The following is a 230,686-nucleotide window of genomic DNA, read 5'->3' as shown; positions in this document are numbered from 1 at the left end:
ACTGAATTTGACGTTATATTAACAGCAGCAGGTGGTTCTAAATTAGCAGTTGTAAAATTAGTTAAAGAATTAACTGGTTTAGGTCTTAAAGAAGCTAAAGGTATCGTAGATAGCGCACCAGCAGCAGTAAAAGAAGGAGTATCTAAAGATGAGGCTGAAGGTCTTAAAAAATCTTTAGAAGAAGCTGGAGCTGAAGTAGAGCTTAAGTAATCTTTTTATCCCGAGTTTTACACGGGAAACAACAATAAAGGTTTAGGTACTAAAGGGTTAACTCTTTAGTCCTAAACCATTTTGTGTATATATTCGTCTTATTTTTATCACAATTTTTTAATTGTGATTTGACGTCTATAATAAGCTGATTAACAATCGGTTGAGGCAATTAAAAATTGCAAGTGAGGTCTTAATGACTTCGAAAAATTTATTTTTAATTTAAAAATAGTTTCTCTTTTGGCAACGATAAATACAACTGAAAGAATCAATTTCGCATCTTCAAAGCTAGGAACTGATTATCCAAATTTTTTGGATATTCAAGTAAAATCTTTTCAAGATTTCTTCCAACTACAAACAAAAGCTGATGAAAGAGGTGAAGAAGGTTTATATAAAACCTTCATGGATAACTTTCCAATTACAGATACCCGTAATCAATTCGTTTTAGAATTCTTAGATTACTTTGTAGATCCACCAAGATATAGCATTCAAGAATGTATAGAACGTGGTTTAACACATAGCGTACCTTTAAAGGCACGTTTAAAATTATACTGTACCGACCCTGAACACGAAGATTTTGAAACCATAGTACAAGACGTATATTTAGGAACAATTCCTTATATGACTAACTCTGGTACTTTCGTAATCAATGGTGCAGAAAGAGTTGTAGTATCGCAACTACACCGTTCACCTGGTGTATTCTTTGGGCAATCTTTCCATGCAAATGGAACTAAACTATATTCTGCAAGGGTAATTCCTTTTAAAGGATCTTGGATAGAATTCGCCACAGATATCAATCAAGTAATGTATGCTTATATTGATAGAAAAAAGAAGTTACCGGTAACAACATTATTCAGAGCCATAGGTTTTGAAAGAGATAAAGATATTTTAGAAATTTTTGATTTAGCAGAAGAAGTAAAAGTTTCTAAAGCTGGATTAAAGAAAGTATTAGGTCGTAAACTTGCTGCAAGAGTTTTAAAAACTTGGCATGAAGATTTCGTAGATGAAGATACAGGAGAAGTTGTATCTATTGAACGTAACGAAATTGTTTTTGATCGTGATACTATTTTAGATAAAGAACATATTGATGAAATTATAGAATCTGGTTCAAAAACTATCCTTTTACATAAAGTAGATACGGATATGGCAGATTACGCTATAATTCATAATACATTACAAAAGGATCCAACAAATTCTGAAAAAGAAGCTGTTGAGCATATCTATAGACAATTACGTAATGCTGAGCCGCCAGATGAGGAAACTGCAAGAGGAATTATTGATAAATTATTCTTCTCAGAGCAACGTTACAACTTAGGAGAAGTAGGGCGTTTTAGAATGAATACAAAGTTACAGTTAAACGAACCTATAGACCAAAAGGTATTAACTAAGAACGATATCATTACTATTATTAAGTATTTAATTGAGTTAATCAATTCTAAGGCTGAAGTAGATGATATTGATCACTTATCTAACCGTCGTGTAAGAACAGTTGGTGAGCAGTTAGCAGGACAGTTTGGTGTTGGTTTAGCACGTATGGCTAGAACAATTCGTGAACGTATGAATGTGCGTGACAACGAGGTGTTTACACCAATTGATTTAATTAATGCGAAGACATTATCTTCAGTAATTAACTCATTTTTTGGAACAAATCAGCTTTCTCAATTTATGGATCAAACCAATCCTTTAGCAGAAATTACGCATAAGCGTCGTTTATCTGCACTAGGGCCTGGAGGTTTATCAAGAGAAAGAGCAGGATTTGAGGTACGTGATGTTCACTATACACACTATGGAAGATTATGTCCAATTGAAACACCAGAGGGACCAAATATTGGTTTAATTTCTTCATTAGCAGTATTTGCTAAGGTGAACAATTTAGGATTTATTGAAACACCATATAAGAAAGTAGAAGAAGGTAAAGTTTTAGATCAAGATCCAATATATTTATCAGCTGAAGAAGAAGAAGGTATGAAAATTGCCCAATCTAATTTAGACTTAGATAAAGATGGTAAGTTTACAGCAGAAAGAGTTATTGCACGTGAAGAAGGAGATTTCCCAGTAGAAACTCCGGAAGCAATTAACTATATGGATGTTGCACCAAACCAGATCGCATCTATATCAGCATCTTTAATTCCATTCTTAGAGCATGATGATGCCAATAGAGCATTAATGGGATCTAACATGATGCGTCAAGCAGTACCATTATTAAGACCAGAATCTCCAATTGTAGGAACAGGTTTAGAACGTAGAGTTGCAAAAGATTCTCGTATCTTAATCAATGCAGAAGGAGCTGGTGTTGTTGAGTATGTAGACGCAAATATCATTACTATTAAGTATGATAGATCTGATGATGAACGTATGGTTAGTTTTGATACTGATGAAGTTTCTTATAACTTAATTAAGTTTAGAAAAACAAACCAAGGAACCAACATTAACTTAAAGCCAATTGTACAAAAAGGTGATAGAGTTACTGAAGGACAAGTTCTTTGTGAGGGTTATGCAACACAAAAAGGAGAATTAGCTTTAGGAAGAAATATGAAAGTAGCCTTTATGCCTTGGAAAGGGTATAACTTTGAGGATGCAATTGTAATTTCTGAAAAAGTAGTTCGTGAAGATATATTTACATCTATTCACATTGATGAGTATTCTTTAGACGTAAGAGATACAAAATTAGGAACTGAAGAGTTAACTAATGATATTCCTAACGTTTCTGAAGAAGCTACAAAAGATTTAGATGAAAATGGAATGATTAGAATTGGAGCAGAAGTGAAGCCAGGAGATATCCTTATCGGGAAAATTACTCCAAAAGGTGAATCTGATCCAACTCCAGAAGAAAAATTATTACGCGCAATTTTTGGTGATAAAGCAGGAGATGTAAAAGATGCATCTTTAAAAGCTTCTCCATCATTAAGAGGTGTAGTAATTGATAAAAAATTATTTAGACGTGCAGTAAAAGATAAACAAAAAAGAGCAAGAGATAAAGAAGCTATTTTAGCTTTAGAATCTTCATTTGTATCTAAGTTTGAAGATTTACAAAACCGTTTAATTGATAAGTTATTTTCTCTTGTTAATGGTAAAACATCTCAAGGAATTTTTAACGATTTAGGTGAGGAAGTACTTCCAAAAGGAAAGAAATTTACTTTAAAAATGTTAAATTCTGTTGAAGATTATGCACACTTAACAGGTACATGGACAACAGATAAAACGTTAAATAGTTTAGTTGTAGAACTAGTTCATAACTATAAAATTAAAGTAAACGATTTACAAGGTGTTTTACGTAGAAAGAAATTTACAATTTCTGTAGGAGATGAGTTACCAGCAGGTATTTTAAAACTAGCTAAAATTTATGTTGCTAAAAAACGTAAATTAAAAGTAGGTGATAAAATGGCAGGACGTCACGGAAATAAAGGTATTGTTGCTCGTATTGTTAGAGCTGAAGATATGCCTTTCTTAGAAGACGGAACTCCAGTTGATATTGTATTAAATCCATTAGGTGTACCTTCTCGTATGAACATTGGTCAGATTTATGAAACTGTTCTTGGTTGGGCAGGTCAAAAATTAGGAACTAAATATGCAACACCAATTTTTGATGGAGCATCTTTAGATCAAATCAATGGAATTACTGATGAAGCAGGTGTGCCAAGATTTGGACATACTTATTTATATGATGGTGGAACAGGAAAACGTTTCGATCAACCAGCAACAGTTGGTATCATTTATATGATTAAGTTAGGACACATGATTGAAGATAAAATGCACGCACGTTCTATTGGACCATATTCATTAATTACACAACAACCTTTAGGTGGTAAAGCACAATTTGGAGGTCAGCGTTTTGGAGAGATGGAAGTTTGGGCACTTGAGGCTTATGGTGCATCAAGTATCTTAAGAGAAATCTTAACTGTAAAATCTGATGATGTAATGGGAAGAGCTAAAACATACGAAAGTATTGTTAAAGGTGAAACTATGCCAGAACCAGGTTTACCAGAATCGTTCAATGTATTAATGCACGAACTTAAAGGTCTTGGATTAGACGTTAAGTTAGAAGAGTAATAAACAGTGAAGCGTCGTTGGGTATTTTACCCAACGGCAAATCATTTTTTCAATATTAGTCTCGTTAGAGACGTTCAATTTAAAATTTGACCATCCATTATGGCAAGAAGAAACGAAAAGTACACTGTAAAAAAGTTTAATAAAATTTCAATTGGTTTATCGTCTCCAGAAGCAATCTTAGAGATTTCTAAAGGAGAAGTTTTAAAACCAGAAACTATCAACTATCGTACACATAAACCGGAAAGAGATGGTTTATTCTGTGAGCGTATTTTTGGTCCTGTAAAAGACTATGAATGTGCTTGTGGTAAATACAAAAGAATCCGTTATAAAGGAATTGTTTGTGATCGTTGTGGTGTAGAAGTAACTGAAAAGAAAGTACGTAGAGATAGAGTAGGACACATTAATTTAGTAGTTCCTGTTGCTCATATCTGGTATTTCCGTTCGTTACCAAACAAAATGGGTTACCTTTTAGGATTACCATCTAAGAAATTAGATATGATAATCTACTACGAGCGTTATGTGGTTATACAACCAGGTATTGCTAAAAACGTAGAAGGAGAACCATTACAAAAAATGGATTTCTTAACTGAAGAAGAATATTTAGATATTGCTGACGAGTTACCACAAGAAAACCAATATTTAGATGATTCTGACCCAAATAAGTTTATCGCTAAAATGGGAGCTGAATGTTTAATTGATTTATTAGCACGTATTGATTTAGAATCATTATCGTACGAATTACGTCATAAAGCAAACACAGAAACTTCTAAACAACGTAAAACTGAAGCATTAAAACGTTTAAATGTTGTTGAAGCATTTAAAGATTCTCAGAAAAATAGAGACAATCGTCCAGAATGGATGATTATGAAAGTAGTTCCGGTAACACCACCAGAATTACGTCCATTAGTTCCATTAGATGGAGGTCGTTTTGCAACTTCAGATTTAAATGATTTATATCGTAGAGTAATTATACGTAACAATCGTTTAAAAAGATTAATGGAGATTAAAGCTCCAGAAGTTATTTTACGTAATGAAAAACGTATGTTACAAGAATCTGTAGATTCATTATTTGACAACACACGTAAATCATCAGCAGTAAAAACAGAATCTAACAGACCATTAAAATCTTTATCAGATTCATTAAAAGGTAAGCAAGGACGTTTCCGTCAAAACTTACTTGGTAAACGTGTAGATTATTCAGCTCGTTCTGTAATTGTTGTTGGACCAGAATTAAAACTTTCAGAATGTGGTATCCCAAAAGATATGGCAGCAGAACTTTACAAGCCTTTTGTAATTAGAAAACTAATTGAAAGAGGAATTGTAAAAACTGTAAAATCTGCAAAGAAAATTATAGACAGAAAAGAACCAGTTGTTTGGGATATTTTAGAAAATGTAATTAAAGGACACCCAGTTTTATTAAACCGTGCGCCTACATTACACAGACTTGGTATACAAGCATTCCAACCAAAATTAATTGAAGGTAAAGCAATACAGTTACACCCATTAGCGTGTTCTGCATTTAATGCCGATTTTGATGGAGATCAAATGGCGGTTCACTTACCATTAGGACCAGAAGCTATTTTAGAAGCACAACTATTAATGTTGGGTTCTCATAATATCTTAAACCCTGCAAACGGTGCTCCAATTACGGTACCTTCTCAGGATATGGTACTTGGTTTATATTATATGACTAAGCTTAGAAAGTCTACAAAAGAAGTACCTATTAAAGGTGAAGGATTAACCTTTTACTCTCCAGAAGAAGTAAATATTGCTTTTAATGAGGAAAAAGTTGACTTAAATGCAGGTATAAAAGTTAGAACAAAAGATATAGATGAAAACGGAGAAATAGTTACAAGAATTATTGAAACTACTGTTGGACGTGTATTATTTAACGAAAAAGTACCAGAAAAAGCAGGATATATTAATGAGGTATTAACTAAGAAAAACTTACGTGGTATTATTGATGGTATTTTAAGAGCTACCGATATTCCTACAACTGGAGAATTCTTAGACCAAATTAAGAATATGGGATATAAATTTGCCTTTCAAGGTGGTTTATCATTCTCATTAGGTGATATTATTATTCCTGATGAAAAGCAATCTATGATTGATGAAGCTCGTACAGAGGTAGATGCAATTGTAGGAAACTATAACATGGGTATGTTAACGCAAAAAGAGCGTTATAATCAGGTAATTGATGTTTGGGGTTCTACCAACAACAGATTAACTGAATTATCAATGAAAAATTTACGTGAAGACCAACAAGGTTTCAACTCAGTATATATGATGCTTGATTCTGGAGCTCGTGGATCTAAAGAACAGATTCGTCAGTTAACAGGTATGCGTGGATTAATGGCAAAACCTAAAAAATCTACTGCAGGTGGTGGAGAAATTATTGAGAATCCAATTCTTTCTAACTTTAAGGAAGGATTATCAATTCTTGAATACTTTATCTCAACTCACGGTGCGCGTAAAGGATTAGCCGATACCGCATTAAAAACAGCCGATGCAGGTTATTTAACACGTCGTTTAGTAGATGTTTCTCAAGACGTTATTGTTAATATTGATGATTGTGGAACATTACGTGGTTTAGAAGTTACTCCATTAAAGAAAAACGATGAAATCGTTGAATCTTTAAGTGATAGAATTACAGGTAGAGTTGCATTACACGATGTTTTTACACCAGGTACAGATGAAATAGTTGTAGCAGCAAGTGAGTTAATCACAAATGCTTTAGCAATTAAAATTCAAAAATTAGGGATTGATAGAGTAGAAGTACGTTCTGCCTTAACATGTGAAGCTACTCGCGGAATATGTGGTAAATGTTACGGACAATCATTGTCAACAGGTAATCCAGTTCAAATTGGTGAAGCTGTTGGTGTAATTGCTGCACAATCTATTGGTGAACCTGGTACACAGTTAACATTAAGAACGTTCCACGTTGGTGGTGTTGCTGGTAACATTTCTGAAGAAAATAAATTGATTGCTAAATATGACGGAGCAGTATCTATAGAAGATCTTAGAACTGTAATGGGTAAAGACAGTGAAGGTAATGAAGTAGAAATTGTTATTTCTAGAACTGCAGAAATTAAAATTAAAGACAAGAAAACAGGTATAACATTAAGTACTAATATTATTCCTTATGGTTCTTACATTTTTGATAAAGATAGAAAATCAATCAAAAAAGGTGATGCAGTTTGTCAATGGGATCCATTTAACGGTGTAATTGTTTCTGAATTTGGAGGTAAAGTTAAGTTTGACAATTTAGAACAAGGTATGAACTACTCTGTTGAAATTGATGAACAAACAGGTTTCCAAGAAAAAATTATTACAGACTCTAAGAACAAAAAAATTATTGCTTCTTTAATTATTGAAGATAAAGACGGTAATGCTTTACGTTCTTACAGTTTACCAGTAGGTGCACACTTAATGGTAAGTGATGGAGATAAAGTTCCTGCAGGTCATACACTTGTTAAAATACCAAGAAAATCTGGTAAAGCAGGAGATATTACTGGAGGTTTACCTCGTGTAACAGAATTATTTGAAGCACGTAATCCTTCTAATCCAGCAGTAGTTGCAGAAATAGATGGTGTAGTATCATTTGGTAAAATTAAGCGTGGTAATCGTGAGATTATTGTTGAATCTAAAACGGAAGACGTTAGAAAGTATTTAGTAAAACTATCTAACCAAATCTTAGTTCAAGAAAACGATTTTATTAAAGCAGGTATGCCACTTTCTGACGGTGCAACAACTCCTTCTGATATTTTAAAGATCAAAGGACCTGGAGCAGTTCAAGAATATTTAGTAAACGAAATTCAAGAAGTATATCGTTTACAAGGTGTAAAAATTAATGACAAGCACTTTGAGGTAGTAGTACGTCAAATGATGCGTAAAGTTAAGATTATAGATTCTGGAGATACATTATTCTTAGAAAACCAATTGGTTCATAAGATTGATTTTATCAAAGATAACGATGCAATCTACGGAATGAAAGTTGTTGAAGATGCAGGAGAATCAGAAAACTTAAAAGAAGGTCAATTAGTTTCTGCACGTAAATTACGTGATGAAAATTCAATTTTACGTAGAAATGATAAGAGTTTAGTAGTAGCAAGAGATGCACAACCAGCAACAGCAGAACAAGTGTTGCAAGGTATTACAAGAGCATCGTTACAAACTAAATCGTTTATCTCTGCGGCATCTTTCCAAGAGACAACTAAAGTATTAAATGAAGCCGCTGTAAACGGTAAAATAGATACATTAGAAGGTCTTAAAGAAAATGTAATTGTTGGTAAGAGAATTCCAGCAGGTACAGGTATGCGTTCTTACGATAAATTAATTGTAGGTCCTAAAGACGAGATTGAACAAAGTTTATAAAATAAACGTGTAAACGTTTAATTGTTTAAAAGTTGAATTGTTTTGGGTAACTTGTTACACAATTCAATTCAACTTTTTTTATTTTTGATAAACAGGTTATATTTACAACAATTACACAGATAAACGAATACACGATTAAACAATAGAATTATGGCTGAAGACAAAAAACAAGACAATCAATTAAATATAGAATTGCCACAAGAAATTGCAGAAGGAACTTATAGTAACTTAGCAATTATAAATCACTCTGTGTCTGAGTTTATAGTAGATTTTATTAATATTATGCCAGGAGTTCCTAAGGCTAAAGTAAAATCTAGAATAATATTAACACCGCAACATGCAAAGCGTTTGGCTAAAGCTTTAGCAGAAAATGTACGTAAGTTTGAACAACAAAATGGTGAAATTAAAGATTATGAGCAACCTCCAATTCCAATGAATTTTGGACCAACAGGACAGGCTTAAAATAAAAAAACCGAAACTATTTAGTTTCGGTTTTTTTATTTTCAATTGTTTTGTTCTTAAATAGTATTAAAGCTAACTAGAATAAATATACGTATTCAACCTGCCTTTTGTTTTTTTTATTTTTACAATTGAATTATTGGTTGTTTTAAATGAAAATTGATCTTTAGAATTTTCGATTACTTCCGTAGGTACAAAATTTAAAACACTGTTTTTATCAATATTTTTATCTTTAATTAGATGTGTATAGTTAAGAATAAAATCGCTGTATTGTTTGCTGAATTCTTCATTTAAAACATAATGTTTTAATCTACCATTATTCTTTATAACAATAAGAAGATTAGTTTCACTAGAAAATAATAAAGATTTTTTTATTGGTTTTATGAAACAGCTTTTGTTAAATCGTATAAAATTACTATTATTTATTGAAAAATTTAAAGTATTTAATTTTTCAATAATACCACCATTAGATTCTAATTTTTCTAATGAATATTTTTCACCTAAAGAAGAAATTAAATCCATTCCTTCTAATTGTTGAAAGCCAAAACTAAAATTTTCATTGTTAGAATAGGTACTGTAAGGAAAAAATAATACTGATGCAGCACCTAAAGAAATATTTTTAAGAAAATTAAGTCTATTCATATTTATTTTATTAAAATTCTTTTTACAACTGAAGCATCTTCTGAATTTAATTTTAATATATAGATACCTGATGATACTTTACCGTTTAAAATAATTTTTTGCGTTGTAGAATTTGATGGTGTTTGTTTATGTATTAATCTACCGTTTAAATCAAAAACAGATATGTTTTTTAACGTTTTATTTGAGTTATTTAAAACAGTAATATCTCCATTAGATGGGTTAGGATATACATTTAAATTATTTGATAACTCAACATCTTCTGTGCTTAATACAATGTTGTGCCATATTCTAATATAATCAAAAGCAATTTCTTCAGAACCTCCATCAGTTGTAATAACCACTCTTACTGTTAAATTAGTTCCAATACCATCTACATCAAAAGTATATTCAGTTAAAGTTGAATTTAAAGTAGAGCCATTTGCTACTCCATCTAAATTGGTGTCTTGTGCCATTAAAAATCCACCAATTGTAGGGTTTACCGGAGCACCATTAGCTGTAAATCTTCCAACAGTAGTAAAACCTCCTCCATCAATATCTGCTTGTATTTCAACTTTTTCATTACCTTCAAATCTACCATCAGCTCTTGCTTCAGCTAATAAAATAGAAACTTCTATACCACCTTTACCACTAATGTTTTGTGAGTTTAAGGTAAGTGTTCCTGTTGGGTGATTAAGGTTAATACCATTAGCACCATCTACATCTTCACTGTATATATACCCCGTTCCGTTTATTCCGACAAGATTGGTAATATAAGAAGGAGCAGGATTTGCATTGGTTTGATTCATAACATCCGTACCATCCAAAAAAGTACCATTATATCTTGTACCTTCTCCTGAGGTTTCAAAGTCTTCTGTATATAAAAGAGTTTGACTATAACCTAAAGAGGTTATAAATAATAAAATAATAAGAATTTTGTTTGTGTAATTTTTTTTCATGTTTGTTTAGTTTAGTAGTTATTTTTAAGTACAAATATAAGGGTTTTTCCATCCAGAGTTTGTTAAACTGCTAGCTCTTTCTTTTGTAATTCCAAAAGAAGCTGGTTTGTTAATTCTAGATAAAATCCTGTTTTGGTATTCTGATTCTGAAGCAGCGTATTTAAATTGCCTAAGAATATATTGTTTTATTTCTGATTCATTAGCTGTATTGTATGTTATTTTTCCTCTGCAAGTTGTTACTATATTTTTTTTAAGTATTGTTGCAATTTTCTTATCATTATAATTTAAATCAAATACTTTAATAATTTCGTAGGCTTCATTGCCTAAAAGGCTAAAAATATTTGGTTGTTGATTATATTTATTTAAGTATTGCTCTTTAAATAAAGTCATCTTAGAAGAATCGTCATTAAAAGACCAAGAAGCTATAGAATATACATTGCTAAGGTTGTATTCATTCTTCATATAATATTCATCTACCATTAATGGAATACTAATTATAGGAATTGAATTATCTATTGGCGAATTTTGAACAGCATTAAAAAATTTATCTGCTTCTTTATAACTAAATAAAGCAAAAACGACATTAGGCTTTAATTCTTGAATAGTTATTAAATTAGTTTCAAATGTCTCTGAATCATAATCTACATTACTAACATAATTGTGTACTATTTCTCCTCCTTCAGATGTGTAACCTCTAATAAAAGCATCTAATAAATGATAACCACCGTCATAGTATGAAGTGGAAAAAGCTCCTTTTTTTCCGATATTATTAGCAGCATATTTGCCTGCAATAAATGATGATTGCCAAAGATTTAATGTATGATGAACAACATAAGGACTTGTTTGGTATGTTTCTAAAAGAATTCCACCTAAATCTAAATGAATAAAAGGTTCTTTATAAGAGTCATATAATTTAATAATTCTTTCTAAAAGATTAGATCCACAAAACCCAAGAGTAATATCTACTTGTTCTTGTAAAATAAACTTTTCAGCAATTCTTAAAACACTTTCATCAGTTGCATTGCCTACTCCTTCAATAATATATGTAATATTAACAGCATCTTCTTTATTAAAAGCTAATGAAAGACCATTAATAAAATCTTTTCCTAAAGTTGGAAACATGTCAGATCTAGGAATAAGAATACCAACTTTTATGCTCATATCTATCTTAGTTTCTCGAAGGAAAAATACCTTGCATTGCTATACTTACATAAATACCTAGAAAAGGGTTCCTGTTTTGAAATGGTAAATTACCACCAGTATTACCAACAGTAATTGAACCATTATTAAGAGCAACACCAGTTTGGTTTCCTTCTGCATAAAAATCGATGTTTCCAGAATTTGCTAAAAACCCTCCATTTGGTATAGATTCATCACCATCTCCATTGGTAGCATTTATTACAGCTGTATGGTTGTGAGACGGCATATTGGTAGTATTTAAATATACTTGTTCAGCTCCACCTCTTTCTCCCCAACTAATGTTAGATAATCCAGGGCCATTGCCTACATGTACAATACTTCTACCTCTTAAGTCCGGTAAACCAAAAGAAGTTCTACCGTCTCCACCAAATGAGGTTCCTAATAATGAAAAAAGTGCTGAATTACTTGATATTGGTAATAGTTGTCCGTTACATAAAGCCCAACCTCTCGGGGCGAAATTAAATCCAAAAGCTTGGATCTGACCTAAAAATGGTTCCATAATATTTGTAGTTTTAGTTAGACTACTAATATATAAATTAATACTGATATATTTTCGAGGAAAATCAACCTTAATTATGAGGTGTTTCACCTAAAAAAAATCCTATAGAAAGTTAATTCTATAGGATTTTTTTGTTCTTTTTAATGAGTTTTACTTAATTTCTTTAACTTTTACTTCATCAATAAACTTTTGTAAACGTTTACCATAATCAGAAGCTTTAACTTTAGCTGTAAGAGAATTGTTTATAGTATCTAATAATTTAATATTAGCGTCAAATAACTCTGTTAATGCAATATATGGCGCAGCTTCACTATCTCCATTATTTTTAGCAAATTGTGTAGTAAATAAAAAGCGTTTACGCATCATTCTTTTATAGTCTTCCTCTAATTGCTTTATTTTGTTATCATCTTTTGCAGCTCTTGCTTCAAAATCTTGTTTTATAAAATCTAAACGTTGGTTTTTAAAACGAGAATCAATTTTTTTAAACTCCTTTATAACATCTTGGTTTTTAGAACCTGTAACTTCTGGAGCATAACCAAACTCTTCAATTTTATCATTTATTGTTATTGTTCCTTCTTCACCAAAAAACATAATGCGTTTCTCAGTCGTATTTCCATCAAAGGTTAAATAATACATTACAGGGTCTTTGACATTATCAGATAATAAAAATGTGTCATCTCCTAATAATTTTACAGAATCGATAGAAACTAATACTGTATCATTCATTTTTTGAAGATATAGTGTCCCTTTTTTTAACCCTTTAATTTTACCTTGAACAAGCATATTTCCTTGTTTCTTGTCAGCACAAGAAAAAACTAAAACTGCTAAAGTTACTAATGCTACTATTTTTTTCATCTGATATTTAATTTTCGATTGCAAATATGCGGATTTAGATTATACTTTTGAAGCTATTTCCATCAAAATTGTACACAAAATTGCGCCAACTGTACCAATTGCATATCCAAACACAGCTAATAAAACACCAACAGTTGCTAATGATGGATGAAATGCTTGTGCAACAATAGGTGCAGAGGCTGCACCACCAACGTTTGCTTGACTACCAACAGCCAAAAAGAAATACGGTGCTTTTATCAATTTTGCTACTAAAATTAGTAATCCAGCATGGATAGACATCCAAACTACACCAATTGCTATTAAACCAACATTGTCAAAAATCAAGGTTAAATCCATTTTCATACCAATAGTTGCTACCAAAATGTAAATAAAAATACTACCTAATTTACTTGCTCCAGCACCTTCGTAATTCTTCGCTTTTGTAAACGATAATATGATTGCTATAATAGTTGAAATACTAATCAACCAAAAGAAACCTGAACCTAAAAAAGTGAAAATATTTCTCCATGTTTCCGATTGAATTTTTGCTACTAAACCGCTAAAGAAATCACTTAAAAAAGAAGACGCAAAATGCCCAAAACCTACAGTTCCAAAGGCTATTGCTAACATAATCATAAAGTCAGTTAATGTTGGGTTTCTTTTAACACCTAAAGTGAATTTTGATACCTTTTCTTTTAATTCTTCTATAGCAGAAGTATCAGCTTTTAGCCATTTGTTTATCTTGTCTTTTTTACCAATTCCTATTAATAAAATTGCCATCCAAACATTGGCAACAACAATATCAACAAATACCATTCCTCCGTATTTTTGAGGGTTGTATTGATAAATTTCTAACATGGCTGTTTGGTTTGCACCACCGCCAATCCAACTTCCTGCTAGTGTAGAAAGTCCACGCCAAACGGCATCAAAATCTGCTCCTCCAACGGTTTCTGGAGAGAAGATAGAAATTAATAAGATTGCTAAAGGACCACCAATTATAATTCCCACAGTTCCTGTAAAAAACATAATTAAGGCTTTATTTCCTAAGTTAAAAATTGCTTTTAAATCGATACTTAATGTCATTAAAACTAAGGCTGCAGGTAATAAAAACCTACTTGCAACATAGTATAACTGAGATTTTCCTTTTACAATTTTTCCCGCAACATTTGTTGTTTCCCATTCTGGGGAAATAAAACCTAAGGTTGTAAAAATTGCAGGAATAAAGTACGCCATGAATAAGCCTGGAACTATTTTGTAAAACTTAGGCCAAAATCCGTCAGTTTTACTTTCTGTATAAAATACGAATCCGAGTGAAATCATTAAAATTCCGAATACGATTGCATCGTTTGTGAAAATAGGTGCTTCCATGTATGAATGTTAGTTTTTGCTAAAGTATAAAATTAAATCTTAGCCTTTTTTCTGTGATCTGTACTAATAGCAATGCCTAATTGAATTCTATTAAAATCGCCTCCATTATTAACGCTTATTCTTTGATAACCAGCTTGTAGTTTAACTACTTTAGAAAGTTTGTATTTTAAACCTGCTCCTAACCAATTCTGATTGAAAGCTTCACCATTGAAATCTAAAAATGTTTCATTATATAAATAAGTAGACCATTTGTTATCTAAAGGGTAATTTAAAGCAATTTGATAACGTAAAAAATGACCAGTTTCAGAATTGAAAAAACGTTGTTCTGCTCTTAAACGATGTGCAAAACCTAATGCGTTAATTTTGTGTTTTAGGTTGAAATCTTCATAGATTCTGTGTTCATTTATGTTTCCTCCATCAAATCCAAAAGTACCGTCTGTGTTTAAATATGAATACCCTAAAGTGGCGCTCATGTTATTGTTTATTTTATAATTAGCTCCTAAACGCCCAATAAATTGTTGCATATCATCTCCAATTTCAAAAAAACGAAAATGCGCCATCGTTTTTAAACTAAATTTATTTGAAATTTGATGAGAGCCATTATACATGTACCAAACACCTAATTCTTTTTCAGGAGTGTTTTGTGCAAAGTTGTTTAAAGAAAATAAAATAATTAAGGTAAAAAGTACTTTTTTCATTGCTATAGACTATTTGTTATATTTAAAATCTCCCACAAAAATGCAGGAGATTTTTAATTTTAATTGGGTTCAAAAATAATTAATTTTTAGAAAATTCTTGTACTTTTTTGAAAGGAGAAATGTCAATTTTTTCAACATCTAATTTATATTTAGACCAATCCTCAGTAAAGAACGTATTTGTTTTTTCAATTCCTTCTTTAAAAGACTCTTTAAATTGATTTAATAGCACTGTTTCTGTATTAGTTTGTTCTCCAAAACGAGAACGAATATATCTGCTTGCTTGCCCAAAACGATTGTTAATTGTAACTTCTGGATTACGAGTAATCCCTTGGCGTTTATCAACTGTGCCCAAATACATCGCTATTAAACTATCAATTTTTTTAATAATATTTTTTGAAGATTTTATCTCAGCTTTATACTTCTCTTTGTCTTCTTTTGTAAACTCTGATTTTAAAGAAGTTGCAGTGTTTTTACTTTCTACCAATTGTTTTACAACGTTTGCAATTTTTTCTTGATAGGTTTCCAATTCTTTACTCGCATCATATTTTTGATTAATAGCCGCTTCAGAAATTTGTAATCTTGGATCGAACTCAACTTTAATGTTTTGTTCAGAAACAACATCACCAAACGTCATTTTTAAACGATAAGTACCTGGTTTTACAGTAACTCCACCAGGTTCTCTGGTTTGTTTTCTAATTCTCCTTGAAGCTCTTGCAACTCCTTTTTCTCTTAAATACCAGGTTGTTTTATGAAGACCATTTTCTTTTGGAGTTTTAAACTTTAGGGTTCTAATTTGTCTTGCACCATCAAAGATTTCAAGTTTTATAGAATCGAATTTGATAACATTTTTTGAATCCTCTTTTTTGTCTTTTGTCTTTTGTCTTTTCTCTAAACTCTTTTTAGGTTTATTAATGTAATAAGAAATTTGTGCTCCGCGCTTTCTGTTTTCTCCTTGATACATTGCATCTGCTCCAAATCTACTTCCTGTAGGTTGTTGTGAAGCGGCTTGATACGCAGTTGGAGGTGCAAATAATATTAGTTTTTGATTCGTAACATTATTCTTTGCTATTTCTCGTAAAGGCCTAATATCATCTAAAATCCATGCAGCTCTACCAAACGTTCCAATTACTAAATCGTGTTCACGAGGATGAATTACTAAATCTTTTACAGGAACTGTTGGGAATCCGTTTGTCCATTTTGTCCATTTTTTTCCTGCATTTATGGAAATATACAATCCGTCATCCGTTCCTAAGAATAATAAGTTAGCATTTTCTGGATCTTCAATAATACATTGCGTAAAACCTTCTACATAATTGTTATCAACAATACGTTCCCAAGTTTGTCCGTAATTTTTGGTTCTATACGCATACGGTTCGTAATTAAAACGTCTGTAATCATTGGCAACTAAAAGCGCTTCACCTTTATTTTTGTTGGATGCTTTTATTTGTGTAATCCAAGAGTTTTCTGGTAAACCTCTTAAATTCTTAGCAACGTTTGTCCAAGTTGCACCACCATTTTTTGTAATGTGAACTTGCCCGTCATCTGTTGCTGCCCAAAGTACATCCTTTTCTAAAGGAGTTGGTTCAATAACTAAAATTGTACAATGATTTTCTGCACCCGTTGCATCCATTGTTAAACCACCACTTTCTGCTTGTTTTAATTTCTCTGGATTATTGGTAGATAAATCTGGTGAAATAACGTTCCACGTTAATCCTTTATCAGTAGATTTATGTACAAACTGACTTCCGAAGTAGAGCGTTGAATTATCAAAAGGATCAATATTTATGGCTGAATTCCAATTGAAACGTAATTTTACATTCGCATCTTTATGCGTTGGTTTTACACCGTAATTATTACCCGTTTGCCAATCGTAACGAGAAACAGAACCTTGTTGGCTCATTGTCCATCCGTAACGAGAATTATCTTTGTCTGGAACTACATCAAAACCATCACCAAAACTAATTTCTTGCCAATAAGAATTTCTAATTCCTTGTGCTTTCCAAACATACGCTGGACCACGCCAAGAACCATTGTCTTGCATTCCTCCGTAGACATTATATGGAAACTCATTATCAACATTTATATGGTAAAATTGCGCAACAGGAATATTGCCAATAAAACGCCATGTTTTACCACCATCTTTGGTAATGTTTAAACCGCCATCATTTCCATCAATCATAAATTTTCCGTTTGTTGGATGAATCCACCAAGCATGATGATCTGGATGAATTCCATTATCTACACCATAAGCAGGCATTAATTGTTTGAACGATTTTCCGCCATCTTGAGAAACATTTACATACGTGAAAACAGTATATAATCTATTTTCATTTGTTGGATCTACATAAATTTCTGAATAATAAAAAGGGCGATTTCCAATACCAGGTTTATCGTTTATTTTCTTCCATTTGAATCCGCCATCTTCACTTTTGTACAACGCATTCTTTTTTGCTTCCACTAAAGCATAAATTACATCAGGATTATTAGGTGCAATTGCAACACCAATCCTTCCTAGTTCTCCTTTTGGGAAACCTTCTTTTTCCGTAACTTTTTTCCAGTTATCTCCGCCATCATGTGTAATGTAAAGACCACTTCCTTTTCCTCCAGAATTAAAAAACCAAGGATCACGTTTGTGTTCCCACATGGCAACTATTAATTTATTAGGATTTGATGGATCCATAATTAAATCCGCAGCGCCTGTTTTTATATTGTTGAATAAAATTTGTTTCCACGTTTTTCCGCCATTGGTAGTTTTATAAACACCTCTTTCTTGGTGTTCTCCCCAAGGAGAACCAATTGCTCCAACATATACAATGTCAGGATTTGTAGGATGAATGATTACACGATGAATATGACGTGTTTTTTCTAATCCCATAGATTTCCAAGTTTTTCCTGCATCTAATGATTTGTATATTCCGAAACCGCCATTTAAACTATTTCTTGGATTTCCTTCTCCAGTTCCTGCCCAAATTACACTTGGATTAGATTGCTGAATTGCAACTGCACCAATTGAAGCTGTTAATTCTTTTTCGAAAATTGGTTCCCATTTTATACCGCCAGAAGTAGATTTCCAAATTCCTCCAGAAGCTGTACCAACGTACATTATTTCTGGGTTTGTTTCTACAACATCAATTGAAGTAACACGACCCGACATTCCGCCAGGACCAATGTTTCTTGGCTTCATGTTTTTTACTAAATCCATTGAAAACTCTTGCGAAAATAGTAGCGAAGCGCTACTTAAAAATAGAATTGTGAGTAATTTTTTCATATATAGTTGGTTTGTTGTTTTTAAAGAGGAACAATATACAAAATTGAAAATGCTCAATATTAATTGAACGTTTTTTTAACAGAAAAACAGATTTATTTTTTTTCTAATATTTTCTTTCCCATTGATGAAAAGAAACAAAAATTTAGATTTGAACTTTCTGCGGTCAAATTAATTTTTGAACCTTAAAATAAATGAACTCGCTACGCTCAAACAGCATTTATTTTCATGGATTCTTCAAATATTTGACGCTCGCTTGCAAGTTCTATATCGATGAATATTGAATAAAACTTTATTGAAGTAGAAGTTTTGCTTGTAAATACGCCTGCGTTAGCGATTGAACGGTTTGTTTGAGCTCTTTTTTGAGGCACGATAAAAAAGCGAGTAGTGAAAGCGCGACTTGGTCCTGAATGCCTTCAGGATAAAGTAAGGCCCAAAAAAATTATTCTTCCTTCTTTTTAGGTGCTCTTTTTGCGTCTTTAAGTGCTTGCATTAACATCCATTCTATTTGTCCGTTTGTGGAACGAAACTCGTCTGCAGCCCATTTTTCAATGGCTTTTATCATATCTTCATTTACTCGCAACGCGAAAGCTTTCTTCTTTGCCATTTTATTTTTTTACAAAGGTTACAACGGTTTTTATTAGTGTTGTTGATAATGGGAAATCTGCCGAATAATACGATTTTAAATTGTCATCGTCTTTTTGAATGTCTTTTAAAACGTGATTCATGTTTTCAATTAATACTAATTTAGAATTTGGATTAGCATTGTGCAAGTTTTCGGCATCTTTTACAGGAACTTGTAAATCTTTTGTTCCGTTTAAAATTAACATTGGTAGTGTTAGTTTTTTAATTTCTTCTGTTGGATTTATGCTAACCCAAGATTTTAAGAAAGGTAAATTAGGTTCGGAAAACATAGCGGCTAACATTGGGTTTACTTCTTTAATTGTGCCAGTTTCCATTAATTCTTTTAAATGACTTTTTACTGATTGCCCTAAAAGTGGATTTTGAGCAGATAATTGTCTTACTAATGTTTTATCAATAGTTTCTCCAGCACCAGCTAACGAAATATATTTGTTTGTGTTTTCTGAAGCTAACATGGCGATTAGTGAACCTTGACTGTGACCAACTAAAATAATTTCTGAGAATCTTTTATCATTTTTAAAGTGATTAACAACTGTTTTTGCGTCTAAAACAAAGTCGTTAAATAAGACGCCTTGTTTTAAGAAAACAATGTTGTTTTTGTTGGCCGTTCTTTTATCGTAACTAAAAAAAGAAATGTTATTAGCGTTAATACTGTCTCTAAATTGTTTGATGTATTGTGGTGCATTTCCGTTTCTATCTACGCCGCCAGAACCATGAATCCAGATTAATAATGGTGTGTTTTCTCCAGAAAAAGATAAGGTTCCGGGTAATTCTACACCTTCATTTTTTATGAGAATATCTTCACTTTTTACTTGTGCAAATGAAGTTACATAACTTATTAAAACTATTATTAGGTATGTTATAAATCGTGTCATAATTTTATATTTTGTCTTGATAGGTTTTTAAAACTTGATTTGCTTCGTTCTCTTTTTGTGTACCGATTAATAATTTTTTACCGTTTTTTAATTCGAGTTGAATGCCAATATCACCAGAAATGTTAATTGCTTTTCCGTTTTTTTTATTCCAAAAAGCACCGCCTTTTAATCCCCAACCACCGTATTCTGTAATTGGATCATAAGTTCTAACATGTGCTTTTTCAATTTCTTTCCAAGGAATATTTCTCATTGAAAAATGAAACGGAAAAAACTGATAATGAATTCCGTTTTCATCAATTCTGGTTGTTAGTTTAAAGAAGAAAATAAAGGATACTGAAAGTAGTATTCCTGCTATTGTAAGCACAAATTCATTGGTCGTCATATTTGAATTGTCTTCAAAATATGTATTTACAATAATTGCCATTGGTACAATAACACTTACCGCTAATAATACAATTAGCCAAGTTTGAATAAAACGTTGTACTTCTTTAAAAACCTTCATTTTAACGATTTTTGTTTCTTTCTAAAACAATAGCATTCCAGTTTTGCGGCATTTCTTTTAAAATCCAACCTTCTCTTGCATACTGGTTTAATAAATCTTCAAATTTTTCAATTCTATTTCTTAGACCTAATTTTAAGGTTACTACTTTATATTCTTTCATAATTGAATTAATTTTGCTTATTGTTTTTTTAATGATTCAACGTTCCCGTATTTAAAACAGGTGAAGCTTCTTTATCTCCACATAAAATAATTAGTAAATTACTAACCATAGCAGCTTTTCGTTCTTCATCTAACTCAACAATTTGTTTTTTGTTTAATTCTTCTAATGCCATTTCTACCATATCTACAGCACCTTGTACAATTTTATGACGTGCAGCAATAATTGCAGTTGCTTGTTGTCTTTTTAACATTGCAGAAGCTATTTCCTGTGCATACGCTAAATAACCTATTCTAGCTTCTAAAACCTCGATACCAGCAATGGAAAGGCGTTCTTCTAATTCCTTTTCTAAAGCTTCTGAAACCTCATTTACACTAGATCTAAGCGTAATATCTTCATCATGACCTTCATCTGCAAAATTATCATACGGATACATACTTGCTAGTTTTCTTACTGCAGCATCAGTTTGTACACGCACAAAGTTTTCGTAATTATCTACGTCAAAAGCAGCTTTATAGGTATCTGTAACACGCCAAACCAAAATGGTAGAAATCATAACCGGATTACCTAATTTGTCGTTTACTTTTAAACGTTCACTATCAAAATTACTTGCTCTTAAAGAAACAGTTTTCTTTTTATACAGTGGATTAGCCCAATACAAACCGTTTTGTTTTATAGTTCCAACATATTTTCCAAAAAGTAAAATAACTTTAGAAGTATTTGGATTAACAAGAATAAATCCAAAAAATCCAATAAAAGCTACTAATGTTATAAGTAAAAATACAGGTTGCTTTTGATTGAAAGTTATAAAAATACTACCAAAAAATAATGCGAATGTTACTGCTAACATTAAATAACCGTTTGCGGGTTTAATAATTTTCTCTGATTCCATATGTGTAAAATTTAAAGTGATATTAAAATGATATCGTAAAGATATAATATAATTTTTGAATTTTCCAAATTTTTGATGAAATTATTTTATATTTTAGCCGAATAATACAAATCCTTCTTTTATTATGAAATTCAAATTATTTTTATTAATACCTTTCTTTTTCTTAGGTAAATCAACATCAGAAGAAACTTTTTTCTGGGGACAAAACGGTCATAGAGCAACAGCTAAAATTGCTGAGAATCACCTAAAAAAGAGAGTTAAAAAGAAAATTGACAAACTATTAAATGGACAAAGTTTGGCTTTTGTTTCAACTTTTGCAGATGAAATAAAGTCAGATAGAGCATATAGTAAGTATTATTCTTGGCACTATATTAATATGGATTTGCATGAAACGTATGCCACTACAGCAAAAAATCCTAAAGGAGATTTAGTTACTGGGATTAATGAATGTATCAAAATTTTAAAAGATAAAAATAGTACAGATGAAGATAAATCTTTCCATTTAAAAATGTTAGTTCATTTTGTGGGAGATTTACATCAGCCTTTGCATATTGGACAAAGAGAAGATAAAGGAGGAAATACTGTTCAGGTTCAGTGGTTTGGTACTGGAACAAATTTACATTCAGTTTGGGATACAAAAATGATTGAAGAATGGAACATGAGTTATTTAGAATTAGCAGATAATGCTAAAGACTTAACTAAAAAACAAATTAAAGCCATTGAAGCAGGAACTTTGGTAGAATGGGTAGATGAAGTACACGAATTAACAAAAAAGGTATATAGTTCTGCTAAAGTAGGAGAGAACTTACGTTACAGGTATTCATACGATCATTTTGGTACTGTTAGAGATCAGTTGCAAAAAGGTGGAATACGTTTAGCTAAGATTTTAAATGAAATTTTCTGTTAAAGTGCTTAAAATTAAACATTTGATAATGTTTAGTTAATTCTTTTTTACCAATTTATTTTATTTGTAATTTTACTTTTATGAAGCAATTTGTATACTTTTTAATTGCATGTCTTTTGTTTTTAGGATGTAAAACGGAGCAAAAAGCTACAGCAAAAACTGAAGAAAATAAGCCCGAAATAGCTTCAGCCTTAAAAATAGAAAGTTATAATTACGATGCTTTAAAGCCACTTTTACATATAAATGATGATAAAGTTTATGTGGTAAATTTTTGGGCAACTTGGTGTGCACCTTGTGTTAAAGAGTTACCTGCATTTGAGAAAATAAAATCAGAATATGCAACTAAAAACGTAGAAGTTTTATTAGTAAGTTTAGACTTTCCTAAGCAAGTAGATAAACGCTTAATTCCTTTTATTGAAAAGAATAAAATACAATCTAAAGTTGTACTGTTAGATGATAATGACGAGCAACGTTGGATTTCTGAAATAGACAAAGATTGGTCTGGTGCTTTACCTGCTACCTTAATTTATTCTAAAAATAAACGTACCTTTTACGAGCAATCTTTCGACTATAATACTTTACAAAACGAAGTACAAACCTTCTTAAATTAATAATATGAAAACACTAAAAATTTTATCAGTATTACTAATAATATCAGTTATTACAGCTTTTACTATAAATAATTCATCATCTAAAGGTTATCAAGTTGGTGATTATGCAGATGATTTTTCACTTAAAAATATAGATAATAAAATGGTTTCTATGGCAGATTATAAAGATGCCAAAGGTTTTATTGTAATATTTACCTGTAATCAATGTCCGTATTCTAAAATGTATGAAAACAGAATTATTGGATTAGATAATAAATTTAAAAGTAAAGGATATCCTGTAATTGCTATAAACCCAAATGACCCTGCTGCTTCTTTAGGTGATGATTTTGAAAGCATGCAACAAAGAGCAGAAATTAAAGGTTTTACTTTTCCATATTTATTTGATGAAGGACAAAAAGTATATCCTAAATATGGAGCTACTAAAACACCACATGTGTATTTGTTGAATAAAGATTCAGAAGGCTTAAAAGTAGCTTACATTGGTACAATTGACAATAATGCTCGTGATCAAGAAAGTGTGTCTGAACGTTATGTTGAAGATGCTGTAAATGCACTTTTAATAGGAGGAGAAATAAAAAACACCAATACTAAGGCAATAGGTTGCTCTATTAAAACGTTATAGGGAAGTATAATTCCCCGATTCTGACAAACCCATAAATGAAGCTTTTTTAGTCAATTTATGGGTTTGTTTTTATTTATCCATAAAATCTTGATACGCTTTTTGAGAAATTGCTTTCCCTAAAGAATCTAATTTTTTAGCGGAAGAACCATTGCTAATTATGTCTTTTTTACTTGTAAAGTCATAAACAAAAACACCATTTTTATCAATTGTTCCAAAACCGTTATTAAAGATATAATGCGCGTATTGTTCATCAGCATTATTAAAAATATTTTTTCCCCAAATAAAATCTTTGGCTTCTTCGGGTTTATTCATTGTTTTTAATAATGAATAAGCAAAATCGGTTTGCGCAGAAATTGTAGAAATTACGGTGTCTTTTTTCTGCAAAGCGCCACCAAGCCACAACATCGGAATTTTAAATTTCTTTGGAGAATTATAATAACCTTCGTGCTTTGGCATCCAATGTCCGTGGTCTGACATAATAACTACTAAAGTGTTGTTCCACCAAGGTTGTTTTTTTGCAAAGTCTATAAATTTTCCAATTGCTTCGTCAGTATAGGCATGTGAACTTCTAAACATGTTTTCCTTAGTATCTTTACCAAATTTAAATTCCCCAGGAAATTCAAAAGGCTCATGACTTGTAAGCGTTAACGCAAGTTTAAAAAATGGTTTTTCTTGTACTTTTGATAAATCTTTAGCTAGAGTATCTAAAAAAACATGATCGTAAGCTCCCCATTTAGAACTCCAATCTTTTTTGTCAAAATGACTTCCATCAACAAAATTAGTAACACCACTATTTCTAAAATAAGTATTCATGTTCCCAAAATTTAAATCGCCACCGTAATAAAAACTAGTTTCGTAACCTAATTTCATCATCTTAGAAGTAAGCATTGGTAGTTTTCTAGCTTTGCTTGGAATTTTTATAATACTTCTATTTGTCTGCGGATAATAACCGCTTAAAATTGCAATAATTCCTTTGTCTGTTCTGTCTCCGTTACCGTAAAAGTTAGAAAATAAGATTCCTTCTGTAGAAAGTTTGTTTAAGTTTGAAGTAACATCTGGTTCTCCACCAATACTTTCAACAAATTTTCCAGTTAAGCTTTCCCAAATAATTAAAATGACGTTTGGCGAGTCAGTTTTTAATATTTTATCATTGAAAGAAGGCTCTAAAAGGGCATTTCTTCTTTTATTAATAATAGTTGTAGCAAGCTCTTTATCTAATGTTTTATAGGGGTTTTTGCCTTTAGTTTTTTTTGAAAATGAATACGAAAAGTTCCAAATAGAATTTACAGCAGCATGATTAGCAAACATATTATCCGAAAAATAAACATTACTTTGATTTATAGGAATGTCTTGCGTTCCACCACGAATTGGAAGTATTAATACTGCGGTAATTACTAATAAAATAACAGCTTGTACAATTGTTCCTTTATCAAAATTTAAAACTTTTTTGTGGATTAATTTATTGAATACATAACAGAAAAAGAGTGATAAAATTAACCAAAACAAACCACCAAATACTATTTGACTTGTTGAGGTAGAAGCCCACATTAATTCTGGTGTTTCAATATAATTTAATAACGTAGCATCTATTCTTACTCCCCAAGATTGATATAAACCAATATCAATTATCATTAATAATGAAACGATAAATATTAATGGAAAAGTTATTGTTTTTAATAAGGTTGAAGTGAGTTTGTTGGGTATAAAAGGTGAAAATAATATTAGTAGAAATGGTACTAAACTAACATACGCTGTAAAAGAAGCATCTAAACGTAATCCATAAAAAGAAGCTTTTAAAGCATCAATAATTCCTGCTTCCGAAGTTTTTTCAAAATAGAATACTAAAAAACAGGTTCTTGCTATGATAAAGTAAAACATCCATAGTAAGAAATACGATATGTTAAAGGAGATTCTTTTTTTCAAATTGTATAAAAATAAAATTATTCAGTAACTTTTAAACGTGCTTGTGCTGTTACAGAAATATCAGAATAATTATTGTTTAAATATTTTAAATAACCAGTAATAGCAATCATTGCAGCGTTGTCGGTTGTGTATTCAAATTTTGGAATATAGGTTGTCCAACCCCAATATTTTTGCGCTAATTCTAAACGTTTTCTAATTTCTGAATTTGCAGAAACTCCACCTGCAATTGCAATATGTTTAATGTCTGTTTGTTTAACAGCATTTTTAAGTTTATCCATTAATATTTCAACAATTGTATGTTGAATAGAAGCACAAATATCGTTAAGGTTTTGGCTAATAAAATCTGGGTTTTCCTTTACTTTTTTCTGAATAAAATAAAGAATTCCAGTTTTTAATCCACTGAAACTAAAATCTAAATCGCCCACTTTTGGTTTGGTAAACTGAAACGCTTTTGGGTTTCCTAATTGTGCATATTTGTCAATTAATGGACCTCCTGGATAAGGCAATCCTAAAATTTTTGCAGATTTATCAAAAGCTTCTCCAACAGCATCGTCTATAGTTTCACCTAAAATTTCCATTTCAAAATGATTGGTGATTTTAACAACCTGTGTATGTCCGCCACTTATTGTTAAACAAATAAATGGAAACGGAGGAATTTTACTGTTTTCTTCTTCAATAAAATGTGCTAAAATATGTGCTTGCATATGGTTAACATCCAATAAAGGAATGTTTAAACCCAACGCTAAAGACTTTGCAAAAGAAGTTCCTACCAATAAAGATCCCATTAATCCAGGACCACGCGTAAAAGCTATTGCTGTTAAATCTTTTTTATCAATTTGTGCTTGTTCAATAGCTTGTTGCACAACAGGAACAATGTTTTGTTGGTGCGCACGTGAAGCTAATTCCGGCACAACTCCGCCATATTTAGCGTGTATTTCTTGGTTAGCAACTACATTGCTTAATACCTTTCCATTGCAAATAACCGAAGCACTTGTATCATCACAAGAGCTTTCTATACCAAGTATGTAAATATTTTTTGTATCCAATTTTTTTAGATTGTTGCGCAAAAATATTCATAATACGTTAGATATTCGTTAAAATTGACTTTTCTTTGTAAATATTGGCAACATTTTTGCTGTTTCCTCATTACTTTTGTAGAAAATCTTTAAAAAATTGTATCATTAAAAAAGCTGGTAAAAAAATCATTAAATGGTTAGGGTATCTTTTACTCTTCTGGTTGCTGTTAATGCTTGTTTTGTCTATTCCTGCGGTACAAACAAGGTTGGCAAAAATTGCTACAGATACTATTAACGAAGATTTTGGTACAAATATCGTTGTAAAAAAGCTCGATTTATCTTTCCTTGGAAGTGTTCAGTTAAAAAATGTAGAAATTAGAGATCATCATAAAGACACCTTAATCTTTGTAGATAAATTAAGTACTTCAATATTAAATGCTAAACGTATTTTAGATAATAATGTAAATTTAGCTGATGTTTCTTTAAGTGGCGTTCACTTTTATATGAAAACGTATAAAGATGAAATTGATGATAGTATGACTGTCTTTTTGAATAAGTTTGAAGATAATGAGCCTAGAGACAGTACTTCTACACCATTTATTTTACGAACAGATAATATTTATGTAGACAATCTTACGTATAAATTAATTGATGAAAACAAGAAAGAGCCTGTACAGTTTTCGGCTACAAACGCTGGAGGTAATTTGCAAGATTTTTTCTTAGAAGGGCCAAACATTTCAACAAAAATTAGAGGCTTGTATCTAGTTGAAAATAGAGGTGTTAAGGTTACAAATCTTACTACAGATTTTTTATATACACCAAAACAAATGAAGTTTGTAAATACCACTTTGCAAACAGATAATGATTCTCATTTAAAAGCTGAAATTGAATTTAATTACGATAGAAAAGATTTTAGATATTTTACAGACAAAGTAAAAATTAAAGCTGATTTTGATAAAAGTAAATTATCCGCAAGAGATTTGCATAAATTTTATGGAGAAATTAGAGGAAATGAAACACTATTTTTTACAGGTAAAATAAATGGAACCATAAATAACTTTAGTGCAAATAAGGTTAACTTATATTCTAATAGTGGTCTAAAAATTATTGGGGATATGGCATTTGTAAATGCATTAAATACGCAACGAGGTTTTATTTTTGATGGAGATTTAGATAACGTTACTGCAAATTATCAGAAGTTAAAAAACTTATTGCCAAATGTATTGGGTAAAACATTGCCTTCAGATTTTGAAAAATTAGGAACCTTTACTTTATCTGGATTGGTAAGAGTTACACCAGACCAAATGAATGCTACTTTAAATGTAGATTCAGAAATAGGAACATTAAATTCAGACTTACAACTAAGTAATATCGATAATATTGATAATGCTGCTTATAGTGGAGAAGTAGAGTTTAGAAATTTTGATGTTGGTATTTTTGCTAATGATTCAATTTTAGGAAAAATATCTTTAAAAGCAGATGTGCAAGGAGAAGGTTTTACTATTGAAAATATTAACACAACTATAATAGGTACTGTTTCTGAATTAGAATTTAACAACTATACTTATAAAGATTTAGATGTAAATGGTCAGTTTCAAAACAAAAAGTTTGATGGTATTTTAAATACTAATGATAAAAACTTAAAAATGAAATTTGAAGGTTTAGCAGACCTTTCTAAAGAAGTTTATGAGTTCGATTTTAAAGCTGCTATAGATAATTTAGATTTACAAAAAACAAACCTTTTTACAAGAGATAGTATTTCCGTAATAAAAGGAGAAATTTCCATTGATGTAGATGGAAATACCTTGGACGATATTATTGGTAAAGCTACTTTTAAAGATATGGTTTATACCAATCAGAAAAAAGCGTATCCGTTTAAAGAATTTAATTTAGAATCGTCTATAAAAGATAGTATAAAGTCCATAAAAATAGACTCTAAAGATATTGTTGAAGGTGAGTTAACAGGGAAATTTACATTTGATCAATTATTACCAATGGCTCAAAATGCTTTGGGTAGTGTTTATACAAATTATAATCCATATCCTGTAAAACCAAATCAATTTATAGATTTCGATTTTAAGATTTACAATCAGATTGTAGATATATTTTTACCACAAGTTTCTGTGGCAAAAAACACACATATAAAAGGTAAAATTAAATCAGACCAAAACTCATTAAGATTAACTTTTTCTTCCCCTAAAATTGATGCTTACGATGTTGTGGTAGATAAAGTGTTGTTAAGAATGGATAATAAAAATCCGTTATATAACACGCATTTTACAGCAGATAATATTAATACCAAATACTACAACGTTAATAAATTAAATTTATTAAACAGAACAGTAAACGATACATTATATTTTAAATCGATTTTTAAAGGAGGAAAAGAAAATTCAGAGCAATTTAATCTCGATTTTTTCTATACAATCAATCAAAATAGAAAATCGGTAGTTGGTATTCAAAAATCTACCTTTAATTATAGAGAGTTCGATTGGGTTATAAATCCGCAAGACAATAAAAGTAATAAAGTAACTTTTGATATAAAGAATAATGAATTTACTTTCAGTCCCTTTTTACTAATTTCTGATGAACAAAAAATCAACTTTGAAGGTGCTTTAAAGGGGGATAATTATAAAGATTTACAAGCCAGTTTTACAAAAGTTAATTTAGCTAGTTTTTTACCTCCAATAGACAGTTTAGCCTTAAAAGGAGAATTAAGTGGGGTTTTAGATTTTACACAAAAAAACGGTGTTTATAGTCCAAAAGGAAGTTTAGCAATCAATAATTTTAGTATTAATGATTTTGAACAAGGAGATTTAGCTTTACAGGTTGAAGGAGAAAATTCATTAGAAAAATATGCTGTTAATTTATCCTTAGAAAACGAAAACTCTAAGAGTATAGCAGCTACAGGAAAAATAGATTTTTCTAATAAACGCCCAGAATTAGATTTAAATGTTTTCTTAAAAGAATATCAAATAGCAGCATTTAGTCCTTTAGGAGAAGAGGTTTTGTCTAAATTAAGAGGAAGTGTTTCTGGAGATTTTACCGCAAAAGGATTTTTAGGAAACCCTGATTTTGAAGGTGTTTTAAATTTTAAAGATGCAGGTTTAGCATTTCCATATTTAAATGTAGATTTTGATTTAAAAGGAAATACAAGTGTACGTTTAAAAGACCAATCTTTTGTTTTGTCAAGTATTCTTTTAGAAGATACTAAGCACAAAACTCAGGGTACATTAAACGGAAGTATAACCCATCAAAACTTTAAACAATGGTTTTTAAACTTAGATATAGATACCAATAATTTATTGATTTTAGATACTCAAGAAAAAGAAGAGGTTCAATATTACGGAACAGGTTTTTTAGATGGTGATGCTAAAATTAGAGGTTTAACAAGTAATTTAACTATTGATGTTAATGGAAAAACAAACCCAGGAACTGTCTTTGTAATTCCGTTGAGTGACATTAAAACAATTGATAATTATAAATTGATTCACTTTAAATCTGAAGAAAAAAATAATACTGAAGAGTTAAGTATTGATGATATTAAAGGTTTAAACTTAAATATCAATTTAGATGTAACAAAAGATGCTGTTGCACAAGTTGTAATTGATAAAGCTTCAGGAAGTGATTTAAAAGGAAGTGGAACAGGTAATTTAGATATTAGAATTAACACGCGTGGTAAATTTAACATGTTTGGAGATTTTGAAATTGATAACGGAGTCTATAATTTTAAATATGGTGGAATTATAAACAAACCATTTGTGGTTCAAAAAGGAGGTACAATTTCTTGGAACGGTAATCCGTATGAAGCAGAATTAGATTTAACGGCTGTTTTTAGAACAAAAGCCAATCCTGCAAATCTGTTAGATAATGTATATTCTAACCGTAAAATTGATATTGATTTATACACAAAAATTACAGGAGGATTATTTAGTTCTCAACAAGAGTTTGATATTAAAATACCTAGTGCAAACTCAACAATAGCATCTGAATTAGAGTTTAAATTGAATGAAAACGATGTAGATACAAAGTTAAAACACTTTACTTTTCTATTGGCTTTCGGTACATTTTATAATGAAGAAAATATAGGAAATAGTGCTGCAAATGGTCTAACTGGTACAGCTTCTGAAGTAATTGGAAGTCTTTTGTCTAGTGTGTTAAATAGTAAAGATGGTAAGTTTCAAGTAGGTTTAGGTTATACGCAAGGAGATAGAAGTAATTTAAATGATATTAATATTGATGATCAAGTAGATGTATCAGTTTCAACAAGATTAAGTGATAGAGTTATTGTAAACGGAAAAGTGGGTATTCCTGTTGGTGCAAATACGCAGACAAGTGTTGCGGGAGATGTTAATGTAGAAGTTTTACTGAATGAAGAAGGAAATTTTAGAGGTAAAGCCTTTAATAGACAAAATGAAATTCAATATTCCGCATTAGAAGAAGAAGGTTATACACAAGGTATTGGTTTATCTTACCAAGTTAATTTTAATACGCTGTCTGAATTACTTCAAAAAATAGGATTAAAGAAAAAAGATACCGTTAAAAAAGTAGTTAAAAAAGATTCTATTTTAACACCTCGTAAAAAGTTGATTAACTTTAAATAAAAGAGTAAAAAAGTTTATTCAATTTTTCTCCAAATTTTAATAAGTATTCCCATGCAAATTAGGGTTAATAAACTTAGACCTAAGGCGAGTTGTGTTTTTCCATAAATCCAATTTCCAGTAGCAAATAAAAAGCTATAAACTCCAATTGTACCAACAATAAAGCCTAAGATTTTAATTCCAATATTTTTGAATTTATCTTCTCCTTCAAAAATTAAAGCTTCAAAATTTTCTATAGTTTCTTTTTTAGTAGGTTTTGTTAAAAGTGTTACTAAAATCCAACCAATGGTTGTAATTACTACACCAATAATAAGTTTCCAATACCCAACAATTTCTACCAATGGAGTTTCTATTTTTCCGTTAATAAAAAAGAAAAGTGCAATTAAAAATGAGATTAACATGGCAGCAATTTCACTATAAGGGTTTATTCTACTCCAAAACCAACGCAAAATAAATAGTAAACCAGTTCCAGCACCAATTTGTAATAATAAATCAAATACATCTTTTGCAGATTGTAAGTAAAAAGAAAATAAAGCAGCACAAACCATTAGTAGAACTGTAGTCGTTTTACCAACAATAACTTTCTGATTTTCGGTTGCTTTTTGGTTGATAAATCTTCCGTAAAAATCATTAACGATATAAGAACTTCCCCAATTAAGTTGTGTAGAAATTGTGCTCATAAAAGCAGCTATTAATGATGTTAAAACAATTCCTAATAAGCCAGTAGGTAAATAGGTCATCATTGCTGCATAAGCAACATCATGTCCTTGCATTTCTGCAGATAAGTTAGGGAAAGTAGTATTTATGCTTTCTATATTAGGGAATACAACTAACGAAGCCAAACCAACAATAATCCAAGGCCAAGGGCGTAAAGCATAATGTGCGAAATTGAAAAATAAAGTAGCCCAAGTTGCGTTTTTTTCATCTTTGGCAGCTAACATTCTTTGAGCAATATAACCACCGCCTCCAGGTTCTGCACCAGGATACCAAGTGCTCCACCATTGTACAGCAAACGGAATAATAAACAACGTAATTAAAGCTTCTTTGTCAGAGAAATCGGGCAGCATTGCTAATTGTCCACTAACATTTTCGTGAGTTAGTAATTGTGTTAACCCTCCTATTTCGGGTAAGTTTACAATGTAAATTGTTGCCCAAACAGAACCAACCATTGCAATTATAAATTGAACAAAGTCAGTAATTAAAACACCTTTTAAACCACCTAAAGATGAATAAATAACGACAATTATAGATGAGTATAATAGCATTTCTCCTTGTGAAATACCTAATAATATATTGGCAATTTTAGCACCAGCTAAACAAACTCCAGCCATTGTAATAATATTAAAAATAACACCTAAATATATTGCTCTAAATCCTCTTAAAAAACTAGCAACTTTGCCTGAGTACCTAATTTCATAAAACTCTAAATCTGTTGTAATACCTGATTTTCGCCATAATTTAGCATAAAAAAAGACAGTTAACATTCCTGTTAATAACATTGCCCACCAAACCCAGTTACCTGAAACTCCATTTTTTCTAACCAACTCTGTAACTAATCCAGGAGTGTCAGCAGCAAAAGTTGTTGCAACCATTGAAACTCCTAATAACCACCAAGGCATATTTCTTCCAGATAAAAAGTATTCAGAAGTATTTTTACCAGCTGTTTTAGAGACCCAAAGCCCAATTATTAAAGAGAAAAGAAAAAATCCACCGATTATACAATAATCTAGAGTTGTTAAATTCATGATATTAATTTAGGGAGTTAAAAGTAGGTAATTATTTCTTTAAATCTAAGTTAAATTAGAAAACGATTTTGTAAATATTTAATTTAAATTCATTTAATTTATAGTTGAAATCGAAAACGATTTCGCAGTTTTTTTGTTCAAAATCATATATAATACCTAATTTTACAAAGCAATTTTATGGGAAAAATTAAAAAAATAGCAGTAATGACATCTGGTGGAGATTCACCAGGAATGAACGCAGCAATAAGGTCTGTTGTTAGAACTTGTGCCTATTATAGAACCAGCTGTGTTGGTATTTATAGAGGTTATGAAGGTTTAATTGATGGTGATTTTATTGATTTAACTGCAAGGAGTGTTAATAATATTATTAACAAAGGAGGTACAATTTTAAAATCAGCTAGATCAAAAGAATTTAGAACCAAAGAAGGTAGAGCTAAAGCATACGAGCATTTAAAAGAGCATAAAATAGATGCAATGGTTGTAATTGGTGGAGATGGATCTTTTACTGGAGCTGTTGTATTTAATGAAGAATACAAATTTCCAATAATAGGAATTCCAGGAACTATTGACAATGATATTTTTGGAACAACTCATACTTTAGGTTATGATACTGCTTTAAATACAGCAGTTGAAGCTATAGATAAAATTAGAGATACTGCCTCATCACACAATAGATTGTTTTTTGTTGAAGTAATGGGAAGAGATGCAGGTTTTATTGCATTAAATGCAGGTGTTGGTGCAGGAGCAGAAGAAATTTTAATTCCTGAAGAAGATTTAGGGTTAGATAGAATGTTGGAGTCTCTTAAGAAAAGTAGAAGAGCAGGTAAATCTTCTAGTATTGTAGTTGTTGCTGAAGGAGATAAATCTGGAAGAAATGTTTACGATTTAGCAAAATATGTAGAAGAGAACTTGCCAGAATATGAGGCAAGAGTTTCTGTTTTAGGACACATGCAAAGAGGTGGTGCACCTTCTTGTTTCGATAGAGTTTTAGCAAGTAGATTAGGAGTAAAAGCAGTAGAGTTATTATTAGATGGGCAAACCAATTTAATGGTAGGTTTAAAAAATAACGAAGTTATATCAACAGAAATAAGTGAAGCCATTAAAGGTGGTCACACCATAAATATGGAACTTTTAAGAGTTTCAGATATTATGACAACATAAATAAATATATAAAGTAATGATTAAAATTGGAATAAACGGTTTTGGAAGAATAGGTAGATTAGCATTTAGATCTGCAGTTAAAAGAGTTGATGTACAAGTAGTTGCAATTAACGATTTGTTAGATGTAGATTATTTAGCTTACTTATTAAAATATGATTCTGTTCATGGTCGTTTTGATGGAGAAGTAGAGGTTAAAGATGGTCAATTAATTGTTGACGGACAAACAATTAGAATTACAGCAGAAAGAAACCCAGAAAATTTAAAATGGGATGCTGTAGGTGCAGATTATGTAATTGAATCTACAGGTTTTTTCTTGTCAAAGGAAAAAGCAGGTTTACACATTAAAGGAGGCGCTAAGAAAGTTGTAATTTCTGCACCTTCACCAGATGCACCAATGTATGTAATGGGAGTTAATCAAGATTCAATGACAGCTGAAGAAACTATTATTTCTAACGCTTCTTGTACAACTAACTGTTTAGCGCCAATTACAAAAGTAATTAATGATAATTTTGGTGTTGTTGAAGGTTTAATGACAACCATACACGCTGCAACTTCTGGACAAGATGCTGTAGATAGCCCAAATAAAAACTGGAGAAGAGGACGTTCTGTTTTAGCTAACATTATACCAACTTCTACAGGAGCAGCTAAAGCAGTTGGGAAAGTAATTCCTGAATTAAATGGAAAACTTACAGGTATGGCAGTTAGAGTTCCTACTCCAGATGTTTCTTTAGTAGATTTAACAGTAAGAACAGAAAAAGCTACTAGCTTAGCAGAAATTATAGAGAAGTTTGAAGAAGCTTCTAAAGGTTCTTTAAAAGGAGTTTTAGGTGTAACAAACGATCAAGTTGTTTCTCAAGACTTTGTGTCAGAAGTAAGAACTTCTGTTGTAGATGCAGATGCTTGTTTAGAGCTTAATGCTAACTTTTTTAAGATAATTTCTTGGTATGACAACGAGTTTGGCTATGCAAATAAAATTGTAGATATGTTAGTACATTGTGCTAAATTATAGTAATTGTTTTTTATGATTAGCTAAATATTACTATTTCATTTAAGAATAATTTTTAACAGACAAGCCTGGTAGTTTTTATAACTATCAGGCTTTTTTTATAAAGAAGTTTTATATTTGTAATGTGTAAGTTTTTATCTAAAACACACAAAAATAAAAGGTATTTAAGCTAAAAATAAAAGTAGAATGATTAAGGTAGCAATAAATGGTTTTGGTAGAATAGGAAGACTAGCATTTCGTTCCGCAGTGCAAAGAAAAGATATACAGGTAGTTGCAATTAATGATTTATTAGAAGTAGATTATTTAGTATACTTATTAAAATACGATTCTGTTCATGGTCGTTTTAACGGAACTGTAGAGGTTAAAGAAGGGAATTTAATAGTAAACGGTAATACAATTAGAATTACTGCAGATAGAAATCCAGAAAATTTAAAATGGGATGAGGTTGATGTAGATTACGTAATAGAATCTACAGGTTTTTTCACAACAAAAGAGAAAGCAGCATTACATATAAAAGGTGGAGCAAAAAAAGTAATTATATCTGCACCTTCAGATGATGCAAAAATGTATGTTATGGGTGTTAATAATCACGAATTAACAAAGGAAGAAACTATAATTTCCAATGCATCTTGTACAACAAATTGTTTAGCTCCATTGGTAAAAGTAATTAATGATAATTTTGGTTTAACTGAAGGGTTAATGACAACGGTTCACGCAGCTACATCAACACAAAATACTGTTGATGGTCCAAATAAGAAATGGCGAAGAGGTCGCTCTGTTGTAAATAATATTATTCCTACTTCTACTGGAGCTGCAAAAGCTGTTATAAAAGTAATTCCTGAAATGGAAGGAAGATTAACAGGTATGGCTGTAAGAGTGCCTGTAGCAGATGTTTCTTTAGTAGATTTAACTTTTAAAACAGCAAAAGAAACATCGTTAAAAGAAATTTTAGCAACTTTTAAAAAAGCTTCAGAAAACGAATTTAAAGGAATAATTGGTTATACAGAAGATGAAGTTGTATCGCAAGATTTTGTTTCAGAAACAAGAACATCTGTTGTTGATGCCAATGCTTCTTTAGAACTTAACACCAATTTTTTCAAACTAATTTCATGGTATGATAATGAGTTTGGTTACGCAACAAAGATTGTTGATCTACTAGAATATTCAGCATCATTATAAAAAAAAATAAATATGGAAATTGCAATAATAGCACACGATGGAATGAAAGCAGAAATGGTTCAGTTTTTAAACGAACATAAAGCTATTTTAGATCAAAAAAACATCAATTTAATTTCTACAGGAACTACTGGAACAAAAGCAGAAAAAGCAGGTTTTGTTGTTACAAAATTTTTGTCAGGACCACTTGGTGGAGATGCGCAGATAGCAAGTAGAGTTGTGGAAGGAAAATGTAATATGGTGTTGTTTTTTAGAGACCCAAATGAAAAACATCCTCACGAACCAGACATCACAATGTTGTTGCGTTTGTGTGATGTGCATGATGTTCCATTAGCAACTAATCCATCTACAGCAGAGTTATTAATGAAAGCTATATAAACAAAAAACCACACTTTTAAAAGTGTGGTTTTTGTTTATATGATTGCTGTTAAATTATTTAATAGCAATCATGCTAATTTCTACGTTTACAAACTTTGGTAAATTTGCAACCTCTACAGTTTCTCTTGCAGGTGCATTTTCATCATTAAAAAAAGTACCGTAAACTGCATTTACTTTAGAAAAGTTATGCATGTCTGATACAAAAATTGAGCTTTTAATTACGTTTTCAAAAGTCATATTTGCAGCTTCTAATACAGCTTTTAAATTATTCATTACTAGTTCAGTTTCGTGTTCAATAGAATCTAATTCTATTTCACTAGTTTTTGGGTTTATAGCTATTTGACCTGAAGTGTAAAGTGTATCTCCTACTAAAACAGCTTGGTTATAGGGTCCAATTGGAGCAGGTGCTTTGTCTGTTTTTATTATTGTTTTCATTGTTTGTTATGTTTAAAAGTTAAATAGCAAAAAAAACATTTTTGCTTACTACTCACTAAAATAGTACTCTATCTCTTGGTTTGTTTTTCTCCCATTTAAGATCACTTAATGCAGATGCTTTCACACCAATAAAGAAATTATAAGAAGAGTTAGGTCCAAATGGAGTCCAATTAAAGTTAAAACGCCAACTATCTAAATCTCTTGAAAAAGAAAGTCGAGTATAGGTGAAATCGCTATTGTCAATATCATAACCAGAAGAAAAACCAATATTCCATTTTGGAGTTAATTCAAAATCACCGCTAAACATAATCGAGTTGTTTGTTATTCCGCTAGTTAAACCATTGTTAGCGTAATTCATTGCATAGACTAAGTTTAATGTCCATGGGATTTTAGCATTGTATAATTTGGTTTCTTTTGTGCTATTTTCATTGTTGTTCTGTCTATTTCCTAAGTCGTTTGGAAACTGATTAGAACCCGGTAAATTGTTTCCGAAAACATCAGGAGTATCTTGCGCTCCGTTTCCTTTATTATTTTGATTGTTGGGATTAGAAGCATTTTTGTTTTCGTCTTTCTTTTCAAAGTCTTTACTAGATAATGAATAATTAGCTGATACACCTAATTGAGACATTCTAAAAATATTGTTATTAAATTTATTAATACGTTGTCCTTCATCATTAACTTGATAAGGGTCTAGCGTTGCATTTACATTTAGTGCTAGTTTATCTTTAAAAAGACGTGTACCTGCATTTGCACTTACTGGACTCCAACGTAAACTATCTGCTGCAATATTGTAGCTAGTACTAAAGTTTAGGTTGTTTAAGATTGTTATTTTCTCATCTTCTTCATCACTATCAGGATCCTTTGGAGCCATTTTAGCCTCTAAAACATTATTTAATTGAATACCAATTGAGTTAGAAACTCCGCTTCCTGGAGTTCCGTAAATTCCACCTTCAAAAGGAGAATATGTTACAAGGTCAGTAGGGTCGATACTTTGTTGTACTTGTAGGTTGTGCTTTTCAGCAAAATCGGGTCTATAACCCCATGAAACAGATGGTCTAAAAGTATGTCTTAAGGCTTTTAATCTACCTTTTTTAAAGTTAAATGTACCGTAAATATTTGTTGATAAAGAAACACCAACATTGTAGTTGTTAAATCTATTAAAACCGCTAATTGTATCATTTACTACAGCACCATTTTCACCTGAAGTAGGATCAAAACGTTTGTTTATTTTATCAAAATACCATGTTTCAGAATAGTTGATACTTGGAGATAACGTAAAGTATTTAAAAGCTTTTAAGTTTGTACTTGTTCCTGTTGCATGTTTTACACCAGATTTAGCTTCATTAAACATTTTTGGTGTAAAAAACTCATCGTCAGTTGTGTTAATTCTATATTCACCTTGCATACTATAAGTGAAACCCATTTTTTGAATAGGGTTTTTCTGAACGCCACCTTTACCTGCAAACGGATAAATTCTATCCATGTTTACTTGTAAAGAGGGTAAAGTCATAGTAATAGACTCTGTATTTGTGTTTTGAGAATGTGTTGCCGTAACATTCATATTAAAAGGAGTTCCTACAAAATTTCTGTAATATGAAATTGAAGAACTTAATGTATTTGTTAAAAACTCAGAGTTGTTAAACTCATTTTGAGATTGTCTATAATATGTACTACTTCCTAGGTTTACCGAAGCAGAAAAACGTGCATTGGGATTTGCTTTATTGTCTTGACTATGACTCCATCTAATATTAAAGTTTGTAGCTTCACTATAATCACTTAAACCAAGAATACTTTGTTTAATGTTTTCAAAACGAACACTAAAGTTTCCGCTAAACTTGTATCTTTTGTAGTATTGAGAATCCGTTCTTAAACCCCAACTTCCATTAGTGTATAAATCTCCAAGAACTGTTAAATCAAAATAATCACTCAAGGCAAAATAATAACCTCCGTTTTGTAAGAAAAAACCTTGTGAATTACTTTCTCCCCAAGAAGGAATAATAAAACCAGAAGTTCTTTTGTCTGATAGTGGAAAGTAAGCAAAAGGTAAGTAGAACGGAGTTGGAACATCTGCTAAAACCAAATTACTACCACCAACAATAATTTTTTTTCCAGGAATTAATTTAGCTTTATTTGTAGCAATATAATAATCAGGATTGTCTTTTTTAGAGGTTGTAAAACGTAAATTACGCATGTAAATTGTAGAATCGTTTACTCGTTTTGTTTTTTCACCATAGGTAATTATATCACCTTGTACAGTTTTAACACCATACACTAATGCTTTTTTCGTTTTAAAGTTAAATAAAATTGAATCTTGTTCAGATTCTTGGTTTCCTTGCTTAAAAACTGGACGTTGTTTGTAACCTGTGCTATCTTTAATTCCAGTAGCGTAAACAGTATTATTTTTATAATCTACTATAATAATACCCGCTTTTAGATCTATATCGGTATAAGTTACGTGCGCTTCATTATATAATGTAAGTGTTTTCTTTTTTGCGTCTTGAAAAGTGTAATCTTTTGCGTCATGTGTTATTAAACCTTCTATAATTCCTTTAGGTTTTATAGAATCTGTAACAATGGTGTCTTTTTTTGTTAAGTTTAAACTGTCTTTTTTAAAATCAGGAACAGTATCTCTTTTAGAATTTAAAAGAGTTCTCTTTTTTACAGCTTTTGCATTAATATTTAAAGGCTTCTTTAAATCTTGAGCATTAGTGGTTTTAGTTGCAAAAAAGCAAAAAAATAAAAGTATGTACGTAAGATTTGTTCGCAATGCTATAAATACTATTTTTGTGGTTTAGTAAATGTATGGCTCAATTATTGAAGCACCAAATTTGAAAAGCCAAAATTAGTTAATTTTTATGGATGCTATTTCCATTAATCTAGAAAAAATAATATCATGAATAAAATTTTAGGAGTATTTATCGTTATTATTTCATTTTTATTGATTTCGCCTACGGCGGAAGCTCAAAAACAATATACAATTGTCTTAGATGCAGGTCATGGAGGAAAAGATCCTGGTAATCTTGGTAACGGTTATAAAGAAAAAGATATTGCTTTAAAAGTTACTTTAAAGGTTGGTAAAATGTTATCTGATGAAAAAGATATAAAAGTAATATACACAAGAAAAACAGATGTTTATCCTAATTTATGGAAGAGAGGAGAAATTGCTAATAAAGCAAAAGCAGATTTGTTTGTTTCTATACATTGCGATTCTTATCAGCCAAGACCTGAAGCTCATGGAGCAGGTACTTTTGTCTTAGGTTTAAGAGGTAATAAAAAGAATTTTGAGATTGCTAAGAGAGAAAATGCATTTATTGTTTCAGAAGAAAACTATAAAGATAGGTATGAAGGATTTGACCCCAATTCATCGGAATCGGTTATAGGTTTATCTCTTTTACAAGAAGAAAATTTAGATAAAAGTTTACAAGTAGCAAGTATAATTCAAACAGATTTCACGCAAAAAGCAAAACGAAAAGATAGAAAAGTAAAACAAGATAATTTTCAAGTTTTAAGAGAAACTGTAATGCCAAGTGTTTTAATTGAGTTAGGTTTTTTAACCAATAAAAAAGAAGGAGCTTTTCTAAACTCTAAAAAAGGCCAAATAAAAATGGCAACTTCTATTGCTAAATCGATAAAAGAATATATTCATCAACTGAAATTAAATACGGTTGTAACTGATGTTTTGGTTGAAGATACTGTTACCTCAGATGTTGAATTTAAAATACAAATTGCATCAGGAAAAAATAAAATTGCAACAAAATCATACAACTTTAAGGGCTTACAAAATGTAGAGAGAATTAAAATAGGTTCATTCTATAAATATTACTACGGAAATACATCTGATTATCAGCAAGTAAAAAAATCTTTATCAAGAGCTAAGCAGAAAGGATATAAAGATGCTTTTGTAATTGCACTTAAAAATGGAGAAAAAGTATCTGTACAAGATGCTATAAGTAACCAATAATTTAGACCTATTCTTCTTAATTCTACCAAAATTATTAGTAATATTGCTATTAATAAAAAGTAGATATGTCTAGAGAACTCAAAACAGGAATTGTTGCAGTTGTTATCATTGGTCTCTTAATTTGGGGATACAATTTCCTTAAGGGACAAGATTTGTTTAAAGGTGATTCTCGTCACTTTTTTGTAGAGTATAACAGTATTCAAGGCCTTAATGAAGCTAGTTTGGTTACCATAAATGGTTTGCAAGTTGGTCGTGTAAGTAAAATAAAATTTAACGATAAGCCAGAAAAAAGAGGAGGACTCTTAGTTCGGTTTACTTTAGAAAACGATTTCGTATTTTCAAAACAAAGTATTGTAAGAATATATTCTCCAAGCCCTTTAGGAGGTTCAAATTTAGCTATTTTACCAAGTTATGAAGGTGGTAATGCAATGTCTGGAGATACTCTTAAAGGAGAAATTGAATCAAGTTTATTCACTTCAATTGGTGAAAGATTAGACCCAATTCAACAAAAATTAGATCAAGTTTTAGAAGGAGCAGACTCTCTATTAGTAGGTTTAAATCAAGTCTTAGATAAAAAATCACGTAAAAGTTTAAATCGTAGTATTTTAGGATTAGAGTATACTGTTTCTGATGTAAGAAAAACATTAAAAGGGGTAAATACTATTTTAGAAGATAATCAAGACAATTTAGCAGCTACATTAACAAACGCAAAAACAATAACCGATAATTTTTCTCAAGTCTCCAAAGATTTAGCGGAAGCTAATTTAAGTGAAACGATAAAAGAATTTGAAACAACATTGGCAAATGTAAACGGTTTACTTGCTAATATGAAGGATGGTAAAGGTACGTTAGGAAAGCTAATGACAGACGATAAAATGTACAATAACCTTACCAATGCTTCTAAAGAAATGGAAGAATTATTAAGAGAAATGAAGTTAAATCCTAAAAGATTTGTTCATTTTTCGCTCTTCGGTAAAAAAGCAAAACCTTACAACGAAGAAAATAACAAAGAAAACACAAGTAATAAATAGTAAATTATACAATGGAATATTTACCAAATATCTTTTTTGCACTAATTTTAATTGCAGGATTAGGCTTTTTTGCATCAAACGTTCGTAAACTAATTAGAAATATAAAATTAGGTAAGGACATAAATAGAAGTGATAATCAACCAGCACGTTGGAAAAACATGGCTAAAATTGCTTTGGGGCAATACAAAATGGTACGTAGACCAGTTTCTGGAATACTGCACGTTGTTGTTTATTTAGGTTTTATAATTATTAATATTGAAGTTTTAGAAATAATAATAGATGGTTTATTTGGAACTCACAGGGTTTTTTCTGGAGTTTTAGGTGATGGTTTATATGGTTTTTTAATAGGGACTTTTGAAATTTTAGCAGCCTTAGTTTTTATTGCTGTTGTAGTTTTTTGGTGGAGAAGAAATATTACTCAAATCAAAAGATTTTTCAATAAAGAGATGAAAGGTTGGCCAAAGAATGATGGAAATATCATCTTGTATTTCGAAATGGTTTTAATGTCTTTATTCATTATTATGAATGCTACAGATGTTCCTTTTCAGCAAGCTGGAATTGGAAATCCAATTAGTCAATTTGTAGCGCCATGGTTTTCTGGATTTTCTCCAGAAGCATTACATACAATAGAAAAAGGAGCTTGGTGGATTCACATAATCGGAATTTTAATATTCCTTAATTACTTGTATTATTCAAAACACTTACACATATTATTAGCGTTTCCAAATACTTTTTATGCAAAACTAAAGCCAAAAGGTCAGTTAGATAATTTAGCTTCAGTTACTTCAGAAGTAAAAATGATGATGGATCCAGATGCAGATCCTTACGCTGCACCAGCAGAAGGAGCAGAAGATGAAGTACCAGAAAAATTTGGAGCTTCAGATGTAACCGATTTAAATTGGGTACAGTTAATGAACGCTTATACATGTACAGAATGTGGACGTTGTACATCAGCTTGTCCTGCAAACTTAACAGGTAAAGAATTGTCTCCTCGTAAAATTATGATGGACACAAGAGATCGTTTGGAAGAGGTTGGTAAAAATATCGATGCTAATGGAGGAACCTTTGTAGACGACGGAAAACAATTATTAAACGATTATATTTCTCCAGAGGAACTTTGGGCGTGTACAAGTTGTAATGCTTGTGTGCAAGAATGTCCCGTAAATATAGATCCATTATCAATAATTATGGATATGAGAAGATATTTAGTAATGGAAGAATCTGCTGCTCCGCAGGAATTAAATATGATGATGACAAACATAGAGAACAACGGAGCACCTTGGCAATACAGTCAACAAGACAGATTAAACTGGAAAGACGAAGAATAAAATAATTTTGAATTATTAGTTTTTAGTGTTAAGTATTTCTACTTAAAACTAAGAACTCAAAACTTAAAACTAACAAAGATGAACGTACCAACAATGGCAGAAATGATGGCTCAAGGAAAACAACCAGAAGTGTTGTTTTGGGTTGGAGCTGCAGGAAGTTATGACGATAGAGCTAAGAAAATAACACGTGCTTTTGTAAAAATTTTACAACAAGCTAATGTAGATTTTGCTGTTCTTGGAACCGAAGAAAGTTCTACAGGAGATGCTGCAAAAAGGGCAGGAAACGAGTTTTTGTTTCAAATGCAGGCAATGATGAATATTGAAGTGTTAAATGGTTATGAAGTAAAAACAATTGTTACTTGCGATCCGCATTCATTCAATACTTTTAAAAACGAATATCCGTCTTTAGGAGGTAAATATGAAGTTTTTCATCATACACAATTCATAAAAAAACTAATTGACGAAGGTCGTTTAACGGTTGATGATACTAATTTAAAAGGAAAACGATTAACGTATCATGATCCTTGTTATTTAGGACGTGCAAATGATGTTTATGAATCTCCACGTGATTTAATTCGTCGTTTAGGAGTTAATTTAACAGAAATGAAACGTAATAAATCTACAGCTTTATGTTGTGGAGCAGGTGGAGCGCAAATGTTTAAAGAGCCAGAAAAAGGCGATAAAGACATTAACGTTTTACGTACAGAAGATGCGTTAGAAACAAAGCCACAAATTATTGCAACAGGTTGTCCTTATTGTAATACTATGATGACGGATGGAGTTAAATTTAAGGAAAAAGAAAGCCAAGTTAAAGTACAAGACATTGCAGAATTAATTGCCGAAGCAAATAATTTATAATCCTATAATTGTCATTCCCGCGCAAGCGGGAATCTTATTTTTGACACTTTCTACACCAATGCTAAAAAATTACATAAAAGCCGCACGTTTAAGAACCTTACCACTTTCGGTTTCTGGAATTATTACAGGGGCTTTTTTGGCTAACTTTTTAACTTCAGGTGAAAAAAACTACGCAATATTCTTTTTAGCAATCCTAACCACAATCGGTTTTCAAGTATTATCAAACTTTGCAAACGATTACGGAGATGGAATAAAAGGAACAGACGATAATAGAGAAGGAGAAGTGCGCATGGTTTCCTCTGGAGCAATAACACCAAAACAAATGAAACGTGCAATGGTAGTTACAGCGGTTTTAAGCTTATTTGTAGCGTTGTTGTTAATTTTTGTTTCTTTCGGAAAAGAAAATTTCGGATATTCAGTATTGTTTTTTGTGCTCGGAATTGCTTCAATTGTAGCCGCAATAAAGTACACAGTTGGTAATTCGGCTTATGGTTATAGCGGATTTGGAGATGTATTCGTTTTCATTTTCTTCGGAGTTGTAGCAACTGTAGGAACTTATTTCTTGTACACAAAACAATTAAATTATGAGATTTTCTTACCAGCAATTTCAGTCGGATTATTATCAACAGCAGTGTTAAATCTCAATAATATGCGCGATAGAATTAACGATGCAAAAGTTGGGAAAAACACATTAGTTGTCAAAATTGGAAGTCAAAAAGCAAAAACTTATCATTACTTTTTAATTGTTGGAGCGTTGGTCTCAGCAGTAATTTATACATTCTTAAACTACAAATCACCATTGCAGTTTCTTTTTTTAATCGCATTTATTCCGTTGATTTTAAATATGATAACTGTCGGTAAAAATATCATTCACTCAGAATTAGATAGCGAACTTAAAAAAGTAGCGTTAAGCACATTTTTGTTTGCAATTTTATTCGGTTTAGGGCAAGTTATGTAAGAGCAATTAGGTAGAGATTTGTTGTGATTTATAGTTTTTCGTATTTTGTAAAAAAAATATGAATTTAGAAGATTTAGAAATATATCAAAAAGCTAATTCCATCGCGGATAGAATTTGGAATGAAGTTGTTGGGTGGGATTATTTCAAAAAAGATACTGTAGGTAAGTAAATGGTTCGCTCCGCAGATAGTGTTGGAGCAAATATTTCGGAAGGTTTTGGTCGATTTCACTATAAAGACAGATTAAAATTTATTTATTATTCAAGAGGTTCTTTATATGAGACAAAAACGTGGTTAAAAAAATCCAAAAATAGACAGTTGATTGAAGAAGAGCTTTCAAACAGTTTATTAAAAGAATTAGATATTTTAGGAGTAAAGGTCAATAATTACATTAATGTTTTAAGAAAAAACATAAACAAGGAACAAACTAATTACAACAAATAACTATAAATCACAATAAGTTACATTTATATAAAATGAAAGCAATAAAAATTATCCTCGGAATCATAATCGCACTAACTGTAGTCTTTTTAGCAACAGGTTTGGTGGTAAAAGAAACTAAATACACAGCAGAAATTGAGGTTAATAAACCAATTAACGAAGTTTTTGCATTGTTCGATAATCCAGAAACATTAAAAGATTGGATGCCAGAAGTACAATCGATTGAACCAATAGAAGTTAGAGCAGGTAAAATTGGAAGTAGTTATAAAATGTTAATTGAAAGTCAAGGACAAACCATGGAAATGACAGAGAAAATAATGTCTCATGTTCTTAATGAAAAAATGACATTTCAATTCGATTCTGATCAAATGATTAAAACAGACGATTTTAATTTTATAGCAAATGGTAATAAGACTAAAATCGTGCAATACTGTACTGTGGAGGCAAAAAGCTATATAATGTCTTGCATGTTTCCTTATTTTAAATCGGCTTTACAAACGCAAAGTGTTAGTTATATGAACCGTTTTAAAGAGCTTGCAGAAAAGTAAAATTTGGGCGTTCAAGCGGGCTTTCGCTACTCGCTTCACGCCAAAAAGCGTGAGAGCTCAAACAAACCGCTCAATCCCTAACGCGGGCGTACTTGCTAACATACTGTCATTCCTGCGTAGGCAGGAATCCAAACAGACAACAGTATAGATTCCTGCTTTCGCAGGAATGACAGGAAAAATAAAAAATTTGATAACAGCAACCTACAAAAAATACATTCTCAATTTTAAAAATCCAAGCGGAACATCACGCGGAATTTTAAGAACCAAAGAAACCTGGTTTATCATTTTAAAAAAAGATGGTAAAACAGGAATTGGAGAAACTGGTCTATTTAGAGGTTTAAGTATAGACGATATTCCAAATTACGAAGAAAAACTACAATGGATTTGTAAGAAGATCAACCAAGGTTTAGAAAAATTATTACCACAAATAGTTGACTTTCCATCAATACAATTCGGATTAGAGCAAGCCTTTTTATCCTTAGAAAGTAATGATTCTTTTAATTTATTTCCATCGGAATTTACAAATGGAAAAGCGGCAATTCCAATAAATGGTTTAGTTTGGATGGGCGATAAATCTTTTATGAAAACCCAAATAAAAGAAAAGCTAAAAACTGGATTTACTTGTATAAAAATGAAAATTGGTGCAATCGATTTTAATACTGAAATAGAACTATTAAAATCAATTAGAAAAGAATTTTCAGCAAAAGAAATTGAACTAAGAGTAGATGCAAACGGTGCTTTTAAACCTAACGAAGCCTTAACTAAATTACAGCAATTATCAGCATTGGAACTTCATTCAATAGAACAACCTATAAAACAAGGTCAATGGCAAGAAATGGCAGGTTTATGCGAAAAAACACCGTTGCCAATCGCTTTAGATGAAGAGTTAATTGGTGTGTTTTCTTCTAAAGAAAAAGAAAAATGTATTACTACAATTAAACCACAATATATTATATTGAAACCAAGTTTGGTTGGTGGTTTTGCTGGTAGTAAAGAGTGGATTAATATAGCAGAAAAACAACATATAAATAATTGGATAACATCCGCTTTAGAAAGCAATGTTGGTTTAAATGCAATTGCGCAATTTACTTACACTTTGCAAAATAAATTACCACAAGGTTTAGGAACTGGAAGTTTATTTACCAATAATTTTGAAAGTCCGTTAGAAGTAAAAAGCGGAACATTACAATATAATCCAACTGTAAATTGGAACTTTAATTTATAATCATGAATTTCATTCAACAAGCATACAAAGGAGAAAATAGTTGGTTAACCTACGTTGGTACAATTTTATTGGTAATTTTTGGTTGGCAAATAATTGGTATTCTACCTTTATTAGCTGTAGCTGTTACACATTCTGCCGATATGAATGAGTTTAGTCGTGCAGCCGAAAACAGTTTTATGGGCTTAGGAATTAACAGTTCGCTGTATTTATTTTTGTTGATTTTTACCTTTGCAATGGGGTTATTATTTCTGTTTTTAGGTATAAAATATGTGCACAAACGTAGTTTTACATCTTTAGTAACAAGTAGAAATAGCATAGATTGGAAACGTTTTTGGTTCGGATTTATAACTTGGGGAATTTTAGCCGGTTTAATGATAGTTGTAGGTTTATTTTTAACACCAGAAAATTATACCTGGAATTTTAAAGCAGTTCCGTTTTTTATATTATTAGCTGTTTCGTTGTTGTTTTTGCCCTTTCAAACAAGTTTCGAAGAATTGTTGTTTAGAGGTTATTTTATGCAAAGTTTAGGGATTTTGGTTAAGAATAGATGGTTCCCTTTAATCTTTACTTCGGTAGTTTTTGGATTAATGCATGGAGCAAATCCAGAGATTGATAAGTTAGGTTACGTTGCATTTGTTTTTTATATAGGAACTGGACTTTTATACGGAATAACAACATTAATGGATGAAGGAACAGAGTTGGCGCTAGGTTTACATGCGGTAAATAATATTGTAGCAGCATTTTTTGTAACTACAGATTGGACGGTTTTTCAAACCGATGCTTTGTATATTGATACTTCTGAGCCTTCAGTAGGTTGGGAAATGTTTTTTCCTGTTTTTGTTTTGTATCCATTATTATTGTTTGTCTTTTCAAAAAAATATGGGTGGACAAATTGGAAAGAAAACCTATTTGGTAAAATAGAAAAGCCAAAAGAAAATTTACAAAATGACCAATATAGTTTAATTGAAGATACTTATTAATTTAATCTGTCATTCCTGCGAAAGCAGGATTCTTCTCAATGAATAAAAATAATTTTCATAAAAATTTTAAGTTAAACGGAAAATCATTTACTTCTGTAAATGAACTCCTATCTTATGTGAGAATTAATGAATCTGCATCCTATTCATTTTTATTTAATTGGTTTTCTTCAGATGAAATTCCTGTACAAACTTCAGGTTCTACAGGTAAACCGAAAGTAATTCAGTTGAAAAAAGAGTTTATGTTAAACTCAGCTTTAGCTACTGGTGATTTCTTTGAGTTATTTGAAAATACAACTGCTTTATTGTGTTTGTCTCCAGGTTATATTGCTGGAAAAATGATGTTGGTTAGAGCTTTAACTTTAGGTTGGCAATTGGATATTGTAGCGCCAACTTCCAAAGTTAATATTAATAAAGAATATAATTTTTCTGCAATGGTACCAATGCAGGTTCAAAACTCTTTACTTGAGTTGCATAAAATTAAAAAACTAATTGTTGGTGGTGGCGTTGTTTCAAAAGAACTACAAATGAATATGCAGCATATAAAAACTGAAGTTTTTGCTACGTATGGAATGACAGAAACAATTACACATATAGCGGTAAAAAAGCTAAATAACTTTTCGTTATTGCGAGGAACGAGGCAATCTTTTTATCAAGTTCTCCCAAAAGTTAAAATTTACATTGACGCAAGAAACTGTTTAGTTATTCAAGCTCCAAAAGTATCGAAAGAATTGGTTGTTACAAATGATGTTGTTCAGTTAGTTTCTGAAAATCAATTTGAATGGCTAGGGCGTTTTGATAACGTAATCAATTCAGGCGGAATTAAATTGCATCCAGAGAAAATAGAGGAAAAGCTATCAGAAATTATTACCCAACGTTTTTTTGTAGCTGGAATCCCAGATTCAACTTTAGGAGAAAAATTAATTCTTGTTATTGAAAATAATGTCACTTCGAACGAAGTAGAGAAGTCTTTATTATTTAAAATAAAAAATCTAGATTCGCTCTCAAAATATGAAGTTCCTAAAGAAATTTATTTTGTAGATACATTTATAGAAACTGAAACAAAAAAAATCCAACGTACTAAAACATTGGATTTAATTGTATTTAACTGACAGTTTTATCTATTTATATCGTAAAATATTCCTTCATCAAATAAGTTTTGTATTTCATTTTTGCCTAAACTGTAAGTTTCGGTAGTATAATTTTTGTCTTTGTCAATGTCAGAAATCCCGCTCTTTTTGTCGGTTTCATAATTATTTTGAATTACATAAATGGAGTCTTTACTTAGAGATTCTATTCTTAAAGTTGAGTAATATCCAGATTCCTTATTCTTAAATTCTATTACATCTCCTTTTGCTGGGTTTAAAATATAGTTTTCTACATCTTTATTATGTTCTTTAGCAGAATATATGGCAAATGCAATTAGTAGTGCAATAATAGCCAAGCCAGACCAATACCAAATTGGCGTTTTTGTGTTTCGCTTTACGTCTGCAGAAGCTTGTCTAAGCTTCTCGTTCATTCCTTTAAAGTCAGTTGTTATTTTACAGTTTGTACATTCAGAAAACACTTTTTTACCCATTGGAAATACCGGAATCCAATATAAATAACCATATTGCCCATAAACAGAAACATTGTGGTTTGTAATCTCGTTACAGTTGTCGCATTTTATACCTCCTTTTCTTTCACTATTAAGATGAGAACCTTTTGTTCCGTAAAATATCATAAGCTAATTTTTATAGTTTGTTAAATATATAAGAATTGTTTGAAAATGAAAAATCCAACGCTATATAAACGTCGGATTTCAAATTAATTAATTTATTATTTCTATTTATTCTCCAGAATAGTGCTCTTGAAAATGAGAAATACTATCAAAAGGTAAAAACATATATTTATGTTCTTTATAGCCTTCTTGAATTTTTACTTTCACATAACCATCTTTAACTTCTTTAACTGTTCCGCTTACTGTTCTATTGTTTTTAGTATAAAAAGTGTAAACATAATTGCTGTAATTTATATTATTGATAACTTTTATTTTGTTAAATAAAATTGCGTTTGGGTGGTTGTTGCTCTTTAAGTTTAATTGTGTTTTTATGGGTTTGCCGATTGGTTTAAGTTCAACTTGACTTAAAACTGGAGAGATAGCAAATAGTGCAATTGCAATAAATGTGTAGAATGATTTTGATTTAAAATTGAATTTTTTCATAATATCTAATTTTGATTTAGTTTAAAAATATAGATTTATTTGTTAATATCCTTGAAAACCAAGCTAATTCCTTTGAAAAACAGTGTTTTAACTATTTTTTAATGGTTTTTATTTTTAGTAAAAAAAATAATCCAACGAATAGTTCGTTGGATTATTTAAAATATATTGTTGTAAGATTTTAGTTGGCCATAGAATGATACACATTTTGCACATCATCATCTTCTTCTAATTTTTCTAATAATTTTTCTACATCTGCTTGTTGTTCTTCCGTAACTGTTGTTGTTGTGGTTGGTATTCTTTCAAATCCAGAAGATAATATTTCAACTTCATTTTCTTCAAAGAAAGATTGTATTGCGCCAAATTGTTCAAACGGAGCATAGATAATTATACCTTCTTCATCGTCAAAAATTTCTTCAACTTCAAAGTCAATTAATTCTAGTTCTAATTCTTCCATATCAACAGTAATATCCTCCTTTTTTACGGTGAAGTTACAAGTGTGATCAAACATAAAAACTACAGATCCAGAGGTTCCTAAGTTTCCATCACATTTGTTAAATGCGGCTCTTACGTTGGCAACGGTTCTATTGTTATTGTCTGTGGCAGTTTCTAAAAGTATTGCAATTCCGTGTGGAGCATAACCTTCAAACAAAACTTCTTTATAATTTGCTGTGTCTTTATCGGTTGCTTTTTTAATGGCGCGTTCAACATTGTCTTTTGGCATGTTTGCAGCTTTTGCGTTTTGCATAACTGCTCTTAAGCGCGAGTTTGAGTCTGGATTTGGGCCACCTTCTTTAACAGCCATAACAATGTCTTTACCAATTCTAGTAAATGTCTTTGCCATTGCCGACCAACGTTTCATTTTTCTTGCTTTCCTAAATTCGAATGCTCTTCCCATTTCTAAATATTATTTTTAATTCTTGTCTTTTTATAATAAAATGTTAATCAATATGTTTGAATAACATGTGTGTTCCTGTTTTTTTATATGTCTCAATAGCTTTTTTATGATTTTTTTCAAAAGTTTCAAGATCGGTTCCTTTAGATATTCCGAAAGAATAATGATATTTTAAAATATCTAAATTATTACTTGTAATTACCTTATTACCAGAGTTGCAATCTGATAAAATATCATAACAAGGTAGTTTCGTGGTTGTATTAAAATAACCTAAAGATTTAAAAAATTGTTGTTTTAAATAATTAGCATTAATTTTTTTATCAATATTATTATATGTTATAAGGTTTAGCTCCAGTTTTGAATCATATATTTTATTGTTTTTCCAAAAAACATAATAATCTACATATTTATTTTTAGAAAGTTTGTTTGAATATTTATAAGTGTTCAGGCTATCTATTTGGTAAATTATGTAGTTAGATTTTTCAAGTTTATCAACAAATGAAATTGTTAAAGAGTCTACTTGGGATGATAGTATATTTGCTGTTTTAATTATTTCTTTTTTATAATAATCATCTAAAGATTCTGAGAAAAATATTTTAATCGGTTTTCTCCAAAGTCTCATGTAATGCTTTGTTTTTTTGTCTGTTTTACGGTATTTTTGATAAACAACATCTTTGTATAGTTCTAAAAAAGTAGAATCTTTAGGTTGATATTTAACAGAAACCCCTTCTTTATAAAACTCTTTACCACTTATTAATATTAAAGTGTCATTACCTCTGATTATAGAGTTTTCTAAATCTTTTTTAGTGAGTTGATTGTTTATTAATTTCTTATACTCTTTTATTGTAGTATATGCTCTTCTTGTTTGTTTTTGAGCAATGCATAAATTTGCTGTAAAAAGACAAAGAAGTAATATTAGTTTCGTTTTCATAGTAATATTTTCTTAAACCTGTAAAACTCCCATGTTAAATTTCTTTTCAATCGGAGCATTATTTGCTGCTTCAATTCCTATAGAAATCCAATCTCTAGTCCTTAACGGATTTATTACGCCGTCTGTCCAAATTCTTGCAGCTGCATAATATGGAGAAATCTGATTGTCATAACGAGATTTTATTTTGTCAAATAATTCAGCTTCTTTTTCAGGAGTAATTTCTTCGCCACGTTTTTTAAGCGAAGCAGTTTCAATTTGTAATAAAACCTTTGCAGCTGAATTCCCACTCATTACAGCTAGCTCAGCACTTGGCCAAGCTGCAATTAATCTTGGGTCATAAGCTTTACCGCACATTGCGTAATTACCAGCTCCATAAGAATTACCAATTACAATGGTAAATTTGGGTACCACAGAATTACTAACTGCATTTACCATTTTAGCACCGTCTTTTATAATTCCACCGTGTTCCGATTTACTTCCAACCATAAACCCTGTAACATCTTGTAAAAATACCAAAGGAATTTTTTTCTGATTACAGTTAGCGATAAATCGTGTGGCTTTATCTGCCGAATCATTATAAATTACACCACCAAACTGCATTTCGCCTTTTTTGGTTTTTACTAATTTACGTTGATTGGCAACAATACCAACTGCCCAACCATCAATTCTGGCGTAACCTGTTAATATAGTTTTCCCGTAGCCTTCTTTATATTGTTCAAACTCAGAATTATCAACCAAACGTTTGATAATTTCTAACATATCATACTGTGCGTTTCTTTCCTTCGGAAGAATTCCGAAAATATCATCTTCGTTTTCTTTTGGTGGAAAAGATTCTTTCTTACTAAAACCAGCTTTGTCTGAATCGCCAATTTTATCAACAATAAATTTTATTTTATCTAAAGCATCTTTGTCGTCCTTGGCTTTATAATCTGTAACTCCAGAAATTTCGCAATGTGTAGTTGCTCCACCTAAAGTTTCGTTGTCTATTGATTCTCCAATAGCAGCTTTAACTAAATAGCTTCCTGCTAAGAAAATACTTGCTGTTTTGTCAACAATTAGCGCTTCATCACTCATAATTGGTAAATAAGCACCACCAGCAACGCAACTTCCCATAACAGCAGAAATTTGAGTAATTCCCATGCTGCTCATTACAGCGTTATTTCTAAAAATACGTCCAAAATGTTCTTTGTCTGGAAAAATTTCATCTTGCATTGGTAAATAAACACCCGCAGAATCCACTAAATATATAATTGGTAATCTGTTTTCAATAGATATTTCTTGGGCACGTAAATTCTTTTTTCCTGTTATCGGAAACCAAGCTCCAGCTTTTACAGTTGCATCATTGGCAACAACAATACATTGTCTACCTTTTACATAACCAATTTTAACAACAACACCACCAGAAGGGCAGCCGCCGTGTTCTGCATACATTCCTTCACCAGCAAAAGCACCAATTTCTATAGATTTTTTATCAGTATCTAATAAGTATTCAACACGTTCACGCGCAGTCATTTTTCCCTTGCTATGATGTTTGTCAATACGTTTTTGTCCGCCACCAAGTTTTACTTTGGCAAATCGTTGTCTTAAATCTGATGCTAAAAGCTTATTGTGATCTTCGTTTTTGTTGAAGTTTAAATCCATAGTTTAGTTTGTTTGCGAGTGCTAAAATAAGAAATTTTTAACTGTAAGAACTAATAATTTGAGCAACTGTAGTTGCAATTTTTTTATACTTTTTTTGTTTTTCTAATCTTGTTGGTTCGGCTGTTCTTTCTTTACAATTTTCTACAGCGCAAGTTTCACAAGTAACACCAACTAATTTTTTTTCAAAGGTGTCTTCTTTAAAGAAATTAAGTTTCTTTTTGAGGTTTGCGGATAGTAGCATTCCTATACTTACACTTCTATTTATCTCTTCTTTAAAAGGGTCTGTTGTTGCTGATGATAAAACTAGGTATTCGTTTTTTTGATTAACATAAGAAGATATTTGTACTCCAAATGTTGGTCTTTTCTTGGAGTTTTTTTCTAAGTCTTTTATTGTTTTTATAGAAATCCACCTTCTGCAATAATGGTCATTATTTCTGTTTGCATGTGGGGCTTGTTGTTGTGTTATGTGTAATTCTTTGTTTAGTCTAAACTCTGGTGAGTTTAATTTATGGGTAAAACGCAAGAAAAATAGGTTTTTTATATTGAAGTACTTTGGTAATATGTTTGTTAAACGTTGATAAAAAGTTTCATGAGAACAATTAAAATGTTTAATTATTTTATGTAATTCTAGAGGTTTCCATTCTTCTAAAGAAAAGAATTGTGTTAGTTTTTCGGTTAAAGATTTTCTTGGAATAATTAAGGCACCAGCAAAATAAGAGGCAATAAAGTTATTTAAGACCTGGTCAAAGTTTTCAAACTTTATCCAAGGAAAAGTAAATAGTCTGTCGTTAATATTTAGAAAGTTGTAAGCTAATTCCTTTGCATAAATAAAAGTTTTTTGTGCTTCAGAAATAGTGCTGTCTATTAAGAGTATTTTCTTTTGAGGGATAAATATGTTTCTTAATTCTCCTAAGTTATCATGCTTTCTTAGTTCTTTATCATTTATTGTATAGCCGTATTCTTCTATTAAAATGTCTTCTAAATCAGTAGAAGTTATTCTTTTATTTAGGTTTAAATGATAAGACTCTGCAAATTTTTCTACATCAGTTTCTATATCTTCAAAATAATTACTGTGTGCTTCTTGGTAAGAACGTAATGATGCTAAAAAGAAACTTTCTCGGGTTAGGTTGTAGTTTTGGGCAATCTTAATTATTGTACTTATAAAAGCATTTACTTTTGCTGGTGCGTTAGCTACAATGTCAATTAAGTTGTTTTCTTTAATGCCAAATAAGTCTAGTGGAATTTCCTTTAAAATTTTCGATTGCAAAATTTCTCCAATTGGAGCAAGGTTTTTATCTAGTTTTAGAGAGACTAAATTATCATAAGGAACATCTAGTTTTTCAGAAAGAATGATAATTTTATCTGTTTTTGGATATTTTTTTCCTTTTTCAATTTCGTTTAAATACGATTTTGATAAGCCTGATAATTTTGATAAACCGAATAAAGATAAATTCTTATCTGTCCTTATTTGTTTAAGTTTTAAGCCAAAAATCAATCTAATGTACTCGTCTTCTATAATCATATTTCAAAGGTAGTCAATCTTAGCGAATATTAAAATTTTATCTTTTTTGTAAAATTTAGCGAACGTTCGCTTGTGGCGTTCAAAAATATTTTATATCATTGTTGTGTAGAAATTAATAAAACTTAAAAAATGGAACAAGCTACAGCATTAAAAGAGATGAAATTCGTAGGATTTTCTCAAGAAGAGTATCAAAGTGTTTTAACTTTAGAAGCTAAGATTTTTTTGGTTGAATTACATAACAAGTTTAATTCAAGAAGATTAGAGTTGATAAAAGCAAGAGAAGTCTCGCAAGCTTTTTTTGATGCAGGGAATTTTCCTTCTTTTTTAAAGGAAACAAAAGAGGTAAGAGAATCTGATTGGGTTTGTGCTCCTTTACCTGAAGATTTGTTAGATAGGAGAGTGGAAATTACAGGTCCTGTTGATAGAAAAATGGTTATAAATGCATTAAATTCTGGCGCAAAAACTTTTATGGCCGATTTTGAGGATAGTAATTCTCCAAACATCGAAAATAATTTAGGTGGTCAAATTAATTTGCGTGATGCAATTAATAAAACCATTTCATTTTATAATGAGAAAAAAGATAAAACATATTCTTTAAATAAGGATACTGCAACATTATTAGTCCGTCCAAGAGGTTTACATCTTAATGAAAAACATTTATTAGTTGATGGAGAAGAAATGTCGGGTTCTTTGGTGGATTTTGGATTGTTCTTTTTTCATAATATTAAAACGTTACAGGAGCAAGGTTCTGCAACTTATTTCTATTTGCCAAAATTAGAGCATTATTTAGAGGCTCGTTTTTGGAACGATGTATTTGTATTTGCTCAAGATTATTTAAATATTCCGCAGAAAACAATAAAAGCTACGGTTTTAGTAGAGACAATTACAGCGAGTTTTCAGTTAGATGAAATTATATACGAATTAAGAAATCACATGGCTGGTTTAAACTGTGGTCGTTGGGATTATATTTTTTCATACATCAAAAAGTTTAGAAATCATAAAGGATTTATGGTTCCAAATAGAGATCAGGTAACAATGAACTCTCCATTTATGAAAGCATATTCTTTATTGGTTATTCAAAAATGTCATAAAAGAAATGTGCATGCAATGGGCGGAATGGCGGCTCAAATTCCAATTAAAAACGATGAAGAAGCAAACAATGCGGCTTTTGCAAAAGTGTTTAATGATAAGGAGCAGGAAGTTAAAAATGGTCATGATGGAACTTGGGTTGCGCATCCGGGTTTGGTAAAAGTTGCAATGGATGTTTTTAATAAAAATATGCCAACTAAAAATCAAATTCACATTAAAAGAAGTGATGTAAATGTTACTGAAAAAGATTTGGTTGAAATGCCAAAAGGAACAATTACTGAAGACGGAATTAGAAAAAATATTAATGTTGGAATTCTATATATAGAAAGCTGGTTGCGTGGAAATGGAGCAGCGGCTTTGTATAACTTAATGGAAGATGCAGCAACTGCCGAAATATCGAGAACGCAAGTCTGGTTATGGCTTCAGAATGAAATTACAATAGATAGTGGAGAAACTTTTAATTTAAATAATTATGAAAAAATCAAACATCAGGAAATTGAAAAAATTAAAAATCATGTTGGACAGGATAGATTTGATAATGGTAAATTCAAAAAAGCAATACAGTTATTTGACGAGCTTGTTTTAACCGATAAATTTGAAGAATTCTTAACGCTATCAGCATATAGACAGATTTAATAAAAAAAAAGTGTCTCGCAACTACGGCAATAGATTACGAGACGTAATTATCAAAATATAGAAACCTTAATAATTAAAGCAAAATTATGAAAAATTTAGCACAAACAAATTATAGTTCAGCATTAGAAACAGTAAGAAACTTAAAAGCAAAATACGGCAACTCTTGGAATGCAATAAATTCTGAAAGCGCTGCAAGAATGGCAACTCAAAACCGATTTAAAACAGGTTTAGATATCGCTAAATATACTGCGGCTATCATGAGAAAAGATATGGCAGAATATGATGCAGATTCATCAAATTATACACAATCTTTAGGTTGTTGGCATGGTTTTGTTGCCCAGCAAAAAATGATTGCAGTTAAAAAACATCATAAAACTACCAATAAAAGTTACTTGTATTTATCAGGTTGGATGGTTGCGGCATTACGTTCGGAATTTGGACCATTACCAGATCAATCAATGCACGAAAAAACGGCAGTACCAAGTTTAATTGCTGAGATTTATGACTTTTTACGTCAAGCAGATGCAATTGAAATGAATGATTTATTCCGAAGAAAAGAAAACGGAGAAGATGTACAAGATCAAATAGATAATTTTGAAACGCATATAGTTCCAATTATTGCAGATATCGATGCTGGTTTTGGTAACGAAGAAGCAACCTATTTATTAACTAAAAAAATGATTGAAGCTGGTGCGTGTGCAATTCAGATTGAAAATCAGGTTTCTGACGCAAAACAATGTGGTCATCAAGATGGAAAAGTAACCGTTCCGCATGAAGATTTTATAGCAAAATTAAATGCAATTCGTTACGCATTTTTAGAATTAGGTGTAGAAGATGGAGTTATTGTAGCGAGAACAGATTCTGAAGGAGCTGGTTTAACTCAAAAATTACCAGTTAGCCAAGAGCCAGGAGATTTAGCTTCTCAATATTTAGCTTTTGTAGAGGCGGAAGAAATTGCAATTGATGAAGCAAGAGAAGATGATGTTTTATTAAAAAGAGATGGTAAATTGGTTCGTCCGGTAAGATTGCCAAACGGTTTGTATAAATTTAAAGATGGTTCTAATATTGATAGAGTTGTGTTGGATTGTGTTACAAGTTTACAAAATGGTGCCGATTTATTGTGGATAGAAACACCAACGCCAAACGTAAAGCAGATAGCGCATATGGTAAATAGAGTTAAAGAAGTTGTACCAAATGCAAAGTTGGTTTATAATAATTCGCCTTCTTTTAACTGGACATTAAATTTCCGTAACCAAGCTTATGATGAAATGTTGTCTCAAGGAGAAAACATGTCTGAATACGATAAAAATAATTTAATGGATGAAATGTATGACGGTTCAAAATTATGTCAATTAGCAGATCAAAAAATTAAAACATTCCAAATTGATGGAGCAAGAGAAGCTGGTATTTTTCATCACTTAATTACATTACCAACTTACCATACAACAGCATTACATATGAATGATTTAACCGAAGGTTATTTCGGAGAAGAAGGGATGTTAGCTTATGTAAAAGGAGTACAAAGACAAGAAATTAGAAAAGGAGTTTCTTGTGTAAAGCACCAAAGAATGGCTGGGTCAGATTTAGGAGACGATCATAAAACTTTCTTCGCTGGAGATAAAGCATTAAAAGCCGGAGGAGAAAACAATACTTCTAACCAGTTTGAAGTAAAAGGAAAGAAAGTAGCGGAAGCTGTAGTTTAATAAAAGTTAATTCTATTTCGGTAGAATGCAATTCCCGCGGTTGTTTTTTAGTTGTTTGTTTAAATAAAGCGGGAATTTTTATAGTATAAATTTACAGAAATTTAGCTGTTTGTAAATTTAATTTGAAGCGAAAACACCACTATTTTTAGTGGTGTTTTTATTTTTTATTCAAACAGATGTAACAAATCATGTAAAAAAGCAACATATATCTATAGAAATGTTGTTATAAATTAAATTTTTTAACGAAATTGCTTGTCTTAAAATTGTTCAATTAAAAAAACTACACAAATATGTCTGATGATTTTGATTTATTAGAAACTAACACAAACGAGAAAACTGAAAAAGTTGATGTAAACTGGGGGAAAGCTATCGATACGATGAAATCTAAACTGTCTCAAGAAGAAGACCCACAAAGACGTCAAAAAATATTAAACGCAACATTAGATGATGTTGTACATATGGCAGAAAAAGACAGAACAACACTTTTAGATGCTATTAAAGACTTAACAGATTATCAAGATGAAGTAGGAATCATTTTTGAGAAATTCTCATCTTTAAATCCAGAAGAGCAAAAAATTATTGACGATGCTCAAAAAGCATTAGAAAGAGCAAGAATAGAATTAGAAGACGCAGAGAATAAACCAGATACTTGGTGGAATAATCTTTGGGGACGTAAATCTAAAATTAAAAAAGAGCAAGCGCAGTTTAAAGAAGCAGAAAAAGTACGTGCGGGAGCAGACAATAAAGCAAAAGCTAAGTTTCAGCAACGTATAGAAAGTGCTGATGTGCAAACATTATTAAGTGAGCTTTCATACAAATCTCAAGCTGCGGTTACACGTTTAAAAAACCGTGAAGTAGAAATTAAAGAAGTAGAAGAAAAGCTAAAAGATGCAATTGTAGAAGCATCTAAAAATCATACTAAAGCTTTAGAGAAAAAAGCAGAAACAGAAGCTAAGTTAGAAGAGCAGTATGCTCTACTTAAACAAGCCCGCCAAGCTTTAGAAGAAGTTGCAGATAAGCAATCTGCTGAGTATTCAGAAGCATTATCTAAAGTAACAACTGTAGAGCAAAAAGTAGAAGAGTTAGAAGGTCTTAAAAATGCTTATACAACCCTTGCTGCGTCTAAAGATAGTTTTGTACACAAGCATAATTTAACCATTAAAGTATTAACTTCTTTACGTTCTAACTTACAAACACATAGGGCAAAATTAAAGTCGGATACTGATGAACGTTTGAAGTATTACGACGGTTATGTTGTTGCGTTAAAAGCAAGAACAGATCAAGAATTTGCGGCAATTTTAGAGCATTTAGGTGTTAAAACAGATGAGCATATTGGTGAAACTTTAGCATCTATGCATTCTGCAAGTGCAAAAGCGCGTCAAGAAATGATGGATAATATTCCGGTTCACGAGAAAGTTATGCAAGGTGTGTATAGCACATACGCAGAGGCTTTGCATGAAATTCGTGCAAAAGATTCTAAGATTCAGGCAAACTTTGCAGAGCGTTATGGTATCGATATGAAAGAGATTTTCGAAGACTATTATAAAGCTGATGGAGAAGCTCCTTCAGGAGATGGTGAACCGGCAAAAGATCCAAAACCAGAGTCTAACGACGACGATTTATTGAGTTAATATAAAGTTAATGGCGTTTCCCCCGCCCAAAAGCGGGGGTCAGGCTTTACATTATATCTTTTTCTGAAAAAGAAAAAGGATGTCATTTCAATCCTTAACGCGAACAAATTCAACCTTAAATTTTTGTTATGAATCATTTTTTAAACAAAAAAAGCTTAATGGTATTTTTAGGTTATACTGCGTTCTTTACTATTGTTATACATTTTGTTATGGAATCTAATAATATTTTGAAGACGTTGCCTTGGGGTTTAGCAATGGCTGTAATTCTATTTATTATTTATTTTAAAAAATAGTTCATATTAAAATGATTGTAACACCATTAGATTCTGCAACTTTAGATTCCAAAGAGCAATATGTCTTTTATCATAAAATGGTAGATTTTGCTTTAAAGGAGTTATTGGTAAATGTACAACGTCAAGATTTGTGCAATCAGCAAGAACTTACTTTTTTCAAGCAATATTCAGACTTGTTATTGTACTCAATCGAGGCAATGCGTGTAAAGTATATGTATGACGAAGAAGATAATATGAAAGTGGATTTAACCGAGTCTGGTTTTCCTAATTATCTTGAATTTAGGTATTTATATAATGACTTAGGTTTAAAAAAAGAGTTTTTATCAAAACTAAACGATTCCTATTCTATAAAAGACGAATTTTTAGACACGCTTTTAAGAAAAAAGCAACCAATTAAAAGAAGTCGCTTATTTCAAGCAGCTTCAATAGTATATTATTCGTCTGTAAATCAGCAATATATTTACAACAGATTTGTGCAAGGGAAGATTTTAAATTCACCAGACAGTATTTCTTCAAAATATATGACAAGCTGGAGTTTTTACGATGTTTCGCATAACAGACCGTTTATTTGTTTTATGTATTTTGATTATGATGGAAAAGACATCAGTAAAGATAAATCAGAATTATACCGAGTTTTAAAAGAAAGTGCCGATAGAGAAATGTCTTTAGATACAATGGCGTATAATATAGATAGAAAACTATCAGATATTTTTCCGAAGCATATAAAAAGAATCGATTTAGGTCCGCTGCATAATGTATTTGCAAAAGACGAAAATGAAATTACACACGCAATTTTAGAAGGAATTGCTAAGAAGGAAATTCCGTTAGAAAGTTATGCGTTGTCTCTTAAAATAGATGAAGTTTTCTCTGGAGATACGTTTAAAGAAGGTGGTTTTTTTACGAAACAAACCATGCAAAAATGGAACGAAGTAGAACAAAAAAAGTACGTTTTTGCACCACACAGAATTATACAATTATTGCATAATAAAACTCCTGAAGTTTTGAATAAACTCACAAAAGAGCCAATTCAGATTTCAGGCTTAAAAATTGATAAAAGATAAAGTTGGCAGTCACAGTAGCAGTATCCAGAACTGCTTACTGAAACTGTATACTGAAAACTAAAAAGAAATATGGAACACAATTCAACTTTCCCTATAAAACAAAATGAACTCAATATGCTTCGTGATGAAGCAAGTGGATATTTAAAATCTGTTCAGTGGGAGCAAGGAGCAAGAGCAAAAAATAAAGACAATAATGCCAAAGACGAATCAATTTTACTGTATTTGTCAAGAGCAAATAGCGGAAGTAATGTAGAAATTACGTCAGTTTCCAAAACAATTTTAGCGTTAAAAAAACGCTTATTGCCAGATTCTTTAGCAATTCCAATTAATTTGAACAAAACATTATATGCGGTTCAAGAAGGATTAACATTAGGAATTTGGATTAAAGATAGCTACAATGACGCTTCAGGTTTATCAAGTTTAGCTGAGCGAAAATCAGCCTTAGATAATAACGGAAAACGCGAGTTTGAAAGCAAAATGCAAACGGCAACAGCGTTTCAATTATTTGCAACTTCGTATAAAGTATTACACGATTTAAAACCATTCTCTTCTGACGATTTATCTGTAATGAAACAGAAATTTGCAGGAATTCCAGAAGTTTCTTTGATGTCACCTTTAAAAGGAATTGCATGTAGTTTGTTCTATTTTGATAAATATTTATCGCATCCAGATATTATCAAATCAGACAAAGATGTTATTGATTTTACAGTTGTTTATTTTGAAGCTTTAATTGATGAAATTCAATTACGTAAAAGCAGTTTAGAGTACACAGAAACTATTGTAGATAGAACGTATAAGTTAGAAAATAGCGAGTTTGCTGTTTCTGGTTGGGACAATGTTTTTCAAGGAACTGCAAAAAGTGTTGAGTTTAATAAAATTCAGTTCGAGCAAATTGTAGGAAATAAAGATGCAAAACATTTTGGACGTAGATTAACAGAAAGAATGTTGAGTTACGATTTTGATGCAAAGAAAAATCCGTTTCAAGAATTAGGTGGATTTATGCCAGTTTTTATGGGTTATGGAATTCCAGGAACAGGAAAATCCATGTTAATTGCAGCAATTGCAACACGTTTAAAAGAATATTCAGACAATTTGGATATTCCGTTTTTATTTCATCCAATGCCAGATACATTGATATCTACTTTTCAAGGAGGTTCAGCAGAAAAAATGGTAGAGTGGATGAAGCCAATGCAAGATCCAACCAAATTAATTTTTGCACCAATTGATGATGCAGAAAACAATTTACAAGAACGAACTGCGCAAGGAGTTTCGGCTGGTGTAAAAGAAGTAATAGGAGTTTTCTTACGTTATACAGAAGGTGCGTATGCTGTAAATTATGGAAATTCTTCAATAGGATTATTTACCAATTTACCAGAAATGTTAGACAAAGCGGTAATTTCTCGTGTGCAAGGAAGATTTAAAATTGATGGCGCAAGAACCGAACACGATTTCTTAGATCAAGATTATATTTGGTGGAAAAAGTTTGAGAAAACAATGCCTGCATTTGTAAATATGTTAGGACCTTCAGACTATAAATATTTAGCAGACCAAGGTTTGACTAAAAATATGGGAGATATTTTAAATAGTATCGAAAAACCAACAGAAGAGCGTGTTTTAGAAGCGTATGACAGAGCAGAAAATAGCAATAAAGCCAATGAACACATGTTCTTTGCAAGTTTGTATAAAGAAATTCAGAAAATATTTCCGTTTTTCTCATCAAGAGATGTGCGTAATATTCAAAGTGCAATTTCGTTACGTTTAACTGATTTCGATTTAGAGCAAGATTGGTTTGAGAACCCGGAAACGTATTTCAAACAGAATTACGAAACCAAGTTTAATATGTTGCAAGAATTAATGAAAGGCAACATGAAAGGTTTAGATTTTTCTGAAATTAGAAGACAAGAAGTAGTTCGTTATTTAGATAATGTAGCAACTATTGCTGATACAGATTTCAAACGAAAAGTAGATGCAAGAGTTAACCAAATGAATATAGATTTGGAAGCAAGAGAACAGTTCGGGAATAGAGATTAATGAAAGCTAATTTTGTAAAATATTATCTACCAGTTTTTGTTGTTGCATTGACGATGATTTTCCCAATTATTCTTTTGAATTACAATTCAAATGAGTTTTTGGATATGATAATTGGTTTATCAGCTGTTTTAATTTTTATAACATTATTAGTTGGAACATTTAATTTTAAATTTGGTGATAAAATAAAGGCTAAAACTCAAAATAAATCTTTGAATAAAGATTTATTTCAACAATTTATTTATAAAGGTTTTGATAATAATGGAGTTTCAATTTTTGGTTATATTGATAAATATTCTGTAACTATTTCTGATGAACAAGATTCTCAGCCGAGAAAATGGCTGAAGATTGTGATTTTGTTTAATCCGAAACAGGAAAACCAATTTATTCCAAGATATGTTTTTAATAAATTATATGACGATGGGAAGAGAAATTATTATTGGAGTTCAAATTGTTTAACAATCGAAAAAGTTTATGGTTTTAAAACACCAAAATATGCAAGTGTAAGAGAAATAATTAAAGAAGCTATTAATATTTTGAAGAATAATAATATTTCCCCAATAAAAGCAGAAGACTGGAATTTATCATTAGAGGAAAGTGTAAAACATTACAATCAAACTATAAGTTTATAAAAGTAAACTTGTCATTCCTGCGTAGGCAGGAATCTCAAAATAAAAAAGTAAATAAGATTCCTGCCTTGCAGGAATGACAGAAAATAATAATGCAAAAATTAAAAGAAGCAAATTTATATAGAAGTGAACTGATTCCTGTTAGTGGAAAATTAGTTGCGCGTTACAATCAATGCTTGTTAAAATTAGGTTTTACAGAAACTAAATTAGCATCATTTACTATAGATGGAATTGGTTGGAGTCCAGAAATCGCTGAAGAAAAAAATAATGCAAGCTATTTAAATAATGGTGAAGCAAATCCACATTGTATTCTAATTACACCGTTGCAAAAAGGATTACCGGTTTACAATCCGTTTCATTCGTATGATAGAGAGGTAATGAAATTGGTGTTTCAGAAACACGGAGATAAAATTAATAATATTACAAGAGATTCAGCTATTTGTGTAGATTTTGATCAAAATATCGATGTTTTTTACGATCCGTTAGATGTTTTAAGATATAAAGATATTACTGTTAAATTTCGTTTAATCAATGATTTAGATAAGGCGAAGAAAGAACAGTTAGCATTGGTTGAATTGTTTAATAAAGACAATAATTTTATAGATGAAACCATTCATCAACAGTTATTAGCATCAGCAAAAAAATATGGCGATTTAAGAGAAAGAGATTTAAATTTAGAACCCGTTAGTTTTACAACAGATTCTTTTTACACCAAGGCTTTTGGAGGTATTTATGTGTTACGAGATTTTATATTGCCAATGTTGGTTTTTGAAAGCGAAGAAACATACAAAGAAGCAATTCAAGATACAATGCACGATGTGTTAATGTATCATATTTCGCATCCAGAATTAATGGAGAAACTTCGAAATCATTCTATTGCAGAGTTCGATTTAGATGATAAAATGACAATGAAACGTTACGAGCGCATTAAAAAATATGTGCTTTCTGAATTAGTAGAAGAAGCAAAACATCCAATAAAAGATATTTTAGATGATAAAATGTTGTTTAAAGGGTATTTGAATAAGTTAGAAATAAGTGCTCGTAAAAAAGTAATGGGAGTTGAGCGTTATCTTGAAAAAATGCAAATAAACAAAGATTATAAGATTGAAGATATCGTGGATAGTGAAGTATATTTTGCATTACATAATCCACATTCGTCATTAAAACCAAATCATCAAGATTTAATTTGGAAACTCTTAGTTAATGTAGCTCCAAAAGACATTTTATTCTTGTATTGGTACGATAAAGAAGAATTTTACAAGCAATATAAAACTTGGGACAATTCTATGAAAGAATGGGTAATTAATACGATTAAGAACAATTTTTAAAAATAATAACTAACTTTATAGCATTAATTATAAAGTATGTCATTCCTGCGTAGGGAGGAATCCATAGAAAAGATAGTATAGATTCCTGCCTACGCAGGAATGACAAAATAAAATAATAACAAAGTTGAAAATTTGAAGTACGAGTAAACTTCCTGCTCCCAACTTCATTCTTCCAACTCTTTACCTAAAATTATGACACTAGAACTCATTGTATTTATAGCAGCAATTTTATTTGGAGCCTTGTTGTATTGGAGAGAATCTCAAGGAAACGAAATCTATCGATTTTTTAATAAAATGATGAATTCGAAAGAATTACAAATGAAAACTGAAGATAAAAAAGGTTTTTTATATCAGCAGTCATTATTATTACGATTGGTTTTTATCACTACTTTATTCTTAATCGGAATTGTAATAACACGTTTTTTAATTCCTATTGATTTAGCAACATTATCATTATTTGCTTCTATGATTTTCGGAACATTATTAGGAACGTATTTAGCAGGTTTCATATTTAAATCGAGTGAAGTAATTGACGAAAAATCAGATTCTTTAGAAGATTTAGTAAGCGATACTATAGAAAAAGGAAAAGATTTTATCGAAGATTTAAAAGCTGATAAAACAGAAGTTAAAGAAGAAACAACATCAAAAATAAAAGAAGAACCAAAAGCACAAGAGAAAAGTGCAAGAGATAGATTAAAAGATAAAGGACTTTTGTAGTTTTCAGTAGACAGTAGACAGTAGACAGTAGACAGTAGACAGTAGACAGTAGCAGTTTTCAGTTAGTATAATATAAAATACAGTTATCCACGCTGTTGTTTCCTCCCTTTGGGAGGATTAAGGTGGGCTTTATTATGATAAAAAGATATTGGAAAAAAGGAGGTAAGCAAAAAGCAATAGTATTAATACTTGTTTTTATTTTATTGCTTGCGGCATTCATTTTAAGAGACGATTTTCAACCCGCGTTATTATTTCTTAGAAAGTATATTTTTATAATTCTGTTAAGTTTTATAGTGCTTTTCTTCGGATTAAGAAGTTTTAGAAAATCTGCAAGTACAGGAAAAAGAATTGGAATTTTAGTTGGATTAACACTCTTTTTTGGAGCTTTATACATTGCAGGTTGGCATTTTAAATTGTACGATTATATGAAAACATATAATGTATATAACAACTTAAATAGAATAGAAATTGTTGAACTTCCACTAACACAAAATGAGCGAATTCAACCATTAAGAAACATATTCTCTATGGCAAACGAATCGGTAGGGGAAACCAAAGACGTTTCTTTACCTCACTTGGTTCGTATAGATTCTGTAAATAAATGGACAATGGCAATTCAACCAACCGAGAAATATGCTTGGCAAGGAATGCGAGACAATACAGAAGAAGTTTTTGCCGTTTCAAGTACAACACCATTTCCTCGTTTTTCTTCAGAGAATCGAATTCCAGTTACATTTTCAATAGGTGAATCTTTACGTTTTAGTAGAAATACCTACAATGCAGTAGTGCAACGTTTTAATATTTTTCAACTATTTAATATGGAACCAAGCGATACATTTTACATGAAAAACGATGCTGGTAAATGGGTGCAAGTAGTTAGTTTAATAAAATGGAAAGGTTTCTTTTTTCCCTACCCAACTTTTGGAGGAGTTATGGTTGTAGATAATGGAGAACACGAATATTTTGAACGCCTTTTAATGGGAGTTGGAACGTACATTTCACCAGAGGAAATGAAAAATCACCCATATTTAACAAAGCAAAATACCTTAGCGGAAAAAGTTTCTCGTTTACAAGCAGAATCATTAAAATTTATTGGAGGTTTCTCTGATCCTTTACCTTGGAATATGGAAACAGCAGTAAAAATTCCGGACTTATCAAAAGACCAAAATCAGCAACCTTATGTAACTGATTTTAATTTTTCAGACACACAAACAGGCGCGTATTCTGGTTTATATCATTGGTTTGGTTTAGAGCCAGTAGGAGATGAGCGCACAAGTTTAACTTATAGTGTTTTTATTCCTGCAGATGGTACAGATAAGTTATATTATTATGATCATGCATCAAAAAAACAAGGATATGCTGGTGTTTCAGCAATGCCTTTAAAGGTTGTAGAATCTCGTAAAGAATACGATTGGAGTGCAAATTCTCCGGTGGAATTTAGACCTTATATTAAAAATATTGCAGGACGTAAAAGAATGTTTTTCTTGGGTACCGTTTCTGCCATTAGTAAAACAAATGCGCAGCAATTTGACGGTTCTGCAACGCCAGATTTAGCGCTAGTAGATAGTGAGTATAGAGATGTAGTTTGGATAGATGCAAAGCATCCGAGTAAATGGGATATTTCAGTGTACGAGCAATTAGCGGAAGCTTGGAAAGAAAGCGAAACCACAAACAATTATTTCAAGAATAACCCTGCAATGGTCTATAATTTAGACCAACAAATTACAAAAATAGATTCGTTAAAGATGAATACTGTTCAGCAAGACAAAAACATCGAAATAGAAAAATTACAAAAGAAGATTGACTCTTTAAAAGGTAATTAAAATTATTAGGGCGTTACCCAATAAAAAAAGGAGTTATACGAAAAAGTATAACTCCTTTTTTTATTGCGTCAGGCTTTTCGCACTCGCTTTTTTTAGTGTTTCGACTACGCTCAACAACCAAAAAAGAGCTCAAACAAACGCTTCAATCCTTAACGCGTGTACTTGCTTTTTTATCGTCTAATTAATGAGAAATGTCCAGATCTAGTTCTTACAATACCTTTAGTATCAATCAAGGTTGCTTTAAACCAATAATCGTTAGACGGCATTGGTTTGTTTTTATAATAACCATTCCAACCTTGAGAGCTAAAACTAAACTCATTAATTACTTTACCTTGCCTATTATAAATAACAACGCTATTTTCAGGGTAAAAAGTTGTGTTTACACCTTTAATAATCCAAGTATCTTTAATTCCGTCATTATTAGGAGTAAAGAATTTAGGGAATTCTACAACGGCAACAGTATGTGTAATTTCACCACAACCATTTTTATCACGAATATGAATTGTATAAATTCCACCTTCTAAACCTTCAAATACTGGTGAATCTTGGTAATTTGCAATTGTAAGTCCGTTTTCATTAACTAAAGCAAACTCGTAATCACCTTCACCTAAATTATTGTTTTCATTATTAATTGTTATAGAATTGTTGCTAGTATCATCAATAATACTAATATCATCATCGGTAATAGTAGCAATATTAGATTCAGTAACAGTAATAGTTCTAGTTCTAGAACACATTGTGCCGCTTATTGTTGTTGCGGTTACACTGTAATCTCCTCCTGTTGTAACATTTTGAGTTTCTCCTGTTCCTAAAGCATTTCCATTTGGATCTAACCATTGGTAAGAATAAGAACCATTAGGGTTTTCTACCTCTAATGTAAGTTGCGGATCGTTTAAACAAATACTTCTTGGAGTTGTTACCTCAAAATCGGGTATTGGATTTATTATAATATCAAAAGTAACATCATCATTAACACAAAATGTGGTTTTGTTTTCTATTCTAACAAATATAGTTTGCGTAAATGCATTTGTATTTGTAAAAGGTGTGCTTTGTGGACTATCGCCAGAAATTGCATCCGCTTGCGAAAGATGAAAAGTTACATTAAAATCATTTGGATCCTGTACAGTTGCATCTCCTAAAATTAACGGAATTTGGCTTTCTAAATCGATAGTATCAATAATTCCGTTACCAGTTTCGGTGTCACAATCAATTAAATCTAAAGAGTTGTTGTCTGGGTTTCCTAAAGGTTCAGGATTTACAATTACATCAAAATTAGAACTAGCATTTACACAATTAGAAGTATTGTCTTCAATACGAGTGTAAATAGTTTGTCTATTTGGTGTTGTGTTGGTAAATAACCCTGTAATTGGCATTGCTCCACTTTGTGCTAGTGCTAGAGATGTATGATAAGTAACCGTAAAGTTAGCAGGGTCTTGAGTTCCTAAAATAGTTGACGTTTGTAGTTCTAAATCAAAATTTTGAGAAATTCCATCAGTATCATCATCACAAATTTCTAAATCTTCTACGGAATTTGCAATTGGTACCGTATTTACAACCAAGTTAAATGTATATCTATCAAAAGCACACATTGTTGTATTGTTGGTAATACGGACATAAATTGGTTGTTGATTAGCGACAGTATTTTCATACGGAGAAGTTAAAGCGTTAGCTCCAGAAGTTGCCTCTGCTTGAGATTCATGATACGTAACCGTAAAATTAGTTGGATCTTGAGTTCCTAAAATAGCTGCAGTTTGGCCTTCTAAATCGAAAGATTGTATAATTCCGTTAGCGTCATCACTATCGTTAAAATCATCACATAATTCATATTCATTATCGATATTAATAGTATTTGCAACTGGAACAGTATCTACAGTTAAGTTAATATAAGGACCTAATCCAAGACAACCATTGTCTAAGTTATTATCTACACGCACATAAATTTGTTGCATATTCGGGTAACCGATATTTCTATAATTAGTAGCGTCTACAATTTCATTAGCCTCAGAAAGTGCGTCAGCTTCGTTTCTATAAAAAGTAACGGTTACAACTTGTGTTGTAAACATAGCTTCAATTGTAGCTCTTACATATTCAAAATTAAATGTAGTAATGCCATCTGTATCATCATTATTTGCGTTGTCATTTCCATTGATATCTAAATAGTCATCACACATGGTTAAGTTTTCAGAAAAAGTATCTGGTACTTGAGAAGCTGTAATTAATAAATTTACAGCAATATCGCTAGCACATAATGTTGTATTGTTTGTGACTCTTACGTAAACAATATCATTAGGTGTGTTTGTATTTGTATAAGCTGTGTCGTTTGTTATAACTGAAGTGTATGCGGCATCAGAATAATATACAAAAGTTTCATTTGTGTAATTGCTAGAAATTAAGGCATTAGCTTCTGTTAGATTAAATGCAGAAAATCCATCAGTGTCATCATCACATTGTTTTAATTCAATTGAATTTAAAACTGGTAGCGAATTTAATGTAAGTGTAATGGCATTAGAAGTTGACTCGCAAGAACTACCTGTTCTAAACATTCTAACTCTATATTGGTTTGTGTTAAAGCTAGAAGGAGCATCGGTTATTGTTAATGCTGTCGAAGTTTCATTACTGTAATTTGCATCAGCAACAACATCATTCCAATTAGCGCCATTGTCTGTACTAACTTGCCAAATAAAAGTATCAGCAGTTGAATCTATTGTTATATTAAACGTATCATTTTCACAATGTGTAGTATCTTCAAAAGTTGTATTTAGTATTGGTGTGCTAAAAACTGTTATTTGAAAATCTGTAAACTGTGGACATAAATCAGGGTTGCTAACATTATGTATTCTAACATATATTGTTTGGTTTGCAGCAGTATTTGTGTAATTTCCTGTAATATTTGTTCCGGCTACATTATCTATTGCTGCTTGAGCAGTTTCAAAATATAATACTTCAAAATTTGTTGTACTTTGGGTTAATAAAACTTGAGGTGTAGCTTCTGAATCAAAATTAAAAGTAGTTGATGTGCCACCAGTTGCATCACATTTTTCAATTGTACTTACTGGGTTAGCAACAGGTAAATCTAAAACTCGTAGAAAAAAACTTTGGTCAACAGCACAAGAAGGGTTTATTATATTTTCTACTCTAACAAAAATTTCTTGATTAAAAGTAGTTGTATTTGTAAATGCTGTGTTTTTATCAATAACATCAGTTGTAGCATCTGTTTGCGCTCCTGTTTGTGTTGTATGGTAACTAACTGAATATTCTGTTGTAGATAAATTTCCTAAAATTTCTACATCTTTATCAATAAATTGGTCAAAAGTAAAAATTCCGTCAGTAGCACTACTAGAAGTTGTGTCGTCACAAACTATAATATCTGAAGCTGTTTCTGGAGTAGGTTCAACGGAATATCTAATTTCAAAATTGGTAACAGTATCACAACTTAAATTGTCTTGTATTGCTGAGTTAAAAACTCTAGCCCAAATTTGCTGAACAGTATTAGTTGTAAAATCAAAATTAGTTATTTCTCCAGAATTGACATTTGCATCTGCTTCCGTAATATAATATTTAACGTCAACACCAGTTTGTGTGCCAATAATTGTTGTGGTTTGTGTGGTTAAATCAAAACTATATCCAGCTCCATCTGTATCACAAATTTCAATTGGAGCTGGTTGTGTAGCTGTTGGAGGTGGTACAAATGTAATTTCAACTTCATCTGTTGCCTCGTTGCCAACTTCATCAATAATTTTAACTTGGTAAGTTCCTGAAATATTTGTTGTTATTGATATTGTAGCATTGGTTTCTCCTGAAATAGTATTAAATCCACTTCCAGTATCTAGTAACCATTCGTAAGAAATTGCAGTGCCGGCAGAAGGTGTAGCGTCTAATTCTACTTGTGTACCTTCACATACAATTTGATCTTCCCCTAATTCTCCTGCAATTATAGAGCAGTCTGTTACACCTGCTCCAGCTACTCCAAAATTAGTTTGTTCCAGTTTTATAAAACCAGGTGTGCCTGCAGTTCCTGCGGGAGTCCAGTTTGTTACTAATAATATATAAAACTCTCCTTGTTGAGTGTTAGTAATTGTAAAACTTTCCTCTGTTTGTGTAGACCAACTACAATCTACAATATTAGTTCCATCTAAGTTATTTAAGTAAAAACCGGGATTTGAAACGTTATCAGGACAAGTTCCTGTAATACAAGTTTTAGATAAAGAATTACAATTATTATCAGGTGTATTAAAAGGGCCCCAAGCAACAAAATCTACGTCTAATGCAGTCCCAATTGGGTTTCCATTAGAATCAAATAATGTATTTTGTACTATTTGAAAATTTAAATCACCTGCTTGTCCTATTTTTATGTAAAACCATGCAGCATTTGGAGAATCATTTAAACATCCATAAGCTGGAGTTGGGTTAGAAGCGGTTCCAGAATTCCCAGTAACATTAGGGAATATCTTAACACCATTATTATCTGAACACATAGGATTAGCACCTTCACAAGTTGGAGAACCATTATTTTGAGAATTAATGTTCCAAGAGAAAAGTAACATCAAAACAATCAATATGAAATTATTTTTCCTCATGTTTATCTATTTTTTTAAATACTTTGTTGAAAATAATTTCATTATTTTTATATAATGAAAAATTATATTCTCCTATTTTATATTTTGAAAAATTATGTTTAAAACCATCTTTTTTATCAATAACTAATTTTTTTTCATATAAAATGGTTTTACTTTTATCCGTAATTTTTAAAACATAAGTACCTTTTTCTTTAACTATTATATTAACGGCAGATCTTTCAGCAATATTATTTGGATAAATTATTATATCAGTTTTTTGTGCTAAGATAAAGTTGCTTAATAACAAAAAAGATATAATAAGTGTTTTCTTAATTCTCATTTCATTAGTGTTTTTATCTACGAATTTATTAATTTCTATTGTATTTTTCATAAGGTAAAAACTCTTTTTTTTTAAGTTACTGTTTTAAAGAAATTACATTCCATGGAAAATAAAATTAATTATTGTAACTTTGTATTGAATTTAAAAAATTTTCAGAATGAAAACAAACAAAATAATATATTATACAGCAACAGGTTTATTAACACTTTTAATGCTGTTTTCTGCAGGAATGTATTTCTTTAATCATGAAGCGGTAGCTACTATGTTTACTAGTTTTGGTTATCCAACTTATATTATCTATCCTTTGGCAGTAGCTAAAATTCTAGGTTTAGTTGCTATTTGGTTTTTAAAGAGTAAAACGTTAAAAGAATGGGCATATGCAGGTTTCTTTTTTGATATTGTTTTAGCTTTTTTTGCTCATTACATGATTAGCGATGGAGAGCAAGGAGCTTCAGTCGTAGGTTTGGTATTGGTAATTATTTCATATATTTTTTCAAAAAAAGTACAAAATGGATAAGAATGTAACAAGTACAGTTGTTTTAACTGATAAGAATTATTTGGCAGAAGCAAAAATGAGAAATCATTTTGCAGTTATTGATGAACCAGTAGCTTCTGGCGGAGACGATAGTGGTCCAACTCCAGTTGAATATTTACTTACAGCAATTGGTGGTTGTGTTTCAATAACACTAAGAATGTACGCAAAACGTAAAGGTTGGGATTTGGGAAAAATAACAGTAAATGTTACCCAAAACGAGCAAAAAGAGTTGATTGAGGAAATCTCTTTCGAGAAAGAAGTTACTGAAGAACAACGAAAAAGACTCCATGTAATTGCAGGTAAATGTCCTGTAGCTAAAATGGTAAAAGGAGAAACAGCAATAGTTACTAGTATTCAGTAGGCAGTATTCAGTAGGCAGTTTTCATAATAGCAGTAAAAGATGTCAGTTCGAGCGCAGTCGAGAACTATTTTAAAAATAATATAAAAAAAATGAAAAACATAATTGCATTTGCAGGAAGCAATAGTAAAAACTCAATAAATAAACAATTAGCAACATATGCTTCTAGTTTGGTAGAAAATGTAGCAGTTCAAATCTTAGATTTAAATGATTATGCACTTCCAATTTACGGCATAGATGAAGAAACTGAAAACGGAATTCCGGCTAATGCAACTAAGTTTTTAAGTTTAATAGAAAACTCAGACGGAATTATTTTATCATTAGCAGAGCACAATGGAAGTTATACTGTTGCCTTTAAAAACATACTCGATTGGATGTCTCGTATTGATAAATCTATTTTTAAAAATAAGCCAATGTTATTAATGGCAACATCACCAGGAGCTCGTGGAGGTAAAACTGTTTTAGAAACTGCTAAAAATGCATTTCCTCGTTTTGGAGCTAATTTAGTAGGAGATTTTTCTTTACCAAGTTTTTTTGATAACTTTAAAGAAAATGAAATAACAAATGAAGCTTTAAATTCACAGTTAAAAGAATTGGTAGCGGAATTTAAAAATTAATAAATCAGAAATATGGAAGTTATAATTTACGGTAGAAAAGGACATGCACACACAGTTGCTTTTAAAAATCATTTAAGAATGTCAGACATTCCTTTTGTTTATAAAGACGTCGCGGTAGATGCTATAGCCAAAAAGCACACCAAAGAATTATACAATGGAATCTTAAAATACCCAACCATAATTATTGATGGAGAAGTGTATTTAACACCAACTTCAGATGAATTTAATAAAATTATTAAAGAAGCAAGTTTAAAATAAAACTATTATAAACTGAATACTGAATAATGGGAGATATTTCTAAAGACATACAATCAACCTTTAAGAATAATAAAGTTAAAGCCTTAATCAATATAAAATACACTGCAAATTGGTTAAGTAGTAGAGAGAATAGTTTTTTTAAAGATTTCGGTATTTCGCCACAACAATACAATATTCTTAGAATTTTAAGAGGAGCTGGAGATAAAATTAAAGCGCAAACGGTAAAAGAAAGAATGATTGAAAGAGCGCCAAATGCAACACGCTTAATGGATAAATTATGCGAAAAACATTTAATAGTAAGAGAGCGTTGTGAGCATGATAAAAGAGTTGTTTATGTAACTATATTAGAAGAAGGTTTAACTTTACTTACAGAAATAGATAAAGTAAGTTCAAACTTAAATATGCTAAACAATTTAACTGAAAAAGAAGCAGAACAGCTCAGTAATTTATTAGATAAAATTAGATAGAAAAAATTTACAAAAATGTTTTCCTTGGAAAATAAAAACAATTATTATGAAAACATTAAAAACAATACAACATAAAGTAGGAAGTCCGTTGGTTAATATGGGAGCAATAAAATTGCGTCAACCTTTACCTACCAAAGGTATTGAAAACTTAGATCCATTTTTGTTATTACACCATTACGGGCCTTATGCGATAAGCGAGTTTAATAATCCGTTTGATTTAGGCGCACATCCGCATCGTGGTTTTGAGCCAATAACATTACTTTTTAAAGGAGAACAATTGCATAGAGATTCTTTAGGAAATGAAATGATAGTAAAAGCAGGCGATGTTCAATGGACAACTGCTGGTCGTGGAATAATACATGCCGAAGGACCAACAAAAGAGTTCGTGAAAAAAGGTGGAGATTTAGAAGGAATTCAATTATGGTTAAATCTTCCTGCGTCTAAAAAAATGATTCCAGCAAATTATCAGCATTTAAAGAGTGAAGATATTCCTGTAATTGAAAATGATGATAAAACAATTCAATTAAAAGTAGTTGCAGGTGAACAAAACAATCAAAAAGGTTTCATTAAAACTCAGACAGAAGTAAACGTGTTTACCTTAAAGGCAAAAGAAAAAGGTGTCATAAATATCCATTTACCAAAAACACATCAAGCATTAATTTACTTGTTAGATGGAGAAGTTTTAGTTAATAATGATACAACGTTAAAAAAAGGAGCAACTCAAATGCTAACTTTTAATCAAGACGGAAATTCAATAGAAATTAAAGCTGAAAAAGAAAGTAACCTAATTGTGCTTTCTGGTGAGCCAATCAAAGAAAAAGTTACTTCTTGGGGACCTTATGTTATGAATACACAAACAGAAATTATGGAAGCACTTAGAGATTTCCAACAAGGAAAAATGGGATATTTATATTAATTTAATAAAAGTTTGGGCGTTACCCAAAAGGGTCGTGCTTTACACTATATCTTTTTGCTGAAAAAGCAAAAAGGATGCCGTTTCAATCACTAACGCAATAGCTCAAGATTATTTACAATCTTGAGCTTTTTCTTTTCAAAAAATAAACATACCTTGCAAAGTATTATGCGTGCATAATAAAATTAAGCGAAAAATTATGAAATATAAACACATATTTGAACCCTTAGATTTAGGTTTTACAACTTTAAAAAATAGAATCCTAATGGGTTCTATGCACACAGGTTTAGAGGAAGAAAAAAATGGATTAGAACGTATTGCAGCTTATTATGCAGAACGTGCTAAAGGTGGTGTTGGTTTAATTGTTACTGGAGGTATTGCACCGAATGTACAAGGTTGGACTGGGCCATTTTCTGCAAGAATGAGTACAAAGAAGCACGCTCGCCATCATAAAACAATTACCGAAGCTGTACATAAAGAAGGTGGTAAAATTTGTATGCAAATTTTACATGCTGGACGTTACGGTTACCATCCTTTATCTGTTGCACCTTCAAAAATAAAGTCTCCAATAACTCCGTTTAAGCCTTTTGCTTTAAAACAATCGGGTATAAAACGTACCATTAGAGATTTTGTAAATTCTGCAAAACTATCTAAAGAAGCAGGTTATGATGGAGTTGAAATTATGGGTTCAGAAGGTTATTTAATCAATCAGTTTATAGCAAAAAGAACAAATAAAAGAACCGATAATTACGGAGGTTCTTATGAAAATAGAATGCGTTTACCAATTCAACTTGTAAAACAAACAAGAGAAGCTGTTGGAGAAAACTTTATCATTATTTACCGTTTATCAATGTTAGATTTGGTAGAAAATGGTTCTTCTTGGGAAGAAGTAGTTCAATTAGGTAAAGAAATTGAAAAAGCGGGAGCAACAATTATAAATACAGGTATTGGTTGGCATGAAGCAAGAATTCCAACCATTGCAACATCGGTTCCAAGAGCCGCATTTACTTGGGTTACTAAAAAAATGAAAGAAGAATTATCTATTCCGTTAGTTACTTCAAATAGAATAAATATGCCAGAAACAGCAGAAGAAATTTTAGCTGAAGGTCATGCAGATATGATTTCTATGGCGCGTCCGTTTTTGGCTGATCCAGAATGGGTAAACAAAGCAGCAGCAGAAAAAGACGATGAAATTAATACCTGTATTGGTTGTAATCAAGCGTGTTTAGATCATGTTTTTGAACAAAAAGTAGCAAGTTGTTTGGTAAATCCAAGAGCTTGTCATGAAACTGAATTAAATTACAATCCAACTGATAAAAAGAAAAAAATAGCCGTAGTTGGTGCAGGTCCAGCAGGTTTAGCAGCTTCAACAGTAGCAGCACAAAGAGGTCATGAAGTAACACTTTTTGATGGAGATGCAGCAATTGGTGGACAGTTTAACATTGCAAAACAAATTCCAGGTAAGGAAGAGTTTTACGAAACTATTCGTTATTTCGGTAAACAATTGAAATTACATAATGTTACTGTAAAATTAAACACACGCGTAAATGCGGAGGATTTAGCTAAAGGAAATTTTGATGAGGTTATTGTAGCAACCGGAATTACTCCAAGAACACCAAGAATTGAAGGAGTTGAGCATAAAAAAGTATTAAATTATATAGATGTTTTAAAGCATAAAAAACCAGTAGGAAAACGTGTTGCTGTAATTGGAGCAGGAGGAATTGGTTTTGACGTTTCTGAATATTTAGCACACGAAGGAGAAAGTACTTCTCTTAATATTGATGCTTGGTTAAAAGAATGGGGAATTGACAAAACGCTAGAAGCGCGTTCTGGTATTGAAGGGATAAAAGCCGAAGCACATCCTTCACCAAGAGAAATCTTTATGTTTAAACGTAGTAAAGGGAAATTTGGAGGAAACTTAGGTAAAACTACAGGTTGGATTCATCGTTCTACATTAAAAAAGAAGAAAGTTCAATTTATAAACGAAGTTCAATACACAAAAATAGATGATGAAGGTTTGCATTATGTTCAAAATGAAGAACAAAAAGTATTAGCTGTAGACAACGTTGTAATTTGTGCAGGTCAATTACCATTTAAAGAATTAGTAGAGCCTTTACAAGCTAAAGGAATAACTACTCACGTAATTGGTGGAGCGGATATTGCTGCGGAGTTAGATGCAAAACGTGCAATTAACCAAGGAAGTAGGCTCGCAGCCGAAATATAATAAAAGCGTTATTTTTGTTTCTTAATAATTTAATAAAATGAAAAAAATAATACTATTAATTTTAATATTGCAACAATATTTTGTGTTTGCGCAAGAACCGCCAAAGATGTTAAAATATAATGCAAAAAATGCGTCAAATGTTTTTTATTATAATGAAGATGAGGTTTCTAAAAAAATAAAAATTAAAAAAGACAACACAAAATCAATAGTAATAAATGCTTTAAAAGTATATAATGATAAAATTAGAGTTATAACTTTTTTAAATAATCAAAAGTTTCAAGAGCTAGATGTTATTGTAAACACAATGGGGAAAGAAGCTAGAAATAATCCAGATTTAGGAAGAAGAATTAGGCAGCGAATAGAAATAGTTGTTTTGCCAATTAGAGATTCTATAAAGAAAAACGAAGAGATATTAAACACAACTTTACAACCAGTTTTAACAGAAAAACAGTTTAAGAGGTGGAAAAAATATCAAAAAAGAAAGAAAGAAGATTTACGACCTAAACAACCTAGGAAAGAAGAGCAACAAACATCTAGGCCCAGAAATAATAGAAGACGATATTAACTATAAATCCTGCTTTGTTGCAGGATTTATAGTTTTAAAAAATTAAAGACTATTTTTATCAACTAATAACAAAAAATCAACATGAAATCATTTACAATTCAAGAAATTAATTCATTAGTTAAAGGCGAATTAATAGGTGCTTGTGCAGAAAATATTACTGCTCCAGAACAAATAGAAAAAGCCTTAAAAGGACAAGTTACTTTTATTGGAAATAGAAAATTTGCTCGTTTATGGGAAAACTCTAATGCAAGCGCAGCAATTATAGATGAAAAATTAGACTTGGCACCAGGAGAAAACAAAGCATTAATTAAAGTAAAAAATGCCGATTTAGCAATGGCAATTCTTTTGGAAGCTTTTGAGCCAGAATCACCAAGTTTTGATGTTGATATTCATCCAACTGCAGTAATTGATAGTTCAGCAAAAATTGGAGAAGGTTGTAAAATAGGAGCAAACTCTTACATTGGTAAAAATGTAATTTTAGGCAATAATGTAATAATTTATCCAAATGTTTCTGTTTTTGATGACACTAAAATTGGTAATAACACCACAATTTGGTCAGGAACTGTAATTAGAGAAAGAACAGAAATTGGTAGCAATTGTATTTTTCATACAAATGTTAGTATTGGCGCAGACGGATTTGGTTATAGACCAAGTGAACAAGGCTTAACAAAAATTATTCATATTGGAAATGTTGTAATTGGTAATTATGTTGAAATAGGAGCAAATTCTTGTGTAGATAGAGGTAAATTTAGCTCTACAATTTTAGGAGACGGTTGTAAGATTGATAATTTAGTACAAATTGGGCACAATTCTGTTCTTGGAAAGTTCTGTATTATGGCAGGAAATAGCGGTTTAGCAGGTTCAGTAACTTTAGGCGATGGCGTTGTAATTGGCGGAAGCGCTTCCATAAAAGACCACACAACAATTCATTCAGGAGCAACTGTTGGTGCAGGATCTGGCGTTATTGCAGATGTTCCTGCAGGTAAAACTGTTGTTGGTTATCCAGCTGCAGATGCACGAGAAAAAATGAAAGAATGGGTTGCAATTCGTAGACTTGCTAGAGGTTAAAAAACGAACCTTTTTTATAATTTTTAGGGCGTTACGGTTTTGGTAATTTAATTTTTTTATCAATGTTTACTTTTTTTAAAATACATTCAAGTCAATAAACTAAAAGCAACCAAAACCGTCGCGCTTTCACTACTCGCTTCCCGATAAAAATCGGGAGAGCTCAAACATGCCGTTCAATCGCTAACGCGAGCGCCATTTCCCCAAGAAAAGAGCAGTAAACTATTACTTGACAAGTCTAATATAAATACCGATATTTGCAGTTCAACTTTATTAATAAACTAATCAGTTAATTATGGCAATGAATAAAAATACAGTTTTAGGCTGGGCAACTTTCTTAATGTTATTTATGGGAGTAGTATTAATCTTAATGGGAGCATACAGATATGATGATGTTGCCGGATGGGGTTTTGCAACTGTTGGTATAGGTTTCTTCTGTATTGCTTGGGTATTTAATGCCTTAAAAGGAAGAGTATAAATTCAGTATTCAGTGAGCAGTATTCAGTATTCAAATTAAAATAAAAAACAACAATGAGCGACGATAAAAAAGTCATTTTTTCCATGAATAAGGTTTCTAAAACCTATCAATCTACAGGAAAACAAGTTTTAAAAGATATTTATTTAAGCTTCTTTTATGGAGCAAAAATCGGAATTTTAGGTCTTAACGGTTCTGGTAAATCTACTTTATTGAAGATTATTGCAGGACAAGAAAAAAACTTTCAAGGAGATGTAGTTTTTTCTCCAGGATATAACGTTGGATATTTAGAACAAGAGCCACAATTAGATCCAGAAAAAACAGTTTTAGAAGTTGTAAAAGAAGGTGTTGCAGAAACTGTTGCTATCTTAGATGAATACAACAAAATTAACGACATGTTCGGTTTAGAAGAAGTATATTCTGATGCCGATAAGATGGATAAGTTAATGGCGCAACAAGCCGATTTACAAGATAAAATTGATGCAGCAAATGCTTGGGAATTAGATACCAAACTAGAAATTGCAATGGATGCATTAAGAACACCAGATTCTGATAAGAAAATTGGTGTTTTATCTGGTGGAGAAAAAAGACGTGTTGCACTTTGTAGATTGTTATTAAAAGAGCCAGAAATTTTATTATTAGATGAGCCAACAAACCACTTGGATGCAGAATCTGTACATTGGTTAGAGCATCATTTAGCACAATATAAAGGAACTGTAATTGCCGTAACGCACGATAGATATTTCTTAGATAACGTTGCAGGTTGGATTCTTGAACTGGATAGAGGAGAAGGAATTCCTTGGAAAGGAAATTACTCTTCTTGGTTAGATCAAAAATCTACAAGAATGGCGCAAGAAAGCAAAACAGCTTCTAAACGTCAAAAAACATTAGAACGCGAGTTAGATTGGGTTCGTCAAGGCGCAAAAGGTCGTCAAACAAAGCAAAAAGCACGTTTGAAGAGCTATGAAAAATTGATGAGTCAAGATCAAAAACAAACCGAAGAAAAATTAGAAATTTATATTCCAAATGGTCCACGTTTAGGAACCAATGTTATAGAAGCTACTGGAGTCTCTAAAGCCTTTGGAGATAAATTATTATACGATAATTTAGAGTTTAACCTTCCGCAAGCAGGAATTGTAGGAATTATTGGGCCAAACGGTGCTGGTAAAACCACAATTTTTAAAATGATTATGGGAGAAGAAGCTCCGGATGGTGGAACTTTTAAAGTAGGTGAAACGGCTAAAATTGCGTATGTAGATCAAGCACACTCAAATATTGATGCAGATAAATCTATTTGGGAAAACTTTTCTGACGGACAAGATTTAGTAATTATGGGAGGAAAGCAAGTAAACTCTCGTGCTTATTTAAGTCGTTTTAATTTTGGTGGAAGCGAGCAGAACAAAAAAGTTTCTACACTTTCTGGTGGAGAAAGAAACCGTTTGCATTTAGCAATGACCTTAAAAGAAGAAGGAAACGTTTTACTTTTAGATGAGCCAACAAACGATTTAGATGTAAATACATTAAGAGCCTTAGAAGAAGGTTTAGAAAACTTTGCTGGTTGTGCCGTAGTTATTAGTCACGATAGATGGTTTTTAGATAGAATTTGTACACACATTTTAGCTTTTGAAGGAGATAGTAATGTCTATTTCTTTGAAGGTTCTTTCTCTGATTATGAAGAGAATAAAAAGAAACGTTTGGGTGGAGATTTAATGCCAAAACGTATTAAATATAGAAAATTGATTAGATAAATTCTAAACGAATATTTTATATGAAAGCAGCTAATTTAATTAGCTGCTTTTTTAGTTTACAATAGTTTTTTCACCCTCTTCTGTAAAAACATATTTATTAATAATGTATTCTGTAATTGGATTTAATTCTTTTAAAGTTTCAGGATGAATTCCTCTTTGTGTAAAATACTCTATTTTTCCTTTAGATGATTTTCCGTACCAAACTTTAGGCTTACCATTTTTAAAAAAAGGTGTTTCTTTGGTAACTTTTATTTTTTCAAAACCTTGAATATTGATATTATAAATAGCATTATCTATAGTGTTTTTTACTTTACAAGAACTTTTTTTGAAACGAGTATCTTTCCAAATAATACAAGTTTCTAATTCATTCTTACTGTTTTTAATGACAAAAAAAAAAGTAAAAAAGTAGATGCTACAGAAAGAGTAATAATGAGTTTTTTATATTTTTTTAGAAATGATTCTTTATCATTTTGATAAAAAATTTGAGGTTCATTTTGTTTGCTAATTTCTTCTTTTGATTCCTTTTTTGACTCATATTCTTCAAAATCTTTAAAGCCTATATACTGAGACATAAAGTCTAAAAGATATTTATTTGGTTCCTTAACAATTACTTGTTCTTTTTCCTCAACATATTTATTATATAAACGTGTTGCTTTTTTAACACTAATATAATTTTTATCAATTGGGGTAACCTTTTGTAGTTCTTCTACCCAAAAAGTGGCTTTGGCATTTTTATTCTTCTTAAGTTCCTTTTTTTCAATTTCATTAAAAAAATCAATTATAAGTACTTTAATCATAGTAAGTTGTTTGGTTGTCTAAAAGTAGACATTTTAGACAAAACAAGGTTAAAACTGTCTAAAATTAGACAAATTAGCCTTGCTTCTAAATTGTCCAAATGTTGGCTACTATTAACTTAAAATCACTTCCGATATTTGCAATAGAAATAGTTTTCTAGAAAAAAAAGAGAACTATTACTGCAAAAAACAGAATGCTATAGTGTTGTTTTTATTGAATTGGGAAAACAAACTAATAACACTATTTCATTCTACGACTTCCCGCAAAAGAGGCGCGCGACTCTTTTAAATTTTAATGTGTTGTGAACAACAAACAAGCTGAATTGTAAAATTCGGATAGCAACACTATTGTTTAATTTTTAAAAGAATAATAATGAAAAAAGTGTATTTAGTATTTGCAATGTTATTTGCAACCGGAGTTTTTACATCTTGTACAGATTTAGATGAAAACCTAGAAAATGAACCAGTTAAAGTAGAAACTTTAGCAACTGGAGGTGAAGATAGTCATATTCCTGATGATGATGATGATGATGATGATGATGATGATGATGATTTTGGTGGAGGAAATTAAAATTTTTTAAATCAGGATTTATAGTATTTTAGAGGAATGAAATTGAAAACCTTATTCCTCTTTTTTTTTACCTTGTTTTTGAACAATAACTTGTTTTGTTTTCAAGAGCAACTATTAAATAAATCTTTTGATAGTATTTATAAAGAAGTCAATGTTTATAGAAAGAAAAAAGAAAATAAGAAAGCTTTAATCTACTCTAAAAAGTTACTCAATAGAGCTTTGGAGAATAAGAATAAAAGCCAAGAAGCAAGATCATACTATAAGATTGCAGAATTTCAAAGAAAATTAAAGGTTAAAGACAGTGCATTCTATTACTACAAAAAATCGAAAGAATTATATCTACAAGAAAATGACAGTATTCAAGTTGCAAGATGTTTATTAAATATTGCAATTATAGAATCTGATTTTGGTGATTATGCAAATAGTGATATCTCTGGAATTAATAGTTTAAAATATTTAAATGGTAGAAGAAAAAAAACGATTATATCTTCTTACAATACTTTAGCCATAAACTCAAAAAGGCAATTTTTATTTGAGGAAGCTATTTATAATTACAATAAGGCATTATTTTATAAGCCTTCTGAAAAAAATGTGGTTATTATTAAAAAAAATATTGCTAATGTTTATAAAGAACAAGGCAATTATTTGAAATCAATTTTAATGCTAGATGGTTTATTGCAAGATTCAATTAAAAATACAAAAACAAGAATTAGAATCATAGATAATTTAGCCCATATTAAATGGTTACAAAACCCAAAAGCAAATGTTTTAAAAGATTTATTATTAGCAAATTCAATCAAAATAAAGAGTAAAGATAATTATGGTTTAATTGCTTCTTACAGCCATTTGTCTGAATACTTTTATAAAAAAGATAAAAGCAAATCGTTCTTTTATGCAAATAACATGTATAAAATATCAAAAAAAGAAAGAAGTCCGAATGATATAATTGAGGCAATAGACAAAATTGTAGCGCTACAAACACCTCATAAGGCAATAAAATTTTATAAGGAAAGTATTCATTTAAGAGATAGTTTACAAGCAGCGGATACAAAAAGGCAATACAAGTTTGCTAAAATTAAATATAATTATGAAGAAGAAGAGAAGCAAAAATTGAAATTTAAAACATTAGCTACTGAAAATAAGTTGATTGCAGAACAAGAAAGTAATCAAAAGAAAAACATTTTATTTAGTGGAGCTGTTTTAACTGCAGGTTTGTTATTTCTAATTTATAGAAGAAAGCAACAACATAAAAAACGAATTTTACTAGAAAGTTATAATACAGAAACAAGAATTGCAAAAAAGTTACATGATGAATTAGGTAATAATATGTTTAATGTTATAGCTAAAGTGCAGAATACTAACTATAATACAGCAGAAATTATAAACGATTTAGATAAAATATACTTACAAACTAGAGCAATTTCCCATGAAAATGACTCTATTGAAACAGGTAGAAATTTTGAAAATTATTTTAGAGAATTAGTTTCAAGTTATAATTCTGATACATGTAAAATTATCCTAAATGATTTGCCTTCTCTAGAATTAAATAACTTAAAAAATAACAAACAAATTGTTATATATAGAGTTTTTAATGAATTGTTTGTAAATATGAAAAAGCATAGTAATGCTAATTTGGTTGTTATTTCTTGTAAAAAAGAGCATAATTTTTTACAAATAGCTTATTCAGATAATGGAGTTGGGTTTAAAGAGAATACTATAGTTTTTAAAAATGGACTTAAAAATATGGAAACCCGTATAAAAACGATAAAAGGAACTATTAATTTTGAAAGCAAACAGAATAAAGGTTTAAAAGTTACATTCAATTTTAAAAATTAAAAATGTTTAAAAAAGTTTTAGTAGTAGAAGATTTTGATGTTATTAATAGCGGAATTAAAACTGTATTGGACGAGATTAATATACAAACAGTAGATTATGTTTCCTATTGTGATGAGGCGTTTTTAAAAATTAAAAAAGCACATTTAATAAATAAACCATATCAATTAATAATTTCTGATCTATCTTTTGAAAATGATGGAACTCCTCAAAAATTAAAATCTGGAGATGAATTGATTGAAAAAATACGAAAAGAATTTTCGGATTTAAAAATTATTGTTTTCTCTGTAGAAGACAAACCTTTTAGAATTCAAAGTTTATACAAAAACTTAAATATTCAAGGCTATATTTGGAAAAATAGAAACGGATTAAAAGAATTAAAGAAAACAATACATAAAACATTTACTTCAAACGAGTTTTGTATTTCACCAGGTTTAAAGAGTGCAATTCACCCAAAAGAAACAATTGAAATTACATCGTACGATATTCATATAATAGCACAACTTTCTAAAGGCGTTTTACAAGATAATTTGCCTAGAATGTTTGAAGAAAAAGGAATAAAACCATCTGGAAAAAGCTCTATAGAAAAAAGATTAAAATTTTTAAAAGAACATTTTAATGCAAATAATCCAGCGCATTTAGTTGCTATTGCTAAAGATTTTGGCCTTATTTAAAAATGCATTTTAAAACAAAATATTTAGACTACGGAAACCCGTAGTCTTTTTTTGTTTTAAGAAATTACCTTTGAAGTAATAATTTCGGAAAGAAACTATTGAAAAGGAAAAAGTGCTAGTTTAAAACCTTACGGATTTCCGTAAGGTTTTATTGAATTATGTAAATATTTTTGGTAGATAAAAATTAAATTATAAAAGACATGAAAAAAATAATAATACTAGTTTTTATATTCTTTACAGCATTTAGTTATGCACAAAAACTAACCTATTCTAAAGATTATAATGGTAATACTATTGCTAAAGATCAATATGGAAATGTTGTAGCTATTGGCTCTAAAAATTATAATGGAGATTTTGTTTGGAAAGACCAATACGGAAATATTATAAAAACAGAATCAAAAAATTATAATGGTAATACTGTTTCTAAAGATAATTATGGAAACACAAAAAGTGTGAAATCTACAGATTTTAATGGGAATAAAGTTGTTAAAGATCAATATGGAAATGTGTTGTATACTTTATCTAAAGCCTATAACGGAAATATTGTAAAAAAAGATGGTTTCGGAAATGTTTTAGGAACTTATAAAAAAGACTATAATGGTAACTTGGTTTACCACCCAAATAATTATTAAAATATATTTTTTAGGTTACCAATAATATAAGAGAATTATAAAATTAAACTCCATCTATTATAGTTTTACACCATATAATAATGTGTAGGGGCATTATTTATACCGTTTAAATTATTTTATTTGGAGTTTTTATTAATTAAAGAACCTTTACATTTGAAAGTAAATAAAGCAAGTTATGAAAAAAATATTTTTATTGTTATCAATTTTCATCTTTTTAACAGCTTTTCAAACCATGGGAAAAGAAGTATTTATCTGCACCACAACATCAAGTAAAACCTATCATGTAAAGAAAGACTGTAAAGGCTTAATTAAGTGTAAATCTATAATCAAAAAAATTACACAAAAGAAAGCAGAAAATGTTGGCAGAGTAAAATGTAAATTAGAGAAATAAACTTTATTTCTTTATAAATACGCTCGCGTTAGGGATTGCAGTGGAAATCCTTTTGTGAAGTATGAACAAAAGATTGTAGTGAAAAGCCCGCTCGAACGCCCAAAATAGTATACTATATAAAAATCTAAACGGTACTCTTTTTAAGATTAATAGTTATATGATTTATATCATATTAAGATAACTGTACTTGCTATACTTTTGTTTAAGGATAGATATATTAACGTTTTAAAACAATATTAAATGGGTGATTTAGGGTTAAATTTAGCGGAAGGGCAATTAAAAATAACTATGAAAAAGGCAGTTGCTAATCAGTTTACATTAGAGGATGCTGGTTTAGAGGAAGCGTATACAGTAGAAGGAGGCAACTTAAGAGTTAAAGTAGAATTAGGGTATATTAAAGATGTTAACTTTTATAAAATGCCTAAAATAGAATTTGATTATACAGAGAATATTCACGAAAGTAATTGGATTGTAGAGTTTAATGGAGAAAACATTTTAGAGACCAAAGATCATTCAGGAAAAGCTACCATACTTCTTTTAAATAGGAAAAAAATGAAAGAATTGGTTAACCGTCATGAAAATAACTTATTAATACATGGTAATTTTTCTGAAGAGGTTGCAATTAAAAATACGAGCTCTTTACAATTGTTAGAAATTCATTAAGTTTAGTTTTTAAAAAATATAAAGCACAAAAAAATCCCGCATATTATGCGGGATTTCTAATTTACTCTTCTTCTTCAATTTATCTTCTAGTAGTTCTTTTAGCTACTTTTCTTTTAGTTTTACTCTTAGTAGGAGTTGCTTTCTTTTGAGTTGTTCTCTTAGAAATTACTTTTTTTGGAGTTACTCTCTTAGTAGTAGTTCTTGTAGAAGTTGTTCTCTTTGGAGTTACCTTTCTTACAGTTGTTTTTCTAGGTGTAACTTTTCTAGGTGTAACTTTTTTTACTGCTTTCCTTTTTGGAGTAGCTTTTATAGGTGCTTTATTAGCAGTACTTCTTCTATTTACTTTCTTATTATAAGTTGTGTTACCACGTGTTCTGTTGTGTGTAGCACTTGGCTTTCTTCTTTTTATAATTTTGCTACGCTTACCAATTTTAGCATTTGTATTTGCTCTGTAGTAAAAGAAGTTGTTGTCTTCTCTAAAACGAGTATAATGTCTTCTAAAATCGTTTCTATAAAAGTAGTTATCATAATAATCGTAAATACCTCCAATGTGTATGCTAATTCCGCTACCAGAATTATAGTACGTGTTATAATGTTTTACATGACCATAAAAACGTGGATTTCCCCATCTGTCATACCTCACTTCTAAATTACCAACTCTTGCTAAGTTTCCAAAGCTATAATCTATATACACACTACCAATTCGTTTTACGTTTCCGCGAACATCATAATTAATAAATGTGTTTCCAATACGAGATACTTGACCTCTGTAATTTCTTTCAATTCTAACACGGTTATTGTTTCTGAAATGAGTGTCAAAATCAAAATCTCCGTTTAAAAATACGTGAAACTTAATGTTTCGTTCTACAAAACTAACGGCTTCACTATAAGTATAGTTAACCCCAATTTTGTTAGTTGGTGCAATTTCTTTAGCTTGTACTGTTGTACCTAAAGTTAATAATGCTACTAATAAAAATATCCCTTTTTTCATAATTTCTAGATTTAGGGTTACGCTTACTCTATATGCTTTTCGGCTTCCGCAATTATTGTATAGTTTTCAACAAGCGTGCCAAAATTTAGTTTGTAGTATCTAGTAGGTAGTTTTCCCGACTCTTTTTTTTCTTTTTAGAAGCTATTTCCTGCTTTCACTACTCGCTTTTTTTCATACTTCAAAAAGAGCTCAAACATGCCGTTCAATCAGGGCTAAGCTTGTTTGCTGGGTTTATTGTAACTAAGTTGTTAATAGTTTTTTTTAGAATATTTTATTTAAAAAAGTAAATAGTTATATATTTATGCGACTTATCTTAAAAAGCCTAATTCTTAATGATCAAAGCAATAGAGAAAAACTTACAAAGAGGAATAAAATTATTAAATTCTATTTCAGACGAACAATATAGCAACGGAACAATTCTTCCATATAATTCTAGTATAGGTTGTAATATGCGTCATATTTTAGATGCTTTTACCTGTATATTTAATGGTTTAGAAAGTAAAAATGTAGATTTTTCATTAAGAGAAAGAAACTGTTTAGCTGAACAAACAACAGCAGCAGGTTTAGCTTATTTTGATAAAGTGATAACACAATTGTACACTATAGAAAGTGTAGATTTCGATCAAATTATTTCGGTAACTGACGATTTAGGAACAGGTAAAATAACAGCAAATTATACATTAGGAAGTGCTTTAGCACAAGCTCATAGCCACGCAATACATCATTTTGCAAGTATCGGTTTTATAATTCATCAATTAGGAATCCAATTACCAGATGCCGATTTTGGTTACAATCCAACCACACCAAAAAAAGATTTAGTCAATTCTATTTAACTTAGAAATATACTTGGTGTATTTATTTAACTTTCTAACATCTTTAAGTAAACCTAAAGTTGTTCTATGCGGTACATTTTGTACTTTATTATTGTAGATAGCAATTTTAGATAACTGTTTCCAATGATTTCTCATTGTTTTTAATGCTTTAAAATACGTAGTTTTTTCAGCATCATAAATATGAGTAGGTTCTGCAAGTATTCCATTTAATTCAAGAATTTTAAAATCGCCATTTTCTAAATCCTCAAAAGAATTATATTTAACATCCAATCTACCATAAAACCAATTGTTAGACTGTTTGTTTAGTATATCAAATGTGTTCTCTAATTTGTTTGAAATTAAATGATTACCATTTATAAAGCGAGTTCCTTTGCAGTGGTTTCCTATGGCAGAAAGGTTTACTTTTTTATCTTTTTTAATAATTTTATCTAAATCTAAAAGCGGATTCTCCTTTACAAGTTCAAGGTAAATAGTTGCTCTTTTATCTTTTAAAATTAAGGTTTCTAAAGTAGATTTCCCGTCACCAATTACATGTAAAAATTCCTTTAAAGTAATTGAAGAAATTGTGCCTTTTTCTTCGTTTGGTAAACGATGGTAAAAAATACCACATTCGTTTTCTTGAGTTAAAAATTCTTGAATTAAAACATCTATTGCATATTTTTCTAAATAGTGAATCAGTGCTGTTTCATTTTCAATTTTTTTAACTAACAAACCTCTAAAACCAATATCTGGTTTTGCAATTATTGGAAAGGTAATTCCTTCAGCATTTAAACTTTTTAAAGTGTTTTTTATTGAGGAATTTGCTTTATGAAATACTGTTTTAGGTAAGTGTTTTTCAGGAAATAGGAGTAAGGTTTTGTGTTTAGATTCCGTTCCAATTCCACTATTTTCTATTGCCGGATTTGTGGCAGTAAAAAAAGTTAAACTACCTCCTTTTATAGTTTGGTATAAAGCAAATGGGATGTTTGGCAAGTAAAACATGTACATTGGCCAATATTCCCAGCTTAAGAGTTTTTGTATGCTTTTTTTAGTGTTCAAATTATTTTTCAAATAAGGTGTCTAAAAATGTTTTAATGGTTTTAAAACCAAAGTACACCGTAAATAGTATTAATAAACCTCCAATAGTTAACAAAAGGTAAGAAATATATATTTGCGGACTCTCTGTATAAATTCTTAACGATTTAAAACCAAGACTTAACACAATAGGAGAGAAGACTAACAAACCTAATAAGATAAGTAGTTGCTTAATTCCTCTTTCAAAAGTTGCTTTTTTAGGCATTTTTATAATTTTTTAAAGCTTCTCTAACATTTCCGTACTTTTTTAATAAAATACTAGCAGTTTCTTGGTCGATATTTAATTCAGTAATTAACATTTTTTCTGCTCTATCTACTAATTTATTATTAGAGAGTTGCATGTCTACCATTTTGTTGCCCTTAACTTTCCCTAACTGAATCATTGCAGCAGTAGAAAGCATGTTTAAAACTAGTTTTTGAGCTGTTCCTGCTTTCATTCTAGAGCTTCCGGTTACAAACTCAGGTCCAACAACAACTTCTATAGGAAATTGTGCTGTTTCTGCTAGTGGACTTCCTGTATTACAAGTAATACAACCTGTTATAATAGCATTTTTATTACATTTTTCAAGCGCTGCAATTACATAAGGAGTTGTTCCAGAAGCTGCAATTCCAATTACAACATCATTTTTAGAAATTTTGTGTTTTTGTAAATCGGCCCAACCTTGTTCTGTTGAATCTTCTGCAAATTCAACAGCTTTTCTAATTGCATAATCTCCACCAGCAATTAAACCAACTACAAGCTCATGAGGAACTCCAAATGTTGGCGGACATTCAGATGCATCTACAATTCCTAACCTTCCACTAGTTCCTGCTCCAATGTAAAATAAACGTCCGCCACTTTGTAGTTTTTGAACAATAGCTTTTGTTAGTTTTTCTATTTGTGGCAGCGATTTTTCTACCGCAAGCGGAACCGTTTTGTCTTCATTATTAATATTAGTTAATAATTCAGAAATACTCATTTTTTCTAAATGATTATATTTTGATGCTTGTTCTGTTGTTTTGGTAAAACTCATATTTTCAAAAATAAAAAAAGCAGACTTAAAAGTCTGCTTTTTCTTAGTAAAATCTGTTTGAATTATATTTTTTCTAATATACTGTTTAAAATAGTATTTGGTCTCATTGCAGAATCTGCTAAAGAATCATTTGGCTCGTAATAACCTCCAATGTTTAAAGATTTTCCTTGAATTTCATTTAACCCAGAAATAATTGCAGCTTCTTGTTCTTTTAAGTCTTTAGCAACTGAAGAGAACTGTGCTTTTAACTCAGCGTCTTTATCTTGATTTGCTAATTCTTGTGCCCAATACATTGCTATGTAAAAATGAGAACCTCTGTTGTCTATTTCACCAGCTTTTCTTGATGGTCCTTTTTTGTTTTCTAACAATTTATCAGTTGCATCATCTAAGGTTTCTGCTAAAACTAATGCTTTTGCATTGTTATTAGAAGTACCTAAATGTTCTAAAGAAACCGCTAATGCTAAGAATTCTCCTAAAGAATCCCAACGTAAGTGGTTTTCTTCTACAAATTGTTGCACGTGTTTTGGAGCAGATCCTCCAGCACCAGTTTCAAATAATCCACCACCATTCATTAATGGTACAATAGATAACATTTTTGCAGATGTTCCTAATTCTAAAATTGGGAAAAGGTCTGTTAAATAATCACGTAAAACGTTTCCTGAAACAGAAATTGTGTCTTTACCTTCTTTAACTCTTTCTAAAGTATAGGTAGTTGCTTTTGCAACATCTAAAATTTTAATTTCTAAACCAGTTGTATCGTGATTTGGTAAGTATTTGTTTACTTTTTTGATAATTTCTGCATCATGTGCTCTGTTTTCATCTAACCAAAAAACTGCTGGAGTTTGAGAAGCTCTTGCTCTAGTTACCGCTAATTTTACCCAGTCTTTAATTGGTGCATCTTTTGTTTGACACATTCTCCAGATATCTCCTTGTGCTACATTATGAGAAAGTAAAACAGTGTTATTTGCATCTAAAACTTCAACTTTACCTTCAGAAGAAATTTCAAAAGTTTTATCATGAGAACCGTATTCTTCAGCTTTTTGAGCCATTAAACCAACATTAGGAACTGTACCCATTGTTGTAGGATCAAAAGCACCATTTTTCTTACAAAAAGCAATAGTTGCTTCATATAAGTTTGCATAAGAACTGTCTGGAATTACGGCTTTTGTGTCTTGCTGATTTCCATCTTTATTCCACATTTGACCAGAAGTTCTAATCATTGCAGGCATAGAAGCATCAATAATTACATCTGAAGGAACGTGTAAATTAGTAATTCCTTTATCAGAATTTACCATTGCCACATCTGGATTATTGTCATAAACCGTTTGGATGTCAGCTAAGATTTCTTTTCTCTTTTCTTCAGAGACTTCGTCAAGATTACTTAATAGGTTACCAAAACCATTGTTTACGTCAACACCAATTTTTTCGAAAGTTTCTCCGTGCTTTGCAAATACATCTTTAAAGAATGTTCTTACAGCGTGTCCAAAAATAATTGGATCAGAAACTTTCATCATTGTTGCTTTCATGTGTAAAGAAAACAATACGCCAGTTTTATTTGCATCTTCAATTTGAGCATCTAAAAATTCTAATAGCGCTTTTTTATTCATTACAGAAGCATCAATAATTTCTCCGGCTAAAAGAGGTGTACTTGCTTTTAAAACTGTTTGCGTTCCGTTTGCATCTGTATGTACAATTTTTACATCTGTGGCATCAGTTAAGGTTACAGATTTTTCATTATGCGCAAAATCGCCATGAGACATTGTAGCAACATGTGTTTTAGAATCTGCAGACCAAGCGCCCATTCTATGTGGATTCTTTTTAGCGTAATTCTTAACTGCTTTTGGTGCTCTACGATCCGAGTTTCCTTCACGTAAAACAGGATTTACAGCAGAACCTTTTACTTTATTATAAAGAGCTAATACTGCTTTTTCTTCATCAGTATTTACTTCTTCTGGATAATTAGGTAAACTGTATCCTAAAGCTTGTAGCTCAGAAATAGCAGCTTTTAATTGTGGTACAGAAGCAGAAATATTAGGTAGTTTTATAATGTTAGCTTCAGGTTTTTTAGCCAACTCTCCTAAAAATGCTAATGCATCTTCTACTTTTTGATCTTCTTTTAAGTAACTAGAAAAAGTTGCTAAAATTCTTGCAGCAAGAGAAATATCTTTTGTTACTATTTCTATGTTAGAAGATTTTGTAAATGCTTTTACAATTGGTAAGAACGAACGTGTTGCCAAAGCTGGCGCTTCATCCGTTTTTGTGTACATAATTTTAGCTGTTGTACTCATAGTTTATATGTAAGTTTTTATGTTGTGCTAACAACGAATAAATTTAATTTGAAGCGACAGCAAATTTACAACTTTTGCTTGAGATTTTTATTGCTAAAATCTTATTATTTCGTGTATTTTTTTAAGAATTTGATAAAAAGAAAAAATGAAGAACAAAAAAGCCATATTTAACAAGTTAATGTTATAATATGGCTTTTCGAAATAGTTTTTTTAATACTGATTTGTATTGCTACACATCAAACACCGCTCTAAACGTTGTATTTCTTACAAAGAAGAAATTATCTATTACACTATTTCTAATGAAACATCCTTGTATAACAAGCAAATACTTGCTAAACTTTATGAATGTTTCTAATTGATTTCTTATGTAAACTTAAATAGAATTCAAATATTTACTTAAGTTTTAATCTTCTAAAATTTAATAGAGCTTTATAAATTAATTAAAGTGTCTTTTATAATTACTATTTGTTTCCTTAAATTTTCATTTGAGTTCCCAAGTTTCATTTAAAAAGTTTCTTTTCATCAACCTTAGTTTTTATTATCATTTATCAATCTTTACTTAAATCCAAAATTTATTTCAGTTTTAAAGAAAATCAATCTATATAAAGAACGTTACTTTATCATTTACGTTTTGTTGAATACTTATCTTTCGACTATGAAACAGCTACTTTGTAAACTCTTATACAAATATATATTACAATATTCTTTTTTTAAAATTTTTAACAAATTAGAAATCAACAAGTTGTTAACTGAGGTTGTTAACAATTGTGAATTAAAAAAGCCTTGAGAAAATTCTCAAGGCTTTTAAATTATATAAAAAGATGATTTTAACCTCTTCTTTCTTTAATTCTTGCTTTTTTACCAGTAAGATCTCTAAAGTAATAGATACGTGCTCTACGTACAATACCTCTTTTGTTTACCTCAATTTTTTGAATTGCTGGTAAATTTACAGGGAAAATACGCTCAACACCTACAGTACCAGACATTTTTCTGATTGTAAAAGTTTCTGATGTTCCTGTTCCTTTTCTTTGGATTACTACACCTCTAAAGAACTGTGTACGTGTTTTGTTCCCTTCTTTAATTTCGAAATACACTGTAATTGTATCTCCAGCACCAAATTTTGGTAATTCGTTTTTTGTTACAAATTCTTCTTGTACAAATTTTACTAAAGCTTCCATATTAATATATTATATTGGATTGATACAAAAGCAACTTAAACGATTTCTTCGCCAGAGGTTATTTTTGCGAGTGCAAATTTAGTGATTATTTTTAATAGATAAAATGTTTTCTGAAAAAGTTTTTATAATTAAAAATCAAATAGTTAAACTATTCGTCTAACAAATCGGGTCTTATGTTTTTTGTATGCTGATAGGCTTTTTCTTCTCGCCACTTATCAATCTTCGGAAAATTACCTGATAACAAGATGTCTGGAACTTTCATTCCGTCATATTCTGCGGGTCTTGTATAAACTGGTGGTGATAATAAATCATCTTGAAAAGAATCTGTTAGTGCAGATTGTTCATCACCCAAAACACCTGGAATTAATCTAATAACAGCGTCACATAAAACAACTGCGGCTAATTCTCCTCCTGTTAAAACATAATCGCCAATAGAAATTTCTCGCGTAATAAATTTATCTCTAACTCGCTGATCTACGCCTTTGTAATGACCAGTTAAGATGATGATGTTTTCTTTTAAAGAAAGTGTATTTGCAACAGATTGATTCAGTGTTTTTGCATCTGGTGTCATGTAAATTATGTCATCATAATTTCGTTCAGATTGCAATTTTGAAATGCATTTATCAATAGGTTCAATCATTAAAACCATTCCAGCTCCTCCGCCAAATTGTGTGTCGTCTAATTTTTTGTAAGAGCCAATTCCGTAATCGCGAAGATTATGAAAATGAACTTCTACCAAACCTTTATCAATTGCTCGTTTAAGCATTGAGTGTTCAAACGGACTTTTAATTAATTCTGGAGAAACGGTAATAATATCTATTCGCATTTGGCAAAGATATATTTAATGTGGGAATATTTTTTTAAATTTCTTCGGAAGATTTTCACTCACACATAAGTTTTCTTTTGTAATTGGATGCACAAACTGTAATGTTGAGGCATGTAAATACAATCCTTTTCCGTTTAAAATTAAGTTGTCTAAATAATATTGTTTATCACCTAAAATGGGATTTCCTAATGAAGCTAAATGTTTTCTAAGTTGATGTTTTCTACCAGTTTTAGGTGAAAGTTGCACTAAGTTTAAAAATCCGAAACGTTCGGAACTAACTGTTTTTAAAACCTTAAAATGAGTTAGCGTTTTTTTATCATCAACAGGAAAATCAATAGTTCCAGATTCTTCCATTTTACCTATTGAAACTGCATGGTATGTTTTCTGAATTTCTTTATTTTCAAATAATTTATTCAATGCAATTATTGAAGAATTAGTTTTCCCAATTAATAATAAACCGCTTGTTGGATAATCTAATCTGTGAACTGGCCTTGGTTTTACAGCATCAGATTGTGTGCTTTTTTTAATATTTTGAAATAGTGCGTTATCAATAGTTGCGAAAGAATTTCCGCTAACTACAATTCCGGCAGGTTTGTAAATAATTGCTAAAAAATCATCTTCAAATAAAACCTTTAAATCAAAATCGAACTCTTTTTTATTTTCTTCTGATTGAAAGAATTCTATAGTTTCATTACCAACTATAAAAAGTGCTGTTGATGCAATTTCTCCATCAACAAAAACAAGTCCTTTTTTAATGGCTTTTTTTAGCCCAGATTTTGTGGGATTTGTGCTGAAAATTCCGACGCCATAATCCTGTAAACGAATTGGTTTTTTTAAACTTAGAACTTTATGAGATTCAATTAATTGCATTAAGTGGCAAAAATTTGACTCATATCTTTAAAAGCTTTGAACTCTAAAGCATTGTTTTCTGGATCGTTAAAAAACATTGTAGCTTGCTCTCCAACTTTTCCTTTAAAGCGAATCGTTGGTTCAATTATAAATTGCGTGTTTACTGTTTTTAAACGTTTAGCCAAAGCGTGCCAATCTTCCCAAGTTAAAACTACTCCAAAATGCGGAACAGGAACATCGTGTCCATCAACAGGATTTGTAACTGATTCCGTTGGTATAAAACCTTCTTTTTGATGAATAACAAATTGATGTCCAAAGAAATTAAAATCTACCCAATGATTAGTACTTCTACCTTCTTTACATTGTAAAATATCTCTATAAAAGGCTCTGCATTTTTCTAGGTTTTGAACTGGAATTGCTAAATGGAATGGTTGTACTTGCATAATTAAAAACTTAGATAAGTAATCAATATTAATTTATTAAAATTTAATCTAATGAAAATGTTATCGGTAAAGTGAAATTTGTTGTTTGAGGTTTGTTACCAAAGATGGCTGGTGCTGGTTTAGATAATTTTTTAACAATTCTTTCTGCTTCTTTTTTCAATAAATAATGAGATGCTCTACTTTTAATATCTGTTATATTACCTAAAGTATCTATCTTAAAATTTACAAATATTCTTTTTTTACCTGGTCTTAAACCTAAACTGCTAGCCATTTTAGCATTAAAATTATAGGCAACAACATTGCGTATTGTCTGGTTGTAACACTTTTTTGCCATAGTTGCATTTAATGATTTTTCACATTCAGGAAAAATTGGTATTCTACTGTATCCCATAATACTGTTTGTGTAAACTTCATTTTTACCATTATTGTGTAATATTATTGGTGTAAAGTATCTATTTGCTTTGTGATTATTTAAAAAAGTAGCTTTTGAAATATCGTATTTCTTAAATATTTCAATTACTTTTTTTTCTAATTTTTCAGACCTTGCGTTTGTACTAATATTTATAGGTTTTTCTTTAGCATCTAATTCAAAATAAATTTTTAATCTATTGTTAAACCTATTTAAGTTAGCGCTATTTATATCTGATTGTGTTAATTTTTCCTTTAAAAATAATGCAAAATCATTTGTTGTGGTAGGTTTAAAAACATCATCAAATTCATTATCTCTTTCAGATTTGTTTGGTTTATCGCCTTTATTAAATGTTTGTCTTATTCTGTAAAAATAATCATTAGGTATTCCATTAATTAATTGCGGTTTAAATTGAAAGTTGCTTTTTTCAACAATATCGTACAAGTGTTTTTTAAAAATTTCTGGAACTTTTAAATTTCTTAACTTCAGTTTACCTTCTTTGTCAATTAATGCTTTAAAATTTAAATTTATAATTTCATTATCTGTTTTAATGGAATCTGCTAGACTATAATTAATCGAATTGTAAAATAGATTTCTTAACTCTTTATTAAAACAATTATTTATGTCGCTATAGAAGTTTAAATCTTTACAAGACTCAGAGTTTGGAGAAGTTATTTCTATAGGATTTGTGCTACATTCAATAATGTTTTTGTCTTTCTTTTTTGAAATTATTTGAATAGTATATTTTTTTCTTGTGTCTGCTTTAAATCCTAAACTATCTAAAGAATATTCTTTCATATATTTCTTTAGTGCTCTTGTTAATTTGTTGTTTCTGTAAGAATTAAAATTAATGTTGTAGGGTTTTCCGTCTTTGTTTACATAATAAGATAGCGTTACTTTACGACCATACTTAGGAAAAGTAATGTCTTGTAAGAGATCTTTATGTATTTTTCCTTGTAAATAGATCGATAAATTATTAGCTGTATTGGGTTTTGTGAGTTTATTATATTTTCTATCACTAATAACTTGAGCGTGTGAATAAAAAACTATAAAGAATAAAAGGAATACTATTTTTTTCATATTTTCTCTAAATTGTTCTATGTATATCAAGTTTTAATCCAAAGATATAAGTTTAATTAAAATCCAACTGCTTTATCGTCTCCACGAGGATCTGCTCCACCTTCTAATTTACCGTTTGGTAATCTTAAAATCCCTTCAACTTTACCAATAACAGGTGCATCTTCTTCATTTATTGTGTAGCCAACTTTTTTAAGATCTTCCACAACTTTTCTATCAAACATATTTGGTTCCATCATAATCATGTCTGGTAACCATTGGTGATGGAATCTCGGCTGATTTACAGCTTCTTGCATCCCGAAGTTAAACTCATGTACATTTAAAATAGTTTGTAATACAGAAGTAATAATTGTTGAACCACCAGGAGTTCCAACAACCATCCAAAGTTTGCCGTTTTTCTCAACAATTGTAGGAGTCATAGAACTTAGCATTCTTTTTTCGGGCATAATTTCATTCGCTTTTGCACCAACTAATCCAAACTGATTTGGAACACCAGGTTTGCTAGAAAAATCGTCCATTTCATTATTTAAAAAGAACCCTAAATCTTCACAATATAATTTAGAACCATAAGCGCCATTTATAGTTGTAGTTGCAGAAATTGCGTTACCAAACTGATCTACAATAGAGTAGTGGGTTGTTTCATCACTTTCTATCATTTCTACAGTTCCGTGAGCTACATCAGCCGATTTTGTTGCTTTTTCAAAAGAAAAATTATCCATTCTACCTTTTGTATATTCTTTAGAAATTAATGTCTTTAATGGAATTTTTACAAAATCAGGATCTCCTAAAAAGAAACTTCTATCTGCATAAGCTCTTCTTTCTGCTTCCGCAATTATTTGAATTGTTTTGGTTGAATTATGCCCAAATTTGTCTAAATCATACGGTTCAATTCCGTTCATAATTTGTGCTAAACAAATTCCTCCACTAGAAGGTGGAGACATTGAAATTACTTTTAAGTCGTCATAAGTAAAGGTAACAGGAGTTCTCCATTGTGCTTCGTATTTTGCCAAATCTTCTTCAGTCATAATTCCGCCATTTGCTTGCATAAATTTCACCAAACGTTTTGCAGTTTCACCTTTGTAAAATTCGTCTCGTCCGTTTTTAAGAATTCTTTCTAAAGTTTCTGCTAAAGCATTATATTTTATGGTATCATTTTCTTTCCATTTTTGATTGAAAATAATAGGTTCTTTATTCGCTTTTAAGAAGTAAGGTTGATACTTTTTAATTCTGTCTTCTTGCTTTTTGGTAACAATAATTCCCCTTTTAGCTAAAGCAATTACTGGTTTTAAAATATCTTCAATAGGTAAAGAACCAAATTTTTTATGAGTAGCAAAAACACCAGCAACAGTTCCAGGAATACCAACAGCCATTGCGCCTAAAGTGCTTTTTCCTTTAATAATGTTTCCGTCTTTGTCTAAGTACATGTCCTTACTTGAAGCTAACGGAGCTTTCTCTCTGTAATCTAATGCGCCAATTTGCCCATCATTTTTACGATAGACCATAAATCCGCCGCCGCCAATATTTCCAGCATACGGATAGGCAACTGCTAAAGCTAATTCCGTTGCAGCCATAGCATCAAAAGCATTACCACCTTTTTTAAGAATGTCTGTTCCAATTTTTGAAGCTTCTTCACGAGCAGAAACAACCATAGCTTTTTCGGTAACTAGACCAATATTTTTTTCTTTCTTTTCTGAGGTTTTGCAATTGAATAATGTGATTGAAATTGCAATTAATAAAAATATTTTTTTCATAATTTAAAATTTTGTCATTTCGAAATGAGCTTTTTTAGCCTTTCGACTCCGCTCAAGATTAATTTATAAGAAATCTCTCTTTAATTTGAGATTCCTCTCTTCATTCTTCGTTCGGAATGACAGTTAGTTCTTTTATTTTTTGATTGCAAAAGTTACGTAAATCTTCAAAGAAAATGGTAAAATCTTCTTCTAATTCTTTATTGTAAAGTTGTAAGTCTTCAACAGCTAAGTTCATTTGAGATTTCCCTTTGGTTCTGCTGTTCATTCCGTTTAAAACTTGCTGAATTCCTTCCAAAGTACTATAATTATACAGTATGTTATACTCAATCATATAACCGATAAATTGTTGTGATTTTAAAGGCAAATTAGATGATTCTTTTTTAAATAATTCATAGACAGATTGTGTATAAGCCTCCAACGGAATTGCAGAATAACTATCCCAGTTTTTAGCTAAAAAATAATCGTAAAAAATATCGATTATTACGCCATCATAATGTCCGTAACGTTCGTGTAATCTACGTTTACTTTTTCTAACTATTGAATGTGCATCGGTAAATGTGTCTATTTCTCTATGTAAAAGAATTCCTTTTTTTATTTCTTCGGAATAATGCTGAAATTTATTTCCTCTAATATGGTCAGCAATAAAATTGCCAATCATTATTTGTTGGTTGTTTCCTGATAAATATAAGTGCGCGAGGAAATTCATTCTATTTACATTTATAATTATCTATATCATCAAATTTAAAATTGATAAAATAAATAGAATCTTTATGGAAAAGATTTTTTTCTTGACGTATATAGCTTAATAATATTTCTTTAGTGTTTTCAGGAAAAGGTTCTGTATTATTATAAAATGAATTTACACCAGCAGAAATAGTATCAGAGACCTTAATATTACCTTTGTTAATTTTTATAGAGAGGTAGTTAAATCGTGTGTATTTTAATTTTTTTAATCTTAACTTTGAAGAATCACATTTTAAGTGGTCTCTAAAAATTTCGGAAACATTAATTTTATTTTTTCTTATAATAGAATCTTTTCCAATATTATAGATTGTATTAAATTTTTCAAAAATATTAGTATAATGATAGTCGATTTCTATATCCCCTTTCTTATAAAACAAATCTAAAAAACTATCTAAATTTTCATATTTGATTTTTAGAGAATCATCTACATTATCAACCCCTTTATGATAAATAGATATAAACCCTAAATTATTCCGTTTATATTGGATATCAATATTATTTACAAGTTTTAATAATTTAACGTCTCTATTTTTTAAATAAGTTTTAAATTCATTTAAATCATAAGGAGTTCTATCATTTTTCAAGTAAAATAAATTCAAATATTTATTAAAATTTGATTCTCTTAATTCAGATATATTATTAATTGTATTATAGTTTTTGTAAAGCTTATAGCTAAAAAATAAAATGAATATAAAAATTGATATACCAATAAGTTTGAAAAACTTTTTCATGAATGAACTATACTTAATATTACTTCTTAATAACCAATAACTCTTCAACAGATATTTTTTCAGGTCTATAACTATTTACTTTTGCTTCAGAAGGATAACCTAAAGAAAGGCCGCAAACTAACTCGTAACCTTTGGGTACAGAAAAGTGTTTGTCTACAGGTTCTCTCCATAAATTTAAAGCTCCTTGCGGACACGTTCCTAAACCTTTATTGGTTGCAGAAAGCATTAAATTTTGCATAAATATGCCTGTATCTACTAAAGCTGTATATTTCATTTTTGGATTTGCGTAAATCCAAATTGCAACAGGAGCGCCAAAGAAATTAAAGTTTTTTGCCATTTCTTCGTGTCGCTTTTTCTTGTCTTCTCGTTTTATTCCTAAAACTTTATACAAACCAACGGCAGTTTTTATTCTTCGTTCTTGATAAATGCCAAAATATTTTCCTTGAATTGTTTGGTATACTTTATTAGGCTGTAATTTGTGTTTATAAGCTGAATATAATTTAGCAAAAATATTTTTCTTTGCTAATTTAGCGGAAGTATTATATTTAAAAGTTAACTCTTTTCCTATTTCTTTTAAGGTATTTCCAGTTGCAACAACAACTTTAAGCGGTTGAGTATTTGAGCTTGACGGAGCTTCTAAAGCATCTTTTAGAATTTCATTTATTAATTCAGTAGAAACTTCTTGTTTAGTAAAATCTCTTATACTTCTTCGTTTGGTATTTACTTCGTTAAAAGTCATTATCAAAAACTGATTTTATGTTAGAAAGTAAATGTAAACAAAAAACCACAATTAATTCTGAACTTGTTTCAGAACCATTGTGGTTTTCTAATATGTTATAGATTCCTGCCTGCGCAGGAATGACAATTTATTACGAATTCAACATAACAGGCATAACAAGCATAGTAATTTGTTCACCTTCGTCAGTTCCGTCAATTGGAGTTAAAATTCCTGCGCGGTTTGGTAAAGACATTTCAATTAAAACATCGTTTGCATTTAAGTTACTTAACATTTCACTTAAAAAACGAGAGTTAAAACCAATTTGCATATCATCACCTTGGTAATCACAAGATAAACGTTCGTCTGCTTTGTTGGCATAGTCTAAATCTTCTGCAGAAATATTTAATTCTGTTCCTGCCATTTTTAAACGAATCTGATGTGTAGTTTTACTTGAGAAAATAGAAACTCTACGAACCGAGTTTAAGAAAGAAGCTCTATCAACTGTTAATTTATTCGGATTTTCCTTCGGAATTACCGCTTCATAATTAGGATATTTTCCATCAATTAATCTACACACTAAAACCGTATTATCAAACGTAAATTTAGCGTTAGAATCGTTGTATTCAATAGAAACTTCCTCTTCAGAACCACTTAAAATTCCCTTTAATAAATTTAAAGGTTTTTTAGGCATTATAAATTCTGCCGTTTTATCTGCAGTAACATCTGTTCTTGTATATTTTACCAATTTATGCGCATCTGTAGCCACAAAAGTTAAGCTATTAGAAGAAAACTGGAAGAAAACACCGCTCATTACTGGGCGTAAATCATCGTTTCCAGAAGCAAAAATTGTCTTTGAAATTGCCGTTCCTAAAATATGAGCAGGTACTAAAGTTTTACTTGGAGAAGGTAATTCTACAGCTTTAGGAAACTCTTCAGCTCCAAAAAATGCCATGTCGTATTTACCTTGATCAGAACTAATTTCTATAGTGCTTTCGCCTTCCGTTTTAAACGTTAATGGTTGGTCCGGAAACGTCTTTAAAGTGTCTAATAACAAACGTGCATTAACCGCAATTGCGCCTTCGTCAGTGCTTTCTACAGCTACAATAGAACTCATTGTTGTCTCTAAATCAGAAGCCGATATCTTTAACTCATTTTCAGACAATTCTAATAAAAAATTATCTAAAATTGGTAAGGTATTATTGCTGTTTATTACGCCGCCTAAAACCTGTAATTGTTTTAGTAATTGCGAACTAGAAACTATAAATTTCATGTATTTTCCTTTTTAAAAATGGATTACAAATATATTCTATTTTACTGGGTTTTAAAATAAAATTATTAACAGTTTTTAGTGGATTGTTCATTATTATTTGAGCGTTCCCTTTCAGGTCGCGCTTTCCACTATATCTTTTTTCTCGTTCCTCCAAAAAAGGATGCCGTTGCAATCGCTAACGCGGGCGTATTTATTAACGTCATTGCGAGGTACGAAGCAATCTGCTTATTAATTAAATGATTACTTGGTCATTCTTCTAATTTTTAATATTTTTTTTTGAGAGAAAATCACCCCTAAAGTCCCCTCAAGGGGACAGTTGAATTTGAATTTTATTTTTAACTATTTACGTTATTTTTTACTTGACATTCGCCAAGCTTATTAAAATAGAGAAAGTTCTATTAAAGAATCCATTGTCCCCTCGAGGGGACTTTAGGGGTGTTTAAACAACAAATTTTAAACTTTCTTTAACCATTTTAGAAAACTAAAAAACTACTTTTGTTTTCAATCAAACTATTAAAAATGAAAAAAGCAATACTCTCGCTTTCTTTTCTATTGATAATCACATCAATAGTTGCCCAAAAACCACAAAAACTTAACACAAATCAGCTATACGAAAAAGTTCAAAAACTTAATTTTTTAGGAACTGCTTTATACATTGCTGCGCATCCAGATGATGAAAATACACGTTTAATTGCCTATTTAGCTAATAATGTAAAAGCACGTACAGCTTATTTATCATTAACGCGTGGAGATGGCGGACAAAATTTAATTGGTTCAGAAATGCGCGAGTTATTAGGAGTAATTAGAACACAAGAATTATTGGCAGCAAGAAGTATTGATGGTGGACAACAATTATTTACCAGAGCAAATGATTTTGGCTACTCAAAACATCCAGATGAAACTTTAGAAATTTGGCAAAAAGAAAAAGTATTGGCAGACGTAGTTTGGGCAATAAGAACTTTTAAGCCCGATGTAATTATAAACCGATTTAATCACAGAACACCAGGAACAACACATGGACATCATACAAGTTCTGCAATATTAAGTGTTGAGGCGTTTGATTTAGCAAATGATAAGACTAAGTTTTCTAATCAATTAAAATATACAGAAACCTGGCAACCAGAACGTTTGTTTTACAATACTTCTTCGTGGTTTTTTAGAGGAAGAGAAGACGATTTTAAAAAAGCTGTAAAAGGATTCACTTCATTTGATGTTGGTGTGTATTATCCCTTAAAAGGAGTTTCTAACAACGAGTTGGCTTCTATGGCAAGTAGCCAACATTTATGTCAAGGTTTTGGACGTTTATCAACTCGTGGAAATCAAACTGAGTATGTTGAGTTTTTAAAAGGAAATGCGCCAAAAGATAAAAATGATATTTTTTCAGGAATCAATACTACATGGAATAGAGTAGAGGGTGGTGGAGAAATTGGCGATATTTTATACGAAGTAGAAAATAATTTCGATTTTGTAAATCCGGCCAAACATTTACCAGCTTTAATGAAGGCTTATAAATTGGTTCAGAATTTAAAAGATGCGCATTGGAAAAATATAAAGTCAAAAGAATTACAAGAAATTATTGAAGCTTGCGCAGGTTTGTATTTAGAAGCTTCTGCAAATAGTTCAAGTGCAACACCAAATTCTACTATTGATGTGAATTTTGAAGCATTAAATAGAAGTATTGCAAAAGTGGAATTATCTTCTGTAAAATTACTTCCTGCAAACAAAGTTATTTCTAAAAATATTGATTTAACAAACAATAAAAGACAGAATTTTAAGGAAACTATTAGCATTTCAAATTTAGATTTTTCTTCGCCATATTGGTTGAACAAAGAAGCCGATTTAGGAATGTATAAAGTTGATAATCAGCAATTAATTGGTTTGCCAGAAACACCAAGACCGTTGCAAGTTCAGTTTAATTTAATAATTGAAAATGAGTCGATTACAGTAACTAAAGATGTTGTGCGTAGATACTCAAAACGAGATATTGGAGAAATTTATGAACCGTTTGAAGTTTTACCACAAATAACAACAAAACTAAAAAACAAAGTATTAATTTTTTCTGATGATACACCGCAAAAAGTATCTGTAGCGGTTAGAGCAAGAGCTCAAAATACAAGTGGAAGTGTTTCTTTAGAAATTCCAAATGGTTGGTCTGTTTCACCTAAATTTATCGATTTTACAATTGCACAGAAAAACGATTTAAAAACTGTTGATTTTATGGTAAGTCCACCAAAAAATCAATCAGAAGGAAAGTTAAAAGTCATAGCAACTGCAAATGGAAAAAAATACACCAAAGAGTTGGTGGAAATTAATTACAATCACATTCCAAAGCAATCAGTTTTATTAAATTCTGAAGCTAAAGTTGTGCGTTTGGATATTAAAAAAGCAGGAAATTCAATTGGTTATATTCAAGGTTCTGGAGATGCGGTTCCAGAAAGTTTACGTCAAATTGGGTATCAAGTTACTGAGATAAATCCGAATGAAATTAACGAGAAAAACTTACAGCAGTTTGACGCTATTGTTGTTGGAATTAGAGCTTACAATACTGTTTCTGAATTAAAATTCAAACAAAAACATTTGTTAGAATATGTGAAAAATGGTGGAAACATGATTGTGCAATACAATACTAATAGAGGTGTTGATGTTGCTGCGCCATTCAAATTAGGATTATCGAGAGATAGAGTTACTGATGAAAATGCTGAAATTAGGTTGTTGGCTAAAGAGCATGCAATTTTAAATTACCCAAATAAGATTACCAAAGAAGATTTTAATGGTTGGGTGCAAGAACGTGGTTTGTATTTTCCAAATACTTGGAGTTCGGAATACACACCAGTTTTAGCAATGAATGATAAAGGAGAATCAGCTAAAAAAGGAAGTTTATTGATAGCAAAATATGGCAAAGGAAATTACATATATACTGGTTTAAGCTTCTTTAGAGAATTGCCTGTTGGAGTTTCTGGTGCGTATAAATTGTTTGCGAATATGCTTTCGGTTGGGAAGTAATAGTTTTTAAAGTTGTAAAGTTCCAGAATGTCTCCTCGAGCGCAGTCGAGAGGTTTAATTAGTTCTCGACTGCGCTCGAACGGACACAGATAGAATTAAAATTAACTGTTTGTCATTCCTGCGAAGGCAGGAATCTAAACAAGCGTTAATATGGATTCTTGCCTGCGCAGGAATGACAAAAGATAATAAATAAGTTTAGCCCTGATTGCAGCGACATCCTTTTTGTTTTTCACAAAAAGATACAGCGGAAAGCAGGAGATAGCTTCAAATAAAAATATATGGATAGTAAAAAATACACATGGAAAAAAGCCTATTCGTTGGTCTTAATTGCCAACATACTTTACATTATTGCTTTCTATTTTATAACAAATATTTTTACAGTTTAATCGATGGAAGTAGCAAGTAAATTACACGCAATAGATTGGATAATTTTATCGGCAACTTTAATTTTTATAGTTGCTTACGGAACCTACGTAACTCGAAAAAATAAGAACGTAACTGACTATATTAAAGGAGGAAACGACTCTAAATGGTGGACAATTGGATTGTCAGTTATGGCAACGCAAGCGAGTGCAATAACGTTTTTATCTACGCCAGGGCAAGCGTTTCATAGCGGAATGGGTTTTGTGCAATTCTACTTTGGATTGCCAATTGCAATGGTTATTATTTGCTTGGTTTTTATCCCTATTTATCACAAATTAAAAGTCTATACAGCTTATGAGTTTTTGGAAGGAAGATTCGATTTAAAAACAAGAAGTTTAGCCGCAATTTTATTTTTAATTCAGCGTGGTTTGGCAGCCGGAATTACCATTTTTGCACCTGCAATTATCTTGTCGGCAGTTTTAGGATGGGATTTACTATTGCTAAACATTGTAATTGGGTTCTTAGTAATTATTTACACGGTTTCTGGAGGAACAAAGGCGGTAAACGTAACGCAAAAACAACAAATGATTATCATTTTTGTTGGAATGTTAATTGCATTTTTTATGATTATGAGTCAGCTTCCAGCAAATATTACATTTACAAAAGCACTTGAAATTGCGGGCGCGAGTAATAAAATGGAAGTCTTAGATTTTTCTTTCGATTTAAGTAATAGATACACCGTTTGGACAGGTATTTTAGGAGGAACGTTTTTGATGTTATCCTATTTTGGTACAGACCAAAGTCAGGTTCAGCGTTATTTATCTGGTAAATCGGTTAGAGAAAGCCAATTAGGTTTGATTTTTAACGGATTGTTAAAAGTGCCAATGCAGTTTTTTATCTTGTTAATTGGTGTTATGGTTTTTGTTTTTTATCAATTTAACGCATCGCCTTTAAACTTTAATCCTGGCGCAAATGAAGAGGTTTTAAGATCTGAATATGTTGCTGAATATCAACAGTTAGAAGCGGAACATATTGAAATTGAAAATGATAAAAGAGCCATATTTTTAGATGGTTTTCAGGTGGAAGAAAAAGAGAAAATTCAATTATTAAACGAAAGAGATTTAGCGTTAAAAGCTTCAGCCAAAGAAATTATTGAAAAGGTGAATGAAAAATCAATCAAGAAAATAGAGTCTAACGATAAGGATTATGTGTTTATTCATTTTATAATCAACAATTTACCAAGAGGATTAATCGGACTTTTATTAGCCGTAATTTTATCTGCCGCAATGTCTTCTACCGCATCAGAATTAAATGCATTGGCAAGTACAACTGCAATTGACTTATACAAACGAAATGTTGGCGAAGAAAAGAGCGATGAACATTATGTAAAAGCGTCTAAATGGTTTACACTACTTTGGGGACTTATAGCTATTTCCGTTGCTTGTGTTGCCAATTTATTTGATAATTTAATTCAATTAGTAAATATTATTGGTTCTATTTTTTATGGAAATGTCTTGGGTATTTTCTTACTTGCTTTCTTTATAAAATTTGTGAAAGGAAACGCAGTTTTTATAGCTGCTTTAATTACGCAGGCATTGATTGTCTGGGTATTTCTTTTAGATTGGTTACCGTATTTATGGCTCAACGCTTTAGGTTGTGGTTTGGTGATGTTTATTGCAATTATTTTGCAGGTGTTTATGGGGAAGAAAAAAGATGTTTTTGAAGAGGTTAGTTGATGTTTGTCGTGTAATTTTTTTACTCAATCATTTTAACAACTATTACAATTTTATTATATTTAACAACCATTAATTTTAAACTTTGGCTTTATGAAAAATAATATTTTAAGTACAGTTTTAGCATTTTTTATTACTCTCTTTATGTTTTCTCAGAGTTCAGAATCAGATTTTAACTCTGGAGATATATTTATTATAGGAAGTGTAAAATTTAATAATTATAAGCATATTAATTTTCCAAAAGATAATTTTATTATAAAAAAAGGAGGATTAGCAAATTATAAAAATATTAAGGGAGAAAAAGTTATAATAACTTCAATAAAACAAGACAATAAAGGAAAACGTGTTGCAATAATTAAACTTGTTAATTCTAGGAAGTTTTTCAATAGCCACAGATATATTACTGTAGATATTGAGGAAGCAATAGAAAATAGAGAATTGTTACCGTTTGATAATTAATTATTCTTCATTTAAAATCTCATTAATTTTCTCAATCATTTTTACTGGATTTGTACTTTTTGGATTTAACTCCAGAGATTTTTTATAGTTTATTAAAGATAAATTGTATTGTTTGTTTTTATAATAACCTTCACCTAAACTGTCATACGCATTTGCTGAGTTGGGAAATTCAGTAACTAATAATTGAAATACCTGTATTGCATCAGTAATTCTGTTTTCACCAAGTAAATCGTAACCAATATTATTTAATACGTTTTTATCGTGAAAGTTATAGTTAGACGGGTTGTTTTTCTTTAAATTTTTATAATAAAGTATACCGTTTTTTGTGTTTTCTAAAATTGCTTTTCTAACAGGTTGATGCATGTTTTTTTCTGGGTAGCTCGCCATATCTCTATAGATATTAAAAGCAATAGCATTTATTAAATCTCCTGAGGTATCTCCGTTAGAATTAATATGAACTGTAAAACCACAGTTAGATTCTGGTAATATAATTACCCAATTTGCACTTCCGCCTGTTCCGCCGTTATGTAATATATCTTTATCGTTTAAACGCCAAAAATAACCGTAATCTTCATCGTCTTCTTTGTCATAAAACAAAGGCTTTTTCATTTCTTTAATTACAGGGTTTTTGCTTTCCAATAAGTATTCAATATACTTTAGTAAATCTGGAATTGTTGATTTTATTCCGCCACCTGCTCCGTTTAAAATTTCAATTGCAGGTTTTACTAATTTACCTTTATCAGTGTAGCCATTTACTATATGTTTTTTAGCATTTTCATCTAAATGAATCGCTGTATTTTCCATGCCAATCTTTTTTAAAATGAATTCATTTAAAAGCGTTGAATATGGTTTTTGATAAACGTTTTCAAGAAGTATTGCTAAAATTTCAGGACCAACAATAGGAGAGTAGTTGTAAGTAGTGTTTGGAGTTGTATTAAGTTCAAAGTTATTTAAGTCTTCTAAAAGTTTTTCTTTATTGTAAGTTCTGAGTTCTTTTTCATCACTTTCTGAAATATCATCTAAGAAAAATTTTTGCAAGGTTGAAGAAAAATCACGTGTAAAACCTGCTGAATGTGTTAGTAAATTTTTAATTTTAATGGGTTGACTTTGGTATTCTAAATTAGGATAAGAGCCATTTAAATATTTTCTAATATCATCTTCTAAATTTAGTTTCCCTTCTAAAACAGCTTGTGCAGTTAAAAATCCAGTAAATGTTTTTGTTACTGACGCAATTTCAAAAAGAGAATTGTCATTTGGTTTGTTATTTTTTCCTTTATCAATTTCGCCGTAATATTTGGTGAGTTTTTTTCCATCTTTAAAAATTCCTATTGAAATAGCATTTATTTCTGGATATTCTGATAAGAAATCAGCATTAGTATCCATTGAATACTCAACAGGATCAATTACTTCTTGACTGCTTTTTTCTGCTGTTTTACAGCTTAATATGGTTAGGATAGAAATAATTAGTAGTAAATGCTTCTCCATTTTTAATATAAGTATTTTTAAATTCAATCAGTAAAGTTTGATAAAAGTACTTAACTTTTAAGTTAAAGAAAATATAAAGTTTTTGATCCAAGAAAAAACTATAGATTTATAGTTTTTTCTTGTTCAATTGAACTTATATACCTTACTGTAACGTCTTTTAATGAAACTTTGCTTTCAATTTTTATGATACTTAACTTTGGGTAGTAAGCAAGTAGCGTAAAATTCATGTCTGCAAAGTAACTCAATACATCTTTATTAAGTATTACATCTTCTTTTAAAACAGCTAAATAAACATACATAATTATATTGTTTGTATTATTCCTTGTCCAATGTCTCTGTACAATTGGTTAGAAAGTTGTTTTGCTCTTTTTTCTAATTTTAGCCAAATACCTTCCGCCGATAAATTTGGGAATGCTTCCCAGTATAAAGCAGCAATACCTGCAACATGTGGTGTTGCCATACTTGTGCCACTCATAGTTGTGTATAATTTATTTTGAGAACCATTTTTTGAATATGAACTAAATATATCTACACCAGGAGCAGAAATATCTACTCTTCCTCCATTACTTGCATTAATTCCTCCGTTAGAAAAGTTAGCTACTTTTAACGCTTCATCTAAAGCCGCAACAGCCATTATAGATTCTGCATTTGCAGGACTGCTAACTGGTTTTGGTAAGCTTGGTCTGTTGCTGTCGTTACCGGCTGCTGCAATTATTAATGTGTTTTTTTCTAAAGCTTTTCTTCCAACTTGTTCAAAAATTGGTGAAGGTTTTTCCCCAATTTTTACTGAAGAGCCTAAAGACATTGATATAATATTATGTCCTTTTTCTAAACTATTATCAATAGCATCAATAATACCACTGGTAGAACCACTTCCGGAATCGCTTAAAACTTTACCAATAACAATATTTGCTTCATGAGCAACACCATATCGTTTATTATCTACTAGGGAAATGCTTCCTGCAGCAGTTCCTGTACAATGAGTTCCATGTCCATGTCCATCTAAATACCATTTTTCTCCAGGAACAAAAGATTTTCCAGAAATATTTCTTCCAACAAAGTCTGGATGATCTTTATAGAAACCAGTATCTAAAATAGCAATATCTATTCCTTTACCGGTATAATTACTTAATTCAATTCCAACTGCATTTAAACCCCAAGTTAAATTCTTATTGATGTTGAGTCTATTATTAGCTTCAATTAATTCTTTTAATTGCGCTATTTTCTCAGACATATTATTGATATTAATTTTCATTTCATCTAATAAATCTAACTCTGTAACAGGTTTAAATTTCCTTTCTTTTTCCCAGTAAATTATTGGGTTAGATGATGCGTTTGTTAAATGATGAAGTTTCTCTACTTCATAGTCTTCAACAATTGCTAATCCTAAATTTTTAAGAAACAATCCGTTACCTGAATCTAATACATCTTGCGCTCTTACTTTAGAACTTAATTCTGAGGATGACGTAATTTTTAAACTTAATTCTTTCGCAGCTTTTGTAAGACTACTTTTGCTATCGTCCTTTAATTGAATGATATATTTTTTAGGTTTATTAGTAGTTTTCATGGTGGTTTAATTTTTAAGTTTAGATAAAGCTTGATCTAAAATTATGCTTATATCTTGTTGTAAAATGGTTAGTTTTAATTTCTTATCTAAAAGTAATATTTGCTCATTTTCTTTTAGTTTTTCCCATAAAGAAGTGCATTTGTCTATTGTATCTGCTTTTTTAATAATTGCATCTGTAATTAATTTGGCTTGATATGCAGATAAAAGCACTTGGTTAATGTTTTCTGTAGCTTCATTAATAATGTTTTTTACTAGAACGAGTGAATTCTCTAAAGTTTGGTTTAAACTAGATAAACAATGGTAACAAGCAATTTTTACAATATCTCTTCTTCTAGTTTTAACTCTTTCTAATTTTACCGGATCTATTCCAGAAACAGCAATATCTAAGTGTGTTTTTAATTGACTGACGTTTCCTTCTTCTGTACTTTCTCCAATTCTCCTATAATATTCTTGAACATCATTAAGTAATTTCATTAATGATTTGTCTAGATTAAAATCCTTTTTTATAAACTTTTCATTCTCAAGAATAAGTAGTTTTATAAAAGTTTCTAATTGTTGTTTTTTAAAATGAATTAATACGTTCATTATTCAAAAATTATTTCTTCAATTTTATTTCCTTTTTCATCAGTTGCATTATGTATCCTAATCCCTTCTTCAACCATTTCTACATTTAACGTAAGTAAAATTTTGCCTTTATCGGTTTCATTACTGGTATTTGGATCGAAGTAAATATCATCTAGCTTAGCAGAAACTGGTGTGTATCTATTTTTAAAAGCATCTTTTAAAATTGTAGCCATTTCTTCACTTTCTAGCTCTTTGTTGGCAACACTAAAACCTTGTTTTTTAACAATGTTTTTTATAGGTACTTTAATATCTACTTTGGTTAAATTATCATCTAACTTTTTAACGTAACTATAATCTACCTTTTCTAGTTTTGTAACTACTTTTTTAAAGTCGTCTGCTTTAAGTGTTTCCTTATTTATTGGGTTTATTTTTAAACTCTTTTCTTTATTTATTATGGCTATTTTGTCATTTACTTCGCTTATAAAAGCATCATCGTCCATTTTAAAGTTATACTTTGTTTGCGAGTTTAATTCAGAAATTTTAATAGGAATATTTAATTTAACTGAAGGCATTGTAAATCTAGGTACTCTAAAATATTTTAGATACGGATCTTTAGCATACTCTTTAGCAATTAGTATTGCTTGTTCGTCTGCTTTTTTTCTAGCAAGGACTATCTCTTCGTTGAGATAGTCCATGTAATCAGATAGCTTTATCATAATTTTATTCAGATAAAATTCCTAAAACTTTTTCTAATCCACCAGGCATTTGATCGTTAGTCGCAACAACTTTTACACCCATTGTATATTCTTTTTCTACTTTTACACCTGTGCTAGAAGATCTTTTGTATGAAGCAGAAACTTTAAATTTTACAGGTCCCCAACCACCACTAACATCTGCATCAATACCAAACTCGCTACTTACGTCTTTTGTGTAAACAGAATTTAACTTAACATTAAAATCTACTTCACAAGTTTCTATTCTTAAACTAGGTATATTTAATACAGATACAAAAGGAACAATTAATGATATATCTTCAGTTGTAGTTCCTGTTCCATCATCATTAGGTACCGTTTTTGTGTATGAAAAATCAACCATTCGAAGAGTCCCATCGTCTTCAAAACCAACCTCTTTTATAAAGTTAACTGTAGACATAGATGCGTTAGCTTGGGCTGTAACACAGGCATTCAATGGTCCACCAATTAAGTTTTCAAAATCGATACTACCTAGTTCAGCAGCAAAATCGGCATCTGAAGCATTTGAGGTAGAGAACTGGTTTTCATCTTTTTCTATTTGAGCTAAAATGGTTTTTAATATTTTAGTTGAAGCTTCTCCAAAACTTTCTTCCCATTTTACATCATAATTTTCTTTAAATGAATTTATAATTGCTACCAAATCATCATTTTTGGTTTTAGATAATTCACTTAATTGAATACCAGTAATTTTCCCAAAATCATCACCGACAATTTCATTAATTCCTGTTAATAATTCGATCAATTCTTTTTTTGTTTTTTTAGAATGATCTTGCTTTAAAATTGTTTGTAGTTTTTTCATTTTAATTAATTTTATACTATTAATATTTTGGTTTTAACTAAATAAATATTTAGAATGTTAAAAACGAATAATACTAAATATTTACTTAACTGTCACAAAATTAGGTGAATACAGTAGTTCGGACACAAGGGTAAGTACCAAGTTTGGTAGCGTTAAAAAAATGAAATTAAGAAAGGAAATTTCCTGTAAAAGAAGAGGTGTTTATCTTAATCATAAAAATAAAGACACAAAAAAACTCGCAGTTTCCTGCGAGTTTAAAATATTTTTAAAAAGAGAAGAGCATTATTTTGCTCCCCATTCTTCTAAAGAAGCTTTGTTCATTTTTACATAACCTTCATTTCCTACTTTTTCAGCTAATTCTAAAGATTGTTTTGCAGCTGCAATAGCAGTTGCAGTTTTACCAGCTTTTGCATGAATTAAAGATTGTTGTCTTAACATCCAAAACTTAGGATCTTCTTTAGTCATTTCTATCGCTTTATCAACCCAAGTTAATGCTTGGTTTATATCTTTATCGGCAGTTTTATAGTACACAGCAGCATCATAAAATGCACTTGCATTTGGTTCTCCCTTCATAACTTCATCAATAGAAGCCATCACTAATTTCTCAGTTGGTACTGTAAATGGCATACCAACATATACATCTTCCCAAAGTAAACCTAATACTCCATTGTTATTGGTTAAATCGTCAAAAGTTGCAGTAAACGTTTCAATTTTCATTGGCATTTTTTGTACTTCTACATTTGTACTTGCAACAACTTTAGCAGCATCCCATTCTTTAGGATTTCCCCAGTTATCAGAATCTGAATACAACATTATATCCCAAGATTTTTCATTTGGTTTTGTATAAACGGCATACGTTCCTGCAGCTACATTTTTTTCTCCAATTGTTACATCTGTAGAAAAAGTAATTTTTGTGTTAGCGTTTGCACCTGTTCTCCAAGTTTTTCCATAAGGAACTAAATCTCCGAAAATTGTACGACCTTTCATACTTGGTCTTGAGTATTCTAAAGTTACATCTGTTAAACCAACCTTTTGTTTTAAAGTTGAAAATGGACTTGGTGCTGGAGCAGAAATTTTTGCAGCTGCAGCTTTAACTTCTTCTTTAACTTCTTTTTCAGCAACTTCTTTAGTTTCTGAATTTTTACAATTTGTAAAAAGTAAAAGTGCAAAAACACTTAAAATACTTATAGATTTGATTGAAATTTTTTTCATGATTGTTTTATTTTTAATTTGAAAAGCTAAAATTACAATAAAAATGATGAATGATAATCAATACTTAAAATACATTTCATTTTTTTAGCTGATATTTGCATTCAATGAAGAAATATATTTCAGAATTTATAGGAACTTTTGCAATGGTTTTCTGCGGAACAGGAGCCATGACAATTAACGAAGTTACAGGTGGAGACGTTACACACGTTGGTATTGCAATTACTTGGGGATTTATAGTTATGGCAATGATTTATGCTTTTGGTGATATTTCTGGAGCGCATTTTAATCCAGCAGTTACTATTTCTTTTGCCTATGCAAAAAAGTTTGCTTGGAAAGAAGTTCCTAAATACATAATTGCACAAATTTTAGGTGCAATTTTAGCAAGTGTAATCTTGTGGATTTTATTCCCAACTTCCGAATATTTTGGGGCAACTTTACCAACAATTGATGTTTGGCGCGCCTTTATTTTAGAACTATTATTAGCCTTCTTTTTAATGCTTACTATTATAAATGTTTCCACCGGAAGTAAAGAAGTTGGCGTAGTTGCAGGTATTGCAATTGGTGGCGTAGTTTTATTAGAAGCCATGTTTGCAGGCCCAATTACAAAAGCATCTATGAATCCTGCACGTTCCATTGCACCAGCATTAATTTCTGGTCATACAGAGCATTTATGGATGTATATTTTAGCACCAATTTTAGGTGCTTTATTAGCCGTTGTTTCTTGTAAATTAGTAAAAGACGAAAATTGTTGCGATGCAGAATGTTAGTATTTTAGGTTGTGGTTGGTTAGGAAAATCGTTAGCAGTTTCTTTATTAAATGATGGTTATACTGTAAAAGGTTCTACCACAAGTGAAGAAAAATTAGAAACCTTAGAGTTCAATAATATTGAACCTTATATAATTGACATCAGTTCTTTTGAAGAGTTTGATAGCTTCTTAAATTCAGATATTTTAATAATTGCAATTACCTCAAAAGATATTGATGGCTTTGAAAATTTAATTTCTCAGATTGAAAATTCGAGCATTCAAAAAGTGATTTTTATCAGCTCAACTTCGGTTTATGGAAGATTAAATAAAGTAATGACTGAAGAAGATGAAGTTTTAAAAACACCGTTAACCGAAATTGAAAATTTATTTAGAGAAAACACCTTTTTTGAAACTACAATAATTCGTTTTGCAGGTTTATTCGGAGATACAAGACATCCTTCTAATTGGTTTAAGAATGGACGAAAAATACCGCAACCAAAAGGGTTTGTGAATATGATTCATAAAGAAGATTGTATACATATTATTCATGAAATTATAGATCAGAATTGTTGGAATATCACTTTTAATGCATGTTCTAATCATCATCCAACAAGAAGAGAATTTTATACTTTTGCAAAAGTTAGCAACGGTTTAGCGATTCCTGAGTTTGAAGAAAATGAAGTTGTTAAGTGGAAAATTATCAGTTCTAAAAAAGTACAAGAAGTTTTAGGATATACTTTTATTAATGATAATTTGTTGTCGATTTAAGTTTCAAAGTTTCAAAGTTTCAAAGTTTCAAAGTTTCAAAGTTTTAAAGTTTTAAAGTTTTCATTTTTGAATACTGAATACTGAATACTGAATACTGCCTACTGATACTTCTTCTTTCTCCAATAATTAAATCCAAACCCAAAACCAAACAACAATAAAAGTGGAACAACAATATTTAAAAACTGCCAATATCCTTTTTCTTGAAAAGCTTGTTGTTTGTCTAAAATATTAAGTTGAAGCGATTTGTTTTTTAAGTTGATTAAACCAGAATCGTCCAATAAATAATCTATTGAATTTAATAGAAAATCTTTATTTCCAAAACGTTCATTAGTCCATTTATCGGTTGCTAAATCATGTGGTTTTCCTTTTAAAATTTGATTCTTTGCAATATCTCCATCAGCAATAATTATCATTTTATTTTCTGAAGATTTCCCTTTAAAAATAGTGCTTTTAAAAGGTTTAATTCTGTTTGCATAAGCAGAATTAAATTCGCCTTCTAACAACACACTAAATAATTGATTTCCGCCAGAAAATTCTTGTTCTGTTGGTTCATTTGCTATGCTAGAAAGTTCAATAATTGTAGGTAAACCAACTTGTTTAGTAAGTAATGAACTTACCAATAAAGGTGTTTTTCTTACATTATTTTTTAAAGTGTCAATTTGTGTTGCAAATTGCAAACGAACAGGTAAAACGTTTTTACTAATTGGGTGATTTGGATTTCCTGCAACTAACGGGTTATAAAACCAAGGCAAGTTTTGAAACTGTGTTTGATTTCCAACATTTCCTGTTGCTAACGGAATTTTAGATGCGTATAAATCCTGTACTAATTTGCTGTTTACTCGAACTCCGTAAGCAAAAAGTAAATCCGTTAAATTTAGCTCTCTAGGATATGCTAACATTTTTCCGTTGTTAAATAAACTATCAGTATCGGCTTGTACATTGTCTAACATCCACAATGTTTTTCCGCCGTTTGTTATAAATTGATCGAGTGTAAATTTTTCTTCAGCAGTAAATTTTTCTGTAGGTTTTGCAATAATAGCAAGATCAAAGTTTGTTAAACCTTGTAATGTTTTCTGTGGGTTTGTTGCAACAGAATCTAATGTGAATTTTGCTAAATGATATTTCTTGCCAACTTCACTTAAAAAGCTATACAGTTCAATGTCTTGTAATTCTCCATTTCCAGAGATTATAGCAACTTTTTTCTTGTTATTTTGCGTTAAGATATTCAATGCATTTGCAAAAGAATATTCTAATCCTTCAACAGCATTTTGTAATTGTTCTTCTTGTGTTTTTGCTTGACTCTCTGGTAATAATGAAACAATTACAGCTTTATTCTTATAAGAAACTTCTGCCCAAGGAAAAATAATAGCATTTGATAATTTACCATCTTCTTCAACAGTTAATTGACTTGGATACATTCCTTTTTTTGTCAATTGTTCTCGTTGATTATCAGGATTGATAAAAAGGATTTTTATAGCTGAATTTTCAGCTTTTAATTCCTCTAAAAACTGACGAGTTTCGGTTTGTAATCGTTGGAATTCTGTAGGAAATTCGCCCTCTAAATATACTTTTACAGTAACTGTATTTTCAAATTTATCAAGAATTGAAGTTGTAATTTTTGATAACGTATAGCGTTTGTCTTGAGTTAAATCGAATCTTTTATAAATTGATTGATTGGCGAAATTCAACAAGAAAACTCCAATTAATAATAATGCGATATTTTTTATTTTCTTATTCATCTAATTGCATTTTTGTAATGAATAAAAAGAAAGCTGTTACAGATACAAAGTAAAGAATATCTCTTGTGTCTATAACGCCTCTAGAAATACTTTTAAAATGTTCGTTTATTCCTAATTTTGAAATATTTTGATTGCTAACCAAATTAGCAAAAGCATCAAAACCAAAGTATAAAAAGAACGTTATAAAAACACTTAAAATGAATGCCACAATCTGATTTTTAGATAATGTAGATGTAAATAAACCAACGGCAGTATAAGTTGAAGCAAGCAATAATAAACCAATATAAGATCCAATTGTGCTTCCAAAATCTAAATTACCAACAGGGTTTCCTAATTGATATACTGTGTAAACGTAGGTTAAAGTAGGAACTAATGCAATAATAATAAGTAGGAGTGAAGCCAAAAATTTACCAAACACAATTTGCCAATTTGTAATGGGCCTTGTCTTTAAAATTTCTATGGTTCCGCTGTTAAATTCATCAGCAAAACTCTTCATGGTAATTGCCGGAATTAAAAATAGAAATACCCAAGGCGCTAAATAAAAGAAGTTATTTAAATCGGCAAAACCTGCGTTTAGGATATTAAAATCGTCTTTAAAAACCCAAAGAAATAATCCGTTTATAACTAAGAAAACTCCAATAACCAAATAGGCAATTGGTGAGGCAAAAAATGCTGTGAATTCTTTTTTTAATATTGCTTTCAATGTTTATTTGTTTTAGATTCCTCCAAGCTTAAAAAAAACTTATTTTGGAAACACGTTTTTCTTTTTTTTATTCTTGTCTCTTTATTCTTGTCTCTTTTTCAATCTTATAAACCCTATTATCTTCTACGTCATCATCTTTTCTTTCTGGTTGAAAAACAAAATTGTACTTCTCTAACAACGCAATTGAAGCAATATTATTTTTATGTGTAAAGGCTTCAATAGTTTTTAGCTTCATTTTATTAAAACCAAATTCTAAAACAGTTTCCATGGCTTCACTCATAAATCCTTTTTTAAAAAACGCTGGAAGTAAAGAATAACCAACTTCTCCATATTGTTTTTCTTGATTAAGATTCCAAATGCAAATTGAGCCAATTGCTTTATTGTTCTCTTTTAATGTAATTAACCAAGTAATACTTTTCTTATCAATTTCTTCTTGTGTTATTTTTTTGATAAAATCTTCAGCTTGAGATATTTTTGTAGGAATTTCTCTTTCAATATATGTATTTATAATTGGGTTTGAACGTAATTCTAAAAAAGTAGCAGCATCATCCAAATTAGATTTACGTAAGAGTAATCGTTCAGTTTTTAAAGTAGGAAAAGAATTAAAATTCATTACACTAAACTTTCTGTTTTATCAACACTCCAAGCAAGCGGTTTGTCATTAAACAACACTTTTGTTTTTGCCCAAACTCCTTTAAATAAGTCGGAATTTCTGTAGTTTTCTAAATCTTGCTCAGTTTCCCAATAAGAATAGGTGAAAAATACATTGGTATTTGTTTTGTCTCTGTATAACTCTAGTAAAGAACAACCTTTAGATTTTCTAATAAAAGCTTTCTTTTCATCAAAATTTGCTAAAAACTCTTCAATTTTTTCTGGGTGAAAACTTAATTTTACAATGCGTACAAACATGCTTTTTTAGTTAAGAGTTGTAAATTCTGGCGATTTAATAGTTTCAAATTCAATAGAAATGGTATCTCTATAATCCATTCCTAACAAAGAAGATGCGCCTCCAACAGTGGTTAAATTACTTCTGTATACAGCAATTTCTAAAAAACCAGCAGAATTAAAGATTGCTAATCGTTCACCATCATTTCTACGGCGTTCTTCTGGTACAGAAAAATCTACAAACTCATTATATCTACTATATATTTTTGAAAAAGAATATCTACGTGCAGAAATTTTAAAAGGTCTTCCTTTACCAATTTCATTAAACATCTTTTTACTGATATTGCTAATTACATTTCCGTAATTATCAATATAAATTACGCCTCCATTAATAATAGTTTGTGTTTGATTTACTTTTGGTTGAATTTCAACTAACTTTTTATATTCTTTAATTTCTTTACCAATTACACCTAAGTTTCCTCCACGAGCAATATGACAAGCAACTTGTACAAAAACATCTAGTACAGGAAAACTACTTTGAATACGATCATGGATATTAATTTCTACAATCTTTGTAGGGTTAATTTCTGAAGCAATCATAGAAATTAATCCATTATCTGGACATACAAAAAAATGATCATCCAATTCTAATGCAATATGTTTGTTTTCTATAGATAATTCTGAATCTACACCAACAATATGTATACTTCCTTTAGGAAAACTTTTATATGCATTTTTTAAAATATATGCAGTTTCAGTAATGTTAAAAGGAGTAATATGATGTGTAATGTCAATTATTTTAACATCAGGAAGTTCTGTGTAGATAGCTCCTTTTACAGCACCTACAAAGTGATCTTTAGTTCCGAAATCTGTAGTTAAAGTAATTAGAGACATTAAAAAAATAACTGTTAATTAGTTGTGAAAAAGTTTTTGACTATTTAACGCAAATCTAATGATTTCTTCAAAAATAATTTCTAAATTTCTACTGTATTTTAATCAAAGGTTTTTTAACGCAGTTAATATTAACAAAACAGTCTATGACTGTTAATTTTTAAAAATTTATCATTTGACAGAACGTATAATTGAATTGACAGAAATTGATCCAAACGATTTTTTTGGAGCACGAAATAGTACTATTACTCAATTAAAAACATACTTTCCAAAAATTAAAATTGTAGCACGTGGCAATAAATTGAAAATTTATGGAGAATCAGATCTTTTAGATGAGTTTGAAAAACGAATTGAAATGCTAATTAAGTATTTTAATAAGTATAATAAGTTAGATGACAATATCATTGAACGCTTAGTAACTTCAACAGGAAAAGAAGAAGAAACCCGTAAATCTACCGGAAAAGGAGATGATATTTTAGTGCATGGAGTTAGCGGAAAGCAAATTAAACCACAAACTGCTAACCAGCGTAAAATGGTTTCTTTAATGCAAAAAAATGATATGCTTTTTGCTGTTGGACCTGCAGGAACAGGTAAAACATATACAGCTGTTGCTTTGGCTGTAAAAGCGTTAAAAGAGAAAGATGTACGTAGAATTATTTTAACAAGACCTGCAGTAGAATCTGGTGAAAATTTAGGTTTTTTACCTGGAGATTTAAAGGAAAAACTAGATCCGTATATGCAACCTTTATATGATGCGTTGCGAGATATGATTCCGCATGAAAAATTAGAATCTCATATAGAAAAAGGAATTATACAGATTGCTCCTTTGGCATTTATGCGCGGTAGAACTTTAGATAATGCCTTTGTAATTTTAGACGAAGCACAAAATACAACGCACAATCAAATGAAAATGTTTTTAACCAGAATGGGAAAACACGCAAAGTTTATCATTACTGGAGATCCAGGGCAAATAGATTTACCAAGAAAACAAGTTTCAGGATTAAAGGCATCTTTACTTACTTTAAAAGATATTGACGGAATTGCGCAAGTATTTTTAGACGATAAAGATGTTGTGCGTCATAAATTAGTAAGAAAAATAATTACAGCTTATAAAAGTATAGAAACGGAATAAAATTTTAGTTGTTAATCAATAGTGTTTAAAGTACTTTTGCAACCAACAACACAACAAACAAATAGATGAATACAATTAACGAGACTAACTTTAACTTTCCTAAACAAAAAAGTATTTATAAAGGAAAAGTAAGAGAAGTTTACAATATAAATGACGAAGTATTAGTAATGATTGCTTCGGATAGATTATCAGCTTTTGACGTAATTTTACCGCGTCAAATTCCGTTTAAAGGTCAGATTTTAAATCAGATTGCAACAAAAATGATGAATGATACAGCAGATATTGTTCCTAATTGGTTAGTTGCAAATCCAGATGAAAATGTGGCAATTGGTCATTTATGTGAGCCATTTAAAGTAGAAATGGTAATTAGAGGTTATATGTCTGGTCATGCAGCAAGAGAATACAAAGCAGGTAAAAGAGTTTTATGTGGAGTTGAAATGGCTGAAGGTTTAAAAGAAAACGATAAGTTTCCAAATCCAATAATTACGCCTTCAACAAAAGCTGATAATGGAGATCACGATGAAGATATTACACGTGAAGACATTTTAGCAAAAGGAATAGTTTCTGAAGAAGATTATATTGTTTTAGAAAAATATACAAGAGCTTTATTTGCAAGAGGAACAGAAATTGCTGCTTCTCGCGGATTAATTTTAGTAGATACTAAATATGAATTTGGTAAAACTAAAGATGGTAAAATTGTCTTGATTGACGAAATTCATACACCAGATTCGTCTCGTTATTTTTATGCTGAAGGATATCAAGAACGCCAAGAAAAAGGAGAATCTCAGAAACAATTATCAAAAGAATTTGTACGTCAATGGTTAATTGAAAATGGTTTTCAAGGAAAAGACGGGCAACAAATTCCAGAAATGAATGATGAAAAAATTATCGAAATTTCTAACAGATATATTGAATTGTACGAACAAATAACAGGAGAGAAGTTTGTAAAAGCTTCTACAGAAAATGTTTTGGCAAGAATAGAAAAGAATGTAACTTCTTTTTTAAATAAATAAATCTTGTCATTCCGAACGAAGAATGAGGAGGAATCTAATAACTATTAAAAAATTAAGATTTCTCCTAACGTCGAAATGACAAGAGTAAATTAATTAATGTTTTGTCGAGCTAATTACTAACGACTAAAAACTAACGACTAAAAACTGTAAAATGATAATAGAACCAAGAACAAGAGGATTTATCTGTTTAACATCGCATCCAACCGGTTGTGCTCAAAATGTTAAAGATCAAATTGAATATATAAAATCTAAAGGAAAAATTGAAGGCGCTAAAAGAGTATTAGTTTTAGGTTCTTCAACGGGTTTTGGACTGGCATCAAGAATTGCAAGTGCATTTGGATCAGATGCTGCTACAATTGGTGTTTTCTTTGACAAACCAGCTACAGCAGGAAGACCAGGTTCGCCAGGATTTTACAACACAGCCGCTTTTGAGCAAGAAGCAAACAAGGCAGGTTTGTATGCAAAAAGTATTAACGGAGACGCGTTTTCAAACGAAGTAAAAGAACAAGTTGTAAACTTAATTAAGGAAGACTTAGGTCAAATTGATTTAGTAATATACAGTTTAGCTTCACCTGTAAGAACACATCCAACTTCAGGAAAACGTTTTAAATCGGTTTTAAAACCAATTGGCGAAGTTTTTACCAATAAAACCGTAGATTTTCATACAGGAAAAGTATCAGAAATTTCTATAAATCCTGCAGAAGGAGAAGACGTAGAAAATACGATAACTGTAATGGGTGGAGAAGACTGGAAAATGTGGATGGACGCTTTACAAGCTGAAAACTTGTTAGCCGAAGGAATAAAAACTGTTGCCTATTCTTATATTGGCCCAGAAGTTACAAAACCAGTCTATAGAAACGGAACAATTGGTGCTGCAAAAGACCATTTAGAAGCTACTGCTTTTACAATTACAGACGATTTAAAATCGATAGGAGGAAAGGCGTATGTTTCAGTAAATAAAGCATTAGTAACACAAGCAAGTTCTGCAATTCCAGTAATTCCTTTATATATTTCTTTATTATTTAAAGTGATGAAAGAGAAAGGAATTCACGAAGGTTGTATTGAGCAAATTCAACGTTTGTATAGCGAACGTTTGTTTGGTGGAGATTTAGCTTTAGATGAAAAAGGTAGAATTAGAGTTGATGATTGGGAAATGCGTGAAGACGTACAAGCAGAGATTTCTGAATTATGGAAAAAAGCTACAACTGAAAATTTATCTGAAATTGGAGATTTAGAAGAATATAGCAACGAATTTTTTAAATTATTCGGGTTTAAGGTACCAGGAATAGATTATGATGCAGATGTTAATGAATTGGTTGAAGTACCTAGTATTCAATAGTAAAATATTCGAAAAACAATAAAAACCTCGTAGAAATTCTATGAGGTTTCTTTTTTACTTTTATCTTGTAAAAAAATAAATATGAAAGCAGTTACTGTAAAAAAAATAAAAGATGAATTAGCACATAAATCAACCAATGAATTGATTGAATTGTGTTTACAGCTTTCTAAATTTAAAAAAGAAAATAAAGAGTTACTTACTTATTTGCTTTTTGAATCTCATAATGAAGAAGGTTATATAGAAAGTGTAAAAGAACAAATGGACAATTTGTTTGAGCAAATAAATACTAAGAGTTTTTTCTATATTAGAAAAAGCGTCAGAAAAATTTTAACGCTTACTAAAAAGTTTATTCGATATTCAAAAAAGAAAGAAACAGAAGTAGAATTACTGTTACATTTTTGTTATAAACTCAAGAATTTTAAACCTTCAATTAAGAATAGTCAGCAATTATTAAATTCATTTGATAGACAAGTTCTATTGATAGAAAAAGCAATTGCAACCTTACATGAAGATTTACAATACGATTATAAATTAGAGTTAGAAGAGTTGTTAGACTAAGCTTCGTTTACAACTTTTTTTTACTTTCTTTTTCCTTAGAATCTGCTCCCCAAAAACGACGACTTTCAATAAAATCTTGCTCTTCTTCAAGTTGCTTAGGTGTAAGTACTTTTAAAAAAGAAGGATGTTGTTCAATTGCATATTCAATTTTAGTCACAATATCGGCAACATCTTCATTTTCATAATCAATCTCTAAAGGCTCTTTAATAACCATAGATTGTAAGACGTTACGTTTCTTAATTTGCAATCCTTTTTTATCAAAAGAACGTCTAAAACCATCAATTACAATAGGTACAACTACAGGTTTGTGCTTTTTTATTATATGAGCTGTTCCTCTTCTAATTGGTTTAAAAGCTGTAGTTGTTCCCTGCGGAAACGTAATTACCCAACCGTCATTTAGAGCTTTTCCAATGTTAGAAACATCAGACATTTTTACTTGTCTTTTTACATCTTTACCTTCGCTGCGCCAAGTTCTTTCAATGGAAACAGAGCCAACATAAGCAAATATTTTTGGCAACAATCCTGCACGCATAGTTTCTCCAGCAGCAACATAATATATGTTTAATTTAGGCTGCCAAATGTATCCGATATTTTTAATGGTATTATCTCTTCCTTTTAAGGCAGCATTAAAAACATGAAACATTGCAGCTACATCCGCAAAGTATGTTTGATGATTAGAGACAAAAAGCACATTGTTTTCAGGTAAATTTCTAAGAATTTCAGAACCTTCAATCTGTAAATTATTAAAACGTCTGTATCTTCCGTGAGAAATAACACCAAAGATTCTGATAAGCCATTTCTTTAAGAATAATATATGTCCAAAAGGGTTCCTTTTAAATAAAGGCATAAGTTTTTAATTTGTAAGAGCTACAAAAATACAAAAGAATTAATCAAGTTAAGAGTTCAACAATTCTTTAATTTCTGAAAGAATCATTGCCGTTGCTCCCCAAACAATGTAATTGTTTAGTTTAAAGCAAGGTACGCTAATTTCTTTCATATAAGAAGTACTCATAATTTTACTAGTAATATTATCATTATTAAGTAAATCACTTACTAAAACAGTTATACTGTTGGCTACTTCATTATTTTCAATAAAAGTTGGTTTTGTATTTGTGAAGCCCATAAAAGGAGTTGCTAAAAAATTACTTGGAGGAATATAAACGTCAGTAATTTCTCTTATTATTGCTATTGATGAAGGTAAAACACCAACTTCTTCGTGAGTTTCTCTAAGTGCCGTTTCTTGTAAATTGATATCGTTTTTTTTCAATTTTTCCTCCAGGGAAACTTATTTGACCAGAATGTGTACCGTTATAACTAGCTCGTTCTGTTAATAAAAAACATGTTTTTCCGTTTTTATTTGGATAAAATAATGCCAAAACAGCGGCTTTTTTTGGATTACTGTTTTTTATTTTTTCTTCGGAATATTGCAGTCGAAGTTTAGGAACCAATTTAAATTGCGCTTCCATTCCGCCAAGTTGCGTAGTTTTGTAATGATTTATTTTAGATTGAAATTCAGAAAAATCCATAGAAAATAGTAATTTTATGCAAACTTATTCATTTCAAATGATATAGCTGTTTTTTGGCTTGAATTTTGCCATATTTCAACTATAAATTAAAATTGATAGATGAAAAATAAATATAAAAAATTAGCATTAGGTTTATTGTTTGATGCTTTTGGTTATGCATCTTTTGCGTTTCCAATGTTGGATATTGTTTGGGCACCTTTGTCTGCGTATTTAATGACAAAAATGTACAAAGGGAAAGAAGGTAAAATAGCAGCAGCAATAACATTTGTTGAAGAGGCTATGCCATTTTTGGATGTGATACCAACTTTTACATTAATGTGGTTGTACACATTTGTTTTTAAAAAAGAGAAAGAAACGACTATTGAAGTTTAGTTATTTTTTAAACAAGAATCCTAATCCTAAGCGACTTAAAAATTTCTTTTCAAATGCCCAAAAGAATTTAAATTGACCAAATACCCAACCAACGATAGGTAATGTAAGTTGATAAATAGGAAATATTAATAAGATTCTTAAGAACCAAAACAAAAATGGATTTGTAGTTTCTGGAGATAAACCAAAGAATGCAGTAACTGGTTTTGCAACCCATGTAGCAAAAGATCCATTAATAGAGAAAACAAGCAGTATAGCAATAATTGCCCAATTACTTTCTATTCCCCAGCGTTGTTTTAGTTTTTCCATTTTAAAAAAATAAGTACTGCAAAATTACAACAAGAAAAAAGGTCAAACAATAAATGTTTGACCTTTTTTTATATTTATAATATAGGAATTTTACTTACCAAAAAGACCTCCTAAAAGACCAGCAATGCCACCTTTTCCTTTTGTAGCTTGTCCTAAAACCATACCTGCAACATCATCAATAACACTACCGTCACCATCTGCATCTAGTATTTTTTCTAAGAAGCTTTGTTCGTTTTTAGTTTCGTTACCACCAAGTAAACCACCAAGTAAACCACCTAAATCTGCTGAGTTACTTACATTACTTTGGCGAGATTGTTGACCTAAAACTCCCATTAATATTGGTGCTGCAACTTTTAAAATGTTACCAACACTTCCTGTATCCATTCCAGATTTTTCTCCGATAACTTTTTCAACACCTTGTTGTTTGTTACCTAAAATATGACCTAAAATTCCAGCTCCATCTTGTTTTACAGTTTCATCAACTCCACCACCAAATAAACCTCCAAGGTTATCTAAAATACCACCATCGTGCTTTTTTAACGCTCCCATTAATCCTTCAGCACCTTCTGGTGTAGAAGCATTACGTTCCATTGCTTTCATTAAAACTGGTAGCGCCATTGTTAATACACTACTTGTTTTTCCTGCGTCTTGACCTGTAGATCCAGAAACTCCAGATATAATTGTTTTTCCTAAGTCACTGTTTAATAAGTCTAAAATTCCTGCCATTTTTTGTTTTTTTATTTTGTTAATATTAAGCTTGTTATATTTATGACACAATATACAAATAAAGTCACACCCTATATTATCTTTTTTTTTTCTACCTTTCAATCTTGAAAAATAACATATATATTTAATGAAAAAACTAGCACTACACTGGAAAATAATGATTGGAATGGTTTTAGGAATTCTTTTTGGATTCTTAGCATTACAATTAGGTTGGCAAAATTTTATTGCGGATTGGATAAAACCTCTAGGAACAATTTTTGTAAAATTATTAAAATTAATTGCAGTTCCGCTTATTGTAGCTTCACTAATAAAAGGAATTTCAGATTTAAAAGACATTTCTAAATTTAAAAATATAGGTGTTAGAACTATCCTTATTTATATAGGTACAACAGTAGTTGCAATTACTATAGGTTTAGTGTTGGTTAATATAATGCAACCAGGAGATGGTATTTCTCAAGAAACAATTGACAAATTAACAAATACCTATGCAAAAAGTTCGAGTATAACTTCAAAAATTACCGAAGCATCAAAGCAACAAAGTAGTGGTCCTTTACAATTTGTTGTAGATATGGTACCAGACAATGCTGTAAGTGCTATGAGTAATAATAAGGCAATGTTACAAGTAATATTCTTTACTATTTTCTTAGGAATATCTATGTTATTAATAGGAGAGAAAAAAGCAAAACCACTAAAAGATTTCTTTGATGGTTTAAATGATGCCATTTTAAAAATGGTAGATCTTATTATGTTGGTGTCTCCTTATGCAGTATTTGCACTATTAGCTAATGTAGTGGTTACTTCTGGAGATCCAGATATATTGTTAGCGTTGTTAAAATATGCAGGAGTTGTTGTGTTAGGATTGTTAATAATGGTAGCTTTTTACTGTTTATTAGTTAGTCTTATAACAAAGAAAAATCCGTTATGGTTTTTAAAACAACTAAGTCCTGCACAGCTATTAGCATTTTCTACAAGTTCAAGTGCGGCAACTTTACCTGTTACAATGGAACGTGTAGAAGAGCATATTGGTGTAGATAAAGAAGTATCTAGTTTTGTTTTACCTGTAGGTGCAACAATTAATATGGACGGAACAAGTTTATACCAAGCAGTAGCAGCAGTTTTTGTAATGCAAGTTTTATGGCCAGAAGGTTTAGGGTTTGCAAACCAAATGTCTATTGTATTAACAGCACTTTTAGCTTCAATTGGTAGTGCAGCAGTTCCTGGAGCAGGAATGGTAATGCTGGTAATTGTTTTAGAATCTATTGGTTTCCCAAAAGATTTATATCCTGTTGCATTGGCATTAATTTTTGCAGTAGATAGACCTTTAGATATGTTAAGAACTACAATAAATGTTACCGGAGATGCAACTGTATCTATGATTGTTGCAAAATCTGTAGGAAAATTACACGATCCAAAACCAAAAAACTGGGACGATAATTACGATGCAGTGAAATAGTTTTCAGTCGCAATCACAGTTTTCAGTAATTGATAGATTTTAATAATAATTTTAGAAATTTCAACTAACAACTAACAACTAACAACTAACAACTAACAACTAACAACTAACAATATGAACGTTTGTTTTTTAATGTATCCTTGGGAAAGTATAAAAGCCCCAGAAAATGATACTTCTATGACACTTATTCATGAATGTGTAAAAAGAGGTCATGGAGTTGCAATTTGTTCGCCTTCTAATTTAACTATTAGAAATAGTGTAACAAATGCTTTTTGTACAATTTTAAAACGTGCAGACAAAGTTCCTGCAAGTCTAAAATCGTTTCATAAAAAAACTGAAACCAGAGAAGAAATGCTACCACTAGCAGGGTTCGATATTATTTTTATGAGGGCAGAACCACCTTTAGACCCTATAATGTTAAACTTTTTAGATTCAGTTAAAGACGATGTTTTTATTATTAACTCAGTACAAGGTATGCGTGTTGCAAATAATAAATTATACACCGCTGTATTTGAAGATCCTAATAACGAGATAATTCCGGTTACACATGTCTCTAAAAACAAAGATTATTTGGTTAAAATGATTGAAGAATCTAATTCAGATAAAATGATACTAAAACCGCTAAATGGTTTTGGTGGTTCTGGAGTTATTTTAATTGAAAAATCTGCAATGGGAAACATTAATTCGCTTTTAGATTTTTATATAAATAAAGGAGATGGAAATTCAGATTATGTAATTTTACAAGAATATATTGAAGGAGCAGATAAAGGAGATGTAAGAATTTTACTATTAAATGGATTGCCAATTGGAGCCATGAAACGTGTTCCTGGAGATAAAGATCATCGATCTAATGTGTCTGCAGGAGGTACAATTGAAAAACATAAACTTACTGCACAAGAAAAATTATTGTGTAAAAAAATTGGACCAAAATTAGTTAAAGACGGATTGTATTTTGTTGGCATAGATGTAATTGGAGGTAAACTTGTGGAGGTTAATGTTATGAGTCCAGGAGGAATTACGTACATGAATAAAGTTTATAAAACCAAAGTACAAGAAAAAGTTGTGGATTTTATGGAAAGTAAATATTTGGAAAGAAATGCTGCTTTTATTAGAAAATCGGATTTAAAAAGACAAGTAGACGAAGCATAAATCAGTTAGCAGTTTTTTAGTTAACAGAAAAAAAACAACATTTGTAAAAAATAGAAGTTGATAAAAGTGGATAAACCCATAGTTTCAGTAGATTGGTTGCATCAAAATATTGATGCAGAAAACCTTGTTATTCTAGATGCTACAATTCCTAAAGTAGGTACTAAAAATGAAACGAATATCAATAAAGAGGTAATTTCTAACACTCGTTTTTTTGATATAAAGAACACATTTTCTGATAAAGAATCGCAGTATCCAAATACTATTTTATCTGCTGAAAAGTTTCAGGAAGAAGCCCAAAAATTGGGAATTAACAAAGACAGCTGTATAGTTGTTTATGATGATTTAGGAGTTTACGCTGCGCCAAGAGTTTGGTGGATGTTTAAATTAATGGGTTTTAATAATATTGCGGTTTTAAATGGAGGTTTTCCTGCTTGGGAAAAAGCTAATTTCAACATAGAAAAACCAAAAGAACACTCATTTACTAGAGGAAATTTTATAGCAGATTATCAACCAGAAAAAATAAAATTTACAGAACAAGTTTTATCAGCAACCAAAAACAATACTATTTTAATTGCTGATGCGCGTTCTAAAGGAAGGTTTTATGGAACTGAACCTGAGCCAAGAAAAGAAATTCGTGGAGGTCATATGCCTAATTCGGTAAGTTTGCCTTATGGAGAAATGCTTTCTAACGGAAGGTTAAAATCAACAGAAGAATTAAAAAAAGTTTTCGAAGAAATAAATCCAAAGAACAATTCCTTAATTTTTTCGTGTGGAAGCGGAATTACAGCTTGTATTTTAGCTTTAGGAGCAGAAATTGCAACCATCAAAAACTACGCGGTTTATGATGGTTCTTGGACAGAATGGGGCAGTAGAACGGAATTACCAATTATAAAATAATAAATTATGACACTAAATTGGACAAAAGAAGAATTTACAGCATATGTTTTATTGTATGTTGCACAAAGTAATTACATCGAAACTGAAGAAGAAAGCAAGTATATTTTATCTAAAGTAGATGAAAAATCGTTCAATGCAATTCATACAGAAATTGTACATGATAACGATTATCAAAGTATGGAAAAAATAAAACAATATTTATTAGATAATAAATATTCAGAAGAAGGTAAAACACAATTAATTAAAGAAATAAAAGAGGTTTGTTTTGCTGATGGTTCTGTAGATATTTTAGAGAAGAATGCATTTATGTTTTTAAAGAAAATATTAAAGTAATGGAAAGATTATCTGTTGAAAAAATTATTCATAAAATTGAAAATGAAGAATTTTTTGAAGCTGTTTCCTCAGATTATTCATTTACAATAAAGATTGAAGAATATGTTCCGTATGTTTGTGGAGCTGTTCACGATGGAAATCAATTTAGAAAAGAATTGTGGGATAATTGTATACACACAGCCTATGAACGTTGGTTTGAAGAGGACCCGGAAACCAAAGAAATGGTTAAAATGCATCCAATAATTATAGCAGGTTTAGATTCTCGATTCGAATACGATTTAAATCGCGCGCCAGAAACGGCAATTTATACAGATGCTTGGGGAAAACAATTATGGCGCAATGAGTTACCTAAAAGTCAAAAAGATAAAAGTTTAGCAAAACATGCAAATTTTTATAAAGTTGTACACGCTTTAATTACGAAATTAGAAGAAAAGTTTGGAGTTTGTGTTGTGTATGATATGCACAGTTATAATTGGAAACGTTGGGATAGAGAAGTACCAATATGGAATTTAGGAACATCAAATATCGATAATAATCGTTTTGGAGAAGAAGCAGAATCTTGGCGAAGAGTTTTAGAAAAAATGCAATTACCAAACGGAATAAAATCAACTTCAAAAATTAACGATACTTTTCAAGGAAATGGATATTTTTTAAAGTTTATTACTCAAAATTTCAACAATACTTTAGTTCTGGCAACAGAGATAGCAAAAGTATATTGTGATGAGTTAACACAAACTATGTTTCCAGAAGTGGTGCAAGCAGTTGAAAAATATTTAAGAATTGAATTAAAAAAACACGCAGAAAACTTTTATAAAAAGCATAAAGCGTAACTTTGTACCGTAATTTTGCACTTGATTTATGATGAATGACACTTCTTTAAAAACAGCATCACTTTTTAAAATAGATAATTATGTAGATAGTTTGGTTAAAAAAATCGAACTTTTAAGCTACGTAAATCCTACTAATATAGAAGAACAAAAGCAGCTATTTTTTGATTCTAACTACTTTACGGACCCTAGTTTTGTATATCCTAAAAGAGATTTTGATAAATTTAAATTACATAGAGAGTTTTTTACGCAGCCTCTAGAAGAAATAGAAGAAGAAAGGTTACGAAACCTGTATGAAGAAATTATTTATTTTTATTCAGGTTTAATACAATGTATAGAAACTGTAGGAGAAGGAAAAAAGTTCTACTATAATAGTTTACATTCCTTCGGAACTCCAACAGAACAAGATGTAGAAAACGCAAAATTTATTCTTCATTTTAATGCTGAAGGTGAAGAGTCTGAAATTTTTCAACCAAAATACTCTCCAAAAGAAGCCGAAGAGTTATTTAGAAACTACGCCAAGCAATACAATTTTACATTCGATATAAAATACTCTAAAACCATGGGAGCAATTGCTATGGTCTTAAATAATATTCAAACATTGGTTTTAAATGAAAACCATACGTTTTCAGAAAATGAAATGGGTATTTTAACCAATCATGAAATTGGTGTACATATGGTTACTACAATGAATGGTTTATTACATCCTTTAAAAATATTCTCTCATGGATTTCCAAGTAACGTAGAAACACAAGAAGGTTTAGCTGTTTTTAGTGAGTATATGTCTGGAAATTTAACTATTAGAAGGTTAAAAGAATTGGCTTATAGAGTTTTAGCTGTAGATAGTTTAGCAAAAGGGTATACTTTTTCTAAAACATTTAGATTACTCCATAATACTTACGATTTAGAAAAAGAACAAGCTTTTTACATAACCACAAGAGCACATCGTGGAGGTGGTTTTACTAAAGATTATTTATACTTAACAGGTTTAAAAAAAGTATATGATTATTATAATAAAGGTAAAGACTTAAAATTACTCTTAACAGGTAAAGTTTCTTTGGAGTTTGTAGATGATATTACTTACTTGCTTGAAAATAAATATGCAACGCCAATAAAACATTATACGGATGCTTATTTAAAAAATAATAACAAAAACAAAACAATAGATTTTATTTTAAATTCTTTAAAATAAGTTTATTCAATAAATTTAGACATTAACTCTTTAGTAGGAATCATACAGCTTTCTTTTTTACCAAACCAATTATATCGGTTTTTAGCAATAAAATCATAAACAAAGTTTCTAATTACTGAAGGAAATACCCAAAATAGTTGTGTCATTTTCCATAAACCACCAAAATTAGCAGCTATTTTTAAAGCAGCTGAAGATTTAATGGAGTATAAATAATTTTCTTCCACCAAAATAATAGAATCAATTTTAGTTACATCAATCTTTAAATGGTTGATAGTTTCTTGTCCAAAATTAGATTGTAATGATGCAAAAACAAATTTGTTATGTTTATCTAATTTAATAGTTTTTAACACTGCATTATTACACAAGTTGCAAACACCGTCAAATAAAATTAATTTTTTTCCTTTTGGAATATTCATCATTATCAGTAAGTTAAATAATTATTACAAAAATATAAGATATTTTGTAACAAAAAATTATTCTTAGCGTCTTATGGTAAGTACTAGTAAAAATAACAGCTTTTAACAAAAAATTAATAAGCGTAATTTATAACAAATAGTACTATTGTATAAAATTAACTAACCAATGATTCGAATAGAAAAACTACACAAATCTTATCCAATAGGTAAAGATTCACTTCACGTTTTAAAAGGTATTGATTTACATATAAAAGAAGGAGAATTTGTTTCAATTATGGGGTCTTCAGGTTCTGGTAAATCTACACTCTTAAATATAGTTGGGCTTTTAGACTCACATGATGAGGGAGATTATTATTTAAATGGAGAGTTAATTGAAAACTTAAATGAAAAGAAAGCGGCAATTTTAAGAAATAAGTTTCTTGGGTTTGTTTTTCAATCATTTAATTTAATATCATACAAAACAGCCTTAGAAAATGTAGCATTACCACTTTCTTATAAAGGTATTGCAAGAAAAGAGCGTTTAAAAATAGCATTAGAATATTTAGATAAAGTAGGTTTAAAACCATGGGCTAATCATTTACCAAATGAGCTTTCTGGAGGTCAAAAACAGCGTGTTGCCATTGCAAGAGCTTTGGCTACTAAACCTAAAGTAGTGCTTGCAGATGAGCCAACTGGGGCATTAGATTCTGCTACAACAGATTCTGTTATGGGGCTTCTTAAAGATATAAATGATGAAGGAATGACAGTTTTTGTAATTACTCATGAAGAAGAAGTAGCTGAACAAACAAAAAGAGTTGTACGTTTAAAAGATGGTTTAATTATGAGTGATGAGATTACTGCTATCGGAAAAGCAAAAGCTGTATAATTATGTTTGATATAGACCGTTGGAGAGAAATATTTCAAAGTATAAGTAAGAACAAACTACGTTCAGTTTTATCTGGTTTTACAGTTGCTTTTGCTATTTTATTATTCACGTTACTTTTTGGAATTGGTAATGGTTTAAAAAACACATTTAAAGAAGGTTTTGCAGGTGATGCTGCAAACTCTATAAATATAAGTGCAGGTAGAACAACAAAACCCTATAAAGGTTTACAAAGCGGAAGACAAATTCAGTTTAAAAATGATGATTTCAAATTTTTACAAGAAGAATTTGAAAAAGAAATTCAATTTATAAGCCCTACACTTCAACGAAGTGCAAACGTAGTTTACAAAACAAAAAAAGACAATTATACTATTAAAGGGGTAAACATTGGCTATGATGTTTTGGAATCTGCGTCCGTAATAGAAGGAAGATTTTTAAATGTTTTAGATATAAGAAATAGATTAAAAGTTGTTGTAATAGGTAAAATGGTTGAAAAAGATTTATTTAATGGATTAAGTGCCTACGGAAAAGAATTAAATATTGGTGGAATTGTGTACAAAGTAATTGGTGTTTTTACAGACTCAGGAGGAGATAATGAAGAACGAGTTATATATACGCCGTACACTACCATGCAACGAATTTATGGAGGAAATGATGAAATAGGAAATTTCGGTATGACCTATAACCCAAAATTAAGCGTAGATGCCGCCATAGCTTTTGGTCATAAAATGAAAAGAGCTTTGCAAAAAAGACATGATGTTTCTCCTAATGATCAAAGAGCTATTAGAGTTAGCAATAGAGCAGAAGATAATAGCCAGGTTGAAACTATGATGTTAGGATTAAATATTTTAATTTTAGTAATCGGTTTTGGAACCTTAATAGCAGGTATTGTTGGTATTAGTAATATTATGGTCTATGTGGTAAAAGAACGAACCAAAGAATTAGGTATTAGAAAAGCATTAGGAGCAAGCCCAAGTTCTATTATTACAATGATAATGTTAGAATCGGTATTAATAACTGCACTAGCAGGTTATTTAGGTTTGGTAATTGGTGTTGGTATTTTAGAGTTTATAGGGCCAAGTCTAGAAAAGTATTTTATTTTAAATCCAGGAGTGTCAACTTCAACAGTAATAGCAGCAACGGTTACACTTATTACTGCAGGTATAATAGCAGGTTACTTACCCGCTAAAAGGGCAGCGCAAATAAAACCAATTGTAGCATTAAGAGCAGATTAATATGAAGTTTTTATTCGATTCAGATACTTGGCAAGAGATTTACGGAAGCATACGTAAAAATAAAACGAGAACAGTAATTACTATTTTTGGTGCATTTTGGGGGATCTTGTTATTAGTGTGTTTGTTAGGTGCCGCAAGAGGTATTGAAAATAGTTTCAACTCATTGTTTGGAGATTTTGCAACAAATAGTTTATTTATTGGTGGAGGTAGAACTTCAATGCCTTTTAAAGGCTTTCAAGAAGGAAAACAAATTTCACTTAATATAAATGATGTAGAAGCTATTAAAAGAGAAGTTAAAGGTATTGAGTTTGTTGTGCCAAGAAACGCAACTGGCGGACAAGTAACACATGGTTTTAAAACAGCAAGTTTTACAGTTTTTGGAGATTATCCAAAATTAGATAAAGTACAGAAGAAGAATATGGTTTATGGTCGTTTTATCAACCAAAATGATATTAACGAAAACAAAAAAGTTTGTGTTATTACTGAAGAGGTTTACAAACAATTATATGATAAAGAAGAAGAAGCTGTAGGAAGTTACTTAAAAGTAAACAGTATTAGTTTTTTAGTTGTTGGTGTATATAAAGCAGGCCAATTTGAAGGAAATACTTCAGTACACATACCATTTAGTACATTTCAGTTAATCTATAACAAAGTAGATGAGTTTGCTTGGATGATGGTAACCGGTAAGTCTGGGTTTGATATTGAACAAGTAGAATTTGATGTGAAATTATTATTAAAAAATTTACACAAAGTACATCCAGAAGATAATAGAGCGTTTGGAGGATTTAATCTTGGAAAAGAAATAGGAAAATTAACAGGTTTTTTAACTGGAATGCAATTTTTAACCTGGTTTGTAGGTATTGCAACATTAATTGCAGGAGTTTTTGCAATTGGTAATATCTTATTAATTACCGTAAAAGAAAGAACAAAAGAAATTGGAATCCGTAGAGCCTTAGGCGCAACCCCAGCTAACATTAAACAACAAATAGTATTAGAATCTGTGTTTTTAACATTATTGGCAGGTTCATTTGGAATTATAGCAGGAGGCGTTATTTTAATGCTTATTGATGCAGCAGATACATTTTTAGTAAACCCAACAGTAAATATACCAGTTATACTAGTAGCCTTTTTACTTTTAGTAACATTAGGAACATTAATAGGTTTTATACCAGCATATATTGCAACTGTAATGAAACCAATAGACGCATTAAGAGACGAATAATAAATTAAGAATAAGCAAGCAAATATAAAAACAAATGAAAAAAATTATCATTTTTGGTGGAATAGCATTAGCTTTAATAGCAGTGTTAATTTGGTTCGGAAAAAAGAACAGTGCATCACCTGTTAAGTATGAAACTGAAAAAGCCTTTAAAGCTACAATTGTTAAAAAAACAGTTGCTACAGGTAAAGTAATTCCTTTAGAAGAGGTAGAAATTAAACCTCAAATAGCGGGTATTATAGATAAAATAGTAGTAGAAGAAGGAGCTTTAGTAAAAGTTGGAGATTTATTGGCAACTGTTAGGGTTGTTCCTAATGAACAGTCTTTAACTAGCGCTAAAGGTAGAATTAACTCAATTCAAATTCAGTTAAGTAATGCCAAAACACAGTATAATAGAAATAAAAACCTATTTGATAAAGGTGTAATTTCTCGTACTGCTTTTGAAGCATCTGAGTTAACTTATAATCAATTTAAAAACGATTTAAGAAATGCACAGAATGATTATCAAATAATTAAAAAAGGATCTGCTGGTTCTTCAGGAGCAAATACAAACATTAGAGCAACAGCTTCAGGTATGGTTGTAGAAATTCCAGTAAAAAAAGGATATCAAGTTGTAGAAACTAACGGATTTAATGCCGGTACAACAATTGCAACTATTGCAGATATGACTAAAATGATCTTTGAAGGAAAAGTAGATGAATCTGAAGTAGGTAAATTAATTAAAGACTCTGATTTAGAAGTGTCTTTAGGAGCAATTGAAAATAAAAAATTCCCAGCAAAATTAACTTTTATAGCACCTAAAGGTACAGAAGAAGCAGGAGCTGTTCAATTTAAAATTAAAGCAGATGTTTCTTTAGATGATGACTATTTTATTAGAGCAGGTTATTCTGCAAATGCAGAAATTATATTAGAAAAAAAAGACAGTGTTTTATCTATAAAAGAAGCATTATTAAGGTTTGATAAGAAATCTGAAGAACCTTATGTAGAAGTGAAAACAGGAGAGGACAAGTTTGAAAAAAAAATAGTAAAATTAGGAACTTCAGACGGTGTTAATGTTGAGGTTTTAGAAGGCGTTACTAAAGATGACGACATTAAAATATGGAACAAAGCATCAAAAGATAAAGAAGACACTAACAATAATTAGTAATTAAAAATTGTTTTTGATTTTTTTGTTAGATTGAAGAGGAGATTCATTAAGTTGAATTTCCTCTTTTTTGTTTCCTGTCATTACTACGAAAGCAGGAATCCATAAATATATATATTTATTGAAGCAAATAACTAAAACCAACTTCAATACCTAGAACATTATAACCGTCGTTAGGTAATTCAAAATTAAGGTTAGAAACATGTCCAAAGTTACTTCCTAAATAGATAAAAGTTCTAGTTGAGGTTTGGTAATTAAAACCTAAAGAAAAGTTTTCTATAAACGTAAACCCTTTTGCTAAACGCTCCGTTTCTGTATCAATATAAGAAAACCCAAGTCCAATTGTAAACTGTGTGTCTAGTTTAGTAGTGAGTTGTTTTTTTATACCCAACCCAAACTCTAAACTATATAAATTCATAGCTTTTCTTTTTACGTATATTTCACGTAACTCCAAATAATTGTCTCCATATCTTGGTTGTACAAAAGATGGATTTAATAATTTATGACGTAAAAACTGAATTTGAGGTTGTGCAATCAATTCAAAATTAAGTTGCTTCCAAGAACCTAATTTGTAAAATAGTTGTGCTTTATAAGTATTGGTTTGATAAGAGTAATCTTTATCATCAAACAGAAAATTCTTTTCGTTTGCATGATTAAAAAGCAAGCCAATTTTATATGGAGAGAACTTACTTTTGTTAGATTCTTGTCCGTATGAATAAGAAATCATACAGACAAAAATCAATAATAATATATAAGTATTAAGAGAACATTTTTGCAACATTCTCAGCTTTTCTACTTTCAGAATAATCATAAAAACCTTCACCAGACTTTATACCTAATTTACCAGCATTCACCATGTTTACTAATAATGGACAAGGCGCATATTTCGGATTCTTAAATCCATCATACATTACATTTAAGATAGACAAACAAACGTCAAGTCCAATAAAATCAGCTAATTGTAAAGGTCCCATCGGATGTGCCATTCCTAATTTCATAACAGTATCAATTTCTGCAACACCAGCAACTCCGTTGTAAAGTGTTTCTATAGACTCGTTAATCATTGGCATTAAAATACGGTTTGCCACAAAACCAGGATAATCATTTACTTCAACCGGAATTTTATTAATTTTTTTGGTCAAATCAACAATAAAATCCATTGTTTCATCAGAAGTATTATAACCTCTAATAATTTCAACCAATTTCATAATTGGTACAGGATTCATAAAATGCATTCCAATTACCAACTCAGGTCTTTTAGTAACACCCGCAATTTGAGTAATAGAAATTGAAGAAGTATTTGTAGCTAAAATTGTATCAGCAGGACAAACTTCATCCAATTCTTTAAAAATTTTACCTTTTAAATCTGCATTTTCAGTAGCAGCTTCTACCACCAAATTAGCATTTTGCACACCTTCTTTTATAGAAGTGTAGGTAGTAATATTTCCTAAAGTTCTGTTTTTATCGGTTTCAGAAATTTTTTCTTTCGCAACCATTCTATCCAAATTCTTGGTAATCGTTGCAATTCCTCTATCTAAACTCGCTTGCGAAATATCAATTAATTGAACATTATAATCAAATTGAGCAAACGTGTGCGCAATTCCATTTCCCATTGTTCCAGCTCCAATAACAGCTATGTTTTTCATTTTATATGTATTTTATTTTTAATATTTTTCTTGTATTGAGTGTAGTCGAAATATGGGCGTTTTAACGGGCTTTCCACTATATCTTTTTTTCATTCTTCAAAAAAGGATGCTGTTTCAATCCCTAACGCACGTACTTGCTAACTTCCTTCCTTCTCCATACTTCCTTCTTCTAACTTTTCTAAAAACAATCAATAATCATTTGTGCAACTCTAAGTGCTTCCGTTCCTTGAGTTAAAGAAACCACAGGAACAGTATTATTATTTACAGCATCAGCAAAAGATTCTAGTTCATCTAAAATTGCATTGTTTGGTGTAACTGTTGGGTTTTCAAAATAGATTTGTTTTTTAACACCTTCAGCATTTTGTAAAATCATGGCAAATTCACCAGGATTTTCAGGAGCGTCTTTCATTTTTACAACCTCAGATTTTTTCTCAAGAAAATCAACAGAAATGTAAGCATCCTTCTGAAAAAAACGTGTTTTACGCATATTTTTCATAGAAATTCGGCTTGCCGTTAAGTTGGCTACACAACCATTTTCGAACTCAATTCTTGCATTTGCAATATCTGGAGTTTCAGAAATAACTGAAATTCCGCTTGCGTGTACATTTTTCACTTTAGATTTTACTACCGATAAAATAATATCAATATCATGTATCATTAAATCCAACACAACAGGAACATCGGTTCCACGCGGATTAAATTCTGCCAATCGATGACATTCAATAAACATAGGAGTTTCAATCTTATCTTTAGCGGCAATAAAAGCAGGATTAAAACGCTCTACATGACCAACTTGACCACGAATATGTTTTTGGCTTGCTAACGTTCTAATAGCTTCAGCCTCTTGCAACGTATTAGTAATTGGTTTTTCTATAAAAATATGTTTCCCTTTTTCTATGGCTTGTTTTGCGCAATCAAAATGCGATAGTGTAGGAGTTACAATATCAACAATATCTACAGCGTCAATTAAATCTTCTACTGAAGAAAACAATTTATAACCAAATTCTTTAGCAACTTTTTCTGCATTTTCAGTAAATGGATCATAAAAACCTACTAACTCATATTTTTCTGATTGATTTAATAAACGAAGATGAATTTTACCTAAATGACCAGCTCCTAAAACGCCTGCTTTTAACATATAAAAAGTATTTTATTGATTGTTTTTTAATTGGTTTTTCTGAAAAAAACCAACGAAAACAAAGATACAATTTTATAGCATATTTCTTATAAAGAAACTTGTGGAGTCTTAAAAAGAAATTAGTAGTTAAACAGGATTGAAAATTATTATTAATTAATCTCAATTATCGAGTAATTTATTTAGATTAATTACTATTTTTAACTTCACAAATATGAAAGATACTGCAAAACATCAAGGACTTAGAAATCAGTTAGCTGCTGTGTTAGAAGCCAAAGGAATTACCGATAAAAAAGTTTTGAAAGCTATCAAACAGATTCCTAGACACCTATTTATAGATTCTAGTTTCGAAGCACATGCTTATCAAGACAAAGCATTTCCTATAGTTGCAGATCAAACCATTTCTCAACCTTATACAGTTGCATTTCAATCGCAAACTTTAGAAGTAAAACCAGGCGATAAAGTCTTAGAAATTGGTACAGGTTCGGGTTATCAGACAGCTGTTTTGTTGGAGTTGGGAGCAGAATTATATTCCATAGAAAGACAACGAGAATTGTTTAAGAAAACATCTTTGTTCTTACCAAAATTAGGCTATAGAGCAAAGAAATTAATTTTTGGAGATGGCTATAAAGGTTTACCAGAACAAGCTCCTTTCGATAAAATCATAGTAACAGCTGGTGCACCATTTGTGCCAAAACCGTTGTTAAGTCAATTAAAAGTAGGAGGTAAGTTGTTAATTCCTGTTGGAGATACCACACAAATAATGACGCTCTTTATTAGAAAATCACCAAAAGAATTCGAAAAACACGAACTTGGAGATTTTGCTTTTGTACCAATGTTGGAGAAGAAAAATTAAATTTTTAGTTTTAAGTAACTAAAAATTAATAATTTAAAACTGAGCACTATTTTTTACGATACCAATATGCAGTTCTACCAAAAGCAGCAAAACCAATATAACCACGTATTTTTAGTTTGTTCTTGTTTTCTAATTTAATATAACATTTGTATTCTTTTCCATTTTTTGGATCTAAAATTTTTCCTCCGCTCCATTCATCACCTTTATTTTTTAATCCGTTTAGAATGTGCATTCCAAGAATAGGTTCATTTTTAAGTTTGCCTTTACATTCAATACAAATATCATTTTTGTGAGTTATATCTGTAATCTCAATAATTTTTGCATAAGCTTTTCCGTTTTTCTCATAGACTTCAATAACAGAATCTACTTTATTAGTTTCTTCATCCCTATTTTCCCATTTACCAAATATGGTTTGTGCGTTTACAGAAAATGTTAGTGTAAAAACTAAAAGTGTTAAGAGGTGTTTTTTCATTATAAGAGGCTTTATTGTTGAATAATTTCAAAAATCATTCCATTTTTTTAGTGAGACTTCTCGATACAATTTTTCTTCATTCTTCAGAAAAACCACTCGAAGTGACAGAATGTTTATTTAGACTCAAAAACCACATAAATAAACAATTCAACGATTACACGTTTTTAGTCATATTTGGCATCAAAATTTCCGTTCCATTTTCCTTGAACGCGCATAATTTGTTCAATAACATCACGTACACAACCTTCGCCACCTTTTTTGTCGGAAATATACTTAGAAACTTGCTGAATTTCTCTTGCAGCATCATTTGGGCAACATGGCATTCCAACTAATTTCATTACAGGAAAATCTGGGACATCGTCTCCCATATACAATACGTTTTCTGGTTGTAAATTATACTTTTCAACCAACTCGTTGTATTGTTTTATTTTATCGTGAGCGCCTAAATAAATATCTTTAATACCTAAATTAGCTAAACGAGTTCTTACACCTTCGTTAGTTCCACCAGAAATAATACAAACATTAAATCCTGCGTTTACAGCAGATTTTAATGCATAACCATCTTTAATATTCATGTTTCTTATCATTTCTCCGTCTGGCATTATAGTTACAATTCCGTTTGTTAAAACGCCATCGACATCAAAAATTAAGGTAGTTATATTTGGTAATAATTGTTTGTAGCTAATTTCCATTTCGGATAGATTTTGTGATTGTTTTATAGATTTTCTGTTGTTTTTTGTTCAGCAAATCTAAATGATTTTTTATTGTTTTTTTATCGTTTCTAACTGCAGGTCCAGTTTGTGCTTCTATTGGAGATATTGTTTCTATTTTCTGAGCCGTTTCTTTAATTAACGGTTGTAAAATTTCAAATGGAACGTTGTATTCTTCGCAAATATCGTTTCCGGTTTTATACATATGATTTGTAAAATTATTTACAAAAACGGCTGCAACATGCAATACTTTTCTTTGTTCAGAACTAATTGAATAAATTTTTTTTCCGATTGATTTTGCTAAAGATTCAAGTAGTTTTTTATCACCTTCATTTTCTGTTTCTAAACAAAACGGAACTTCCGAAAAATTGACTTCTTTATCTTTAGAAAAAGTCTGTAGCATATAAAAAACACCTTTTCTAGTCTTGTTTTGCAAAGAGTTTAAGGAAACACTTCCAGATGTATGTACTACAAAAGAGTTTTTAATTTTTGAAGAAACTTCAGCTATAGCATCATCAGAAACCGCGATTAAAGTAACATCCGCTTGCGGAACAGCTTTTAATTCTCTAGAATTAACTTGTGTAGCATTTACGTTTTTAGTTTTAGAAAAAGCGTTTGTAAGATGTGTTGCCACATTTCCATTACCAATAATTGTTACTGTAATCATATAAAGCGAAGATATTGAAATTCTTGTAATGATTAGAATTGGTTTTAGTAAATTAGCTGTTGTTAAAAGTTTATCTGTGAAAAAGTTTATTTGTTTATTGGTTGTGACTCTGATTCTTTCTTCTTGTGAGAAAAAACAAATTTCTATTTTGCCTTTTGAAGTTACCAAAGATGTTTCTTGTGGTGATTTGTATGATAACGGTTATAAAAGAAGCTTTGGAGTTGATGTTATTCTGATTGGTAAAAAAATGAATGACACAACAATTTTTTATCAAATTGACATTCCAACAATTGCACCTGAAGAAAGAACTTTTTATAATTTTTATAAAAGCAGACCAACAGTAGTTAATCCTATAAATAAGTCAACTAAGTACGATAAATATTTAGAAATGGATGCTTTAACATTAAAAGATTCAATTTATGAATTTGTTTGGGGCGATATTCAAAAACAACAAAGAGATATTTGTTCTGAAGGTAAAGTAAGTTGGAGAAATTTTATGTTAGAATTAAAAAAGGAAGAAACCGAAAATTACAGAAATACTATTGATACCAATAAATATAAAATTTTAAATATAAATAAAGATTCAGATTATTACATTGATAAATTTAAAGTGGTTAATTTAATTACAAAAGACACTTTTTATTGTTCAGTATATGAACAAAATAAAAAATATTATTTTTCTTCAACATTTACACTTATAAATTATGAATAAAAAACTTGGAATAAACACAACCTGTGTTCACACTGGCGAAGTAAAAGACACACAATTTAAAGGAGCAATTTCGCCTATTTTTATGGCAACTTCCTATGCTTTTGATGGTGTTGATGTAAAACGATATCCTAGATATTACAACACGCCAAACCAAGAAATGTTATGTAAAAAGATTGCCGCATTAGAACAAACGGAAGATGCGTTAATTTTTAGCTCAGGAATGGCGGCCATTTCCTCAACAATGTTGGCTTTTTTAAAACGAGGAGATCATGTTGTAGTTCAGCAAGTTATTTATGGAGGAACCTATAATTTTATAGTTTCTGAATTTGATAAATATGGAATAGAATATTCGTTTACAGCAAGTGATAAAGTGGAAGATTTTATCTCTTTAATTAAAGAAAACACAAAGATTTTATATATTGAAACACCTTCAAATCCGTTGTTAGGAATTACGGATATGCAAGCTATTTCAACTATTGCAAAGCAAAATAATATCTTAACAATGATTGATAATACGTTTGCTTCGCCAATAAATCAAATTCCAACAAATTTTGGAATTGATATTATAATTCATTCTGCAACAAAATATATGGGCGGACATTCAGATATTTCTGCTGGAGCAGTTGCGGGTTCAAAAGAACATATTGAGCAAGTTTGGAATACGGCAATTAATTTAGGAGGAAATTTAAGCGATCAAACCGTTTGGTTATTAGAAAGAAGCTTAAAAACATTGAATTTACGCGTAAAAGAGCAAACTAAAAACGCTCAAATTATGGCTGAATATTTAGAAGGAAACTCAAATATTGATGCTGTTTATTATCCGGGTTTAAAAAGCCATCCTCAACATGAAATTGCAAAAAAACAGATGAAAGGTTTTGGAGCAATGTTAGCTTTTGAATTGAATGAAAATCTAGATGCGATGGATTTTCAGCGTAATTTAAAACTGATTAAATCTTCTATGAGTTTAGCAGGTTTAGAAAGTACAACAGTAAGTCCTGTACAAACTACACATGCTTTGCTAAGTGAAGAAGAACGTTTAGAAAGAGGAATAAAAGATGGATTAATACGATTTTCAGTTGGAATAGAAGAGCCAGAAGATTTAATTGCCGATATTGAACAAGCAATAAAGAGTTTGCAGTAAGCAGTGTTCAGTTGCTGTATTCAGTAAACAAAAACACGAATAAACAAATACACTTTAATAAAATGAAACTAGACATATTAGCTTTTGGCGCACATCCAGATGATGTAGAATTAGGAGCAGGAGCAACTATAGCAAAAGAAATTTCTTTAGGAAAAAAAGTAGGAATTGTAGATTTAACTCGTGGAGAATTAGGTACGCGTGGTTCAGCAGAAATACGTGATGTAGAAGCTACAAACGCTGCTAAAGTTCTTGGAGTTTCCGTAAGAGAAAACTTAGGTTTTGCTGATGGTTTTTTTATAAATGATAAAGAACATCAGTTAGAGATTATAAAAATGATTCGTAAATACAAACCCGAAATTGTATTGTGTAATGCAATTGATGACCGACATATAGATCATGGAAAAGGAAGTAAATTAGTTTCAGATGCTTGTTTTTTAAGTGGATTGTTAAAGATTGAAACTGAAGTAGCAGGTAAGCAGCAAGAAAAATGGCGACCAAAACAAGTGTATCATTATATACAATGGAAAAACATTGAACCTGATTTTGTAGTTGATGTAACTGGTTTTATGGAAACTAAGATAGATGCTGTAATGGCGTATTCTTCACAATTTTACGACCCTAAAAGTACAGAGCCTCAAACACCAATTACAAGTAAAAACTTTACAGAAAGTGTAGATTATAGAGCAAGAGACTTAGGACGTTTAATAGGAGTAGAGCACGCAGAAGGTTTTACAACAGAGCGTTACGTTGCTGTAGAAAATTTAGATAAATTAATTTAGTAATAAAAAAGTCCTTTCATGTTTGCATGAAAGGTATCCGTAAAATTGTCATTCCTGCGGAAACAGGAATCTAAAATAAAGAATTTATTAAAATTATTTATTTTTTCTTTTGTTGTAAATTAAAAATTAAAGTATATTTGCACCCGCAATTATATGGTGGTTGTAGCTCAGTTGGTTAGAGTATCGGTTTGTGGTACCGAGGGTCGCGGGTTCGAATCCCGTCTTCCACCCAAAATAACAAAGCCTTTTCAGAAATGGAAAGGCTTTGTTTGTTTACATAAAGTTTAAAGCACTAACAACTTCAGCACGCTTTCTTACTGAAACCGGAATTGTTTTTTTGTCTTTTAGAACAATATAACCTCCATCAGATTTTATAAACTCTTTTACATATTGTAGGTTTACCAAATGACTTTGATGTACACGTAAAAAGTTGAATTCTTTTAACATATCTGCATAAAATTTTAGTGTTTTAGAAACTAAAATTTTACTTCCATCTTGCATAAAAAATTCTGTATAATTATTGTCTGATTCACAACGAACAATTGTATCTAAACTCACAACTACAATTTTATCTGAAGTATGTAGAGAAATCTTTTTAGGTCTTGTATTTGGTTGATTAATAGAGTCTTGCAGAACGTTTAGTTGCTCTTTATTTGGTTTAACTTGACTTTTAGCTTTGTCAATAGCAATGTCTAAATCTTCAATAGCATAGGGTTTTAAAACATAATCTATTGCTGAGAATTTAAAGGCTTTTAAAGCAAACTCATCACTTGCAGTTACAAAGATAATTTTTGAAGTTAAATCTGGATGAATTTCTAACACATCAAAACCAGTTCCGTCTCCTAACATAATGTCTAAAAACAAAATATCTGGCTGTTGTTTTCTTAATAGTTTTGAAGCTTCAACAACACTTTTTGCTGTACCAATAATTTCTATTTCTGCATGATGTGTTTCCAGATCTTGCTGTAACATTGCCAACGCATTAGGTTGATCTTCTACTAATATTGCGGTAAGTTTTTGCATTTTTTAAAGTATTATTCTAATTCAAAAATTGTAATTTCAGGCCTAACATTAAATCGAACCTGCCATAAATGACCTAAAGCTCTATTTATGTATAATGTTCTACCATCTTCTAAATTAATCTTTCCAGAGGAATATTTTTTGTTTTTTACTGGTAAAAGAGGTGGATTCAAAAACGGCGGTTTAACTTGTCCGCCATGTGTATGACCAGATAAAATCCAACTTTTATAGTTGTTCCATACATCTAAATCGCAAACATCAGGATTATGGCATAAAACTACATTAGCTTTTTCATTATCTAGGTTATTCATTATTTTTTTTGGATTAAAATTCAATCCCCAATAATCATCTAAACCAATAATATTTAATCCGTTTATATTTTTTTCTTCATTACTTAAAACTGAAACTCCAGATTTTTCTAATATTGAAGATATTTTATCTGCAACATTTTGCTCAGCCCAATTTTTACCATAATCATGATTTCCTAAAATACCAACTGTACCAAATCTACCTTTTACAATGTGTTTACAAACTTCTTCTAATTGTGAGAATTGTTCTTCATTTTCGTAAGAAACATAATCGCCTGTGTAAACAACAAAATCTGGGTTTAATAATTGTGTTTTCTTGAATGAATCAATTATATATTGATAATCGAATCTATTTCCAATATGGATATCGCTAATTTGAATTAAAGTTTTACCTTTTAAATGGTCTGGTAAATTATTTAGCTTCATTTTCTTTTTCACAAATTCTAACCAAAATGGTTCTATTTGCCAAGAATATATACCGCCAATTAAACCAACTCCAATAGCTCCTTTAACTGTGTTTTTAATAAACCTTCTTCTTTTCATGGCTTTTAATAATCTGTTTTTAAAGGAATCTTAAACCAAACTCGAGTTCCAATTATTTTCTCTTTTTCTTTTAATTCTTTGATTGAAAATGTACTTTCCTTTGATAAATTTTCAATACGTTCTTGTGTAACTTTAACCGCTACAGATTGATGGTTTTTTACAGTACTTTGCTTTTTAGATTGCTCAAAACCAATTCCGTTGTCATCAATTGTGCATTGTAAAAAGTTATTGTTGGTTGTAAAAAGTACGGTTATTTTACCATCTTTTTTTAAATTAATTCCGTGTTTAATGCTGTTTTCTATAAAAGGTTGCAACAACATTGGCGGAATTAAAATTTCTTCTTGGTCAATAGAAAGATCGGTTTTAATGTTGAAATCAAACGGATTTGCACTCATTTGTTGCTCCAATTCTAAATAGTTTTTTAAGGTTGAAATTTCTTCAGATAAACTAATTTCTTCTTGTCTTGAGTTCAATAAAACAGAACGTAATAAGGTCGCAAATTTACTAATAGTTGAACTTAACTCTTTTGTCTTTCCTGTGCTTCCAAGCGCTTTAATTCCGTTTAAAACATTAAAGATAAAATGCGGATTCATTTGTAATTGCAAGGCTTTTTGTTCTAATGATAACAAATGATTTTCTAATTTCAGTTTCTCAACCTTTGCTTTGTTTCGTTTTTTAATTCGGTTTATATAATTCAGAATTATCAATCCTAATAGTAAACTTAATCCACCTAATAAACTCCATAAAAACCAGTCTTTTTTATACAACGGTTTGTCAATAAAAAAACTGAATGATATCGGTTTGCTTTCTACGGAATCAATTTTAGATTGTGCTGTAAACGTATAATTTCCTGCGGAGAGATTTGCAAAATCAACAGATTCTTTTGCCGTCCAAGGACTAAATTTTTCATTTAATTTAAATCGATATACAACAGCTTTTGGGTTGTTAATGTTTACGGTTTTATATGAGAATGAAACATGATTTTTATCCGAAGGAAGCTGTAAAACTTTTTTGTACTGATTGATGTTTATAGAATCTAAAGGTTCATAAACTACATCAATATTTGTGAGTGTAATAATTGGTTTTTGAGTTTTTTTACTATCGGTTTCATATTTATACAAACCAGCATTTTCAGTAGCAATCCAAACGTTATTTTGTTGATCTTTAAAAATTGAATTGATATTATTAGTTGCTAACGTATTGTATTTATTAATGTTTTTTTCAAAAGTGAAATCTGAGTTTAAAACAGTAATTCCGTTGTTTTTAGTAGCAATCCAAAACTGATTATTAATTTTCTGAATATCGGTAATCTCTTTTGGTTGCTGCGCAATTAAAAAAGCTTGTTCGCCTTCAATAGAGAAAATACCGATTTCATTACTTGCAATTACTTGATTCTCAAATATAGAAACAGTTTTAAAATTCCCAATTTCAATACGTTTTAAAGAAGTTGGTTTTAAAAGGTTGTCTACCTTCCAAAGTGCTTTGTTGGTTGCAATAAAATAATGCTTTCCATCAAATTTTAAATCGTTTATTTGGTTTAAATCAATTTGAAAATTAGTTTTTAAAGGTGATAAATAATCTTCTTTAAGTCTGTAAATACCTTGTTCACTTCCAACAAAAATAAATCCTTCTACAGTTAAAATTGAATGTACTTTTTTACTTTCAAAATGAGAGAATTTATCTTGCGCATAAATAGTTAAACTGTTGTCAGTCCCAATTAATAAACTATCGTTTTTAGTTTCTAAAATGCTGACTGAACGGTTTTTAACCTCATAATTATTAAATTCTTCACCATTAAATTTACTTATTTTATTTTTTGAAGCCAACCAAACTGAACCAACATTATCTTGCGTAATAGCAATAATTTTAGCATTTGGTATGCCGTTTTTTACGGTATAGGTTTTCAGCTGAAAGTTTTGAGCAGACGTTTGCATCAACCCAAAAAGTAAAAATAAAAATGTAAAAAACTTCATATTAACAAACTTACAAATTATTAAAGACCTACAAGATTTTAATTCTTGTAGGTCTTAATTAGTTCAATAATTATTCCACTATTTCATTGCGTATAAACGCTTATTTTTAGTGTCAGGTTCAACATGTTCTAAATCTCCGTAAGGCTTAGTTACTGGTTTTAAAACTGTTAAAACCGTAGTTTTTCCTTTAATTATAAGTTGACTATTTTCAATATCCCAAGTCCAACGGAACTTATCAACCGGAATGTTTAACGCTTTAATTTCTCTTTGTAATTCTGGCATTTCTTCAATAAAATCCATAATTTCTTCTTGCATTGTAAAAGTAGGAATCGCTTCATCTGAGTTATGGTAATCCAATTCAAACTTTACAGGCACATTAAATTGTTGTGTGTACGCTTCGCCAACATAACGCTCTTCTTCATTATTTAAAGCATCAAACCAGTTAATTTCTTTTTCTTCGCTATATTTTCTCGCAATTTCTTTAGATAAATCAATCTTTCCTGGCGAATGTGCTGTAGGATAAAATACATAATAAGGTTGCGCTAAATAATGTTTCTTAAACTCTCCGCCAAAGACGTTGTAATACTGAGTTGCCACAATATTTGGTGTTTCATTTGCCACAAAAGCATCTTTTATGGTTTTCATTAACTCCGTGTTTTCAGCCAAACCTTGCGAATGAAAAATGATATTTGTGTTGCTGTTAACCACACTTTTTAAAGAAGGTAATTTACCTTGAGTAATGTTTTTACGTAACGTTTCTGCGGTAATAGTTTCGCCATTTACAACCGTTTCCAAACTCATTCCAGTAAACGGATTGTTGTAATTTACAATATGAACTTCGCCAAAAGGTTTGCTGTCTCCATTGTCATTCATCCACGTAATAATTTCCTCTAAAGAATACGCTCCTTCAACAATTTTAAGTTTTTTCTCTTTAAAATACGTTCGGGCATTTTTGTAAAAATCGCTATTACTTTTATCAATTCCTGTTATAAAAACAATTGGTTCTTGCGTTGCAACATCTTCTAATTGAGTGTTGTCAAAAGCACTCATTTCTACAATTTCTGCAACTTGTTTTGTCTCTTTTTTAGGTCTGTTATCGCAACTTGCAAAGATTCCTAATATTACTAAAGTTGCAAATGCTACGTTGGTTTTTCTGATTACATTTTTCATAATTTCTATGGTTTTAAGGTTATTTTTTAAATTTGTGAAGCAACAGGCAGTTTATTTAACAGCTTACATAAATTACGATCGGTTTGCCAAAAACCATCTTGTTCTTTTTCTGTTTTTACAATTTTCCCTTGTGTGTCAAAGTGTATTTTAACCTGATTGTATTTTGTCAAATACATTTTAATTACTGAATAATAACTGCCTTGTAACTTCATTTTTTATTGTTTTATACTCCAAAGGTAGGAGAGGAATTGACGTTAATTTTGGCGTAATTAGAATTCGTAAGAAGTGAATTAGAATTCGTAGAAATGTGCTTGTACTGAGCGAAGTCGAAGTATTATTTGAAGCTGAAACCTGCTTTCCGCTGTATCTTTTCTTCATTCTTCAGAAAAGGATGCCGCTGCAATCAGGGCTAAACTTGTTTGCTGGCTTTGTGTCATTCCGCACTTGATGCGGAATCTATGGACAAGTAAGTATGGATTCCCGATACCCAATCAAGTTGAGCACAAGTTTCTCGGGAATGACAAAATATTTATTGAGAAGAAAGCTAATGTGAAATTATTGGTTTTAAAATTTTGTTTGTAAGTTGTGAGCAATAAAAAAATGTACAAAATGAAAAAAGAATTAAAAGTAATTGAATTTAATAAAAAACAAAAATTATTAAATTTTGTAAATGCCAATGCAAGTAAAATAGAAATTGTATCAATTTCTGGAAGTCAATATGGTTCTTATCAACACTTTTTGTGGTATTATAAAGTATAATTAAAATTCAAAAAAAAACATAAAACCTCAAGGGTATGTAATTGATAGAATACAGATGAAGAAAAACTATTTTCTTTCTTTATAGATCTTGTTAAGTTTTATTATTTTAAGATTTTTATCTTTGGATAGATGATTTAAAATAGTCCAATCTTCCATTAATTTAAAGCTCCAAGTTTTTAATTTTACTTTATTGATGTAAAGTCTTTTTTTAAATTCTTCAAAATTAATATTATAGTTGTTATTTTCAATAGTGTTAATTATGGCTTCAAAGTAAGGAATGAGTGATTTGTAGTTTTTGTCATTCACTTTTAATAATTTTATTTTGTCAAGATGTTTTTTAGCAAAATCTATTTTATTAGCAATAATATATGCTTCTACTAAACTTAAGTGATAACCTAAAGCATTTTTATTTTTTTCAAGATAAGAAGTATAAAACTTAATTGATTTTTTAAAAAAGTTTTCAGAAAGAGAATCTAATTTAACTTTTTTAGAAAGCATTCCAGCTTCAGTCCAATTATTACTTCTAAATTTTTTTGAAGCAACAGCAAAGGTTTTAATAGCTTTAATAGTATCACCAATAGCTAATTGACTTTTAGCTTTGAATTGAAAATTTGGAATTATAGAATTTAAAATCCGAAAGCCTCGAGAAGTATCTTTTTGTATTTGAGTGTTAGCAAATAAAATTGCTTTATTGTAGTTCTTTGTATAATAAAGCGCTTCAATATAATTATCTTCATATAAATGTTTATGAGTTAATTGTTTATTTATTTTAAAGGCTTTTTCTGCATATTCAACACTTTTATTGTATTGTTTTCTATAAGTTAAACCATTTGCCGTTTTGGCATACGCAATGACTAATTCATCTGTTTTAGGAATATCATTTTCATCCATAAAACCTTTTTCAGCATAAAGTAAGTACAATTGAGTTTTATTATCTCTATAAACGTTAATACCTTTATTTTCTTTTAAATTTAGAGTTTTTAAGTATTTAGAATTTATTATATCTTTAGGTAACTCTGTAATTAAATTATCTCTAAGATTTATTGTAGCAGCTTTTATATTAGACCAATTATAAACAGGTAATTTTTTAATATTACAGCTTTCTAAACGAATGTTGTAATCTTTAAATTTAGATTTTTTAAGAACACTAAATAATCGTTTTTCATTAATGTTTTTATTTAAAGAAAGCTCTAGAAATTCTAGTTTTGGTAAGTCAGAAAATGAAGTTGGTAGTTTAGTTAAATTATTATCTAATATGTTTAATTTTATTGTTGAATCTTTTTTGAAATTTCTATTAAAAACATAATTATAGTTTTTTCTATTATGTAGATAGAGTTTCTTTAATTTTTTTAGGTTTCCAAAATTATCAGAAAGTTCTTGTAAATTATTATTAGTAAGAACTAATCTTTCTAGGTTGTTTAGTCTTCCAAAAGATTCTGGTAATTTTTTTAATAAACAAAACTCAGAATCAAATGTTTTTAGAGAAGATAGGTTTCCAAAATTTGTAGGTAATTGTGTTATCTTATTTCTAGAAATATTTAAAGTTTCTAAGGCTTTTAATTTAGAAATGGATTTTGGAAGTTCGTCTAAATTATTTAAATCTAAGTTCAAATATTTAAGATTTGTTAGGTTTCCAATTTTTTTAGGAAGTTCTAAAATATAGTTTTCTTTTAGATTTAGAGTTTCAAGTTTATTAAGTTTTACTATAGAATTAGGTAGTTGTTTTAGTTTATTATTGTTTAAACTTAAATAAGTTAACTTTAGTTTACCAATATCTTCGGGTAATTCTGTAATTTGATTATGATTTAAGTAAAAATCTTTTAAGTTATTTAAATTGCCCATTTTTTTAGGCAGTTTTTTTATTTTATTGTGATATATTTTTAAAGTTTCTAACTTTTTTAAGTTGTTTATATTGTTGCTAACTTCTTCAATGTTACTTCCTTGAATTTCAATATTTTTAAGGTTTGTTAGTTTGTAAAATGCGTCAGGTAATTTTTTTGAAAACTTATTATTTGAACTATAAAAAGATTGAAGGTTTTTTAAATTACCGATTTCTTTAGGCAATATTGTTAATTTATTATTTGAAAGATTTAATTTTTCTAATGATTTATTAAGAGAAAGGTTTTTGAATAAGTTACTAGGGTTTTTAATTTCTGAAGCAGAAAGAGAAAGTTCTTGAAGATGTCTGAAATTTTCTAATAGGTTCTCATTGATAGTCATCCAGTTTAAATCTAAATATTTTAGGTTTTTTAAAGACGAAAACTTATTAACTTCTTTCATTGTGTTTTCGTTAGAATCAAAACCTAAACGTAATGAAGTTAAATCTTTAAATTCTTTTATTTCTTCAGGAAATGTAATTTTATTAGAACCAGTATAAGATAATCCTTTAAGATGTTTTAGTTTAATGAAATTAGGATTATTAAATATTTTATTTGGAAATCTATTATAAATGAGAATAAAATTTTCTAGTTTAGGTAAGTTAGAAACAGAGTTTAAAAAAGTATCATAATTCCAATAAAAATCTCCTTTTAAAGAAATGGTTTTTATGTTTTTTAATTTATAAATATTATCTGGAAAAGTAATGTTTTCTACTTTACCATTTTTAAATAGAGCAGCAGGAGTTTTAAATCTTAAATATTCTAAATTTGAGAATGTTTCTAAGTTATTTATGATAGAACCTAAATCCAAGTTTTCTGAAATAGTAATAGAAACATATTTTATTTTAGATAAAACTTCAATTGAGTCTTTATTACTTTCAAATTCCTTCTCATTATAGGTAAAAGTATCATTAAAACCGTGTTTTTTTAAATGAGAGATATTTACTTCATATTTACCTCCAAAAGATTGATTAAATTGACCAGAATAAGAATTATAATTTTGAGATTGAAGTGTGAAAATACTTATTAAAAATAATAATAAACTTGTAATTCTTTTCATTGCTTTTTTTCTAAATGTATTAATTTTATTTTAATTATGAAATTCCACTTCCGAAATTTATATATTACAAAAAAGTAAACTTCGCAATGACAGAACGTTAGCAAACAAGCTTAGCCCTGATTGAAACCGTTCGAATAACTGTTGATATTCTTAACCTTTTATTTTTGACATTCCTGCCTTAGCAGGAATGACAGAAATAAAAGATATAGTGGAAAGCAGGAAACAGCTTCAAAAAAAATAAATTTTAATTTAAGATTAGATTATAATCAATATCTGTAATTGAAATTATTCGGGTAGTTTTGGCTTTATTAATGTCTAAAAGAATTTTTAATTCTTCAATTTCTTGATTGGTAAAGACTAAAATTAAATTCTGATGAAAAGTTGTAACAGGTATTTTTCTTTTTTGTGTGTTATTTGCACCATGTTCTAGCCAATAATCTGTGTCTAATTTAGAGATGTATTCTTTAAACATATTTAGTTGCTCTTTATTAAACTGAAAAAATATGTTATTAAATATTAGATTGTAATTTTTACAGCCTTTACAAACTGATAATTCTCCGTTTTTAACACTAGATATTATTTTATATTTTTTACACATTGTTTTAAATTCTAATAACAATCAGTTTTAATTCTATTTACTTTCTGGAACTTATTTAACGGTGTATTTAGTTGGTTTTTGGTTATTTGTTCTAAAGTTTTTAAAACGCCATTCATCATACTTACAGAACCGCAAATCATAATTGTTCCGTTGTTTTTTAATACTGTAGCAATTAAATGCTGCTCTTTTAAAACCAAATCTTGTACATATTCTTTATTTTGTTCTTGAGAATAAGCGGTATAAATAATTTTGTTTTTTAAATACGGAGCGTACATTTTTAGTGAATTTTGGGTTCTTCCTCCCCAAAATAAATGAGTTTTAGAATCCGAATTTAACATGCCTAAAAAAGGCGCAATTCCGGTTCCGTTTGCAATTAAAACAGTTTCATTGGCTTTTTTTGGAAAATGAAATTGCTTGTTCTTTTCAACTTTTGCAATTAAATAATCTTCTTTATTAAGATTAAACAATAGGTTTGAACAAATACCAAATTGGTGTTTTTTTACACTCAATAAAATGTCGTTATCTATTTTTCCTACAGAATATAAGCGTTCAATATTGTCTTCACTTGGTGTTATGGATACTAAATCTCCAGATTGAAATTGAAGTTTTTTAGTTGGTTTTAAACGAATTAAAAAAGAATCATCTGAGTTTAAATCGGTTTTTTCAACAACTTTAAAAGTTTGCTGATTTTTTAGTTTTATAGATTTCTGTTTTAACTCTAAATCTATTTTTGTTTTTTTACTCCATTGTAAACTCCAGTTTTTAAAATCAGAAAAAGACTGATTGTTTATTTTACAAATTGGTAGGAGTGAAGTGAAATTTTTATGTTGTTTTAATGCATTGTCAACTTCAATTGCAAATTGACAAAAATCTGAATAAGCAAGAGATCCAAAACCAACAACAGCGTATTTAATTGGATTTTCTTGTGGAGTTTTTTGTAGTAAATTAAGGAAATTAGAAGCGTTTATTGGAGCTTCTCCTTCGCCATACGTTGACGTTAAAATAATAAGTTGTTTTACATTTTTATAGGAAGTGTAGTTGTTTAAATGATCTATAAAAACAGTTTTTTTACGTGCTAAAATTGCTTCAAAAAATGAGTTTGCAACGTTAAATGTGCTTCCGGTTTCCGAGCCAACAAGAAGAATAATTTCTGCAGTATCTTTTTTAAACTTGTTTTTAGATAATGTGCTTTTTTTTCTTCGTTCTAAGGTCATTGCAAAACCAGAATAGATAAAAAATAAAATAGCAATACAAGACAATAGTAAAATTAAAGACCAAATTATTGTACCACGACCTGTGTGTAAAAATAAGCTCCAATCAGAAATAATTTGTGTCCAAGACAAATTTTTTGCGCTAATAATTTCACCAGAATATTGATGCACAATCAGTTCTTTGTTGTGTAGTTTTAAGAAAAAATAATCTTCAACATCTTTAGAGAAGGGGAATTCAATACTTTTTACTTCATCTAGTTTTATGTTTTTGAAAACTGTAAAATCTTCAATTGGAGTTTTTGTATCAATACTAGTTTCAGAAAAATCTATTGTATGATTTATTTTAGTTTCGGGTAAAACTGAAAACTTTTCTAAAGATAAATACACACCAGAAAGTGTAATTATTAGAATTGGAATTAGCATAAACCGCCCAATAATTACATGGTAATATTGTTTAAAATCTTCATTTACAACTTTGGTAAAGAATTGTATAATTCCGCCTTGTCTTTTAGTAATTAAAATGCTTCCTGTTATAGCAATTAGCAAGAGTAAAAAAGAAAAGAAACCAACTAAAAAACGCCCGGTAGATTTTAAAAATAAAGAACGATGTAAATTTGTTGTCCATTTAAATAGCGGAGATTTTTCAATTAAATCGCCTATTTTTTTTCCTGATAAAGGATTTACATAAAAGGTTTCGTTTTTACCTTCGTTTGTAATTACGGAAGCTTCTAGGAAATTATTTTGATCAACTTTTAAAGAAATTATTTCATCGTATTCGTTCTTTAAAGAGCTAATTGTTTTAGAAATAGAGATTTCATTAGCATTTTGTATGGCAAATGGTTTTAACTGATTCGAAATAGGTTCGAAAGCTAAAATTATTCCAGTAACAGCAGCTGTTAGTATAAAAAGGAAAGAAGATATAGCCAACGTTAAATGGCTATATCTCCAAATTGAAATGGTCATTTTTGTTAGATTTATTGTGGTATCATGCGAACGTAACGTATAAAACCTTTTCCTTCAATTTTACTTTTTACATTTTCTGTTGTAAGTTCAAACTCAACATCATCTTTATAATATTCTTGATCTTCAACCGCAGTTTCAAACCTAATTTTATAACCTTTATCAAGTTTATCATTCGGAATTTCAATAACGCTAATAGCTCTATTTCCACCGCTAATTGTAGCGCCAGTTATTGCATCGATATCCGAACGAACTTTCCCTTGAAAATTCCACCATTCTGTAATATCATGATACCATTCTTCATCATCTCCTTGCACGTAAATTGTTTCTTGGTATTTTCCTTCAGGATTTAATAAAGAAATTACAATGTAAGCGCCTTCACCTGTATAATTCTTCATTTGAATCATACATTTATACTTGGCGTTTTCTGTTGTTGTAAATGCAGTAATTGAGAATATTACTACAAGTATTGCTATTATCTTTTTCATCAAATTATTTTAAAAAATTAATGTCTTTATTTTTTAAAGCTTCGTTTTCTTTAGCTAGGTCGAATAAAGTTTCTTCAAAATCTGTTTTTACAGCTTTATCTGCACCTTTTGTAATTAAATATTTAATAATTACATCGTTTTTTGCAGTCATAACAGCTTTTTGCAAAGCAGTTAAACCTTCACTATTTTTTGCATTGATATTGATTTTATACTTTTCAATATACTTTAGCATTGCTAAACTTTGTTTTTCAACCGCTAAATGAAACAAGGTATTTCCGTTTTTTTGTGGCTTATCAACTTGTAATCCTTTTGCTTTTAAAAGGTTTACTTTTTGTTGAAATTCTTTTTCGTTTTTAGGATTGAAAGTGTTGAATACATAATACCCTAAATTATTTCCTTTAGAATCAATGATTGAAACATCTGCACCTTTTTTTAATAAGAATTCTACAATATTAACGTTATTTCGTAAGGCTTTAGTTAAAGCAGATTGCCCATTTTTATTGACGTGATTGATATTTGTAGTTTTTGAAGCTAGCAGTTTAATTACTTCAAAAGAATTACGAGAAACCGCATTTAATAAAGCCGTATTTCCTTCTTTATCAGCTTGATTTACATCAACTCCTTTATCGATAAAATAGTTTAAAGTTGCTAAATCTTTATTACTGTAAGCTAAATTGTGCAATGGAGTTTTACCTTCATTATTGGTAATATTCGGAGTAATTCCTAAACCTTCTAAATAGTTGAAAAAATCTAAAGAGTTATAACCACTTCGAGAACCTAGTGTTGCAAACAACATTGCGTTTCCTCCATTTTTGTTCAATGATTTATACGGCAACCCTTTTTGAATAAGTAATTCAAGCATTTCTTTATTACCTTTTTGAGCAGTATAGTTAAATGCACCGTTTCCATTTTTATCAGTAGTTTTTAGATCTAAACCTTTATTGATAAAATAATCTACAACAGTGAAATCTTTTAAGTTTGGAGTAATCAACAACAAAGCATCTGCACCTTTTGGTGTTTTGTCTTTTACAACATTAGCTCCATGTTTTATTAAAAGATCATAAAGGTCAGTATTTTCAACTCCTGCAGCAGCAGTAAAGTTTAAAATTGAATATCCTTTGTCATCAATAACATCAGTTTTGGCACCTTTTGCTAATAAATGTTTTACAATAGCAATATTGTTTTTATAAGCTGCCCAAAAGATATAGGTTCTACCGTCATGTGTTAATTTATTTACGCTATTACCTTCTTTGGTTAACAAGTGTTTAATTACATTCTCGTTGGCATTTTCCAATAAAGCGTATACAATTGCATCAAAACCAGCTCTGTTTAGTTTTGTAGCATTATTTCCATCTTTAATTTTTTGTTCAATTTGCTCAATAGTAGGATTAGTTTTCCAGAAATTTCTTTTCAAGAAAATATTTGAATTTTGAGCAGTTGCTATAGAACTTAAAAGCAATAAGCTAAATAGTACGATTAGTTTTAATGATTTCATTTAAATTATTTTTTTACAAATGATTCAATTACCTCACTAATTTCTGTTTCTGATTTAATTTCATCAGAAAATAATTGCTTGAATAATAGTTTATTATCAACCTTTTTTTCTAATGTAAGATCTTGGTTTCTTTCAAAAACTGTAGTCCATTTATTTCTTACTAATTGCCATTTTGGTTCATTTTTAGTCCACCAATCTTTAGCAGCTTTACAACGAGCATCTGGTACTTTTACATACGTGTTATAACCTTTTTCGTAAGCTAAAACAACATCTTTTGCGCCTTCTTTTCTAATGATTTTTTTATTGTCTTGATCATGTAACCAACCGTAATTAGTAATTTCATGTCGGTTTCCTCTTTCAGTTACATTATAATCGCTTCTTTTAGTATATTCTCTTCTTGGTAAAGGTGCATCGGTTGTATTTTCCCAATAACTTTTTCCATCTACATGTACCCAAGTTCCAGAACCTTCGTAACGTGGACTGTCATCTACTTGATATACTTTTTGTGTCCACTGGTTTTTTACATCAGCCTTAGTTTTGTTTTTATATAACCAATTATTATCGCCGTTAAACATATAAAAATCAAGATTTTGATACATCCAATCTTGTCTCCAATGTTTTACAATATGTGGTTTTGCAGGACTACCAACTTGTAATAGATGTTGAATTGAAATTTTATTTTTATCATCTTCTATTAATTGCGCCCATTCTAAACCTTTAGAAAGTTTTGTTTTAGAAGCTTTGTATAAAGAGTCTTTGCTAGTGTTAAAAGTTTCCGCAAAGTTAAAAGTTACCTCAAAACAGCCACACATTTCTTTTATTGCTTCTCTGTCTTTTTTCTTTTGTGCATTCAGAGAAATAGTAACCAATAAGATTAACGTACTAAAAATTAATTTTTTCATTTTATGATTTTTATAGTTTTAAAATTTTTGACAAAAATATAACTTTTATTTAGATTGAATTAAAATAAGGATATATATTTGCCAAAAATTATTAAGAATGTTTCTAAATAGAAGAGTTGTACTAGTTGCCATATTTTTTACTTCCGTTGCTTTTTCACAAAAAAATGAAAAGCAAAAGGATTCAATAAAAAATAATAAGCTAGATGAAGTAATAGTAACCGCAACAAGAACAGTAAGACAATTATCTTCTGTACCAATGCCGGTAACTTTAATATCGAAAAAACAAATTCAGCAATCGGGTTCGGTTCGTTTAAGTGATATTTTAATAGAACAAACAGGAATTACTACAGCTTCTGATTTTGGTGGATTTAATGGTGTACAAATGCAAGGTTTAGATGCAGAATACACATTAATTCTAATTGATGGTGTTCCGTTAGTTGGTAAAAGAAGTGGAAATATTGACTTAGATAGAATAAGTGTAAATAATATAAAACAAATTGAAATTGTTAAAGGTCCGTCTTCTTCTTTATACGGATCGGACGCTATTGGAGGTGTTATAAATATAATTACAGAAAAGCCAAAACATGATGTTTTAAAGGGAAGTTTACAGTTTTTGGCTCGAGGTGGCGCAAAAAATGAGTTAGATATGAATGCTAATTTAGTTTACAAAAAAGATAAATTAGGTATTAATGCAGGTATAAATACGAATTCTAGTGCTGGTTTTGATTTATCTCCACAAACAAGTTTTAAAACCACAAATGGACACGAAAACTATACCGGTAATTTTAAAGTTTTATATGATTTTACAGACAAGCTTAAAACTACTGTTTCAACTCGTTTTTTTGAAGAAAATCAAGGCAATTTAACGGAGCAAAATAACCAAAAAGATTGGAGTGTTAATGTGGATTTAAATCATAAAGTTTCTGATAAATGGAACCTGGATTACACGTTTTATGTTACCGATTTTAATACAAAAAGCGAAACCGAATTAGAAGTTTCTACATTTAATCAAACATTAATAAGACCAGAGATAAGATCGCAATTTTCAATAGGAAAATTAGATGCAATTGTAGGTGTTGGAGCTTCTTTTGAAGAAGTAGATAGAAGCGATTTCTTAAAAAAAGAGAAGTTTGATTCTCAATATGTTTTTGGGCAACTAGATTATAATCCAACTTCAAAATTAAATGTAATAATTGGCGCTAGATTCGATAATCATAGTCAATATAAATCGGCATTTAGCCCTAAAATATCAACAAGATATGTTGTTAATAATTGGTTAGCAACAAAAGCATCTGTTGGTTATGGATTTAAAGCTCCAGATTTTCGTCAGCTGTATTTTAATTTCCGAAATACAGCAAGTGGATATGTTGTTTTTGGTATAAAAACCCTGCATGAATTGTATGGAAATTTACCCGAAGTACAGCAATTTGATACAGATTTAAATCCAGAAAACTCTGTTGGTTTTAACCTTGGTTTTGAGTTGAAGCCAATCAATAATTTAGCAATAAATATCAATGTATTTAGAAATGATATTGAAGATTTAATAAACACTTTTGATACACAAATAAATCCGTTGAACTTTAATTTACCAGCCGGAACAAGAGTTTTTACTTACGAGAATAGAGATAAAGTTTATACGCAAGGCTTTGAGTTGGATGCAAACTATAAAATTGATGATAATTTTAGGTTTATTGCAGGTTATCAGTTCTTAGAAGCAAAAGATAAAGAGGAAGAAGCATTAATAAAAAGTAATCAAATTTTTATTAGAAGAACGCCAACTTCACCTTCAGAAAAACTTACCATAGATAATTATTTTGGTTTGCCAAATAGATCTAAACACATGGCAAATGCAAAATTATATTATCAAAATTTTGAACATCGCTTTTCGGCAAATCTTAGAGCAATTTATAGAAGTAAATATGCGCTTTATGACACCAATAATAGTCAAGGAGTAATAGATGAATATGATGATTTTGTTTCGGGAAATATTACTCTAAATACTGCTATTGAAAAGAAACTATTTAGCTTGTTAAAAGTACAATTTGGAATTGATAATTTATTAGATGAAAAAGGTGAGTCTAATGCTACAAAACAAGCTTTTCTTAATAATGATGCTGCTTTACAGTTAGGAAGAACTTACTACGGAAGAATTCAATTCAATTTTTAAAATAAATAATAATCAAATAAGTAATAATTAAAATCAATTTAAAATGAAAAAAATAATTTTAACACTAGCAGTAGTTTCTTCAATGATATTTACATCTTGTAGTGATGATGACAATACAGTTACAGAACCTGTGGTTTTTAAAGAAGTAAAAAACTTACATGCTCCGCAAACTACAGATTACACTGTAAATCCGCCTGCAACTGCTGGAGAATTTACAAAATTTAGCTTTAAAACTGGAACTGTTGTTACTGATGATAGTTGGGATTTGGCATTTAGAGGTACAACTATTTTAGTAAACGGAGGTGTTGAAGTTGGTGGTTTAGTTGATGAACCAATAAGATCTGGAGATGCTTCTTTAACATTAGAAACTGGAACATTTTCCGATATTTCTATTGCACCAGAAGCTGCTAATTTTAAACAAGATGCAGCAGGAAGTTATGCTTTAGCCTCTGGAAGTGGAAGTGGTTGGTATACATATGCGGGAGCTCCAACACACGCTATTAACCCAATTGCAGGTAAAATAATTGTTGTAAAAACTGTTGATGGTAATTATGCTAAAATGGAAATTTTAAGCTATTACAAAGATCAAGATGCAACGAGCGATTCTAGATATTACACATTTAACTATGTCTACAATCCTAATGTAGGAGATAAAGATTTTCAATAATCATCATAAGTTATTGAATTATATGTTTAATTTTTGTTGTGAAAAGCTGCTCAGTTTAAAAACTGAGTGGCTTTTTTATTGTTGTGCATTTTTGTGTTAAGTTGAAACTTGATTTATGTGAATGCCACAGTTTACAAAAAAGTAAACTTCGCAATGACAGAACGTTAGCAAAAAAGCGTAGCCCTGATTGCAACGGCATCCTTTTCTGAAGAATGAAGAAAAGATACAGTGAAAAGCAGGAAATAGCTTCTAAAAAACCAATTTTTCAGCCAAATAAGATGCTGTCAATGATTTTTTATTACGAGCTAAATCTTCTGGAGTTCCCGAAAAAATTAGATTTCCTCCATTTTTACCGCCTTCTAAACCGAGATCTATAATATAATCGGCACATTTTATGAGTTCAATATTGTGTTCAATTACAATGATGGAATGTCCTTTGTCTATTAACGCATTAAAGGATTTTAACAACTTCTGAATATCGTGAAAATGCAAACCTGTTGTAGGTTCGTCAAAAATAAATAACGCCTTGTCTTTGGTGTGTCCTTTTACCAAAAATGAAGCCAGTTTAATACGTTGCGCCTCACCGCCAGAAAGTGTAGAAGAAGATTGACCCAACTGTACATAACCCAAACCAACATCTTGCAACGGTTTTAGCTTATTAGCAACTTTGGTGACTAAATTTTCTGAGAAAAATGCAACTGCATCGTCAATAGTAAGATTTAAAATATCGTCAATTGATTTTCCATCGAATTTTACTTCTAACACTTCCTTTTTAAAGCGTTTTCCGTTGCAGGTTTCGCATTCTAAATGCACATCTGCCATAAATTGCATTTCTATGGTAACTTCTCCTTCGCCTTTACAAACCTCGCAACGACCGCCTTCTACATTAAACGAAAAATGCTTGGGTTTGTAGTTTCTAATTTTAGATAATTTCTGATTAGAATACAACGCTCTAATGTCGTCATAGGCTTTAATATAAGTTACTGGATTGGAACGTGAAGAACGCCCAATAGGATTTTGATCTATAAATTCTACGTGTTTTATGCTCTCAAAATTTCCTTTAACTTCTGTATGTTGCCCGATTTTATCCCCGTAACCAATCAGTTTTTTTTGCATTGAGGGATATAAAATATTTTTTACCAAGGTACTTTTTCCGCTTCCAGAAACGCCTGTAATTACGGTTAAGGTATTTAGCGGAAAAGAAACATCAATATTCTTTAAATTGTTTTCACGAGCGCCAATTATATCAATAGAATTGTTTGAAGTTCTTCGTTTTGTAGGCACTTCAATTTTTAATGCTGACGATAAGTATTTTGCTGTTAAAGATTCCGATTTTAAGATGTCGTCAAAATTACCTTCAGCCACAATGTGACCTCCGTAAGTTCCTGCTTCTGGGCCGATATCGATAATATAATCGGCTTCTTTCATAATATCCTCATCGTGTTCTACCACAATTACTGTGTTTCCTAAATCGCGTAAATCTTTTAAAACGCCGATTAATTTTTCGGTGTCTTTTGGATGTAAACCAATACTTGGTTCGTCTAAAATGTACATAGAACCAACCAATGAACTTCCTAATGAAGTTGCTAAATTTATTCGCTGACTTTCGCCACCTGAAAGTGTGTTGGATGTTCTGTTAAGTGTTAAATAATTTAAACCAACGTCTTGTAAAAACTGTAATCTGTTATTGATTTCCGTTAATAAACGTTTGGCAATTTTTTCTTCGTATTTGTTGAATTTTACCGTTTTAAAAAACGCTGCCAATTCATCTAACGGAAGTGAAACCAACTCAGAAATAACTTTTCCGCTTACTTGCACATAGTTTGCTTCTTTTCGTAATCGTTTTCCGTTACAATCTGTACATTTTGTTTTTCCGCGGTAGCGAGAAAGCATTACTCTATTTTGTATTTTATAACTCTTTTCTTCTAAAGCCTTAAAAAAATGATTGATTCCTTTAAATTTCTTTGTGCCTTCCCAAACGTGTTGTTTTTGTTTTTCGGTCAATTCAAACCAAGGTCTGTGAATTGGGATGTCATATTCCTCGGCGTTTAAAATTAAATCGTCTTTAAGATGTCTATACGAATCCGTTTTAAAAGGAAAAATACAATCTTCATAAATCGATAAACCTGTGTTTGGAACCACCAAATCGGCATCAATTCCAATTACATTTCCGTAGCCTTCACATGTTGGACAAGCTCCGTAAGGATTGTTAAAACTGAATAAATGTGTGTTGGGTTCTAAGAAAGTTATTCCGTCTAACTCAAATTTATTACTGAATTGCGTTGTATCTTTTGTTTCTAAATTCTCGATAAAACAAAAACCTTTTCCTTCAAAAAAAGCAGTCTGAATTGCATCTGCTAATCTGTTAAAAAAATCTTCATCGTCTTTAATTACAATTCTATCAACCACTAAAAACAATTCGTCGTTTTTGTAATCATCTTGCGGGAAATCTTCAATTCTATACACCGTTTCTTTATACTTTAAACGCGCATAACCTTGTTGCGTCAACACATTTAAAACCGATTTTATATCTCTATTTTCATTAATAGTAATAGGAGCAAGTAGCAGTAACTTAGAACGGACTTCAATTTTTTTGACAAAATTTAAAACATCAGTAACTGTATGCTTTTTAACTTCTTTACCAGAAATAGGAGAGATGGTTTTACCAATTCTTGCGTATAATAATTTTATGTAATCGTAAATTTCTGTAGAAGTTCCTACTGTAGAACGCGGATTTGTAGAGTTTACTTTCTGCTCAATAGCAATAGCTGGCGCAATACCTTTTATATAATCTACTTTTGGTTTGTGTAATTTTCCTAAAAACTGACGCGCATACGAACTTAAACTTTCTACATAACGCCTTTGACCTTCTGCATACAGTGTGTCAAAAGCCAAAGAAGACTTTCCAGAACCCGATAAACCTGTAATTACAACTAGTTTATTTCTTGGTATAACAACATCAATATCTTTTAAATTGTGCAGTTTAGCACCTTTTATGATAATATTTTCTTTAGGATCTATGGTAGAAAGGTCTGTTTTCATTCAGTAAAAATAAGCGCTAAATTTACCATTTTTTAGGCAGAAATCAGCTTGAGATTTACTATATTTTTATTCCTTTAAAAGCAGTGTTTTTTTAGAAATATTAATATAAGTTTAATAAAAACGGAACAATATTTGCTTTTTAGAATAAAAAATTACATTTTTGTAGCTCATACTTAATAACTTAAATCTAAAAACGTATAGATAAAAAATTACTTTAAACAGTTATAACTAATAATAACCGAAAAGCAATCCGCTTTTTAAAAAGTAATTTTATGCGTAAAGATGTAGCTCAAGACAGTACTTTAGTTAGTGAATATATTAACGGAAATGAATTAGCGTTAGAAACTCTAATTAAACGCCATAAACAACGTTTATATAGTTTTATATATAGTAAAATTCAGAATAGAGATATTACAGAAGATATTTTTCAAGATACATTTATAAAAGTGATAAGAACCTTAAAAAAAGGTAGTTATAACGAAGAAGGTAAGTTTTTACCTTGGGTAATGAGAATTAGCCACAACTTGGTTATCGATCATTTTAGAAAATCTAATAGAATGCCAAAGTTTAGAAATACCGACGAGTTTGATATTTTTTCGGTACTAAGTGATGGTACTTTAAATGCCGAAAAGAAAATGGTAAAAGAACAAATTTCTGCAGACGTTAGAGAATTGATTGAAGAGTTGCCAGAAGAGCAAAAAGAAGTTCTAAAAATGCGTATTTATAACGATATGAGTTTTAATGAAATATCAGAAAATACAGGCGTAAGTATTAACACTGCATTAGGTAGAATGCGTTATGCGCTTATAAATTTGCGTAAAATTATAGAAAAAAATAAAATTATTTTGGTCAGTTAACAATAAATGTAAACTTGTCTCGTTAATAAGTTAATAATCAATGATAAAACGACTTATATGATGCAACTTTACACTGAAAAGTCATCTGATTTTCAGATGCAACCTAGCGAAGAAACAATTCAATTTTTGATTAACTTTTCTAAGTCATTAGAAATTATTAAAACCAAATCAAACTGTCTCATTGAATTGAATTTGAATTAAGAGTGGAAAAAGTCTCAACAATGTTGAGGCTTTTTTTATGGAAATAAACCCATCCTAACCTTCCCGAAGGAAAGGAACTCTAATCTCTCTGGAAATTTTACTTATAAAATTTATAGCAATTCTTATTTTGCACCATTATCAGTGCAAATCAGTGAAATCTGTGTCAAATTTATTTTTCTGTGAATCTCCCTGTTTCTCTGTGAATCTCCGCGTAATAAGTTTTATTTTTTATAATACTCGTCTAAAACAGTCTTTCTACCAATAGTTTTAGTAATAATATCGTTTTCTAAATTCCAACCACGAGCAGGAGAATATTCTCTTCCGTACCAAATTATTTGCAAATGTAAATCGTTCCAAAGCTCTCTAGGAAACAAACGTTTTGCGTCTTTTTCTGTCTGTTGTACATTTTTACCGTTGGTTAAATTCCAACGCCATAATAGTCTGTGAATATGAGTATCCACAGGAAAAGCAGGAACACCAAAAGCCTGACTCATAACAACACTCGCGGTTTTATGACCAACAGCTGGTAATTCTTCCAATCCTTCAAAACTTTGCGGAACTTCGCCATCATATTTATCAATCAATATTTTTGACAAACCGTAAATTCCTTTCGATTTCATTGGAGATAAACCACAAGGTCTAATAATTTCCTTAATTTCTTCCACAGTCATTTTAACCATATCAAAAGGATTATCAGCCTTAGCAAACAAAAGTGGTGTAATCTTATTTACACGAACATCGGTACATTGCGCAGATAATAAAACCGCAATTAACAAGGTATAAGGATCTTTATGATCTAACGGAATTGGAATTTCAGGATATTTTTCTTCAAGAGTATCAATTACAAACTGTACTTTTTCGGCTTTTGTCATTTTCAGTATCTTTACAGTTACAAAAATACAAATAATGAACATATTAAAAATAGGAGATAAGGCACCAAATTTTGAAGCCAAAGACGAAAAAGGAAATACAATAAAGTTGGCAGATTATGCCGGTAAAAAATTAGTAGTTTTCTTTTACCCAAAAGCAAGTACGCCAGGTTGTACAGTTGAAGCGTGTAATTTAAGAGATAATTATCAAACTTTTTTAGCGCAAGGTTATGCTATTTTGGGAGTAAGTGCTGATTCAGCAAAAAGACAACAAAATTTTATCAATAAAAACGAATTACCTTTTCCTTTATTAGCAGATGAAGATAAAGCTGTAATTGAAGCATTTGGTGTTTGGGGACCAAAGAAATTTATGGGAAGAGAATATGATGGAATTCATAGAACAACCTTTGTTATAGATGAAAACGGCGTAATTGAAGATGTTATTCTAAAAGTGAAAACAAAAGCACATACTGAACAAATATTAAAAACGGAATAATAAAAAAAGCCAAACTTTAAAGTTTGGCTTTTTTTATTATTATTATTATTATTATTTCTGTTGAGACCTTAAATCGGCCTGTAACTCTTTACTTGTTTGTGTACTTCCGTCATGAGACCAACCAGGCGGCATAAAAACATACTTTAAACGAGTTCCCAAAGGTAAATGTTTCTTATTTTTAAAGAAGTCAGCAAAAATGGCTTTCCATTCATGAAAAATAATATTTACTGGACCTTTATCTTCTAATGGAGATGTTAAGCCAAATTTCAATTTTTCATATTCTTCGGTAGTTTCTTCCGCTTGAAATGTGCCAAACATTCTGTCCCAAATAATTAAAAACATTCCCATGTTTTTATCTAAATACTTTACGTTTGATGCATGATGTACTCTGTGATGCGAAGGCGTAACAAAAATGTATTCCCAAATATTTAAAAAGAAACCTAAAACTCCTTTTCGTTTGTTTGGTTTGATAAAGTTGGTGTGACATAAGGTTCCGTAATTCTGATTCATTGCATAAGCAAACATTATGTGTAAAGGTTCTATTCCGACTAAAATTAAAGGAATTAAAAATATAAAACGATATAACGGTTGTAATACAGGGGAACGGAATCCGGTAGATAAGTTGTAATATTCTGAGTTATGATGCGTTACGTGAACTGCCCAGAAAAAACGAGAATGATGATCTACATAATGATGAATATAATACAAGAAATCTTGACCAACAAAAGCGATAAACCAGTATAAAACACCAGTGCTTTCCCAATTAATTAGTCTGTATTTAAAGAAAAAATCCATTACTATAAAAGAAGTAACATACATTAATCCGTCTAACAAAACATTTGTTAATGCGAAGTAAACATTGGTAGAAACATCTTTAAATTCATAGTTTTTAGCTTTTCTTTTGTAGCTAAAATACATCTCTATAAAAATGGCAAGCGCACAAATAGGTATAAACCACTTGTAAGCATTTTGGTGCGTGAAAATATCCATTTAATAATTTTTTACAAAATTAAGGTTTTATTTTAAGCGTTCTTCAATCCAACTCTTAAAGTTGTAAAAGTTTTGAGGAGCTACTCCATGACCAACAGGGTATTCAGAAAAAACATTTTTAAGTTGAAGATTGTCTAGAAATTTTGGTGCTCTACGTGCCCAATCTACAGGAATTACCTGGTCAACACTTCCGTGAGAAATATAGTAATCTGTATTAATTTGTTCTTCAGTTGGGTTTTTAGGCAATAACTCTTCATTTAAATAACCACTTAAAGCAACTATATGTTGCGCTTTGTTTGGATATTTAAAACTTAAAGCATAGCTTAAAATTGCTCCTTGACTAAATCCTAATAAAAAAGTTTTACTGGTATTGTATTCTTTTTTAATGGTGTCAATAAAATCAGTTATTTTCACTAAAGATTCTCTTGCTTGGTTTAAGTCGGATATTTTTCCATTTGCAGCATCAAAGTTTATCGCATACCAAGCGTAACCGCCCATTCCCATTTCATAAGGTGCGCGAGCAGAAACAATTAATAATTCGTCTGGTAATTCTTCTGCAAAAGAAAATAAATCCAATTCATTACTTCCGTAACCGTGTAAAAGTATTAGTAACGGTGGGTTTTCGGTTGCTGTTTTTGGTTTTCTTACTTCGTAATGTAACATACTTTTTTTGTAAAGAAAACTCCCTAAAAGATTAAAGCCTTTAAGGGAGTTTGTAAAATTATATTTTTTAAATTCCTTTAAACCAGTCTTGAAATTGAGCTCCAACAACAGGAACTAGTTTTTCTTCTCCTTTAAGAGCTCCCATAAATCCAATTATCCAAAGGACTAATAAAATTAGAGTAATTGCACCGCCTACAAATACACCTAAAAACCGAGTAACAACCCATCCGTTAAGAATCTGTAAAATACAAAGCCCTATCATTTGACGAATATGGAAGCTTGCAAAAGCATTTTTCTTACTGTTGTTTAAAATTAAGGCTACTATAGTACCAATGATTGTTATGTAGCTAATAATTGCATTTGTTTTTCCTTCTTCTACTGTTGTTGGTAATTTTTCCATGATTTAGTTGTTTAAAATTAATTGATTGTTTGCGAATATTCCATAAGCTTTTCCTTTTAAGATTTTGCCAAGGAAAGCACTGTTTTTACTTGTTGATAAAATGTTTTCTTTAGAGAACTTGCTTGTTCCTTCAGTTGTAAAGAAAGATAAGTTGGCAGTTTCTCCTTTTTCAATTGAAGAAGTTTGTAAGCCAAATATTTTCTTCGGATTTTCAGATAAGCATTTTGTAATTGTATTTAAGTCTAATAAAGTATTTAAAGCGCCAAAAGCACTTTCTAAACCTATTGTTCCATTTTTTGCTACGCTAAATTCTACTTTTTTGTGTTCAATATCAATAGGATTGTGGTCAGACGTAATTACGTCTATTGTTCCTTCATTTAACCCTTTTATTAGCGCTTTAGAATCTTTCTGTGTACGTAAAGGTGGATTTACTTTTACGTTAGAGTCAAAACCATGTAGTTCGTCATCCGTTAAATATAAATTATGAATAGCAACACTACAGGTTACGTTTAATCCTTTTTTCTTAGCTTCTTTAATTAGTTTTACAGATTTTTCTGTAGAAACTGTTGGTATGTGTAATCTTCCACCAGTATATTCTAATAAAAATAAATCTCTTGCAATTTGAAGTTCTTCTGCTAATGCAGGAGCTCCTTTTAGTCCGAGTTTTGTAGAGTTTATACCTTCATTTACTATTCCTTCACCAGAAATAGCATTGTTTTTTGGAAAGCTTAGAACTAATCCGTCAAAATTTTGCGCATATAAAAGTGCAATTTTTAGTAAATTATCGTTAGAAACGGGTTTCTTATAATCTCCAAAAGCAATTGCGCCAGATTGTTTCATGTCAAATAATTCAGCAATATCAACACCTTCACTTTGTTGCGTTAAAGAGGCGATTGGGTGTAAGCTAGTTGCAAAACCGTTTGCCTTATTAATTAAGAATTCTACTGCAGATTTGTTATCAATAACTGGATTTGTATTTGCATTTACAGCAACGTTTGTAAAACCACTTTTTGCTGCAACATTTAAACCGTTTTTAATAGTTTCACGTTCTTCAAATCCAGGTTCTCCAAAGGAAACACTAGTATCAAACCAACCACAAGAAACATGTAAATTGTCAAGTTTAACTACTGTGTAATTGTCTTTTTTAGGAATAGAATCCGCTATTTTTTCAATTTTACCTTCAGTAATTAAAATATCTTTTTGCTTGTTATGATATGGGCTAGAAGTATCTATAATCGTTGCCGATTTAATAAGCGTGCTCATGCTTTGAAGAATTTTAGAATTAAGATTTCTAATAACAAAGATACAATAGCCAACGCTAAAAACCATTGCCAAAGCCATGTAACTTTGTTGTTTTTGTTAATTTCTGTAAAAACGGCTTTAACAGAAGTGTTTGTAGAAATGTTTTTTTGCTCATTTGCCAATGCATCTGTATCTAAGAAATGAAGATTACTTTCTTCTTTCGAGTAATTAAAACCGATGGATTTTAAGGTGTCTTTTTGCTTTAAAACATGATAGAATCCAGCTTCTAAAGGTTGGTTTTTAGTAGTTAATGTAACTTTGTTTTGTAGTGTTTGTTGCAGTGGAATAAATGATTTTTTTGAACCTTTTATTGATAGGATATCGTCTTTGTTAAGTTGTGTGTTAATATCAAATTTATTTTCGTAACCAACTGTGTAGTATGGTTTTGAGTACTTTAAACTCTGTTGCCCTATGTTGTAAAATACAGGAACTATCAAAGGAGAATTGGTGAAGTTGCTGTTTTCTTTTTCTAAAGAAGAATTTACAAAATATAGATTAGAGTTTGTTGTTTTTATTAGCTGAATAAAAGGTGATTTGTTTTCTAAGCCCACAATTGTACTTGCGTTAGAAAATACAGTTGTGTAATAATTTTGTGTAGTTGGGTGTTGAAAATTTTGAACTTTCTTTAAAAAGACATTCTTAAGCAGTGGGTGCTTAAAGTTAATGTCGGTAATTTTTAAAGTATCCTTTTTATTTTCAAGAATTTTTCCAACAGATAAATTCTTTAAGAAGCTGTTGTAAGAAGTAATATTTATATTTTTATTTGGAATAACTACAAGATTTCCTCCATTTTTAGAAAAGTTTACCAAGCTAGAAATTAAGCTTTGTGGAATTTCTTCAACCTCATTTAAGACTATTAATTGTTGTTTTAAGATTGCATTATAATTTACATTTTTAACAGTAGAAGTGGAAAAGTTAAATTCGTTTTTTTGATAAATTTTAGGTAAGTAATTTGAGGGTTTTCCAATACTTAAAACAGCAATTTTTTTACTCTTATTTAATGTGAAATAAAATAGATTGTCAAACTTAAAAGTATCGTTAAAAGTTAGGTCTATTTTGCCTAGAAAAGTAGTTTTGTTTTCTATGCTGAAAGAAATAATTTTGTCAGTATTTTTTTCGATAGAGAAGGACTGTTTACTAATTAGTTCTTGACCATTGTAAATTGCAATTGGAATGTTTTCTTTTGCTTCACCTTGATTTCTTACATTGATATTTACTGTTAGGTTATTACCATCATTCTCATTTGTGAAAACACTATCAATAGAAATGTTGTTTTGTAAAGCGTTTTCTAGTTTTATTAGTGATAAATCACTGTTTACATTTGTAAAATTATTTTTATAAGTATTCTGAAAATCAGATATTAATATATTTTTATTTAAAGCTTTGCTTTTATTTGTGTCATTGCTCTCAATTTTTAGTAAAACTTCATCAATTGACAATTTTTCACTAGTGTTATTGATGTTTAAAAGTACTTTTTTTAATTCAGATGACGAAATATTTTTATAGAATTCATTATTTGTGAGTAAAGAAAACTCATCTTTATTAGAAATGGTTTCTATGATTTCTTGAGATGAAATTTGTAATAAATTACCTTTTTCTCCTTTCGTGTTTGTGCTTAATGAATTGTCTAAATATATAAAATTATGTTGATTTTTACTTGCTTTCTTATTACTAAAATAAGGTTGTGTAAACGCGAAAATTATCGCTGAAAGTGCAAGTAATCTTGTGCTTAAAATCAACCACTTTTTTAGCTTAGAACTTTTTCTAGTTTGCAGTATTAATTTCTGTAAAAAAGCAACGTTGGTAAAAGGAACTTTTACAAACTTTTGCAGCTGGAATAAATGCACTAAAATTGGTATAATTAGTAGTGCAAGAAAATAAAATATCTCTGGATGTTTAAATTGCATATCTTTAAAATGGATTGTAAAAATAGGTAATTAGATTGTTATAAAAAGCAACACGTTAAAAATCTGTTATAATTGATTTTATTTCTCTCGCTTATATCTAATTTAGTATTTTTGATATATGACAGAAACAGATTGTATAGAGCATATTCCGTTTAAAAACACTGGGTATTTCACAAAAACAATGGAAGATTATCTAGCTAAAGATGCTAAAATTCTCCCTTTTTATAATAATTTTCCAAACTTAGAAGGTTTTAAGTTACAAATTGAGGAGAAAAAGTTGTCATTTAAAGCTGAGTCGAGAACTATTTTAGTTGAATCTCTTAAAAAACAATATAAGAGCAGTTCTATTTCTGAGTTAACAAAAGCTAATATTGAGTTATTGGCGAATGATAACACCTTTACTATAACTACAGGTCACCAATTAAACTTATTTACAGGTCCTTTATATTTTTTATATAAAATATTGTCTGTCATTAACTTATGCGAAGAATTGTCTGTGAAATTTCCTAAAGAAAATTTTGTTCCAATTTATTGGATGGCAACAGAAGATCATGATTTTGAGGAAATTAACTTTTTTAATTTTAAAGACGTTAAATTTAGATGGAATACCAATCAGAATGGCGCAGTTGGTCGTTTTTCTACGGAAGGACTAGAAGAAGTTTTAGCGGTATTTTCTGCAAAATTAGGAGATTCTAAAAGAGCTAACGAGTTAAAAGAGCTGTTTTCTGAAGGTTATATAAAACACAATAATTTAGCAGAAGCAACTCAATATATTGCCAATGAGTTGTTTGGTAAATATGGAATTGTAATTATTGATGCCGATACTGCGGATTTAAAGCGTTCTTTTATTCCGTTTGTAAAAGATGAATTATTAAATCATACTTCTTACAATGAGGTTTCTAAAACGAATTTAGAGTTTGAAAAGAATTATAAAGTTCAAGTAAATCCTCGTGAGATAAATTTATTTTATTTAGCTAACAATCAACGAGAAAGAATTATTTTTGAAAATGGTGTTTATCAAATTAATAATACAGAAATCACTTTTTCTGAAGCAGAAATTTTATCAGAATTAGAAAAATATCCAGAACGTTTTTCACCAAACGTATTAATGCGCCCATTATATCAAGAAGTAATTTTACCAAACTTAAGTTACGTTGGTGGTGGTGGTGAAATTGCCTATTGGTTACAGCTAAAAAGCTATTTCAAGAAAGTTGAAGTTCCTTTTCCAATATTATTATTACGTAATTCTGTGCAGGTTGTTTCGGAAAAGCGATCTAAGAAATTAGAAAAACTAAATATTTCGCTTGAAGAAATCTTTTTAAAGCAAAACGATTTACTAACTAAAAAAGTGAATGAAAATTCTGAGGTTTCAGTAGATTTTGAACAACAAAAAGAGTTTTTAAAGCAACAATTTTCTGAGTTAAAAGTTATTGCAGAAAAAACAGATGTTTCTTTTTTAGGTGCTGTAAACGCTCAAGAAAAAAAGCAAATAAAAGGTTTAGAAAACCTTGAAAAACGTTTGTTGAGAGCAGAAAAACGTAAACAACACGATTTAGTACAAAGAATCACGGATTTACAGAATCAACTTTTTCCAAACCAGAGTTTAGAAGAACGTCAGCGTAATTTTTCCGAATACTATTTAGAATATGGCGACGATTTTATTCAGCAATTAAAAGATAACCTAAAGCCATTGCAGTTAGAGTTTACGGTTCTTAAAATGTAGTTTTATTTTACTTCATTTCCATTTATAAATGTTTTTATAACTTTTATTTGATGTAAGCTATCAATAGATGTTTTAAATGGGTTTTTATCAATAATTATAAAATCGGCATATTTTCCTTTAGCTAAAGAACCAATTTTATCTTCCATGTTAATCTGCCAAGCAGCGTTTGTTGTCATTGCTTTTAAGCCGTTTAAGAGCGATATTCTTTCATTGTAACCAAGAGTGTCGTTTTCTTTAGTTTGTCTTTTTATAGCAGTCTGAATTAAATGAAACGGCTTGCTCTCAAACATTGGTTGATCTGCATGCATTGAATATTTTATATCTAACTTTTCAGCAGTAAGTATTGGTAGTATTCTTTCAGCGCGTTCTTTTCCAATAATTTCATTAGATAGTGCTTTTCCATAGTAAAATAGATGGTTTATGTGAAAACTTGGCGTCATATTCAATGTTTTCATTTCCGAAAGACTGTTTTTAGAAAGTAACAAACAATGCTCAATTCTGTGTCTTTTTTCAGTAATATTTACTTCTGAATTAGCTTTCTTGAAAGCATTAATAACTTTTCTACTTGAAAGATCTCCTTGAGAATGAATAGCTATTTGCCATCCTTTTTTATCATATTTTTTAATAAAATTGACTAGCGAATCTTCTTCAATTAGTGCTTTTCCTGATGAATCTTCTGGAATATGCAATTTGTTTTTGTTGAATTCAGTTGTTAAATATGGCGATTCTAAATACATGGAACCAGTGTAAGGAGAACCGTCATACCAATGTTTTACGCCAATAATATTGTAAAAATCGTCATTAGCTTTCGTTTCAGGTAGCAAAAAACTCCTATCGTGTCTTATGTATAAAAAATGTCTTGGATTTTGCTCTCTTTTTGGTAAAAGACCAAATGTTGCCAATGCTTGATTTATAAAACCAGATTTTTCTGATGATAAATGTTTGTAAAGTAGTAGAGGCTTGTCGTCATTAATTGTTATTCCTGCAGAAACTACAGTTGTGTTACCGTTTTTAGCGTATTTATTCAATGTACTAACTGTTGAATTTATTAAAAATTTAGAAGTTAATACATCTCTTTTAAGTTGATTTAAAATTGGTGAAAAAGCTTCCTGTTCTGCAATTAATCCTGTTAATTCTCCATTTTTATCCTTTTCATAATAACTTGATTTTGATGGATTTGGAGTGTCTTTTGTAATATTCACTTTTTTAAAAGTGTTGGAATTTACCCAATATGTATGCATGCTTTGTGAAACCAATAAGATAGGATTGTTTGGAGAAATTTCGTCTAAAAAAGCTATGTTAGGTGTTTTTAAACCCTCTACTAAAATTGGATCAATTCCTTTACAAATAACCCATTCACCTTCTTTTTTGGTTTTAATCTGTTCTTTTAAATGATTCCAAACTTCTGCATTTGTTTTGTGTTTAAAGCCAGACAAATCAATCATATCATTTAAAAAAGCTGATAGCGCAACATGAGAATGACTGTCTATAAACCCAGGAAGAACAGTAGCGCCTTTTAAATCTACAACAGTATTCCCTTTTCTGTATTTCTCTAATTCATTAGTTGTTCCAATGTCTTTTATTTTTCCTTTTTCAACAAAAATAGCTTCCGCATTTTCAAGTGTTTCATTTAGTGTAATGAAGTTTCCGTTTATATAAAGTGTATCGCTATTTTTATCAAAATCTTTACTGATTAAAAAATAACTGATAAAAGCAATTGCAATTATTCCTATTAGAATTTTGGATTTACTCATAATTATAAAAATGAATTTATCAAATATAGCAAAGATTTTAGAAGAAATACTTTTTAGAAGGAGTTGTTAGGTTAGATTTTTAAGTTAATTTTGGCATATGAGTAAATCCTTACACCCAAAAAATAAACACAACAACGGTTACGATTTTGACAAGTTAATTAAGGCTTCAGAAGATTTAAAACCTTTTGTTACTGAAAATAGTTACGGAACAACAACCATAGACTTTTCTGATCCTAAAGCAGTAAAAGAACTTAATAAAGCATTATTAAAGGCGCATTACGGAATTGAACATTGGAATTTTTCAGACGAAAATTTATGTCCACCAATTCCTGGTCGTGTAGATTATATTCATCATTTGGCAGATTTGCTTTCTTCCGAAGAAAATATAAAAATTTTAGATATTGGTACAGGTGCAAGTTGTGTGTATCCGTTATTGGGTGTTGCTGAGTATAATTGGAATTTTGTTGCTACAGATATTGATTTAGACTCTTTGGATTTTGCGCAAGATATAATTGATGACAACAAGTTGGAAGCTAAGATTACCTTGCGTCAACAGTTTAAAGAAGAGCATATTTTAAAAGAAATTTTAGAAGAAGACGATGCTTTTACTGCAACTATGTGTAATCCGCCATTTTATAAATCTGCGGAAGAAGCAAGAGGAGCAAATCGACGAAAAACCAGAAATTTAGGAAACAACGCTGTCAGAAACTTTGCAGGAAACAATAACGAACTTTGGTATATTGGTGGAGAAAAAGCCTTTTTGCACACCTATTTGTATGAAAGTTCTTTGAATCCTAAAAGTAGTAAATGGTTTACAAGTTTGGTATCTAACAAAGACAATGTAAAGTCTTTGGAAGCTTCTTCTAAAAAACTAAAAGTTGCTGAGTTTAAAGTGATACCAATGACACAAGGAAACAAGGTTACAAGGATTGTTTGTTGGAGGTTTTAAAAATAAATAGAATAGCTTCTATTTATTTTTAAAACTTGGATGTTGTTCGTAAAATAAATTCCAAAAATTTTCATCGTATGCAACTCTAAAGAGTGAATTTTCTTTTTTGTTATTGTATTGGTAGTATTCAATGTCTTCAACATTTTTAATTTCGAAATCGTACATATTAGAGTTCATTTCAATTACTGAGTTTTCTAATTGATTGTCTTCATCTAATTTTTCATAATAACGACGGTTAAAATATGTTGAAGCATAGTATTTTGCGTCAATTATTTTTGAATATGTACTCACATTCTCCTCTTTAATTTTTACTTCCTTTTTGCCTTTATATCGTTTATCATCTTTGAAATACGTTTTTATTTCAGCTTTATTTAAAGTGGTTTCCCAATTTTCAATAACTTTTACTATTGCAAAGTTATCTCTATTTACATACACTTTTCCAGTATATTGAGTAGGGAAATCTCTATTAGTGTAATTCCATTTATTTCTATCAGTTTTAAACGCTATAATGTAAAAATCTTCATCTTCTGAGTTGTTGGATTTGATAAAATTTAAGTCAAACCTTTTATATTTTCTCTTATGTAGAATATTAGAATATCTAATTGCATTTTGTCTATATGAAAAAAAGTCAGCAGAAGTTTTATAATATTTTTTTAAACTGTTTTTATTCCATTTCACTTGTTCTACTCGTTGTGAAATAACGTAAGGAGAATTATATCCTTGATCACAATCTTTAGTAATAAGTTCTAGATTAAGAAGAGTTTTATCATTTTGATTGATGATAATATTGCCATGTCTCTTGTAATTATGAAGCTCTGTTGTATGATTTTTTTCAATCAATTTAATTGCTTTTTTTAATACGCTTTTAGGAGATAAAGATTTAGAAATAACAATTTCATCGAGTTCTTCAAATTTAGAAGAAAGATAAATTTTTGAAGTCAAATTTTTAAGAGGAATTAAACGACTTTCATAACCCATTGATGAAATGCTTGCAGACGCATTCTCTAGCATTTTTGATGTTACCCGTAATTCAAAAGCTCCATTGTCATCAGCAACTCTATAAATTTCTTCGTTTTTTAAAATAATAGTGGTGTATGGAATTGGTAAATTTGTTCCAGAATCTATAATTTTCCCTTTTAGAATTAATGTTTTCCCTTTTGTTGTTAGGGATATTTCTTCAGTTTGATTTTGAGTATTATTTTCAGTTATTTCATTAATTTCAGTTATCTCTTTTTTAGGGTTTGTTGCATTTTTTAAAAAAATATAACCATCATGTAATTGATCCATTCTCATTTCTGTAAAATCTACATAATGTAGAAGTCTACTCTTTTGTGGCACTTTCATAGCGCTTTGATTAGAGCTTATAAAAAGGAAAGGTTTATCAAGGGCTTTTAATTTATTCTCAAAAGAACCTTTAAGTACTGGAGTTGAATGCCAGGTTGATTGTTCTAAAAGGGAATCATTTGCATGAAGCGTTGCTAAGCTGTACACTTCTTTTTTAAGGCTTTTTTTAATGTGATTTCCCATTGAAATAAAATCTTTTATAATGGGCTTTTTAACACTAGAAATATTATTTATGATGTGAATATTATCTGCCCAACAAATAATTTTTTCATTCGGATTACGATGTATATAACTTAATAAATTGTCTGCCATTTGAGCATCTCTATAATTATGGTCACTATTTGCAAAATCCATAGTTAAAATTTCCTCTTTATTGTTTGCATCTTTTGAACATGCCAGAATATTTTTAATAAATTGTTGCCAATAATAATTATCTTCAGTTGTATTTAGTTTGTTGATAACGTTTATGATACGATTTAATTCTTTTTCAAAATCTGAAAATTTAATATCTTGTTCTTCAAAAGAAAAGTTTTCTAAAACACCTTCTATAACAATGGCTAAATCGTCTTCATCTAGTTTTTGTTCAATTTTATTATTTTCTAGGTAATCGAAGAAGTCGTCAATAAATTTTTGACTATTATTAAACTGTGAATCAAAACCAATTACTTTGATGTTATTTTTTTCAATATAAGTAACTAATCTTTGAAATTCTTTAGCGCTAGACCAAACTCCATATACAGCATTATTGAAGTTTTCAGGAGTAAACTTACTCTTATTCATTAACCATAAATCATACATGGAAGCTTCCATTGCTATGGTTGTGTAACCTAATTCTTTGTGAAGGTATTCAACAATGCGGGCTTTCATTGCAAAAATATTTCCGTACATATGTGTCATTTCACCAAGCATTACAAGTTTTTTACCTTGTAACTCTGTATTTAAAAACTGCAAATCTGAATTCTCATTAGATTCAGGTGATAAAAGTTGGTGTGTTTTTAATTCTTGTGATTGAGCAATGTTTATAATCAAAAGAAAGAGAAAAATATTTAGCTTTTTCATAGTTGTCTATTATTGTGGTGCAATATTAGGAATCTCTACTATATAAAAGCATTTATTTCTGCTGATTAACAAAATTTTATATCAAATAATATAATTTCTATTCTTTTCGAATCCAATATTGAGTTCTTCCAAAAAGAGCAACACCAAGAAAACCTCTTACTTTTAGTTTGTTGTTGCTAACTAATTGTAAGTAGCACTTGTAGGTTTTTCCGTTTTCAGGATCAAGAATGGTTCCTCCATTGAACTCATTTCCATCTTTTTTAATGTTTTCAATAATATGTAAACCAATTATTGGTTTGTCTTTTTTTATCCCTTTACAAGCTTTGCAAAGGGCATTTTTCTCTGCGGTATAACTTGTAACTATTTTGGCTGAATATGTATTATCCGTTTTATTGATTTCAATAACTGCTTTTTTTTCTTTGGTTTTGTCGTCAAAAGTTTCCCATTTACCAATAATAGTTTGTCCGTTAGTTGTTAGGCTAATAAATAATAGAATGTATAAAAATTTCATATCTGTACGTTTTTAAATGGTTTTGTAAGTTGTTATTGAGATTTTTCTGTTGTTAAAACATTAAAAGTTAAGATTAAGAATATTAAGGCCAATGCTTCTAAAAGTACTCTGAACCAATGCCAGTTTTCCCAAGTGTTTAATTCGGATTTTAATTGAATAGCGTTAAAAGTTGCATTGTAAAATTGTTGATTTACGCCTTTAAAATAAATATAAAATACGGCTATAAATGAAAAAGTGAAAAAAACCGCTATTATTGAAAAGCGAAGTGCTTCAGACTTTTTTAAGTAACAATAAATAAAAACTGATACAGGAATTAAAGCAGCAATTAATGTTAGGACTGTATAAAAACTACCTATTATTTTTCCGAATTCAGAATAATATTGATAAAATTCTGTTGCAGATAACGTTTTCCAATAAGGAACTAACAATGCACCTTCAGTAATTTGACTTCCTAAAAATATAGCGAAAATTGCAATTGAAAAATAGGCTAAAACACGATTCATATAAAATGATTTTAATTTTATACAAATTTCAGTGTTTAGTTGTGCAGTGGCATTTACATATGTAAAGAAAATTAAGAATCTTTCAGTTTTCTTCTTATTCTACTCAATTGAGTTGCAGAAATGCCTAAATAAGAAGCAATATGATATTGCGGAAGTATCAATTCTATTTCCGGAAAACGTTCTCTCATTATTAAATATCTCTTGTCTGCGTCTAATAAAGCCATTTCAATTTCTTTTTGTTCTTTCTCTAGGAAATAAAATTCAGCAATTTTTCTACCTAACCTTTCTAAGTCATGGAATTTATCATATAACTTTTCCATTTCATTAAAATCGGCAACAAGAATCTTACAATCTGTTAAAGCCTGTTGTGCTATTTTATTGGGTTGTTTAGTTAATAAAGAAGTGTACGCGCCAATTATTGATGGACCAACAAAAAACTGCTTGTTGTATTCTTTTCCTTTCTGATTTAAGAAATAGGCTCTAACAATTCCTTTTTGTAGGAATCCAATTTGATTTGCATATTCACCTTCTTTTACAAAAAAGTCATTTTTACGAAGCTGTTTTGGTTTAAAACATTGTTGAAGTTCTTTCAAAGCATCTTCATTAATAGGATTTATGCTATTTATGTAGTTTAGAAAATCATCCATTTTTCATCTAAAAATCAAGTTAATATAAAAACATGTTATCTTACCTATACAAATAACTAAAATAGCTAAGACTAATAATTAATAGAGGAGAAGCAAAGCAGAGTAAAATAATTGGCCAACGGTATAAACCCCAAAAAGAAACTATTTTTCGTTCTTCAGTATCTTGTTTGCTGTAAACAATAGTCGCATAATCACCAACTCTGTAAGCTGGCGGACTTGAGCTTACGTCGCTTTCAAATGTAACCGTTTCGTCTAATCTGTTTGTGTATTCAAAAACAGGTTTGTAAGTATAACCATCATCACTACTAATTTTTAGTAAATCAATAACTTTTGCTTTGGTTTTTACGCCATTATTAATAAGGTTTCTAGAGATTATGTATTGTTTGTTGGCAAAATAAAGTAATAGTAAACCAATAATCAATAAAGCAGCGTACAAGTATTCTATCATTTTCATAAGTTTAATTATGCTCTAAATTAAATACACAAGATAGTAATTATTCTAGTTTTTATCTTCTAAAAATGTTTCGCCTTTAGTTAACCAAGAAATACCAAAAGCTATCAATGCAATTACTTCACACCAAAAAATAATATTAGTTGAAGCTCTTGTTTCATCGCTTAAAAATTTAAAACTGATACCAGCTAAAAGAACAAAAACTATAATTATAATGCCGCAAATTGTATAAACCTTATTTCTTTTCAATTTCATTTCTGTAGGTTTAATAGCTGGATTGGTTTTTTTAAAGATTACCAAACTGAAATAAGCAAACACACTAAACAATGCAACAGCAGATAAAAAATGTATTGTTTGAATCGTTTCACTCTGACTTGAATTTGGAAATATGGCAACACAAATGGCAAAAATAGCACCAATATTAGCGACAACATTATCGTTAATTTTTTCAGGTTTACTTTCATCGGAATATCCAGTATAAGTCAATAAAAAGAATCCCAGAACAAATAAAAAGCCTACAAAAAAATCTCTTGCTTCAGTTGCGTAATATGCGCTAATTGAATCTTGAATTAAGATATTATTTCCATTAACTAATAAAACAATTGGTAAAATTATAGGTAAACCAACGCCAATAATACCAATAAGTTTTCTTAGCGTTAAATATGATATTATTTGATTGTTCTTTTCGTCAGACTTCTTCATAAAATATGTTTAGTTGGTTGATAACCAAATATAAAGAAATAGCATCTAATTAAATCACTGTATTTGTAAAGTGAAAAAACCTCGCAATTGCGAGGTTTTTTCTATATAGTTTATGAATTTAATATGTTCAGTATTGATAAGTTCCTTAATTTAAAGCTAAATCTTATTGATGAAAAGCAGCATTGTGTACTAATTCTTTAGAACATTTGTTACATTTTCCAGCAGCATCTCCAACACCTGTACATCCGTTACTACAAGTATAATGATATTGACCTGCTAAATTTGGTCCAGAAGCAGGAGTTGTTTTTGGTGTATTGATTGGTGTACTTACAGGAGTGTTGAATTGGCTATTTGTAGGTGTATTGTGAAATCCTTGGTTATGAGCAAGTGCACTATTACATGTTGCGCAAGTTCCTTTTGCTTCAGAAGTTCCACCTTTACATCTTTTTGGACAAATATAATGTGCGCCTCCAATTACATTGGTTGTAAATTGATTAGAATTTGGAAGCGAAGGAATCGGTTTATTCATTGGTGATTCAGGTAGTTTAGATTCTTTTTTACAAGAATAAAAACAAACTAAACATAATGCGAATATTGGAATCAGTTTTTTCATCCTCAAATATATAAAAAAAGACTTTACCAATTAAGGTAAGATCTTTTCTTTAAAATTTTGATTCTTGTTTTAAAAATAACTACAGTTATATTTTAAATAGAATTCCTAATTTACCAACATGATTCCATCTACTATCATTTAAAGGGATATTCTCTTCAGGAATATTATTTATTTCATATTCTGGACTCATAATATTAAAGCTATAGAAAAAGCCTAAATATTTAAAATCAATTCCTATAGATAATTCAGAAATACTTAATAACCTGTTTATCTGGTCTCCATTTAAAAAGTGGATATCTATTGGAGATGAAGGGTCTTCGTCTGGTGTCCTTTTAAAAACACCATAACCTTCTAACATTGAATTATGAATAACATATCTTAATTCTGTTTTAAAGTTTAAAGCAAAATCTATTTTATTATTTTTTAATAAAGGAATGTTTAAGGCTCCTCTAGATTTTAAATCTTTATTTGAAAAATTAATTCCTACTCCAACTGATGTGTTTTGTGTTCCAACTTTTAAATCACCAAATAAAGATGTGTAAGGAATATATGATTCGTTTTTATCAAATAAATACTCAAAATTAAAATTATAGTTAATTCCTACTCTTCCCCCAGATGCAATTTGACTGTCCCAACCATAAGGTTTTCTAGTTCCAATAGTTAAATCCCTATGAATAGCAGATTGTACTTTGTCTGGAGCTAATGAACCAATTGTTCCAATTTTCCATTCAATACTATATTTAGATTTCCCACTTCGAAAAATACCATGTCTGCTCCAACCAAAATATATAAATGAAGCAAAAGGTCTGTCGTATGGGTTATAAGATTCTTCAGATATAAGCAGAGGGGAATCTAAATCTGGTGTATAAGCTTCTCCTCCTGCAAAAACGGTTTGATATGTATACCAACTTTTTGAATTTAAATTATACCAATCATCATTTCTTTTTGCAAATAGTCTGAGTTTAATCTTATCAGTTCCTACTTCAAATCTTGAAGCACCTGTCATGTCTCTATCATTATTGTATAGGAAACTTAAAAAGTCATTTGCATGGTCAAAATAAACATATTTAATCCATTTTTCTTTTGCATCTCTGTGTTGGTATAAAGCAAATTCATACGAGGATACTTCTTGAGTTCTTTTATTAATAATTTGTAATATTTTTTTCATTTCACTAGGAGATCTGTCAAACTTGCTGATAGGATTTTTTTTTATAGAATCAAATTTGTTTTCTCTAATAAAATGCTCTAAGTCAATAATTCTATTAATATAAATATGTTGAATCCAAGTAATTGTTTCTGTATGGTTTATACAATCTAAGTTTGCTTTAATGGTGGTGTGATTATAATCTATTGAAAAAATCTCAGGGAATAATTTAGATACAATGAAATCAGTTACTTTAATATCGTTTTGTATACTTGTATCTATTTGATATGTTTTGTTATCTAATTTCGAAATCAGTACACATTTTTCTATATCAATTTGTGAAAAAAGACTTAAGCTGATTAGTGATAAAAAAGAAAGAAATAGTAGGTTTTTCATAATAATTATCTAGTTAGTTATAGCTTCTAAGTTACTTATTTATTAATAAAACAAAAAACCTCACCAAATTGGTGAGGTTTTTTTTCTATCATTTTGATTCTTTTATCTAAAAGTATATTTTTTCAAAAATCTAAGAATCTATTTTCTACAAGTGAATAACTTCATCATACGCATCAGCAACAGCTTCCATAACCGCTTCACTCATTGTTGGGTGTGGGTGAATTGCTTTTAAAACTTCATGTCCAGTCGTTTCTAATTTTCTACCTAAAACAGCTTCCGCAATCATATCGGTAACTCCGGCACCAATCATGTGGCAACCTAACCATTCACCATATTTTGCATCAAAAATTACTTTTACAAAACCATCTTTGTTTCCAGCAGCACTTGCTTTACCAGAAGCGGAAAAAGGAAATTTTCCTACTTTTAATTCGTAACCAGCTTCTTTGGCTTTCGCTTCAGTTAAACCAACAGAGGCAATTTCTGGAGAAGCATACGTACAACCAGGAACGTTTCCGTAATCAATTGATTCCGTATGTAAACCTGCTAATTTTTCAACACAAGTAATTCCTTCTGCAGAAGCAACGTGTGCTAAAGCTTGTCCAGGAACTACATCTCCAATAGCAAAATAACCAGGAATGTTAGTTTGGTAAAAATCGTTTACTAAGATTTTATCTCTGTCAACAATAATTCCAACATCTTCTAGACCAATGTTTTCTAAGTTAGATTTAATACCAACTGCAGATAATACAATATCTGCTTTTAAAGTTTCTTCTCCTTTTTTAGTTTTTACAGTTGCAACAACTCCATCACCAGTAGTATCCACAGATTCTACAGAAGAATTTGTCATTACTTTAATACCAGATTTTTTAAGAGAACGTTCCATTTGTTTAGAAACATCAATATCTTCTACAGGTACAACATTTGGCATAAACTCAACAATAGTAACATCTGTTCCCATTGAATTGTAAAAATGTGCAAACTCAATACCAATAGCTCCAGAACCTACTACAATCATAGATTTAGGTTGCTTTGGTAAAGACATTGCTTGTCTATAACCAATTACTTTTTTACCATCTTGTGGTAAATTTGGTAATTCTCTAGAACGAGCACCTGTTGCAATAATAATATTCTCAGCACTATATTCAGTAACCGTTCCGTCTTCAGCAGTAACATCAACTTTTTTACCAGTTTTAATTTTACCGAAACCGTTTATAACATCAATTTTATTTTTCTTCATTAAGAACTGAACACCTTTGCTCATTCCTTCAGCAACACCACGACTACGTTTAATAACAGCTTCAAAATCCTTGTCAATCGCTTCAGCCTTTAAACCATATTGGTCTACATGCTTTAAATAATCGTACACTTGAGCAGATTTTAATAAGGCTTTTGTAGGAATACATCCCCAGTTTAAGCAAATTCCACCTATTTCACTTTTCTCTACAATGGCAACTTTAAAGCCTAATTGAGAAGCTCTAATTCCTGCTACATAACCTCCAGGACCACTTCCTATTATTAATACGTCGTATTTCATGTTGTTAATTTTTACGTGTTGTTTGTTTTGTTTTTTTGGCGTTCGAGCGGGCTTTCCGTTATATCTTTTTAGAAAAAACTAAAAAGGATGTCACTTCAATCCCTAACGCGCTTATTTAGTTACTTTATTTTTTCAATAGTTTTTCTAACTTTCATCATGTTTGGTTGATGTTTTTCACATTCCTGAACATCATCAAAAGCTTTATCTTTAATAAAATTATTATAATCTTTACAAGATTTAAAAATATTAAATTCTTCATTCTTAAAGTCCCAAACAATTCCTTTTCCTTTTATTAAGTCATTAGCAATTACTGATCCGGCAATACCAAAATTAACAGCCGCTCCCATTGCCCATTGATTAACTAACTCAGCTTCTGTATATAGATAATTTTCTCCTCCCATAATAACTCTAACAAAAGTATTATGAAAATTAGTGCTTTGAGCTCTGTCTGTTTTATTTCTGTTTTTTAATATGGCTTTTATTTGAAAGTATAAATGTCCTTTATAGGAAATAGCAAAAATCTTCCTTACTTTTCTATTATTCTTTGTATAGTAAAAATAGGGGTTGTGAATGATACTATCAATACCTTGTCTTTTAAAATTCATCATTTTAACCTCTTCAAATATCGAAGGTTTTTTATTTATAAAATCTTTTTTAGATACATAAACTCCTTCTGGATAATTAGGTTTGAATAATGTGTCAGTTTTTATTTCGGATTGACTAAATATTGAACTTATTGTAAATAAAAATATTATAATAATTAAATTTTTCATAACTTTAAATTAAATAATAAACTTACATTCTCTCAGGAACCTGAATTCCTAATAAACCAAATGCCGATTTTATAGTATCAGCAACCTTTTTAGATAATTGAACTCTAAATACCTTTTTATCTTGATTTTCTTCTCCTAAAATATGTACATTTTGGTAGAACGAATTAAATTCTTTCACCAAATCATACGTATAATTAGCAATAACTGCGGGTGAATAATTCTTTGCCGCTTGCTGAATTACTTCAGGATACAACTCTAATTGTTTAATTAATTCCTTTTCTTTTTCGTGCAATTCCACTTCGACTCCGCTCAGTGAACCATTACTATAATCAAAAGTAGCTTTTCTTAAAATAGATTGAATTCTCGCGTATGTATATTGTATAAAAGGCCCAGTATTTCCTTGAAAATCTACCGAAGATTTTGGGTCAAATAAAATACGCTTTTTAGGATCTACTTTTAAAATGAAATATTTTAAAGCACCTAAACCAATTACTTTATATAACTCTTCTTTTTCTTTGTCAGAATACCCTTCTAATTTTCCTAATTCTTGTGAAATCTCTTTGGCAGTATTGGTCATTTCGTCCATTAAATCATCTGCATCAACCACAGTTCCTTCACGAGATTTCATTTTTCCAGAAGGTAAATCTACCATTCCGTAACTTAAATGATACAAGCTTTCAGACCAAGAATATCCTAATTTCTTTAAAATTAAGAATAATACTTTAAAGTGATAATCTTGCTCGTTACCAACTGTGTAAACCATTCCGCCTAAATCTGTAAAATCTTTAGCACGTTGTATGGCAGTTCCAATATCTTGCGTCATGTAGACTGCTGTTCCGTCAGAACGCAAAACTAATTTTTCATCTAAACCATCTTCGGTTAAGTCGCACCAAACAGAACCGTCTTCTTTTTTGAAGAAAACACCCGATTTTAATCCGTCTTCAATAATATCTTTTCCTAATAAATAGGTATTGCTTTCGTAGTATAATTTATCAAAATCAACTCCAATGTTTTTATAGGTAACATCAAAACCTTTGTAAACCCAGCCGTTCATTGTTTCCCAAAGAGTAACAACTTGTTTGTCTCCAGCTTCCCATTTACGTAGCATTTCTTGTGCTTCAATAAAAAGTGGAGCTTGTTTTTTAGCATCCTCTTCAGAAAGACCTGAAGCAACTAATGTTGCAATCTCTTTTTTATATTCTTGGTCAAACTTCACGTAGTAATTACCAACCAATTTATCACCTTTTAAACCGGTGTTTTCAGGAGTTTCTCCGTTTCCGAATTTTTCCCAAGCCAACATCGACTTACAAATATGAATTCCACGATCGTTAATAATCTGTGTTTTGTAAACTTTTTTTCCAGAAGCTTTTAAGATTTCAGAAACTGAATATCCTAACAACACATTTCTTACGTGTCCTAAATGTAAAGGTTTGTTGGTGTTTGGAGAAGAATATTCTACCATTCTAGAATCGTTTTCTGTCGTAGACGAAACAAATCCAAATGTTGAGTTGTTGTTAATTTTATTAAAGAAATTACTATAAAAACTATCTGCAATTACTAAGTTTAAAAAACCTTTTACTACGTTATAGTTTGTAATTTCTTCAACGGTTTCAACTAAATATTTACCTAAATCTTCGCCTATTTGAACAGGATTTCCTTTTTTGTACCTTAACAAAGGAAACACAACGACAGTAATATCGCCATCAAATTCTTTACGTGTTGCTTGGAACTCTACCGAAGGAATTTCGGTGTTATATAATGCTAAAAAACCTTCTTTTACTTTGGTTTCTATAGTGTTTTGAATATTCATTTATCAATTGAAATTGAAAAACAAAATTACATAATTTATTTGTTTTTTTGAAGGATTTTTAGTCAAGAATATTTGTATTTTTACAGTATGGAAAAACGTTTAGAACAACTCCCAAAATTGGCGGCAGATGCAAAGAAAGAAAATCAAAAATACTTTGCAAGATTAAAGAAAAGAACGCCTAAAAACTTAGATTATGTAATGCAAGAATTACATGAAGAGGAGTTTGAAAAAACAGATTGTTTAACCTGTGGTAATTGTTGTAAAACAACGTCGCCAATTTTTACGGACAAAGATATTGAGCGTATTGCTAAGCATCAGAGAATGAAAGTTGCCGATTTTCAAAGCCAATATTTAGTAAGAGACGAAGACGATTTTATGGTCTTAAAAACTGCTCCATGTTCTTTCTTTGATGAATCTGATAACACTTGTTTTATTTATGATGTTAGACCAAAAGCCTGTGCTGAATATCCACATACAAATCGTAAAAAGTTTATTGGAATTACAGATTTAACCATAGATAATACAGCCGTTTGTCCTGCAGCATATTCAATTGTAGAAAACTTAAAAAAGAAATTACCTTTAGTATCTAAAGAAAAGAAGAGAAGGAGTTAAGGTTCTTTTTTTTTACTATTTTAGACAAAAATAAAACCTATTTGGAAACTATAATTACTTATTTCGAAACTATTCCGTCATCACATAGAAGTTTAATTCTTGTTGGAGGAATCACATTTTTTTGGTTATTAGAAGGTGCAATTCCGTTGTTTAAATTCAATTATAAAAAATGGAAACATGCTTTACCTAACTTGTTTTTCACCTTAACAACCATTATTATTAATTTTGCTTTGGCTTTTTTATTATTAAAAACAGCAGATTGGGTTACGGCTAATAATTTCGGAATAATAAATTGGTTGCCAGAAATGCCATTGTGGTTGTATGTAGTTTTGGGAGTTTTATTTTTAGATTTCTTTGGTGCTTATTTAGCACATTTTACAGAACATAAAACACCAAAATTATGGATGGTACATTTGGTGCATCACACAGATCATAAAGTAGATACAACAACAGCAAATAGACATCACCCAATTGAAAGTGTAATTAGATTTGCATTTACATTATTAGGTGTTTTTTTAGTTGGAACTCCAATAGCCATAATTATGTTGTATCAAGCAATGTCATTAATTTTCACACAATTTACACATGCAAATATTAAAATGTCTTCAAAATTAGATAAGCTTTTAAGTTATGTAATTGTGTCTCCAGATATGCATAAAGTACATCATCATAATATGTTGCCCTATACCGATTCTAACTACGGAAATATTTTTTCTATTTGGGACAGACTTTTTGGAACGTACATGGAATTAGACAGAGAAAAAATTGTTTATGGAGTTGATACTTTTCCAGATGAAGCAACAAACTCTTCTTTAAAAGAATTATTAAAACAACCGTTTCAAGGTTATAGAAAACCAACAAATGTTAATTAAATTTTGGAAATCATTAACCTATACAACTAAGTTTTCTACAGTTGCATTTTTTGTTACAGCAGCTTTAGGGCTTTTAAGTATGGGAGCTTTGGGTGGTGGTTTGTATTACCTTGTTTCTTTTCTTTTTAATGATTGTCCAGGTATTAATGATTGGCGAGGCGATTGGGTTTGGCCAACGATGATTAGTGTTGGAATGTTATGGTCTTTAGGATTTGTTTTTGGCGGAATTACTTGGTATTTCATTTCAAAAAAAATAAAATCAATAGTTATACTTAGAATAAGCTACTTGCTTGTTTTGTGGCTTTGGGCTGCTTTTTTGTGGAGTGTATTTATTACCGCTAATGTTTCTTAAAATTAAACTATTATCATTCCCGAGAAATCGGGAATGACAAAACGCTAACTAACTATTTTTTCTTCAACCGATCAACAGTAATTACTCTAAAAGTATTGGAGTTAATAGTAATTCTAATATTGTTTTCTAAGTTTGAAATATAAAAGTTTTTACCGGTTTTAGTATAGAATTGTTTATCAGTTTCTTTTAGAATATTGAATAGAAAAACCTCAATCTCTTTTTTTGAAAAGGAGCTTTTTAATTTTTTATTTATTCTACCGTAAACAAGTTCTGTATAACAGAGTTTCTCTAGGATTTGTTGTTTGTTGATTTTCATTTTGTATGAACTCCACTTTTAGGATTTATAAAACAAACTCTGTTTTTATTCTAACTTTTCTTTTTCTCTTTATTTCTATAAGTTTTTCTTTTAATTTTAAATATGTTTCTATTTCCATTTCTGGGTTGATACTAATTAAATAAACACTTTCTTTATTAATGTTTTCAAGTAGGTTAAAATCTTTGGAAGAATTTATAGTTATGATTTTTGGAGAATACTTTTTTAGATATTTATTCCTATAATTTTCCAAATTTGGTGGAACAGGAGGAATTTTATTTTCTTTATAAAATATTTCTAATTGATTTTCCCAAAGAGAAATCCTGTCATAAAATATTGAATAAGAATTTTCTTTAAAGTTATAATCTGTTATAATTAAACTTTTGTTTCTATTATTTGCTGTTAATCGAATATAACAGTTAATTAAATTTTTTAAGTTTACTTCTTTGCCTATATAAATAGTAGTTGAAAACGTAAATGGATCATGAATACCAGTATTGTTAATGAAATAAGATAGTTCATTTAAATTACTTGTAACCCTATCATTTAATTTTAAATTCAAAGAATCATTTTTATTTTTAAAAAGATGGAAACCTATTGAAGAACTATATAAAGAATTTGCAATAACTTTTTCTTTACTTTTTATTCCAATTAAATTATAATCTGTTAATTCACTAAAATCTGAATATTCTTTCAAAAAATAATATATATTCTTTCCAATTGTAATTGTAGAATCTTTAGAAGAAAAATTAAATTTATTAATTACAGTATCATTTTTAAAAAAGTAACTGATTTTATTTCGGTTAATTTTAAATTTTGCCTTTGTAGTATAAGTATATGCATCAGAAAAATAAATTGAATCATTTTTAAAAATGATTGAAGGCAAAGAAGAAAAACCACCATCTTCGTCCATATTAATCCAATCACCATTATATTTATTTGGCTCAAATTTATCTTGACAAGAAATAAAAGTAATTATAAGTGAAATAAATAGTAATTTTTTCATAGAATTAATTTCTATTTATATATCAAATATCGTTCCCTAACTTTCTTAAAAGCATCCAAATCTGGTTCCCAAGATTTTCTAATTTCTTGAGCTGTTAAACCTTGTTCTATTTGTTGTTGTAGTTTTGTGTTACCAGCATGAATAGTAAAGGTTTTACCAAAGAATTTTTCTGTTTTTGGTGTTTTATTATAAGCATCAATTAACCATTCTAAGTTTACGGAACTTAATTTTTCAGTTGTACTTAAATCTACACCATAACAAAGTTTTCCTTTATGTTTAGGATATTTAGCACCAAAATTAGGATTTGGAGTATAACTGAAATCACTTTTTTCGAAAAAAGGTGCGCCATATCTTTGAAACTGAAATTCAGTTCCACGACCTGCATTTATAGTTGTTCCTTCAAAAAAACCTAAACTCGGATATAAGTTAATACTTTTATCATTCGGTAAGTTTGGCGACGGTCTTATTGCTAAATGATATTCCGAATTATGCGTGTAATTTTCTAACGGAATAACTGTTAAATCAGCCTGAATTCCATTTTTAAGCCATTTTTCTCCGTTAATCATTTGTCCGTATTCTCCAATTGTCATTCCATAAACCAACGGAACAGGATGTTTACCAACAAAACTGGAATGTTTCATTTCTAAAACTGGTCCATCAACGTAATGTCCATTTGGATTTGGTCTGTCTAAAATAATAATTGGAATTCCATTTTCTGCACAAGCTTCCATAACAAAATGCAACGAAGAAATATAGGTGTAAAAACGAGCGCCAACATCTTGAATGTCAAAAACAACAACATCAACTCCTTTTAATTGTTCAGCTGAAGGTTTTTTGCTTTTTCCATGCAAAGAAAGAATTGGTAAACCTGTTTTGGTGTCAATTCCGTCTTTTATATGTTCTGCAGCGTCTGCTTTTCCTCTAAAACCATGTTCAGGAGCAAAAACTTTTTGTATGTTAATTCCATTATATGTATGTAAATAATCTACTAAATGATGCGTAACTTCTTTAGAGCCCATAACATTTGGAGCAACTTCTGCACGTTGTAAAACAGATAAAACCGAGGTTTGATTGGCAACAATAGCAACATTTTTACCTTTTAATAGTTTTAAGTACAAACTAATTCTATCTGCAGCTGTTTTTATTTCGGCTTGGGTTTCTTTAACTTTCAACTCTTTCACTTTTTCACTTTTTAACTGCGACTTTTGCGCACAAGAAATCAGCTGAAAATTTAGTGACAGAAACAAGATTAAATATGTACTTTTGAAAGGTTTAAAATTTATCATCAATTTGAATTACGAGTTATTTATTGCTAAACGAATAGTTGCTAGTAAAGAGCATAAAAATAGTATATCTTCTCCAATAATAAAAATTGCAACCACAGCAATTGCGTTGGGTATGATTATTATGTTGATTGCCGTTGCTACTGCGTCTGGATTTCAGCATAAAATACGTGATAAAATGTCTGGTTTTAAAGGACATATTCAAATTACAAATTACGATAATAATAACTCAGACGTTTCTACAGTTCCAATAGATAAAAACCAAGATTTTTATCCAGAGTTTACCAATGTAAAAGGTATTAATAAAGTACAAGTTTTTGCTAATAAAACCGGAATAATAAGAACGCCAACAGATTTTGAAGGTATTGTTTTTAAAGGCGTTTCTGCAGAATATAATTGGTCTTTTTTTAATGAATATTTGGTTGACGGTCGTTTGCCAAACTTTAAGCAACAAAGAAATAGAGAAGTAATTCTCTCTAAATATATTGCCGATAGATTGCATTTAAAACTAAATGACACCATTCAAACCTGGTTTATGAATGGCACAAGCACCTCAAAAGCGAAGTTTAGAAAACCAGTTGTTGTTGGAATTTACAATACAGGTTTCCAAGAGTTTGATAAAAATATGATGGTTGGCGACATTTTTGAAGTACAACGTTTAAACGGTTGGAAGGAAAACCAAGTTGGCGGATTTGAAGTATTAATCGATAATTTTGATGAAATTAACCAAAAAGGAAAAGAAGTTTACAACAAAATTCCCTCTACATTAAATAGCAAAACAATTGTAGATACATATCCAGCAATTTTTGAATGGATTCAACTTTTTGACAACAACGTTCAGTTTATAATTGCCATAATGATACTAATTGCAGGTATAAATATGATAACCGCCTTACTCGTTTTAATCTTAGAGCGCGTACAAATGGTTGGTATTTTAAAAGCCTTAGGAAGCAGTAATTGGAGTGTTCGAAAAATATTTTTATACAACGCCACAAGTTTAATTTTAAAAGGCCTTTTCTGGGGAAATTTAATAGGTTTGTCGTTGTTATTTATTCAACATTATTTTGGAGTAATTACGTTAGATCCAGAAACCTATCATGTAACTAAAGTGCCAATTTATATCAGTTTCTGGAACGTGCTTCTACTAAACTTAGGAACACTAGTTTTATGCTTTGTAATGCTAATTATTCCGTCTTATATAATCACAAAAATCAGACCCTCTGAGTCTATAAAATTTGCTTAAAATTTAATTTTTTAGTTGGGCGTTACCTAAAAAGGTCGCGCTTTTCACTGTATCTTTTTAGTTTTGTTTTCGATACAAATTTGTTCATTCTTCACAAATCCACTCGAACTGACAACTAAAAAGGATGCCGTTTCAATCGCTAACGCGTGCATATCCGCAAGCGTCATTGCGTGGAACGAAGCATTCTCTTTATTTAAAGCTACATAATTATAGATTCCTGCCAACACAGGGAATAACAAGTCTTTAATAAGTAAGCCCGCGTTAGGGATTGAGCGGTCTGTTTGAGCTCTTTTTTTTAGAAAAAAAGCGAGTAGCAAAAGCCCGTTAAAACGCCCAAAAAATAAGTATCTTTGCAGCAGTAAATTTAAGAGATGAAATACGCAAAAAATATATTAGAAACCATTGGAAATACACCATTGGTTCAGTTAAATTCAGTTACCAAAGAGATAGATGCTTTGGTGTTGGCCAAAGTGGAAACGTTTAACCCAGGAAACTCTGTAAAGGATAGAATGGCGTTAAAAATGATTGAAGATGCAGAAGCTGATGGTCGTTTACAACCAGGTGGAACAATTATAGAAGGAACTTCTGGAAATACCGGAATGGGTTTGGCTTTGGCTGCAATTATAAAAGGTTACAAATGTATTTTTGTGATTTCGGACAAACAATCTAAAGAAAAAATGGACATTTTACGTGCTGTTGGCGCAGAAGTAATTGTGTGTCCAACCAACGTAGAACCTAGCGATCCACGTTCTTATTATTCAGTTTCTAAACGCTTAGGTGCAGAAACGCCTAATTCTTGGTATGTAAATCAATATGACAATCCAAGTAATGCATTGGCGCATTATGAGCAAACTGGACCAGAAATTTGGGAACAAACTGAAGGAAAAATAACACATTTTGTAGTTGGAGTAGGAACTGGAGGAACTATTTCTGGTACAGCAAAATATTTAAAAGAGAAAAACCCGAATATTAAAATTTGGGGAATTGATACTTACGGTTCTGTATTTAAAAAATACCATGAAACAGGTATTTTTGATGAGAATGAAATTTATCCTTACATAACTGAAGGAATTGGAGAAGATATTTTACCTAAAAATGTAGATTTTTCTCTAATTGATGGTTTTACAAAAGTAACAGATAAAGATGCTGCTGTTTACACAAGAAAAATTGCCAAAGAAGAAGGAATTTTTGTTGGTAATTCTGCAGGTTCTGCTATTAAAGGAATGTTGCAATTAAAAGATCATTTTACTAAAGATGATGTTGTTGTTGTGTTGTTTCACGATCATGGAAGTAGATATGTTGGTAAGATGTTTAATGATGATTGGATGCGCGAAAGAGGTTTCTTGGAAGAGGAAATTAAAACGGCTGCAGATTTAATTAAAAATCATTCAGATGAGCCTTTAGTTGCTGCACAAACAGAAGAATTGGTTTCGCATGCAATAGAGCGTATGCGCGATTATAAAATTTCGCAAATTCCAGTAAAAGATATTAATGGTTTTGTGGGTTCTATTGATGAGTCTGTTTTATTACACAGTTTTATAGCTGATAAAAATATTGCAGATAAACCTATTAAAGATATTATGGGAAAACCATATCCTATAGTTAAGAAATCTGCAAAATTAGAAGAAATATCTAAATTGATTACCAAAGAGAATCAAGCTGTTTTAGTAGATTTAGAAAACGGGAATCACCATATTATTACAAAGTATGATATTATAAGTGCTATTTAAATGATTTTTCTATTCAGTGGACCATCTAGTTTTGGGGATTTTATTTTAGTTTTTTTACTATTTATGTTGTTACCAACGGTAGTAATTTTTTCATTAATAAAAATAATTATTAAAGGAAATGAATTTTATCAAAACAGAGTTAGTGGAAGTTTGTTAAGAGTAATACTTTATAACTCATTTATTTTTGTCTTATCTGTTGTAATATGTTTTTTTGGGTTTTGGATTTATTCTGAAGTTTAAAATAATAGAAATAATTTAAACTAAAAAAACCATCTCGTTAGAGGTGGTTTTTTTTAATCAACTAATTCAAATAATTTACACATGAAAACGGTTTACTACGTCGTCTTCAGTTTACTCTTTGCAAATGGTGTGCCAAAATGTATTTTAAGTACATAAATTGTTAAAATGATGTGATTTTTATAAACTCTTAACATATAACTGATGCTTTATTGCTAATATGATTGTTGAGTACGGTTTTTAATACAGTTTATCTAATAAAATTAACAATTGGGTATTAATAATTATCTTGTTCAAAGATAAAATAGGAACTTTACAGTATTAAAAACTAACTAAACAGACAAAATGGAAGAAATAATTAGCGTATTTATATACATACACGCTTTTTTTGGCGGATTGGGTTTAATTTCTGGTATTGGAAGTATTGTTGTAAAAAAGGGAAGTATACCGCATAAACGTTTTGGAAAGTTGTTCTCAATAGGAATGCTGGTGAGTTCACTAATATCGATTCCTATTGCTTGTTTGCCAAATCATCAAAATATATTTTTGTTGTTAATTGGGCTTTTTACTATTTATTTAGTTGTTTCAGGAAATCAGGTTTTAACCTTTAAATCGAAAACTAAAACAGCAGCTACTGTAACAGATAAAATTACCTCAGGAAGTATGTTTTTCTTTTCAGTTGTAATGATTTTATTCGGTATTTATTTCCTTATAAAAGGTAATACAACTGCATTTTTACTATTTGTGTTCTTTGGAGGCTTCGGGTTCTTATTATCTATTAAAGATTTCATTTTTTATAGAAACCTTTCAACCAAAAGAAATTTATGGCTTACAAATCATGTTGGTAAAATGATTGGTGCTTTTATAGCTTCTGTTACTGCATTTTTAGTTGCAGGCTTAAGTTTAAACAATTTAATTGCTTGGATGTTGCCAACTATTTTTGGCACAATTTATATTGTGTATTGGAAAAGAAAATTAAAAGTTAAAAACTAGTTAGCGTGTTTATGAGCTTTGTAAGAAGAACGTACTAAAGGTCCGCTTTCTACGTACATAAAACCCATTTCTAAGCCTAAAGTTTCGTATTTTTTAAATTGCTCTGGCGTAATAAATTCTTTTAAAGGTAAATGCTTTTTACTTGGTTGTAAGTATTGACCAATAGTAATAACATCTAAACCAACTTCGCGTAAATCTTTCATAGTTTGGATAACTTCTTCTTCCTTTTCACCCAAACCTAACATAATACCAGACTTTGTACGCATTCCGTTTTCTTTAAGGTACTTTAAAACACCTAAACTACGATCGTATTTTGCTTGTATTCTAACCTCACGCGTTAAACGACGCACAGTTTCCATATTGTGAGAAACAACTTCTGGATGCTCTGCTATAATTCTATCTAATTGCTTTGTGTTTCCTTGAAAATCAGGAATTAATGTCTCTAAAGTTGTTGTAGGGTTTGCTCTACGAATTGCCTGTACAGTTTCTGCCCAAATAATAGAACCTCCATCTTTTAAATCGTCTCTATCTACAGAAGTAATTACGGCGTGTTTAATGCTCATAATTTTAATAGATTGTGCTACTTTTTCAGGTTCGTCCCATTCCACTGTTTCTGGTCTTCCGGTTTTAACACCGCAAAAACCACAAGAACGTGTACAAATGTTTCCAAGAATCATAAATGTTGCAGTTCCTTCTCCCCAACATTCTCCCATGTTTGGGCAGCTTCCGCTGGCACAAATTGTATTTAATTTGTATTTGTCTACTAAACCTCTTAGTTCTGTATACTTTTTACCAACAGGTAATTTTACACGCAACCATTTTGGTTTTTTTACTCTTTCTGGAAGTACAACTGATTTTTCTGACATTCACTTAATAATTGAACAACAAAGTTACGAAGAATTGTAAAGATTTGGTAATAATTTACTCTACTTCTATTAATTCAAAATCTTTTTCAAAATCTTTTTCAAAATTATATTCTTGTCTTTTCATTTTAGGGCAATTATTCACAACTATATTAAAAAATGAAACATTACTTTTTGAAGTAACAAAAAAATCTAATTGATTGGAATCATATGAGTAACTTAATAAACAAACGTTCTTAAATTTAGTTTTTTTAATTGACAACTTTGCTTTGCCAGAATTTGATTTATTAGGATGAGTTAATAAATCTAAAACAATTTCATTTTCATTTATAGATATAATTTTATTGATTACATCAACATCAGGTTCATGTCTATAAACAAAGACGACTTTATTATTACTGAAATATAGAGCTAAAGTATTACCATCACAAGGATCATAAATTACAAATTTATCATTTAAGTTTTTAACCTCAAACCAAGTATTAGAAAAGTCTTTAAAATCAATTTTTTTTGATATACTTTTCAATTTCTGAGGATAATTATAAATAAAATTATCAATATCAATATTTGGTTTCCAGTTTTTATAAAACTGAAAATATTTAGATGTTTTGGTTGTATCAATAAAAAGTTGATGCTTATTTAAATCAAGACTATTAGGAGTGTTTTCTTCTAAAATAGTATCTAAAGGAGAAATATTTTCATCGACTAAATCAAAATATTGATTTACATTTTTACTAATAATTAAAGAATCTTCGTGTAAAATTATTTTACCTTTATCTGCATTAACTTTTTTATCACAAGATGAAAAGATTAATAGAAATATAGAGAGAAATATTTTATTCATTTTAAGACTTCTTAATAATCTCCGCCAACAATTTTTTAGCACGTAATAATTTTACTTTTACGTTATTCATTGGTTCGTTAATTTGTTCAGAAATTTCTTTGTAGCTTAATTCTTGAAAAAAACGTAATTGAATAACTTCTTGATATTTAGGTTTTAACTTCTTAATATCTTGTAATAGTTTTGCTAAATTTTGCTCGGTAATAATTTTATCTTCTGGTGATGGAGCATCATCTACAATTGCATATACTGTTTCTTCTTGCACTTTTGTTGTCTCTATAGAAATAGATGATTTTTTCTTGCGAAGAAAATCGATATAGACATTTTTAGAAATAGCAATTAACCAGGTTTTAAACTGATATTGCTCATCAAATGTGCTTATTTTATCAAAAGCTTTAGAAAATGTTTTGATAGTAATATCTTCTGCATCTTCATCATTCTGAATTTTTTTAAGCTGAAAATTATATACATTTCCCCAAAAAGAATCCAACAAAAAGTTGAAAGCAGTTTGTTTGCCTTCTTTTGCTTTTTTAATTTCTGATAAAAGTTTGTCCTTATTTACTTCCAATCTACTGGTTTAGAAATTTTATTTGCAATAAAGATACCAAATTGAAATAGAACTAAGCCAATTTCTAAAAAAGGTAAGAAAAATACTGCTTGTGTTTCTTGTAGTTTCTTTGCTGAAAATCCTACGACTATAAATTGAACGATATAATAAATTAGTACAATTGGTAACATAATTTTCCAATCAAACAGAAAGAATAGGAGTGTAGCTAAAATTATAAAAAGTAGTTTTGAAACGAAAAATAAACCAAGAAAAAACTGATGCTTAGTTTTGTAATGTTTTGCTGTAGAAATATGTCTTCGCTTTTGTAAAACCCATTTTTTAAATGTTTTTGGAGGCTCAGAAACCGTAAAACTATCTGTTGAAGTACAAATTGTTGTGTTAGCTTTTGTTGCTGCATCCTGTATAAATAAATCGTCGTCTCCTGAGCGAATATTCATATGATTTATAAAACCTTTTACTTTAAAGAATTCGGATTTTGTATACGCTAAATTTCTACCAACAGCCATATAAGGCGATCCGATTTTAGCATAACTAAAATATTGAATAGCTGTTAATAATGTTTCGTATTTCACAAAAAGGTTAACTAAACTTCGCTTTGAAGTATTATACTTTCCATAACCTAAAATAATACTTTTTTCTGTTGAAAAATGGCTTGTCATTTCAGAAATCCAATTTTCAGAAACCACTTTACAATCTGCATCTGTAAACAATAAATGTTCGTGTTTTGCGGCTTTAATTCCTAGTGTAAGTGCGTATTTTTTGTTTCCCCAGAAAGCTTCATTATTTTCAACATTAACAATTTTAATATTGTTGTTTTCTTTCTGAAAAGTTTCCATTATTTCTAAAGAATCGTCAATAGAAGCATCATTTATTAAAACAATTTCAAACTCAGGATAATTTTGATTTAGTATTGAGGGAAGAAATTCTGGTAAATTTTCAGCTTCGTTTTTAGCACAGATAATTACAGAAACCGGTAAGCTTTTAGTTGTTTTTTGTTTTTCATCTTTAGAAAAAGCAAAAACAGCAAACACTAAATAATATATAATTTGAATAATAGTAACTGCTACAAAAATGTAGAAAAGCGTAGTTATTACCATTTATAAAATACTATTAATTGTGTTGAGGTTCAGCACAATCTGCATATTGTTCTGGTGTTTTTCCGCAGAAACCACAAGATTCCCCACTCTCATTTAACATTGGGTTTTGACTTGCACATGTACCTGCAAATTTACCGTCCTTTTTTGCCCAAATTTTAATAGCAATTCCAGCTACAGCTAAACCTAATAAAGCTAAAGTTAATAAAAGTAATTTCATTTTATATGAATTTTATTGTGCAAAGATACAAACTAAAAAAATCACAATAAATTATTTTCAATATATTTCTAAATGTGACTTTCAAATAAAAATGTGTCATATAACAAATCAATTAATTTAAACTTTTTAATTATGAAAAAATATTTTGCTGAATTATTCGGTACATTCTGGTTAGTATTTGGAGGTTGTGGTAGTGCAATTTTTGCAGCTGCTTTTCCAGAATTAGGAATCGGTTTTGCCGGTGTAGCATTAGCCTTTGGTTTAACAGTATTAACAATGGCATATGCTGTAGGTCATATTTCTGGAGGGCATTTTAACCCAGCAGTTTCTTTTGGTCTTTGGGCTGGAGGAAAATTTTCTGCAAAAGAATTAATACCTTATATCGTTTCTCAATTAGTAGGAGCAATTTTAGCAGCAGGTGCTTTATACTTTATTGTTTCTGGAAAAGCCGGATTTGATGGTGTTGGCGGTTTTGCAGCTAATGGTTATGGAGAATTATCTCCTGGAGGTTTTAATATTACTTCTGCTTTTGTTGCAGAATTCTTATTAACAATGTTCTTTTTGCTAATTATTTTAGGAAGTACAAACGAAAGAGCACCAAAAGGTTTTGCACCAATTGCAATTGGTTTAGGTTTAACTTTAATACACTTAATTAGTATTCCTATTACAAATACATCGGTAAATCCTGCACGTTCTATGAGTCAGGCATTATTTGCAGACGGTGCTTATTTAGCACAATCTTGGTTATTTTGGGTTGCACCAATTGCAGGAGCAATTGTAGCAGGTTTTATACACAAAGCCTTATTTGATAAAGAATAGATAGATTATTTTCAATAAATAAACGTCTGGAATTATCATCCAGACGTTTTTTATGTAATAATATTCACTTCAATTTCTAAGTCAATTTCAAAGTTTTCTTTGATAGTTTTTTGAATCTTTTGCGCAAGCGCGAAAATTTCTTTACCAGAAGCATTACCATAATTTACCAAAACTAATGCTTGCTTTTCATGTACACCAAATTCACCAAAACGTTTCCCTTTAAATCCACTTTGTTCAATTAACCAACCCGCAGGAACTTTTAAAGTTTCATCTGAAACAGGATAACTTGGTATTTTAGGATGCTTTTTCTGAAGTTTATCAAAAAGCGATTTTAAAATCACAGGATTTTTAAAGAAACTTCCACTATTTCCTATTTTTTTAGGATCAGGTAATTTACTTTGCCTGATTGAAATAACTGCATCAGAGACATCTTTTAAAGTAGGGTTTTCTATATTTTTTGAAGTCAATTCAGTTTCAATTGCTCCATAAGAAGTATTTAACTTATGCTCATTTTTTGTCAATTGAAAACTAACTGAAGTTATTACATACTTACCTTTTACTTCATTTTTAAAAATAGAATTTCTGTATCCGAATTGACATTCCTTAGCAGGAAATACTACTAATTTTCCAGTTTCAATTTCAATGGCTTCAACTTGTGTAATTGTATCTTTTACTTCAACACCATACGCACCAATATTCTGAATTGGACAAGTACCTACATTACCAGGGATTAGCGATAAATTTTCAATTCCACCATAATTTTGAGAAACACACCACAAAACAAATTCGTGCCAATTTTCACCAGCATTTACGGTCAAATAAATATCGTTATAATTTTCTCTATCTATTGAAATCCCTTTGATATCAATATGCACAACCAATTTATTAATATCTTTTGTAAGCAGCATATTACTTCCACCAGAAATTAAAAAAATGTCTTTTTCAATTTTTAGAAGTTGTTGTAATTCATATACAGAAGTGATAGAAATAAAACGTTTGGCATTTACAGAAATACCAAACGTATTGTATCTTTTAAGCGATATGTTTTGTTGAATATTCAATTAATTTGGATATTGTTTTAAAGCTTCTCCTAAAATTTCTACAGATCTAATTAAATCTTTTTTATTTAAAACATAAGCTATTCTAACTTGATTTTTTCCTTCGCCAGGAGTAGAATAGAATCCGCTGGCAGGAGCAACCATAACAGTTTCGTTATTATAATTAAAGTCTTCTAAAATCCACTGTGCAAAACGATCAGAATCTTTTACGGGTAATTCTACTACACAATAAAAAGCACCTTTTGGATTGGCAACTTTAACACCATCAATTTTTTGTAATTCTGTAATTAATGTATTTCTACGCTCAACGTATTCTTCTTTAACATCATCAAAATATTGTTGAGGCGTATCTAAAGCAGCTTCACTTGCAATTAAAGCATACGTTGGTGGACTCAACCTAGCTTGTGCAAATTTAATAGCGGTATTTATAAAGTCTTCATTTTTAGAAACAATACAACCAATTCTTGCACCACACATGCTGTAACGTTTAGAAACAGAGTCTATAATTATAGAATTTTGCTCTAAACCATCTAATGCCATTACAGAAGTATGTTCTAAACCATCGTAGGTGAATTCTCTATATACTTCATCAGCAATTAAAAATAAATCGTGTTTTAAAACAATTTCTTTTAATTTTTGAATTTCTTCTTTTGAATATAAATATCCAGTTGGATTTCCAGGGTTACAAATTAATATTGCCTTTGTTTTCTTAGTAATTAATTTTTCAAAGTCCTCAATTTTTGGCAATGCAAAGTTATCTTCAATTTTAGAAATTACTGGAATAACCTTTACTCCAGAAGCTGTAGAAAAGCCGTTGTAATTTGCATAAAAAGGTTCAGGGATAATAATTTCATCACCTGGATCTGTAATACTTCCAATAGTAAAAAGTAACGCCTCAGAACCACCAGTAGTAACAATAATATTGTTAGCAGTTACATTAACTTGGTGTTTTTTATAATACTCTACTAGTTTGTTTCTATATTCTTCAGAACCTTCAGAGCGTGCGTAAGCCAATGTTTTAATATCATTGTTTTTTACAGCGTCTAAAGCTACTTGTGGGGTTTTAATATCTGGCTGACCTATATTTAAATGGTACACTTTTGTACCTTTTTTCTTAGCGTTTTCTGCAAATGGCACCAATTTTCTAATTGGACTTTGTGGCATTGCATTTCCTTTTTTTGATATAGAAGGCATTGTCTAAATTTTTGTAGTTGTTTGAAAAACAAATTTGCGAATATTTTAGCAAATAAAAGCGTTTTTTTTTGATTTGTTAAAGGTTAAAATAATCTTAAAAGTGTTAAGTTATCAATTGTAATTTGTATCTTGAAATACCAAAACCCTTTCTCTTGAATCGAAAATTATTCTTTTTTTTATCAATTTTATTTGTGATTCATACTCAGGCTCAGAGTAGTTTTCAGTTTTATGGTTCAAATACAAAAAAACAATCAGTAAAATTTAAGTTGATTAATAACTTAATTATTTTACCATTAGAAATTAATGGAAAAGAGCTAAACTTTATTTTAGATACAGGAGTAAATAAAACCATACTTTTTAATTTATCTCAAAATGATAGTATTGGGTTAAAAAACATAGAAACTATTGCTTTACAGGGTTTAGGTGGTGGAAAGCCTGTAGATGCTCTTTTGTCTAAAAATAACCGCTTTAGAATTAAAAATTTAATTAGTAGTAATGAAGAGTTATACGTTGTTTTAAAGGATGATTTTGATTTGTCTGGAAAAATGGGAATTACAATTCATGGGATTATCGGGCATAAATTACTTAAAAATGTAATTATAAGGATAAATTATAAAACAAAGAAAATTGATTTTTATAACCCTAAATATTATAAATATAAAAAGTGTAAAAGATGTGAAACTTTTCCGCTAGAGTTTTATAGAAATAAACCTTATATAAATGTAAGTGCTCAAATAGACACGTTAGGGAATAATATTACAGATCTTAAAATGCTAATAGATTCTGGCGGAAGTGATGCAATGTGGTTATTTGAAAATACCAAGGTAGAAATTAAGACACCAATTAAACATTTTAATGATTTACTTGGTGAAGGTTTAAGTGGTGCTATTTATGGAAATAGAAGTAAAATTCCCTATATTAAGATTGGTAGGTTTGTTGTTAAAAAACCAACTGTATCTTTTTTAGATTCAATATCTACATTTAATGCCCGAAAATTTAAAGAACGAAATGGAAGTATTGGTGGTACAATTTTAAAACGATTTAAAGTTATAATTGATTATCCAAATAAAAAAATTTCACTAAAAAAGAACGCATCTTTAAAAGATGGATTTTATTATAACATGAGTGGTTTAAGTGTTGTTTTTATTGGGAAAAAATTAATAAGAGAGGAACAAGAAACTAAAGTTATTGGTGCTTATGGTACTAATAATGGATCTAGTAGTAATAATACTTTATCTCTTGTCACCAGTTATACTTACAAATTTAAACCCTCATATAAAGTAAATAATGTGGTAAGTGGTTCTCCATCTGCTTTTGCTGGAATAAAGAAAGATGATATTATTTTAGAAATAAATAATAAACCAGTTCATAATTATACATTAGATGAGATAACCTCTTTGTTTCAGAAAAAGCCAAATAGAAAGATAAAAATGCTTGTAGAAAGAAAAGGGTTAAAACTCAAATTTGAATTTAAACTGAAAGAAAGAATATAAAAAAAGCCTCGTAAAACGAGGCTTTTTTTATATTCTTTTATACATATTTTTCTAACTATCTGATAGCATACTTTTTTCCTTTTCAGGTAGTATTTCTTTACTAATATATCCTTTAATCTTTATTTTCTTACGTTCAGTTTTAGCGTTAGAAAATATGGTAATTGTTTTAGAAAAACCACCTAAACGTTTAGTGTCGTAAGAAACTTCAATTTTTCCTTTTTCACCTGGCATAATAGGTTGTTCTGGTTTTTTAGGAATTGTACATCCACAAGAAGAAGAAACTCTTGTAATAGTTATTGGTTCTTCACCAACATTAGTAAATTCAAAAACACGTGTTCCGTCAGAACCTTGTGCTATTTTACCATAGTTAATTAGTTCTTTTTCAAATTTAAACTCTTGCGCGTTTATTGTTACGTTTAATAAACCAACAAAAAACAGTGTAAATACTAACTTCATCTTATACTTATTTAGATATATATCCTTTTACTTTAATTTTTTTTATCTCACTTTTAGCATTTGAAAAAATGGTAATAGTTTTAGAAAAACCACCAGTTTTAGAAGTGTCATATTCTACAGTTAGCGTAGATTTTTCTCCAGGCATTATCGGTCTTTTAGGGCTTTCAGGCACAGCACAATCACAAGAAGTTTTAATGTCTTCTATAATTAGTGGAGCATCACCAATATTGGTAAACTCAAAAATGCGTTTTCCGTCAGAACCTTTGGCAACTTTTCCATAATTAATAGTCTCTTTTTCAAATTGAAACTCTTGTGCAGAAACTCCAACAGAAAAAAGTAATCCTAAACCTAATAATAAACCTTTATTCATACTACAAATTTACAAATTTTAAATGATAAAAAACTAACTATACATTTTCTATAGAAAATAGATAATTGTACTTTTGCCTACTATATTTCAAAAACCATTCCAAAAGATGCAAATTCCATCAAAATATAACTCAAGTGAAGTAGAAGATAAGTGGTACGACTACTGGATGAAAAATAATTACTTTCATTCTGAAGTAGATGACCGCGAACCTTATACAATTGTAATTCCTCCACCAAACGTAACAGGTGTGTTGCACATGGGACACATGTTGAATAATACAATTCAAGATGTATTAATTAGACGTGCTCGTTTATTAGGTAAAAATGCTTGTTGGGTTCCTGGAACAGACCACGCTTCAATAGCTACTGAAGCTAAAGTTGTTGCGAAGTTAAAAGAACAAGGAATTAATAAAAACGATTTAACTCGTGAAGAATTTTTAGCACACGCTTGGGAATGGAAACATGAGTATGGAGGAATAATTCTTGATCAATTAAAGAAAATTGGTGCTTCTTGCGATTGGGAAAGAACTGCTTTTACAATGGATCCAGCAATGTCTGAATCTGTAATTAAAGTTTTTGTTGATTTATACAACAAAGGTTTAATTTACCGTGGTTACAGAATGGTAAACTGGGATCCTGAAGCAAAAACAACACTTTCAGATGAAGAAGTTATTCATATTGAAAAACAAGGAAATCTTTATTATTTAGAATATAAAATTGAAGATTCAGAAGATACGTTAACAATTGCAACAACAAGACCAGAAACTATTTTTGGTGATACTGCAATTTGTATCAATCCAAATGATGAACGTTTTACACACTTAAAAGGTAAAAAAGCTATTGTTCCGCTCTGCGGAAGAGTAATTCCTATTATTGAAGATGAATATGTAGATGTAGAGTTTGGGACAGGATGTTTAAAAGTTACACCTGCTCATGATGAAAACGATAAAGTTTTAGGTGATAAGCATAAATTAGAAGTAATAGATATTTTTAATGATGATGCTTCTTTAAACTCTTTCGGATTGCATTATGAAGGAAAAGATAGGTTTGTAGCTAGAAAAGAAGTTACCAAAGAATTAGAAGAAAAAGGAATTCTACTAAAAACTGAAGTTCACACCAATAAAGTAGGAACATCAGAAAGAACCAAAGCTGTTATTGAACCAAGATTGTCTGATCAATGGTTTTTAAAAATGACTGATTTAGCTAAACCGGCTATTGATGCAGTTTTAGGAGAAGATACAGAAATCAATTTATATCCAAAGAAGTTCGAAAACACGTACCGTCATTGGATGGAAAATGTGCGTGATTGGAATATTTCTCGTCAACTTTGGTGGGGACAACAAATTCCTGCATATTTCTACGGAGACGGAAAAGAAGATTTTGTAGTTGCTGAAAGCATTGAAGAAGCTCTTGAGCTTGCGAAAGAGAAAACTCAAAACTCAACATTAACTACTAAAGACTTAAAACAAGATGAAGATGCTTTAGATACATGGTTTTCTTCTTGGTTATGGCCAATGTCTGTTTTCGACGGAATTAGAAACCCTGAAAACGAAGAAATTAAATACTACTATCCAACAAACGATTTAGTAACGGGGCCAGATATTTTATTTTTCTGGGTTGCACGTATGATTGTTGCTGGATATGAATATAAAAATGAAAAACCTTTCAATAATGTTTATTTAACAGGTTTAGTTAGAGATAAACAAAGACGTAAAATGTCTAAATCTTTAGGTAACTCACCAGATGCTTTAAAGTTAATTGAAGATTATGGAGCAGATGGAGTTCGTGTTGGACTTTTATTAAGCTCTGCCGCTGGAAACGATTTAATGTTTGATGAAGATTTATGTCAGCAAGGAAAAGGTTTTGTTAATAAAATTTGGAATGCTTTCCGTTTGATAAAAGGTTGGGAAGTAGATGCAAATTTACCACAACCAGAAACCGCTAAAATAGGTTTAGCTTGGTATGAAGCTAAGTTTCAAAAAGCGTTAGTAGAAATAGAAGATCATTATAGTAAATATCGTTTGTCTGACGCGTTAATGTCTATGTACAAGCTAATTATGGACGATTTTTCTTCATGGTTATTAGAGATTGTAAAACCAGGATATCAACAACCAATTGACGCTAAAACATTTGAATCTATAATTGCTGTTTTAGAAAATAATTTAAAAGTTTTACATCCGTTTATGCCATTTTTAACAGAAGAAATTTGGCAACATATTACAGAAAGAACTCCAGAAGAAGCATTGGTAATTGCAAAATACCCAACAATTAAAGATTTTGATTCTAAAATTATTGCTGATTTTGATTTTGCAACTGGTGTAGTTTCAGGAATTAGAACTATTAGAAAAGATAAAAACATTTCTTTTAAAGATGCGGTAGAATTGTTTGCGGTTAATAATGAAAACAACACAAAAGAATTCGATGTTGTAATTCAAAAGTTAACAAATGCTTCAACTATAAATTATGTTACAGAAAAAGTAGAAGGAGCTTCATTTAGAGTAAAATCTAACGAATATTTTATACCTGTTTCTGCTGATGATATTGATGTAGAAGCAGAAACTGAAAAACTAAATGCTGAATTAAAAAGAGCAGAAGGTTTCTTATTCGGAATTCAAAAGAAGCTTTCTAATGAACGTTTTGTAAACAATGCACCAGAAAAAGTTTTGGCATTAGAGCGTAAAAAAGAAGCTGATACTGTTGCTAAAATTGAAACTATTAAGTCAAGTTTAGCTTCTCTTAAATAAAACTTTATATTTTTTTTATATTTATAAATCCATGAAAACTAAGTTTTTATGGATTTTTTTTGTTCTTTTTTTTAAATATTTAATTTTTAGGGTAGGGTTTTTTAAAACTTAGTTGTTTAATATATAGTACATGAATAACAACTAAATAAGTATTATATAATTAAAACAATTTATCATGAAAAAATTTATCATTCCTTTTGTTGCAATTTCTTTATTAACAACATCTTGTGTTTCAAAAAAGAAATATGCTCAATTAGAGCAACAATATATTGATGCAAATGGAAATCTTCAAAAAACAACTTTAGAAAAAGAGGCTTTAGAGGCTAAGTTTGCAAAAATTGAAAAAAGAGTAGATAATTATAACAATAAAATTAACTCATTAAAAGATGAAAATGTAACTCTTGAAAAAAGTAAATTGAATTTTTCTGATGATAATAAAATAATTTTATCAAAAGAACAAAGAGAAGGGTTAAATGCAACTTTATCCAAAATTGACGCAAATAAATTAGCACAAGCTAAAACTTTAAAAGATACCGTTAATTTAGTTCTAGATTACAATTTAAAGAACTCTATGAATTCTGCCGGAATTTATAATGATAGCGATATTGACATAAATGTAGAAAATACAGTTGTTATGATTTCAGTTTCTGATAAACTTTTATTTAGATCTGGAAGTGCAAAAGTTAATAAGAATGCGTTTCCTTTATTACAAAAATTAGCAGATGTAATTAACTCGGAACCAAGTATGGATGTAATGATTGAAGGTCATACAGATTCTCAGTCTATTAGTACAGCAACTATTAAAGATAACTGGGACTTAAGTGTGCAAAGAGCTACATCTATTGTAAGATTATTAGAGAAAAAATACTTTATTAAATCTGAAAGATTAATAGCTTCAGGTAGAGGTAGTTCTGTGCCGTTAGTGTTAAATGATACTAAAGAAAATAGAGCTAGAAACCGTAGAACACGTATTGTTATTTTACCAAACTTAGATAAGTTCTTTGGTATGTTAGCAGAAAATAATACCCTTAAACCATAATTTTAATTTTAAAATCGGAAAGAGCATCCTAATTTTAGGGTGCTTTTTTTTATGCCAAAGCTTCTTTTAATATTGATATTGGATGTTTTGCAATACGTTTTGTACCATCAAAAATTTGATGTCTACAACTTGTTCCAGCGGCAACAATTTCAGTTTCTGGAGAACAGTTTCTTACTTTCGGAAATAAAGTGTCTTCGCCAACTTGCATAGAAACTTTATAATGTTCTTTCTCGTAACCAAAACTTCCAGCCATACCACAACAACCCGTATTTAAGATTGTTACTTTGTAGTTCTTCGGAATATTTAAAATTGAAAAACTTGCATGTGTAGACGATAATGCCTTTTGATGACAATGACCATGAATCTTTAATTCTTTCGATTTATTCGTGAAAATTGAAGTATCAAGATTACCTTTTTCAAATTCACTAGCTAAAAACTCTTCAATTGTAAAAGAGTTTTTTGCTATTTTCTCTGCTGAAGGTTTGTCTTCTGCTAATCGTAAATATTCATCTCTAAACGTTAAAATTGCAGAAGGTTCTATTCCAATTAATGGTGAGTCTTCAGTAATTAAGTCTTTAAAAACGATAATATTTTTATTACAAACTTGTTTAGCTTCCTTTAAAAAACCTTTAGAAATAAAACTTCTTCCACTTTCTGAATGCTTAACCGCTTGTATAGTATAACCTAACTTTTCTAAAATGATAACTGCATCTTTCCCAATTTCTGCATCATAATAATTGGTAAACTCATCGTTAAATAAGTAAACTATTTTGTGAGACTTCTCGACTGCGCTCGAAGTGACAATTCGTTTTTTCAACCAACTTTCTAATGGCTTTTTCGCCAATTTAGGAACTGAGCGTTCTGTGGCAATTCCCATTACCTTTTTAGAAAGTGTTGTGTTGGTTATAAAATTTGTAATTGCAGGAAATTTACTACCTAATTTATTATATTTTACATTGTTAGCAAACAACTTACTTCTAAAAGAATACCCGTTTTCTTCTTGATATTGATACAAAAATTCTGCTTTTAAAGCAGAAACATCAACATTACTTGGACATTCAGTTGCACATGCTTTACAGCTTAAACACAAATCAAAAACTTCTTTTAATTCCTTAGAATCAAATTTATTTTGTGCCGTATTATTGGCTAAAACTTCACGTAAAGTATTTGCTCTTGCTCTTGTTGTGTCTTTCTCGTTTTTTGTTGCTCGGTAACTTGGACACATAGTTCCACCAGCTTCAGGAGATTTTCTACAATCGCCAGAACCATTACATTTTTCAGCAAGTTTTAAAATTCCTTCACTTGCAGAAAAATCTTGTAGTGTTTTAATTGTTGGTTCACTTCGGTCAATTTCATAACGTAGGCTTTTGTCCATCGGAAAAGCATCCGTAATTTTTCCTTGGTTAAAAACGTTATTTGGATCAAAGGCTTTTTTTATGCGTCTTAATAATTGATAGTTTTTATCACCAATCATTAGTGGAATAAACTCTGCACGTACAATTCCATCGCCATGTTCACCAGAAAAAGAACCTTTATATTTCTTAACAAGTTCGGCAGTTTCTGTGGTAATTTTTCTGAATAAAACTACATCTTCCTTTTTCTTTAAATTAAGAATTGGGCGTAAGTGTAATTCTCCAGCTCCTGCGTGTGCATAATACACAGCATTTTGCTGATATTTAGCCATAATTTGAGTAAATTCCTCAATATAATTTGGTAAATCTTCTAAAGCAACGGCTGTGTCTTCTATACAAGCAACTGCTTTTTTATCGCCAACAATATTTGCCAAAGCACCTAAACCAGCTTTTCTTAAATAATGCACTTTAGCTAGATCGTTTCCGTACACTTTAGGGTGATGATAACCAAAGTTGTTTTTATCTAAATCTGCAATTAAATTATCTGCTAAAATTTCTGCTTCTTCAAGTGTGTTTGCTGAAACTTCTAACATTAAAACTGCTTCTGGATCTCCTTGTAAAAAAAACCTATTTTTTGCTAATTCGCGATTATCTTTTGTACAATCTAAAATGGTTTTATCCATCAATTCACAATTATATAAATTGTGATTCATGGCAATAATTGTAGCTTTTAAGCTTTCATTTATACTTTTAAAATGCGTACAAATCATAATACTTTCAGTAGGAGGTAAGTTGTCTAACTGAATAGTAATTGCGGTTGAAAAGGCTAAAGTTCCTTCGCTTCCTGCTAAAAATTTAGCAACGTTTATTGTTGATTTATTTCCGCCAAATAAATCGGATTTTAGAAATTCATCAACTGCATAACCAGTACATCTTCTGTGAATACTTTCCTTCGGAAATTCGTTTTTAATTTCTTGCTGATTTTCTTCCGAAGAAAGCTCATTTAAAATCGATTTATATATTTTTCCTTCTTTCGTATTTTCTCTAGATTTCTGTTTAAATTCTTCTGAAGAAATTTCAGAAAAAGTAGCTAAACTTCCGTCAGATAAAATAGTATCAATGCTTAGCACTTTATCACGTGTAACTCCGTAACGGATTGACGTGCTTCCTGATGAATTATTACCAACCATTCCGCCAATCATACATCTATTTGATGTTGAGGTGTTTGGTCCAAAAAATAAACCAAATGGTTTTAGAAATACGTTTAAATCGTCTCTAATTATTCCAGGTTCAAGAGTAATCGTTTTTGCTTGTTCATCAAAAGCCAAAATATTGGTAAAATGTTTAGAAACGTCCACTACAATTCCATCTCCAACACATTGTCCTGCAAGTGATGTTCCCGCAGTTCTTGGTATTAAAGTAATGCTGTTTTTTGTAGCAAAATCAATTAAAGTTTGAATATCCTTTACATCCTTCGGAAAAGCAACTGCTAGTGGAATTTTACGATACACAGAAGCATCTGTTGCGTATAACGTTTTGTGTAAATTATCAAAAAGAACATCACCAGAAAGTGAACTGTGTAAAGTTTCTAAAGTTGCAGTATTACTCATCTAAATTGTAAAATATCTTATTTACAAATATCTGAATAAAATAATGATTTGTAGAAGTTAGAAAAGGAGTTTGAAAATTTTTATTGAATTGATAAATATTGTAAATAAAAATTAGTGATTTTGTAACTAAAATAAAAATGATAAAATTGAAATAATATTTTACATTTGTTTAAAAAGTAAAATGAATACAGTAGAAATATTTGATGCCTTGTGGAAAGAGTATACAGAAAGAACTCCTTCTGCACAGAAAATTAAAGATTTGTTTATTACAAAGGGAAACAACGTTTTTAACGACCATGTAGCCTTTAGAACATTTGACGACGAACGTGTAAATATCGAGGTTTTAGCAACTCCATTTATTAAAGCAGGTTACAAAGAATGTGGCGATTATCATTTTGAGAAAAAGAAATTATACGCAAAACATTATGAGCATGCAACTGATAAAGATGCGCCAAGAGTATTTATTAGTCAGTTATTAACCAAAGAGTTTTCTAATGATTTACAGGAAACTGTAAAGAATATGATTGATGCTATTCCTTCGGAAAATTTAAATCCGCAAGAATTAGTTTTTAAAGGACGTTTATGGGAGCAACCTTCATTTGATGTGTATGAAAAACTTCAAGAAGAAACTGAATATGCAGCTTGGTTGTATGTAAATGGATTCTGTTCTAACCATTTTACCGTTGATGTAAACAAATTAGATACTTTTAATTCGCTGCAAGAAGTAAACGAGTTTGTAAAAGAAAACGGATTTAAAATGAATACTTCTGGTGGAGAAATTAAAGGAACTCCAGCTGAATTTTTAGAGCAATCTAGTATTTTAGCAGATACAATTCCTGTTGCTTTTAAAGAGATTACTAAAGAAATAACTTCTTGTTATTATGAGTTTTCATTCCGTCATCCAATGCAAAATGGCGAATTATATTCTGGTTTTATTGCAGGTTCTGCAGACAAAATTTTTGAAAGTACAGATATGAAATTACAAGACAAGTAAATTTCATTTATATTATAATATTGAAAACCTCACTAACTTAGTGAGGTTTTTTTATGCCTTTTATATTGCATTTAACTTTGTTAAAGATACGTTAAATAGGTTGTGGTAAATTATACAATCTTTTTGTTTCTTTATCTTGTAAGCTGAAAACTAACAAACTTTTTATAATGAAAAAACTACTTTTTCTTTTCTTAATTACTTCGTTGTCAATATCTGCGCAACAAGTAGATTTATCGTATTATTTACCTAAAGATGTAACATATAATTCTGCAATTCCAACACCAAAATCTGTAATTGGTCATGAAGTAGGTGAGTGGCACGTTACACATGATAAGTTAGTTGAATACATGAAAGCCTTGGCAGCTTCTTCAGACAGGATTTCTATTGAAAATAGAGGAGCTACGTTTGAAGGAAGACCTTTGTTATTATTAACAATTACTTCGCCTAAAAATCATCAGAATTTAGAAGTAATTAGAACTACACATATTGAAGCAACAAATAATGCTTCAATTAATGTTTCAAATGCACCAATTGTTGTGTATCAAGGTTTTTCAATTCATGGAAATGAACCAAGTGGTGCAAATGCAGGCTTAGCTGCTGCTTATTATTTGGCAGCTGCACAAGGAAATAAAATTGATGAATTATTAAACAATACCGTTATTTTATTTGATCCATCATTTAATCCAGACGGTTTGCAACGTTTTGCGTATTGGGCAAATACAAATAAGGCTCAAAATATTAATCCAGATCCAAATGACAGAGAATATAGAGAAGTTTGGCCTGGAGGAAGAACCAATCACTATTGGTTTGATATGAATAGAGATTGGTTGCCAGTTCAATTACCAGAAAGTAGAGCAAGAATAGCAAGTTTTCATAAATGGTTGCCTAATATTTTAACGGATCATCATGAAATGGGAACCAATTCAAGTTTCTTTTTTCAGCCTGGTATTCCAAGTAGAACCAATCCGTTAACACCACAAATGAATCAAGATTTAACAAAAGAAATTGCAACCTATCATGCAAAAGCTTTTGATAAAATTGGTTCAATGTATTATTCTGAAGAAAGTTTTGATGATTTTTATTACGGTAAAGGTTCAACCTTTCCAGACATAAATGGAAGTATCGGTATTTTGTTTGAACAAGCAAGTTCTCGTGGTCATGCACAAGAAAGTGATAACGGAATTTTAACTTTTCCGTTTACTATTAGAAATCAATTTACGGCAGCTTTATCAACTTTAGAAGCGGCAAAAAATATGCGTGTAAAAATCTTACAATACCAACAAGATTTTTATAAAAATTCAAGAAATTCAGGAGAAAATAAAGCCATTGTTTTTGGTGATGAAAAAGATGCTGCAAAAAGTTTTCATTTAGCTGAAGTTTTAAAACGTCATCAGATTAAAATTCACGAAGTAAAATCTGATTTTTCTTCAAACGGAAAACAATTTAAAAAAGGATATAGTTATGTAGTTCCTATGAATCAAAAGAATCAGCGTTTGGTAAAAGCAATGTTTGATGTTCGTAAAACGTTTAAAGATAGCTTATTTTATGATGTTTCTGCGTGGACTTTTAATCATTCTTTTGGAGTTGATTATGCAGAAAATGTTTCGCTTTCTAAAGCAGGAAATGAGATTTTAGATTTAAAAATGAAATCTGGAAATGTTAGTTTTAAAAGTGATTATGGTTATTTAATGCCTTGGAACGAATATTATACGCCAAAAGCATTGAATGCAATTTTAGAAAAAGGGTTACGTGCAAAAGTATCAATGAAGAACTTTAAAAATGGCGGAATTTCGTATGATTATGGAACTATTTTTATTCCTGTTCAGAATCAGAAATTAAATTCCACAGAAATGTTTTCTTTTCTACAAGAAGTTGCAAATGAAAGTAACTTAAATTTAAACGCTGTAAACACAGGTTTAAATGACGGGATTGACTTAGGTTCTAATAATTTTAGAGCAGTAAAGCAACCTAAAATTGCCATGTTAGTTGGTGATGGAATTACAAGTTATGATTCTGGAGAAATGTGGCATTTATTAGATACTCGTTTTAATATGAAGGTAACAAAATTAGATATGTCTTACCTAAATAGGGTTGATATGAGTAGGTATAACGTGTTAATTGTTCCAAATAGTTATTCAATGGATAAAAATAAAGTTGAAAAACTAAAAACTTGGGTTAGAAATGGCGGAACATTAATTGGTTATAAAAATGCAACTCGTTGGTTAAATTCTAACAAGTTTATTTCTTTAGATTTTAAGAAAAAGAAAAACGATACTATTGAAAACGTGTCTTTTGAAAATAGATCTTTAAAATCTGGTGCTCAAGTTATTGGAGGTGCAATTTTTGAAGCGAACATAGATCGTTCGCATCCAATAAACTTTGGGTATAAAAATGATAAAATTGCTATGTTTAGAAATACAACCTTGTTTATTAATGCTGATAAAAAGAGTTATAATAACCCAATTCAATATACTTCTAATCCGTTATTAAGTGGTTATATATCTAAAGAAAATAGTAAGTTGATTAAAAATACGGTTCCGTTTAAAGTACAAAGAATGGGCAGCGGAAGAGTTATTGTATTTACGGATAACACCAACTTTAGAGCTTTTTGGTACGGAACTAATAAGTTATTTATGAATGCAATTTTCTTTGGAGATAAGATGTAGGTTTCGGTATTCTGTATTCAGTTGACAGTAGCAGTCAAAAAAAAGAGATTTCTCCTATGGTCGAAATGACAATTGAGATAAGATGTTTTTTTTTTTTAGTTTCAAAGTCTCAAAGTCTCAAAGTCTCAAAGTTTCAAAGTTACAGAGTTACAGAGTTACAGAGTTATAAAGCTTAGCTTTGCAACTTTGTAACTATGCAACTTATTTTTTTGTAACAAAACCAGTAATTAAGCGTCTTTATAGTACTAACCCAAATTGTACTATGAGTTTTTTTAGAGTTTTATTGGCAATCATTTTTCCACCTTTATCGGTTTTAGGAAAAGGTTGCGGTTCTTTTTTTATAATATTTTTGCTAACGCTTTGCGGATGGATTCCAGGAGTAATTGGAGCTTTGGTTATTTTAAATAATCCGAAGAGTTGATTTATGATAAAAGTTATTTTGATACTATTTCTATTTATAGCTAATTTTAGTTTTTCTCAGGTTGATGAAAAGTTATATGTAAATTGGCAAATAGAAAATATAGATGAAAAACTGATGAAGTTTGTAAAATATGATCAAGATAAATTAGATGGAACATTAACTTTTGAGAAAAATGGAGTTTATCAATTTAACTTAAATATTTGTAGATTAAATAAAAAGAATTTAAATATTGGTTATTGGAAAATTAAAAACAATACAACCTTAATTTTGTCTGAAGAAAAAGATTTTATAGATTTTAAAGAATGGTCGATTAAAAAAATAACAGATAAAAAATTACATTTGAAATTAATATTTAATTAACCTGCTCACCATTTTTAATCTCTTTAGAAGCTTGTAATAAAACAACCTCTTCATTTTCATTATAAACACCAATAACCAAACATTCGCTCATAAAATTAGCTATTTGTCTTGGCTTAAAGTTTACAATTGCAGTTACTTGTCGGTTTAATAAATCTTCTTTTGTATATAGATTTGTTATTTGCGCACTCGATTTTTTAATACCTAAATCTCCAAAATCAATATGTAATTGATAAGCAGGTTTATGTGCCTTAGGAAAATCGGTTACTTCTATAATTGTTCCTATTCTTACATCTACTTTTAAAAAATCTTCGAATGTAATTTCTTCTTTCATAAACTTATTTTTTGCCTCCTAATTTCTGAATAACCCAAAGAGGGCCAATCAATAAAAACTGTAAATCTTTAAATAACGATGGTTTTTTACCTTCAACCTTATGACCATAAAATTGACCAATCCAAGCAATTACAAAGACAGCAATTGAAAACCATAATAAATTAAAGTTACCGCTAATCCAATAATTCCCAGCAATTGAAAGCAGAATTACAAAAATCATTTGTAAAAAATACCAAAAACCTAAACGTAAGTAAAATAAAAAGGAAACTAAAGCACCAAAAATAAACGCCCAATTTTCTAATAATGGATTGTATAGTTTTAATGATGTTAAAAAACCTGTAGGAATACTCATAAACAAACCAATTACACTAAAAAATATAGCTGGAACACAGATATAATGTATTAATTGATTGGTTTCATTTTGATGACTTACGGCATATTCATCAAACCATTGTTGTGCAGTTTTCATAAATTTTTGTTTGGAAGTTGAAAGATATAAATTAAATCCAACTTTTTCTAATTAATAAATTTTCAATATGCGCAAAATGATGGTTACAATGCCATGCATAAATACCAATATTTTCTTTTAAACCTACTTTTTCATTTCCACTTGGATGCACAAAATAAGTGTTTAAATCGCTATCAGAAAGCCCTTTTAATAAATACACCCATTTTGCATGTAATGCTTTTAAGGCGTTTATAGAAAGAATAATTGGCGCATTTTTAGAGTCGTGCAATTTTGCCCAGCGATCTTCATAATAAGCTTTTATTAAAGGTTTATCTTCAGTTAATGCCCATTTAAAACGTGTATAAGAATTTTGATGACTATCATAACAATGATGTACAACTTGTCTTATAGACCAACCTCCATCTCTGTATTGAGTATTTAATTGTTCTTCAGATAAATTAGCTGTTAATGTATCTAGTTTCTCAGGAAAACTATCTAAAGTTGTAATCCACTCTTTAATAACTTCTGAAGTAATTATAGTTGGAATATTTGGTTGTCCTATTGGATATTTTTGTTGTTCTAGAGTTGGAGTTTTCATGTCAGTTCGCTAACGTTGTTGTATAAGCTTTGTTACGTTGTTTAAGCAACTAATTTAGTAAATAATTACTGACCAAGAATGTCCGAGAGGATTTTCGTAAGTAAGCGAGAAGCCAGTAATAAATTATATATGGTAATGTAGTTAGATCTTTTTCTTATAATTTTCTATAATATTTTCAATAAACTTTTCTTTGTTACCTCTTATAATTTCAATCTGCTCTCCTTGATATAAATCTGAATGAAATTCTCGTAAATTATTGTCGCTCCAAATTGATAATTCTACAATTATTGGTGTTAATGCAATTCCTTTATCTGTTAAAGTATAAATATTTGTTTTTTTGTTTTCAGGAAGTTTTCCTTTTATTATAATTTTAAATTCTTCAAGCATTTTTAACCTTGATGACAAAATATTTGTTGCTATAGCTTCTTCGCTTTCAATAAAATCTTTAAATGTTTTCTTTCCTTCAATCAACATTTGTTTAATAATTATTAAAGACCACTTGTCTCCAATAATATCAATAGCGCTTGTAATAGGGCACTCACATCTAAATTTATTTTTCATCATCTATAAATTTTATATAAAATAATATAGCAAAAATACATTTTTTTATTTATTACTTGTAAAATAAAAGTAAAATACTACCTTTGCTTGCAATTAGCAAGTAATAATTTATTGTAATTATAAAATTTATAGATGATGAAAAAAGTATTAGTAACAGGAATTTCAGGATATGTTGGTTTACACACTGCTGCAGAATTATTAAAAAAGGGATATTCTGTTCGCGGTTCTGTAAGAAACTTATCTAAAACAGCACAATTAACAAAAGCGATTCAAAATGAAGTTGAGCCAAATGGCAATTTAGAGTTTTGTGAACTCAATCTTTTAAATAATGATGGCTGGAAAGAAGCAATGCAAGGTTGCGATTATGTCTTGCATATTGCATCTCCTTATGTTACTACAGAGCCTAAAGATGAAAATGAATTAATAAAACCTGCCATTGAAGGTACACAACGAGCTTTAAGGTTTGCAAAAAAGGCAGGTGTTAAACGTGTTGTTTTAACTTCTTCTTTGGTTGCTATGTTTGAAGATGCCAATAAGTCGATAAACATAACCGAAGATACCTGGACAAATACAAATGCAAAAAATATGACGGCTTATGTTAAGAGTAAAACACTTGCCGAAAAAAGTGCTTGGGATTTTATTAAAGAACAAAAGGGTGAAAATAGGTTAGAGTTGGTTGTTATAAATCCAGGAGGAATTTGGGGACCAACCTTGTCTAATAAAATTGCAGGTGAATCAATGAATATTGTTAAAGATATGATTACTGGTAAAATGCCAATGCTTGCAAAAGCAGCAATGAATATGTCTGATGTAAGAGATGTTGCTCTTATTCATGTAAAAGCATTAGAAAATGAGAAGGCAAATGGGAGAAGATTTGTAGTAGCGTCAGAAAAACCATATTCATTTAAGGAAATGGCTAAAATCTTAAAATCAAATGGCAATAAAAAAGTTAGCACACTTGAAGGTCCAAATTCTCTATTAAAATTTATGTCAAGATTTAATAGTGATTTGAAAGCAATGAAGCCTTTTATTGGAAATACATATCATGCAGATGTAAGCCAGACGATGGAAGTTTTTGATTGGAAACCGATTTCATTCGAAAAATCAATTTTAGACACGGCAGCTTGTGTAAAACAACTTATGAATAATAATTAATAAATAAAAACAACAAAATGAATATTTTAGTATTAGGAGCAACAGGAAATACAGGCTCAACAATCGTGAACCAATTAAAAGAAAATCAAGTCGATTTTGGTATTATGGCAAATGATCATAGTGATACATCAAAGCTTGGTCTAGAAGAAAATCAAATTCGTATTGGTAATTTCGATGATGTAGCATCATTAGTTACTGCTTTCGAAGGCGTAGAAAAAATTTACGTATTAACACCTATACACCCTAAGGCTCAAGAGTGGGTAGAAAACATAGTTACTGCAGCAAAAGAAGCTGGTGTAAAACACCTTGTTAAGCAATCTGGTTATAAAGCAAGAAAAGATGCTCAATCTGGACCAATACGCGTACATGCAATTACAGACGAATTAATTAAGAATTCTGGTTTAGATTACACATTAATTCAACCAAATATGTTCTTTCAGTATTTTTATCTAAATCTTGAAACAATTAATGCTGAAGGAAATTTTTATTCCTGCTTTGGAGATACTGCACTTAGTTTGGTAGATATTAATGATGTTGCTGCAGTAGCCGTAAAGGCTTTAACAGAAGATGGGCATTCAGGAAAAACGTATTGTCTAACCGGACCAGAAGCCCTTACATCTGCGCAGCATGCTGCATTGTTGACAACAGCTAGTGGTAAACAAATTAATTATGTGGATATACCAAAAGAAGCTTTAATTGGAGCCTATAAACAAGCTGGGGTAGGAGATTGGTTAGCTGTAGAATTTGGAGAAATGTTTGAGTGGTTTACAGTAGGAGATTATACTTCTGTAACAGATACAGTAGAAAATGTTTTAGGACGTAAGCCTCGTAATTTCACCGACTTTTCTCAAGAACTTGCACATTCCATTGAAAAATAAAAAATGGTAGCGTATAATTTTTTTTAATCAATTATAGATACTTAAAAATCATAATATGAACTATTAATCAGGTTTTTAAGGCTAAATTTCACTCAGGTTTTTAAATAAAGTTTGAGTGTTTTCTTATTGGCTACAATGTATTTCTGAATATGCGTCGTTATAATGACTTATATTCAACGTTAGCGAATTTACCTAAAAACAAGTTTAGAAGCAAACTAGATTTTAAACAAAAAGCGCAACCAATTTGGTTGCGCTTTTATAGTATTAAAGAATAAGTAATTACCCTTTAGTTTTGTTTTTAAAATTATCAAACTTATTAGCTTCCTTTTTAGGCCAGCTATTGTTAGACGTGTCAACATCTGCAGTTTCAAAATCTGGATCTACAGTAATATTTGTAACTTCTTGAGCAGAAGTAAATACTCTATAAACTTTAGCATCATCTTTCATCCAAATTTGAGCTGGGAACGTTTCACGTTTTTTAGTTCCATCTGCGTATGTTAACTCAACAATAATTGGCATTGGTATTCCACCTGGCTTTTCAAATTCAACTTGATACATAAACTTAGGCGTTTCTTTTAAAGCTGCTTTTTTATCAGCAGATAACGTAGCTAAATGCTTGTCTAATGCAGCAGAATTTGAATCTTCTTTTTTAGTTGTTAAGAACATTAATTCACCTAAACCTTTAAAATAAGCAGGATATTGTTTAATTAATCCGGCAGTTCTTTCGTTAGGTTTGTCAGTTAAATATAAAGGTTTAACTTCTTTAATTCCTAAATCTACATAATCTGTTGTGTAGAACCATCCTCTCCAGAACCAATCTAAATCCATACCAGATGCATCTTCCATTGTTCTAAAGAAATCTGCAGGTGTTGGGTGTTTAAACATCCATCTTTTAGAGTATGTTCTAAAAGCATAATCAAATAATTCTGGTCCCATAATTGTTTTACGCAACATATATAAACCTGCAGCAGGTTTAGAATAAGCGTTTGGTCCAAATTGTTTTACATAATCACCTTGAGACATAATAGGAGAGATGTTAGATTGATCTCCGCCCATATATCTTGTAATGTCTTTTGCTGGGTTTGAAGCAAATAATACTGGATCATAAACATCTTCAGCTAAAATTTCAACAAAAGAGTTTAAACCTTCGTCCATCCAAGTCCATTGTCTTTCATCAGAATTTACAATCATTGGAAAAAAGTTGTGACCAACTTCGTGTATAATTACACCAATCATTCCTTTTTTAGTTCTATCTGAATACGTTCCGTCTGGATTTGGTCTACCAAAGTTGAAACAAATCATTGGGTATTCCATTCCTTGTCTTTCTGAGTGTACAGAAATTGCTTTAGAATACGGATAATCAAAAGTTAATTTAGAATATTCAACTAAAGTAGTTGCAACTGCTCTTGTAGAATGCTCTTCCCATAAAGGATTTCCTTCTTTTGGGTATAATGAAATAGCCATTACTGTTTTACCATTAACGTTGGTTGCCATTGCATCCCAAATGTATTTTCTTGATGAAGCAAATGCGTAATCACGTACATTTTTTGCTTTAAAGTGCCAAGTTTTAGTTTTTGTAGAACGCCCTTTTTCTGCTACTTCTGCTTCTGCTTGCGTAACAATCATTACAGGGTTTTTAAAAGATTTTCTAGCTTGTTCAAAACGTTTACGTTGTGTTCTTGTTAAAACATCTTTTTCGTTTTGTAATTCACCCGTTGCTTCCGTAATATGATCTGCAGGAACAGTAAGTTTAACATCGTAATCTCCAAATTCTAAAGCAAATTCAGAACGACCCCAAAACTGCATGTTTTGCCATCCTTCTACATTGTCATAAACTGCTAAACGTGGAAAGAATTGAGCAATTGTGTAGTTTTTATTTCCGTCAGGAAATGTTTCTAATCCAGAACGTCCTCCGTCTTTATTAATGTCATTAATTAAATAATTCCATTTAATTCTGAATTTAAAAGTACTTCCAGAAGCTAATGGTTGTGGTAAGTTAATACGCATCATAGTTCTGTTAATAGTATGCGATAAATCTCTACCATCTTCATATTTTACAGCTTCAATTTTAAAACCAAAGTCTTTAGCTTTACCCATGTTAGTTGTTACAAACTGGTCTGGAGTTTGCCATCCGCTAGCACCTTTAGATTGTGCTAATGGAGTTTTGGAATCTGGTGCACGCATATTTTGGTCTAATTGAACCCATAAATACTCTAATGCATCTTTAGAATTGTTGTGATAAGTAATTGTTTCATCACCATAAATTCTATCGTTTGCTTCGTCTAAACGAATGTCCATTACATAATCAACCTTTTGTTGTGTGTATTGGTGTCCTGGAGCTCCAGAAGCTGTACGTTGATCGTTTGGTGTTGGTAATACGTCTTTTAATTGACGAAATTTGTTTTGATCTACTCTTGCGTCTTGCGGCTGTTTTTCTTTCTTTGGTGCTTCTTGCGCTAAAGCGGAAGTAGAAACAAAAAGAACAGCTAACAATAGCGTTGCTAATTTTCTCATTTAGTTATAGTTTGAATTATTTAATAATAGGCTGAAAATTACGGATTAATCAGCAGTTTTAAGTGTCAATTGTTAAAATTTTAACAAACCTTTAAGTTTTTAAAAATTTGATGGCATAAAAAAGCGATACCTCTCGATATCGCTTTTTATTAAAGTCTACATTTACTAACCTTTTACTTTATTTTTAAATTTATCAAATTTATTTTTTGTTTCCTTTGGCCAGCTATTATTAGAAGTATCTACATCTGCAGTTTCTAAGTCTGGATCAATTGTAATTTTAGAAATTTCTTTGTTTGAAGAAAATACTTTGGTTATTTCTTTATCATTAAGCCTCCAAATTTGAGCTGGATAAACTTTTCTTTCTGTTGTTCCGTCTTTATAATCGAACTTTACAATAATAGGCATTACTAAACCTCCTGGTTTTTCATACGTAATTTCATAATGATATTTAGAATCTGTGCTTTTTCCAGCTCCAAAACCTAATCCTTCAGTAGTATCTTCAATAAAATCTACATTATTTCCGTTTGGTTTTGTGTGGAATTTTTTAACACCTTTTATACCAATATCAGTTACATCAGTTGTATAGAACCATCCTCTCCAGAACCAATCTAAATCTACACCAGAAGCATCTTCCATAGTTCTAAAGAAATCTGCTGGAGTTGGGTGTTTAAATTTCCATCTTTGAGCATAAGTTTTAAAAGCATGATCAAATAATTCTTTACCCATAATTGTATTTCTTAAAATGTATAAGGCTGTTGCAGGTTTTCCGTAAGCATTGTTACCAAAGCTATAAGTGTGATCTCCTTTAGACATTATTGGCGCTATTTTAGATTGATCTCCGCTCATGTATTTTACAATGTTTTTTGGCAATCCTCTTGTTATAGGAAAATCTTTGTCATAATCCCATTCTGCTAACATTTCCATGTAAGAATTTAAACCTTCGTCCATCCAAGTCCATTGTCTTTCATCAGAATTTACAATCATTGGAAAAAAGTTATGTCCAACTTCATGAATGGTAACTTTTATCATTCTGTATTTTGTTCTGTCTGAATATGTTCCGTCTGCATTTGGTCTTCCAGGATTGAAACAAATCTGTGGATATTCCATTCCCATTTGTCCATCTACAGAAATTGCTTTGTGATACGGATAATCAAACGTATATTTAGAGTATGTTTTTAAAGTTTGTGCAGTTGCTCTGGTAGAATGTTCTCCGTATAATGGATTTGCTTCTTTAGAATATAAAGATTCTGCCATAACAGTTCTTCCGTTAATATTTACTGCCATTGCATCAAAAATAAATTTTCTTGAAGTTGCAAACGCGTAATCTCTTACGTTGGTTGCTTTAAATTTCCAAGTTTTAGTTTTTGTAGTCTTACTTTTTTCAATTTTTGTAGCTTCTTCTTGTGTACGAATTACAACTGGATTGTCAAATGTTTTTCTTGCTTGAGCAAAACGCTTTAATTCGGTTTTAGTAAAAACTTCTTTTCTATTTTGTAAAACACCAGTTGCACCTAACATATGATCTGCGGGAACCGTAATATTTACATCAAAATCTCCAAATTCAAGAGCGAATTCACTTCTTCCCCAGAATTGGTCATTTTGCCAACCTTCTACATTATCATACACACACATTCTTGGGTAAAATTGAGCAATTACATAATTGTTGTTTCCGTTTTCAGTAAAATGCTCGAAACCAGATCTACCGCCTTGTGTTCTATGATTATTAATATTATACCACCAAGAAATGTTGAATGAAAATTTTTCTCCAGCAGCTAATGGTTTTGGTAGGTTTATACGCATCATTGTTTGGTTAATGGTGTGCGATAAATTACTTCCGTCTGTGTTTGTTACTGCTGTGATGTTGAAACCACCGTCAAACGGTTTGTCCGGAAAAGCTCTGTCAAAAAATCTTTTCGGAATCTTTGATGGCACTTTATTTGTAGAAATATCTGGAGTTTTAGAGTCTTTTGCTCTCATATTTTGGTCTAATTGAACCCATAAATATGTTAATTCATCTTTAGAATTATTGTGGTACAAAATAGTTTCATTACCTGTAATTTTTTGGTTTTCGTCATCTAAAACGATATCCATTACATAATCAACCTTTTGTTGTGTGTAGTTTACACCAGGCGCACCAGAAGCAGTTCTTTGACTGTTTGGCGTTGCTAATTCTTGCTTAAGTTGTTTAAACTTATTCTGATTAGTATGTCCTTGTTTTGTTATTTTTTTCTCTTGGGCAAATGTAGATGCTCCAATAAAAAAAACACTTAATAAGAGTAGTGTTATTTTTTTCATTTGTACGAAATTTGAATTAGCGTACAAATTAAGGATTAGTCAGTAAAAAAGTTAAAAAGTGTTAAAACTTTAACAAACCTTTATCATTTTTCTTGGTCAACATTTTGCTAATATTTTTTCCGTTTGCCTTTGCTTTTATTAAGTTTTGCTGGTCTGGAAAATGTTTTACCAATATTGTATTATTAATTTCTAAAGTAGCAACTGCTGTTATATTTTCTATTTCTAAGTAAAAGTAAACAATGTCTCCATCGTATTCTTTTCCAATAAAAGTGAAGGGTTTATCAATATTATCAATTTTTATTTTTAAATGCTTAGTTACATATTTCTCAAAATACTCATCTACATTTTTAGGTTCTTTCTCTGTAGTTAGTTGTAAATCTACAGTATAATCTTTGTTTATGGCAAGTTCAATATCATCCATAAAAACATTGGTAATTATTTGAACAGATTGTGCTTCTTTATTAAATTCTATTTGAGTTAAACTTAAATAGTATTTGTGTGCCGAAAAAGAAAGTAGCGGTAGTAATACAAAAAGGGTGATTATTTTTTTCATAGTTTGAATAAAGTCAAATACTGCGCCAAAGTACTAATTATATTTTTTAGGGTTTAGTTTTTTAAATTTTTCAGATTTATCTTGTAAAAAGTGTGCCATTGAAATTTGATCTTTAAAATAAAGTGGATTAAAGTCTTTGTCTTCTTCGCAGTAGGAAACAAAAAGGTAGGTGTCTTCGTTTAAAATTTTCAATTCCTGATTTATATAAAGTTGATAATTGTTAAATAAACGTAATATTCTTTTCTCTTTATCTTCAATTACTTTTAATCTCTTCAATTTTTTTGTTCGTCCAGAAATCCAATTTAATAAAGGATCTATTGCTATTCCGCCAGAACTTGTAGTAGCAGTATGCAATCTTCTTTCTGCAACAGTTAAAATTCTTGAACCAGCGTATGGCAGATTTAAAGATTCAGCGCTAACTTCTTCTTTAATTTTAACATCATTAATATCGGTTTCTATAAAACTTAGTAAATTATTCTTTCTTAATTTAACTTCATCTAGATTAATAGGCGTTTTAATAAGTGTAATTTTATTTTTTTGAAGACCAAAGTCATCAAGAGTAATTACCCAAATTTTTGTTTTATAACCTAGAAACGAAATTTTTATGGAATCTTTTGGTTGAGCAAAAATTCTAAATTCTCCGCTATTATTACTTAAAGTTCCCTGTTTGGTATTTAAGTTAATTATGTGGGCATTACTAATACTTTTTACAGCGTCTAAAGT

The 230,686-nt window shown here is 30.2% G+C and carries 215 protein-coding genes and 1 tRNA gene (2 of these 216 cut by a window edge); 99 read left to right on the top strand and 117 right to left on the bottom strand.

What is annotated here, in order from left to right:
* The 4 genes from rplL to LPB136_RS06145 all read left to right on the top strand — a co-directional run.
* On the top strand, positions 1-210 hold the 3' portion of the coding sequence (rplL, locus tag LPB136_RS06160; RefSeq protein ID WP_072555285.1) for a 50S ribosomal protein L7/L12. It extends 165 nt beyond the left edge of the window; only the last 210 of its 375 coding nucleotides appear in the window; the start codon falls outside the window, past its left edge; it ends in the stop codon at positions 208-210.
* Between the two features lie 237 nt (positions 211-447).
* A complete protein-coding gene (gene rpoB, locus LPB136_RS06155; protein WP_072555284.1) occupies positions 448-4,257 on the top strand; it encodes a DNA-directed RNA polymerase subunit beta in 3,810 nt (1,269 codons plus the stop codon).
* Between the two features lie 99 nt (positions 4,258-4,356).
* Positions 4,357-8,631 carry a DNA-directed RNA polymerase subunit beta' gene (gene rpoC, locus LPB136_RS06150; RefSeq protein WP_072555283.1) on the top strand — a complete coding sequence of 1,425 codons (4,275 nt, stop codon included), beginning with the start codon at positions 4,357-4,359 and terminating at the stop codon, positions 8,629-8,631.
* Between the two features lie 150 nt (positions 8,632-8,781).
* A complete protein-coding gene (locus LPB136_RS06145; protein ID WP_072555282.1) occupies positions 8,782-9,093 on the top strand; it encodes a DUF3467 domain-containing protein in 312 nt (103 codons plus the stop codon).
* 72 nt (positions 9,094-9,165) lie between these two features.
* Here LPB136_RS06145 and LPB136_RS06140 read toward each other — a convergent pair whose 3' ends face one another.
* The 13 genes from LPB136_RS06140 to LPB136_RS06080 all read right to left on the bottom strand — a co-directional run bounded on the left by LPB136_RS06140 (position 9,166) and on the right by LPB136_RS06080 (position 21,599).
* Positions 9,166-9,732 (bottom strand): hypothetical protein, encoded by a 567-nt coding sequence (locus LPB136_RS06140; RefSeq protein WP_072555281.1) that lies wholly within the window; start codon positions 9,730-9,732, stop codon positions 9,166-9,168.
* Between the two features lie 2 nt (positions 9,733-9,734).
* Entirely contained in the window at positions 9,735-10,667 is a 933-nt protein-coding gene (locus tag LPB136_RS06135) for a T9SS type A sorting domain-containing protein (RefSeq protein ID WP_072555280.1), read from the bottom strand.
* 24 nt (positions 10,668-10,691) lie between these two features.
* A complete protein-coding gene (locus tag LPB136_RS06130; RefSeq protein ID WP_072555279.1) occupies positions 10,692-11,828 on the bottom strand; it encodes an ABC transporter substrate-binding protein in 1,137 nt (378 codons plus the stop codon).
* Between the two features lie 7 nt (positions 11,829-11,835).
* Entirely contained in the window at positions 11,836-12,366 is a 531-nt protein-coding gene (locus LPB136_RS06125) for a phage tail protein (protein ID WP_072555278.1), read from the bottom strand.
* A gap of 150 nt (positions 12,367-12,516) precedes the next feature.
* On the bottom strand, positions 12,517-13,221 hold the full coding sequence (locus LPB136_RS06120) for a DUF4369 domain-containing protein (protein WP_072555277.1): 705 nt from the start codon (positions 13,219-13,221) through the stop codon (positions 12,517-12,519).
* Between the two features lie 39 nt (positions 13,222-13,260).
* Positions 13,261-14,568, bottom strand: a complete 1,308-nt coding sequence (locus LPB136_RS06115) for a DUF819 family protein (protein ID WP_072555276.1) — start codon at positions 14,566-14,568, stop codon at positions 13,261-13,263.
* Between the two features lie 32 nt (positions 14,569-14,600).
* Positions 14,601-15,266, bottom strand: coding sequence for a DUF2490 domain-containing protein (locus LPB136_RS06110; protein ID WP_072555275.1), 666 nt, complete (start codon positions 15,264-15,266; stop codon positions 14,601-14,603).
* Between the two features lie 79 nt (positions 15,267-15,345).
* Positions 15,346-18,534, bottom strand: coding sequence for a VPS10 domain-containing protein (locus LPB136_RS06105; protein ID WP_072555274.1), 3,189 nt, complete (start codon positions 18,532-18,534; stop codon positions 15,346-15,348).
* Between the two features lie 439 nt (positions 18,535-18,973).
* Complete coding sequence (locus LPB136_RS06100) at positions 18,974-19,138, bottom strand: type II toxin-antitoxin system antitoxin (RefSeq protein ID WP_072555273.1); 165 nt, start codon at positions 19,136-19,138, stop codon at positions 18,974-18,976.
* 1 nt (position 19,139) lies between these two features.
* Entirely contained in the window at positions 19,140-20,048 is a 909-nt protein-coding gene (locus tag LPB136_RS06095; protein ID WP_072555272.1) for an alpha/beta hydrolase, read from the bottom strand.
* A gap of 4 nt (positions 20,049-20,052) precedes the next feature.
* Positions 20,053-20,550, bottom strand: coding sequence for a hypothetical protein (locus tag LPB136_RS14060; RefSeq protein ID WP_204218385.1), 498 nt, complete (start codon positions 20,548-20,550; stop codon positions 20,053-20,055).
* 1 nt (position 20,551) lies between these two features.
* Positions 20,552-20,710, bottom strand: a complete 159-nt coding sequence (locus LPB136_RS06085; protein WP_072555271.1) for a DUF4177 domain-containing protein — start codon at positions 20,708-20,710, stop codon at positions 20,552-20,554.
* A gap of 28 nt (positions 20,711-20,738) precedes the next feature.
* Entirely contained in the window at positions 20,739-21,599 is an 861-nt protein-coding gene (locus LPB136_RS06080) for an SPFH domain-containing protein (RefSeq protein WP_072555270.1), read from the bottom strand.
* Positions 21,600-21,723: 124 nt separating this feature from the next.
* Here LPB136_RS06080 and LPB136_RS06075 point away from each other — a divergent pair, with 124 nt between their 5' ends.
* From LPB136_RS06075 to LPB136_RS06065, 3 genes are all read left to right on the top strand, one after another.
* Entirely contained in the window at positions 21,724-22,506 is a 783-nt protein-coding gene (locus LPB136_RS06075) for a S1/P1 nuclease (RefSeq protein ID WP_072555269.1), read from the top strand.
* 77 nt (positions 22,507-22,583) lie between these two features.
* Positions 22,584-23,114: a TlpA family protein disulfide reductase gene (locus LPB136_RS06070; protein ID WP_072555268.1), complete on the top strand. Its 531-nt coding sequence runs from the start codon at positions 22,584-22,586 to the stop codon at positions 23,112-23,114.
* Between the two features lie 4 nt (positions 23,115-23,118).
* A complete protein-coding gene (locus tag LPB136_RS06065; protein WP_072555267.1) occupies positions 23,119-23,736 on the top strand; it encodes a thioredoxin family protein in 618 nt (205 codons plus the stop codon).
* Positions 23,737-23,805: 69 nt separating this feature from the next.
* Here the strand turns inward: LPB136_RS06065 and LPB136_RS06060 are convergent, their stop codons facing one another.
* Complete coding sequence (locus LPB136_RS06060; protein WP_237267425.1) at positions 23,806-25,659, bottom strand: LTA synthase family protein; 1,854 nt, start codon at positions 25,657-25,659, stop codon at positions 23,806-23,808.
* Between the two features lie 17 nt (positions 25,660-25,676).
* Positions 25,677-26,705: a tRNA (adenosine(37)-N6)-threonylcarbamoyltransferase complex transferase subunit TsaD gene (gene tsaD / locus LPB136_RS06055; protein WP_072555266.1), complete on the bottom strand. Its 1,029-nt coding sequence runs from the start codon at positions 26,703-26,705 to the stop codon at positions 25,677-25,679.
* 200 nt (positions 26,706-26,905) lie between these two features.
* On the opposite strand from tsaD, the gene LPB136_RS06050 reads away from it, so the two are divergent.
* Positions 26,906-31,279 (top strand): translocation/assembly module TamB domain-containing protein, encoded by a 4,374-nt coding sequence (locus LPB136_RS06050; protein ID WP_072555265.1) that lies wholly within the window; start codon positions 26,906-26,908, stop codon positions 31,277-31,279.
* Positions 31,280-31,293: 14 nt separating this feature from the next.
* Here LPB136_RS06050 and LPB136_RS06045 read toward each other — a convergent pair whose 3' ends face one another.
* Positions 31,294-33,021, bottom strand: coding sequence for a sodium:solute symporter family protein (locus tag LPB136_RS06045; protein WP_072555264.1), 1,728 nt, complete (start codon positions 33,019-33,021; stop codon positions 31,294-31,296).
* Between the two features lie 177 nt (positions 33,022-33,198).
* Here LPB136_RS06045 and pfkA point away from each other — a divergent pair, with 177 nt between their 5' ends.
* The 4 genes from pfkA to LPB136_RS06025 all read left to right on the top strand — a co-directional run bounded on the left by pfkA (position 33,199) and on the right by LPB136_RS06025 (position 36,742).
* On the top strand, positions 33,199-34,182 hold the full coding sequence (gene pfkA / locus LPB136_RS06040; RefSeq protein ID WP_072555263.1) for a 6-phosphofructokinase: 984 nt from the start codon (positions 33,199-33,201) through the stop codon (positions 34,180-34,182).
* Between the two features lie 16 nt (positions 34,183-34,198).
* Positions 34,199-35,191, top strand: a complete 993-nt coding sequence (gene gap / locus LPB136_RS06035; RefSeq protein WP_072555262.1) for a type I glyceraldehyde-3-phosphate dehydrogenase — start codon at positions 34,199-34,201, stop codon at positions 35,189-35,191.
* Positions 35,192-35,374: 183 nt separating this feature from the next.
* Positions 35,375-36,367 carry a type I glyceraldehyde-3-phosphate dehydrogenase gene (gene gap, locus LPB136_RS06030; RefSeq protein WP_072555261.1) on the top strand — a complete coding sequence of 331 codons (993 nt, stop codon included), beginning with the start codon at positions 35,375-35,377 and terminating at the stop codon, positions 36,365-36,367.
* A 12-nt stretch (positions 36,368-36,379) separates the two neighbouring features.
* Positions 36,380-36,742: a methylglyoxal synthase gene (locus tag LPB136_RS06025; RefSeq protein ID WP_072555260.1), complete on the top strand. Its 363-nt coding sequence runs from the start codon at positions 36,380-36,382 to the stop codon at positions 36,740-36,742.
* A 54-nt stretch (positions 36,743-36,796) separates the two neighbouring features.
* Here LPB136_RS06025 and LPB136_RS06020 read toward each other — a convergent pair whose 3' ends face one another.
* On the bottom strand, positions 36,797-37,177 hold the full coding sequence (locus LPB136_RS06020; RefSeq protein ID WP_072555259.1) for a Rid family detoxifying hydrolase: 381 nt from the start codon (positions 37,175-37,177) through the stop codon (positions 36,797-36,799).
* Positions 37,178-37,232: 55 nt separating this feature from the next.
* Positions 37,233-39,944, bottom strand: a complete 2,712-nt coding sequence (locus LPB136_RS06015; RefSeq protein ID WP_158009611.1) for a putative LPS assembly protein LptD — start codon at positions 39,942-39,944, stop codon at positions 37,233-37,235.
* A gap of 126 nt (positions 39,945-40,070) precedes the next feature.
* Here LPB136_RS06015 and LPB136_RS06010 point away from each other — a divergent pair, with 126 nt between their 5' ends.
* From LPB136_RS06010 to LPB136_RS05965, 10 genes are all read left to right on the top strand, one after another.
* Positions 40,071-41,138: an N-acetylmuramoyl-L-alanine amidase family protein gene (locus LPB136_RS06010; RefSeq protein ID WP_072555258.1), complete on the top strand. Its 1,068-nt coding sequence runs from the start codon at positions 40,071-40,073 to the stop codon at positions 41,136-41,138.
* Between the two features lie 65 nt (positions 41,139-41,203).
* Positions 41,204-42,169: an MlaD family protein gene (locus LPB136_RS06005; protein WP_072555257.1), complete on the top strand. Its 966-nt coding sequence runs from the start codon at positions 41,204-41,206 to the stop codon at positions 42,167-42,169.
* An 11-nt stretch (positions 42,170-42,180) separates the two neighbouring features.
* The gene (locus LPB136_RS06000; RefSeq protein ID WP_072555256.1) at positions 42,181-43,497 is read left to right on the top strand and encodes a 4Fe-4S dicluster domain-containing protein; all 1,317 of its coding nucleotides are present in this window, start codon (positions 42,181-42,183) and stop codon (positions 43,495-43,497) included.
* 78 nt (positions 43,498-43,575) lie between these two features.
* Complete coding sequence (locus tag LPB136_RS05995) at positions 43,576-44,355, top strand: (Fe-S)-binding protein (RefSeq protein WP_072555255.1); 780 nt, start codon at positions 43,576-43,578, stop codon at positions 44,353-44,355.
* A gap of 58 nt (positions 44,356-44,413) precedes the next feature.
* The gene (menA, locus tag LPB136_RS05990) at positions 44,414-45,313 is read left to right on the top strand and encodes a 1,4-dihydroxy-2-naphthoate octaprenyltransferase (RefSeq protein ID WP_072555254.1); all 900 of its coding nucleotides are present in this window, start codon (positions 44,414-44,416) and stop codon (positions 45,311-45,313) included.
* 169 nt (positions 45,314-45,482) lie between these two features.
* On the top strand, positions 45,483-45,755 hold the full coding sequence (locus LPB136_RS05985) for a four helix bundle protein (protein ID WP_204218384.1): 273 nt from the start codon (positions 45,483-45,485) through the stop codon (positions 45,753-45,755).
* A 32-nt stretch (positions 45,756-45,787) separates the two neighbouring features.
* Entirely contained in the window at positions 45,788-46,300 is a 513-nt protein-coding gene (locus LPB136_RS05980) for an SRPBCC family protein (protein WP_072555253.1), read from the top strand.
* A 166-nt stretch (positions 46,301-46,466) separates the two neighbouring features.
* Positions 46,467-47,525: an o-succinylbenzoate synthase gene (locus LPB136_RS05975; RefSeq protein WP_204218382.1), complete on the top strand. Its 1,059-nt coding sequence runs from the start codon at positions 46,467-46,469 to the stop codon at positions 47,523-47,525.
* A gap of 2 nt (positions 47,526-47,527) precedes the next feature.
* Complete coding sequence (locus tag LPB136_RS05970; RefSeq protein WP_072555252.1) at positions 47,528-48,505, top strand: CPBP family intramembrane glutamic endopeptidase; 978 nt, start codon at positions 47,528-47,530, stop codon at positions 48,503-48,505.
* A gap of 38 nt (positions 48,506-48,543) precedes the next feature.
* On the top strand, positions 48,544-49,614 hold the full coding sequence (locus LPB136_RS05965) for an AMP-binding protein (protein ID WP_072555251.1): 1,071 nt from the start codon (positions 48,544-48,546) through the stop codon (positions 49,612-49,614).
* A 5-nt stretch (positions 49,615-49,619) separates the two neighbouring features.
* Here the strand turns inward: LPB136_RS05965 and LPB136_RS05960 are convergent, their stop codons facing one another.
* From LPB136_RS05960 to LPB136_RS05935, 6 genes are all read right to left on the bottom strand, one after another.
* Positions 49,620-50,225, bottom strand: a complete 606-nt coding sequence (locus tag LPB136_RS05960) for a hypothetical protein (RefSeq protein WP_072555250.1) — start codon at positions 50,223-50,225, stop codon at positions 49,620-49,622.
* A 105-nt stretch (positions 50,226-50,330) separates the two neighbouring features.
* On the bottom strand, positions 50,331-50,705 hold the full coding sequence (locus tag LPB136_RS05955) for a hypothetical protein (RefSeq protein WP_072555249.1): 375 nt from the start codon (positions 50,703-50,705) through the stop codon (positions 50,331-50,333).
* Positions 50,706-50,883: 178 nt separating this feature from the next.
* Positions 50,884-51,600: a YebC/PmpR family DNA-binding transcriptional regulator gene (locus LPB136_RS05950; RefSeq protein WP_072555248.1), complete on the bottom strand. Its 717-nt coding sequence runs from the start codon at positions 51,598-51,600 to the stop codon at positions 50,884-50,886.
* 43 nt (positions 51,601-51,643) lie between these two features.
* The gene (locus LPB136_RS05945; protein ID WP_072555247.1) at positions 51,644-52,528 is read right to left on the bottom strand and encodes a hypothetical protein; all 885 of its coding nucleotides are present in this window, start codon (positions 52,526-52,528) and stop codon (positions 51,644-51,646) included.
* A 12-nt stretch (positions 52,529-52,540) separates the two neighbouring features.
* A complete protein-coding gene (locus tag LPB136_RS05940) occupies positions 52,541-54,169 on the bottom strand; it encodes an acyl-CoA carboxylase subunit beta (protein WP_072555246.1) in 1,629 nt (542 codons plus the stop codon).
* Positions 54,170-54,206: 37 nt separating this feature from the next.
* Entirely contained in the window at positions 54,207-55,691 is a 1,485-nt protein-coding gene (locus LPB136_RS05935) for a helix-turn-helix domain-containing protein (protein WP_083426189.1), read from the bottom strand.
* A gap of 129 nt (positions 55,692-55,820) precedes the next feature.
* On the opposite strand from LPB136_RS05935, the gene aceB reads away from it, so the two are divergent.
* The 10 genes from aceB to LPB136_RS05890 all read left to right on the top strand — a co-directional run bounded on the left by aceB (position 55,821) and on the right by LPB136_RS05890 (position 68,629).
* Entirely contained in the window at positions 55,821-57,416 is a 1,596-nt protein-coding gene (aceB, locus tag LPB136_RS05930; protein ID WP_072555245.1) for a malate synthase A, read from the top strand.
* A gap of 86 nt (positions 57,417-57,502) precedes the next feature.
* Positions 57,503-59,119, top strand: a complete 1,617-nt coding sequence (locus LPB136_RS05925) for an isocitrate lyase (protein WP_072555244.1) — start codon at positions 57,503-57,505, stop codon at positions 59,117-59,119.
* Between the two features lie 290 nt (positions 59,120-59,409).
* The gene (locus LPB136_RS05920) at positions 59,410-60,750 is read left to right on the top strand and encodes a coiled-coil domain-containing protein (protein ID WP_072555243.1); all 1,341 of its coding nucleotides are present in this window, start codon (positions 59,410-59,412) and stop codon (positions 60,748-60,750) included.
* Between the two features lie 128 nt (positions 60,751-60,878).
* Positions 60,879-61,043, top strand: a complete 165-nt coding sequence (locus LPB136_RS14000; protein WP_158009610.1) for a hypothetical protein — start codon at positions 60,879-60,881, stop codon at positions 61,041-61,043.
* An 11-nt stretch (positions 61,044-61,054) separates the two neighbouring features.
* Positions 61,055-62,104 (top strand): hypothetical protein, encoded by a 1,050-nt coding sequence (locus LPB136_RS05915; protein ID WP_072555242.1) that lies wholly within the window; start codon positions 61,055-61,057, stop codon positions 62,102-62,104.
* Between the two features lie 69 nt (positions 62,105-62,173).
* Positions 62,174-64,135 carry an AAA family ATPase gene (locus LPB136_RS05910; RefSeq protein WP_072555241.1) on the top strand — a complete coding sequence of 654 codons (1,962 nt, stop codon included), beginning with the start codon at positions 62,174-62,176 and terminating at the stop codon, positions 64,133-64,135.
* The gene (locus LPB136_RS05905) at positions 64,135-64,764 is read left to right on the top strand and encodes a hypothetical protein (RefSeq protein ID WP_072555240.1); all 630 of its coding nucleotides are present in this window, start codon (positions 64,135-64,137) and stop codon (positions 64,762-64,764) included. Before LPB136_RS05910 ends, LPB136_RS05905 begins: the two co-directional genes overlap by 1 nt.
* A gap of 89 nt (positions 64,765-64,853) precedes the next feature.
* On the top strand, positions 64,854-66,089 hold the full coding sequence (locus LPB136_RS05900) for a DUF6638 family protein (RefSeq protein WP_072555239.1): 1,236 nt from the start codon (positions 64,854-64,856) through the stop codon (positions 66,087-66,089).
* A gap of 192 nt (positions 66,090-66,281) precedes the next feature.
* Positions 66,282-66,806: a hypothetical protein gene (locus LPB136_RS05895; RefSeq protein ID WP_072555238.1), complete on the top strand. Its 525-nt coding sequence runs from the start codon at positions 66,282-66,284 to the stop codon at positions 66,804-66,806.
* Between the two features lie 134 nt (positions 66,807-66,940).
* Positions 66,941-68,629, top strand: coding sequence for a hypothetical protein (locus LPB136_RS05890; protein ID WP_072555237.1), 1,689 nt, complete (start codon positions 66,941-66,943; stop codon positions 68,627-68,629).
* 170 nt (positions 68,630-68,799) lie between these two features.
* Here LPB136_RS05890 and LPB136_RS05885 read toward each other — a convergent pair whose 3' ends face one another.
* Both LPB136_RS05885 and LPB136_RS05880 read right to left on the bottom strand, forming a co-directional pair.
* Entirely contained in the window at positions 68,800-73,206 is a 4,407-nt protein-coding gene (locus LPB136_RS05885) for a T9SS type B sorting domain-containing protein (RefSeq protein WP_072555236.1), read from the bottom strand.
* Positions 73,193-73,576, bottom strand: a complete 384-nt coding sequence (locus LPB136_RS05880) for a hypothetical protein (protein WP_072555235.1) — start codon at positions 73,574-73,576, stop codon at positions 73,193-73,195. The genes LPB136_RS05885 and LPB136_RS05880 overlap by 14 nt, the downstream gene beginning before the upstream one ends.
* Positions 73,577-73,682: 106 nt before the next feature.
* Here LPB136_RS05880 and LPB136_RS05875 point away from each other — a divergent pair, with 106 nt between their 5' ends.
* The 11 genes from LPB136_RS05875 (at position 73,683) to ettA (ending at position 82,750) form a co-directional block, all read left to right on the top strand.
* Entirely contained in the window at positions 73,683-74,042 is a 360-nt protein-coding gene (locus tag LPB136_RS05875) for a DoxX family protein (RefSeq protein ID WP_072555234.1), read from the top strand.
* A complete protein-coding gene (locus LPB136_RS05870; protein WP_072555233.1) occupies positions 74,035-74,421 on the top strand; it encodes an OsmC family protein in 387 nt (128 codons plus the stop codon). Before LPB136_RS05875 ends, LPB136_RS05870 begins: the two co-directional genes overlap by 8 nt.
* An 89-nt stretch (positions 74,422-74,510) precedes the next feature.
* Positions 74,511-75,035: an NADPH-dependent FMN reductase gene (locus tag LPB136_RS05865; RefSeq protein WP_072555232.1), complete on the top strand. Its 525-nt coding sequence runs from the start codon at positions 74,511-74,513 to the stop codon at positions 75,033-75,035.
* A 12-nt stretch (positions 75,036-75,047) separates the two neighbouring features.
* A complete protein-coding gene (locus LPB136_RS05860; protein WP_072555231.1) occupies positions 75,048-75,293 on the top strand; it encodes a glutaredoxin family protein in 246 nt (81 codons plus the stop codon).
* Between the two features lie 26 nt (positions 75,294-75,319).
* On the top strand, positions 75,320-75,760 hold the full coding sequence (locus LPB136_RS05855; RefSeq protein WP_072555230.1) for a MarR family winged helix-turn-helix transcriptional regulator: 441 nt from the start codon (positions 75,320-75,322) through the stop codon (positions 75,758-75,760).
* A gap of 46 nt (positions 75,761-75,806) precedes the next feature.
* Complete coding sequence (locus LPB136_RS05850) at positions 75,807-76,676, top strand: pirin family protein (RefSeq protein WP_072555229.1); 870 nt, start codon at positions 75,807-75,809, stop codon at positions 76,674-76,676.
* Positions 76,677-76,872: 196 nt separating this feature from the next.
* Positions 76,873-78,897, top strand: coding sequence for an NADPH-dependent 2,4-dienoyl-CoA reductase (locus tag LPB136_RS05845; RefSeq protein ID WP_072556930.1), 2,025 nt, complete (start codon positions 76,873-76,875; stop codon positions 78,895-78,897).
* 37 nt (positions 78,898-78,934) lie between these two features.
* Complete coding sequence (locus LPB136_RS05840; protein WP_072555228.1) at positions 78,935-79,462, top strand: hypothetical protein; 528 nt, start codon at positions 78,935-78,937, stop codon at positions 79,460-79,462.
* 81 nt (positions 79,463-79,543) lie between these two features.
* Complete coding sequence (lpxD, locus tag LPB136_RS05835) at positions 79,544-80,530, top strand: UDP-3-O-(3-hydroxymyristoyl)glucosamine N-acyltransferase (protein ID WP_072555227.1); 987 nt, start codon at positions 79,544-79,546, stop codon at positions 80,528-80,530.
* Between the two features lie 292 nt (positions 80,531-80,822).
* On the top strand, positions 80,823-81,005 hold the full coding sequence (locus tag LPB136_RS05830) for a CAL67264 family membrane protein (RefSeq protein WP_072555226.1): 183 nt from the start codon (positions 80,823-80,825) through the stop codon (positions 81,003-81,005).
* A gap of 53 nt (positions 81,006-81,058) precedes the next feature.
* Positions 81,059-82,750: an energy-dependent translational throttle protein EttA gene (gene ettA / locus LPB136_RS05825; protein ID WP_072555225.1), complete on the top strand. Its 1,692-nt coding sequence runs from the start codon at positions 81,059-81,061 to the stop codon at positions 82,748-82,750.
* Between the two features lie 359 nt (positions 82,751-83,109).
* Here ettA and LPB136_RS05820 read toward each other — a convergent pair whose 3' ends face one another.
* A complete protein-coding gene (locus tag LPB136_RS05820; protein WP_072555224.1) occupies positions 83,110-83,547 on the bottom strand; it encodes a hypothetical protein in 438 nt (145 codons plus the stop codon).
* Between the two features lie 370 nt (positions 83,548-83,917).
* On the opposite strand from LPB136_RS05820, the gene LPB136_RS05815 reads away from it, so the two are divergent.
* The 6 genes from LPB136_RS05815 (at position 83,918) to LPB136_RS05790 (ending at position 88,308) form a co-directional block, all read left to right on the top strand.
* Complete coding sequence (locus tag LPB136_RS05815) at positions 83,918-84,115, top strand: hypothetical protein (protein ID WP_072555223.1); 198 nt, start codon at positions 83,918-83,920, stop codon at positions 84,113-84,115.
* Between the two features lie 90 nt (positions 84,116-84,205).
* Positions 84,206-85,951, top strand: coding sequence for a tetratricopeptide repeat-containing sensor histidine kinase (locus tag LPB136_RS05810; RefSeq protein ID WP_072555222.1), 1,746 nt, complete (start codon positions 84,206-84,208; stop codon positions 85,949-85,951).
* Positions 85,952-85,953: 2 nt separating this feature from the next.
* On the top strand, positions 85,954-86,622 hold the full coding sequence (locus tag LPB136_RS05805) for a response regulator transcription factor (RefSeq protein WP_072555221.1): 669 nt from the start codon (positions 85,954-85,956) through the stop codon (positions 86,620-86,622).
* A gap of 200 nt (positions 86,623-86,822) precedes the next feature.
* Positions 86,823-87,254, top strand: a complete 432-nt coding sequence (locus tag LPB136_RS05800; protein WP_072555220.1) for a hypothetical protein — start codon at positions 86,823-86,825, stop codon at positions 87,252-87,254.
* Between the two features lie 175 nt (positions 87,255-87,429).
* On the top strand, positions 87,430-87,645 hold the full coding sequence (locus tag LPB136_RS05795) for a hypothetical protein (protein WP_072555219.1): 216 nt from the start codon (positions 87,430-87,432) through the stop codon (positions 87,643-87,645).
* A gap of 240 nt (positions 87,646-87,885) precedes the next feature.
* On the top strand, positions 87,886-88,308 hold the full coding sequence (locus LPB136_RS05790) for a hypothetical protein (protein WP_072555218.1): 423 nt from the start codon (positions 87,886-87,888) through the stop codon (positions 88,306-88,308).
* 79 nt (positions 88,309-88,387) lie between these two features.
* On the opposite strand, the gene LPB136_RS05785 is transcribed toward LPB136_RS05790, so the two are convergent.
* Positions 88,388-89,299 (bottom strand): hypothetical protein, encoded by a 912-nt coding sequence (locus LPB136_RS05785; RefSeq protein ID WP_072555217.1) that lies wholly within the window; start codon positions 89,297-89,299, stop codon positions 88,388-88,390.
* 332 nt (positions 89,300-89,631) lie between these two features.
* Between LPB136_RS05785 and LPB136_RS05780 the strand changes: the two genes are divergently transcribed.
* Positions 89,632-90,132, top strand: coding sequence for a DinB family protein (locus LPB136_RS05780; protein ID WP_072555216.1), 501 nt, complete (start codon positions 89,632-89,634; stop codon positions 90,130-90,132).
* Here LPB136_RS05780 and LPB136_RS05775 read toward each other — a convergent pair.
* The 14 genes from LPB136_RS05775 to dnaN form a co-directional block, all read right to left on the bottom strand.
* A complete protein-coding gene (locus tag LPB136_RS05775; RefSeq protein ID WP_162272275.1) occupies positions 90,115-91,170 on the bottom strand; it encodes an ATP-grasp domain-containing protein in 1,056 nt (351 codons plus the stop codon). The genes LPB136_RS05780 and LPB136_RS05775 overlap by 18 nt on opposite strands.
* Before the next feature lies 1 nt (position 91,171).
* On the bottom strand, positions 91,172-91,411 hold the full coding sequence (locus LPB136_RS05770; protein WP_072555214.1) for a DUF6095 family protein: 240 nt from the start codon (positions 91,409-91,411) through the stop codon (positions 91,172-91,174).
* Positions 91,404-92,219 carry an N-acetylmuramic acid 6-phosphate etherase gene (gene murQ / locus LPB136_RS05765; protein ID WP_072555213.1) on the bottom strand — a complete coding sequence of 272 codons (816 nt, stop codon included), beginning with the start codon at positions 92,217-92,219 and terminating at the stop codon, positions 91,404-91,406. The genes LPB136_RS05770 and murQ overlap by 8 nt, the downstream gene beginning before the upstream one ends.
* Before the next feature lie 62 nt (positions 92,220-92,281).
* Complete coding sequence (locus tag LPB136_RS05760) at positions 92,282-94,507, bottom strand: NADP-dependent isocitrate dehydrogenase (RefSeq protein WP_072555212.1); 2,226 nt, start codon at positions 94,505-94,507, stop codon at positions 92,282-92,284.
* A gap of 827 nt (positions 94,508-95,334) precedes the next feature.
* Positions 95,335-95,685: a 50S ribosomal protein L19 gene (gene rplS / locus LPB136_RS05755; protein ID WP_072555211.1), complete on the bottom strand. Its 351-nt coding sequence runs from the start codon at positions 95,683-95,685 to the stop codon at positions 95,335-95,337.
* A gap of 148 nt (positions 95,686-95,833) precedes the next feature.
* Positions 95,834-96,511: a tRNA (guanosine(37)-N1)-methyltransferase TrmD gene (gene trmD / locus LPB136_RS05750; RefSeq protein WP_072555210.1), complete on the bottom strand. Its 678-nt coding sequence runs from the start codon at positions 96,509-96,511 to the stop codon at positions 95,834-95,836.
* A gap of 15 nt (positions 96,512-96,526) precedes the next feature.
* A complete protein-coding gene (locus LPB136_RS05745; protein WP_072555209.1) occupies positions 96,527-97,381 on the bottom strand; it encodes an RluA family pseudouridine synthase in 855 nt (284 codons plus the stop codon).
* Positions 97,381-97,803: a VOC family protein gene (locus LPB136_RS05740; RefSeq protein WP_072555208.1), complete on the bottom strand. Its 423-nt coding sequence runs from the start codon at positions 97,801-97,803 to the stop codon at positions 97,381-97,383. Before LPB136_RS05740 ends, LPB136_RS05745 begins: the two co-directional genes overlap by 1 nt.
* Before the next feature lie 43 nt (positions 97,804-97,846).
* Positions 97,847-99,292: an energy transducer TonB gene (locus tag LPB136_RS05735; RefSeq protein ID WP_158009607.1), complete on the bottom strand. Its 1,446-nt coding sequence runs from the start codon at positions 99,290-99,292 to the stop codon at positions 97,847-97,849.
* 56 nt (positions 99,293-99,348) lie between these two features.
* Entirely contained in the window at positions 99,349-101,040 is a 1,692-nt protein-coding gene (ggt, locus tag LPB136_RS05730; protein WP_072555206.1) for a gamma-glutamyltransferase, read from the bottom strand.
* A gap of 100 nt (positions 101,041-101,140) precedes the next feature.
* Positions 101,141-101,746: an acyl carrier protein phosphodiesterase gene (locus LPB136_RS05725; RefSeq protein ID WP_237267424.1), complete on the bottom strand. Its 606-nt coding sequence runs from the start codon at positions 101,744-101,746 to the stop codon at positions 101,141-101,143.
* 1 nt (position 101,747) lies between these two features.
* Positions 101,748-102,515, bottom strand: coding sequence for a hypothetical protein (locus LPB136_RS05720; RefSeq protein ID WP_158009606.1), 768 nt, complete (start codon positions 102,513-102,515; stop codon positions 101,748-101,750).
* Between the two features lie 19 nt (positions 102,516-102,534).
* Positions 102,535-103,254, bottom strand: a complete 720-nt coding sequence (locus tag LPB136_RS05715; protein ID WP_072555204.1) for a nitroreductase — start codon at positions 103,252-103,254, stop codon at positions 102,535-102,537.
* Between the two features lie 130 nt (positions 103,255-103,384).
* Positions 103,385-104,503: a DNA polymerase III subunit beta gene (gene dnaN, locus LPB136_RS05710; RefSeq protein ID WP_072555203.1), complete on the bottom strand. Its 1,119-nt coding sequence runs from the start codon at positions 104,501-104,503 to the stop codon at positions 103,385-103,387.
* Positions 104,504-105,022: 519 nt separating this feature from the next.
* Here dnaN and LPB136_RS05705 point away from each other — a divergent pair.
* From LPB136_RS05705 to LPB136_RS05695, 3 genes are all read left to right on the top strand, one after another.
* Positions 105,023-107,506: a PIG-L family deacetylase gene (locus tag LPB136_RS05705; protein ID WP_072555202.1), complete on the top strand. Its 2,484-nt coding sequence runs from the start codon at positions 105,023-105,025 to the stop codon at positions 107,504-107,506.
* Positions 107,507-107,895: 389 nt separating this feature from the next.
* Complete coding sequence (locus tag LPB136_RS05700; protein ID WP_072555201.1) at positions 107,896-109,605, top strand: sodium:solute symporter family protein; 1,710 nt, start codon at positions 107,896-107,898, stop codon at positions 109,603-109,605.
* 90 nt (positions 109,606-109,695) lie between these two features.
* Positions 109,696-110,061, top strand: coding sequence for a dihydroorotase (locus LPB136_RS05695; RefSeq protein ID WP_072555200.1), 366 nt, complete (start codon positions 109,696-109,698; stop codon positions 110,059-110,061).
* Here LPB136_RS05695 and LPB136_RS05690 read toward each other — a convergent pair whose 3' ends face one another.
* From LPB136_RS05690 to LPB136_RS05660, 7 genes are all read right to left on the bottom strand, one after another.
* Complete coding sequence (locus LPB136_RS05690; RefSeq protein WP_072555199.1) at positions 110,062-111,546, bottom strand: serine hydrolase; 1,485 nt, start codon at positions 111,544-111,546, stop codon at positions 110,062-110,064.
* 98 nt (positions 111,547-111,644) lie between these two features.
* Complete coding sequence (locus tag LPB136_RS05685) at positions 111,645-111,845, bottom strand: hypothetical protein (RefSeq protein ID WP_072555198.1); 201 nt, start codon at positions 111,843-111,845, stop codon at positions 111,645-111,647.
* 2 nt (positions 111,846-111,847) lie between these two features.
* Positions 111,848-113,113, bottom strand: a complete 1,266-nt coding sequence (locus LPB136_RS05680; protein ID WP_072555197.1) for a S8 family serine peptidase — start codon at positions 113,111-113,113, stop codon at positions 111,848-111,850.
* Between the two features lie 6 nt (positions 113,114-113,119).
* Positions 113,120-113,698 carry a hypothetical protein gene (locus LPB136_RS05675; RefSeq protein WP_072555196.1) on the bottom strand — a complete coding sequence of 193 codons (579 nt, stop codon included), beginning with the start codon at positions 113,696-113,698 and terminating at the stop codon, positions 113,120-113,122.
* Positions 113,698-114,393 (bottom strand): hypothetical protein, encoded by a 696-nt coding sequence (locus tag LPB136_RS05670; protein ID WP_158009605.1) that lies wholly within the window; start codon positions 114,391-114,393, stop codon positions 113,698-113,700. The genes LPB136_RS05675 and LPB136_RS05670 overlap by 1 nt, the downstream gene beginning before the upstream one ends.
* Positions 114,394-114,397: 4 nt before the next feature.
* Entirely contained in the window at positions 114,398-115,228 is an 831-nt protein-coding gene (locus LPB136_RS05665; RefSeq protein WP_083426188.1) for a DUF2589 domain-containing protein, read from the bottom strand.
* 282 nt (positions 115,229-115,510) lie between these two features.
* Positions 115,511-116,440: a DUF2911 domain-containing protein gene (locus tag LPB136_RS05660; protein WP_083426187.1), complete on the bottom strand. Its 930-nt coding sequence runs from the start codon at positions 116,438-116,440 to the stop codon at positions 115,511-115,513.
* A 104-nt stretch (positions 116,441-116,544) separates the two neighbouring features.
* On the opposite strand from LPB136_RS05660, the gene LPB136_RS05655 reads away from it, so the two are divergent.
* Together LPB136_RS05655 and LPB136_RS05650 are read left to right on the top strand one after the other, a co-directional pair.
* Entirely contained in the window at positions 116,545-117,207 is a 663-nt protein-coding gene (locus LPB136_RS05655; RefSeq protein ID WP_072555194.1) for an MIP/aquaporin family protein, read from the top strand.
* Positions 117,194-117,955, top strand: a complete 762-nt coding sequence (locus LPB136_RS05650) for an NAD(P)H-binding protein (RefSeq protein WP_072555193.1) — start codon at positions 117,194-117,196, stop codon at positions 117,953-117,955. Before LPB136_RS05655 ends, LPB136_RS05650 begins: the two co-directional genes overlap by 14 nt.
* Positions 117,956-118,053: 98 nt before the next feature.
* Here the strand turns inward: LPB136_RS05650 and gldG are convergent, their stop codons facing one another.
* The 5 genes from gldG to LPB136_RS05625 all read right to left on the bottom strand — a co-directional run bounded on the left by gldG (position 118,054) and on the right by LPB136_RS05625 (position 122,176).
* The gene (gene gldG, locus LPB136_RS05645; protein ID WP_072555192.1) at positions 118,054-119,694 is read right to left on the bottom strand and encodes a gliding motility-associated ABC transporter substrate-binding protein GldG; all 1,641 of its coding nucleotides are present in this window, start codon (positions 119,692-119,694) and stop codon (positions 118,054-118,056) included.
* Entirely contained in the window at positions 119,687-120,397 is a 711-nt protein-coding gene (gene gldF / locus LPB136_RS05640; protein WP_072555191.1) for a gliding motility-associated ABC transporter permease subunit GldF, read from the bottom strand. Before gldF ends, gldG begins: the two co-directional genes overlap by 8 nt.
* 67 nt (positions 120,398-120,464) lie before the next feature.
* Complete coding sequence (locus tag LPB136_RS05635; protein WP_072555190.1) at positions 120,465-121,010, bottom strand: GNAT family N-acetyltransferase; 546 nt, start codon at positions 121,008-121,010, stop codon at positions 120,465-120,467.
* Positions 121,010-121,306, bottom strand: coding sequence for a putative quinol monooxygenase (locus LPB136_RS05630; protein WP_072555189.1), 297 nt, complete (start codon positions 121,304-121,306; stop codon positions 121,010-121,012). The genes LPB136_RS05635 and LPB136_RS05630 overlap by 1 nt, the downstream gene beginning before the upstream one ends.
* Positions 121,307-121,312: 6 nt before the next feature.
* Positions 121,313-122,176, bottom strand: coding sequence for an SAM hydrolase/SAM-dependent halogenase family protein (locus LPB136_RS05625; protein ID WP_072555188.1), 864 nt, complete (start codon positions 122,174-122,176; stop codon positions 121,313-121,315).
* A 172-nt stretch (positions 122,177-122,348) separates the two neighbouring features.
* Between LPB136_RS05625 and LPB136_RS05620 the strand changes: the two genes are divergently transcribed.
* The 4 genes from LPB136_RS05620 to LPB136_RS05605 all read left to right on the top strand — a co-directional run bounded on the left by LPB136_RS05620 (position 122,349) and on the right by LPB136_RS05605 (position 126,215).
* A complete protein-coding gene (locus LPB136_RS05620; RefSeq protein ID WP_072555187.1) occupies positions 122,349-123,305 on the top strand; it encodes a PhoH family protein in 957 nt (318 codons plus the stop codon).
* 65 nt (positions 123,306-123,370) lie between these two features.
* Positions 123,371-124,318 (top strand): phosphoribosylaminoimidazolesuccinocarboxamide synthase, encoded by a 948-nt coding sequence (locus LPB136_RS05615; protein WP_072555186.1) that lies wholly within the window; start codon positions 123,371-123,373, stop codon positions 124,316-124,318.
* Positions 124,319-124,469: 151 nt separating this feature from the next.
* The gene (gene fabV, locus LPB136_RS05610) at positions 124,470-125,657 is read left to right on the top strand and encodes an enoyl-ACP reductase FabV (RefSeq protein ID WP_072555185.1); all 1,188 of its coding nucleotides are present in this window, start codon (positions 124,470-124,472) and stop codon (positions 125,655-125,657) included.
* Between the two features lie 81 nt (positions 125,658-125,738).
* Entirely contained in the window at positions 125,739-126,215 is a 477-nt protein-coding gene (locus LPB136_RS05605; protein WP_072555184.1) for a hypothetical protein, read from the top strand.
* A gap of 7 nt (positions 126,216-126,222) precedes the next feature.
* On the opposite strand, the gene LPB136_RS05600 is transcribed toward LPB136_RS05605, so the two are convergent.
* Genes LPB136_RS05600 through LPB136_RS14125 form a run of 3 tightly spaced genes read right to left on the bottom strand, consistent with a single transcriptional unit; the run spans position 126,223 to position 127,741 of the window.
* A complete protein-coding gene (locus tag LPB136_RS05600; RefSeq protein ID WP_072555183.1) occupies positions 126,223-127,062 on the bottom strand; it encodes a lysophospholipid acyltransferase family protein in 840 nt (279 codons plus the stop codon).
* 48 nt (positions 127,063-127,110) lie between these two features.
* Positions 127,111-127,482, bottom strand: a complete 372-nt coding sequence (locus tag LPB136_RS14130; RefSeq protein WP_237267423.1) for an NUDIX hydrolase — start codon at positions 127,480-127,482, stop codon at positions 127,111-127,113.
* Positions 127,442-127,741, bottom strand: a complete 300-nt coding sequence (locus LPB136_RS14125) for an NUDIX hydrolase (RefSeq protein ID WP_237267422.1) — start codon at positions 127,739-127,741, stop codon at positions 127,442-127,444. The genes LPB136_RS14130 and LPB136_RS14125 overlap by 41 nt, the downstream gene beginning before the upstream one ends.
* A gap of 99 nt (positions 127,742-127,840) precedes the next feature.
* Between LPB136_RS14125 and LPB136_RS05590 the strand changes: the two genes are divergently transcribed.
* Complete coding sequence (locus tag LPB136_RS05590) at positions 127,841-128,113, top strand: hypothetical protein (protein ID WP_072555182.1); 273 nt, start codon at positions 127,841-127,843, stop codon at positions 128,111-128,113.
* Here the strand turns inward: LPB136_RS05590 and LPB136_RS05585 are convergent, their stop codons facing one another.
* Both LPB136_RS05585 and LPB136_RS05580 read right to left on the bottom strand, forming a co-directional pair.
* A complete protein-coding gene (locus LPB136_RS05585) occupies positions 128,114-128,419 on the bottom strand; it encodes a DUF6787 family protein (RefSeq protein WP_072555181.1) in 306 nt (101 codons plus the stop codon).
* A gap of 90 nt (positions 128,420-128,509) precedes the next feature.
* Positions 128,510-129,145 carry a DUF937 domain-containing protein gene (locus LPB136_RS05580; RefSeq protein WP_072556926.1) on the bottom strand — a complete coding sequence of 212 codons (636 nt, stop codon included), beginning with the start codon at positions 129,143-129,145 and terminating at the stop codon, positions 128,510-128,512.
* A gap of 127 nt (positions 129,146-129,272) precedes the next feature.
* On the opposite strand from LPB136_RS05580, the gene LPB136_RS05575 reads away from it, so the two are divergent.
* The 6 genes from LPB136_RS05575 to LPB136_RS05550 all read left to right on the top strand — a co-directional run bounded on the left by LPB136_RS05575 (position 129,273) and on the right by LPB136_RS05550 (position 134,996).
* Positions 129,273-130,598 carry a dicarboxylate/amino acid:cation symporter gene (locus LPB136_RS05575; RefSeq protein ID WP_072555180.1) on the top strand — a complete coding sequence of 442 codons (1,326 nt, stop codon included), beginning with the start codon at positions 129,273-129,275 and terminating at the stop codon, positions 130,596-130,598.
* A 114-nt stretch (positions 130,599-130,712) separates the two neighbouring features.
* Positions 130,713-131,747 carry a glutathione synthase gene (gene gshB, locus LPB136_RS05570; RefSeq protein ID WP_072555179.1) on the top strand — a complete coding sequence of 345 codons (1,035 nt, stop codon included), beginning with the start codon at positions 130,713-130,715 and terminating at the stop codon, positions 131,745-131,747.
* Between the two features lie 66 nt (positions 131,748-131,813).
* Entirely contained in the window at positions 131,814-132,644 is an 831-nt protein-coding gene (locus LPB136_RS05565; RefSeq protein ID WP_072555178.1) for a sulfurtransferase, read from the top strand.
* Positions 132,645-132,650: 6 nt separating this feature from the next.
* Positions 132,651-132,977 carry a hypothetical protein gene (locus LPB136_RS05560; RefSeq protein ID WP_072555177.1) on the top strand — a complete coding sequence of 109 codons (327 nt, stop codon included), beginning with the start codon at positions 132,651-132,653 and terminating at the stop codon, positions 132,975-132,977.
* Complete coding sequence (locus LPB136_RS05555; RefSeq protein WP_072555176.1) at positions 132,977-133,807, top strand: N-formylglutamate amidohydrolase; 831 nt, start codon at positions 132,977-132,979, stop codon at positions 133,805-133,807. The genes LPB136_RS05560 and LPB136_RS05555 overlap by 1 nt, the downstream gene beginning before the upstream one ends.
* A 28-nt stretch (positions 133,808-133,835) precedes the next feature.
* Positions 133,836-134,996, top strand: a complete 1,161-nt coding sequence (locus LPB136_RS05550; protein ID WP_072555175.1) for a flavohemoglobin expression-modulating QEGLA motif protein — start codon at positions 133,836-133,838, stop codon at positions 134,994-134,996.
* A gap of 2 nt (positions 134,997-134,998) precedes the next feature.
* Here the strand turns inward: LPB136_RS05550 and LPB136_RS05545 are convergent, their stop codons facing one another.
* Complete coding sequence (locus LPB136_RS05545) at positions 134,999-135,415, bottom strand: thiol-disulfide oxidoreductase DCC family protein (RefSeq protein WP_072555174.1); 417 nt, start codon at positions 135,413-135,415, stop codon at positions 134,999-135,001.
* Positions 135,416-135,578: 163 nt separating this feature from the next.
* On the opposite strand from LPB136_RS05545, the gene LPB136_RS05540 reads away from it, so the two are divergent.
* Genes LPB136_RS05540 through LPB136_RS05525 form a run of 4 tightly spaced genes read left to right on the top strand, consistent with a single transcriptional unit; the run spans position 135,579 to position 139,872 of the window.
* Positions 135,579-136,277, top strand: coding sequence for an ABC transporter ATP-binding protein (locus tag LPB136_RS05540; protein ID WP_072555173.1), 699 nt, complete (start codon positions 135,579-135,581; stop codon positions 136,275-136,277).
* Positions 136,278-136,279: 2 nt separating this feature from the next.
* Positions 136,280-137,509 carry an ABC transporter permease gene (locus LPB136_RS05535; RefSeq protein ID WP_072555172.1) on the top strand — a complete coding sequence of 410 codons (1,230 nt, stop codon included), beginning with the start codon at positions 136,280-136,282 and terminating at the stop codon, positions 137,507-137,509.
* Position 137,510: 1 nt separating this feature from the next.
* The gene (locus LPB136_RS05530; protein WP_072555171.1) at positions 137,511-138,731 is read left to right on the top strand and encodes an ABC transporter permease; all 1,221 of its coding nucleotides are present in this window, start codon (positions 137,511-137,513) and stop codon (positions 138,729-138,731) included.
* Positions 138,732-138,765: 34 nt separating this feature from the next.
* Positions 138,766-139,872 carry an efflux RND transporter periplasmic adaptor subunit gene (locus tag LPB136_RS05525; RefSeq protein ID WP_072555170.1) on the top strand — a complete coding sequence of 369 codons (1,107 nt, stop codon included), beginning with the start codon at positions 138,766-138,768 and terminating at the stop codon, positions 139,870-139,872.
* 118 nt (positions 139,873-139,990) lie between these two features.
* Here the strand turns inward: LPB136_RS05525 and LPB136_RS14120 are convergent, their stop codons facing one another.
* From LPB136_RS14120 to LPB136_RS05510, 3 genes are all read right to left on the bottom strand, one after another.
* Entirely contained in the window at positions 139,991-140,599 is a 609-nt protein-coding gene (locus LPB136_RS14120) for an acyloxyacyl hydrolase (protein ID WP_083426185.1), read from the bottom strand.
* 31 nt (positions 140,600-140,630) lie between these two features.
* Positions 140,631-141,518, bottom strand: coding sequence for a 3-hydroxyacyl-CoA dehydrogenase family protein (locus LPB136_RS05515; RefSeq protein WP_072555169.1), 888 nt, complete (start codon positions 141,516-141,518; stop codon positions 140,631-140,633).
* A gap of 178 nt (positions 141,519-141,696) precedes the next feature.
* The gene (locus tag LPB136_RS05510; RefSeq protein ID WP_072555168.1) at positions 141,697-142,656 is read right to left on the bottom strand and encodes a Gfo/Idh/MocA family protein; all 960 of its coding nucleotides are present in this window, start codon (positions 142,654-142,656) and stop codon (positions 141,697-141,699) included.
* A gap of 211 nt (positions 142,657-142,867) precedes the next feature.
* Here LPB136_RS05510 and LPB136_RS05505 point away from each other — a divergent pair, with 211 nt between their 5' ends.
* A complete protein-coding gene (locus tag LPB136_RS05505; RefSeq protein WP_072555167.1) occupies positions 142,868-143,509 on the top strand; it encodes a protein-L-isoaspartate(D-aspartate) O-methyltransferase in 642 nt (213 codons plus the stop codon).
* 46 nt (positions 143,510-143,555) lie between these two features.
* On the opposite strand, the gene LPB136_RS05500 is transcribed toward LPB136_RS05505, so the two are convergent.
* The 3 genes from LPB136_RS05500 to LPB136_RS05490 all read right to left on the bottom strand — a co-directional run bounded on the left by LPB136_RS05500 (position 143,556) and on the right by LPB136_RS05490 (position 145,358).
* Positions 143,556-143,981, bottom strand: coding sequence for a DUF2147 domain-containing protein (locus LPB136_RS05500; protein WP_072555166.1), 426 nt, complete (start codon positions 143,979-143,981; stop codon positions 143,556-143,558).
* Positions 143,982-144,145: 164 nt separating this feature from the next.
* Entirely contained in the window at positions 144,146-144,673 is a 528-nt protein-coding gene (locus LPB136_RS05495) for a KdsC family phosphatase (RefSeq protein ID WP_072555165.1), read from the bottom strand.
* Positions 144,663-145,358, bottom strand: a complete 696-nt coding sequence (locus tag LPB136_RS05490; protein WP_072555164.1) for a Rossmann-like and DUF2520 domain-containing protein — start codon at positions 145,356-145,358, stop codon at positions 144,663-144,665. The genes LPB136_RS05495 and LPB136_RS05490 overlap by 11 nt, the downstream gene beginning before the upstream one ends.
* Before the next feature lie 28 nt (positions 145,359-145,386).
* Between LPB136_RS05490 and LPB136_RS05485 the strand changes: the two genes are divergently transcribed.
* From LPB136_RS05485 to LPB136_RS05470, 4 genes are all read left to right on the top strand, one after another.
* Positions 145,387-146,070 (top strand): hypothetical protein, encoded by a 684-nt coding sequence (locus LPB136_RS05485; protein ID WP_072555163.1) that lies wholly within the window; start codon positions 145,387-145,389, stop codon positions 146,068-146,070.
* Complete coding sequence (locus LPB136_RS05480; protein WP_072555162.1) at positions 146,063-147,211, top strand: trans-sulfuration enzyme family protein; 1,149 nt, start codon at positions 146,063-146,065, stop codon at positions 147,209-147,211. The genes LPB136_RS05485 and LPB136_RS05480 overlap by 8 nt, the downstream gene beginning before the upstream one ends.
* A 62-nt stretch (positions 147,212-147,273) precedes the next feature.
* Positions 147,274-147,990, top strand: a complete 717-nt coding sequence (bshB1, locus tag LPB136_RS05475; protein WP_072555161.1) for a bacillithiol biosynthesis deacetylase BshB1 — start codon at positions 147,274-147,276, stop codon at positions 147,988-147,990.
* Positions 147,991-148,145: 155 nt separating this feature from the next.
* Positions 148,146-148,221 (top strand) — tRNA-His (locus tag LPB136_RS05470).
* Positions 148,222-148,263: 42 nt separating this feature from the next.
* Here the strand turns inward: LPB136_RS05470 and LPB136_RS05465 are convergent.
* From LPB136_RS05465 to LPB136_RS05445, 5 genes are all read right to left on the bottom strand, one after another.
* Positions 148,264-149,013 (bottom strand): LytR/AlgR family response regulator transcription factor, encoded by a 750-nt coding sequence (locus LPB136_RS05465; RefSeq protein WP_072555160.1) that lies wholly within the window; start codon positions 149,011-149,013, stop codon positions 148,264-148,266.
* A gap of 11 nt (positions 149,014-149,024) precedes the next feature.
* Positions 149,025-149,861: a metallophosphoesterase gene (locus tag LPB136_RS05460; RefSeq protein WP_072555159.1), complete on the bottom strand. Its 837-nt coding sequence runs from the start codon at positions 149,859-149,861 to the stop codon at positions 149,025-149,027.
* Positions 149,862-149,866: 5 nt separating this feature from the next.
* On the bottom strand, positions 149,867-151,834 hold the full coding sequence (locus tag LPB136_RS05455; protein WP_072555158.1) for a sensor histidine kinase: 1,968 nt from the start codon (positions 151,832-151,834) through the stop codon (positions 149,867-149,869).
* 78 nt (positions 151,835-151,912) lie between these two features.
* Entirely contained in the window at positions 151,913-153,004 is a 1,092-nt protein-coding gene (locus LPB136_RS05450; RefSeq protein ID WP_072555157.1) for a hypothetical protein, read from the bottom strand.
* Between the two features lie 26 nt (positions 153,005-153,030).
* A complete protein-coding gene (locus LPB136_RS05445) occupies positions 153,031-153,216 on the bottom strand; it encodes a hypothetical protein (protein ID WP_072555156.1) in 186 nt (61 codons plus the stop codon).
* A gap of 397 nt (positions 153,217-153,613) precedes the next feature.
* Between LPB136_RS05445 and LPB136_RS13990 the strand changes: the two genes are divergently transcribed.
* Complete coding sequence (locus LPB136_RS13990; RefSeq protein WP_158009603.1) at positions 153,614-153,763, top strand: hypothetical protein; 150 nt, start codon at positions 153,614-153,616, stop codon at positions 153,761-153,763.
* A gap of 66 nt (positions 153,764-153,829) precedes the next feature.
* Here the strand turns inward: LPB136_RS13990 and LPB136_RS05440 are convergent, their stop codons facing one another.
* The 6 genes from LPB136_RS05440 to LPB136_RS05415 form a co-directional block, all read right to left on the bottom strand.
* Complete coding sequence (locus tag LPB136_RS05440) at positions 153,830-156,700, bottom strand: leucine-rich repeat domain-containing protein (RefSeq protein WP_072555155.1); 2,871 nt, start codon at positions 156,698-156,700, stop codon at positions 153,830-153,832.
* 244 nt (positions 156,701-156,944) lie between these two features.
* Positions 156,945-157,298 carry a DUF6686 family protein gene (locus LPB136_RS05435; protein WP_237267421.1) on the bottom strand — a complete coding sequence of 118 codons (354 nt, stop codon included), beginning with the start codon at positions 157,296-157,298 and terminating at the stop codon, positions 156,945-156,947.
* Positions 157,299-157,309: 11 nt separating this feature from the next.
* Positions 157,310-159,472: a PepSY domain-containing protein gene (locus LPB136_RS05430; protein WP_204218380.1), complete on the bottom strand. Its 2,163-nt coding sequence runs from the start codon at positions 159,470-159,472 to the stop codon at positions 157,310-157,312.
* 11 nt (positions 159,473-159,483) lie between these two features.
* A complete protein-coding gene (locus LPB136_RS05425) occupies positions 159,484-159,957 on the bottom strand; it encodes a DUF2271 domain-containing protein (RefSeq protein WP_072555154.1) in 474 nt (157 codons plus the stop codon).
* A gap of 4 nt (positions 159,958-159,961) precedes the next feature.
* Positions 159,962-161,452 (bottom strand): ankyrin repeat domain-containing protein, encoded by a 1,491-nt coding sequence (locus tag LPB136_RS05420; protein ID WP_072555153.1) that lies wholly within the window; start codon positions 161,450-161,452, stop codon positions 159,962-159,964.
* Between the two features lie 5 nt (positions 161,453-161,457).
* Positions 161,458-162,354: a DUF6607 family protein gene (locus LPB136_RS05415; protein ID WP_072555152.1), complete on the bottom strand. Its 897-nt coding sequence runs from the start codon at positions 162,352-162,354 to the stop codon at positions 161,458-161,460.
* Positions 162,355-162,451: 97 nt separating this feature from the next.
* Here LPB136_RS05415 and LPB136_RS05410 point away from each other — a divergent pair, with 97 nt between their 5' ends.
* The gene (locus LPB136_RS05410; protein WP_072555151.1) at positions 162,452-164,521 is read left to right on the top strand and encodes a TonB-dependent receptor plug domain-containing protein; all 2,070 of its coding nucleotides are present in this window, start codon (positions 162,452-162,454) and stop codon (positions 164,519-164,521) included.
* A 43-nt stretch (positions 164,522-164,564) separates the two neighbouring features.
* On the top strand, positions 164,565-165,188 hold the full coding sequence (locus tag LPB136_RS05405) for an HmuY family protein (RefSeq protein WP_072555150.1): 624 nt from the start codon (positions 164,565-164,567) through the stop codon (positions 165,186-165,188).
* A gap of 249 nt (positions 165,189-165,437) precedes the next feature.
* On the opposite strand, the gene uvrA is transcribed toward LPB136_RS05405, so the two are convergent.
* Entirely contained in the window at positions 165,438-168,230 is a 2,793-nt protein-coding gene (uvrA, locus tag LPB136_RS05400) for an excinuclease ABC subunit UvrA (RefSeq protein ID WP_072555149.1), read from the bottom strand.
* A gap of 272 nt (positions 168,231-168,502) precedes the next feature.
* Here uvrA and LPB136_RS05395 point away from each other — a divergent pair, with 272 nt between their 5' ends.
* The gene (locus tag LPB136_RS05395) at positions 168,503-169,087 is read left to right on the top strand and encodes an RNA polymerase sigma factor (protein WP_072555148.1); all 585 of its coding nucleotides are present in this window, start codon (positions 168,503-168,505) and stop codon (positions 169,085-169,087) included.
* A 422-nt stretch (positions 169,088-169,509) separates the two neighbouring features.
* Here the strand turns inward: LPB136_RS05395 and LPB136_RS05390 are convergent, their stop codons facing one another.
* Entirely contained in the window at positions 169,510-170,160 is a 651-nt protein-coding gene (locus tag LPB136_RS05390; protein ID WP_072555147.1) for an endonuclease III domain-containing protein, read from the bottom strand.
* 34 nt (positions 170,161-170,194) lie between these two features.
* Between LPB136_RS05390 and bcp the strand changes: the two genes are divergently transcribed.
* Positions 170,195-170,653, top strand: coding sequence for a thioredoxin-dependent thiol peroxidase (bcp, locus tag LPB136_RS05385; protein ID WP_072555146.1), 459 nt, complete (start codon positions 170,195-170,197; stop codon positions 170,651-170,653).
* Between the two features lie 51 nt (positions 170,654-170,704).
* On the opposite strand, the gene LPB136_RS05380 is transcribed toward bcp, so the two are convergent.
* The 5 genes from LPB136_RS05380 to LPB136_RS05360 form a co-directional block, all read right to left on the bottom strand.
* Positions 170,705-171,643 carry a sterol desaturase family protein gene (locus tag LPB136_RS05380; RefSeq protein ID WP_072555145.1) on the bottom strand — a complete coding sequence of 313 codons (939 nt, stop codon included), beginning with the start codon at positions 171,641-171,643 and terminating at the stop codon, positions 170,705-170,707.
* A 27-nt stretch (positions 171,644-171,670) separates the two neighbouring features.
* Entirely contained in the window at positions 171,671-172,306 is a 636-nt protein-coding gene (locus LPB136_RS05375) for an alpha/beta hydrolase (protein ID WP_072555144.1), read from the bottom strand.
* A 67-nt stretch (positions 172,307-172,373) separates the two neighbouring features.
* Positions 172,374-172,706, bottom strand: coding sequence for a DUF4870 domain-containing protein (locus LPB136_RS05370; RefSeq protein WP_072555143.1), 333 nt, complete (start codon positions 172,704-172,706; stop codon positions 172,374-172,376).
* Positions 172,707-172,709: 3 nt separating this feature from the next.
* Positions 172,710-173,969, bottom strand: a complete 1,260-nt coding sequence (locus tag LPB136_RS05365) for a dihydroorotase (RefSeq protein WP_204218378.1) — start codon at positions 173,967-173,969, stop codon at positions 172,710-172,712.
* Positions 173,966-175,915 carry a BatA domain-containing protein gene (locus LPB136_RS05360; RefSeq protein ID WP_072556922.1) on the bottom strand — a complete coding sequence of 650 codons (1,950 nt, stop codon included), beginning with the start codon at positions 175,913-175,915 and terminating at the stop codon, positions 173,966-173,968. The genes LPB136_RS05365 and LPB136_RS05360 overlap by 4 nt, the downstream gene beginning before the upstream one ends.
* A gap of 118 nt (positions 175,916-176,033) precedes the next feature.
* Between LPB136_RS05360 and bshC the strand changes: the two genes are divergently transcribed.
* Complete coding sequence (gene bshC / locus LPB136_RS05355) at positions 176,034-177,638, top strand: bacillithiol biosynthesis cysteine-adding enzyme BshC (RefSeq protein ID WP_072555142.1); 1,605 nt, start codon at positions 176,034-176,036, stop codon at positions 177,636-177,638.
* A 2-nt stretch (positions 177,639-177,640) separates the two neighbouring features.
* Here bshC and LPB136_RS05350 read toward each other — a convergent pair whose 3' ends face one another.
* Positions 177,641-179,392, bottom strand: coding sequence for an amidohydrolase (locus LPB136_RS05350; protein WP_072555141.1), 1,752 nt, complete (start codon positions 179,390-179,392; stop codon positions 177,641-177,643).
* Between the two features lie 97 nt (positions 179,393-179,489).
* On the opposite strand from LPB136_RS05350, the gene rlmF reads away from it, so the two are divergent.
* Entirely contained in the window at positions 179,490-180,341 is an 852-nt protein-coding gene (gene rlmF, locus LPB136_RS05345; protein ID WP_072555140.1) for a 23S rRNA (adenine(1618)-N(6))-methyltransferase RlmF, read from the top strand.
* Between the two features lie 18 nt (positions 180,342-180,359).
* Here the strand turns inward: rlmF and LPB136_RS05340 are convergent, their stop codons facing one another.
* The 11 genes from LPB136_RS05340 to argS all read right to left on the bottom strand — a co-directional run bounded on the left by LPB136_RS05340 (position 180,360) and on the right by argS (position 191,828).
* Positions 180,360-182,744, bottom strand: coding sequence for an erythromycin esterase family protein (locus tag LPB136_RS05340; RefSeq protein WP_072555139.1), 2,385 nt, complete (start codon positions 182,742-182,744; stop codon positions 180,360-180,362).
* 97 nt (positions 182,745-182,841) lie between these two features.
* Complete coding sequence (locus tag LPB136_RS05335; RefSeq protein ID WP_072555138.1) at positions 182,842-183,255, bottom strand: DUF2147 domain-containing protein; 414 nt, start codon at positions 183,253-183,255, stop codon at positions 182,842-182,844.
* A 32-nt stretch (positions 183,256-183,287) separates the two neighbouring features.
* Positions 183,288-183,758, bottom strand: coding sequence for a hypothetical protein (locus LPB136_RS05330; RefSeq protein WP_072555137.1), 471 nt, complete (start codon positions 183,756-183,758; stop codon positions 183,288-183,290).
* A gap of 71 nt (positions 183,759-183,829) precedes the next feature.
* Entirely contained in the window at positions 183,830-184,405 is a 576-nt protein-coding gene (locus tag LPB136_RS05325) for a Crp/Fnr family transcriptional regulator (RefSeq protein ID WP_072555136.1), read from the bottom strand.
* A 40-nt stretch (positions 184,406-184,445) separates the two neighbouring features.
* The gene (locus LPB136_RS05320; protein WP_072555135.1) at positions 184,446-184,853 is read right to left on the bottom strand and encodes a DUF3592 domain-containing protein; all 408 of its coding nucleotides are present in this window, start codon (positions 184,851-184,853) and stop codon (positions 184,446-184,448) included.
* A gap of 51 nt (positions 184,854-184,904) precedes the next feature.
* On the bottom strand, positions 184,905-185,558 hold the full coding sequence (locus tag LPB136_RS05315) for a hypothetical protein (protein ID WP_072555134.1): 654 nt from the start codon (positions 185,556-185,558) through the stop codon (positions 184,905-184,907).
* 163 nt (positions 185,559-185,721) lie between these two features.
* A complete protein-coding gene (locus LPB136_RS05310) occupies positions 185,722-186,171 on the bottom strand; it encodes a heavy metal-binding domain-containing protein (RefSeq protein ID WP_072555133.1) in 450 nt (149 codons plus the stop codon).
* A gap of 85 nt (positions 186,172-186,256) precedes the next feature.
* Entirely contained in the window at positions 186,257-187,711 is a 1,455-nt protein-coding gene (locus LPB136_RS05305; RefSeq protein WP_072555132.1) for a lipid A-modifier LpxR family protein, read from the bottom strand.
* Between the two features lie 145 nt (positions 187,712-187,856).
* Positions 187,857-189,245, bottom strand: coding sequence for a dihydrolipoyl dehydrogenase (lpdA, locus tag LPB136_RS05300; protein ID WP_072555131.1), 1,389 nt, complete (start codon positions 189,243-189,245; stop codon positions 187,857-187,859).
* 119 nt (positions 189,246-189,364) lie between these two features.
* Entirely contained in the window at positions 189,365-190,018 is a 654-nt protein-coding gene (locus LPB136_RS05295) for a hypothetical protein (protein WP_072555130.1), read from the bottom strand.
* A gap of 22 nt (positions 190,019-190,040) precedes the next feature.
* Positions 190,041-191,828, bottom strand: coding sequence for an arginine--tRNA ligase (gene argS / locus LPB136_RS05290; protein ID WP_072555129.1), 1,788 nt, complete (start codon positions 191,826-191,828; stop codon positions 190,041-190,043).
* 87 nt (positions 191,829-191,915) lie between these two features.
* Between argS and LPB136_RS05285 the strand changes: the two genes are divergently transcribed.
* Genes LPB136_RS05285 through LPB136_RS05275 form a run of 3 tightly spaced genes read left to right on the top strand, consistent with a single transcriptional unit; the run spans position 191,916 to position 193,664 of the window.
* Entirely contained in the window at positions 191,916-192,440 is a 525-nt protein-coding gene (locus LPB136_RS05285; protein WP_072555128.1) for a YkgJ family cysteine cluster protein, read from the top strand.
* 41 nt (positions 192,441-192,481) lie between these two features.
* Positions 192,482-193,312, top strand: coding sequence for a sterol desaturase family protein (locus LPB136_RS05280; RefSeq protein ID WP_072555127.1), 831 nt, complete (start codon positions 192,482-192,484; stop codon positions 193,310-193,312).
* Positions 193,302-193,664: a hypothetical protein gene (locus tag LPB136_RS05275; RefSeq protein ID WP_072555126.1), complete on the top strand. Its 363-nt coding sequence runs from the start codon at positions 193,302-193,304 to the stop codon at positions 193,662-193,664. Before LPB136_RS05280 ends, LPB136_RS05275 begins: the two co-directional genes overlap by 11 nt.
* Positions 193,665-193,716: 52 nt before the next feature.
* On the opposite strand, the gene LPB136_RS05270 is transcribed toward LPB136_RS05275, so the two are convergent.
* The 3 genes from LPB136_RS05270 to LPB136_RS05260 are packed head-to-tail and all read right to left on the bottom strand — an operon-like array spanning position 193,717 to position 196,269.
* Positions 193,717-193,980, bottom strand: coding sequence for a DUF3781 domain-containing protein (locus LPB136_RS05270; protein ID WP_083426183.1), 264 nt, complete (start codon positions 193,978-193,980; stop codon positions 193,717-193,719).
* Positions 193,981-194,005: 25 nt separating this feature from the next.
* The gene (locus LPB136_RS05265; protein WP_072555125.1) at positions 194,006-194,983 is read right to left on the bottom strand and encodes a hypothetical protein; all 978 of its coding nucleotides are present in this window, start codon (positions 194,981-194,983) and stop codon (positions 194,006-194,008) included.
* 11 nt (positions 194,984-194,994) lie between these two features.
* A complete protein-coding gene (locus LPB136_RS05260; RefSeq protein ID WP_072555124.1) occupies positions 194,995-196,269 on the bottom strand; it encodes an exo-beta-N-acetylmuramidase NamZ family protein in 1,275 nt (424 codons plus the stop codon).
* Positions 196,270-196,273: 4 nt separating this feature from the next.
* On the opposite strand from LPB136_RS05260, the gene LPB136_RS05255 reads away from it, so the two are divergent.
* From LPB136_RS05255 to LPB136_RS05235, 4 genes are all read left to right on the top strand, one after another.
* Positions 196,274-197,509, top strand: coding sequence for an ABC transporter permease (locus LPB136_RS05255; protein ID WP_072556919.1), 1,236 nt, complete (start codon positions 196,274-196,276; stop codon positions 197,507-197,509).
* 371 nt (positions 197,510-197,880) lie between these two features.
* The gene (locus LPB136_RS05245; RefSeq protein ID WP_072555122.1) at positions 197,881-199,239 is read left to right on the top strand and encodes a pyridoxal-phosphate dependent enzyme; all 1,359 of its coding nucleotides are present in this window, start codon (positions 197,881-197,883) and stop codon (positions 199,237-199,239) included.
* On the top strand, positions 199,240-199,479 hold the full coding sequence (locus LPB136_RS05240) for a hypothetical protein (protein ID WP_072555121.1): 240 nt from the start codon (positions 199,240-199,242) through the stop codon (positions 199,477-199,479).
* Positions 199,480-199,821: 342 nt separating this feature from the next.
* Complete coding sequence (locus tag LPB136_RS05235; protein ID WP_072555120.1) at positions 199,822-200,469, top strand: hypothetical protein; 648 nt, start codon at positions 199,822-199,824, stop codon at positions 200,467-200,469.
* On the opposite strand, the gene lipA is transcribed toward LPB136_RS05235, so the two are convergent.
* From lipA to LPB136_RS05210, 5 genes are read right to left on the bottom strand one after another with little or no spacing between them, the layout of a single operon-like run.
* Positions 200,466-201,335, bottom strand: a complete 870-nt coding sequence (gene lipA, locus LPB136_RS05230; protein WP_072555119.1) for a lipoyl synthase — start codon at positions 201,333-201,335, stop codon at positions 200,466-200,468. The two genes, LPB136_RS05235 and lipA, sit on opposite strands and share 4 nt — an antisense overlap.
* Positions 201,336-201,390: 55 nt before the next feature.
* Positions 201,391-202,176, bottom strand: a complete 786-nt coding sequence (locus LPB136_RS05225) for a hypothetical protein (RefSeq protein ID WP_083426182.1) — start codon at positions 202,174-202,176, stop codon at positions 201,391-201,393.
* 1 nt (position 202,177) lies between these two features.
* Positions 202,178-202,741, bottom strand: coding sequence for an RNA polymerase sigma factor (locus LPB136_RS05220; protein ID WP_072555118.1), 564 nt, complete (start codon positions 202,739-202,741; stop codon positions 202,178-202,180).
* Positions 202,732-203,838 carry a glycosyltransferase gene (locus LPB136_RS05215; RefSeq protein WP_072555117.1) on the bottom strand — a complete coding sequence of 369 codons (1,107 nt, stop codon included), beginning with the start codon at positions 203,836-203,838 and terminating at the stop codon, positions 202,732-202,734. The genes LPB136_RS05220 and LPB136_RS05215 overlap by 10 nt, the downstream gene beginning before the upstream one ends.
* A gap of 13 nt (positions 203,839-203,851) precedes the next feature.
* Positions 203,852-204,055: a membrane or secreted protein gene (locus tag LPB136_RS05210; protein WP_072555116.1), complete on the bottom strand. Its 204-nt coding sequence runs from the start codon at positions 204,053-204,055 to the stop codon at positions 203,852-203,854.
* A 132-nt stretch (positions 204,056-204,187) separates the two neighbouring features.
* On the opposite strand from LPB136_RS05210, the gene aqpZ reads away from it, so the two are divergent.
* A complete protein-coding gene (gene aqpZ, locus LPB136_RS05205) occupies positions 204,188-204,874 on the top strand; it encodes an aquaporin Z (protein WP_072555115.1) in 687 nt (228 codons plus the stop codon).
* A gap of 50 nt (positions 204,875-204,924) precedes the next feature.
* Here aqpZ and murB read toward each other — a convergent pair whose 3' ends face one another.
* Positions 204,925-205,935, bottom strand: coding sequence for a UDP-N-acetylmuramate dehydrogenase (gene murB / locus LPB136_RS05200; RefSeq protein ID WP_072555114.1), 1,011 nt, complete (start codon positions 205,933-205,935; stop codon positions 204,925-204,927).
* Positions 205,936-207,126 carry a pyridoxal phosphate-dependent aminotransferase gene (locus tag LPB136_RS05195; RefSeq protein ID WP_072555113.1) on the bottom strand — a complete coding sequence of 397 codons (1,191 nt, stop codon included), beginning with the start codon at positions 207,124-207,126 and terminating at the stop codon, positions 205,936-205,938. It abuts the gene before it with no gap.
* Between the two features lie 266 nt (positions 207,127-207,392).
* On the opposite strand from LPB136_RS05195, the gene LPB136_RS05190 reads away from it, so the two are divergent.
* On the top strand, positions 207,393-208,619 hold the full coding sequence (locus tag LPB136_RS05190) for an aspartyl protease family protein (RefSeq protein ID WP_237267420.1): 1,227 nt from the start codon (positions 207,393-207,395) through the stop codon (positions 208,617-208,619).
* Positions 208,620-208,670: 51 nt separating this feature from the next.
* Here LPB136_RS05190 and LPB136_RS05185 read toward each other — a convergent pair whose 3' ends face one another.
* Entirely contained in the window at positions 208,671-209,075 is a 405-nt protein-coding gene (locus tag LPB136_RS05185; protein ID WP_072555112.1) for a DUF1573 domain-containing protein, read from the bottom strand.
* 7 nt (positions 209,076-209,082) lie between these two features.
* Positions 209,083-209,445, bottom strand: a complete 363-nt coding sequence (locus LPB136_RS05180; protein ID WP_072555111.1) for a DUF1573 domain-containing protein — start codon at positions 209,443-209,445, stop codon at positions 209,083-209,085.
* Between the two features lie 106 nt (positions 209,446-209,551).
* Here LPB136_RS05180 and LPB136_RS05175 point away from each other — a divergent pair, with 106 nt between their 5' ends.
* Both LPB136_RS05175 and LPB136_RS05170 read left to right on the top strand, forming a co-directional pair.
* Positions 209,552-212,188 (top strand): valine--tRNA ligase, encoded by a 2,637-nt coding sequence (locus LPB136_RS05175; protein ID WP_072555110.1) that lies wholly within the window; start codon positions 209,552-209,554, stop codon positions 212,186-212,188.
* 175 nt (positions 212,189-212,363) lie between these two features.
* Positions 212,364-213,227 carry an OmpA/MotB family protein gene (locus tag LPB136_RS05170; protein WP_072555109.1) on the top strand — a complete coding sequence of 288 codons (864 nt, stop codon included), beginning with the start codon at positions 212,364-212,366 and terminating at the stop codon, positions 213,225-213,227.
* A gap of 49 nt (positions 213,228-213,276) precedes the next feature.
* Here LPB136_RS05170 and LPB136_RS05165 read toward each other — a convergent pair whose 3' ends face one another.
* Positions 213,277-216,189: an FAD-binding and (Fe-S)-binding domain-containing protein gene (locus LPB136_RS05165; protein WP_072555108.1), complete on the bottom strand. Its 2,913-nt coding sequence runs from the start codon at positions 216,187-216,189 to the stop codon at positions 213,277-213,279.
* Between the two features lie 181 nt (positions 216,190-216,370).
* Here LPB136_RS05165 and LPB136_RS05160 point away from each other — a divergent pair, with 181 nt between their 5' ends.
* The 4 genes from LPB136_RS05160 to LPB136_RS05145 all read left to right on the top strand — a co-directional run bounded on the left by LPB136_RS05160 (position 216,371) and on the right by LPB136_RS05145 (position 220,630).
* Positions 216,371-217,183 (top strand): DUF1338 domain-containing protein, encoded by an 813-nt coding sequence (locus LPB136_RS05160; RefSeq protein WP_072555107.1) that lies wholly within the window; start codon positions 216,371-216,373, stop codon positions 217,181-217,183.
* Between the two features lie 167 nt (positions 217,184-217,350).
* Positions 217,351-219,849 carry a M14 family metallopeptidase gene (locus tag LPB136_RS05155; RefSeq protein WP_204218374.1) on the top strand — a complete coding sequence of 833 codons (2,499 nt, stop codon included), beginning with the start codon at positions 217,351-217,353 and terminating at the stop codon, positions 219,847-219,849.
* A 262-nt stretch (positions 219,850-220,111) separates the two neighbouring features.
* The gene (locus tag LPB136_RS05150) at positions 220,112-220,270 is read left to right on the top strand and encodes a YqaE/Pmp3 family membrane protein (RefSeq protein WP_072555106.1); all 159 of its coding nucleotides are present in this window, start codon (positions 220,112-220,114) and stop codon (positions 220,268-220,270) included.
* Between the two features lie 3 nt (positions 220,271-220,273).
* On the top strand, positions 220,274-220,630 hold the full coding sequence (locus tag LPB136_RS05145; protein WP_072555105.1) for a hypothetical protein: 357 nt from the start codon (positions 220,274-220,276) through the stop codon (positions 220,628-220,630).
* On the opposite strand, the gene LPB136_RS05140 is transcribed toward LPB136_RS05145, so the two are convergent.
* The 4 genes from LPB136_RS05140 to LPB136_RS05125 form a co-directional block, all read right to left on the bottom strand.
* Positions 220,623-220,961, bottom strand: coding sequence for a tRNA-binding protein (locus LPB136_RS05140; RefSeq protein WP_072555104.1), 339 nt, complete (start codon positions 220,959-220,961; stop codon positions 220,623-220,625). The genes LPB136_RS05145 and LPB136_RS05140 overlap by 8 nt on opposite strands.
* Before the next feature lie 4 nt (positions 220,962-220,965).
* A complete protein-coding gene (locus LPB136_RS05135; RefSeq protein ID WP_072555103.1) occupies positions 220,966-221,430 on the bottom strand; it encodes an Mpo1 family 2-hydroxy fatty acid dioxygenase in 465 nt (154 codons plus the stop codon).
* A gap of 31 nt (positions 221,431-221,461) precedes the next feature.
* Entirely contained in the window at positions 221,462-222,007 is a 546-nt protein-coding gene (locus LPB136_RS05130; protein ID WP_072555102.1) for a YfiT family bacillithiol transferase, read from the bottom strand.
* Positions 222,008-222,148: 141 nt separating this feature from the next.
* Complete coding sequence (locus tag LPB136_RS05125; RefSeq protein ID WP_072555101.1) at positions 222,149-222,571, bottom strand: winged helix-turn-helix transcriptional regulator; 423 nt, start codon at positions 222,569-222,571, stop codon at positions 222,149-222,151.
* A 129-nt stretch (positions 222,572-222,700) separates the two neighbouring features.
* Between LPB136_RS05125 and LPB136_RS05120 the strand changes: the two genes are divergently transcribed.
* Together LPB136_RS05120 and LPB136_RS05115 are read left to right on the top strand one after the other, a co-directional pair.
* Complete coding sequence (locus LPB136_RS05120; RefSeq protein ID WP_072555100.1) at positions 222,701-223,723, top strand: SDR family oxidoreductase; 1,023 nt, start codon at positions 222,701-222,703, stop codon at positions 223,721-223,723.
* Between the two features lie 17 nt (positions 223,724-223,740).
* Positions 223,741-224,601 carry an SDR family oxidoreductase gene (locus LPB136_RS05115; RefSeq protein WP_072555099.1) on the top strand — a complete coding sequence of 287 codons (861 nt, stop codon included), beginning with the start codon at positions 223,741-223,743 and terminating at the stop codon, positions 224,599-224,601.
* A gap of 279 nt (positions 224,602-224,880) precedes the next feature.
* Here LPB136_RS05115 and LPB136_RS05110 read toward each other — a convergent pair whose 3' ends face one another.
* The 4 genes from LPB136_RS05110 to LPB136_RS05095 all read right to left on the bottom strand — a co-directional run.
* Positions 224,881-227,115 (bottom strand): M1 family metallopeptidase, encoded by a 2,235-nt coding sequence (locus LPB136_RS05110; RefSeq protein WP_072555098.1) that lies wholly within the window; start codon positions 227,113-227,115, stop codon positions 224,881-224,883.
* 165 nt (positions 227,116-227,280) lie between these two features.
* Positions 227,281-229,410 carry a M1 family metallopeptidase gene (locus LPB136_RS05105; RefSeq protein WP_072555097.1) on the bottom strand — a complete coding sequence of 710 codons (2,130 nt, stop codon included), beginning with the start codon at positions 229,408-229,410 and terminating at the stop codon, positions 227,281-227,283.
* 61 nt (positions 229,411-229,471) lie between these two features.
* Complete coding sequence (locus LPB136_RS05100) at positions 229,472-229,963, bottom strand: DUF6702 family protein (protein WP_072555096.1); 492 nt, start codon at positions 229,961-229,963, stop codon at positions 229,472-229,474.
* A gap of 33 nt (positions 229,964-229,996) precedes the next feature.
* Positions 229,997-230,686, bottom strand: the 3' portion of a protein-coding gene (locus LPB136_RS05095) for a carboxypeptidase-like regulatory domain-containing protein (RefSeq protein WP_072555095.1). It continues 78 nt past the right edge of the window; the window shows 690 of its 768 coding nt (coding positions 79-768); its start codon lies off the right edge, out of view; the stop codon is at positions 229,997-229,999.

Source organism: Tenacibaculum todarodis, assembly GCF_001889045.1.
Lineage (GTDB): Bacteria > Bacteroidota > Bacteroidia > Flavobacteriales > Flavobacteriaceae > Polaribacter > Polaribacter todarodis.
This window is presented reverse-complemented; position numbering and strand designations above follow the sequence as displayed.

Bases quoted from the DNA above. Each gene is read 5' to 3' on its own strand.
- rpoC (WP_072555283.1), top strand. From the start codon at position 4,357: ATGGCAAGAAGAAACGAAAAGTACACTGTAAAAAAGTTTAATAAAATT.
- LPB136_RS06145 (WP_072555282.1), top strand. From the start codon at position 8,782: ATGGCTGAAGACAAAAAACAAGACAATCAATTAAATATAGAATTGCCA.
- LPB136_RS06140 (WP_072555281.1), bottom strand. From the start codon at position 9,732: ATGAATAGACTTAATTTTCTTAAAAATATTTCTTTAGGTGCTGCATCA.
- LPB136_RS06135 (WP_072555280.1), bottom strand. From the start codon at position 10,667: ATGAAAAAAAATTACACAAACAAAATTCTTATTATTTTATTATTTATA.
- LPB136_RS06130 (WP_072555279.1), bottom strand. From the start codon at position 11,828: ATGAGCATAAAAGTTGGTATTCTTATTCCTAGATCTGACATGTTTCCA.
- LPB136_RS06125 (WP_072555278.1), bottom strand. From the start codon at position 12,366: ATGGAACCATTTTTAGGTCAGATCCAAGCTTTTGGATTTAATTTCGCC.
- LPB136_RS06120 (WP_072555277.1), bottom strand. From the start codon at position 13,221: ATGAAAAAAATAGTAGCATTAGTAACTTTAGCAGTTTTAGTTTTTTCT.
- LPB136_RS06115 (WP_072555276.1), bottom strand. From the start codon at position 14,568: ATGGAAGCACCTATTTTCACAAACGATGCAATCGTATTCGGAATTTTA.
- LPB136_RS06110 (WP_072555275.1), bottom strand. From the start codon at position 15,266: ATGAAAAAAGTACTTTTTACCTTAATTATTTTATTTTCTTTAAACAAC.
- LPB136_RS06105 (WP_072555274.1), bottom strand. From the start codon at position 18,534: ATGAAAAAATTACTCACAATTCTATTTTTAAGTAGCGCTTCGCTACTA.
- LPB136_RS06100 (WP_072555273.1), bottom strand. From the start codon at position 19,138: ATGGCAAAGAAGAAAGCTTTCGCGTTGCGAGTAAATGAAGATATGATA.
- LPB136_RS06095 (WP_072555272.1), bottom strand. From the start codon at position 20,048: ATGACACGATTTATAACATACCTAATAATAGTTTTAATAAGTTATGTA.
- LPB136_RS14060 (WP_204218385.1), bottom strand. From the start codon at position 20,550: ATGAAGGTTTTTAAAGAAGTACAACGTTTTATTCAAACTTGGCTAATT.
- LPB136_RS06085 (WP_072555271.1), bottom strand. From the start codon at position 20,710: ATGAAAGAATATAAAGTAGTAACCTTAAAATTAGGTCTAAGAAATAGA.
- LPB136_RS06080 (WP_072555270.1), bottom strand. From the start codon at position 21,599: ATGGAATCAGAGAAAATTATTAAACCCGCAAACGGTTATTTAATGTTA.
- LPB136_RS06075 (WP_072555269.1), top strand. From the start codon at position 21,724: ATGAAATTCAAATTATTTTTATTAATACCTTTCTTTTTCTTAGGTAAA.
- LPB136_RS06070 (WP_072555268.1), top strand. From the start codon at position 22,584: ATGAAGCAATTTGTATACTTTTTAATTGCATGTCTTTTGTTTTTAGGA.
- LPB136_RS06065 (WP_072555267.1), top strand. From the start codon at position 23,119: ATGAAAACACTAAAAATTTTATCAGTATTACTAATAATATCAGTTATT.
- LPB136_RS06050 (WP_072555265.1), top strand. From the start codon at position 26,906: ATGCTTGTTTTGTCTATTCCTGCGGTACAAACAAGGTTGGCAAAAATT.
- LPB136_RS06045 (WP_072555264.1), bottom strand. From the start codon at position 33,021: ATGAATTTAACAACTCTAGATTATTGTATAATCGGTGGATTTTTTCTT.
- pfkA (WP_072555263.1), top strand. From the start codon at position 33,199: ATGGGAAAAATTAAAAAAATAGCAGTAATGACATCTGGTGGAGATTCA.
- gap (WP_072555262.1), top strand. From the start codon at position 34,199: ATGATTAAAATTGGAATAAACGGTTTTGGAAGAATAGGTAGATTAGCA.
- gap (WP_072555261.1), top strand. From the start codon at position 35,375: ATGATTAAGGTAGCAATAAATGGTTTTGGTAGAATAGGAAGACTAGCA.
- LPB136_RS06025 (WP_072555260.1), top strand. From the start codon at position 36,380: ATGGAAATTGCAATAATAGCACACGATGGAATGAAAGCAGAAATGGTT.
- LPB136_RS06020 (WP_072555259.1), bottom strand. From the start codon at position 37,177: ATGAAAACAATAATAAAAACAGACAAAGCACCTGCTCCAATTGGACCC.
- LPB136_RS06010 (WP_072555258.1), top strand. From the start codon at position 40,071: ATGAATAAAATTTTAGGAGTATTTATCGTTATTATTTCATTTTTATTG.
- LPB136_RS06005 (WP_072555257.1), top strand. From the start codon at position 41,204: ATGTCTAGAGAACTCAAAACAGGAATTGTTGCAGTTGTTATCATTGGT.
- LPB136_RS06000 (WP_072555256.1), top strand. From the start codon at position 42,181: ATGGAATATTTACCAAATATCTTTTTTGCACTAATTTTAATTGCAGGA.
- LPB136_RS05995 (WP_072555255.1), top strand. From the start codon at position 43,576: ATGAACGTACCAACAATGGCAGAAATGATGGCTCAAGGAAAACAACCA.
- menA (WP_072555254.1), top strand. From the start codon at position 44,414: ATGCTAAAAAATTACATAAAAGCCGCACGTTTAAGAACCTTACCACTT.
- LPB136_RS05985 (WP_204218384.1), top strand. From the start codon at position 45,483: ATGGTTCGCTCCGCAGATAGTGTTGGAGCAAATATTTCGGAAGGTTTT.
- LPB136_RS05980 (WP_072555253.1), top strand. From the start codon at position 45,788: ATGAAAGCAATAAAAATTATCCTCGGAATCATAATCGCACTAACTGTA.
- LPB136_RS05975 (WP_204218382.1), top strand. From the start codon at position 46,467: ATGACAGGAAAAATAAAAAATTTGATAACAGCAACCTACAAAAAATAC.
- LPB136_RS05970 (WP_072555252.1), top strand. From the start codon at position 47,528: ATGAATTTCATTCAACAAGCATACAAAGGAGAAAATAGTTGGTTAACC.
- LPB136_RS05965 (WP_072555251.1), top strand. From the start codon at position 48,544: ATGAATAAAAATAATTTTCATAAAAATTTTAAGTTAAACGGAAAATCA.
- LPB136_RS05960 (WP_072555250.1), bottom strand. From the start codon at position 50,225: ATGATATTTTACGGAACAAAAGGTTCTCATCTTAATAGTGAAAGAAAA.
- LPB136_RS05955 (WP_072555249.1), bottom strand. From the start codon at position 50,705: ATGAAAAAATTCAATTTTAAATCAAAATCATTCTACACATTTATTGCA.
- LPB136_RS05950 (WP_072555248.1), bottom strand. From the start codon at position 51,600: ATGGGAAGAGCATTCGAATTTAGGAAAGCAAGAAAAATGAAACGTTGG.
- LPB136_RS05945 (WP_072555247.1), bottom strand. From the start codon at position 52,528: ATGAAAACGAAACTAATATTACTTCTTTGTCTTTTTACAGCAAATTTA.
- LPB136_RS05940 (WP_072555246.1), bottom strand. From the start codon at position 54,169: ATGGATTTAAACTTCAACAAAAACGAAGATCACAATAAGCTTTTAGCA.
- LPB136_RS05935 (WP_083426189.1), bottom strand. From the start codon at position 55,691: ATGATTATAGAAGACGAGTACATTAGATTGATTTTTGGCTTAAAACTT.
- aceB (WP_072555245.1), top strand. From the start codon at position 55,821: ATGGAACAAGCTACAGCATTAAAAGAGATGAAATTCGTAGGATTTTCT.
- LPB136_RS05925 (WP_072555244.1), top strand. From the start codon at position 57,503: ATGAAAAATTTAGCACAAACAAATTATAGTTCAGCATTAGAAACAGTA.
- LPB136_RS05920 (WP_072555243.1), top strand. From the start codon at position 59,410: ATGTCTGATGATTTTGATTTATTAGAAACTAACACAAACGAGAAAACT.
- LPB136_RS14000 (WP_158009610.1), top strand. From the start codon at position 60,879: ATGAATCATTTTTTAAACAAAAAAAGCTTAATGGTATTTTTAGGTTAT.
- LPB136_RS05915 (WP_072555242.1), top strand. From the start codon at position 61,055: ATGATTGTAACACCATTAGATTCTGCAACTTTAGATTCCAAAGAGCAA.
- LPB136_RS05910 (WP_072555241.1), top strand. From the start codon at position 62,174: ATGGAACACAATTCAACTTTCCCTATAAAACAAAATGAACTCAATATG.
- LPB136_RS05905 (WP_072555240.1), top strand. From the start codon at position 64,135: ATGAAAGCTAATTTTGTAAAATATTATCTACCAGTTTTTGTTGTTGCA.
- LPB136_RS05900 (WP_072555239.1), top strand. From the start codon at position 64,854: ATGCAAAAATTAAAAGAAGCAAATTTATATAGAAGTGAACTGATTCCT.
- LPB136_RS05895 (WP_072555238.1), top strand. From the start codon at position 66,282: ATGACACTAGAACTCATTGTATTTATAGCAGCAATTTTATTTGGAGCC.
- LPB136_RS05890 (WP_072555237.1), top strand. From the start codon at position 66,941: ATGATAAAAAGATATTGGAAAAAAGGAGGTAAGCAAAAAGCAATAGTA.
- LPB136_RS05885 (WP_072555236.1), bottom strand. From the start codon at position 73,206: ATGAGGAAAAATAATTTCATATTGATTGTTTTGATGTTACTTTTCTCT.
- LPB136_RS05880 (WP_072555235.1), bottom strand. From the start codon at position 73,576: ATGAAAAATACAATAGAAATTAATAAATTCGTAGATAAAAACACTAAT.
- LPB136_RS05875 (WP_072555234.1), top strand. From the start codon at position 73,683: ATGAAAACAAACAAAATAATATATTATACAGCAACAGGTTTATTAACA.
- LPB136_RS05870 (WP_072555233.1), top strand. From the start codon at position 74,035: ATGGATAAGAATGTAACAAGTACAGTTGTTTTAACTGATAAGAATTAT.
- LPB136_RS05865 (WP_072555232.1), top strand. From the start codon at position 74,511: ATGAAAAACATAATTGCATTTGCAGGAAGCAATAGTAAAAACTCAATA.
- LPB136_RS05860 (WP_072555231.1), top strand. From the start codon at position 75,048: ATGGAAGTTATAATTTACGGTAGAAAAGGACATGCACACACAGTTGCT.
- LPB136_RS05855 (WP_072555230.1), top strand. From the start codon at position 75,320: ATGGGAGATATTTCTAAAGACATACAATCAACCTTTAAGAATAATAAA.
- LPB136_RS05850 (WP_072555229.1), top strand. From the start codon at position 75,807: ATGAAAACATTAAAAACAATACAACATAAAGTAGGAAGTCCGTTGGTT.
- LPB136_RS05845 (WP_072556930.1), top strand. From the start codon at position 76,873: ATGAAATATAAACACATATTTGAACCCTTAGATTTAGGTTTTACAACT.
- LPB136_RS05840 (WP_072555228.1), top strand. From the start codon at position 78,935: ATGAAAAAAATAATACTATTAATTTTAATATTGCAACAATATTTTGTG.
- lpxD (WP_072555227.1), top strand. From the start codon at position 79,544: ATGAAATCATTTACAATTCAAGAAATTAATTCATTAGTTAAAGGCGAA.
- LPB136_RS05830 (WP_072555226.1), top strand. From the start codon at position 80,823: ATGGCAATGAATAAAAATACAGTTTTAGGCTGGGCAACTTTCTTAATG.
- ettA (WP_072555225.1), top strand. From the start codon at position 81,059: ATGAGCGACGATAAAAAAGTCATTTTTTCCATGAATAAGGTTTCTAAA.
- LPB136_RS05820 (WP_072555224.1), bottom strand. From the start codon at position 83,547: ATGATTAAAGTACTTATAATTGATTTTTTTAATGAAATTGAAAAAAAG.
- LPB136_RS05815 (WP_072555223.1), top strand. From the start codon at position 83,918: ATGAAAAAAGTGTATTTAGTATTTGCAATGTTATTTGCAACCGGAGTT.
- LPB136_RS05805 (WP_072555221.1), top strand. From the start codon at position 85,954: ATGTTTAAAAAAGTTTTAGTAGTAGAAGATTTTGATGTTATTAATAGC.
- LPB136_RS05800 (WP_072555220.1), top strand. From the start codon at position 86,823: ATGAAAAAAATAATAATACTAGTTTTTATATTCTTTACAGCATTTAGT.
- LPB136_RS05795 (WP_072555219.1), top strand. From the start codon at position 87,430: ATGAAAAAAATATTTTTATTGTTATCAATTTTCATCTTTTTAACAGCT.
- LPB136_RS05790 (WP_072555218.1), top strand. From the start codon at position 87,886: ATGGGTGATTTAGGGTTAAATTTAGCGGAAGGGCAATTAAAAATAACT.
- LPB136_RS05785 (WP_072555217.1), bottom strand. From the start codon at position 89,299: ATGAAAAAAGGGATATTTTTATTAGTAGCATTATTAACTTTAGGTACA.
- LPB136_RS05780 (WP_072555216.1), top strand. From the start codon at position 89,632: ATGATCAAAGCAATAGAGAAAAACTTACAAAGAGGAATAAAATTATTA.
- LPB136_RS05770 (WP_072555214.1), bottom strand. From the start codon at position 91,411: ATGCCTAAAAAAGCAACTTTTGAAAGAGGAATTAAGCAACTACTTATC.
- murQ (WP_072555213.1), bottom strand. From the start codon at position 92,219: ATGAGTTTTACCAAAACAACAGAACAAGCATCAAAATATAATCATTTA.
- LPB136_RS05760 (WP_072555212.1), bottom strand. From the start codon at position 94,507: ATGAGTACAACAGCTAAAATTATGTACACAAAAACGGATGAAGCGCCA.
- rplS (WP_072555211.1), bottom strand. From the start codon at position 95,685: ATGGAAGCTTTAGTAAAATTTGTACAAGAAGAATTTGTAACAAAAAAC.
- trmD (WP_072555210.1), bottom strand. From the start codon at position 96,511: ATGCGAATAGATATTATTACCGTTTCTCCAGAATTAATTAAAAGTCCG.
- LPB136_RS05745 (WP_072555209.1), bottom strand. From the start codon at position 97,381: ATGCAATTAATTGAATCTCATAAAGTTCTAAGTTTAAAAAAACCAATT.
- LPB136_RS05740 (WP_072555208.1), bottom strand. From the start codon at position 97,803: ATGCAAGTACAACCATTCCATTTAGCAATTCCAGTTCAAAACCTAGAA.
- LPB136_RS05735 (WP_158009607.1), bottom strand. From the start codon at position 99,292: ATGAAAAAAATAGTATTCCTTTTATTCTTTATAGTTTTTTATTCACAC.
- ggt (WP_072555206.1), bottom strand. From the start codon at position 101,040: ATGAAAAAAATATTTTTATTAATTGCAATTTCAATCACATTATTCAAT.
- LPB136_RS05725 (WP_237267424.1), bottom strand. From the start codon at position 101,746: ATGAATTTCCTCGCGCACTTATATTTATCAGGAAACAACCAACAAATA.
- LPB136_RS05720 (WP_158009606.1), bottom strand. From the start codon at position 102,515: ATGAAAAAGTTTTTCAAACTTATTGGTATATCAATTTTTATATTCATT.
- LPB136_RS05715 (WP_072555204.1), bottom strand. From the start codon at position 103,254: ATGACTTTTAACGAAGTAAATACCAAACGAAGAAGTATAAGAGATTTT.
- dnaN (WP_072555203.1), bottom strand. From the start codon at position 104,503: ATGAAATTTATAGTTTCTAGTTCGCAATTACTAAAACAATTACAGGTT.
- LPB136_RS05705 (WP_072555202.1), top strand. From the start codon at position 105,023: ATGAAAAAAGCAATACTCTCGCTTTCTTTTCTATTGATAATCACATCA.
- LPB136_RS05700 (WP_072555201.1), top strand. From the start codon at position 107,896: ATGGAAGTAGCAAGTAAATTACACGCAATAGATTGGATAATTTTATCG.
- LPB136_RS05695 (WP_072555200.1), top strand. From the start codon at position 109,696: ATGAAAAATAATATTTTAAGTACAGTTTTAGCATTTTTTATTACTCTC.
- LPB136_RS05690 (WP_072555199.1), bottom strand. From the start codon at position 111,546: ATGGAGAAGCATTTACTACTAATTATTTCTATCCTAACCATATTAAGC.
- LPB136_RS05685 (WP_072555198.1), bottom strand. From the start codon at position 111,845: ATGTATGTTTATTTAGCTGTTTTAAAAGAAGATGTAATACTTAATAAA.
- LPB136_RS05680 (WP_072555197.1), bottom strand. From the start codon at position 113,113: ATGAAAACTACTAATAAACCTAAAAAATATATCATTCAATTAAAGGAC.
- LPB136_RS05675 (WP_072555196.1), bottom strand. From the start codon at position 113,698: ATGAACGTATTAATTCATTTTAAAAAACAACAATTAGAAACTTTTATA.
- LPB136_RS05670 (WP_158009605.1), bottom strand. From the start codon at position 114,393: ATGATAAAGCTATCTGATTACATGGACTATCTCAACGAAGAGATAGTC.
- LPB136_RS05665 (WP_083426188.1), bottom strand. From the start codon at position 115,228: ATGAAAAAACTACAAACAATTTTAAAGCAAGATCATTCTAAAAAAACA.
- LPB136_RS05660 (WP_083426187.1), bottom strand. From the start codon at position 116,440: ATGAAAAAAATTTCAATCAAATCTATAAGTATTTTAAGTGTTTTTGCA.
- LPB136_RS05655 (WP_072555194.1), top strand. From the start codon at position 116,545: ATGAAGAAATATATTTCAGAATTTATAGGAACTTTTGCAATGGTTTTC.
- LPB136_RS05650 (WP_072555193.1), top strand. From the start codon at position 117,194: ATGCAGAATGTTAGTATTTTAGGTTGTGGTTGGTTAGGAAAATCGTTA.
- gldG (WP_072555192.1), bottom strand. From the start codon at position 119,694: ATGAATAAGAAAATAAAAAATATCGCATTATTATTAATTGGAGTTTTC.
- LPB136_RS05635 (WP_072555190.1), bottom strand. From the start codon at position 121,010: ATGAATTTTAATTCTTTTCCTACTTTAAAAACTGAACGATTACTCTTA.
- LPB136_RS05630 (WP_072555189.1), bottom strand. From the start codon at position 121,306: ATGTTTGTACGCATTGTAAAATTAAGTTTTCACCCAGAAAAAATTGAA.
- LPB136_RS05625 (WP_072555188.1), bottom strand. From the start codon at position 122,176: ATGTCTCTAATTACTTTAACTACAGATTTCGGAACTAAAGATCACTTT.
- LPB136_RS05615 (WP_072555186.1), top strand. From the start codon at position 123,371: ATGAATACAATTAACGAGACTAACTTTAACTTTCCTAAACAAAAAAGT.
- fabV (WP_072555185.1), top strand. From the start codon at position 124,470: ATGATAATAGAACCAAGAACAAGAGGATTTATCTGTTTAACATCGCAT.
- LPB136_RS05605 (WP_072555184.1), top strand. From the start codon at position 125,739: ATGAAAGCAGTTACTGTAAAAAAAATAAAAGATGAATTAGCACATAAA.
- LPB136_RS05600 (WP_072555183.1), bottom strand. From the start codon at position 127,062: ATGCCTTTATTTAAAAGGAACCCTTTTGGACATATATTATTCTTAAAG.
- LPB136_RS14125 (WP_237267422.1), bottom strand. From the start codon at position 127,741: ATGGATTTTTCTGAATTTCAATCTAAAATAAATCATTACAAAACTACG.
- LPB136_RS05590 (WP_072555182.1), top strand. From the start codon at position 127,841: ATGAAAAATAAATATAAAAAATTAGCATTAGGTTTATTGTTTGATGCT.
- LPB136_RS05585 (WP_072555181.1), bottom strand. From the start codon at position 128,419: ATGGAAAAACTAAAACAACGCTGGGGAATAGAAAGTAATTGGGCAATT.
- LPB136_RS05580 (WP_072556926.1), bottom strand. From the start codon at position 129,145: ATGGCAGGAATTTTAGACTTATTAAACAGTGACTTAGGAAAAACAATT.
- LPB136_RS05575 (WP_072555180.1), top strand. From the start codon at position 129,273: ATGAAAAAACTAGCACTACACTGGAAAATAATGATTGGAATGGTTTTA.
- gshB (WP_072555179.1), top strand. From the start codon at position 130,713: ATGAACGTTTGTTTTTTAATGTATCCTTGGGAAAGTATAAAAGCCCCA.
- LPB136_RS05560 (WP_072555177.1), top strand. From the start codon at position 132,651: ATGACACTAAATTGGACAAAAGAAGAATTTACAGCATATGTTTTATTG.
- LPB136_RS05555 (WP_072555176.1), top strand. From the start codon at position 132,977: ATGGAAAGATTATCTGTTGAAAAAATTATTCATAAAATTGAAAATGAA.
- LPB136_RS05550 (WP_072555175.1), top strand. From the start codon at position 133,836: ATGATGAATGACACTTCTTTAAAAACAGCATCACTTTTTAAAATAGAT.
- LPB136_RS05545 (WP_072555174.1), bottom strand. From the start codon at position 135,415: ATGATGAATATTCCAAAAGGAAAAAAATTAATTTTATTTGACGGTGTT.
- LPB136_RS05540 (WP_072555173.1), top strand. From the start codon at position 135,579: ATGATTCGAATAGAAAAACTACACAAATCTTATCCAATAGGTAAAGAT.
- LPB136_RS05535 (WP_072555172.1), top strand. From the start codon at position 136,280: ATGTTTGATATAGACCGTTGGAGAGAAATATTTCAAAGTATAAGTAAG.
- LPB136_RS05530 (WP_072555171.1), top strand. From the start codon at position 137,511: ATGAAGTTTTTATTCGATTCAGATACTTGGCAAGAGATTTACGGAAGC.
- LPB136_RS05525 (WP_072555170.1), top strand. From the start codon at position 138,766: ATGAAAAAAATTATCATTTTTGGTGGAATAGCATTAGCTTTAATAGCA.
- LPB136_RS14120 (WP_083426185.1), bottom strand. From the start codon at position 140,599: ATGATTTCTTATTCATACGGACAAGAATCTAACAAAAGTAAGTTCTCT.
- LPB136_RS05515 (WP_072555169.1), bottom strand. From the start codon at position 141,518: ATGAAAAACATAGCTGTTATTGGAGCTGGAACAATGGGAAATGGAATT.
- LPB136_RS05510 (WP_072555168.1), bottom strand. From the start codon at position 142,656: ATGTTAAAAGCAGGCGTTTTAGGAGCTGGTCATTTAGGTAAAATTCAT.
- LPB136_RS05505 (WP_072555167.1), top strand. From the start codon at position 142,868: ATGAAAGATACTGCAAAACATCAAGGACTTAGAAATCAGTTAGCTGCT.
- LPB136_RS05500 (WP_072555166.1), bottom strand. From the start codon at position 143,981: ATGAAAAAACACCTCTTAACACTTTTAGTTTTTACACTAACATTTTCT.
- LPB136_RS05495 (WP_072555165.1), bottom strand. From the start codon at position 144,673: ATGGAAATTAGCTACAAACAATTATTACCAAATATAACTACCTTAATT.
- LPB136_RS05490 (WP_072555164.1), bottom strand. From the start codon at position 145,358: ATGATTACAGTAACAATTATTGGTAATGGAAATGTGGCAACACATCTT.
- LPB136_RS05485 (WP_072555163.1), top strand. From the start codon at position 145,387: ATGATTAGAATTGGTTTTAGTAAATTAGCTGTTGTTAAAAGTTTATCT.
- LPB136_RS05480 (WP_072555162.1), top strand. From the start codon at position 146,063: ATGAATAAAAAACTTGGAATAAACACAACCTGTGTTCACACTGGCGAA.
- bshB1 (WP_072555161.1), top strand. From the start codon at position 147,274: ATGAAACTAGACATATTAGCTTTTGGCGCACATCCAGATGATGTAGAA.
- LPB136_RS05465 (WP_072555160.1), bottom strand. From the start codon at position 149,013: ATGCAAAAACTTACCGCAATATTAGTAGAAGATCAACCTAATGCGTTG.
- LPB136_RS05460 (WP_072555159.1), bottom strand. From the start codon at position 149,861: ATGAAAAGAAGAAGGTTTATTAAAAACACAGTTAAAGGAGCTATTGGA.
- LPB136_RS05455 (WP_072555158.1), bottom strand. From the start codon at position 151,834: ATGAAGTTTTTTACATTTTTATTTTTACTTTTTGGGTTGATGCAAACG.
- LPB136_RS05450 (WP_072555157.1), bottom strand. From the start codon at position 153,004: ATGAAAAATGTAATCAGAAAAACCAACGTAGCATTTGCAACTTTAGTA.
- LPB136_RS05445 (WP_072555156.1), bottom strand. From the start codon at position 153,216: ATGAAGTTACAAGGCAGTTATTATTCAGTAATTAAAATGTATTTGACA.
- LPB136_RS13990 (WP_158009603.1), top strand. From the start codon at position 153,614: ATGAAAAAAGAATTAAAAGTAATTGAATTTAATAAAAAACAAAAATTA.
- LPB136_RS05440 (WP_072555155.1), bottom strand. From the start codon at position 156,700: ATGAAAAGAATTACAAGTTTATTATTATTTTTAATAAGTATTTTCACA.
- LPB136_RS05435 (WP_237267421.1), bottom strand. From the start codon at position 157,298: ATGTGTAAAAAATATAAAATAATATCTAGTGTTAAAAACGGAGAATTA.
- LPB136_RS05430 (WP_204218380.1), bottom strand. From the start codon at position 159,472: ATGACCATTTCAATTTGGAGATATAGCCATTTAACGTTGGCTATATCT.
- LPB136_RS05425 (WP_072555154.1), bottom strand. From the start codon at position 159,957: ATGAAAAAGATAATAGCAATACTTGTAGTAATATTCTCAATTACTGCA.
- LPB136_RS05420 (WP_072555153.1), bottom strand. From the start codon at position 161,452: ATGAAATCATTAAAACTAATCGTACTATTTAGCTTATTGCTTTTAAGT.
- LPB136_RS05415 (WP_072555152.1), bottom strand. From the start codon at position 162,354: ATGAAAAAATTAATTTTTAGTACGTTAATCTTATTGGTTACTATTTCT.
- LPB136_RS05410 (WP_072555151.1), top strand. From the start codon at position 162,452: ATGTTTCTAAATAGAAGAGTTGTACTAGTTGCCATATTTTTTACTTCC.
- LPB136_RS05405 (WP_072555150.1), top strand. From the start codon at position 164,565: ATGAAAAAAATAATTTTAACACTAGCAGTAGTTTCTTCAATGATATTT.
- uvrA (WP_072555149.1), bottom strand. From the start codon at position 168,230: ATGAAAACAGACCTTTCTACCATAGATCCTAAAGAAAATATTATCATA.
- LPB136_RS05395 (WP_072555148.1), top strand. From the start codon at position 168,503: ATGCGTAAAGATGTAGCTCAAGACAGTACTTTAGTTAGTGAATATATT.
- LPB136_RS05390 (WP_072555147.1), bottom strand. From the start codon at position 170,160: ATGACAAAAGCCGAAAAAGTACAGTTTGTAATTGATACTCTTGAAGAA.
- bcp (WP_072555146.1), top strand. From the start codon at position 170,195: ATGAACATATTAAAAATAGGAGATAAGGCACCAAATTTTGAAGCCAAA.
- LPB136_RS05380 (WP_072555145.1), bottom strand. From the start codon at position 171,643: ATGGATATTTTCACGCACCAAAATGCTTACAAGTGGTTTATACCTATT.
- LPB136_RS05375 (WP_072555144.1), bottom strand. From the start codon at position 172,306: ATGTTACATTACGAAGTAAGAAAACCAAAAACAGCAACCGAAAACCCA.
- LPB136_RS05370 (WP_072555143.1), bottom strand. From the start codon at position 172,706: ATGGAAAAATTACCAACAACAGTAGAAGAAGGAAAAACAAATGCAATT.
- LPB136_RS05365 (WP_204218378.1), bottom strand. From the start codon at position 173,969: ATGAGCACGCTTATTAAATCGGCAACGATTATAGATACTTCTAGCCCA.
- LPB136_RS05360 (WP_072556922.1), bottom strand. From the start codon at position 175,915: ATGCAATTTAAACATCCAGAGATATTTTATTTTCTTGCACTACTAATT.
- bshC (WP_072555142.1), top strand. From the start codon at position 176,034: ATGACAGAAACAGATTGTATAGAGCATATTCCGTTTAAAAACACTGGG.
- LPB136_RS05350 (WP_072555141.1), bottom strand. From the start codon at position 179,392: ATGAGTAAATCCAAAATTCTAATAGGAATAATTGCAATTGCTTTTATC.
- rlmF (WP_072555140.1), top strand. From the start codon at position 179,490: ATGAGTAAATCCTTACACCCAAAAAATAAACACAACAACGGTTACGAT.
- LPB136_RS05340 (WP_072555139.1), bottom strand. From the start codon at position 182,744: ATGAAAAAGCTAAATATTTTTCTCTTTCTTTTGATTATAAACATTGCT.
- LPB136_RS05335 (WP_072555138.1), bottom strand. From the start codon at position 183,255: ATGAAATTTTTATACATTCTATTATTTATTAGCCTAACAACTAACGGA.
- LPB136_RS05330 (WP_072555137.1), bottom strand. From the start codon at position 183,758: ATGAATCGTGTTTTAGCCTATTTTTCAATTGCAATTTTCGCTATATTT.
- LPB136_RS05325 (WP_072555136.1), bottom strand. From the start codon at position 184,405: ATGGATGATTTTCTAAACTACATAAATAGCATAAATCCTATTAATGAA.
- LPB136_RS05320 (WP_072555135.1), bottom strand. From the start codon at position 184,853: ATGATAGAATACTTGTACGCTGCTTTATTGATTATTGGTTTACTATTA.
- LPB136_RS05315 (WP_072555134.1), bottom strand. From the start codon at position 185,558: ATGAAGAAGTCTGACGAAAAGAACAATCAAATAATATCATATTTAACG.
- LPB136_RS05310 (WP_072555133.1), bottom strand. From the start codon at position 186,171: ATGAAAAAACTGATTCCAATATTCGCATTATGTTTAGTTTGTTTTTAT.
- LPB136_RS05305 (WP_072555132.1), bottom strand. From the start codon at position 187,711: ATGAAAAACCTACTATTTCTTTCTTTTTTATCACTAATCAGCTTAAGT.
- lpdA (WP_072555131.1), bottom strand. From the start codon at position 189,245: ATGAAATACGACGTATTAATAATAGGAAGTGGTCCTGGAGGTTATGTA.
- LPB136_RS05295 (WP_072555130.1), bottom strand. From the start codon at position 190,018: ATGAAAAATTTAATTATTATAATATTTTTATTTACAATAAGTTCAATA.
- argS (WP_072555129.1), bottom strand. From the start codon at position 191,828: ATGAATATTCAAAACACTATAGAAACCAAAGTAAAAGAAGGTTTTTTA.
- LPB136_RS05285 (WP_072555128.1), top strand. From the start codon at position 191,916: ATGGAAAAACGTTTAGAACAACTCCCAAAATTGGCGGCAGATGCAAAG.
- LPB136_RS05275 (WP_072555126.1), top strand. From the start codon at position 193,302: ATGTTAATTAAATTTTGGAAATCATTAACCTATACAACTAAGTTTTCT.
- LPB136_RS05270 (WP_083426183.1), bottom strand. From the start codon at position 193,980: ATGAAAATCAACAAACAACAAATCCTAGAGAAACTCTGTTATACAGAA.
- LPB136_RS05265 (WP_072555125.1), bottom strand. From the start codon at position 194,983: ATGAAAAAATTACTATTTATTTCACTTATAATTACTTTTATTTCTTGT.
- LPB136_RS05260 (WP_072555124.1), bottom strand. From the start codon at position 196,269: ATGATAAATTTTAAACCTTTCAAAAGTACATATTTAATCTTGTTTCTG.
- LPB136_RS05245 (WP_072555122.1), top strand. From the start codon at position 197,881: ATGAAATACGCAAAAAATATATTAGAAACCATTGGAAATACACCATTG.
- LPB136_RS05240 (WP_072555121.1), top strand. From the start codon at position 199,240: ATGATTTTTCTATTCAGTGGACCATCTAGTTTTGGGGATTTTATTTTA.
- LPB136_RS05235 (WP_072555120.1), top strand. From the start codon at position 199,822: ATGGAAGAAATAATTAGCGTATTTATATACATACACGCTTTTTTTGGC.
- lipA (WP_072555119.1), bottom strand. From the start codon at position 201,335: ATGTCAGAAAAATCAGTTGTACTTCCAGAAAGAGTAAAAAAACCAAAA.
- LPB136_RS05225 (WP_083426182.1), bottom strand. From the start codon at position 202,176: ATGAATAAAATATTTCTCTCTATATTTCTATTAATCTTTTCATCTTGT.
- LPB136_RS05215 (WP_072555117.1), bottom strand. From the start codon at position 203,838: ATGGTAATAACTACGCTTTTCTACATTTTTGTAGCAGTTACTATTATT.
- LPB136_RS05210 (WP_072555116.1), bottom strand. From the start codon at position 204,055: ATGAAATTACTTTTATTAACTTTAGCTTTATTAGGTTTAGCTGTAGCT.
- aqpZ (WP_072555115.1), top strand. From the start codon at position 204,188: ATGAAAAAATATTTTGCTGAATTATTCGGTACATTCTGGTTAGTATTT.
- LPB136_RS05195 (WP_072555113.1), bottom strand. From the start codon at position 207,126: ATGCCTTCTATATCAAAAAAAGGAAATGCAATGCCACAAAGTCCAATT.
- LPB136_RS05185 (WP_072555112.1), bottom strand. From the start codon at position 209,075: ATGAAGTTAGTATTTACACTGTTTTTTGTTGGTTTATTAAACGTAACA.
- LPB136_RS05180 (WP_072555111.1), bottom strand. From the start codon at position 209,445: ATGAATAAAGGTTTATTATTAGGTTTAGGATTACTTTTTTCTGTTGGA.
- LPB136_RS05175 (WP_072555110.1), top strand. From the start codon at position 209,552: ATGCAAATTCCATCAAAATATAACTCAAGTGAAGTAGAAGATAAGTGG.
- LPB136_RS05170 (WP_072555109.1), top strand. From the start codon at position 212,364: ATGAAAAAATTTATCATTCCTTTTGTTGCAATTTCTTTATTAACAACA.
- LPB136_RS05165 (WP_072555108.1), bottom strand. From the start codon at position 216,189: ATGAGTAATACTGCAACTTTAGAAACTTTACACAGTTCACTTTCTGGT.
- LPB136_RS05160 (WP_072555107.1), top strand. From the start codon at position 216,371: ATGAATACAGTAGAAATATTTGATGCCTTGTGGAAAGAGTATACAGAA.
- LPB136_RS05155 (WP_204218374.1), top strand. From the start codon at position 217,351: ATGAAAAAACTACTTTTTCTTTTCTTAATTACTTCGTTGTCAATATCT.
- LPB136_RS05150 (WP_072555106.1), top strand. From the start codon at position 220,112: ATGAGTTTTTTTAGAGTTTTATTGGCAATCATTTTTCCACCTTTATCG.
- LPB136_RS05145 (WP_072555105.1), top strand. From the start codon at position 220,274: ATGATAAAAGTTATTTTGATACTATTTCTATTTATAGCTAATTTTAGT.
- LPB136_RS05140 (WP_072555104.1), bottom strand. From the start codon at position 220,961: ATGAAAGAAGAAATTACATTCGAAGATTTTTTAAAAGTAGATGTAAGA.
- LPB136_RS05135 (WP_072555103.1), bottom strand. From the start codon at position 221,430: ATGAAAACTGCACAACAATGGTTTGATGAATATGCCGTAAGTCATCAA.
- LPB136_RS05130 (WP_072555102.1), bottom strand. From the start codon at position 222,007: ATGAAAACTCCAACTCTAGAACAACAAAAATATCCAATAGGACAACCA.
- LPB136_RS05125 (WP_072555101.1), bottom strand. From the start codon at position 222,571: ATGATGAAAAATAAATTTAGATGTGAGTGCCCTATTACAAGCGCTATT.
- LPB136_RS05120 (WP_072555100.1), top strand. From the start codon at position 222,701: ATGATGAAAAAAGTATTAGTAACAGGAATTTCAGGATATGTTGGTTTA.
- LPB136_RS05115 (WP_072555099.1), top strand. From the start codon at position 223,741: ATGAATATTTTAGTATTAGGAGCAACAGGAAATACAGGCTCAACAATC.
- LPB136_RS05110 (WP_072555098.1), bottom strand. From the start codon at position 227,115: ATGAGAAAATTAGCAACGCTATTGTTAGCTGTTCTTTTTGTTTCTACT.
- LPB136_RS05105 (WP_072555097.1), bottom strand. From the start codon at position 229,410: ATGAAAAAAATAACACTACTCTTATTAAGTGTTTTTTTTATTGGAGCA.
- LPB136_RS05100 (WP_072555096.1), bottom strand. From the start codon at position 229,963: ATGAAAAAAATAATCACCCTTTTTGTATTACTACCGCTACTTTCTTTT.